Source organism: Fredinandcohnia onubensis (genome assembly GCF_002734215.1).
Lineage (GTDB): Bacteria > Bacillota > Bacilli > Bacillales > Bacillaceae_L > Ferdinandcohnia > Ferdinandcohnia onubensis.
The window spans coordinates 230,686-461,371 of record NZ_NSEB01000012.1; the positions used below are offsets into that span (position 1 = coordinate 230,686).

Here is a 230,686-nt window from a genome sequence, read left to right on the forward strand (position 1 = left end):
AGATGGATGTTTTTAAGAGAATCGGTTAGAATCAAGTAATCTGCTTTGTAAAATAAAAAGATTTCTCCTGGCCGTTCGAAAGTTACTTTTCTACGAATCTTTTCTTCTTCAATAAAGATTTTCAGTTCTTCGAAAAATTGCTTATCGTTGTTTTCGTTAAAACGTTTCACATGTTTATGCAAGTCTTCGAGATTACCAGGTAATTCGCTCATAATACGTGCTTGCTGCTCTGCACCTAATCTAATTAAGAAGGTCTCGGATTTATCGAATCGTTGTGGTAACAAAAAGGCATCGCGTAGAAAATACGGAACTTCCAGCATCTCCCCGTTATATTCGATCGTACGAATCGTTGTGTAACCTGGCTCTGCCATTTTCGCTGGAGTAGCTTCTGTTGTAGCAGCAACCTCATCATGAGCCTTTTTTTCGGGTGTCCCCTTTTTCATAGAAGCAACTAATACATCCTCTAGAGATTTCAACCGAAGTTCCAATTCGCTAATATCATAACGGTCTTCCTTTGGAGTGGTTGGATCCTGATAGGCTGGGACTTCTATCGATAATGGGGTATACACTTCAACAAACCATCTGACAATCTGGTAAATCGCTTCCCATGATAAAAGTGCTTCCGAATAACGAAACTTTCGTTTGTCATGTGAGGCCTGATTTCCAAGTTGACGAACTAAATGAAGGGCGTCTCTTATTTCTGTTGTTAGGATCCCCTCATTATCTAAAAGAGTGAGTCTTTCCTTTAATGTAATACGTGGGTTTTCATTCATTTTTTCATATTCCATTACTTGCTGTAGAATATTCTCGATAAGTACCCTTGAATGAGTTAACATTGTACGTGGACTTGTAAAGATGGTATGTTCCAATTCCCCCGCCAGAAATGCTAATTCTTTGGAGATGGGTTCTAGAAATCTATAAAAATACTCAGATGTATTCATGTCATGCTGTTCCTTTCTAAGATGCAAAATAAAGGCCTGAATCTGGGTATAGAGACTCAGGCCGTCCGGAGATTCTTTCATTTTAGGTGAAAAATAGATGACAATCAAGGATGATATTAGAATTCGGCTATTTGCGAATGTTTAGTAAAATACCATCCTACTTAAAGACATTCGCCCAAGAGGGAAAAAAATCTGGGACAAGGGACCTGTCCCTGTGACCCATTGGAAACATATCCCTTTTCAAATGGACGGAATTGTGTTAATTTTAGGGTATAAGTTAATATTTTGTATTTTCACTAGGGGAACTCTTGATAAGAGCTGAGAAAAAAGTAGTGTACTTTGAAACCCTCATTACCTGAACAGGCTTGTACCTGCGTAGGGATGTGGTTAAAGCAATCTTTTTTTATGTGTATACATAACAACCACTTTCCTACTTTGGAGAGTGGTTTTTTGTTGTGCTTTAACCGTTCTATTCTTTTTTACGCTACAAGTTGTTAGATAAAAAGGAGTAATTCAATGAAATTAATTGCTGTGACGGATGATCAGCAATCCGTAAAAGCTCTTGCTGAAAAAATTATCGCGATTAACGATGTAATGGATTACGTGCAGATTCGAGAGAAATCAAAATCTGTTCTAGAAATTGTGACCTTAATCGAATATTTACAAAACAAGGGTGTGAAGAAAGAGAAAATCATCATGAATGACCGCCTTGATGTTGCGCTATGTATGGATATTCCTACTGTCCACTTACCTGAAAATGGGCTCCCAGTAAAAATGGTGAAAAAACGATACCCGCACATTAGAGTGGGTTGCAGTGTTCATTCTTTTGAAAAAGCAAAACAAGTTGAGGCAAATGGAGCCGATTACGTATTATATGGGCATTGCTTTGAAACAAATAGCAAACAAGGTCTCCCACCCAACGGGGTTGAGCCTATTTTACAGATAAAAAAGGAACTGAGCATCCCAGTTTATGCAATTGGTGGCATTACGTTAGTAAAATTACCATCCATCCAAGCTATTGGGCCTGACGGTGTTGCGATCATGTCCAGTATTTTTGCCGCAGACGAACCTTATTCCATCACAAAAAAATTCAGTGAGGCGATTCACAATGAAAAGTAGTTATGAAGTAGTCGTAATAGGTGGTGGCATTATTGGTTGTTCGATTGCCTATTATTTAGCCGAGGCACAAATGGATGTTGTTCTCTTTGACGGAGGACAAATTGGTGCAAAAACAACAAAGGCGGCTGCTGGCATGCTAGGAGCTCATTCAGAAAGCGATGGTGATTTATCCCTCTTCTTCCCTTTTGCAAGGTCGAGTCAAGTTGAGTACAAACGATTAAAAGATGAGCTTTTTGATTTAAGTGGAATTGATATTGGATATCGAAATGGCGGTATTTTAAAGCTAGCATTCACTGAAAAAGAAATGCAAGACCTCCATTCACTTTTACAACAACCAACTGTAAAAGAGTTGAGTCGGCAAGAAGTCCATTGTATGGAACCCGAGATTAGCGATGAGGTTTTAGGTGCTGCCTATATCGAAGATGATGTGAACGTGATTCCAACTAGTACGTGTGAGGCTTTTGCCAAAAGCGCCCTAGTGCTTGGTGCTTCTATTTTTGAAAGCTGCCACGTCTATGGAATCGAGAAAGTTGGCAGCAACTACAATGTGAAGACAGCAAAAGGCAATGTTCAAGCAAAGCACATAGTGATTGCAACTGGTGTCTATAGTAATCATCTTTTTCAGAATCTAGGAATCACTGAACAACTGTCATCTGTAAAAGGAGAAAGTATCATTGTTCAGCACGATAACCCTCTTTTACAACACACGTTGTTTCATGACAAATCCTATATTGTTCCAAGAAATAACGGGAAGCTTGTGATTGGGGCAACGATGATTCCAGATGATTGGAGTGATTCGATTAACCTAGATAGTGTTGAGAGTTTAATTAAAAAAGCGAAAACGATGCTGCCTTCCTCTGTTAATTGGAGGATTGAAGGTTTTACATCTGGTTTAAGACCAACCACATTTGATGGTCGTCCATTTATCGGCAGACATCCTGAGGAGGAACAGATTTTAATCGCTTGCGGTCATTTTCGAAATGGCATACTCCTCGCCCCTTCTACTGGGAAAATGATTCGTGATCTAATTTTAGATAAAGAGGTAAATCAAGAATGGATCGATGCCTTTCGTATTGATCGAAGGCAAAAAGCTTTGATTTAGGGAGGTGAGAAAATGAAGATTAGGCTTAACGGAGAGCAGGTTGAACTCCCTGAAGAAGTAAATTCAGTGGATAAGCTTTTGACTCATTATAACTTGGAAAATCGGATCGCGATTGTAGAGATTAATGAGGATATTATTCAAAAAGATGACTATAAAGCGATGAAACTTAAAAATGGCGATATCATTGAAATCGTTCAATTTGTAGGAGGAGGATAAGCATGTTAACAATAGCAAATCGTACATTCCAGTCTAGACTTTTATTAGGAACAGGAAAATATCCATCTTTTGAAATCCAAAAGCAAGCGGTTGAGGTGTCGGATGCTGAAATTTTAACGTTTGCTGTGAGAAGAATGAACATTTTTGAAGAAAGTCAGCCCAATTTTTTAGAGCAATTAGACTTAACGAAATATACACTTCTTCCGAATACAGCAGGAGCTAAAACAGCTGAGGAAGCGGTTCGAATCGCGAAACTAGCTAAAGCATCTGGATTGTGTGACATGATTAAAGTTGAGGTTATTGGAGATGACCGGTCCCTTTTACCAGACCCAATCGAAACGTTGAAGGCATCGGAAATGCTTCTCGATGAAGGCTTCATTGTGTTACCGTATACGTCAGATGATGTAGTATTAGCTAAGCGATTAGAGGATCTCGGTGTTCATGCTATTATGCCGGGGGCAAGTCCAATTGGTTCAGGTAAAGGAATCATTAATCCGTTAAATCTAAAATTTATTATCGAGCAATCCCATGTTCCAGTCATTATCGATGCAGGAATTGGTTCACCTAAGGATGTTGCTTATGCGATGGAACTTGGCGCAGACGGTGTTCTTTTAAATACGGCTGTGTCAGGTGCAAAGGATCCTGTAAAAATGGCACGCGCTGTCAAACTTGCGTTAGAAGCGGGACGACTAGGCTATGAGGCCGGACGGATTGAAGAAAAAGATTACGCAGTAGCGAGTAGCCCATTAACAGGGTTGGTAGGATCTTAACAATCAATGAATACCAAGGGCCTGACCACTTAAGCACTCTTAAAGAGTCAGGCCCTTGAATATCCACGTTCATTAATAGTTTTGAAACTCCAATGGAAATCGTTCTTGCTTATCGATTATTTGACCCAGTTCCGTCTCTACAACCATCATATCCAGTAGTACCGGCACCAGGACCTCCATTAACACCAGCACCTGTCCCAGCTCCACTGCCTGCTGTTCCAGCACCCATTGCACCAGCACCACCTGTTCCAGTTGTACCAGTTCCAATACCAGTAGTGCCAGTGCCACTTTGACCATAATAGAGGTCATCATTACAATCTTGGTTACGGTTATTCATGATGTTACTACGGCCATTGTTATTGTCAAATCTTTCGTTTTGATTGAAACCATGTCCGTTATCGTTTCTTCGATCCAAAATTTTTACATCTCCATTATTTTTGGTATTAAAGTTATTATCGTTATCGTTACCCTGACATCCCGCAAGTCCGACAACTAATAAAGCTGCACCTAAAATAGATGTGACTGATTTCCTCATGTGTTAACCCCCTTTTTTATAGAAACGTTTAAAAAATAACGCCCCTATTTAGGATGGCTTAACACATGGATATCTACATCTGTTAGATAACGGAAATACTACGGTTTTTTTCGAATCCTAAGTTAGAACCCTACCGCCTTAGTATCAAAGATGGTCTTTAGATTTTTTATCAACTCTCCTTGATCTTCAGTTGATAAGAAATCAGTATAAATTTGTTCTTCCTTCCCATTGTTCATAATAAATAAAACAACCTCACTTACTTGAACAACTTCTTCTACTTCGCTAAATAGGATCGATTTTCTAGGTAAGAAAAATCCCCTGTATGTTGATAAGGAATTGTTTTTAAGGATCAGATAGTCTTTTTTATCTAATTTAAAATAGTATATTGCTCTTAGTATCGCAATTATAATTAAAGCGATTAAAATAATACTTATAATGGGATTGGTGAAATCTCCTGCATCAAACGCTATGTAGGAGTATATACTTATAAAGGTAATGATAAGTACATATACTATTGAATGTATCCCTTCTCTAATCCATTTCTTTTTTGTAACAAATTTATACCCCGTCATTCGCCACCTCCCCTTCACACTTTCAGAATGAGTTTTAATGTAATATTAACATAATATTCTAAATAATTCATCATTATGAAGAGAATAATTATTAAAAAAATTTTTAATACTTTTTAATAAAATAAAAAACGCTCCTGTGTATAACAGAAACGTAAAATGAATTTATTATTTTTTAAAATTCCACTTATGTTCCAATGTTTCCGAATAGCATCATACTAATTACGAAAATAAAGATGACTAATAAAACGAACATGCCAAGGGAAGAAATAGTTAATGCAATTGTTTTTAAACGTCCTTTTACACTAAATATTGCGGTAATGAATGATCCAAGTAACAGGAATAATAATAACAATAAGTCTAAGGATTCAGGTAAGGAATCCAATGCTTCAGGGATTATAAAAGTTAAAAATAGAAAAATAATCATCAACACCAATGAAATCAAGCCCAGGTATTTTTTCATCTCACCACTTCACTTTACTTTGTTTCAGTTATTATTTATCTTTGTGTTTTTCAAGCATTTCCTTTAAATAATCTTCGGATTTCCCTTTTGGAATGCTGAGACTCTCCCAATTGCTATCCTTTAATAGTTTACCTATATACACTATTTGTCCGACATGATAGGCGTAATGGGCCATTTGCCTTTCAATAGCATCTATAACCAAATGACTTTCTCCACGAATGTAAATCTTTTTTAATAAGTCTTGCTCCCCTAAATCGGTTAGTGTAGAAAATAGCACTTCCCAACCTTTTTCCCACACCTTAATTACATCTGATTTAGAGGGGAGATCATCAATAAATTCTTCATCTCGATTTCGATATTCTTTTTCCCCATCTGAAGTTAAAAAATCAGTCCATCTTGAAACCATGTTTCCGCTAACATGTTTTACGATGATCGCAACGCTATTGGATTCATCATTATAAGTCCAATGGATTTCCTCTTCATTTAACTGGAGTATGGTCTTATCCCCGAGGCTTTTTACACCTTTAAATCTTTCAATGACGATTCTCAAATATTCGTTTCCAATTTCCATAGTGAATCCCTCCAAGTAATAAATGCCTTTCACAGGAATTTCTCAAGAATTCGGAGCTGTCTTTATAATGGAAAAAATCGTCTTGAGTGTAGGAAATGTATTACCCTGTTTTCCTATTACCTCTATGCTTGTCATATTCTCCCCAAGCTAAAAAGCATAACCCAGCCAAAAATGTAAATGTGCTAATATTTATAATGGTTCCCGCAACCGGTACGCCACCGATGAATTCAACAATCCACTTATAGCCAATCAAAATGACTGAAATGGCGATTAAGGATATGCCGATGCTTCTTTTTAACATATAATTCACTCCCTAGAATAATCCTCACCTTTTTCTCAGAAACAGAACTAGTCATTTCACATAGGAGCATTCAAATACTATCCATATTTTAACATAAAAATCCATAAAATAACTACATTCAAATAATTCACGATACAAAAACCTGGATACCCATCTCACTTTTGAACATCGTTAAAATTCTCCATATAACATAAAGATAAACATGACGAAAAATGTGAACGAAGTCAGCCATTCTAGATAATAGCCTTTTTCACTTTTCCTCTCATACCATTCCTCAATTCCTCTAAAAAAATATAAACAAGTAGAGAATAGAAATGCTGGAAGTATAACGAGATGTGTATCCATAAAATAAAATGTACTGTAAACAAATAAAAACATAAGTATGATTTCTATGATAACAAAGAGTTTTTTTCTCCCTTCACTTAATAAACTCTTTCTAACTTCCTTAATTTTCAAAGTTCTTTTTAAAAACAATTCAGACACAATCAAATAAATTAAGAATATTAGAAATACCCCTACGATACGTGTAGTAATGGTCATTATGACCCACCTCCACCCAACAGGTTTCATATTAAATAATAGTTTAGTAGGTAACCTGGTTGGTTATTACATTAACTTCAACAAAAAAGACACTTTTCCTTCTTAAAGGTAAGTACCCAATTACAAAAATATACCATTTTCTTTTATACTGTTTTACGCCCTTCTTTTAGTCTTTTAAATGGAAGTTGTTTCATTCCTAGTCATGTAACTCCTAGACAACAATACTTTTCAGGAAAAATTACGGGAAAGTTATTAAATTCTTCAACCTAACTCAACTAAGTTATGGTAATATTAACCTTAAAAAATTGGAGGGATACACGTGGATTTTCTATCTGTACTACCTTTTTTGAGTGCTGCAATCATTCTTACCCTGATGCCAGGTCCAGATAATTTGTTTACGTTGGCGCAGAGTCTAGCAAAAGGAAAAAATGCAGGAGCAGCCTATTTATTATTCTTAGCCTATAAGTCTTTCAAAGAAAAAGATTCTGATTTCAACCTGAAAAATGAAGATAATTTAGACTATAAGTCTTTATACAAAAAAGGGGTGATTATGAACCTATTAAACCCTAAAGTGTCTTTGTTTTTCTTAGCCTTCTTCCCGCAGTTTATAAACTATGAAAATGGTCATGTTTCGATTCAAATGCTTGTCTATGGCATGCTCTTTCTAATCCAGACTTTAGTTATTTTCTCGTTAATCAGTATCTTTGCAGGGAAAGTAGGATCTTTCTTACGTAAAAACCCAACTATCTCTAAAAAGATTAATGTTATTCAAGGTTCATTGTTCACCTTAATCGGATTAAAAATTGTTTTTAGCGAGAAATAATCGTTACTAGCAGAAATGTGCATTAATCCTTCTTAGATTAATGCACCCATTTATATTCTTCGTTATTGAAACAATGTCTGTCTTAGCTTTTAAAGCTTATTACTGTTTAAATTCTTTAAATTCATCTATGTATAGAGCCACATAGCCACAATTGGGACACACTGAGGCTTTTGTTTTTGATGATACATTATTGAAAAGCCCCTTTCTTTTTTGACTAATTTTAATACCAGCCAAATCACCCTCAACAGTCACCTTACAATCCTCTATCATTTCAGTTTGGCATTGATTACATATTTTTTTCATGACTAAAAACCCCTATTTTTATTAAATTTTAAAATGCTATCCATTCATCTAAAGTCCCTTGATATTCCTCCTACAACTCTTTTAACATGTTTAAATTCCTAATAAATAGTTCACGCGCGTCAACATTTACGGTTGCCCAATCTTTATATTCATCAGGAATTGAAGCATCTTCTGTGCTCATATGTTGTTTTGATAAGATCGTCAATGCATTTATGTAGTTGATTAGCTTATCAATATCTTCTTTTGTTCCGACAGGGCCGTGACCTGGGATGGCTTTTTGAATTTTAAAGTTTTTTACTTCATCTAAAATATGTACCCATTGTGTTGGATTGGAATACGAGAAAAATGACGGATGCATGCCAACAAATAATAGGTCAGCCATAAAAATGATTTTATCTTCAGGTAGATAAAGAAAAGAATCACATGGAGAATGAGCACACCCAAGTGTCATGACTCTAGCAGTACGTTTTGTTCCGATAATGGTAAATTCATTGGTGAATGTGAATTGTGGTAAGACTAATTCTAGGTGAGGGAGTGAGATTTCTATCTCTTTTAGGAAGTTGATTTCATTCTTTTTCTGTATGTCATTGGAACCTTCATGTTGTTTAGTAAGTGATTCAATATACTTTTTCAGCCCATCAATATCAGCCTTCTGTTCAGCAATTCGCTCTGGATGGTTTTCTTTAATTTGTTGCAATGTTGTCTGACTAGATACGATATTACAATCTATAAATACTTGGTTCCCTCTAATATGGTCCCCATGAAAATGACTATTAATGACCCAAGACACAGGTTTATTCGTTATGGATTCAGCAATATTTCTTAGATCTTCAGCGGCTTGTTGTGTGTTAAACGTATCAAAGACAATTGTTTTGTCCCCCAAATCTATGAAACCAGCATTTCCAATCGCTCCACCACCATCTTTTGCGATTGCTACATAAATACCCTCACTGACTTTTTCAAGATTAAAATGCCTAGAAAAAAAGGTAGTCACCAAATGGTCCTCCCCATTTTTATAATCATGATTTCTTTTAAAAGGTTACTGTCCATAAATAAGAAATAGCAATAAGATTATTAGATTTTATTCTTTATGCACACTGCAGATTCCTGCTCCAGTAGGTTACTTATTTTAATCAATAAAAAAAGGCAACCACCTAGTTGCCTTTTTAAATGTTTATATTAATCTTTTTTAATAAATAACATCATGACGATAATGATTGTAAAAGCTATGAAAGCTAAGAATGGGATTGTGATGAATCCAAACCAATTAATATATTCAGTGGTACAAGGAACTCCATGTACACACGGTTTTATTTCAGCAAACCCTGGCACTTTTTGTTCAAGGTAGTGGAATAGCGAGATACACCAGCCGATGACGGACAACGGTAATACATATTTTTTCACTGAAAAATCACTTTGAAATGTGCCAATCCCAAGAATTAAAGCTAATGGGTACATTAAGATCCGTTGGTACCAACATAGCTCACAGGGGATGAAACCACGTATCTCACTAAAGTAAAGACTTCCAAGTGTTGCAACTACTGAAACAAGCCAAGCCATATATAGAAATAAAAGTTTATTAGAAGGAGCTTTCCCTTTTTCAACCATAGATTTATTTCCCCTCTAACTCTTTCTCGATGAGGCTTTCTATTTTTTCATAGTCAAATGGATCTTCTAACATTGTCCCATTTACCATAATGGAAGGTGTGAACTGCACCTTATATTCCTCAACTAACGCTGAATCCTTGTTTACCTCTTCTATCTCTGTTAATTGTTCTAACTCACTCTGAAATTTGTTTACATCCAAATTTGAAATCCCACCTGCTATTTCGTATACCTTGTCTGGTGTAAGCCACTCGGAATCGTGGTCTTGCGGTTGAGCGTTAAATAATCCCTTGTGAAACTCCCAATAAGCATTTGGATTTTGCTTAAATACTGTTTCAGCCGCTAAAGAACCTAGCTGTGATTCTTTTCCATGAAATAAAACATTTATATAAGAAAACTTTACTTTTCCTGTATCAACGTAATCCTGCTCTAATTTTGGAAAAATAGTCTCTCCCCATGCTTTACAAGATGGACATTTGAAATCTCCAAATTCAACGATTGTTACTGGAGCATCGCCGTTTCCTATCGTTGGTTGTCCTTCTATTGATGGTTGCTTTTCAAAAGTTTGATCTTCATTCTCATCTGATTTCATGTTACTTAAAACAACTAACAGAGATATTAAAGCAATCGTAACTAACGTAATGACGACAGCAAACTTTGCTGAAGAATTTTGAACTTTAGCCATATTTATACCTCTTCCATTCCTGTTAATTTATTGACCACTAAAGCATACTATTACTCTTTTATTCACGTAAACAACTCCTTCGTAGTGAAAACCTACAACCACCCTATAATAACATCAAACTGTGATATATTTGGGTTAAAAAAGGATTGTTCAAATAACTTTCAAATCTTACATAAATCCATTTTTAAATTGTTTGACACACATATTAGGTATTGCTAATATGATACCAACAGAACGTATTAGTTAATACTAATATGATTAGGGGGAAATCATTTGCTGCAAACAGATCTTGATACGAAAGTTAAATTCCTTAGAGGATTTGCTGATAAAACACGTATCCAAATTCTTGATAGTATAAAAGATCAAGAAAAAGCCGTCTCTCAAATCGTGGATGACCTTAAGGGGAATCAATCTAATATTTCACAGCATTTAGCCTGTTTAAAAGGCTGTGGACTCATCGTTGGGAGACAAGAAGGAAAATATGTTTATTACAGCTTACGAAATAAACAAGTACGTGATTTATTAATGATGTTTAATACAGTTTTTGAAGATGTTCAAAATGATGTAGCTTGTTGTGAACGTCACATAGATTAGGGAGTTGGATTCAATGGCTGATAAATGTTGTGGTTCAAATGAAAAAAACGCAGTTGCTGCTATGGAGAGCACGTCGTGTTGCAGTAGTCAGCAGCAAAAAAGTGAGATTTCTAAAAGTAAGGAAACTGACAGTTGTTGTAGTTCTTCAACTGCAGAAATAGAAAGTCACTCCCCTCCTAAAAATGCTTGTTGCAGTAGTGAACATTCGCTTGGTGATGCGGCTGTAAGCACTACTAGCACGTCTTGTTGCAGTAGTCATGCTGAGGTTAAACCTCAAGAAACACTTGCTGCTATTGGTGAAAAGGCTGAGTTTCGCATTCACGGAATGGATTGTCCTTCATGTGCCTTGACGATCGAAAGAGGATTAAGTGGTTTGCAGAATATCCAAGAGGTAAAAGTGAACTATAATACTGCTAAACTACAAATAATCGGTAAAAATAGTGCTTCCTTTGACCAGGTTGAAAATGAAGTACAAAAACTAGGGTATGGCATTGAACCATTACTCCAAAACAAGAATGTAAGAATCTTCAACGTTGAAGGAATGGATTGTGGAAGTTGTGCAAAAAGTATTGAAAACCACTTAAACACCATCCCTGCAGTAAAAGATGTAAGTGTGAATTTTTCAACTGGCAAAATGAAAATTGAACACGATAACAGTGTGGATGATATCATTTCTGAAGTTTCTAAAATAGGTTACAAAGCTTCTTTATTTACCAGGAAAAAGTCAAATGAATCACTTAAAGGTTTAAGTGGAAATGGTGGGATTATCTTCTCTGGAATATTGATTGCTCTGGGGTTTATTGGTTCCTTTACTGGTATTTCTACCCTATTAACTACACTCGTGTATGCAGTTGCAATGGTTATAAGTGGATATAAACCTGTAAAAAGTGCCTATTATTCAATAAAAAGTCGTTCATTAGATATGAATGTCCTCATGTCTGCTGCAGCCATTGGTGCTGCCTTGATTGGAGAATGGTTAGAGGGTGCAACCGTTGTATGGTTATTCGCACTTGGAACTACCCTTCAAAATATGTCAATTGAAAAAACCAGAAACTCCATTCGAAATTTAATGGATTTGGCTCCATCTGAAGCCTTTATAAAAGTAGGTTCAGAGTTAATGAAAAAACCAGTTGAAGAAATTTCGATCGGTGATATCTTAATCGTAAAACCTGGAGATAAAATTCCGCTAGATGGTAAAATCGTACTGGGTGAATCCAGTGTAAATCAAGCCCCGATAACTGGTGAATCCATTCCAGTTGATAAAGAAACCGGAGATACTGTTTATGCGGGAACAATAAATGAAAGTGGTTCACTCGAAATAAAAGTAACAAAGCTGGTAGAAGATACAACAATAGCTAAAATTATTCATTTAGTGGAAGAAGCACAAGAACAAAAAGCCCCAACACAAGCATTTGTTGATAGATTTGCGAGTATCTATACCCCGATTGTGTTTATTCTAGCATTAGTTGTCATGGTTCTTCCCCCTCTACTAGGTTTGGGAACCTGGGGTGAATGGTTTTACAAAGGACTTGAATTATTAGTTGTGGCTTGTCCTTGTGCTTTAGTGATCTCAACGCCTGTCGCAATCGTATCTGCAATCGGAAACGCAGCAAAAAATGGTGTATTAATCAAAGGTGGTACGTTCTTAGAAAAAGCTGGTGCTATTCGTGCCATTGCCTTTGATAAAACAGGTACATTAACAGAAGGTAAACCAAAGGTAACTGAAATAATTGCCCTAGGTACGGATGACGAAAAGCTATTGTCAATTGCTTTGACATTAGAAGAATACTCAACACATCCAATTGCTAAAAGCATTGTAGAATATGCCCAGGCTAATGGAATACAGCCCAAAAATGGTGAATTATTTAAGAACATTGTCGGTAAAGGAGTACAAGCAACTCTTGATGGAGAAATCTATTACGCTGGCAATCTAAAATTATTTGAAGAAAAGAACGTTACATTAGAGAATGTAACCGAAACTGTTCATCAACTTCAGAATCAAGGTAAAACGGTCGTAATGATCGGTACAGCGACTAAAATAATCGGTATTATTGCTGTTGCAGATACGATTCGACAGACCACTGTAGAAGCATTAAAAGGATTAAAACAGGTGGGTATAAACGAAGTTGTCATGTTAACGGGTGATAATGAAGGTACCGCTAAAATGATATCAAAGGAAGCGAATGTCAGCCGCTATTTTGCTGACCTTTTACCAGAAGACAAGGTCAATGCCATCAAACAAATACAAAGTGAAGGCAAAATGATAGCGATGGTTGGAGACGGAATAAATGATGCACCTGCTCTCGCCACTGCTGATCTAGGAATTGCTATGGGTGGTGCTGGAACTGACACAGCGATGGAAACTGCTGATATTGTTTTAATGGCAGACAACCTTGAAAAACTTCCACATACGGTAAAACTAAGTAGAAAAGCGTTGACGATCATTAAGCAAAACATTTGGTTCTCACTAATCGTCAAATTCGTGGCTCTAGCTCTTATCTTCCCTGGTTGGTTAACCCTTTGGTTAGCGGTATTAAGTGATACCGGAGCTGCAATCATTGTGATCTTAAATGCGTTACGACTTTTAAAAGTGAAGGAGTAATAGTTGAACTCCATTAGATAACGTGGAGAAAATTCAACATCACAGGTTAAAAGATATGCGGATTAGTAATATAAATTACAATGTAAATAAACCACAAAAAGCTTGAGGGAATTTTCCAAACCCCAAGCTTTTTCATTTAGGATTTCCAATGTATTTTCAGCACGTATACATTTATATAGTTTAGTAGTATAAAGTCATTCGAAAATTTTTTTAAAAAAGACAACATTTATAAAAACTATCCATTTGTGTATCATTTGTGGGTAAAAATGCGATAAAAACATTCGAAAAATAGAAATGCGTATGCTTTCATATAGTTTGGCAATCTAAAACCATTCGAAAGTTCCAAGAAAAGGAAGAAATACTTTTAAAAGAGACAACAAATTCAAAAACTTTCCATTTACGTATCATGTTTAAGTAAAAAAGCGATAAAAGCATACGTAAAAAAGAAATGCGTATGCTTTCATATAGTTAGGCATTATAAAACCATTCGAAAGTTCCAAATAAAGGAATATCCACTTTCAAAACAGCTAAAATTGTCCCCTTATTCGAACAAAGACAATAGTTAATGTCAAGTTTTCAATTAAGGGTAATACACAAAACCAACTCCCCTTAAGGCTTATAACTTGCCTTCCCCTATTCATTTTCATTATAATGGAAATATACAAAATATTAGTTCTATACTTCTACATGTTCGTTACATAATTTTACCCTCCTCTATGATCAGACTTCATTTGTTTGGATTAATCTATCTATCATAATTAGCTATACACCTTAATATAATAGTCCTGATGTTCTAGAAATCTAAAAGTCTATATTTCTATCAATTAAGCCCATTTTCTATTGTAACAATCTCATTAAAGTAATTAGTAACATCTTAGTTTCTTAAACTAGATGAAATAATAAATTTACTAATTTTTCATGAAGGAGAGATGTAAGGAATGGATACTAAAGGCAATGGTAACATCACAGGATGCCCGTTTCATGGGGCTACTACTAGTAACAAAACAAGTGGGACTACGAATCAAGATTGGTGGCCAAACGCGTTAAATTTGAATATTCTCCACCAACATGATACAAAATCGAATCCTATGGGAGAAGACTTTGATTACGCAGAGGAATTTAAAAAGTTGGATTATGATGCGCTTAAGCAAGATCTTCGTAATCTAATGACAGACAGTCAAGATTGGTGGCCTGCTGACTATGGACATTACGGTCCAATGTTTATTCGTATGTCTTGGCATGCTGCTGGTACATACCGTATTGGGGATGGCAGAGGTGGCGGTGGAACGGGTAACCAACGTTTTGCACCTTTAAACAGCTGGCCAGACAATGTTCTACTTGATCGAGCACGACGCCTTCTATGGCCAATTAAGCAAAAGTATGGGAATAAGATTTCTTGGGCAGACTTGCTTGTTTTAGCAGGTAATGTCGCTATTGAAGATATGGGTGGCCCTACAATTGGATTTGGTGCAGGACGCGCAGACATTTGGCAGCCTGAAGAAGAAGTCTATTGGGGAACTGAAACAGAATGGCTTGGTGAAAATCGTTATTCTGGCGAACGTGACCTTGAAAATCCGCTTGCTGCTGTTCAAATGGGACTTATTTATGTGAACCCAGAAGGTCCAAATGGGAAACCAGACCCGATTGCAAGTGCGAAAGACATACGTGAAACATTTGCTCGTATGGGAATGAACGATGAAGAAACAGTTGCACTTATAGCTGGTGGACATACATTTGGTAAAGCACACGGTGCAGGAGACCCTAGTAAAGTTGGTCCAGAGCCTGAGGCTGCTCCTATTGAAGCAATGGGCTTAGGTTGGCAAAGTTCTCATGGAAAAGGGTATGGCCGTGACACCATCGGTAGCGGAATTGAAGGTGCTTGGACTGCGAATCCGACACAGTGGGACAATGGATACTTTGATCTCTTGTTTGGATATGAATGGTGGCTAACAAAGAGTCCTGCCGGTGCATGGCAGTGGCTTGTTGTAGACCCTGCTGAGGAGCATCTTGCACCAGATGTAGAGGATCCATCCATTAAAGTTCCAACAATGATGACCACTGCAGATATGGCATTGCGTCATGACCCAGAATACGAAAAAATTTCTCGTCGTTTCCATCAGAATCCAGATGAGTTTGCAGATGCCTTTGCTCGTGCATGGTTCAAGCTACTCCACCGTGACATGGGTCCTAAAGCAAGATATCTTGGTCCAGAGGTTCCAGAAGAAGATTTCATCTGGCAAGATCCTGTACCAGCTGGAAACGCTGAATTAACAGATGCCGAAATCGCAGAGATTAAGGCAAAAATCCTAGATTCTGGACTAACAGTCAGTAAGCTTGTAACAACGGCTTGGGCTTCTGCAAGTACGTACCGTGGCTCCGATCATCGCGGTGGTGCAAATGGAGCGCGCATCCGCCTAGCACCACAGAAAGATTGGGAAGTAAACCAACCAGAACAACTAGCACAAGTGCTCCAGGTATTAGAAGGCATTCAAGAAGATTTAGATATCGATATCAGTCTAGCTGATTTGATTGTTCTTGGAGGAAGTGTTGCAATCGAAAAAGCTGCACGTGATGCAGGTTTTGATATAACGGTTCCATTTGCTCCTGGTCGAGGCGATGCAACACTAGAGGAAACAGATGTTGAAAGCTTTGACGTACTAGAGCCTGTCGCTGATGGCTTCCGTAACTATCAAAAGAACCAGTATAGTGTGAGCCCAGAAGAGCTTCTAATTGATAAGGCTCAACTTCTTGGACTTACTGCCCCAGAAATGACGGTTCTTATTGGTGGAATGCGTGTTCTAGGTACGAACTATGGTGGCACTCAGCACGGTGTATTCACCGAGCATGTTGGCCAACTTACAAATGATTTCTTTGTTAACTTGCTCGACATGGGAGTGGCGTGGAAGCCTGTAGAAGAAAACGTCTATGAAGGCCGTGATCGCAAAACAGGCGATGTTGTCCGTACAGCAACAAGAGTAGACCTTGTATTTGGTTCAAACTCTGTTTTACGTGCCATTGCTGAAGTTTACGCACAAGATGATAACAAAGAAAAGTTTGTAAAAGACTTTGTTGCCGCTTGGGTAAAGGTAATGAATGCAGATCGCTTTGACCTGAAATCAGCTGAAAACAAGAAAGCACAACTTACAAGCAACTAATTGTTGAATAAAGGCTGTTAACATAAAAAAATCCCTTCTGTGAAACCGCACAGAAGGGACTTTTTCTTTTGGGACAGTACTCCCCACTACATCATTTGCTGGACTTTTTTATGGTTTTTCTCTTTCTCGAGAATTTGCTTGATGAGTTGGTCGACTTCCTCAAGTTCAGCGCTTGGGTTTTTCCACCAGTTTCGGCTCCAAATGCGGTGGATGGTCCAACCTTTGTTTTCGAGGAATTTTTGACGGTACACATCTCTCTCCTTCGCGGATGGTGAGCTATGATACATCGCCCCATCACATTCAATTCCGAGAATATACCTCGACTCATATTCAGGATGCACCACGGCTAAGTCAATCCGATAATTGGACATGCCGACTTGCGTATCGACTTTATATCCCATTTCCGTTAATTGTTCATACACTTGTGTTTCAAATGGTGAATCAAAATGAAGAGCCTTTTCTTGACGTTGTGTGTTCATCTCTTCATTCAGCTCTGAAAGGACAGCTCCGATTCTCTCTTTCTGTAGATTCGAAACAGCCTGCGCGTACTCTAAATAACTTTTAAAATACTTCGGTCCGACATTCTTTGTTTTCGATACGTCCAGTTCATTTGGTTCAATACTTGATACGACATAGATTGCTTCTTTTGAACGAGTAACCGCTACATTCAGGCGGTTTTCTCCCCCCTGCTGTCCAAGCGGACCAAATCGATTATAGACTCTACCATTTTCAGCTTTCGCATATCCTACCGAAAAGATGATAATATCCCGCTCGTCACCCTGTACGTTTTCAATATTTTTCACAAAAATCTGCTCATCCAAATCCTTACCCATGACTTGATGATACAAGGTATTAAATTCTTCATCTTCCTCGGCTAGCATATCGATATAATCAAGAATTTTATCCTGTTGTTTCGCGTTAAAGGTAATGATGCCAATCGACCTCGTCGCATCCTTTTGAAGCAATTCTTTCAATAAAAGGACCACTTCTTTTGCTTCAACCTCATTACACTGATTAATCCACTTGCCATCGACTTTCCGCCATTGAATGGCCGCTGGATTCTTAAGATGTTCCACGTTTGGCGCTATTTGAATATTGCCATTGTAATAGGCATGGTTTGAAAAATTAATCAATTCCTCTGACTTTGAACGATAATGCCATTGCAGCATTTTACTCGGAAACACTCGTTTTGCTAAATTCAGAAGACTTTCTGAAACGACCATATCATCCTCATCAACATCATCTTCATCAATTTGGATACCACCCTTAAACAGATTACTTGGCGGTAATTGCTTTTCATCCCCGGCAATAATGACTTTCGACGCTCTGTAGACAGATGGAATCCCATTTTCAACCGTTAACTGTGAGGCTTCATCAAAAATAACCAAATCAAATAAATCCTTACCTAACGGAAAAATCGCCGACGCTGTCTCAGGTGAGACAAGCCATACGGGTAGCACATCTAATAAACCTTCTTGAGCATACTTTTTTACAAGCTTTCGAACTGGCCAGATTTGTCGCTTCTTCCCCGTTTGGTAAGTCATATCCTTTATCGCTTTAGAATGCTGTTCCTTCACTGAACCAAGGGCTTTAATTAAGCGATTTTGCAATACTTTAGCTGAAAGTTCTTTCTTTTCTTCTAAAAGATCCTTAAATCTTGTACGTAATCGATGAAACTCTTCCGTTCCAATTTTCGTAAGCACCGGATGCTTTCGTTCAATTTCATCGATCCAGTAAATATAGGCAGATTGCTTCGTATGTTCAACCCAATCTTTCGCTAGTTCACGATGAAGCTCGTCTTTACTTTTATCCTTTAACTCATCAATGAGTGATTTGACGAAAGGCATACTCTCATCATAGATTCGATCCATATTGCGAAGGTCATCAAAATCTTGAATGACATATTCCTGCTGTTTTTGAAATTCAGGTAACGGGATATCCCCTTTTGATATTTGTTCCTTATATTTCTGCAACTTTTCATCCTTAAAATAAGCTGATAATTGTTTCATTTCGTTAGCCATTTGAGTTGACACATTTGAAAGTTCATACAAGATTCGTAAGCTTTCCCTAAGCTTTGGCCACTCCGTCGATGATAAGCCTTTAAATTTGTCACCTTCGATTAATTCTTCAACGATCGTCTTTCCGGTAAAAGAAGTCCACCACCAAAGTCTCAATTTCTGAAGTGTTTTTTTCTCCTGAGGATTTAAGTCCTCATAAATTTTTTCGAGTTTTCCGCCGACCTCCCAGCTGTACTCCGGGGTAATCTCATCCTTTTCAAAATGCTCAAGGTAGGTAATGCTTATCTCAGCCTGCTCAGTGACCTTCCTAAGAATCTCAACAATCGTCAAACGGTCCTTAATCTCTAGCTTCGAAAAGGATTTACGATCTTTTAGTGGGTAGTTCTCCTGTCCAAATCGACTAAAATAATCCCCGTATGAAAAAATGGTTGTTAAGACCTCTTCTAAATTGTTCTTGTTTAAATCGTTTATCACAGCCGATAAGTTTAGAATGACTTCTTGTTGATTAACCGGTTTTCCAAGACCATACAGGTCATAGGCTCGATATCCATGGGGTTGTGCTTCATACAACCCTTTTGCAATTGCGTCCAGTTCTAGCTCACATTTTTCAACTTTCTGTGAAAGTTGTTCATATTCAACCTCTAATTCTTGTACAAATTCATCTTTCACTAACCGATTATGAAGTTTTCGGTAAAGACTGGTTCGATCCGTTTTTTCATCATGTAATAGACTTACACTCGCTGAAAGCCCTAAGCTGTCTAGTCTTTGATAAACCACATCTAATGCCGCACGTTTTTGACAGACTAATAATACCTTCTTTTTATCAGCAATCGCATTCGCGATCATGTTAACAATGACCTGTGATTTCCCAGTACCAGGTGGCCCATGAACGACCATGCCCTCGATCTCTTCAATCGAATTGATGATTTCTTCCTGGGAAGCATCGGTATCAAGGACAAAGAACTTTTCTTTTTCTTTTTTTGGAGCTGCTTCAAATGATGTTGGTTTGCCCTCTCCAAGATTATCGGTTGTAAAGGTAGAAGAAGATCCTTCCCCAACATTCATCAATTCTCCTGCTAAGCCAAAATCGGAAACGCCCTTTTCCATTTGTTGCAGAAAATCCTCATAGTCTTTTAAAATAGCTGAGTTTCCTTGAGGAAAATGACCGAGAATCGCATAATTGTCTAATTGAAACTCACCCTTTTTAAAGGTTGGGATGAGTTCAGACGTCAGATTTTGAAAAGATTCAAGTTCTTGAGCATTTGACCAGTTGATATTGATATTGTATTTTTTTAGCCACGTTAACCATCCTAAAAAATCCATTTGAGTAGATTGCTCAACTGCCTCATCATACATCTCATCAGGCACATAGAAATTGCTCATTTTTTGCATCGCTAAAAAGAGTGGACGATTTAGCATCGGGTCAGAATCTTCCATCGGGTGAAGAACCCACTTTGTTCCATGTTCTTTCACACGTTCTAACTTCACAGAATGGAGAAACAAAGGAGCCCTTATGTACGTTCCATCAAGCATCGCACCACTTATGAACGGATAACCAATATATAAATCGTATAAACCCGTTTCGTCCTCAATTGACTTCAAATTCCGATAAAGGGTTGTCAATCTCCCCGACAATAGCAGAGATTCTTCCTCATTTACATTCTGCTTCACTAATTCAACGTTACGATTATTTTTAATGAGCGAATCCAAGATATCTTGAGGATTTTTGTTAATTTTCCCTACTTCTCTCAAGTCAAAATTCCATTTGTTATATACCTTTAACATGCGAATGGACCGATTTCGTCGACTAATGTCATTCAACCGATCCTTCAAAACCGTTAATTTTTCCTTCAATTTAGATCACCTTATTTTTCAGTTCGTTCAAATACATAGTTTCATTATATACTTCTTTTTGCAACAATATTTCATCAAGATGGGAAATTGTGGTGTTTTGAAGAATTGGTATAAAAATAGCCCAGGGCATATGCTCTGAGCATTTTTCATTTATTTTAGTTAAAGAACCTACTCCATTCAATCTTCGGACGACGTACCTTCTCCACCAAATACTGTAGTCCATATAATAAATAAGCTTTGTAGTGTATATATAGAAAGAACTGAAAATAGGTTAATCGATGTAATCGCATGATTTTCATTTTTTTAAGAAGAGGCATGAAAAGATACGCAAAGAGTCCATGAGCCATCGCATTAAGTAACACATATTTTTTAAAGTTTCCAAACGATAATGAAAGGAGCCAAATCGACATAGGGATGTAAGGCCCAAGGTCAAAAGGTAGTTCATCCCTTACAAAGGATTTTGGCTTATCATAAAATATCCAAAACTTTCGCCTGTGTCCGATAATATGATTTATGATTTCAAAAATAAAGATAATAAAACTTGCCAAAGAATATCGTTTGATGGGATGCTTCCCTACAAATAGTAAAGATACCCATGAAATGATGATCATCGCTAGATTAAATACAACGTGTCGCCTTGATGCCATAAGTGAATTTCACCTCGACCTGAATTATTTATACTATCTTAAAATGTCCAGATTTGAAAATAAAATCCACTTAATTTTAGACATCACCTCATTACAGTACTACTTTCATTTGTCCCTTTTTATATCCTTAAAATAGCGATGACAATGTGCGACAAAGGCCTCGGATATTTTTGTAGGGTATAAATAACGATGTTTTAATAATCCGATTGTACGTTGAAACTTCTTATTTCGAATTTTTAAGTGCTTTATTTTATCATCATATATATTGACAGATGTTTCGGGTGTAAACGCAGCTCCACGTCCATTTTTTACGAGCTGCAAAATCGTTGTGGCTTCTTCTACTTCTACTTGATAAATAGGAGAAAATCCTACTGATTGACAAAATTGGTCGGTAAATTGACGGAAACTATACTGATTGGTTAAGCCGATAAATCGGAGGTTCTCAATTTCAAGTAAATCAATCGTCCCTGTTTTTTCCTCTTTGTAGGATCTTGGCACAGTCAAATAGATTTCTTCTTCCCATAGTGGCACCCATTCAACATTCGGATGATCAATTTTTTCTGTGGTAATACATACATCATACTTGCCATTTTCAACAAACTGTTGCAGGTTCTCTTTTGATAAAGGAACTTGTTGACATCTCACCTGTGGATATTGATCTAAAAATAAATCAACGATACTTGTGAAGGTATATGGAAGTGTCGTTACAACCGATAATTGCCCGCTTCCCTCCCCTCGTCTTTCCTCTAATCCACGTTCTAGATGCTCTACTTCTGAAAAAATTCGCTCTGCACGTTTAAATAAAAAACGACCGTTTTCATTCAATGAAATCCGCTTTCCATTTCGAAAAAACAAATCCATATCGAGTTCCGCTTCAAGGTTCGTAATCGCCTTACTTAACGCAGGTTGTGAAATCGATAGCTCTTTAGCAGCGAGGGACATATTTTCCAATTTTGCGGTGATATAAAAGTATCGCAATTTAATTAAGTCCAAGATCTCCTTACCCCTTTATAACCTATGGTTATAACCAAATAGTTTTTTTGTATTTTTCATTATATCAAAAGAGGTTTAAAATTAAAAATGTGAATAAATTGTGACCAATATATAGGGGGTTATCTTACATGAGATTAAAAGACAAAGTAGCAATTATTACAGGAGCCGCTTCAGGTATGGGGCAAGGCGAAGCAATCCGATTTGCAAAAGAAGGTGCAAAAGTAGTCGTGGCTGACTTAAACTTGGAAGGTGCTCAAGCTGTTGTGGAAGAAATCAATAATTTGGGCGGAAAGGCTATTGCAGTAGAAGTAAATGTGATGAAAACGGAGGATATCCTAAACTGCGTAAAAGTAACAGAAGAAGCATTCGGTCCAGTTGATGTGCTCGTAAACAACGCTGGTGTATTCGATAAATACGCTAAGTCATTAGAAACGACATTAGATCAATGGAGCTTCTACTTAAATATTAACTTAACAAGTGTATTCGAATTTTCAAACGCTGTTTTACCAGGCATGATTGAACGTGGAACTGGTTCAATCGTTAATATTGCATCCGTTGCAGGACTTGTTGCAGGTAAAGGCGGAGCTGCTTATACCGCTACAAAACATGGCGTAATTGGATATACAAAGCACTTATCTTCTGAATATGCACGCTATGGTATTAAAATTAACGCGATTTGCCCAGGAACAATTGAAACACCTTTGGTTAAAGATGTTTTAGCAGGTATTCCCAAGGATTTAGTCCCTACTCGTACTTTCGGACAAGTGGAACAAGTAGCTGATTTAGCAGTCTTTTTAGCATCAGATGAAGCAAAATTCATGAGTGGTGCAGCTGTACCAATTGATGGCGGATTCACGATTCAATAACATCCAACTATTTGAAAATGGCATAATCGAGGAGCAATCATGCTTGCTTCTCGATTTTTATGAGGTGAACGTATGAAAAAGCAAGGTAAAATCCACTACGCATGGTGGATCCTGGTGGCGAGTGCTGCGATATATGCAGCAGCTGTAGGGATTATCGTGAGCTGTGCTCCTATCCTTTATCGTGCAGTAGCTGAGGATTTTAATGTAGGTGTATCAGAAATTAGTTTATATACTTCCTTAATGTATTTAACGATCACAATCTTACTTCCTTTTGCAGGCAAAGTTCTTAAGAAATACGATATACGCTATATTTTAACAATTGCAGGTATTATTAACGCGCTTGCATTTGGTCTCATGGGGACTTATCATTCTGTTTTCCCATTTTATGTTTCAGGAATTGCATTAGGGATTGGAAGTACATTCTTAATTTACGGTTCGATCCCCTTAATCATTAACAACTGGTTTAAAGCAAAAGTTGGTACTTCTCTAGGTATCGCCATGGCATTTATGGGAATTGGTGGTGCGATTTTCGCACAAATTACAGGTGTTTTAATCGAAGCATTCGATTGGCGATTGACCTATATTATTTTAGCAATTATCGTCGCAATTTTAATTCTACCATTCACGATTTTTGTCATCCGTTCTACACCAGAGCAACTGAATTTGACTGCTTATGGTGCGGATGAAGTGGAAGGTAAAAATGCTAACGCGCAAAAAACACCAGAAACGGGTGTCCTAAAAAGTATCGCGATTAAATCACCCGCCTTTTATTTGGTAATGCTATTCACTGGACTTTTCGGCCTGGCTTCAACAGTAAGTTTCCATGTACCAAATTTCGTACAATCTGTAGGTTTCACAGCTACTATGGCAGCTACAGGTGTTACTTGTGTAACGATTGGTCAAACAGGTGGCAAATTCATGCTAGGTGCGATTAATGATAAGTTTGGTATTAAACCAGCACTATTTGTCGGTATCGGCGGTGGTATGCTAGGTATAGTCGCATTGCTCATTTCAGATTCATTTGGAATTGGGATGCTTTACGCTGGTGCCTTATTATTTGGTATCGGTTTTTCTGGATCTACCCTACTTCCTCCAGTCGTAATTCGCGAGGTGTTTGGTGGACGTGATTACGCATCGATTTATACAACGATTATGTCAGCATCGACTTTAGGTGTAGCATTTGGGACAACACTATTTAGTTACATTTACGATTCAACAGGTTCATACTATGCCGTATTTATCATTGTCATTGTCCTCTTTATTATTACGATTTCTTCTAGTCTTTTCTCCCTAACCTGGAAGAAAAAATTTAATTATTTGAATCTCGACACTAACAAAATAGCATAAATTTATAGAGAACACACAATGCTTGAGGTATTTCTGACCTCAAGCATTTTTAAATTGACTTATTTGTATTTACTGCCATATTTTTCAACATTTGCAAAGATTGTACAAGTCTTTTCAATTAAACTCTTTTCCTACAATTTTGCTATTCATTTCACAATTTTTCATTTATGATAACTATAACATCATATTAAAATGGAGAATCAAACATGAATCAACTTACTAGAAGAACAGGTTTTGTACTTGTAACGACGGGAGCCACATTTTGGGGTGTTGGTGGAACCGTAGCTCAGAAGCTCTTTCAAGACTACGCAATCGATGTAAATTGGCTCGTCACAACACGATTACTTATCGCTGGTTTCTTACTATTAGCGGTTCATTTCTTTAAAAACGACCGTTCTCAAATACTAGGTGTCTGGAAGAATAAAAAGGTAGCGATTCAACTTATTATCTTTGGGTTACTCGGTATGCTTGCGGTTCAATATACATATATGGCTTCCATTAAACATGGGAATGCTGCCGTCGCAACACTATTACAATATTTAGCGCCAGTCATGATTATCGGTTATGTCATTTTGCGTAAACAGGCTGTACTGAAACGAAATGATTTGATCACAGTAGCACTTGCTTTAGTTGGTTGCTTTTTCTTATTAACAAATGGCTCCATTTCTGGGCTTTCTGTACCAACACTTGCGATTGTTTGGGGTGTTTTATCTGGAGTTGCTTTAGCCTTTTATACCCTATATGCAGTTCCCCTTCTTGCACAATACGGTTCCCTCGTTATTGTTGGATGGGCAATGATTATCGGGGGGTTTGGGCTAAGTTTTATCCATCCACCTTGGGATATTAGCTTAACAAGCTTAACGATAGAAGCTTACCTTTACTTACTCTTCGTTATCATATTCGGAACCATGATTGCTTTTTGGTTTTATATTGAAAGTTTACAAAGTCTTTCCCCAAAGGAAACCAGTCTGTTAGGCACTCTTGAGCCTCTCGCAGCCGTATTCACAACGGTGATCTGGTTAAAAGAACCTTTTGGTATGTTTCAATGGGCAGGTACAGCATGCATTATTGGGATGATATTATTACTGGCACTTAATAAGAAGGCCCCTGAGAAGAAACCCTTAAAAAATGAAAAGCCCTATCGAGCGAGCTAATTACGGCCTATTCGATAAGGGCTTTTTTTAGGACAAGGGACCTCTGTCCTCGCCTATACACATTCGTCCGTTTTTGCATAGGCTAGTAATGTAAGGTTAAGGAGGTTGATACTGTTGCCTAAGTATAGAAAAAAGCCGATTATTGTTGAAGCTGTGAAGCTTACACGATCGATTACAATTGAGACATCTAATGGTTCAATGAAGGGGCTTCCTGGGGATTATCTGATCACAGATAAAGACGGAGAACAATACCCTTGTGATAGAGATCAATTTGAAGCAGAATATGAGCCCGTAAAAGGCAAGATGGATATAATGGGAATTGTTCGAAAATCCTTCAGGTTACTAAAAACAAAAATGTATAAAACATGACCCCAATATAATAGGGATTATTAAGCATTATGGTCTTTTTCCATATTGCTTATTTTTTGAGATAAAAGAAGTTTAGCGGCACCCTCTGGCAAAAAAAGACACACCTTTTTATAGGTGTGCCTTCAATTCGGTAAGGATTCAGTCTAAAAATGGGCATATCCTTTAGTGTTCAAACCCAGACATAAAATCAATTTTATCTGCAAGTTGCGGAAAATCGATGAATGGATTTCTGTTTTTTTGAATAAGGAAAATCTCTTTGTTACGATGCTTTTCGTATAAAGATACTTCATGTACATGATGCCAGTTTAGTAGCATCTCAATATCTTTCTTTTGATATCGACTAATTTTTCCCGGATATCGTAACAAAAAGTACAAAGTTGCTCTTGCAACCTCACCCTTCCCACTTTCAGGCTCAAACTTCCCCTCTTCATATTTCCCGCAATGGTCTCTAATTGCTTCCGTTGCCACTTTCGGTGGATAATCTACAAAATCATAATAAGGATAATTGGATCTAGCTGAATTACAATCTTTTTCACATGTAAAAAGATGATGCAGATCCCCTCTCATTGGATTATCCTCGTGAAACCATGACTGGGGCACTACATGTTCGCAATTAAACATATTTTCCTGATGAATAGACGCTAATGCCTGTTGAAATTCATCATTATTCAAGTTGCTTACCAACAACAGGTCATGAGCTTCTTTTCTTTTTCTGTCAGATTCATAATCTTCTTTTACGACTTGTTCAGGATCCTTCTCTTTACCAGAATAGATGCTCTTCAGGGTCCCATCCACTTGGAGGTCTACCACTGTATAAAGAAGGTCCCGGGTTTTAGCATTATAAGCTAACTGATTTACATGTGTTCTCGTTATTAACTGGTTTAGTTGTTTATACAACTCTTTTTTATCCTCATGATTAAAATCAATCGTACAATAATAATCGTTGATGAACTGCTTATCCTGTTCCACGTCATAATACTCTTTTTCGTTTTCAAATCTCCTTTTGTTAAGTGTTAACACTAACAAAACGGACTTTAAATCAGGATATTCATTTGTACCTTTATCCTTTGTGGAAGTCATATAGTTCTCCTTTCCTGGTTTCTTTTTAAACCGTTCGGAAAGCCACTATTCTTAAGGAGTAACATTCATATTTGATGCAGGAATCATGTCGTGTAGCTTCTCAACAACGTCAAGGAGGAGAAATCCATTTCCTTCGGCGCTTTTTCTGTTGCCGAGAGGTACGGTCCGTCTAATGAGTTGGGCATAGACCTCTGCTTCGCTCAGTGTTCGGTCAAATTCCTTCTCACTTAGATTGATGAGTAAAGCAATTGCACCTGCGACATGCGGAGCCGCCATGGAGGTTCCTGTTAGTTTGGCAAATTGATCATCCGGATACGTGGAAACCACATCTACCCCAGGAGCCACAAGGTCGATTTCTGTATGCGTATTGGAAAATGGTGCAAGCTGCAAATCCATGCTGACAGCTCCTACGGATATGACTTCGTTATACGCACCAGGGTAAGCATACTCAAATGTATCCTCCAATGAATCTCCTTCATTCCCCGCTGCCACAACGACAGATATGTTTTGATTGACTGCATCTTGAATGGCCTTATGCATTTCAGGTACATCTTGAGGCCCACCTAACGACATAGAGATTACACGTACTCTTTCATTGTTAGGTCCTTGCCACTCAATTGCATAGCGAATGGCTTCAATGATCCAATCATACTGACCTGCCCCTTCTCCCGTTAAAGCTTTTAAACTTAAAATTTGAGCCTTAGGAGCAACCCCTACAACTCCATCATTGTTAAGACTAGCCGCGATCGTACCAGATACATGTGTCCCATGGCCATTGTTGTCTTCAAATACTTCAGGGTCTCCATTATAATCACTTGTAAAATTCCGTCCAGCAATAATTCGATCCTTTAGATCGGGATGAGACGTGTCAATCCCAGTATCAATCACCGCAATGACAACACCTTCACCCTGACTGCTATCTTCCCATAAAGAAGGTGCCTGTACCAATTGAACTCCTTCTGGTGTTTCATTTGCCTGATTCACAACTGACTGAATGGTATACGGTAATAATTTGACCTGATTTTTCAAGATGAATCTCCTCCTTCAAATCTAGTTTTCAAAACAATTACCTTCATTCCCTTCTGTCTAGTGTTTCCTGGTTGGCTTCGTTGTATGGGAACGTTTGTTTCATTATACTAACTGGATAAGCTTTTATCAAGTTAAAATACTGAAAATTACAAAAAATGAATAGTTTGTCCCAGTTAAAATTCTATTTATCCTAACCTAAATGTGTACATCAGACTAATGCTAATTTTTAAACATTTCTATATTCCATTGACACTCATCATTCCTACCTATAAAATCAACTAATAATTTCATACATGTACTCGTATAATCTTGGAAATATGGTCCATAAGTTTCTACCAAACTACCGTAAATGGTTTGACTACGAGAAGAGTTTGGCTTTTTGTGTACGTAACAAAAAGCTCTATTTCCTTCTCTGTGTCAAACCCTGGGTAAAAGCCCAGGGTTTTTATTTTTATATTGAGGAGGAATTAAAATGGAAAAAAAACTGTTAAAGAAACGTATAGCTGTCTCTAGTAAACAAATCCCTGCGGACCTCGTCATTAAAAACGGGAAAATCATAGATGTGTTTAACCTTGAAATCATTGAGGGTGACATCGCGATTTCAGATGGTATGTTTGTTGGAATTGGAGAATTTGAGGGTAAAAAAGTCATAGATGCGAAGAATCGCTATGTGTGCCCTGGTTTTATTGACGGACATGTGCATATTGAATCCTCGATGGTCCCCCCTTCTGAATTTGCGAAAGTGGTCCTTCCTCATGGCGTAACAACCGTCATTACGGATCCTCATGAAATTGGCAATGTCTCAGGTAGTGACGGATTATCGTTTATGATTGAGGACTCTAAGAATCTCCCGCTTGATGTTTTTCTCATGCTACCTTCAAGTGTACCCGCTACTCCGTTTGAAAATAATGGAGCAGACCTTGAGGCTAAGGACTTGGAACCTTTTTACAGCCATCCACGAGTTCTCGGGTTAGCTGAGGTGATGGACTTCCCTTCTCTCAAAAACGCGGAGGATTCGATTATAGATAAAATTCTTGTGACTAACCACAATAATGGACTAATCGATGGCCATTTAGCTGGCTTGGATACAAATGCGATTGACATCTACAGAACAACTGGTATCAAAACCGACCACGAATGTAATACGGCCCAGGATGCGCTTGAGCGATTAAGACGCGGGATGTATTTATTAATTCGTGAAGGTTCTGTTGCAAAAGATTTAAAAACACTGATAAAGGTTGTCACTCCAACTAATGCACGTCGTTGTCTGTTCTGTACGGATGATAAGCATTTAGATGATTTGATCGAAGAAGGCAGTATTGACCATAATATCCGGTTAGCAATCGAAGAAGGGATATCCCCTCTCCAAGCCATCCAGATGGCAACATTAAATGCTGCTGAATGCTATCGTATACCAAATAAAGGTGCAATTGCCCCGGGCTTTGAGGCTGACTTCCTGTTACTAGACCAACTAGAGACGATTGAAATAACAGAAGTCTATAAATCTGGGAATCTTGTTACACAGAATGGTCGTTATGTTGCAAAATCACCTGCTAAAAATGTTCTAAATACACAGTTACTGTCAACTGTTCATGTGTCTGAGTTACATGAAAAAGACCTTCAAATCTCATTAGGTGACGGAAATAAAGCAAATATCATTGAGATCATTCCAAATCAATTGATCACGAACAAACTAGAGGAACAAGTCAGAGTTGAAAACGGTGAATTTCAGCCATCCATAGAAAACGACCAACTTAAATTAGTCGTCGTTGAGCGCCATAAAAACACAGGTAATATCGGATTAGGAGTCGTAAAGGGATTTGGTTTTACAGATGGAGCAATTGCTACTACGATCGCGCATGATTCTCATAATATTGTTGCTACAGGTACCAATGATGCAGATATTTTGGTGGCAATTCAGGGACTCAAAGACATCAATGGTGGCTTAGTAATTGTCAAAAACAAGCAAATCATTGCCTCTTTATCCCTTCCAATAGCAGGACTTATGTCGGATAAAGACTCACAAACTGTCAATTTGGAGCTGGACCAAATAAAACGGTCATTAAGTCAACTAGGGTTTACCGGTGATTTCAATCCATTTTTAACCCTCTCCTTTCTTACATTGCCGGTTATACCATCTTTGAAAGTAACAGATTTAGGATTATTTGATGTGGAAACATTTACACATATACCAGTACCAACGGACTAATTTTAATGTACCCCTTGAAATTTATTATATTTTTAGTATCATTAAATACGAACATTACATTATTAAAACATTTTAATGTTCGTGTTTATATCTATTATTTAATTTTTTACAGACCAAGATCATCATAGGGGGAACTTAAACATGAACGTACTCAAAAACGCAAAGGTATTACTCTTACTTCTCATTATGGGTAGCCTACTCATTGGTTGCTCACAACAAAGTGAATCAAGTGCGAAGGCCGAAGCAACAGAAGCTGAGGTAAAAAGTGAGGAAGTAAACAATCAAGAGGATCAGCATAGCGTTGGAATTATCGGCCCAATGGCAGAAGAAATTGAAATTTTACATTCTCATATGGAAGTAGAAAAAGAAGACGAAATCGCTGGTATGACTTTCTATCAAGGAACATTAAAGGGGCAAAACATTGTCCTCGTTCAATCCGGAATTGGAAAAGTAAATGCAACAATGGCTGCTCAATTACTGGTTAGTCAATTTAACGTAGATGCTCTCATTAATTCAGGAATTGCTGGAGCCATCCACCCTGATATTAACCTTGGGGATATCGTAATCTCTACGGATACAGTTCAGCATGATATGGATGAAACAGCAAAAGGATATGAACCTGGTTTGATTCCAGGAATGGATACTGGCTATTATGAAGCTGATAAAGAACTGATTGCTTTAGCAGAAGAGGCCGCAAAGAACCTGCCAGAAGAAGTAAATGTCGTAAAAGCTAGAGTGGCTACAGGTGACCAATTTATCGCAAGTGCTGAAAAAAGTAAATGGATTCTAGATACATTTAATGCCTATGTTGTTGAAATGGAAGGTGGAGCTGTTGGACAAGTTGCATACCTGAACGACATTCCATACCTTGTCATCCGTTCCGCATCAGATGATGCAGGTGAAGAAGCCGTTATGAAATGGGAAGATTTCAAACAAATGGCCGTAACAAACTCATCTACTATTATCGAAGGCATCCTTGAAAATATGAAATAAGAACGAATATTTTTAAAGTGTCAGGCACCATTACGGTCCTGGCATTTTTTTATGTGTGTTAACTAGCGCACTTCTTATTTTTTTTGATACAATCGGCATTAAATGAAATCATAACATATAGTTGATTGTTTAAAATTACACCAAATGAGGGAAAAACGATGTATCCATTCAGTCGAACTATTTTTGCGATCTATTTGGTCGCAGCACTATTAATAATCGGTGGGTGTTCACAGGAGGAAAATCAATCTAGGCATAACGAACCCGAGAACATCACAAAAACCACCGAGGAAACGGAAACGAAACGTGTTGAGGACACCCCTCCCCCTACTGAAGAGCAAGAAAAAGTGCCAAATACACTATCAGAACTTACCGTTCATTATATGGATGTTGGTCAAGCTGATTCAACCTTACTTCAATATACTGATGAGGGTGAAGAATATACCATCTTGATCGATGCAGGGAATTGGAACAGAAACGATGTCATCCATTACTTACAAGCTCAACACATTTCAGAAATTGATATCGCAATTGGAACACACCCTGATGCAGATCATATTGGTCAACTTGGTAAGGTTATCAATACGTTTAACGTAGGAGAAATATGGTTGTCCGGGAATACGAGTACATCCCAGACGTTTCAGAGGTTATTACAAGCGATCGATCAAAACAATGTCGATTATTATGAACCAAGACGCGGCGATGAATTTGAAGTTGGCCCGCTCCAAATTGAAATTTTATATCCGATCTCTGTTTCCGAAAATGACAATGAGGAATCTATTTCGCTTAAGCTCACGTACGGAGAGATCTCCTTCATTTTTACGGGTGATGCAAGTCGAAATGATGAATTAAAAATGATAAATGGTAGTATCGATGTAGACGCTAATATCCTTCATCTAGGTCATCACGGTTCAAGCACCTCTACTCATCCTGCTTTTCTAAAGGAAGTGAGTCCAGAAATAGCAATCTACAGTGCTGGAAAAGAGAACAGCTATGGGCATCCACATAAAGAAGTCGTCGATTTAATTCAAGATTCTAATATTACACTTTATGGAACAGATGTACATGGCACGATTCTTGTCAAAACAGATGGCAAAAACTATGAGGTGTTAACCAAAAAGGATGGCACGATTACACCCCCTTCTACAGGAGGTGGAACTTCTACAAGACCTGAATTAGATAAAGAAAGTCAAGTAACCAATGGTAAATGTATAAATATCAATACGGCAAGTGTAGAAGAGCTTCAAGAAATTATTCATTTAGGGCCAGCGCGTGCAAAGGAACTGATTAACTTAAGGCCGTTTACATCCATTGATGAATTAACACGAATAAAAGGAATTGGTCCGTCAAGAATGGAAGATATTAAAGCACAAAATCTAGCTTGTGTAGGAGGATAAAATGAAAGGTTATTTGGATCGAATCGAAGAAAATCAACATGCTGTTATTATAGTGGATGAAATAAATAAAGAATTTATCATCCCTATCAGTCAATTACCCAATGGTTCAACAGCTGGTTCATATTTGAACCTTATTATTGAAAATGAAACAATCACTTCCATTACACTAAACGAAAACGAAACAATCTCACAACAACAAAAAGTAGACGATATGATGTCTAAGCTCCGTAAAAAGAGTTCCGGAAGCAAGTTCAAGAAAAAAGATTGAAAGAGTGCTTGTCTCTTAGCAACTGACAAGAAGAGATGCGTATTTAACTGAAAACATGCACATGATAGTAGAGAACATTTTAATGAAAGGAAGAACTGGGATGAACTTTAAAAGCAAATTACAAGAAGCTCAAGATATTATCCATAGTGCCCATCATCATTTAAAACAAGTGAATTCGAATAGTCCTGAATCAGAGGCATGCCATTTTGCCCAAAGCGAACTAGAAAAAGCCCAACAAGTTATCCAACAGGTACAACAACAAATACATAATTAGATTAGTGATTGAAAAATGGCTGGGATACATTGATTCCAGCCATTCTATTTATTTAATCATTCTTTTGTAGTTGATTTGGTGTTTCAAATTCAGGTTTAATTTCTTTTGCTATTTCTGTTGCAAGTTTGAAGTTCACGTCAAAAGGATTTCTTTTTAAATTCGTGGAATTTTGGAACGAATTTTGGGCTTGCTGAAATCTCTTTTGAACTTCTTGATTGATGCGGCTATTTCTACTACCAAATAAGCTAAGGATGGCTACTCCTAAAATAGAAATCCAAATCCACCCTCTGTTGTTTCGTTTGCGTTTGAATAATTTCAGTGATTTGTTACCACTAAAGCTACTAAGTACGGTTGACAGTAACTGCATATAATTCATCTCTCTTCCCTCCTCACCCTATTGTGTGAGGTTGGCTTAAACAATATATGTGGTAATTTTTAAAAACCCTCAAGTGCATGATTCAAGGATTAGGTCAAATAATAATCTCAGAGGTGATTATAATGGATGTGAAAGTTTTTCGCGCAATAAATCAAATGACTGGCCGTTCTACATTAGTCGATCAGTTCATGATACTTATTTCAAACAAGATCCGTTATGTATATTTCTTTATTTTGATTGTGATGTGGTTTAAAAAACATCCATATAGACAAATGACGAATAACGCTATCATTTCTGCCTTCATTACACTAATCATGAATCTTTTCCTTAAGTTATTTATTTCTAAGCCCCGACCTTTTATGAAAAGTCGTGTTGGAATCTTAATTCCTTCAAATATGGATTCTTCATTTCCAAGCAAGCATACGTTACTCGTTTTTGCAGTATCGACATCGATTTTACTATATAATCGTGTTCTAGGTACAATCATGTGTGGATTGGCAGCACTGACTGGTATTTCCCGAATTTGGGTAGGACATCATTACCCATCTGATATAATTGGAAGTGCTCTATTGGGTTCTGTAACGAGCATGTTTGTTCACAAAGTTGACGAGGAGAAAATGTAAAATTAAAAACGCTCAGAATGACCTGAGCGTCTTTGTGTGTACCTTAATTTATTCTCTTCATTCAACCTATAATGAATTGAAGATACTGCTTTTAATCAATTATACCTTTGCCTTTGGCAGTGGTTTCTTAATCCACTCTTTATAGAAAGTATCGATATCTGGTTCAAAATCAATGATAATCGGATACCAAGGTGGGACTGCCTCCACCTCAAGCTGGGTTGCACATCCGGGGCAATAATATTCACGAATGACTTGCCACTCTGGGTCTGGCGACATCAATTTAGGATAAATTTCATTCATTTTCTCCACGGTATCACGAACAAAAATCCGAGCATGCAGCTTCCAGTTTTCCTTATAATCACAGAATTCGTGGCCACAGTCGCATTTGACAATACGATCGCCATTTTCTTTTTGTACAATATATAAATGTAATCCATATGGAAGCAGAATTGGATCATCCCAACTTACACGGTCCTGTAAAACTTCTCGGTAAATTTCAAAACGCTCAGGATCCTTATGGCTCGACATCATTTCTTTAACTTGATAAAACTCTAACGTTCCATCAATTAATTCACCAATTCTTTTCTTATCATACTTTGCCACATGATTCACCTCTTTTTCTTATTTTTTCTTTTTTTGCTTGAAACGGTTGATATGTGCTCCCATTGTTGGCACTCCTAGCTCATCTTCATAGATCATCCATTCTTCAGGAATATTCCAGAAGTCTTTAAATTCGTCGGTGAACTTTTCACTTAAAGCAAAGCTTTGGGCATACATATGTTTGACTTGAACAGCAGCGTCTTCTTTGATGATCTTCTTTCTTTCACCTTCCATCCACTCTTTAGTAGGAGCACTGCGCTCTAAGCGTTCTTTTCGGATTTCTTTTCGTCGTTGTTCAGTTGCTTTTATATCAACTGTATATACACCCTTTTCTTCAGTGAAGACACATCCATACACTTTTTCTGCATAGCGAAGCAGAATGTACTTTTCATTAAGATCATTTTCAACCTCTTTTGGATTTCTCTCAAGCGGATCGCCAAAGCCTGGGCCTCCACGAAGGTAGTTCATGATCACATCGTAATCACCGAATTGCTCTTGTGTAGAAACCGCTTGTCTGTCACGGTGAATAACTTCAGCTTCCATATTTTGTTCATAAGTTGGATTATCTGGGTCCACATCTCCGCCTAATGGGATTGGCAGACCTTTTTCAATTCTCTCTTTAATATTTGTCTTATTAGCCTGGAACCTGTATCCCGCAGATGCTGGATATCCGCCCATTAGGCCACAGTCTGTTGCCATAACACCTGCACCAGCGACGAACATTGCCCATTCTTGAGCTCCCCAACCTAAGCGAAGTGACTGCCAGCCGTTCCCGCCTCGATATTTACCAGACCCACCTGATCCAGGTAAGATTTGTCTTCCTAGGAAGATGAGCGGTTCAAGGAGTTCCCAAATTTCCATATCCCCCATGTCACCCTCTGGATTCCAGAGTGCGGCGGAGTGACTGATTCCATCTTGAATTGCACTTGCTCCAACTCCACAAGATGAGGTTTCAAAGCTATTCATTGCGGATAATTGACCGTATTGATCATATCCTCCACCCATTAACCAGTTAGAAGTATGAGCATTACCTGCGTTTACTTCTTCTAAATATCCTCGCCCAAAATAGGATCGGCTCAGTCCGCGCCATAGCGGAGACCATGCTGCAACTAATGCATGCCATGTATTAGAATGGGCAGTTCGAATGTCATCTGGGTTAAACCATGACCCGTATGGCATGCCAAATTTACTTGCATAATAGGCACCATCGTTAATTCGATCATTTGGAACAAGGGTTTGTGACAGCATGACCCAGATTCCGCTTGTAATCGAAACAGGTGTAGCATTGAACGGATGCCATCCCCAGCGGTTAGCCCCTTCAAAATCAATTTCAAGCTTAGCATCTTTATGAACCGTGATTTCAGAAGGTGTATGAATGATTGAATTCAACTTTGCAAATGAAGGAAGATCCAGATCCTTAAAAGGTACGTCTACAAATGAAGCTTGACGATATTTTCCTGGAATTAACATGGTCTTTACCTGATTCACAAAGCCTCGGCGTCCGTCCTCAATAATTTCACGGATAAATTGTTTATAAGCGTCAACGCCCTCTTCTTTGATTACATCTAAGACAAGGTCACGTATCATATGACATCCTGCAATCCTTGTTTTCTCATCAAGCGTCCAGTATTTTACCGCACGAACTGATCTTGTACTTTCGAGTATCCAGTCTTTTGATAGCTTGTCATTTTGGCCGATTTTTCGACATGTGACTTGATATCCATCATCATAACGTTGGACTGGACCCATTGGCATACTTCCTGGCGCAGATGCCCCGGTATCAATTACGTGAGTTACTCCGCCGACCCAGCCGACAACTTCACCTTCCCAGAAAATTGGTACCAATGTATGGACGTCACATGTATGAACATTTCCTACATGGTTATCGTTGTTACAGAAAATATCTTTATCAGCAATACCTGGGTTATCCTCATAATCATTTTCAATCATAAATTTAATCGCAGCACCCATCGTCCCTACGTGGATAATAATCCCAGTTGATGTAACAATCGAATCGGCCTCAGGCGTGTATAAACTAAAGCACAATTCACCTTCTTGTTCAACGATTGGAGACGCAGCAACCTTCTTTGCGGTCTCCCTTGCATGAACCACTCCGCCGCGGAGCTTGGAATAGATTTTTTCAAAACGAATGGGATCCGTTTCCTTAAATGGTAGCGTCCTTAAGCCGGCATAATAGCCAGTATCCTTACTAATTTCGTCCATTTCTTTTCGCATTTGCTTTAGAGTTTTACCATCCCAGCCAATCGGTTTATTCACTTGTTGAACGTCAGTTATCGTTTTTGCCAAATTTGGTACCCCCTTCAGATTTTAATAAAATATCAATTTATTACTTGACCTCGTTTAAATGGAAGATTCGATTTTCATCAAGATACGCCTCAAATCCGAGTGGAACAACTAATGTAGTAGCTGTTGATTCTAGAATGGAAAATGCTTTAATTTTGTTACCAGGCAGTAATTTTTCCATTTCATAAATACTTGCTTGTAAAAATTCACCATCCCAATAAATTTCGCGATATCCTAAAAACGCATCCTTAGGCGGTGTTTCACCAACTAATGGTTCTTGTGGGATTTGTGGTTTTGCAACCTCAACAACTCCACGAACAATAGCACCTGTTATCGAATAACCAAGCTCCGGAGAAAGGGCAGATTTTGCATAAACACGTGAATAGGTCTCTTCGAATGTCTGAATGAGCGTCTCCCAATCATCAATCGATTTAAAGGCCGAAATTGGCGCCTCAATTTCAAGGTCATTCAATTGTCCCTGATATTGCATTCGGTAAAGCAGTTTGAAATCAACTTCTTCAGGCGAATAATCATTTTTCTTGAATTCCTCAGTCACTTTATTTTTAAGTTCATCCCATGCTGCTTGTAACTCTTGCCCGGCAAGTATGATGTCAGAGTCCTCTGGATGTTCAGCGACGTTAAGATCTAATGTTTTATCATATCGATATTCAAAATCCGCTGCACCACATCCAAATGCTGAGAACCCGGCTGCCCAAGCAGGGATCAATACATCTTCAAAGCCTAACCCCTTCGTATAGCCAGCTGTGTGTAACGGACCACCACCGCCGTACGAGAAGCAAACATATTGAGATGGAGAATACCCTTTTCCTAAAATCATAGATTCTAGGTAGTTACGAAGCTGTGATTCTAATAATTCAATGACCCCGTAAGCTGCATCTTCAACAGTTAACCCAAGCGGGTCCGCTATTTGCGTTTTAACCGCTTCATAGGCTTTTTCTCTTGAAAGCTTAATCACTCCGCCAATAAAATTATCTGGATTAATCAGACCAAGAACAACGTGACAGTCAGAAACGGTTACAGTGTCAAGGCCCCCATGAGGGTTACAAACACCAACACGTGAACCCGCACTATCTGGTCCTAATGTAATATTTCCGTAGTTTGGATCGATTCGAACAAAGCTGCCTGTACCTGCACCCGTTGTATCCATGGAAACAAGCGGCAATGAAAGGACAAGACGAGCCATGTCAGGACTTGCATTAATAGCTAATTCTCCCTGTGTAATCAGGCCAATATCGAAACTTGTTCCGCCAATATCAGAACAGGCGACATTTTTCAAGCCAAGCTGTTCTGCTAGATATTTAGCTCCAACCATTCCCCCGATTGGTCCAGAAACACAGGTTCTAGCTAATTCATTTGCTTTTATACTGATCGTACCACCGTGACTCGCCATAATGCGCAGGTCAAAATCTGTACCTGCTTCCCTTAATGCAGTATCGATATTTTCTAATGTTTTACGAGACGGCTCTGCGGCATAGGCTTCAACAATCGTTGTATTTGTACGATGTGATTCCTTTCTGACCGGATAATAATCAACCGTTGCAAAAACTTGGATATCCTTATTCGTTTTTTTGATAATTTGCTCAGCTATATCGCGAACTTTTCGTTCATGGGCAGGGTATTTATAGGAATGTAGCAAGCTGATAACAATCGCTTCTACGTCCTCCTCAATCAGTTTTTGAATAGCAGGTTCAATATCATGCTCGTAAAGTGGAATGACAACGTTTCCAAATAGGTCCACACGCTCCGTTACACCAACTGTCCATTTACGTGGTACAAGCGGCGGATCAAAGTGGTGAGTATTTACATGGATTCGGTCAGAATAAGAGTAGCCTAGGAAAGACTGTAGCCCACGGCCCATTCGATGGTTATCCTCCATCCCTTTATTTACAACTAATCCTACACGACGCCCTACTCTTGATACGAGACGGTTAAGCATGGCAGTGCCGGAATAAACACCCGCAAGTAAATTCGGAAATTCCTCTTCAATTTTTGCATCCCATTGACTCAACGCATCTTTCGCTGAGTTTAATAGTCCAATATGTTCATCCAGTGGAGTCGTTTGTGCCTTCCCTACGACAAAATCCCCTTTTTCATCAATAATGAACGTGTCTGTCATTGTACCGCCGGCATCAATGGCAAGAATTTGAGATTTGGCCAAATAAAACTCTCTCCCTTCAATAAATCTAAAATTTTTAACAGCATTTCTCGTTTCCATATGTATGGCTTGTTGCTGTTGCCTTTTATATTTGCAAGTAGTGTGCCAACACAAAACCTTCGATTTAACATGACAAAAAAGGAAAAAAATAAATCAAACTGTATCATTGCGCTACACTTGTAGCGATACAGATTGTTTTCATGATACAGACTATAAGACTATTGAATTACATAATAGATTAAGTTAATATTTTTAATATACTGAAATTTATATAATACATACGCACTACTGCGGATACTGCTTTCATCCTCTTAGACGAACTCTTTTCGTGAAAATTTATGATGAGGAGGTTCATGATGTTGTTAAACCCTTTTCTCTCGATTTTTACTACTGAGGATTTACATAATAAGGTAGGTGAATTAAAACAGAAATGGGAGTTGTTTGTAACCAACCCTGCTAATAGTGACAATCTAGACACTGTCGTGCGGCGTGAAATCCTTAACTCATGGAGTCGATGTCAATCAATTGGATTAAATCCAGAACAAAAACAAGCCAGTACGGCACTTACCTCATTCGAATTAGAACAACTCCTATCAGAATCCGACCTTTATCGAACAGCGAAACCTCTAATTGATACTATTTTTGATAAATTAATTGGAACCGGATACATAATCACACTTAATGATGAAAATGGAAAAATGCTTTATTTAAAAGGGGAACCAGATATTATTCGAAAAACTGAAAAAGTAAACTTTGCACCTGGAATGGATTGGAGTGAAGCCGCAGCAGGAACTAATGCGATTGGAACGAGCATCGTTTCCAAACAGCCCATACAGGTTTTTTCTGCTGAACATTATTGTGAAGGCTTTCACCAAATGACCTGTTCATCCGCCCCAATTTTTCATCCATACACCAAGCATGTCGTAGGAGCGATTGACTTTACCGGTCTTTGGCCAAGTACACAACCACACACTCTTGGATTAGCTGTCTCTCTTGCACAAATGATCGAACAACAACTTCTTTTTATGTATAAAGAGAAATATAACCAAGTGGAAGAATATTATCATCAATACACCTCGAAATGGCGGGATCATTCGGTTCTTGTTTTTAGTAATGAATATGTGATTGTGAATGGTGACGATCAATTACTAGATGCGCTTCATTTGAAAAAAGACATGGTACTTGAAAGCGAAAAAATCAAGAAGTTTTTACAAGCCCCATTCCATTTCATGGATCAATCAGAATGCTATCAATTCATTAACATAGAACCGATTATGTTTAATAATGAAGAAATAGGTTATGTTTCTATTTTCAAAACTAGAAACAATTCTTCATCAAGTGTTCCAATCAATTCACAGAATCACAATTTAGTCGGTGAATCCGCTGAAATGAAACTGATTTTACAAAAATGCCGGCAAATTGCATCAATCAACACCCCTATCTTGTTAACTGGTGAAACAGGTACGGGTAAAGAGGTAATCGCAAGGTATATTCATGAAGTAAGTACAAGAAAGGATAAACCTTTTATTGCGATAAATTGTGGGGCAATACAGAAAGAACTAATTGGCAGTGAGCTTTTCGGTTATGAAAGTGGTACATTTACCGGTGGGAAAAAGGACGGGAAAAAAGGAAAATTTGAAGAAGCCAACGATGGAACAATCTTTTTAGACGAAATCGGAGAAATGCCTCTAGACATGCAGGTGCATTTACTGAGAGTGCTTCAGGAAAAAGAGGTTACGAGGTTAGGTTCTTCAAAAACGGTTAAAATTGATGTAAAAGTAATCGCCGCCACAAACCGTAACCTGGAAGCTATGATTGAAGAAGCACTGTTTAGAAAAGATTTGTTTTTTAGGTTAAATGTGATTTCACTTACGATTCCCCCCTTACGTAAAAGGAAAGAAGATATTATTCCAATCAGCAATTATTACTTAAAACTATTTGCAAAACTATATCATAAAGATTTACCGTTTCGTTTAACCGAGAAAACAAAAAATTTCTTTTTGAGCTATGAGTGGTCAGGAAATATAAGGGAATTAAGAAATGCAATTGAACATGCAGTCATCTTCAGCAACTCAACTGAAATTAACAAAAGTCACCTACCAGATTATTTAGCAGACTTAAAAGCCAAACAATCCCTTAACGTTCATGAGATTTCAAATCTGTCTGTAATCGAACAAGCAGAAATGCAGCAAATTAAAACACTATTAATCCAAACAGGTTGGAATATATCAGCAGTAGCAAAAGAAATTAAAGTGGCAAGATCAACCTTATATCGCAAACTCAAAAAATATAATCTAATGGACCCACGGATAACTAATTAAATAAATCACGAGCATGCCATTGGATATATGACATTGTTAAGCCGCTCACTTTACTGAGTGGCTTAATTACGTTATATATAAAATATCCTTAAATGTGTTATATGCTATAATTTGTAACGTAAAACGAAAGTTAGAGGTGAACATTCTTGGCGATTCATGTTGTACTTTATCAACCAGATATTCCGGCTAATACTGGAAATATTGCACTTACTTGTGTAGCAACGGGTTCAGCCTTGCATTTAATCCGACCACTTGGATTTTCAACAGATCCGGAAATGTTAAAAAAAGCAGGCATCGATTTTTGGAATGATGTAAACATCACGTATTATGACTCATTGGAAGACTTCTTTTCAAAAAATCAAGGCGAATTTTATTTTATTGAGACGTTTGGTGAAAAAACACATACAGGCTTTGATTTCAGTGATGAATCGAAGGAACATTACTTTATGTTTGGAAAAGAAACAACGGGTTTGCCGAAAGGTTTACTAGAAAAAAACAAAAATCACTTTTTGAGAATACCCATGAACGATCACGTTCGTTCACTCAACCTTTCAAGTACTGCAGCAATACTAGTCTATGAGGCATTACGCCAGCAAGGATATCCGAATTTAAACTAAAAAATCTTCCATTTGGAAGATTTTTTTATGTGCCTGACAGATACAAAACTTCCCCTATGCTTTCCTATTTCTTATCATCGCAATCACTAGAAGGATTATCGGAATGATGACTTGAAATGGTAAGTGAAGAAACATAGGAACAAATTTGTAACCCTCCTGTACGTGTTCAGCAAAACTACTCGCCATCGTTATGGATATAAGTAAAACAACTAGTGCCATGGGATAACATAAACGTGTATGACTTTCAATTGAGAACAAATTGGCAACCCCTGTGACTACCGCATAAAAAAAGACCGCGATTTTAAAGAATCCCCCAATAATTAGGGCTAACATAAAGAAGATATCGAGACGTTCGATAAACTCTGCTACTTGGATCATTTGAATGGTAGCTAGGAGTGGAAATGGTGCACGAGCTGTAAGGTTAATACCCAGAACACTAATATTCATTAACATGACAAGCGTTAAATTTATCCCACTTAAACCGATCGCACATAAACCGGCAATCTTTGCTTTTCGTGAATGATTCAAATATGGAAATATCATCGCAAATACAACCGTCTCCCCAAATGGAAAATACAGAGTTTGGGTAAATGTTGCTTTTACAACAGGTAAAATACCTTCTCCTAATATAGGCTTTAGGTTGCTTACATCAATTAATCCAGAGATCACAATGAGGATAAATCCCGTTACCGCAAGTAGATACATGATACTAAAAAGGAGTTCCCCTGTTCTCCCTAATACTTCGATTCCTTTTCGAACCCCGTATACTACTACGATGATTAAAAGTGAATTGACAATAAATAATGGAGTCTCAGGATAGGCGAATGTCACCAGCATCACACCAAAATCACGTAATACTCTTGCTGAGAGATAAGCAAAATAAAGAATGTACAAAAAAGCAAGTACTTTCCCGATTGGTTTTCCAACGATAATCTGTGCATACATGGTTGGTAATTTGTCGGGGTAATATTGATAGAGTCGGAAAAAGATAATAAAGAGCAACATTCCACCGATCATTCCAAGGAGAACGGCAATCCAGGCATCCTGCTTAGCATCCATTGCAAGTGGCAAAAGTAATGCACTTCCTAATTCAAACAGCAAGACAAGTACAAATAGCTGATACGAACTGATTTTTGCCTTCTCCATGTGACATGCTCCTTATTTCTATTAACGATTTTCCTCCATTTCAGTAAGGAAAGATTTTGTGCGTATACCCGTCCGGCGCACAAACGCATCTACTTTCACATCCACAACTAATTCCGGAAAATAGACAGAATTCCATTCAGACTTCAGCTTCTTCCAAAGCTTAGGATCGGCGCGTTGCACCACTTCACCAAAGCCAAAAACGTCTGTTTTATTTTCTTTGGCTTGTTTAATTGCTTCTTGAATTTCGTTCTTAATTACCTTTTCAGCCTCTTTTTCAATTTTGACTAATTTAAGTGGGTCTGTTAAATCAATCGGTACTTCTACTTCTCCGATATCGCCTTCAACACTTACATCTACGGTAATCATGGGTTTCTCATTTTGAATGATAGGTAGAATTTGGGTTTTTTGGCGAATCACTTCGTACGCAATGGCTTCTTCATTTCCTTGCCAATCAATATTCACATCTGTTTTTTCGATTTTATCCAAAACCCATAAACTTCCTCTTGCCGTATTTCCTTGTAACCAATCTACCAGCTTTCCTTCTCTAAAAACAGCAATCCCATCAGCCTCAAGAACCGCTTTTGGAGTCGTTTCTTGAATATTTGCCATTTTCATAGCCTGATCGATTTCACCTTTCAAACGAAATCCGGTTACTAGAGGCTCTTTCCCTTCGGAAACTAAACTATTAAGTACATCTTTCATATTCGCTCTCAGATGTGTCCCCCAGTTTTTTTCTGTTGACTTTAGTGTTTTAATTACTTTATTGGAAGGGATTTTATCGATTGGAGTTAATGTTCGAACAATATCTCTTGCCTCCATGTCTTGAGCAATCACCACTTCCGATGTGATTCGGAATTCTGGATCACGGTCCATGGCATCAAAAAGATGGAGGATTCCTTCCTCTCTTGCCAATCGCTCTCCAATAACGACTAAATTTGTATGAGCATAATAAAGCCTTCGTGAAATACCAGTGGAAAACTTCTTGCTAACTTCAGTAAGGTTATTTCCTGTCTCAGTATACACATTAATTGGTGGGCCAATACTTGAGCCTCCACCTTGCTGGCCACCTGTAACATTCCCAGGATTAATTACTTGAATCGTACCTACGTACTGTCCCTTATCATTTTTATCGATACCAAAAGCAGAAATTATCGCGATGTCGGTAAGCTCCTTTTTGCTCCAACAACCCGATAAAAGGAACAGTCCAAGGAATAGAATGACAAGTACAAACCCTTTATTCATCTCGGTCACCTTTTTCTTCAGAAGACTTAAGCATGCCACGTCCTACAGGTGGCTGAGGTTTCTGGTCTTCCCCTACTCGAACCATATTATCTTCACTGATCAATTTCGGTCGTTTCTTTAAGGCCCACCACGGTAATCGGATAAACGTATCCGCGTTCTCCGTAAGAATAAATGGGGCCATTGGTGTCATATAAGGAACACCAAATGAACGCAGACCACTAAGATGGATTGTAAGCATAATAATCCCTAGGATAATTCCATAAAAACCAAATGTGGCAGCAGCAATCATAAATAAAAAACGAACCAATCGTGCAGCAATCGCCATCGCAAAAGATGGAGTTGCGAAACTAGCTATTGCAGTCATGGCCACTACAATTGTCATGGCTGGTGAAACAATTCCGGCCTGAACGGCTGCTTGTCCAATTACAAGGGCCCCAACAATTGAGATCGCTGACCCTACTGCCCGCGGCATTCGAATCCCCGCTTCTCGTAAAATTTCAAATGTGACCTCCATGATCACAGCTTCTACAAATGCCGGAAAAGGCACAGCCTCCCTTTGTGCCGCAACAGCAATTAATAACTGAGTCGGGATCATTTCCTGATGAAACGTGGTTGCAGCAATATAGGTTGCAGGTGCAATAATAGATATTGCAAATATCAAGAGCCTTAAAAAACGTAGAGCCGTCGCAATATCAAATCGCGCATAATAATCTTCTACTGCCTGAAAAAATTGAATAAAGACAGCGGGTGCAATTAATACAAAAGGAGTCCCATCTACGAAGATGGCAATTCTTCCCTCTAGTAGATTCCCTGAGACCGTATCAGGTCTTTCCGTATGATAAAGAGTCGGAAAGGAAGTAAATGTTTGGTCCTCAATAAACTGCTCAATATATCCAGACTCAAGAACACTATCAACATCAATTTGATCAATCCGTCTACGAACCTCTTCGACAATTTTCTCGTTTGCAATTCCATTTATATACATAATGGCAACGTCCGTATTCGTCACCTTGCCCAACTTCCTTGCTTCCACCCACAAATTCGGATCCTTGATACGCCGGCGCACCAAAGAAGTATTCGTTATAATCGACTCTGTAAATCCATCCCGAGGACCACGTACTGTCACCTGACTTGTTGGTTCCTCAATCGAACGTCTTTCGCCGCCTCTTGTATCAACAACGAGCACCTTTGTTTTTCCATCTACAAGAATGATTGTTTCTCCATTCATTAACGCAGTAAAGAGTTGGTCCCAACCACTGGCTTCTCTGATACTCCCAAATGGCAGAGCCTCATCTTCAATCACATCTAGTGGATCTTGTTGAATCAGCTTCTCCTGCAAATCAGGACTTTTCATGATGGATTCAATTAAAAAATCTTTTATGGATTGGCTATCTACAAGCCCGTCTATATAGACAATTGCGGTTGGAATCTTCGGTTGTATCCCGATGTTAACTTTTCGAACAATCACATCAAAACTATTGCCTGTTTTGTTTCGAATTACATTGAGATTATTGGACAATAGGACATCAATGGAATCCGGAAAATCCTGTTTTGTTAGTGGTTGCGTTTGGTTTTCATTCGTTGTGCTACTTTTTTTACGTTTATTCTTGAAAAAACCAGGCATTTTTGTTAAACCTTTCTATTCTAGTTATTAACTGTTCTGCCCAGTAGATTATTATTTATACCTTGTCATATAAGTGTTTTAGAAGGGGAATAATAATTGAAAAAAGGTGTGAGAAAAATGAAGATTATCGGGATAACTTTGTTGATGATGGGGTGTCTAATGAGCTTCTCGTTTTGGCTTGATTATCTGCAAGGATTTGAACTACAAACAGCATTCAGAAATGCAACAAGTCCATTTCGAGTCATGGATCCAGCTGAAACGATTGTTCTGTTATCCCTTTTACTGACTGTCCTAATTGAGATATTCGTTTATTCATACAAAAAAAGAAAGGGAAAAGCGAAGGCTGGATAAGGAAGTTACTCAGAGGTTCCTAGTTCCATATCAACGTAAGCAAAACCTCGATTCCTTTCTTTTTTAAATTTACCAGTTTAAATTTACCAGACAAGAATCGTATATCTACAACCTAAATCCTTTGTTCAAAATCAAATCTTTTGTCATAAATTTTATGTATTTGTATCTATCTTAGTCTAAAAAACAAAAAAACTCATAAACACTGGTTATACAATGTTTATGAGATACTGAACAATTCAAACTTAACTAAAATTATGGTAACGGGACGATGGTACAGCTAGCTATGGGGCTAAACGATTCTGTCGTCTGGTGCCTCACGCCCCATATATTTATCCACTATTAACGTTTTATGTAGCCAGAGATCCTCCATCAACAGCATACGTAGCACCCGTTACGAATGAGGCCGCATCACTTGCCAAAAATAGTACGACTTGAGCAACTTCCTCTGGCTTCCCTAAACGTTTTACAGGAACAGTCGCTTCTATTTGTTCACGTGCGGCATTTGCATTTTCCGGAGAAATATTTTTCTCAATATTTTTTAGCATTTGCGTATCGATGGCAGCCGGAGCTACTCCATTAACTCGAACCCCTTTTGTTGCCATTTCCAAAGCAGCCGTTTTTGTAAGACCTACTACCGCATGCTTAGAAGCTATATAATGTCCCATACCTGCACTACCAATAAATCCAGCGTTGGAAATTGTATTAATAACAGAACCAAATCCTTGTTTTTCCATAGCGGATAGGACAAATTTCAGCCCTAAAAATACTCCATATACATTGATTTCAGTCACTTTTTTAAACGCATTGAAGTCAATATCAGTGATAAAATTAAAAGGACCTTCGAAGCCTGCATTATTATAAAAAATATCGATCTTACCGAATTTATTTACTGTTTGTTCTACATAATTCTTTACATCTTCCTCACTTGTTACATCTGCTTTAACTGTTAGTACTCTATCTTCTGAGATATCCAATTCATTTTTGGTTTTTATAAGCGCCTCTTCATTTAAATCAACTAGAGTAAGTGATGCACCCCTATTTGCGAACTCTTTCGCTGTTACTGATCCAATTCCTCCAGCTGCCCCAGTAATAATCACTACTTTGTTTTCAAAGTTCATTTTCATCTTCCTTTCTTTTTAAAAGCAAGGAAACCAACGTCCATGGTTTCCTCACAAATCCTTTTAATTTATTAATTCCGGATGATGCAATATGTTTTCTAACTCCTTTAAAAATGCTGCACCTGGTGCCCCGTCAATGACTTGATGGTCTATAGTGAGTGAAAGATTTAAAACAGGTGCAATTTCAATTTGCTGATTTATTACAACCGTTTCTTGTTTGATTCTTCCAATGCCAAGTAATGCGACTTGTGGTGAATTTAAGATCGGTGTAAAACAATCAATCGGATACATTCCAAGATTGGAAATGGTAAATGTACCTGCCGTCACTTCTTCAGCAGTTAATTGTCCGGTTTTTCCCCGTTGAATCAAATCAATCCGATCTTGTTTAATTTGACTCAATGATTTTTCCTGTACTTTTTGAATCACAGGCACAAGTAAACCGTCATCAAGTGCTACAGCTATACCAATATTGATGTCTGGCCACTGATAAATCGTGTTATCAACAAGTGTCGAATTTAGCCGTTTATGACTTGATAAAGCCAAAGCTACCGCTTTAATAAAAATATCATTATATGAAACTTCTTTGTTTGAGGCTTTAAATTCAACTAGTTCTCTAATAACAATTGTAGAATGTAAGGTAAGCTGTGCCGATTTTGACAGGCTTTCCTGCATTCTTCGAGCAATTGTTCGCCGCATTCCCCTCAACTTAATGGCTTCAGCGTTCATGATTTCTTCCAAGTTTTTTTCCATACTTACTCTTCCTCTGTTTCAATGACTGCAAGGATGGTTCCTACTTCAACGTTTTCATCTTCTTCAACTTTAATACTCTTAACGACACCAGAAACGGGTGCTTGAATATTAAAGTTGACTTTTGCAGCTTCAACATTAACTATATCTTGTCCCTTTTCAACGTCGTCACCTTCTTCAACAAACCATTCCATGATGTCTCCATCTGTCATACTTGCACCTTGCTGAGGCAACTTTATATCTACTAATCTCAACAATTCTTCACCCTTTCGCAACAATACTAGTAATACTTCTTACAGCAGCTAAGATATTTTCCTGTTTTGGAATTAATTCATTCTCCAAAATTTTACTGTACGGCGCAGGAACTTGTGCACGAGTTACCCGTTTAATCGGTGCTTTTAAATACTCGAAGCCTTCTTCGGAAACGATCGAAGCTACTTCCGAAGCGAAGCTACAGAAACGGTAACCATCATCAACAACAACTAAACGGCCTGTCTTTTTCACGGAATTTAAGATAATTTCTTTGTCAAGCGGGAATAATGTTCTAGGGTCTACAACTTCTGCAGAAATCCCTTCCTTCTCCAATTCCTTAGCAACTCTTAATGATTCTCTCACTAAATGCCCAATGGCAACGATTGTTACATCTGTACCTTCTTTTTTCACATCACCCACACCTAGCGGAATATAATATTCTTCATCAGGTACTTCACCACGTAACGTATTGATGCGGGCAGGATCAAAAACAACAACTGGGTCATCTTCTCGAATGGCCTGCTTAATCAAACCTTTAGCATCATACGGGGTAGAAGGAACAACGACTTTCATGCCTAGGTGTACGAGTTGAGCATACGTATTATCAGAGTGCTGTGCAGCCATTCCGCCACCACCACCAGCACCTGCAACAATGACAGTGAGTGGAATGTTCACTTGTCCACCAGTCATGTAGCGTAGCTTGGCAGCCTGATTAACAAGTTGCTCCATACCTAAGTAATGTAGAGTATTAATTTGATATTCAATCACCGGACGGAGACCAGCCATTGCCGCACCGACACCAAGTCCAGTAAATCCTAATTCAGAAAGTGGAGTATCGATAACACGCTTTTCACCAAAATCTTCAAGGTAGCCTTTTGTGATTCCCATGATTCCCTTACGGATATCCAGACCCATGACAAACACTTTTTCGTCCTTTTCCATTTCTTCACGAACAGCTAGAGAAATAGCTTCTAAAAATCTTTTTTTAGCCATATTATACCCACCCCTTTACTGGCATTGTTTTATGTGTAAGGGCATAAGCATCCTCATACGCTTCTTCTACACTTGGGAAATCTGATTCTTTCATGAATGCGATCCCATTTTTAATTTCGCTTTCCACTTCTTTTTCAATAGATTTGAGAGTTTCTTCAGCAACTCCCTCTTCCAATAATTGATCCTTCAATCTATTAATTGGATCCTTTTGACGATAGGAATCAATCTCCTCTTGCGTACGGTAAGGGTCCTGAACGACCAAAGCTTCACTTCCAAAGTGACCATAATATCTATAGGTTTTAGCTTCAATAAAGGTTGGTCCACCATTATTTCTTGCTCTTTCGACGGCTTCGCTTACTGCGTCATGAACCGCTAAAACATCCATACCATCCACAACAACACCTTGCATTCCGTATCCTTGCGCTCGGTCCGCAATATCCTCTACTTTTATACTCTCTTTAACTGGCAAAGTTAAACCATATTGATTATTTTCACAAACAAAGATAATCGGTAAGTTCCAAATGGCAGCCATATTCATCGCTTCATGAACAGACCCTTCATTTGCTGCTCCATCCCCAAAAAATGTAACAGCTACATTGTTTTTACCTTCATATTGAAAAGCAAACCCAACACCGGCAGCAATTGGAACACCCTGTCCCACCATCCCATTGGTACCATATATACCTAAGTCTAAAGAGGTAATATGCATGGAACCGCCTTTTCCTTTACAATAGCCGGTAGCACGTCCTCCCAATTCCGCAAACATTTTATTGATACTTCCGCCTTTAGCAATTAAGTGACCATGTCCACGATGGTTACTTGTTATAGCGTCTTCTTTTGATAGTACGGCACAAACACCAACGGCTACAGCCTCTTGTCCAATATATTGATGAACTTCCCCATGTACCTCACCTTCAGTGACCAACTCATCTGCATATTCGTCAAAATAACGAATCCTTAACATTGAACGCAGCATCTCAAGCTTTTTTTCCTGTGGAATTGACATAGGCACATCTCCTTTAAGTTTAGTAAAATATTTAAACTTCATATTGAAGTATTAAACTAATTTTGGAAGCGCTTTAATTTGTATTCAAAATCATATATACTTTTATTAAGTTGTTTTATTAATTTTTCAGTATTTCTACCACTATTATCAAATGTATTACACCCTAAAAACAGTCATTAATTTTACGTAAAATGTATGCTTAATCAACATTTCACCAGAATATGTTGCAAAAATGCATATTTCTAATTCCTTTATAGGTAAACGCTAAAATTAGAAGATTATGTAATAAAGAACTTCTAATAGGAATACAAATAATAATAGAGGTGAGAAATTTGCAAGAAGATCGTAGAGTAAGGCGAACGAAGCAAACATTAAAAAACATTCTAATAGAGTTAATTGCTTTGAAAGGTTATGAAAATATTACGGTGAAAGATATTGTAGAATATGCTGATTATAATCGAACAACGTTTTATCGCCATTACAGTAATAAGGAGGAAATGTTAGATGAATTAATAGAGGAAATGATAAATAAATTTATTAAAGCATTTCGTGCCCCATATAAAAACGCTAGAATCGTCAAGTTACCTCAACTAAGTCCTTCAGATATAAAAATTTTTCATCACATCTATGAACACTCAAATTTCTACAAACTCCTTAAGATGCCCAATGGTTTACCTGGATTTCAAGAAATGCTCATGGATACTGTAGTTTACCTATATAAAAATGAAGTTGTCCACTTTCATAATCCAGATTCTGAAATTAATAATCATTTATGTGTTACCTTTAGCGCTTACGGGTTTATTGGCTTAATGCGAGAATGGATCCTCTCTGATTTTAATGAATCTCCAGATTACATGGCAACCCAATATGTACGAATTTTAAACTATAAACCTGTAAATATCTCAATCGTTTCAAGTGAAAGTCACTTCCCGGATATTTATTCTTTTAGTCAAAGAACACTGGAGAAGAAATGGTATGTTTAGCTTTCTCTTTTAAAATATAAAATCCAGTCCTTAAAAAAACCGCATAATGGAATCTGATATCTAATTTGAATAGCAATACATAATAAAAAGAGGCCAGTCCCCTAGTGCTATTTTACATTGTGGGATCGGCCTTTTTAGTTAAACTTTTATGATATATATCTATTGTTCCAATGATAATTAACAAAAACTCTTTAATGCTACTAATAATAATCTTCTTATAGGAGCTTTTTTAGATTTTCCTTAAATTCAGGTGAGAACACTTCATTCTTTATTCCGTCATTAAGTAATTCTAAGAGTTCCTTTTCAGTCAAATCAAGAGGTCTTAGTTGAAAATGTTTAGTTCCATTCTTCTCCTTATACCACGCAAACCTAATTTCTTCCCTTTGTAGATTCTTTACATAGATTCTTTCAACAGCAGATAAGTCTTCACCATCTTGCGCAATTCCTTGGGCTAAAAGATCACAATATTTTGTACTTTTAAGTACTTCTCTCATGTAAACACCTCTATCCGTATATTAACAAATCAATAATAGATTACTAACTGATCAATCTATATTTACCTGGAGAAACTCTTTCTAAAATTCGATATTCATTTTTATTAGTAGAGGTTGTATTTCCTCCCAAATAAATTGGCACCATATCAGCCAAAGTTGTACCGGTATCTTTCCACCTCCCTGGGTACATTTTATTTACGCGATTATGTACCTCTTTAATTGTACCCTCACCACCTAATGATACTAATGCCTCTATTATTGCCTCGTGATGTCTCATGTCCTTTCCTCCCAGGTTAATTTAGTTAAGACATTGACCTTATAGATTCTTCAATTACTGCCTTTAATTCCTCTTTAGTAAAAGACTTTATAGAAATCCATCCCCTTGAATCGACTCTATAGCCATATTTTTCAACAATTTCAGAGGGAATATATACCCCCAGTACATATCCATTTCCACTTTGATGTAATTCCCTAGCAAGTACCTTTCTTCTTTGTCTCCCTTCTAAAAATTCAAAATTAAACCTATCATTACTAATTCTAGTTTCCTTTAATCCGTATGAATCAAATATTTCTTTCTTCTGTTCAAGCGTTAACAATGGACTACCTCCCTTTTACGAGAACTTTATTGATAATAATCTCTAATTCTATTTGTTTGCACTTTTCCCCTTCTCAATTCCTAACTAATATTAAACTATGAAATTGTTCCGTGCTAATCAAAAAAGTGATGCCCACATGAAAAAGCAGCCTAGAAACCTAGACTACTCGTAAATTTATATATTATTAAAAATGTCTGTTATACTATTGGCCTTTCACTCTTTTCACAAACTTAGTTAATGTTTCTTTAAGCTGTTCGGAACCCGAGCTTGGCCGAAATTCTTGATTATCAATGACTAACGGTGCTCCTATTACCACTAATGGTGCGCCATACTTTGGCATTTGAGCAGCTTGATCAATCGATAATCCACCCACAGCTTGAACGGGAATGGTGACTGTGGATACAACATCTTCTAAGCAATCGAATGGTGAGCGTTCTGGGTCTTCTCCTCTTTCATCAAAGCCTGTATGAACAATGATGTAGTCAACACCATTTTCCTCAAGCATTTTTGCGCAGGATACCTTGTCTGACGAAGCCATTATATCCCCCATCACTTCTATACCATAATCCCGTGCTGCTCTTACAACTGCTCGTATGGTCGCTGGATGAGCAACTCCCATGACAACTACATGGGTAGCTCCAGCCTTAGCCATCATTTCTACTTCTAAATAGCCACCATCCATCGTCTTTAAATCCGCGACAATCGGTTTGTCAGGAAATTTCTCTCTTAGTTTTCTGACGGCATGTAAACCTTCTGCAAGCAATAATGGGGTTCCCGCTTCAATCCAATCAACCCCAGCCTCTATAGCGATTTCAGCCATTTCTAATGCCTCATCAATGTTCGTTAAATCTAGAGAAATCTGCACAATTGGTTCCATTTTCTAGCCCCTCTACTAATTTCTATAGAATGAAAGAAAAGGAGAAAAACGTTTTACTCGTAAGCTGCTTTTGGAAACTGTGTGGCAAATTTTCCTCCACTAACATCAATTAGCGTACCGGTTATATACCCCGCCAAATCGGATGCTAAGAAACAGATAAGTTGTGCGATGTCTTTTTTCTCTCCCCATCTTCTTAACGTTAAGCTATCTAATAACCGCTCTTGTTGTTCTTGTTGCAGCTCGGTAAAGTGATTGAGAGTTGTCGGAATCATTCCAGCGGCATAGCTGTTAACTGTAATATTCCATGGTCCTAACTCTCCAGCAAGAACTCGTGAAAATTGTTTTACTCCAGCCTTAGAGGAGGCGTATGCAGCACTTCCAATACTAGGGATAATCGCTGCAAAAGATGCTGAATTGATAATCCGACCGAATCGCTGTTGTTTCATGATGGGGATGACAGATTGGCACATCAGGAACATCCCTTTTAGATTGACATCATGGCAGTAATCCCAAACCTCCTCTGCTAATGTTTCAACTTCTCCGTTCCCAGCAACACCTGCATTGTTAACCAAAAGGTCAATCCTACCAAACTTTTGCATCGTCTCACTAATAACTTCAGAGATCCTAGCACTATCACTTACATCACAGTCAAAAAACAAACCCTCTAATCCTTGTTCTTTAAATTCTTGTGCTAGTTGGTCCAGATCATCTTGGTATACATCTATTCCCACTGTTTTAACCCCTTCTCTTGCTAGGGTCAAAATGATTTCTTTCCCGATACCTTTCCCAACTCCCGTAACGATTCCGACCATCCCATTTAAATCAATCAGCACTTCGACCATCCTTTCCTGATGACGCTTATCCTTTTACTGCTCCCGAAGTAATTCCACTTACAATGTATCGTTGTAAAAGCAAAGAAATAATCAAGATTGGTAGCGTAATGATGACAGCAGCTGCCATTAGAGCTCCCCAGTTTATTTCTGAATAAGAGATGAAGTTAAATACGGCAATTGGTAATGTCTTCGTGTCATCACCAGCAAGGACTAAAGCAAACATAAAATTATTCCAAGATAGAATAAAAGACATCATAGAAGCTGTAATAATTCCCGGTGAAACCAATGGAAGTAAGACCCTAAAGAAAGCACCTTGTAATGTACAGCCATCCACTCGAGCCGAATCCTCTAGTTCTTGCGGAAGAGCTTCAAAGGATGAAATCATAATCCAGATAATAAATGGCAATCCGACTAACATATGGCTTAAAGTTAATGCCGTGTATGTGTCGACTAAGCCTAGTTTTGAGAAAATGATAAACCATGGAATCATAAACGAAATACCTGGAATGATTCGAGCAACTAAGATAATGACGCCGAATTTATGAAGTTTATATTTTGCTATCGCATATGCGGCAGGTAATCCCAAAACCAATCCAAAGACGGTGGAAGCAAAAGCCACAATAAAACTATTTATGATGAACTTAATAAAATCATATTGTGCAAAAACTTCTGTGTAGTTTTTAAGGCTAGGTGTAAAAATAAAAATGGAGTCCGTCGACATGATTTGAGCCTGATTTTTAAGAGAAGCAATGATCATCCACACAAATGGGAATAAAAATACTAAACTCACAAAAGCGATTAAAAGATAACGGATAAGTTCCATTCTCCGTTTATGTTTCATAATGTCACCTCCGTCTTCTTACGGAAGATCAGGATTAAGCAGCTCATAATCAGCACAATCATAAAAAATACCATTAATATAGCGCTCGTATATCCTAACTTGAAATATTGAAATCCATTGGCAAAGCCGTAAATATTTAAGGTTTCCGTTGCGTATCCAGGTCCACCCTGTGTCATGGCATAGATTAAATCAAAATGCTTCACTGCATCAATTGATCGTAGAAGTACTGCTGCGAAAATGGTAGGTGCCATGAGGGGTAATGTGATTTTACAAAAGATTTGCCAAGCATTGGCGCCATCAACAGCGGCTGCTTCATAATTTTCGTTTGGTAATTGAGAAAGACCAGCCAATGTGATTAACGTAATCATTGGAGTCCATTGCCACGTGTCTACCATCGCTATTGCGGGCAATGCCTGTTTTGGTGACGCAATCCATAACTGTGGATCAATACCAAAGTACCCTAGGAATTGATTCGCAAAACCGATCGATGGTTCGAAAATTAATAACCATACTAGTCCGATTGCAACCGGTGTCGAAACCATAGGAAGTAAAAATAAGGTCTTTACGAGATTACTACCTTTAAACTTTCTGAAAAACAAAAGCGCAATCGCTACTCCCAATACGGTTTGAGTAACAACTGCCAAAATCGTAAAGTAAAACGTTCGAAAAAATGCTGGCCAAAACCGTGGATCATCAAAAAAGATTTTCTTAAAATTGTCTAAGAAGACCCATTTTGGTGGAGATACACTAGACATGCTCCAGTCAAAAAAGCTTAAATACGCTGTATACCCAACTGGAAATACAATCATAATGAGTACAAAAAGTACGGAAGGCAATGTAAAAATATACTTAAGATGTTTTTCAATCCAAAGTTGAATGATATTCATCCCCCTTCTATGTATCGCTATAAAGAGGATAGAGGGGTATTTATACATTCATGAATACCCGCTCCATCCATTCATTTTTTAATTTTCGTCATCAAGTAATTGTTGGAACTGTTTGTTGGCTTCTTTTGCAGCGGCTTCTACATCTCCACCTTCAATACCAGTCACAATCGCCGTCCCAATCATGTCTCTTGCCTCATTTACTTTTATGACTAATGGACGGTCATATTCTTTTCCAATCTTATTCGATTCAGAAATGACTTTAACGAGCTCCTCAGGAAACGCTTCTGTTCCTTCTGGTGAGTCCCAAACAGATTGTCGTGGTCCAGGAACACTTTTCTTTTGTAACTCAGCCACAATTTCTTTACTTGTCGCCCACTTGATAAATTCCCATCCTGCATCTTTGTTTTCTGATTTCGCATTCATCGCCACGCCCCATGAAGTAACATTGTATGGCGTTTGTCCTTCTGGTCCTTCTGGGAATACGGCAAACCCTACTTTTTCTCCTACAACAGATTTTTCAGGATCTAGCAGGTTTGGATAAATACTATCTGCATCTGTATACATAGCCGCTTTACCTTGTGCAAATAAACCAGCAGCTTGCGGCCAACTCATATTTAAAACTCCTGGAGGTCCTGCATCCTTCAGTAAATTACCGTAGAACTCAAATGCTTTAATGGCTTCTGGAGTATCAATCGCCGCTTTTCCGTCTACGATAAAGTCCCCACCAAATCCATATAAATAGCTTGAGAATTGAGTAACCGCCGCAGCACGTTGTCCGCGTGATACCATTCCGTAAAAGTCATTGGCAGGATCATTTAATTGTTTTGCAATTTCATAGAGTTCATCTAATGTTTTAGGAGGTTCAATCTTATTTTCTTCAAAAATATCTTTTCGGTAATATAGGATTTCACGTTCCGTAACGGTTGGAATACCAAAAATCTTTTCACCGTCTTTTAACGAATTCACGGATGACTCTGTAAAATCACTTAAATTCCATTCTGAATCACCTGTATAACTAGTTAGATCCGCAACCCAGCCGTTAAGATTAAAGAGTTTTCCTTCTTGCAGTGGACGTATCATAAAGACATCGATACTATCAGAACCTGCAGTAAATTCTGTTGTCAGCTTTTGAGTTAATTGGTCTTCAAAATATTTTTCTAGCTTTACTTTAATGCCTGACTCCTTTTCAAATTGAGGAATTAATGGTTCGATTGCCTCTGTCCATGGATGGTTCGCAGCAATAATCCTTAATTCAACGTCTTTATTCTTATCCTCATTTGAATCTGATGATGGCTCATCTGAAGCCGGTGTATTGCTACTACAAGCTGCCATTAAGCCCATAATCAATCCGAAAATCAGTAAAAAGCTTAGCCCCCTTATTTTTTTCACTCGATTTTCCCCTTTCATACTTAATATGGTTAAGACGTAAAGCGCTTACATTTGAAGACCCTTACGTCAATTACCCGATTGAAAATATTCGTCTACTTTCCTCTTTAAGAAATCGACAGATTCCTTCATTTCTCCTAAACCATTAACCCCATCTTCGATTGAAATCCAGCCAGTAAAATTTATATTGGCTAACAGCTGAAAAATGCCTTCGTAATCAATAATCCCCTTCCCAATGACGCCATGAGCTAATCCCTCTGAATATCCTTGTACCAAATGATTCTCGATATCTTTCATGGAATAACCCTCTTTTAAATAGCGATCACTGGCATGCATCGTGATTAATCGGGACTTTACTTTTTCCAATAACGCAAGTGGGTCATCGCATGCAAAAACGGCATTTGACGGATCGAAGTTCACGCCAAACCAATCAGATGAGATCCCTTCAACAATTTCCAAATAGATATCCGACTTCTGGGCAAATTCCGGATAAATCCAGAACCCATCTTTGTAATGGTTTTCCATGACTAGATAGACACGCTTACTTTCTGCATACGGAAGTAGCTCATTAATACAATCAATGGTCCATTTTATACCTTCTTCCCTTGATATTTCAGGTCTTCTTTGCCCAGATAACACCCTGCAGCTTCTAAACTCATCGGGACCAAGAATGGCCATCGCATCAATCATTTCTTTCATCTTACTCATTTCTTTTTCCCGAAAAACCGGATCCGGATGGGTAAAATCTGGTGATGCACACATCATGGGAATCACTAGATTGACTGAAGTAGCTGCCTCCTTTACCTTCTCCAAATAAGACTTTTCAGTAGATTGTAAGAATGTAGGATACATTTCCATTCCATCTGCACCCAGTGTTCCCGCTTGCTCAATCCATTCAAACACATCCATTTTTCCAGTTGATAAATCATCGATATACCCTTTTGGGAAAACTGAAATTCTGACTTTGTTTTCGTTCATTGATTTCTCCTTTTCTATTGCTTTAGTTTGGTACAATAACAGATTTCGCGTGTTTTAAAGAATCCATTTCATCGAAGGCATTTTGCCAGTCATCTAGTGAATAGACCTTCGCCATTGGAAGTGGATCAATTTCTCCTTTTTGCATTAACAGCAATACCTTTTCCCACATTGGATACGTATGACTAAACGAACCTTGCAGTCTAGCAGCTTTTTGAATCAGTGGGTCAAGACTAAAGCCAACTGGATCAGGTCCCCATCCAATCTTCGTGATTTGCCCAGCTGGTCGAACAATTTCAATACTTTGCTTTAACGTTTGACTAACACCAACCGCATCAAGCACTAAATCAGCGCCAAAACCATCTCCATAGTTGGTAATTTCACGTACAACATCTTGTTTCTCTGCAATAAGTACCTCATCTGCACCAAATTGTTTCGCTATTTCTAAGCGGTTTGCATCTTTTTCCAAACCAACGACTGTTAATTTTCCTGGCGCAAACAGTCTAGCAATCTGAATACACATTAATCCAATCGGCCCTGGTCCAAAGACCACAACATGATCGCCAGGTCGTATTCTCGAATGATGGGCGACTGCATTATAAGCTACACATGAAGGTTCCGTTAAGGCAGCTTTTTCAAATGGGATTCCGTCTGGTATGTGGTGAACGATGGCTTCTCTTGTTTTCACGTACTGAGCCATGGCCCCATCTGCTAAAACACCAAAACCTTTTCGATCTGGGCATAAATTGTATAATCCTGATTTGCAATAAATACAGGTCTCACAAACATATGAAGGGGTTTCACTTACAACGCGATCTCCCTTTTTAAACTGGGTTACTTCAGGACCTACCTCCTCAACGGTTCCTGCAAACTCATGTCCTAAAATAACAGGTCGTTTCACAGCAAAGCCTTGTATATCATGGTACATATGTAAATCACTTCCACAGACTCCTACGGCTTCCACTTTCAATAATATGTCTCTTGATCCTATTTTCGGAATGGGTACTTCTCTAATATCAACCTTATGTTTACCAGAATCGTAGTTTACAAGCGCCTTCATGTATATCACCTTTTCTTCGTTAAATTTTAGGAGAAGAAGAGTTACCTACACTGATTTCGGGTTCGATGAAAAGTTGTACGATTTGATGTTGCCCTTCTTTATTCAATTGTTCTAATAGCAAACTTGCAGCACGTCTCCCAATTTCACGTGGAGATTGAACAATGGCTGTCACTTTGGGCATTATAATATCCCACTCATACTCTAGCTCTCCAAATGACACAACCGTAAGTTGATCGGGAATGGTAATCTTGTAGTTTTGACACGCCTTTAATACACCTGCCGTCATATTATTGTTTGACGAAATGATGGCTGTAGGCACGATCGTTTTCGATAGAAAATACTCTATTGCTCGTTGACCTCCTTCATATGTAAAATCACCAAAGAACTGGTGTTCAGTTGTAAGTCCATAATTAGTTAGTGACTGTAAAACGGCTTCGTACCTCAGTCTTCCGTGAACAGTGTCCAAATCTCCATGAACGACACCAATTTCTTTATGCCCTAATTCATGGAGGTATGTAACTAATTTTTCCATGCCGGCAAAATTATCGTCTGCCACTATATTAACGGGCAGATGAGAAATGGGCCGATCAACAAGGACAATTGGAATGTTTCTTTCGACTAACAAAAGAATATCTTCGTTTACTTGACCCGTAGAACAAAGAATGATTCCATCAACACGTTGCTCGTAAAAGAGTTGTAAATTTTTTCGTTCAATATCAGGATTTTCATTTGTGGAGCTGATGATGAATAGATAGTCTTTCTCAAAGATAACTTCTTCAATACCTTTGGCCAAAGTCATCTGGAAGGGGTTTGTAATGTTAGATAGAAGAACAGCAATTGTTTTTGAGACGGATGACTTCAAACTTCTTGCTATCATGTTTGGGGAGTAGTTTAGGGCTTTTATAGCTGCGTATACTTTGTTTTTCAGTTCAATATGGACGTTACCAGTATGATTAATGACTTTCGATGCAGTACCAATAGACACACCCGCTAACTCTGCAACATCTCGTATCGTCACCTTTTTAGTCATGGTATACTTCCTATTTTTTATTAATGAAACGTTTCATCGAATAGAGCATAACAACGAATTTGAATATTGTCAATTCACTAAAAATTAGAAAAGGAATTGATTTCCACCACTGTTTAATTAGATAATACCTATGATTTCAGGCTTGCTTGGTACAACATATATTTTTAAAATGATATATAAATTTTTTCATAGACTGATTTCGACATTCGTACAAGAAAAAAAATGACACCATTGCACAGGGATGGTGTCATTTTACTAAAATCTATTTGATTATGTATCAAATGTAAAGTAGATTAGGCCTACCAAACTCCAAATATTTAAAACCACGCCTGCAAGAAGTAGCATCTTTGTTAAATCTGAGGAGATAGGTGGTTTCTAAATCTTAATTGATATATTATTCATTCGGTTGAGATACAAGGCCACGTCCAATGAAATTAGCAGACACAGGCTTTTTCCCTACTTCTCTTGACCAGACTGATAATTGTCCGATATGGTGAATTTCATGTGCAATTACATGTCGCATTACCTCACCAAATGTGTCTGTTACAACTCTTCCGTCTGGAAGGGTATCGTACAATAGTTTATTTTCCATACTACTATCCCAATTATTTACAAAACTCTCCACTTCAGGTCGAAATGCGGAGTCCAATTTTCTAACCTGTTCTAAGCTTTTATAATCATCAAAACTCTCTTGAAAATCTGGTTTACCTTGTAAGAGGCGAATCCAGCTCCATTCCACATCCACTATATGAAAAAGTGTTTGCAAAATACTACCTACACCACCAGTTCTGGTTCGTAGAAGTTCCTCTTCACTTAACTCTTCACACAACCTATACCATTCTTCTCTCACCATCCAGTTATAACGAAACAATGTCTTCAATGAAACCCCTCCAATTTAAAAAACACACCAAAACTGAGTTTATTATAATTATTCAACCGAACCAGTATAAATACCTTCTTCCAAACATGACTAGATACCTTTTTAGGATGGTAAATTTCATAGAGAGTGTAATTGTTTTAATCACCACCCCCACCACAGCTTGAGCAGGAACTGCTACAAGACGAGGTTGAACTACACGAGCTACTTGAACCACAACTTGTGCAGCTTGAGGAACTAGCGGCACTTGCTTTCATGTAACTTGAGAAATCATCATAATGAAAATAAGAAACAGATACGAAAGGAACAAGCATGGAGTTAAAATTTTTCTGTATTTTGCTTTTTCTCATCTTTTCTTGTACAACACGTTTTTCATAGTCTTTGACACTATTGGCTGTTTTTTTCATTGAGGAAATCAACGAGAGTATCGTACTAAAATAGTTACTATCACTTTTAAAATACTTATCTATCAGTTCGTTTTCTGATAAATTTTTAAACTCATCAACAATCGTTGGATTTACGGGATGTCTGAAAAAACCCTTATACAAATGGATATTTTCTTTTCTTATGAAAAAAAGCTCAGCATACACCCAATCAAAAAATCCGCGCAAATCAGGATCAGGCGTCTTTGTTACATTGGGACTGTGATGAAGAATATTACCCGCATATTTTTTAGAAAAGTCATCATACTCACGGGTAAACATAAGCATCTCATGCCAAAGGTCATCGACTTTGTCACTAAACATTGGCGATTCTTTCAAAATAGAAGTCAAAATAAAGTAGCGCTTTAAATCAAGTAGACGCCAGTTGTATTCATTTTCTTTCAACTTTTTTTCTTTCATTACCCGCTCTTCTACATTTTTCATATAACTTTTATTAAGGGACTGCTCCAGGTTTTCACTTAGTTTCTTTAGCCCTTTTAGTGGTTTTGTTTCAATTGATTTAGGAGATAAACCAAATGTAAAGGCGAGTTTTTTACGTAAAAAGAAAATAAACCAAACAACAACTGCAAGCAGGACTAACCAACCCATCATATTCCCCCTTCATATTTAAATATATTTAATATCTATAGCCGCCCAAGCGAACCACGCTTAAGTGTTATGCTTTATTTACGGGAACTATCCTGTAAAAGTTTCACTTTTCGAATAGTGACCAATAAAAAATGCCTGGTTCATATATGACCAAGCACTCACCTTCATTCTAATAATGATTTATATTCATCAACGTCATCAAACTCTGTACCAATATAGACTGGTGTGTCATCGACATTTCTCAATGTGATGGGTTTACCATCGTTTATTTTCTTTACGACTACATCAAAAGAGTTGTCGCTATTTAGAGTAATTTCAAATTCTTGTAGTTCGCCGTTTATTTTATACAAACCATCTTCTATCTCCTCATAAGTTCCTTTATCTACTTCTCTATTATCAATGTATTCAACAAAACTATGATCATCAGGCTGAAAGGTCAATTGAACAATATATCCATTCACATGTTCGCTTTGATAAGCTCCTTTTAAGAGTGGTGTTTTGTTAGCGGCACATCCAACTAAAAGCAATGCAAAAACAATTGCTAACACTAATATTCCCCATTTGTTGTTTCTCATAAAAGTCCCCCAATCATTCCGAAAGGCAAACGGATATGTCCGTTTGCCTATAGTTTATAACAATAATAGACCAATTGAAATCGGAATGAAGCTATAAAAGAGAATCATGACACAGAATCCCATGATATCGCGAATATGCAATCCTGCAATCGCTAAAGCAGGCAAGGCCCAGAATGGTTGAATCATATTCGTCCAGGCATCCCCCCATGCAACACCCACTGCCGTTTTCGCAAGATCCGCATTAATAGCAGCCGCTGCTTCGATCATAATGGGTCCTTGTACCGCCCACTGACCACCACCTGAAGGTACAAATACGTTGATTAGCCCGCCACTGAGAAACGAAAAGAATGGTAGAGTGTGAGCATTTGCAAATGAGACGAACCATAAAGCCATTTCCTGAGAAAGGCCAGATAACGTAACCATCCCCATAATCCCAGCATAGAACGGGAATTGAATGATAATTCCTCCTGCATTTTTGACTCCGTTTGTGACCGTATTCAAGAACTGTTTCGGTGTTTTGTGCAGCATGATACCTAAGAATAAGAAAATAAAGTTTACAATATTAATATTTAAATCAAAGCCCTTGGTAACAAAATGATAGAAGATAAAGCCTAAACCCATGATACCAATCAACATTGAAACAATCACACTGTTTTCAATTTTTTCAGCTGGTGTAGATGGATTGATTGATTCAGTTGTTGATGACGTGTCATCTGGTAGCTTCCAGCTGGATCGATCTTGCTCCAGTGTATTTGAGCTTTTCATCAAGAATCGATTAAATATAGGTAATGTGATTACGAGTGCCGCCACAATAAAAAGATTGGCTGGACTAAAAAGGGTTTCACTCACTGGAATGACTCCCATTTTTTCTTCTAAAAAGTGACCAGAGGTGGCTACTGTCAATGGAATCGATGCTGAGAACCCGCCATGCCAAACCAAAAATCCACTATATGCCCCAGCTACTAAAATACGAAAATCTGCTGATGGGACTTGCCTCGCCACATGGATGGCAAACAAGGCTCCTACTACCAATCCGAAACCATAATTAATTAAACAAGCAATGGCGGATACAAACGTGACAAGCATGACGGCATGCGCCGGTGTTTTCGCCAAATTACTCAATCTAGCTAGAAAATTCTTGATAACTGGCGCATTCGCTAATACATACCCCGTTACCACAACGAGAGACATTTGCATGGTGAAGGCAAGTAAATCCCAAAATCCTGTTCCCCAATGTGTAACCATTTCAACAGGTCCGCTTTCTGTAAACAAAATGCCAATGATAAACACTAAGAAGGTTAGAATAATCGCAAAAATAAAGGCATCTGGAAGAAACCGCTGAACGAGTCGAACAAAGAAATTTGTTATCGCTTTCAATTCCTCACTCCCCTTATAAGTAATTGCTACATTGTATTCTTAGTAGATTTTGATTATGAGGATAGCCTGTTTTTCCTGACTTTTGTCGCATATCATTTTCAAGAATAAGTAGGTATTTACTCCTTTTTTTCGGAAGCTGGCTAAAAAAAAAGCCTCTTCCAACGGAAGGGACCTTTAAAATAACAACGAACTTATAATTCATTTAAAATTTCTTTGTACTTGTTGATTAACTCGATGTGCTTCTGGCCTATTCTTGTATAATATTGACCAAGCCGTTGTCACTAACCATGCAGTACTCATTTATTACTGACTTCAGACTACACTGACTGCATCTTTTGCTTGAATAATGGCAGAATAAAGAAAACACCGATTAAGAATAAGATTCCAGATGTCAAGTAAACTCCGGATAAGGTAAGCGATCCTTTCAGCAAACCAGACATAGACATGCCGATGACCATCATCCCCATGAACATCGGGTTCAATACGCCATTCACTCGCCCGACAAAGTTTTCTTCTGTATTACTTAAGATTAGCGTGTTGATTCCAATATGAATACATGGCAGGAATAAACCGTTAATGAATTGAAGTGCGATAGTCAGTCCAAGGCTATGAGAGTAACCGATTCCTACCGTCGCAACGACACTCACTAAAATTCCTATCGACAACAGCTTTTGAGGTGTTACCTTTTTGGACAGTGCAAAAATGACGCCCCCTCCGATCAGCATTCCAATTCCGCTTGCCATTAGCAACCATTGGATAAAATCCTTCGGCATGCTTAAGTTCTCAATGGCAACGAAGATTGCCAACGGTTGGACCAATCCGACTGCCAACCCACAAGCTGCAAATATCGCTCCCATTGATTTCAAGACTGGGTGGTTTAACACGTAACGGAAACCGTCCATAAGCTCCTTTTTGAAATCCGGTTGTACATCCGTTTTTTCCTTTTCCAAATCCTTAGGCAAGGATAGTAATACGATGGCAGAAAGGAGGAACATGATGCCCATGACTCCAATGGAAGTGTATATCCCAAATTTCTGATATACGAATGTCCCAATAAGGGGACCAATAACCATGAAGATCGCCATGAGTGATTGGAACATTGCCATGACAGACTGCAGCTGTTCCTCAGGTACATGCTGTTTGAACAATCGCATTGCAGAAGGCATGGAAAACTGTGAAAGGATTGCGGAAACCAATGTGGCAAAGAATATCACATACCACGAACCATAAAGCAATGTAAGTAATACGACAAATATCGAAACGGCAGACAATAAATCACACCAGACCATTGTCAACTTTGGTTTCCATCTATCCGCAAATGTTCCTCCGATAAAAGAAAAGATGAATATCGGGGCGAACTCAGCTACAGAAATAAGAGATACATATACCGGATCATTGTTTGTAATGTCGGTCACATATAAAAGTATTGCAAAGTTACGTATCCAAATCCCTAGTTGAAGTAAGAAATTCGAACTCATGATCGACAGAACGATCCGATTTGAGAATATGTTGCTCGAAGGCCTCGCCTGCACGCCTTTACCTTTTGTCATTCCCATAAAAACACTGCCTCTCATTTCTAAAATTTTTCATATCCAGACTCCTACTATAGTACCACGCCCTCCGCTTTGATGGGTAGAGTAATTATGAATGTAGAAAACGTTTTACAGTTGCCAAAAAGCCGTGTAAATTGTCATCATGAACAAAATGCCCAGCAGACTCTATCGTCACAAATTCACAATTCGGAATTAGCTCAGATACTTCCTCCAATTTATGCTGAGGAACATGACTAGACCCACCACCTATAAGGAGCGTCGGCATGGTAATATTAGTAAGTCGAGCCCACCATTCAGGATTAGGTTCATTAAGTTGTTGCAGAATCGAATGCACAACCTCCCAATCAAACGGTAGAGAATCAGCAGGTTTAGAAGGAATTTCGATCGGCTTTCCCTGAAAAGGTGGTGGTGTGTCTTCAACAATTAATCGTTCAATTCTTGTCGGAAATGTTTCCGAGAATAGATAGGATACTGTTCCGCCCATCGAATGACCCATTAGGGTAAACCTTTCTAAATTCATAGCATTCGCAAAATGAAGTAAGTCTTCACACATCAGTTCAAATCTGTATTTACTAGTTCTTGCACTCCCACCGTGCCCCCGTTGATCTATAGCTAATACACGGTAATTTTCTCCTAATACCGCAGCCACTTGATTCCAAGATTCTGCACTTGTTCCCAGTGCGTGAAGTGCAACAATAGGTGGTGAAGTTGGTTCCCCAGTCTCTCGATATTGAAAAGTAAGTCCATTCATTTTAATTTGATTCACCCGTGTTTCCATCCCCAACCCTCTCCTTTGTAGGATTTCATTATTTGAACGCGATTTATTTAATATCACTATTCACAAAATTCCTTGATAATTTGCTGCTTTAATTCCTCTATCGGAAACTTCTGTGGATATGTTGCAATCATCAACATGATCCCTTGTAGCACAGAAGAAAAATATAACGACCGTCTCCTCGGTTCACTTTCTCCCATTCTTTCAAATATTTTACATTGCAATTCAAACAGTCGCGCGTTTTCTTCGATTATGAGACGACTGTATTTAATCAAATCTACATCAGCCTCTGGTTGAGTTTGAAGGTGAAGATAAAACCGATGGACTTCCGGGTTTTTGTGAATATTGTCAATGGCTCCATTCACAATGGATGTTAGCTGTTCTTTAGGTGTCTCTTGGGAGAATGCTTCTGACATGACTTCGACCACTTCGCCTATTCTATCCTTGACCATTTCAGAAAGCAGTTCTTCTTTTCCTTTGTAATAGTTATAGAGTAACCCTTTCGAAATCCTTGCATGTTTCGCTATATCGTTTATCGAAGTTGCGTAATATCCCTGTTTCATAAATAACTCCATCGCTGCAGCGCGTATTTTTTCTATCGTTGCTTGGCGAATACGCTCATTCTCTTCGGGTGTACGTGGCATTTTTACTTCCATCCTTTATAAATGTAGTGATTTCTTGATATAAAACTTCAGCATGAGTGAGGGGTATCATGTGATCGGCATCTTTTATTTCGATAAAACGGTTGTTTGGAACCTTATGAAATTCATCAGCAACTCGAAAATTATCTGCTAAATCCAGTTTACCAATCATAAATAATGTTTCAGTTTTTAATTCTCCTAATCGTTCCACCGCTGGCGGCTGCGGCCACTTCATACAGAAATCTGCAGGCCACTTAAGCATTCGCTCGAAGTGTTGCCTGAGCATTTGAACAATGAGATCTTTTTGCGGAGTATGAATCACCATTTGATATGTTGGTGAATGAAGGGCGAGCTCTAACATCTTATCTATATTTGGGGCAGCTTCTACTATTTTGTTGTGATATTGTTCAAACTCTTTTGAATAGGAAAAACCAGTTAAAGATGGGGCAATTAATACAAGCTTTGATACTCTTTCAGGGTAAGTAAGCGCTAAATCGGTTGCAATTTGTCCGCCCATAGAATGGCCGATAAGTGTTGCCTGTTTAAGTTCTAGGTAATCCAACAGTGACCGTACATCTTCAACATAATTTGTATGTTTTATAGGGTTTGGTGACTCGCCTGCACCTCGGCCATCAAAAGCAATCACCTTGTAATGCCTAGACAAAAAGGGTATTAATAAACTCCACAGTCTTCTATCAGACCCACCACTATGAATAAGAACAACAGGTTGACCATTACCAGTAATCTCAAAAGATAAATTCATTACAATCCCTCCCCATTTTACAGAACTTTCCACATTATTTTATTATTGAATGAACGGTAAGTCAATGGAAAACTAAAATTATATTTCGAATCATCTGAAATTTCATTTCTCTTCTCCTCAGGGCTCTAATACCCTATCACACCAAGGCGCTGACCCTTTTTCTCGAGTTAGGAAGTAATAAAAGACTAGAAGTAATAAAGGTCTCTTCCAAAACGGAAGAGACCTTAAATTATACGATTTATAGTTTCTTTAAAATTTCTTTAATAAATGCCGGCTCGTCTTTAGGTGTACGAGACGTGATGATATTTCCATCAACCACTACCTCTTGGTCTAAGAAGGTTGATCCAGCGTTTTTCAAATCATCACGGATTCCAATGTACGAAGTTGCGCTTACCCCTTTTAAGATATCCGCACTAATCATGACTTGTGGTCCATGACAAATACCAGCAATCACTTTCCCTTGTTCATTGGCTTGTTTTACAAATTGTACGACTTCATCATTGACTCGCAGTGCTTCTGGAGCAGAGCCGCCAGGAATAATAACCGCATCATAGTCGTCGGCCTTTACTTCACTAATGGAAAGGTCAGACGTATAAGATACTGTTCCTTTCTTTCCTTTAAGTTCAGCACCTTTTTCAATTCCAACAACAACGGTTTCGTGACCTGCTTCATTCATTGCATCATAAGGATTCTTCATCTCTGAATCTTCATAGCCATTATCAAGTAAAAAGCATACTTTTGCCATTCGTTAATCACTCCTATGTATTGGTATTTATTTCTATTTTAATAGATTTTTGTTGATACTTCAAATGAAGTGAATCTTCATTAAATCTAACCAACTAACATAAAATTGTTACACTAATCTTGAATTAACACACTGTTTCTTCCTTATCAGAAGCAGGAGCGATTTCAGACAAATGATTTTCGACATTTATGGGATTACTTAGTACCCACATAAAGTATAGGGTCTTAGCAGCTTTTGCTTTGGTTACCGGTTGTTTAGGTTCAAATGTTTTCCCGTTAAGTACTTTTCCTCTTTGAATTCCATAGTCCGAACGAATTAGACCTAATTGGTATGCTGTTTTTACTTTAGGTCTTAACTTCGGATTAACATCATCAAAGTCATCTAAATTCTCATATGGAATGAGAGGATAATAAGTAGTACTTCCTCCGAAATCCAAATTCGAATCATAGTTTACACTACTTTGTTTTTTCTTGATATCGTTATAAGCTGTCATGTATTTTGGTTTTTCCTGAAATCTTGCATGATATGCATCATATAAAATCGCTGCCATAACCTCTCGAGTTAGCTTAGTATGATTATTACGTTTAATAGAATCGATGCTGATAGAAAGTAGCTTACAGATTGCAAAACAGAATTCATCTATCTCTATTATTGCTTCTGGATTAAAATTCCCTTCCTGATCCTTTTCCAATACGTTCAATTGAATCAATTTTTCAATTTGGTTACGATAATAGGCATTAGGACCAGTTTGCACATCAGTGGCACATTGTGTGAAAATTCCACCCCACTTATTTTGTTGAGCAGCAGTAACCACATCATCTTTTAAAAATGAAGAGATTTCAGTCATTATTTCGTTTTGATTTTTGCCCAAATTTACAATCTCTGTCACGATAATTCTCGAGAATTGGTGTGATAATGATTCTTTATAATGGGTTCCATCAATCTTATTTGCTGGATGTCCATTTGCATAGGTTCCGTCGTTCGTCTTGCCCGGTGTTTCTCCAGCTTCTATGGACATAAACATGGCACTAGTTGCTTGGGGACCGATTTCATTATAATACTCCAAACTCCTAGTATTAAGATCAATCACGGGTATTTGAAGTTCTTCCCCTGCTTTTTTTAATATGTCAGGGAACTTTCTCTTATGAAAGGAATTATGATAGATTCCATCATCAGCAAGTGTCCCATCAATTCTTGACATAGGTGTAACAAATATCGGAATGATTCCTCTTGCCCTTATGGCCGGAATGAAGATGTCATGTATGTAAGAGGCATACATCTGTTCAGTCGAGCCTCTTCCGAATCGATCAGACTCATCTGTACTTTCATCGTTATGACCGAATTGAATAAAAAGATAATCTCCTTCTTTGCCAGTCATTAAGATATCATTGAGTCTTCCTTCTGAATACGAATTTTTAAAAGATCGGCCACCCATTGAATAATTTATTATATTTACTTTTTCTAAATCAAATAGCTGATTAATCACTTGCCCCCACCCATTCATAGGTGCCTCTTCAAAAATATACGATTTTACAGTCGAATCACCTAAAAGAAAGAGAGTCGGTCGTTCATTACTAGATTTATTATTGTTGGACATTGGTGATATTATTATTTCTTTTATCCCACAAGTAACATTATTCATTGTAGGCTCTATTTCTATATCAATGAAATCTCGTCCATTTGCATAATCAAAAGTCCATTCATACTCAGTTGTTGTGGCAAATGTGCTTCTTTTTACTAGTTTTGCAGCATCCCAATATAATTCTTGATTGAGAGTTTGGGGACGCATGCCAGAAATGGATATAAGTACATCAGAAATAGGAGTAGACGTTTTTATGCTCACTTTGTATGCACCAGGAGGAACATTTGCCCTAAACATGATCCCGAAGTGATTATAGTCATCTGGATTTTCATTGATAGAATTTGCAAAATAAGGTTCATTAAAAAACAGCCCACTGTCTGTTAATGAAATGTTGCTAGAATGAACAATTCTAGGAGGTAATGCTGAAGTAAGGTTAACAAAACCATAACCCACTTCTTGGTTATAAATGGGAACTTCTTGATTGATGATGTGTGTAATCGGAATGTACCCTTGCTTTTCTTCATTGGTAAAAGAAAACCTTAGGGTCTCCTGTTGCAATGCATATGTATCTTTTTGTTGATTTACCATTAGTTCACCTCATTTACTTTGGATCTCATTCATCAAGACCTTGATAATCAAAAAAGTCAAAATCAGCATACGAGCCATACATCTTATCCATATCATGAACCGCAATACCGACAAAATTTCCGGTAAAGCCACCTGATAAAAACAGTAAGTTCTGTTGAGTTCCTATCTGCTTCCACACATCATTTTCAACTAACCGATAATAAAATGTACCAATTGCCCCATCAACTTCTATTTTTAACTCAATTTCCCCATCGCCAATCTGAGAAATCTCTGGAAATAAAATAGATTCATTGTTTTCAGCGCGTAATAGACGGATAACACGTCCCTGTTCCTCATCAAATGTGATATACGCATACAAATAATTGCCATCATTCAAGTATAGAATAAGTCCTGCCATTTGGTTATAGGTAGTTGGATGATAATCTAGTTTTGTACTTGCATTGAAACAAAAATCTTTCTGACGGATTGCTACTATATGATGCTCAAATAAAGATTGAACCGATTCTCCCGAAATCATTCGTAAGTAACCAGGTCTGCTCGTGAAGTCACACCAGGTTTCGTCGGCTAAAATTCGTAACGAATTCCATTCTTTATCTAGTGGTCCATTAAAATCATCATGAAAATGGGTATCCTTTTTCTGTTCAACTGGATGTTCGGTAACGATTTCAGTTGCAATCGAAGGTCCATTTCCGCCCCCCTTTAATCGTAACCACCCATCATCAGTCCAATAGACTTCCTCAATTGCCGTTTCTCTTCCTAAAATCGCTGCCTTTCCCATCAATGGCCTTGTACACAAATATGCCATATACCAAAGCCCTTGATCCGTTTGAATAATACTGCCATGACCTGAACATTGCAATGCAGAATCGGGCTTATCACTAGCTGTTAGCATCGGATATTTTGGATCCACTTCATAAGGTCCTGTTATCTTTTTTGACCGACAAACAGTAACAGAATGTCCCGCACCTGTTCCACCTTCTGCAGTAATTAAATAATAGTACTCTCCATGACGATAGAGATGAGGGGCTTCAGTCTTTGCAAGTTCCGTTCCGTCAAAGATTTTATACACTTCCCCAATTAACTTCTTATTGATAGGATCGTATTCTTGCAAGACAATTCCTGCTGATTTATTTCCAGTAGTCATTCGATAATCCCAAATTTCATTCAATACCCACTTTCTACCATCCTCATCATGAAATAGTGATGGATCAAACCCACTGCTATTAATATAAACTGGCTTTGACCAAGGTCCATGAATCGATGATGCAGTGATTAAATAATTGTGGCTGTCCTTAAATGGCCGCTTTGTACTTTTGACATCCGTATAAATCAAATAAAATAAGCCATCGCAATAACTTATCTGCGGCGCCCAAATACTACCATTCTGAGGATTTCCTCGTAAATCAACCTGTGTCGTTAAAATATCAGTTTCATGTTCCCAATTGATTAAATCAGTTGAGGTATATATTCTGACTCCTGGTAACCACTCAAATGATGAAACCGCAATATAGTACACTCCATTTACTTTTAAAATATTGGGATCGGGATTAAATCCTCTTAATACAGGATTCTTTATTGAAATTCTGTGCATTTTTTTATTCTCCTTTATGTGGATCAGTTTCTATGAACCCACCCAAAGTTTCTTTTATTACAGTTCAAAAAATTCTAAATAACTCTGCTTTATGCAATTATTCTATGACACTCACCCATGCTGGACGAGAATGATTTGCCCCATTTATTGAGCGAATCTCTTGATACGTGACCGTAGACTGATTGTCTGTATTACCCCAATTATCCCAGCCTTCTGGTATAATATGTTCACCTAAATAGCAATCTCTAAAAATGGTCTGTGCGTACTTTCTCCATGGTCTTCCGAGATAGACGTTCTTGGCACCCGCTTCTGCTGTTAAGAAACACCTATCAAAAATATACCCCTGGTCTTGATCCTTAGGTGTAGAAGCAGCCGTAACAAAACCACCCTCACTATCTGGTCGGTAGCGACTTTTTATCTCACAATCTATAAAATCAGCTGCCGCACCACCAAAAATAAAATCGACAGTGCCATCTATATAACAATTCTTGTACACCTGTTTGCAGTAATCGAAGTTATACTTCAACGGCACGGCTGTAAACCCTGTACCATCACTTTGCTTATTTGGTAGTGGGCCAGTACACAATGTATCCTGGTGCCCTTGTAATTTACAGTCATAAAACGCTGCATTATGGCAATAAGCAAATAAAGCAATCGCTTGACCAATATGTTCTCCCTGACCTGAACTATTGATAATAGTCAAATTTCGCAACGTAATATTTTCTCCCTCCAAAAATACAGTCGCTGAACGAAACGTACCGACTTCATTTCCATCTTCATGGAGTTGTCTGGCGTATTTATTCCCGGTAATTCTCACATCACCTAAGCCGATCATTTCAAAATTCGATAATCTCGACTCAATTATTTCTTCATAGACACCCGATAGAATTCTCATTTCTTTCTTTTCTTTCTCTGGTTTTTGTTCTAAGAAATTAATGCCCTCTTGTATCGTAGAAAAATGACAATATTCCTCTTTTCCAATTATTATCATATCAACCATCCTATAAATGTTTTTTTAAGAAATCAGTCCAATATGCTCTCATTTCAGTTGTTTCCATATGGCCACCAGTAAGGCTTAATGACATAAAATGATCTTGTTTTTCTTGCTTTTTGTAGACATCAATCAAATGGTTTTTTAATTTTTCAACACCCGTCGGAAAACACATTGTGTCATTCTTTCCAACCAAACTCATTCTTGGCCGAGGCGCAATTTTTTCCTGAATACTTGCAGTAGAATAATATTTTAAGAGTTTCGGTATGTAATAATAAAAACCATGGTGATCAAGTCTTCTGTTTTCTATTAGCGTTTCAATATCAACTTGGGCTGCAATATCTATCGTGACTTTGATTCTTTTATCTATTGCACTTAACCACCAGCTTAAAAGCCCTCCCATTGACATGCCCAAGGTCGCCAATCGGTTACTATCAATATCCTCTCGCGTTTCTAAATAATCGATTAAGGACACTAAATCAAAAAGTCGCATTCCCCATAAGGTATGCCCTTTAAGGAGAAATTCCTTATAAAGCTCACTTTCATTAATGCCACCCCGTTCACCAAAACCCCAGGCATCAATAGCCCAAACCGCAAACCCCAATTCACTAAATGTTTCCGCAAAAGAGGGAGTTTGCAGGTAACTTGCACCATTAATTACTTCATCTTTTCCATGGATAAAATCTCCTCCATGAGAGTGGTTAAAAATAATTGTAGGATAGGGTCCACTTACACCAACCGGTTTAATAAAATAGGCTGGCACGCTTTCTAAGCCATTCAATTCCAAACTATATTCATCTAGAATAAATTTCGGATATTCTATTCGTCTTAACAAAGTACCTGACGGCTGCTTCGGATGACTACGTTCACCTAGTAATTCAATTAGTTCCATATTTTGCCCGCCTCAATCTACTTTTTCGATTAATTGTTCTTTTTGCTTTGTATGACGAGACTTACTATTTACTACCTCTACATCATTCGTATGCTCTAGATAAAACGCAGGTCCTTTGTGATTTTCAATCGTGACTCGGTTAAATAATAGGTCATTAGCAAACCCCACATAAAAACCTCTATTTGTCATTTCATCTATACCAGCCATCATCGCCGGGCGTCCAGGAATTGCGTTATCAGCCATCGAAATGTCAATGTTCGTAAACGTTATTTCGGATGCATATTGTTCTGCCAGCCCATAGATAAATCCAGCAGCTGCCTGAACATTCCGGGCAGTGATGTTGGCAAAATGCAACCGTCTGAAACTTGGTGTTCTTTCTGTGATAGGATAAGGATTTTTATCCCAGACATACTTTTCTTTACCAAGTGGCCCACAATAGTAATACAAATTAATAACAAAAGGACACATGACATTGTCCATAACAATGTTATCTACACGTATATCTTCTACGATCCCACCACGACCACGTCGTGATTTTAAGCGTATCCCTCTATCGGTATCTTGAAAAATACAATTGCTAATGGTAACGTTTCGAATATCTCCACTCATTTCACTGCCCAAAACAACAGCACCATGTCCATGGATCATTGTACAATTGGTAATGGATATATTCTCACAAGGAATTCGTTCTAAAGCATCTTCTGTTCCTGATTTGATTGCGATGCAGTCATCCCCGACATCTATGTGACAGTTACTAATTCTGATATTTTTACAAGATTCAGGGTCAATCCCGTCTGTATTTGGAGAATCAGAAGGGTTCTTAATGTGAACATTATCTATGGTAATGTCTTGACAGCGTATTGGATTGACCGTCCAGCTTGGTGAATTGACCAGTGTGATATTTTGCAAGGTAATTTTTTCACAATGATCAAAGCTAATAAGCTTAGGACGAGGATATAACAATTTTTCTCTTTCATTCCGAAACACATGCCACCATTTATGACCATTACCGTTTAACACTCCAAAACCCGTGACAGAGATATTTTTTGCGTTTTCTGCATATATACAAGAAGCATAAACCTCTCTAGCAGCCCCTTCCCATCTAGATGAAACAACCGGATAGTCCTCCTGATTGTCCGAAAAGGTAAGCACTGCTCCTGCTACTAAATGCAATTCAATATTGTCCTTGAGGTGAAGGGACCCTGTCAAAAATTCCCCAGCTGGGACAAGAATTTTCCCACCACCGTTTTTGTATGCTTCATCAATTGCATTTTGTATGTTTTTAGTTGCTAAATCACCATTAGGCATTGCACCAAAGTCAATTATGTTGTAAATACTCATTCTTTGAATGCTCCTTCATTAAATTCTGTGAGTGCCTGTAAAAAGGCTCCTACCCCTTTTAGGTCATTACAAATAATAGGCTCACTTATATAGTAAGTATAAGATCCATCACGATCATCACTTAAACCAGCTACCTGACAATTTTTATTGAGATTTACCCAGCCATCCTTGGTTAGTAGAACAAATTCATCAATTAAGCCTTCTTTAGATTTCTCTGCCTGTTCTTCCCATGCACTAGGAAACAAATTTAAATTACATCCTTTTTTTATAGCATAGGTTATCATACTGCTTGCAGAAGCCTCCAAATAGTTCCCCTTCTCTGTACCTTTATTAACCACTTGATACCATAAACCAGTTTTGCTATCTTGGAACTTTATTAGAGCTTGTAAAACCTCTTTCAAAATGAAAACTAAATCTTTGCGCCCTTCATAGTCTTTCGGAAGTAGCTCAATTGTGTCCACTAATGCCATAACATACCAACCTAATGATCGTCCCCAAAAATTAGGTGAATGACCTGTTTCTTTATTTGCCCACTTTTGAACTCTTTTTTCATCCCAAGCATGGTATAGTAGACCTGTATTAGGATCCTTTAAATTTTTATAACTAATCTTAAATTGAGTCACAATGTCTTGTAGACCTTCCCCATCTTCGAAGGTAAGTTGGTATTCAGCATAAAAGGGGGTAGCCATATAAAGCCCATCTAGCCAAATTTGATATGGATATACTTTTTTATGCCAAAAGGCACCTTCAGAAGTTCGGGGATGATGAGTCAATTGACTTCTTAACCTATCCATAGCCTTTTTATATTTTTCTTTTCCGGTTTCTTTATATAACAAAAATAATAGTTTCCCATTATTAATATTATCGATATTATAATCATCTTCCCGATAACGATTAATCGAACCATCGTCTTCAATGAAAGGTTCTAGGTTTGACTCAATGAAATGTAAATACTTTACATTTCTTGTTTGTTTCCAAAGCTTCTCAAAACCCTTCAGCACTACTTCGTAATCATAGGACCATTTTTGATTATAACCAGGAATATTGTATAACTCTGGAGTCCTTTCCATAATTGAGTTAGCTACACATTCTGCATCTATTTTTTTCAATTATTTTACCTCCACACCATGCTGATGTTCTAATTTCCATTCCACTTCATTTCTTAACTCTGCCTTTTTAAATGCTTTCATACTTATAAACATGATGATTAGTGTTGGTATTGCAAATCCAAACATTGGAAACATAATTGGGAAAATGTAAAAAACAGCGACAAAGTATGCGATGACAGCTATTATTCCGAAGGTAGCGTATGGAAAAAAACTAAAAAAGTAGAGCAAAGCGAATCTCATTCGTTCCCATGTATTTCTCCACGTAAAATGCGCCGCAATTGGGTACAGAAAAAACATTACGCCTAGATATACAAGCCCTATTACAAGAAAAAAGACCAATGTATAGAAATTCTTATTAAAATAAATATCTGTATAGAGAATAGCCCCCATGAGTAAGGAAACGATTCCCATACCCGTATTTTTGAGGAAATTTTCTTTTACATAGGAAACATAACTTTTAACTATTTTTATAGATTCATTTCCCATTAACCATTGTCGAATCACTGAAAACATCGCGACTGTGGCAGGACCTAGTGTAAACACACCCAATCCTAAGACGACAGTGAAGGTCCATAATAAATGAATAGCTAGTAATCGCCATACCCACACGCATAATTCACGAAACCTTAAAACTAGTTTTACTGAAAACATGATGTATGTTCCTTTCCTTAATAAACCCCATCTTCCCCTAATTTTTTAGCTACTTTGTTCGTAGCGATGATTAAGATTAATCCAACTACGCTCTTGAATAAACCCACAGCTGTACTATAGCTTAATTGGCCATTTTTAAGACCCGCTGTATAGACATACGTATCGAAAACTTCCGCAACCTCTCTGTTTAATGAATTCATAAGAAGATAAATTTGTTCAAATCCTAAATTTAGGATACTACCAATCTTTAAAATAAGAAGCGTGATAATAACTGGTCGAATAGCTGGAAGTGTAATATGCCACATTTGCCGTAACCTAGAGGCTCCATCCATTTGTGCAGATTCATATAATTGTGTATCAACTGCAGTAATAGCAGCCAAATAGATAATCGTTCCCCACCCAGCTTCTTTCCATACATTTTGAATAATCCACAAAGGTCTAAACCAATCACTATCTGTTAAAAAGTCTATTTTATTTTGTCCTAGTGCCTGCAAGATTCCATTAATTAAACCATCTTCTGGGGAAAGAAGAATATAGAAAATGGATACAATGATTACCCATGACATAAAATGGGGAATGTAAATAAGCGTTTGGATTGCTTTTTTAAATTTTGAATGTATGACCTCATTCAGTAACAAAGCAATTATTATTGGTAATGGAAAGCTAATAAAAAGACTTAATGCAAATAAATTTAGGGTGTTAAATAAAAGTTGAAAGAATGTTGGCTCAGAAAAAAATCGGATAAAATGCTTAAAGCCTACCCATGGACTATCAGCTATTCCTAGAAATGGTTGATAATCCTGGAAAGCAATCACAATGCCGCCCATAGGAATGTAGCTAAAAATGATGAAATAAATTATTCCGGGTAGAATCATTAAATAAAGAAACTTATAATTTAGCATTTGCCTAAGTCTCTTTTTTCTCTCCCTTTTTTTATGAGCCATTTTTTCTAGTTTCGGAGGTTGATAGCCCCCCACTGTAGTAGTTGTTATATTATTTTTCATACGAACTCTCCTTGTATCTATCCTTTAACAGAACCTATTAATGCACCTTTAATGAAATATCTTTGTACAAATGGATATACAAGCAACATTGGAACTGTTGCAACCACTATGACAGCCATTTTAATAGAAGCTGCAGGGGGGACGACATTAATTGTTGGATCAGATTGAATTCCACTTGAAATAATGACAATTTGTCTCAATAAAATTTGAATCGGCCATTTTGCAGCATCATTGATATAAAGAATTGCACTCATGTATGTGTTCCAATAATTTACCGCGTAAAATAATCCAATTGTTGCAATTGATGGCAGCGCTAAAGGTAAATAAATTTTAAAGAAAACGGTTAAATCATTAGCTCCGTCAATTTTCGCTGATTCTTCTAATGATTCTGGTAGTGCTTGGAAAAAATTCCTCATGATGATGAAATTGAATGCATCGATTAACCCAGGAATAATTAGCGCCCAATAGGTGTCAATTAAACCTAAGTTTTTAACGAGTAAAAAACCTGGAATCATCCCGCCGCTAAAAAGCATTGTAAACACAATCATAAAATTAAAAAATGATCTTCCAATTAAATACTTCCTTGATAGGCCATATGCTAATAACATAGTCGCAATTAAACTCAACGAGGTTCCGACAAAAGTTACAAATATAGAAACTCCAAGACTTTTAAAAATGACGTCTGTTGAGAAAATATATTTGTACGCGTCTAAAGTAAATGTTGTTGGGAATAACAAAAATGTCGAATTTAATATTTCAGCAGTAGTCGCAAAAGAACTTGCAATAATATTAATAAATGGTAGTACACAAGCGATAGCTATCATTGATAAAATGAAGTAGTTACATACATCAAAAACTTTTATCTTTTTACTATTCATCAGGAAACCAATCTCCTTATTATCGGTGAAGTTGAATGGAGATCATAAAACATCATCTCCATTCAACTTCGACCCTTTCAATTATTTCTTATCATTTGCTTTTAAGTAGGAATCCTTATATTCAGAAAGAATATCCTTTCCGCCATTGTCTTCCCATTTTTTCACCTCAGCTTTGAACGTATCCAGCTCAATTTCACCTAAAATATATTTATAAGTAGCATCCAAAATCATTTTTTCCATTTCACTTCCACGGGTGTTTGCTGTTTCCGAATTCAATCCCATGATTGGATTAAATACTGCATATTCTTCAAGTTGAATAAGCTGTGCATCCGAAATTTTCACGTATTCAGGTGTATCTTTTGCTACAAGATTTCTTGGTGCCCATCCCATACCAGATCCATTATAGGCAGCAGTGTCCGCTTGCTTTTTATCGGGGTTAATTGGCTCAATGACTTTTTTGTCCCCTTCTTCACCAACTACATTGTAATGCTCTCCTTCAATCCCAAGGCCTATAAGATTACTTATCTCTTCACCAGCCCAAGCATCTAAAAACGCTAAGACATCCCTCAAATCTTCCTCTGTTGGAACATTTGTTTTAGGAATACTAAACAATCCAGCTATACCATTTGCATCAGACCACGCACGTTTTTCACCTGAAGGACCAGTAATATGTATTGTAGTTTCTAATACCATGTCATCTTGTACACCTTTTGCAGCTTCATACAAACTTTTCGTGTTGAAAACAGTACTGAACGTAATTCCGCCTTTTCCAGTCACAAACTTTTCTCGTTGATCTTCTGGAGAAGTCGTTACAAAATCTTTATTGATGTAGCCATTTTCGAATGCTTTTCTCATATAATCCATAGCTTGAATATATTCATCAGTCTGGAAATCAGCTGTAAATTCACCAGTTTCTTCATCTACTTCATAACTATTTGGAGCACCGTAATAAACGGCTAATGTTTTAAATACACCATATTTAAGATCACCACGATCAATAAATCCAGTTGTATCATCTTTCCCATTTCCATCAGGATCTTGAGTTGTAAATGCTTCCGCTATTTTCATTAATTCATCTACATTCGTTGGCATTTCTAATCCCAACTTATCTAACCAATCCTTACGAATAATAACCCCAAATCGAGCTACGTCTGATTTTCTTGGAACTCCATATAATTTTCCTTCAATGGCACCAGATTCACGTGCATAATCAGGTATTTTCTTTAAATTTGGATAATCATCCAAGTATTCGCTTACTTCCCAAAACATCCCTGAAGTTAATGCACTTCGTACAGAAGAATTTTGTAGACTATTGCTTGACAAGGTAACTATATCCGCTAATGAATCGGAAGCCAAAGCAGTATTGATTCGCTCGTCCTTCGATGCATCTGGCACCCACGTAAATTCAAGTTCTGTACCCGTTATTTCTTTCACTTTATCTTGGACTACATTAGTAGGTGGTGTAGTTTGATATAAAATGTTCATCCAAGTTACGTGTTCTTTCTTTGTTTTTTCTGACGTGTTCTTGGATGTTTCTGAGCTAGAACATCCTGCAATTACCATAGCAAGGATTAATACCACTATTGTGCTGACAATCGACTTTTTCATTTACCATTCTCTCCCCTTCGTATTTGATTTAACAATTCAAATGATAGCCCTTACAATTTGATTACGTATATAATCATTACCTGCCTTACGTGGCATTATCGGTGTTATATCGCGATTCTTACAGGAACAATTAGGACTACAAGACGTGATAACCAAAAATGATTATTCTATTTATTTTGACTCCTGATCTAATTATCTATAGGAAACTATAAATGCAAAGGCAAAGGACCCCCTTTCAATTCAAAAGGGAGCCCATTGCTTTTTATTATTTTTTTAAGATTACTACATCTTAGTTTAACTGTATTTCTTCGTTTTACGATACTCACCTGGAGTAATACCTAACATCTTCTTAAAAAAACGAATAAAATTTTGCGGATTATTATACTGTAGCAACTCCGAAATCTCTTTTACCGTATATTCACTATGAATTAGTAATTCTTTTGATTTTTCTAATCTGTAATTCATTAAATAGTCACTGAAATTTATACCAAGTTCCTTTTTGAATACTTTGCTTAGATAATGAGGATCATAATGTAATTTATCGGCAATAGAATCTAAGGTAACTTCTTCATTGTATTCGTTATGGATTATTTCCAGTAAGGTATCTGCAATTGATTTCATTCTTTCTGAATCATTTTTAGTCACATATACTATAATCGGTTCAATAAGATGCTCTTGTAATAGTTCATAAAGTTGTTGATGACTCGAAGTCTCTAAGATTGTTTTAAATAATTGCCGATTTCCTTGAGTTTTTAACAAATCAATATACATACTTTGAGCAAGAGTTATTATATTATTCACTAATCTAATAACTGCAATTTCATAATCTACAGGATTATCATTTCTACTAATGATTTCATTGATTACCATTTTTAAAGTATTGGATGCCTCATCACGATAACCGAGCTTTAAATCATCAATTAACTTATTTTCTAATTCGTATGGGTAGGATGGGATATTTCGTTTCTCAAATAATAATGCCAAATCATTATAAAAAATAATGGATTCCTTCCCTAATTTAATTCTATAACGTAAAGCCTCAAAAGCTTCCTCATACTTTTCAGAAGTTTCGCCCAAAGATTCATATCTATTGCTTATTCCAGCGCTGATTTGCACTTCAAGAATATTCTTAATATTTTTTTGAAGACCCTCTATCAAATTGCTTAATAGTTCTTGTGATTCCGATATTGTTAATTTGCTACTATACCTAATTATTGTAGCTATTGTTTTCTCATTTTGTACAATCGGCGCGAAATAATGTTCTTTAGGAATAAACTCTCCAAAATCGTTCAAAATGGCTAACATTACCAAATCCAATTCTTGCCTATACTCACTATCATCAAACTGTAATAAAACGAATTGATAATTTTCTTTATTCTCTACATAGTTAAATTGAATAAGTTTCTTTGTGATTTCTTCGTCTGACAATTCGCCCCGTAATAAGCTATAGATAAATAATTTTTCTAATTCTGGTTTTTGCCTAGTAACCAAGTCTGATAGCGACTGGTTTCGTTGTAGAATATTATCAATTTGATGATCGATAAGGATAAGATCATTGCTTAAAATACCTTCATTCTTTAACAACAATTTTTTCTGAATATTAACTACTGGTCTTGTAAAATATTCTGCAACTATATATGCAAAGACTAACACCATAAAAATTAAAATAATATTTACAATGACAAGTGCAATTCCTGTGTTCCTTATTGATTGGAGAACTTCTGATTTCGTAAGTTCAATTGAATATATCCAATTATTATAGTCGGACTTAACATACAATATATCACCATTTGGCAATTTACTTGTTCCTTTACTGGTATTGCTAATTTCTTTAATTACTTCTTTTTTCAATTGATAATTAGAAAAGAGCACTTTATTATATTGATCAACAATCGCAACTCGGCTACCATTTTCAATGGATAAAATTTTATTAATTGTGCTCAAGGGAATTTCTGCAATACCAAGTGCATATCTTTCCATTTGGAAACCCGGTAGTGCAAAAATCATTCGTATTCCATTTTCATTAGGCTCCCAATAAAGATTTTTATTTTCACTTGTTTTCGTAAGCATATTATTGTAAGTATCTGTTTCTCCTTTTGATAAAAAAATTAATTGATCCCCTCTTAGCATCCATTGATGTTTAAGACTTATTAAACTAAAGTAAGTATTCTCTGTTCCCATAATAGCAATGTAATTTAGCTCTGACTTTACCTTTTGATATTTTTGAAAATCAGTCTCAGTTATGGGGTTTTGAAAAATAGTATCAAAATCTGGGGTAGAACTATAAGCGTTGAAAGCGAATTCAATATTTTCGATTTTTTGATCCATGTTATTGCTAATTTGATCAATATACCGTTCTTTATCTCTTAATAAATTTTTGTATACCGAATCATAAGAGGATTTAAAAATATAGAATCCCATTCCAGAAATTAATAGGATTCCCACAATTGCTATGGAAAAAAATATTTTATAAAACAGTCCAATCTTGTTCAAACAGAGTCCCTCAATTCTAATATTCCCTTTTTATTTATATATACAGTAAGAAAAAAACTAACCAGTATCTCTATTTAATTTTGTATAAGAAATCCGTATATGATTGATTTCTCATACAAAATTAAATAGGAACAACCCATTAGTAGTCAATGCTAAGTCAATTTTTTTCCTACTATTGAATGAAATTCCAAAGCAGACTTGCAAACTTTATGAATAAAGTTCTTTAACATTCCTATTAAACTATAGAGTCTTTTATTTCTTTTTAGATTTACGCGTTTTTATTCTTATTATGGCTGTCTCGTATCAATTTTACAAGAATATATTTGTAATATGTAGAATTATCTAAATTCCACATATAAATTAACATGTTATCTCTACGATTAAAACCAAGTTCTATTGCGTTTTATGCGTTATCGGTCCGGTCCCTAGTTTTCAACAAAGTTCTCCTTATCAACGACTCTCTCATCAAAAAATTTCCCTATTTCCTTATCGTATATCATCTATTTTGTATTCCCTAAAAAATAAAAAACACTCACAAACGTTCTTATAAGAGTTTGTGAGTGAGTTTATGGTTCTTAAATTAGCTTATTTAACAACAGATTATATCTAACAGTGTTCTTTGTTTTTGCGTATACCTAAAGTTGTTATATGGGTATAGTACCTTGATTTCTCACATTCTATTAAAATGTTAATCAATTTTTACTTCTCAATCTCCATTTCTAACAAAGCATTGCTGAGACTCTTTCCATGTGTATCCATCGCAAGTGATGTTGTCACGCCTCCCATTAAGCTTTCTTCACAGACGAAGTTAAATGCTTTGATGTTAGGTAGCTCATACCTCGTTACCTTTCCCTTTACAATATGCTTAAGGTGATCTTTAACTTTTTCTGCTGTGACGATAGAGGAGAGCCATTCGTAATCGTCCTCTTTGTAGGGAATCAACGAGATGTTTAGTGTATTACCTTTGTCTCCTGAACGGCTATGAGCTACGTCGATTAATTTTATTTTTCCCATTACTTTCACTCCCAAATCTCTGTGTTTACGGTTATCTCTTCTCGATTGATAAAGGTGGAGACAATTCCAATAACTTCTTCGACTCTTTTTCTAGCGCCCCCTCCAGCAGCTGGTCCATTGGTATATAAGGCTTCCACTTCATGTCCAATTGTTTTAGCATCTTCTACAGTTCCGCAAAGAGCTGCCACTCGTACTCGGACTTCATATGGTCGATAGTTACTGATCTGTCCATGATGAAGAGAAGATACTCCAATTAAATCAGTTTTTAGGTTAGGATAATTTTTTAATAGTCTTTTCTTTAATATATCCTGAGCTAATTTCCCTCTTTCCAGTGCAGAAATTCCTGCATAAGAAATTTCTCCCTCGCCTAAAAAACCTGCATGATAGCCAACCGAAACCTTGAATGTATCTGGCTTTCTTTTTCCGGATGCTCCGTATACACGGACTTGGTCCTTTCCAACCTCTTTTAGTTTTGCTGTTGAAAAATCAGCAATACAATCAGGAGTGATATAATTTTCAGGGTCATGAACTTCATATAATAATTGTTCTTTTACTGTTTGGAGGCTAATGGTGCCACCTGTATTGGCTAATTTTGTAATCGTCGCATTACCATTAGGTTCAATAATTGCATAAGGAAACCCAAGATTTTCAAGTCCTTCGACATCTTTTCGCCCAGGGTCAGCAAAATAACCTCCTGTAATTTGTCCTGCACACTCTAATAAATGACCTATTAACGTACCTTGACCAATCAATTCGTAGTCTTCAAGATTCCATCCATAATGATGCACGATAGGAGCTAGAAATAGGGATGGATCTGCGACTCGTCCTGTAACAATGATATTGGCCTCTGTTTCTAGGGTAGGTAACAATGAATCAATGCCAAGATAAGCATTAGCAGAAAGAACGTGTTCATAATCTCTAAGACTTTTACCGGATTCGAACACTTTGTAATTTCCATTTATTTTTCCCAATACATCATCGCCCGTCACCGCAGCAACCTTGCATGTCAGATTCATTTCTTTAGCAATTTCAATTATTTTCTTTGCAGCCCCTGTTGGATTGGCTGCTCCCATATTTGTTATCAAACGAACATTCTTTTTTAATAAAATCGGCAACAAAACTCGAATTCGCTCTTCAAGATATTCATTGTATCCATGGGATGGATTTCTTTGCTTTTGTTTTTGTGATAAAGCGATTGTGCGTTCTGCCAATCCTTCTAAAATGAGATAATCAAGATTTCCTTCTTCCACTAATGCCTTGGCAGGTTCGATACGGTCTCCTGCAAAGCCAGCTCCAGAACCAATTCGCAACAAGATAAACACTCCTCAATTAAAAAATAGAAATCGCACCAGTTAAAAATGCAACAATCGTCATCACAATCGTTGTACCAAACGCCCATTTAAATATAAAACGTTGATGATCTCCAAGTTCTACACCTGCTAATCCAATTAAAAGGAAGGTCGAAGCCGTAAGAGGACTCAATGGAAAACCAGTGGTCATTTGTCCTAAGATTGCTGCACGGCCAACCTCAACTGAATCCACTCCAAACGCACTAGCTGTTTCACTTAAAATCGGTAGAACACCAAAATAATAAGCATCTGGGGTAAACACTAAACTAAGTGGCATACTGGTAATTGCAACAAGCAATGCCATAAAAGAGCCTGTGCTATCTGGAATTATACTGACCATCGCGTTGGCCATGGCTTCGATCATTCCTGTACCAGATAAGACACCCGTAAAGATACCTGCCGCAAAAATGATGGTTACAACAGTAACCATGCCATTCGCCTGTTCAGTAATTCGGTCTTGCTGATCCTTTGGCTTTGGATAGTTCACGATAAGTGCAACAGCAAACGACACCATAAAAACGATAGGTAGAGGTAGCCAAACTTTTACAAGAGCTATAATTGTTAAAATCGTTAATAATAGATTGAACCAGTATAATTTTGGTCTTTTTAAGCTCAATTCTTTTTCACTAAGTTCCTGATTAAACTCATATTGGAGTTCTTTTACTCCTAAACGTTCTCTTTCTTTTTTCCCTAATAAATAACTAACAAATAGAACCCAAATCAAACCAGCAATCATTGCCGGGATAACAGGTGTGAATAAACTATTCGCCTCCACTCCTAGTGCACTTGCAGCACGCGCAGTTGGACCGCCCCATGGAACCAAGTTCATGGTCCCGGCACTAAGTGCTACAACACCGGCTAGTACCAGGCGACTCATTCCCAAACGATCATATAGTGGAAGCAAGGCAGGAATTGTAATTAAGAAGGTAGAAGCACCGGAACCATCGAGGTGTGTTACCATTCCTATAACCGCTGTACCTATTACAATTTTTAAAGGATCACCTTTTACCATTTTTAATACTTTAGAGATAATTGGATCAAATAATCCAACACTATTCATTAATCCAAAAAACAGAATAGCAAATGCTAACATAATTCCCGTCGGGGCAACCCCAGAAACCCCATCTAAAATCATGCTACCAAGATTTGCACGCTCACTTGTAAATAAACCAAATACGATAGGAACCAAAATTAAAGCAACAATCACAGAAACTCTTTTTGATAGAATAAGATACAAAAAGATTGCAATCGTTAAAAATCCTAGTAATGCTAACATTAAAAGCCCCCCTCATCTTTTAAAACGCTTACAATAAAAATTGTAATTGTTGTGCCTACCTACAACACATTCTAAATGTGCCTTGTTTTAGAAAAAATGTTGACTAATGTTCACGATTCTAATTTCCAACGCCCTAGAGAAAAAGACTGTTGAAACAATCTTTTCCTCATGTATTTCTCTAAAATCAACCTTACTGTTTTTTGTTAACTTGTTTAAAAACCCACTCTATCATTTCACTATTTGCATACGCTGGTACCCATGAGCCGTGATTGTAACCCAGTTCTTTAGGGTATTCTGTATAAATCGGGCTTCCGCCAGCATGTTTAATTGCTTCAATCATATCTCTTGTGTGAGCAACTGGAATAACTGCATCGTCTTCAGCATGAAAAGCCCAGATCGGTTTGTCTATAAGTTTATTAGCTTCAGCTGGGTCCCCTCCGCCTGCAATTGGAACCATAGCCGCAAACAAATTAGGGTATTTGATATTTAAATTAAACGTACCGTATCCACCCTGGGACAAGCCGGTTGAATAAAGACGACTAGTATCAATATTATATTCTGTCAGTACGTGTTGAAGAATCTCATGTGCTTTTCCAAGGTCCTCAGAAAACTCAAATACTTTGCTCAAATTTACTATATTATTAGAATCACGAGTTACAGTAAATCCTCCGTCATGACATTTCGGGCTTGAGGCGCTAAGACAAAAGCGGGATGTTTGGCCTGATTTTCAGGAGTAGCCCAAATGATAGCGCCGTCATTAGATAGAAGCTGCTTTTCATTATCAGTTCCTCTCTCTCCCCCACCATGTAAAAACAATACTAGAGGATAAGATTGAGAAGGGTCATAATGGTCTGGTACAAAAAGTCGGTATGGCATTCCATCATAAGTAAAGCTTAAAAATTTATTAGCAATGGATGCTCTTGTTTCAAAAGTAAATGTAAAAACAGCAATCTCACTGTGAGTATTACCGTTGTTAACAGCAAAGGCTTTGTTATTTACGTTACCACGAACGGCTATTGCTTTAATTACCGTGTCTTCTTCAATAAGAATTGGCTCAGAATAAACTTGACCATTATCTATTGGATCGCTACCATCCGTCGTGTAGAGAATTTTAACATTAGGTGTAGGTGAATTTAACTCAACAAGTTGAGATTTGTAATAAGCTCCAGCCACCACAGATGATTCCGGCTTAGCAACCTCACCATGGTTACCTTTAGCAAACGTATTTAAGCTAAAGAAAGACAATAAAAGCAACGTGAATACCATTGAAATGATCAATTTTTGAAAACAACTTTTCTTCAATATCTCAATACCTCCCAATTAAATTATTTGAAAGATTTTCTTGAAACTAGTCCTCCCTTCTTGTTGACGTACTTAATCATATTTAATGCAACTTTCGTGCCAAATAAAAAAAAGCCTTAGATTGCAAGGCTTAAGTATCATTACTAAGTTGGTTATTTCTAATTTTTTAGAAACTTATTGTTTAAAAGACGCCTTAATTCATTGGAGAATAAAGGTTTCTAAAAAGCTAGAAACCTATTTGCTCGGATTCTTAGAAATTAGAAATTATAGATTAATTTGTAGTTTTGACATTTTATTATACAAAGATGCTAATGAAATTCCTAATTTATTTGCTGCAACTTTCTTTCCCTTTACTGATAACCCAGTTTCTTGGAGTACTGCCAATATTGCTTTCCTTTCTGTTTCTCTTAACAATTCTTCTAAAGATTGATGGGATTGTGGCTTTTCTTTTCGATGTCGAAAGAGGGATTTAATAGTATCTGGAAGATTTTCAAATGTTATAACATCATGTTCAGCCATGTTCCTAGCATAGTGGATCGTGTTTTTTAGCTCTCGGATATTTCCTGGCCAATCATATTGCATGAGCGTATTCATAACCTCTTCTTCAATTTGAACATGTGAATATTTACTTTGGTCATTAATTAACGAGGAAACAAACTTTGGAATATCGTCCCTTCTCTCACGGAGGGATGGTATTGTAAGATGTACCGTATTAATCCTGTAATAAAGGTCCTCTCGGAAACGTTCTTTTTTTACCATATTTAATAAATTCTTATTGGTTGCTGCGATAATACGTACTTCAATTTGTTCTTCTTTTAGTCCACCAATCTTTCGAAAGGTACCCTCTTGTAGCACCCGAAGTAGCTTCGCTTGAAGGTCAGTTGGCATGTCCCCTATTTCGTCTAGAAAAAGAGTCCCTTTATTTGCAAACTCGAACAATCCAACCTTACCGTCCTTCTTTGAATTAGTGAAAGCACCTTCTTCATAACCAAACAATTCGCTTTCAAGAAGAGAACTTGGAATAGCTGCACAATTCACAGGAACGAAGGGATAAGCCTTTCGTGAACTCGCATGATGAATAGCTTGAGCAAAGAGTTCTTTTCCTGTCCCTGATTCTCCCGTTATTAAAACATTTAAGTCCGTTGGCGCTATTTTCTTAGCTTGTTGAATAACCTTTTTGAATCGCTGGTTGTCTCCAATCATATTTGAGAATGTATATTTTACTTGATGAATACGGCCTATCGCATTCTCCAATTGATTGACACGTTGTTTATTTTTCTTTAATTCTAGTGATAACTGATATACCTCTGGTACACTTTTACAAACCGATACTCCTCCAATTATTTCACCATTTTCATAGATGGGAGCCATATCAACTACATACTCTAAATTCTTTTCTTTTCGGAATACACCTTCGCGGGACTTCCCAGTTCTCAGTACCGTTGGTAACAGCGCACCAGGACGAACTTCAGTCAGTGGCTTACCAATGATTTGTTCTTTTCTTACACCTGTAATATTTGTATATTCTTCATTTACTAACTGAACGATACCATCTTTGTCAATCACAAGTATCCCATCATGAACTGCCTCGATAATCCCCTCAAGCCATCCGATCCTATCACTTACCTTTAGCATGTGAACAGCTCCTTTACATCCATTAAGCCGTACAAATTAAAGATTGAACGAATTATCAAAATTATATGCTAAATAGTTGGGATTTAATAGGGGAAAATGGGAATTAAGTGTAAAAGAGTGAAATAGTTGGATAGGAATATCTAGCACTAAACTTAAACACTGGTCCTAAGCCTCTCCTCAAACAACCTCCTCTTCGCTTCAAAATCCAAATCATAAACAGGATTTTCTACGTGTTGTTTTACCCACTCCGGTACGAGTATCTAATGCCTTTTATCCAGGAGGTTGGCTTTCCTGTTGTTGTGACATTGTACCTACTGCAGCGTATCGAAACGAAGCTAGATAGTGTCATAGATTCGATTCATATGCTGCCACATAGCATGAAGGCCACACCGCCGTATGAGTCAAAGAAAGGTATATCGTAGGGAATGGACATCTAACGTGTTTAGTCTAACTCAAAAAAAAGTGGAGGCAAAAAAAACTGGGAGTAATTTTTCCTACAAAGGAAATTTCTCCCTTTTTTTATGGTATCTTATCTCTTACATGTTGCTTGACATTTAGCTTCTCCCTCTTCTCTGTATTTCCGAATTCGATACTAATATACGGTTGGGCAAATTGATTCAAGAATATCCACTTGTTAACGATATGGCAATGTATAGTAGCCCTATATCTCATTCAATTCTCTTATTATTCGTTTATATAAAACTAACAATTTGAAACCTCAAATTATCGTCTGTTTATTTTCAACAATTACAGCTATTCCCTGACCAACACCTATACACATAGTAGCAAGTCCGTATTTCACTTTCCTTCTCTGCATTTCATGTAGTAGAGTTGTTAGTATTCTTGCCCCACTTGCACCTAGAGGATGACCCAGTGCTATTGCACCCCCGTTAACGTTTACTATTTCTTGATCGAATTCTAATTGACGAATGCATTCCAATGATTGTGAGGCAAACGCTTCATTTAATTCAATTAATCCGATTTGTTCCTTAGATAGACCACTGCGTTTCAAAGCTTTTCTTGTAGCATAAATCGGCCCGAGTCCCATTATTGATGGTTCTAACCCTGCGGTTGCACCTATAACATACCGAGCCATGGGTTTGATCCCTAATTGCTCTGCCTTTTCCGCACTCATTAACAAAAGTGCTGATGCTCCATCATTTACTCCAGATGCATTTCCAGCAGTAACAGTGCCACCTGAAAAGATAGGCTTTAATTTAGAAAGTTTCTCCAATGTTATTTCGGGACGTGGATGCTCATCATTTTCTACAATAATTTCATTCCCTTTTCCGTCCCGTATACTGACAGGTACAATTTCATCAACAAACCGATTTTCTTCAATTGCTTTCTTTGCCTTTAATTGACTTTGTAACGCAAACTGATCTTGCGCTTCCCGAGTAACAACAAAACGTTCCGCAACATTTTCAGCCGTTTTAGGCATCGATTCTGATCCATACATTTCTTCTAGTTTCTTATTTATAAATCTCCAACCAATGGTTGTATCGTTAAGTTCCATGGAACCTCTAGGAAACTCTTTATCAGGCTTCGCCATTACATATGGAGCACGGGTCATACTTTCGGTTCCACCTGCTATAAAGATATCTCCATCCCCTAAAGCAATTGCTCTAGCGGCGTATATCACAGCGTCCATACCAGAGCCACACAAGCGATTAAGCGTTGTGCCACCTACCTCAACAGGGAAATCTGCTAGTAGGGATGACATCCGTGCAACATTACGATTATCCTCTCCCGCCTGGTTTGCATTTCCGAATACAACTTCTTCAATTTCTGTAAGTGGAACACTTGGATTCCTTTTAATAAGAGCCTTGATTACAATGGCACCTAAATCGTCTGGACGAACAGTTTTTAAAGTACCTTTGTACCGGCCGATAGGTGTACGAACTGCATCAACTATTACTACTTCTTTCATTAATTATAATTCCTCCTTGCAAGCAGAGTTATAATCATAAACTCCTTTGCCAGACTTCCTCCCTAGTCTCCCAGCGCTGACATATTGCTCTAATAATGGGGCTGGCCGATATTTTCCACCTAATTTTTCATGTAAGTATCTTAAATTATTTAAACGGGTATCAAGACCCACTAGGTCTACAAGTTCAAATGGCCCCATAGGAAAATTAAGACCCAGTTTTATTGCTTTGTCTATTTCTGCAGGTGTTCCTACCCCCTCTTGTAGCATGTAGAACGCTTCATTTCCGACGAGTGCACTGATTCTACTTGTCACAAATCCAGGAAACTCGTTAATAACTACTACCTCCTTTCCCATCTTTTTCGCAACTCGCTTAATTACTTCTGTTGTTTCATCACTAGTCTCTAAACCTCTAATAATTTCAATAAGCGGCATTTTATGTACAGGATTAAAAAAATGCATCGCAATTGTTTTATCTGGCCTCCTACCATATGAGGCAATTAATGTAGGGCTCATTGTGGATGTATTTGTAGCAAAGTAACAATGTGCTGGTGCAAATTCTTCCATTTGTTTGAATACAGACTCTTTAATTTCATGTTTTTCCGGCACAGCTTCAATAATTAAATCAGATTCTTTTGCAACTTCGGCCAAACTTGTAGAAAATGAAAGTCTTTTTTGGGCTAAATTTGACTCCGATTCTAAAACTTTACCAAGCTCAATCCCCCTTTTAAAAATTATATCTATTTCATCTCTTGCACTGTCTAATGCCTCTGGCTTTACATCTACCACTGTAGTATTAAAGCCTGCAATAGCTGATATATAAGCAATTCCTCTTCCCATTGTTCCTGAACCCACTATTAAAATATTTTTTATCATCTTTCGTCCCCACCTTAAATTATTAACCTTAACTCCGGTGATCTAAATTCATATTCAGAATAGAAGGTGTCTTATACATTTGACTAAAATAGCCAATGTTGTCAACTTCTAGTTCAATTATAATTGTATAGAAACGGTCACACTTTCAAGGAAATCATTGATTCCTTCTTGACCTCCTTCTCTACCCCAACCGCTATTTTTTATACCACCGAAAGGAGATTCGATATAAGCAGAAACAGCACCGTTAACTCCTACATTTCCAACTTCTAGCTTTTCTGAAATACGCAATACACGCGTAATATCCTGCGAATATACAAAGGCCATTAAACCATAGGGAGTAGCTGTTGCTCGTTTTATTACTTCTTCCTCGTCCTTGAAAGTCAAAAATGTTCCTACAGGGCCAAAGGTTTCCTCCTTGCAAATGTCCATTTCTTCATTTGCATTCCTTATTAACGTAGGGCGATAATAATAGCCATCAGATAAGTCTACGCCATTAACAACATCCCCACACACATAGGTTTTGGCCCCTTTCTTTTTAGCATCATTGACCAGCCTCTCTACTTTATCAACGGCACGCTGGTTGATTAATGGACCAACATTTGACTCTTCTTGATGACCAGGTCCTACTTTAAGTTTGTTGATTTTTTGCATAAAGCGATCGAAAAACTCATCAGCAATTGATTCATGAACATAGATTCTGTTTGGGGAACCGCAGATTTGTCCGGCATTTCGAAATTTAGCATAAAGTAGTGAGTCTAAGATTTTTTCTTGGTCTACATCTGGAAATATGATACATGGGGAGTTTCCACCTAATTCCATATGTGTTTGCTTCAAATTGCTTGCTGCTTTAGCCGCCAATTGCCTACCTACGTTTGTTGAACCTGTAAAAGTAATTTTCCGGACGGCAGGATGTTCACAAAAGACATTTCCAATTTCTTCAGCATTCCCAGTAATAATATTTATAACACCATCTGGAAAACCCGCTGTTTTAACTAACTGCGCTAATATTAGTGCAGTTAAGGGTGTTTCTGGTGCAGGTTTAGCTACATACGTACAACCTGCAGCTACTGAAGCAGCCAATTTTCTAGCTATTATTCCAAAAGGGAAATTAAAAGGGCAAATTGATGCTACAACTCCAACTGGTTGTTTTATTACAAAAATCCGTTTATCACTGTCTGCTGGAGGAATGACTGTACCATAAATACGTTTTGCTTCCTCTGTATACCAACCTATATACGCAATTGCTGATCTAACTTCACCAATAGCCTCATCTAAGGTTTTTCCGCTTTCAGCTGATAATAAAGAAGCGATGGGTAGCAACTCTTTCCGTAATAAATTTGCTAGTCTAAACAAATATTTAGATCGCTCCCTTCCACTCTTAGCCGACCAAAGTGGGAATGCTTTAGATGCTGAATCAACAGCTAGTTCAGCCTCAACTCTTCCACCTTGTGGTACATAACCTAGTACGTTTTTTGTTGATGGATCATAGACTGGCTCCCATTCATTATTTACTGCTGTGATCCATTTACCATTGACAAACATATTTAAACGATTATCTTGGCCGATTAACTCTTCCCATGGAAATTTTTGTTTTATCATATTTATCCTCCCAACTTGTAACTCGGATTGTCAAAACTTTATATAGAATAGGTTGGTACATCCTATAATAGAGGGCTTTAAAATCAAAAACTTGCCACCCCTTAATTTAGGATAATTGTGAGTTTATCACACGACTCCAAAACCCTAAAAAAAGGATGTGACAAGCGATTACCTCACTCATTACTTTTATATTAGAAATGATCAGTTATACTGATCACCCTACAAACCGGTAATAAAGCGTAACAAAAACTTCAAGTCTATAAACCTAAAAACATGAAGAAATTTCAAAATAAAATGGTTTCAAGCTTATAAATCATTTTGTTTTTTTAGGTGCTTCATTTTTTCGAAAGGATTTTTACATGTATTGCAATAATAAATTTCTCGACAGAGTGTTGTTCCAAATTGCGTCTCTTGGACTGCATGAACAGAATTACAATATGGACAGTTCACCTGATTGTTCAAAGCAACAGCAATTCCATATTCTTGAAGTTTTTCAACACCTGTTTTACTTATTAGCTCGGCACCCCAATCACCATTAAAGTCCCAGTCTACATGCACATTTATAGTTGTATGTTCCTTCTCTATCGTTTCTTTAACCAAATTTTCAATATACTCTAATGCGGGGCAACCCGAAAAGGTGGGAATGAGCTTAATTTGAATGGTTTTACTTGAAACCATAACATCTTTGACAATTCCTAAGTCCAAAATACTAATCGGCAATTCTGGGTCATCTATTGTTTCTAATAACTCATAAACTTGTTTTTTTCTAATTTCAACCGATAACATTTCCATCACATTCCACTCCTTTCTATTAACTCCAAACCATATCAGGACTTTCCCTATATACTGTGGTTAGCTCATCGTACAATAGAGAAAAACCTTCAGAGTGGATACCATCACGTCCACCTTTTTCTACTAATTTAGCAATCATTTGTTCTTCAGAATATGGAATGTCTACATTAAGTAGTGATAAGATCTTGTTTATTTTTTGTAATGATTGTGATAAAAATTCTTCCGGCTTCGAAGGGACATCCAAATATTTATCTGATATTTCTTTGTACAATGTACCTGAGAAAAAGTCAGAAATAAGGGGATATATCTCATCGACGGTTTCTTGTATCTTCATTCTTCCTTTTTCATCTTTTGAAATAATAAGTGCCCACTCTGTCCAATGTTCAAGGTGTATAGATTCTTCCCTCTCCATTATGTTAGAAATATTCTGAATTATTTCCAGTGAGAGCTTTTTACTAAATTTAAATCTTTCATTATCGACTACCTCATAGAATAATTGTTTGATTATTAATTTTACCCAATCATATTCATACCAATATTCAGCAAGACGGGAAACACGCAACTGCTCGGGCAACCGCTCATACATCAACATATCCATCTCTTTTTCTGATTTGGATTCTGTAATTGTCCGTAGCAGCATGCGGCAGTGACCCATTTCATCCTGAGAAATTGAGCCAATAGCGATATTTTCCTCTAAATCAGGACCATAATCGTATACCTTTTTAGCCATTAAATGTCCTACCCAAAATTCATCTTCAGCCCATTCGAGTAAAAATTGTTTAATTAGAGGGTCTATATTCATCACTTTTCCTCCTTTTGTTCATATGTGATAAGGTTTATATGTTACTGTCGGTTGACGGTAAGATTTTGCTTTAGCTAAACTCAAATACTCTGAATCCTCAATCGTATGAAACTGGTGTCTTTCAATAACAGTCAATTTATAGCAGTTTTCACGCCGTGCAAAAATTTCACGTGCGCTGTGTAGAGCGAGTCTTTCATTCGGCGCACGCACACTCCCAACATGTATTGGATTTCTCTCAGCTTGTTCATGTCTAATCACTTCATAAATTTTGAATTCATTCATGATTACTTCCTCCTTTTCTACGTTCTTTACTATACTTTTTTGATGAGTTCTCTAATCCAACGTGAGGATTCGTAACTTGTTTCAACTTTCTTACGCCAATATTCAGAACATGGACCATTCCCCTTTAAGACATGTTTGACCTCTTCCCAATTTGGCATTGTGTAACTCCAATACCCGGTTTCTTTATCTTTAACTAACTGTGGGTCATTAATTTGGTATCCAAGTGACTCAACTAAAGGAACAATTTTATTTAACCAATTGTCACGAATTGTATCGTTAAAATCTACTTTCACTTTCATTTTTAGTGCCTTATTCTTAGGTTTGTTTCGATCTGATGGGCCAAAATAAGCTAACATTCTTGGAAACCATAAATCTATCGAAGCTTGAATCGTATCTATTTGTTTCTTAGTACCATTATTTGTAATTTGTTTAATCATATTAACTGCAAGATTATAATGAAATGCTTCTTCTTTCATAATTTTACGTAAAGACCTTTGATATGGAAGAAAACTTGTATTCACTAAGGACTGAAATTGAACAATTGCTGCTGTGTTTTGTAACAACATACCGGAAACCATTTCTTCAAACGTTTTAAAATCATAATGAAAAATATTTAATAATTTATTTTCCCCACTTATATATCCTTCAACAATTTCTTCCCTTGATAGACCCATATCTTCACAAGATCGAATAAGGATATGCGCATGCCCCATTTCATCTTGGGATTTAGCCGTGTACATCATTTTTCGAATAATGGATGGATTTTTAGGGATCCATTCCGAAAATATCATTCCACCAACAATTTCTGCCAAAGCTTGAAATCCCATTACGCGTCTAACTTCAATTTTATATTCCTCAGGCATCCAATCTGTAGCATCAACCTTGCCGCCGTTTGATACATATTCAAAAAACTTTTGCTTTTTATCGACAGATATAGTCACTCTAAGCCCCTCCTCTAAATATTTAATTAACGTTAATTAAAATTACATCTTAAATATATGGATACCAACAGCTGCAGAATCTTCACCAATTCGACCACCTGAATTATGTGTTAATCCAATCTTGGCGCTTTGAACTTGTCGTTCTCCTGCATCTCCACGTAATTGCCAAACAATCTCACATATTTGTGCGACACCTGTGGCTCCGCTTGGATTCCCTTTAGATACCAATCCACCACTCGTATTGACAGGAATCATACCTCCTAAAGTTGTATCACCGTTTCCTATCAATCTAATACCTTCTCCTCGTTTTGCAAATCCAAGTGATTCATATAAAAGAAGTTCTGCTGGAGAAGTTGCATCATGAACCTCAGCTAAATCGACATCACTAGGATCAAGTCCAGCAATTGTATAGGCTTTCTGAACTGCTTTTTCGACAGCACTATTGCCACCCTCTAGATTAGGGGAGCCCGATTGGATGACTGATGCTGCAATACTTACTGCTTTATTTAATGTTTTTCGGTTTGAAACAGAACGGTTAGATAACACAATTGCTGCAGATCCATCTCCTATTGGAGAACACATGTACCGAGTCAATGGGTCAACTACTTTAGGAGAAGCCAGTATATCCTCTATACTTAATCGGTCTCTGTATTGTGCTAATGGATTTAAGGAAGCGTGAAATCGGTTCTTACTAGCTATTTTGGCTAAGTGAATTGGTTTAGCTCCATATTGGTCCATATATTTCTTTGCTTTTTTTGCATAAGATTCCATAAACACGCTGTTATTTTGTTCAGCTTGAGTTTTTTCAACATCTGTTGCCGCTGCTAAGGCACGAAAGGTTTTTTTTCTATCTTCATGATAGAGTTTTTCCGTTCCAACAACTAAAACTGTATTATACTGACCTAATTCCACTGCCATACTTGCTAAATTAAACGCGGTAGACCCGCTTGCACAGGCATTTTCTACATTGTAAATTGGTATCCCTGACAAACCAGAATCCCAAAAACTAACCTGCCCTCGGATACATTCTTGCCCCGTAATAAATCCAGCCATGGAATTAGCAAAAAATATTGCTTCAATTTCACTTTTTTCTACGTCTGCATCCTTCAACGCTTGTTCCACTGATAGTCGAGTCAAGTTCCTCAACGTTAATTCAGGGTATCTGCCAAATCTGGTCATACCAACACCAATAATAGATACTCTTTCCATGATTCATCTCCTTCTTAAATGTCCTTATCGTTTTAGTCCGTTAGATATCATTTGATAAAATATATCTACAATACTATCAATATCTACTTTTTCGTTCGGATCATACCATTTATAAATCCAACTACACGCCCCAAGAATTCCATTAACGACAATAGCTGGGTCTAATTCGATAAAATCTCCACTAGTTACACCTTGCTTATAAATATCTTGTATGTGTTTAACAAATATCTTTTCTTGCTCAGTTATAAGGAAAAAGTGTTCATCTGTAAGTTGCTGTTTTTCTTGAAAAAAAACTGTAAATATATCCATATTGTTTGAAACTAAGTAGAGATATTCCTTTACCGCCCTTTTCAATTTCTCGTCTGGGCTAATTGATTCCATAACAATTCGTTTCATAGCTTCTAAACCTAAATTCATTGTTTTTTGATAGATAAAGAATAATATCTCTTGTTTGTTTTTCACATGATAATATAAAGCTGGTGCAGTGATTTGTAATTCTTCTACCACGTCTTTTAGAGTTGCATTTTTATAGCCTTTTTCACGAAAAATTTTAGCAGCGTGCTCTATTATTTCAATACGCCTAGAGTTTTTTTTATTTTTCTTTCTTTCTATGGATTTTTCCATTTAATACACGTCTCCATCTTAGTTATCACTTAATTCTCACCAGCACGACAGCAGAAGCTTCAACCACTTTTTCTTCATGTTGGTTCGTACAATATCCTTTTAATTGAACAAATCCCGCCTGTAGCTTCTCTTTGAATGTCAAATTTTCTACAACCCATCTAGTTTGTATTGTGTCATTGGCAAATACTGGACTTGTAAATTTTCCTTGAATATCTGTATTAGCCACTGCAGTTCCTGAAAAATAGTTTCCTAATGCGCTTGCCATTACTCCTAGAGTAAAAGGACCAGGAAATATACGTTGCTTAAATTTTGTCTGATCCACAAATAACTGATTAACATGCACAGGATTAAAGTCGCCTAACAAGGCACTTCCTAAAACAAGATGTGTTTCTGTCAAGGTAATCGTAGAAGTAAACTCATCACCGATTTTTAAATCATCAAAAAATTTTCCTTGAGCTACATTAACTGTTATCATGCATAATTCACCTCTTTTTGGATTTCTAAAAACTTCAAAAATAAATCATTCGGAATTCTAATTGGTTTAAAATGATGTATATCGATAAATCTATGGTCGGTTCTGCCCCTTACCAAAGCTTTACCATACTCTTTAAAAATCTCAAAATGAATACTAAAACCTTTATCTGATAAATCCTGTAATTGAATTTTAACCACTAGTTTATCTTCTAATCTCGCAGGTTGAAAATAATGACACTGGCTATACACAATAGGGGTTCCAACATTAAATTCCTCTGATAATACTTTGTTTGATAAGCCAAATTTTCTAAGCATTTGAGCTTCTGCTTTTTCTGCATACGTGTAGTATCTTCCAAAATATACTACCCTTGCATAGTCAACATCATCGAAATCAACGATCAATTCAAAGTCCATCCACAGTTCCTCATTTCAACTAATTTGATTTTACGTAACGCACTATTTTTGATGGATTAACAAGATATTCCTTGTTCTTCACTTTCAAGAAATGATAAAGCTGAAGAATCCTACCTTAGGGCTTAAGTTGAGCACACCCTCCCTTAGTGCCTTTACTAAGGTAGGGTGCCTTTTACCTATGTTTATTTTCCAATTTGATTAATGTCTGTCGTGTCAGGTGCTTTTGGCTCAGATACTTGTGTCCAACTCTTATTAGGAATATTACTTTCAAAAACTCTTGTTTCAGTAAGTCCATAATGGCGATCAGGACTAAAAGTTAGATTAGACATTAACCCCTTCATATCAATATTTGACATACTTTCTGCTTGCGTAATAAATGTTTCAGGAGTAATGTCGTCCCCAACTGCTTTTAATATTTCAACTAAAGTAATCCCATTTACTAAGCCAAACATCATATTATTATTTAACGTTTCACCTGGAGCAAACTCTGAAACAATTTTATTAATTTCATCCAATCCCGGATCATCAAGTGGTGCGAAATAATCAACTAATAAATACCCTTCACCAGTATTACCTGCAATATCAAAGAAAGGATCACCACGAGAAGGCCCAGTTCCTATCACCAATGGGTCATATCCAATTTTATTTGCTTCTTTCATAAATTGTCCCGCAGTCGTATAAATACCAGCGACAAATACCTGCTCTACACCCTGTCGTTGCAGATTTGCAACTTGAGAACTTATATCCTCAGCACCCCTAGGAAAAGCTTCCTCAGCGATAATTTCTACACCCAGTGCTTTTGCCTCTTCTTTTGCACCATTTAAGAAATCAATACCGAAGTCATCGTCTTGGTATAACACACCAATCTGGGGATTAGAAATATCCAATTCTTTGGCAATATAATTAATTACTCTGCTTCCCTGTAGACTATATGGCACAGCTGAGCTAAAAATCATAGGTCGATGTGGAATATGGTTAACGGATGAAAATCCTAAACTAAAGGTTGGGACTTTATTTTCATCAATGAAATCATAAGCTCCCGCAAATGCAGCTGACCCCTGTACGCCTGCTAATGCAAAAATCTCGTCATTAAAGACTAGTTTGTTAATTGCAGTTGCAGTAGTGGCCGGATTTGCACCATTATCCTCAGTAAAAAGTTTGAGTTGTCTGCCGTTTATACCACCATTTTTGTTAATATAATCAAAGTACGCCTTCACCCCTACTTCCATTTGGGTCCCTGCGGCTTGATATGGGCCTGTTAAGTCCACCAACAATCCAATATTAATTGTTTCGTCAGTTATACCTCGACTATCATTCGATTCATTAGCAGTTTTGTTTCCACCCGCTGAACATGCTGACAAGACCACCAGACTTAGTAATACTGTGACTATAAACAAGCGTTTTACCATAATTTCACTCCTTACCTTTTAGTTTTAATTTGTCGTCTACTACCCTTAAACTACTTTCGTCAATTCTTATCAGCGCTACCTTCAAGCATTTTATATAAAGTGATTGAAAAGTAAACGTAATATTCAATCTATTCAGAGTGCTTATATGGAAATGAATCAAATTTTCCTTTAATATTTTTCCATATTCCATATAGTCCCTTTGGTTCAAACATCAGAAACAGTATAATGATTAGTCCATAAACACTTTGACTCAACAAAGCAAACATGGATGTTAATTGAGGAACTAAGTCATTAAAGAAATTTACAGCCATACGTAAACCTTCTGGAAGTATGGATATAAACAGAGCACCAATAACCGCTCCGGGTATAGTACCCATACCACCTGCAATCAGCATTGCTAAATATCCAATCGACATCTCAATACTAAAGTGATCAGGACTTATAAAACCTACCAAATATGCAAATAAACAACCCGCAATACCAGCATAAAATGATGAGATTCCAAAAGCTAAAACTTTGTACTTTATCAAATTGATCCCCATTGTTGCTGCCGCTACATCACTATCTCTAATAGCGACAAGGGCCCTTCCCAACTTACTACGAAACTTGATATTAATTGCCAAGATTATTAAACCAATGACAAAGGGAATTATTAAAAAGTAGAATTCTAACTGTGTGTTAACAACCCAAGACCCAATTACCGGTTTAGTTATGCTCATACCATTATGTCCACCAGTAAAATTGGAAAGCTTTGCAATGACATACAAAACAATAAAATGAAAAACAAAGGTAGATACAGCTAAATACAGACCTTCCAATCTTAATGCTGGCAACCCTACAATAAATCCAAATAACATTGTAATGATCGCAGTTAAAAAGAGAACGAGTATAAATGAGAATCCATAACTTGATAAAATCGCTGCCACATATGCACCAATTGCCACAAATGCTCCATGCCCTATTGAAATTAACCCTGTCAAACCGGTTAAAATATTTAATCCCAAAGCCCCTATTACAGCAATCAATGCAAAATTCAATGTGTTCAACCAATAATTTCCTAAAAACAAAGGTAATCCTAGTGAAAGAATGATCGCCAACGTAACATATAATTTTCGATTTACTGTATTGAGCAGAGTAATTTCTTGTCTATAGTTAATATGAAAGTTACCACTTCTAGCCAAATTTCCACCTCCCTTGAATTACCTTAAACTCTTTTGACCTCCACGGTGCCGTATAATCCATGTGGTTTGACCATTAAAACAATAAATAAAACAACAAATGCTGCTATCTCTTTAATATCCCCACCAATAAATCCTCCTGCAAAGGATTCCACCAAGCCAATCGTTACTCCACCTACAATTGATCCTTTAATACTATCTATTCCTCCTAGAAAAATAGCAGGTAGTGCTTTCAATCCTACTATATACATGCTTGGAGTAACGTAATTGATTTGGCTATAGAATATCCCTCCAATTCCTGCCACTAGTGTAGCGATAAGCCAAGAAATCATAAGAATTGAGATAACACTTATTCCCATTGCCTGTGCAACTTCTTTGTTTTCTGCCGATGCTCTCATAGCAAGACCAATTTTCGAATAACGAAAAAAGATAGTAATTGCAACAATTAAAATGGTACTGGATATAATCGTCCACAACTCTAATTCATATAGAGAAGCAGAACCTATTTTTAACGTTCCTTCACCGAAAAAAGATGGAATTCTTGTTTCTTTTAATCCAAACACAATTCCACTTAATCCTCTTAAAAAACTAGCAATCCCAATCGTAACCATAATAGAAGAAAGGACTGATTCATCAATAAACCTTTGCATAACAACCCGGTTTAAAAGGTAGCCGATTATAACCATACAAAGTAATGTAATCAGTAATGCTATTCCAATATTCCACTTCATATCAACTAAGAAGAATAGAGCAATATATGCTCCTATCATAACGAGTTCTCCCTGGGCCATATTAATGATTTTAGAAGCTTTGTAGATAACTACAAACCCTAATGCTACTAATGCATAAATACTCCCAACTGACAAACCACTTACAAATAACTGAAGAAGATATTCCATTACACAACTCCTTCTTTTTCAGAATACATACTTTCAATTACATCCTTATATTTCCCTTCTATAGATTCACGCCTTAGCATATAAATACTTGTTAATTCCTCATCACTTTGACCTAGTTCCTTATCTAACAAGGTAAACTTTTTAATGGTTTCTTCTAAAGGTAATAGATTGTTAATCGTACTAATCTCTTGTTGAATGAATGAGACCACTTTTTCATTCTCCACCATATTTATAAAGGTAGTGTACGGGATTTTATTTTTTTGCATCCAGTACCCTATATTCTTTACATCTATTTCAATTAATGCAGTAAGGTACTCGCGATCCTTGCCTATTAAGATCATTTCTTTTATATATGGACTAACTTTGAATTTGTTCTCAATTTCTTGTGGAGAGATTCTAGTCCCTTCCGAGGTAAAAAAGATATCCTTTTTTCGGCCGACTAAGTACAATTGCCCAGAATCAACAAATCTCCCAATATCACCTGTTTGCAACCATCCATCATCAACAGCTAAGTCGGTAGCTGTTGAGTCCTTATAGTATCCGGCGAAAACATTATTACCTTTAATTAGGACTTCACCTTCATTATTTAATGTAACCTCAACTCCAGGAACATTTTTCCCGACTGTGCCAAATAAGAGGTCATCCCCCTGATGGACGGTTACAAGTCCCGCGCATTCTGTTTGACCGTATCCTTCTCGAATTTCTAAACCTAACATATGATAAAACTTAATAATCTCAGGTGCAATTGATCCAAATCCATTAATACAAACGCGTGCTTGACGAAGTCCAAGATGATCTAACAATGGTCTGAACATTAGATAGTGAAAAAATCGATATTGCAATTTGAGGCCAAATTTGATGCGATCACCAGCATTTTTCTTATTAACATAAGTCAAGCCAACCTTAATACCTTGTTTATAGATAACACGCCCAAAAAATGTAGTTTCTTTCATCTTTATTAAGTGATTTGAGTAAATTTTTTCCCAAATACGGGGAACTGCAACAAATAGCGTCGGGGCAATTTCCTTAAGATCCTTTTCTACGGTTTCTACACTTTCTGCAAAATTTACGATTCCTCCAATATTAAGAGGAATATATAACGACATAATTCTTTCTAGCATATGGGGCAAGGGGAGAAACGAAACAACTGAATCTCCTTCATATAACTGACATACCGATTGAAATTGTATAACTGATGCAAGTATATTATGATGATTTATCATTGCCCCTTTAGGAGAACCAGTACTTCCAGATGTGTATACAATCATAGATACATCATGTTCTTCAATGGAAAACAAGTCTTCCAAATATGCATCAGGATGTAGATTACCATATTCTTTACCGATTTCTTGGACAGCACGAAATGTAGTAATCGAATCGCTTAGATAACGTTGAATTCCTTTCACATTGATTACGATGATCTTCTCTAGTTTAGGGAAGGATCCTTTACACTCTAATACTTTATCTAATTGCTCTTGATCTGAAACTACGCATACTTTTGCGTCTGAGTGGGATAGCATGAATCTTAGATCTGATGTAGTGCTACTAGTAGAAATCCCAACACTAATTCCGCCAATATGCTGTGTTGCTAAATCAGCATAAATCCATTCAGGGCAGTTATCCGCTACTATTGCGAGTTTATCACCCTTCTTAAACCCAGAAGCTTTTAACCCAGAAGCAAATAACTTAACGTGTTCATAATATTCATTCCAACTTGTTTCTTTCCATATCCCTAAAACCTTGTGTCGAATCGCTGGTTTATCCCCCAATCGTAATACTTGATTTACAAAAATGATTGGAATGGTATTATTAAGCAATAGTTTTTCTTTATATTTATCTTGAATCATAGGGGGAACCCCATCTACTGATAAACACCTTTCGCCGCTGCTAGCCAGTGATTTCATTTATTTCAGCCTCGCTCTGCTCAGGATTTGCATTGTGATTAGAATCATTTCCTAAATACGCTCTAATTACATTCGGATCATTTTGAATTTGATGTGGGTCACCCTCTGCTATCTTTTCTCCGAAGTCTAGAACTGTAATTTTCTCGGCTAAATCCATGACGAAACTCATATCATGCTCAATCAATATCATAGTTGTTCCTAGTGTCGTACGGACTTCATTTATATAGCGTGCCATATCTTCCTTTTCGTCAATGTTCATACCAGCAATTGGCTCATCTAGTAACAACAATTTTGGTTCTCCAGCTAATGCACGCCCTAAATCGACTCGTTTTTGTAAACCATAAGGTAGACTACCCACTGTATGCATTCTATAATTCTCTATTTCCAAAAATTCTATAATTTCCTCTACCTTTTCCCTATGTTCAATTTCCTGTTTCATAGATTTACCTAAATAGACTGCTGATGCCAAAACACCTGATTTTATTAAACGATGTCTCCCAAGGAGTAGGTTTTCAATAACGGTCAAATTTTTAAACAACTCTATATTTTGAAATACTCTGCCAATCCCTAACTCTGCGATTTGATGAGTTTTCATACGATGTATAGGTTTATCTTGAAAAGATATTTCCCCTGATTGAAACTTATACAGTCCACTAATACAGTTAAGCAGACTGCTTTTACCCGCCCCATTTGGCCCTATAACTGCGTGTAACTCACCGTTTTTGACGTCAATATTTATGTTGTGCAATACATGTAGACCACGAAAGGATAAATTAAGGTTACTGACACGTAGTTGAATTTCAGACACTTGAATCCTCCCTCACGATAACCATCTTTTCTTTCTTTTATAAGATTTGATATTTTTGAAACTTTTTCTACTGGAATCTTTACCTAATCCAAGGTAATATTCTTTAATATTGTCGTTTTCCAGCAAATTCGTACCAGTGTCTTCAAAAACAATTTGTCCGTTCTCCAAAACATATCCATAATCAGAAATATTTAAGGCTATATTAGCGTTTTGTTCTACTAACAATATAGTAGTATTATTTTCTACATTAATTCGTTTGATAATTTCAAAGATCCTTTCCACGAGCAACGGTGCCAATCCTAAGGAAGGCTCATCGAGGATCAACAATTTCGGATTGGCCATTAGAGCTCTACCAATAGCTAGCATTTGTTGTTCTCCACCACTTAAATAGCCAGCTAAGGATTTCCTTCTTTCCTCAAGGACAGGAAAAAAGTTGTAAATAAATTCAATATTTTCAGATATTTTTTTCTTTGTAAATCCACCAATTTTAAGGTTTTCTTCTACTGTTAACTCTTTGAAAATACCTCTTCCTTCTGGGACGATGCTAATTCCGCTTCTTACAATACTCTCTGGCTGTTGCTGATGAATTTCCTTGCCATCTAACATGACACTTCCCATTTCAATTTTTCCATTAACAGCATTTAAAAGGCCCGTAACAGTCCTTAATGCAGTTGTTTTCCCTGCTCCATTATTGCCTAGAAGGGCAACTATTTTCCCTTCAGGTACCGAAAATGAAATTCCATTTAAGGCTAAAATAACTTCGTTATAGTAGACCTTTATATTATTTACAGCAAGCAATCAAACACCTCCTTAACCTGTTTTACGAAAAGGCATAAATGTATTATGAATAGTAACTTTGCTGTAACTTACGTATCTATAACTGTGAAAAAATAATATTCTTTTGAATTTCGGTTGTTCCACCTGCAATTTCCCAAAACTTGGAATCCCTCCACGCGCGTTGAACGTCAAATTCCATCATATAGCCATTTCCGCCGAAGATTTGCATACCTTTGTTTGCAACATAGGTTAATGTTTCAGAGCTATAATATTTTGCCATGCTAGTTTCTTTGATTGCCAGTTCACCATTATCACGCAATTCCGCAGCATGATTTGTTAGCAATCGAGATGCATTTATTTTTGTCTGCATCTCTGCTAAATAATGTTGAATAACTTGAAATTCGGAGATATTTTTATTAAATTGTTTTCGCTGATTTGAATATAATAGAGCATCATCCATCACCTTTTGAGCATAACCTACTGTTACCGCCGCACCTGCAATCCGTTCGTCCCCAAACGTACTCATTAAATGATAGAAGCCATTTCCCATTTCACCTAATACATTCTCTGCTGGCACAACGACATCCGTAAAAAATACTTCATTCGTTGATACAGCTTTCATTCCAAGCTTATCTAACTTGAGTACTTCGACACCTGGTGTATTTTTATCTACTAAAAACATTGTTAATCCTTTATTCTTTGCTGCAGTTGAATCTGTTTTTGCGAGTACCAATAAATAATCAGCAACATGAGCCCCGGTTGAAAACACCTTACTTCCATTCATAATAAATTCCTTGTCACCATTTAATTTCGCGGACGTTTTAATATTTGCAATATCTGATCCGGCATTAGGCTCCGTAACTGCTAGCGCAAACTTGATACTACCGTCAATAAGTTTTGGAAGATACTTTTCCTTTTGCATTTCATTTCCGTAGGAAAGTATTGATTTCCCTCCAAATACCACGCACATTATATAAGCCGTCGCAACAGCTGGAGCATGATACGAAAGTTCCTCCATTACCGTCACTAAATCTTTCATATCTCCATCCATGCCACCGTATTTTTGAGGAAAAGGCACTCCGAGAAAGCCCAACTCTGCCAAATCACGCATTTCTTTTTCTGGAAATTCTTCGTTACTATCTATTTCTCTGATGCGTTCAATAGGTATACTTTTTTTACAATATTTCCTTAGCGTTGTTTTTAATAATTTTTGCTCATCCGCTAGCAATAAACTCATTCTATCCACCTCTAACCCAAAAAGTTTTATATGATTATCTGCCCACGAAGTTTGCCTTGCGCTTTTCTTTAAACGCTAGGATACCCTCTTTAAGATCCTCTGTACCAAATAAAAATGTGGTAGAATCGATTAAATATTGATCTCGTTCGCCACCTAAATCTTGATCAATTCCTTGTTTAATCAATTCTAGAGAGAATGGTGCTTTCTCAGCTAACGTATTGCCCCATTCTAATGCTTTAGGTATTACATTCTCTGGATCGACATTCTCATTTATTAGACCCATTTCCTCTGCTTCGGCCGCAGAAAAATAGTGACCTAATAATAATAATTCCTTGGCTTTTCGCCTTCCAACTATACTCATTAACCGTGAGATCGCATATGGAGGAATGATGCCAAGTCCCCCCTCAGGAAATCCAAATTTAGCTTTATTCGATGAAATGACCAAATCGCAGAATAATGTCAATTCCAATCCACCACCAAGGGTAAGACCATTTACAGCTGCAATAACTGGTTTTGGAAATCGCTCAATCTCACGAAAAACCTCTAATTGGGATTTGATATACTTACGAGCTGATTCAAAATTACCTATAGGAAGATTTTTTAAGTCTGCACCTGCTATAAAAAACCTTTCTGTCCCCGTTATAATAACCGTCTTTATTCTATCGTTCTCTTTAAATAGATTAAAAGCTTGCATTATACCATTATTAACATCTTCACTTAAAGCGTTTGCATTTTCTGGTGAATGGATCGTCAACAATGCAATATCTTCACCCTTAAATTCACAGATTACCTTTCCATTTCCAAATTCCATATTCTCACCTCTAAATCACTGAAGTACTGTGACCTTTCCAGTAGTTTTTTCGTAATAACACTTTGTTAATTTTCCCTAATTCATTTCTCGGAAGAGCATCTACAAATTCAACCTTTGATGGCTTCTTGTAACCCGCAATATGTTCTTTACAAAAACGAATAATTTCTTCTTCGGTCACTTGGTAACCTACGTTTGGTACCACTACTGCTAGGACCGCTTCTCCCCATTTCTTATCAGGAATACCAATGACTGATGCTTCATTTACGGCAGGATGTCTATATAAGACTTCTTCTACTTCTCTTGGATAGATGTTAAAACCGCCACTGATAATCATGTCTTTTTTCCGGTCTACTATATAGATAAATCTATTTTGATCCCACTTACCTATATCACCCGTATGGAACCATCCGTCTTTTATTACATCTTCAGAAGGCTCATGATTCCAATAATTTTTCATGACATTATCGCCTTTTACAATAATTTCTCCCGGTTGGCCTATGGCGACCTCTTCGCCATCTTCGTTAACAATCTTTATACTTGCATTTAAAATTTCTTTCCCACAAGAAGCCAACCGTTCAGTCCATTCAGCGGACCCATCTAGAACATGCTCTTCTTTTCTTAAGGTTGTAACAATACTGGCCGTTTCGGTTGAACCATAGCATTGACAAAATATAGAGCCGAATTGTTGTAACGCCTTTTTTAAAATTTCAACTGGCATTGGTGCAGCCGCATATAAGATCATCTCTAAACTAGAGGTGTCATATTGTTCAAGTTGGTCAGAATCTAATAGCATGGAGATCATAGATGGCACAAGAAATGCATGTGTAATGCTATGTTTTTGAATTAATTCTAGAACAGTGTTAACTTCAAACTTAGAAACCACAACACGCATTCCTCTTAATATCGCAGCCATATGGGGAACGCAAACAATGTGATAATAGGGCATTACAGCTAGATAAGTACCATTTTGATTATGAATAGCTTCAATAATAAAATTCGTAGCACTCTTTACTAGATTCATATGAGACAGTGGAACACCCTTTGGCTTTCCTGTAGTCCCACTTGTATAAAGTAACAATGCAATATCTTGAGGGTTTTTGTTTATAGTAGGCTTACTATCAGATGAATTCTCCAACAGAGATTCGTATAAATAATCACAATTACCACCATCAATTGAAATCATGTACTGTAATGAAGGAACATCAATTTTATTTAAGAGTTTTATAAATTCACTACTGGTAACAACCACCTTGGTGTCTGAATCCTCCAAAATATACTTTATCTCCTGTTCTCTTAACCTTTCATTAATATTAACCATAATCATACCTGCCATTGTAATACCATATATTAATTCAGCAGACGCATAGGAATTGCTTAATATCATTGCAACTCTATCTCCGGGCTGTAATCCTATATTTAGTAAAGCGTTTGCAAATCGTTTACTCCGCTCAAAAAGTTGAGAATACGTAATGTTTTTACTATGTAACTCGTCAATAATAGCAACTTTCTCTGGTAATAACTTTGCCTGTTTTTCCACAATACTTGATACAAACTCCAAAATTAATCCCTCCTAATTAATAATTAAATATTATTGCAAAGGGTAACATCTACATTTTTTCTTCAACTTTAGTACAGCAAATATGAGTATTAGAGTTCTTATTTTGACAAACGCCTTTACCTATTTTTTAGAACAAATATTCTAGATAGATTATTCACAAGAAGTGTAATTAAGTGTAGTAAGTATTACAGTCGGCCGGCCGAAATATGAAAACCCTTTCATTATCTACATAAATAAAAATGGTGGAGTGCCACAAATTAGATTAATTAATACTAATTAAAATAATTTAAAAAATAAAAAGATCTGCTCCACCTGTAATAGGAATACATTGGCCTGTTAGATAATCTGATTGCTCCGATAGTAAAAAGGCAACTAGATTAGCACCTTCCTGCGTTTCACCTACTCTTTTCAAAGGAACCTTATTTTCCATTCTTTGTTGATATTCTTTAGGAATTGTCTCCCATGCTGGAGATTTAAGAAAAGAAGGCGCAATACAATTCACACGAATATTATATTTTCCTCCCTCTAACGCAAGTGATTTTGTAAAACCTATCACACCTGCTTTGGCAGCAGAATATACCACTTGGCCAAAACCACCCATCATACCAGCAATCGAAGACATATTCACAATTCTTCCATAATTTTGAAGACGCATGTCATCCCACACAGCCTTTGTCACATTAAATGCCCCAGTTAAATTAACATTTAGATCAGTTTGCCACATTTCGTATGTCATGTCTTTCATTTGCGCCATCGTATTCATTTTCGCTGCATTATTCACTAATAAAGAAATACTTCGATTCATATCTGTTTTAATTTCACCAACAACAGCTTGAACTTGTTCAAAATCTGCAACGTCCATTTTATATGCTTTGGATTTTCTCCCCATACTTTGAATTTCATTCGCTGTTTCAACAGCAGCTTCATAATTCAAGTCAGCTACCACAACATCAGCACCATACCTAGCAATCGTTAATGCATCCATTTTCCCAATTCCTTGCCCTGCACCTGTCACTAAAGCCAATTGGCCTTCAAGATTATAGCTCATGCTTATCATCCCTTCAGAATTAATAGTTTATATTAATTGAAATGTAGGTAATACTCTCTCTTTTGAATATGGACTGTCAGGTACTTTTAACACATTAAGAGTTACCTGTTTGTTAATTTCAATATCTTCTTTTGGCGAATTCACAATCTGTGTATACATCCTAATTGGGCCAACCCTCACCAATGCAAAGATAAGCGGTCCTCTAAATTCTGCCGGAATTCCTGTTTCCTGTATTGTAAAAGCTTCAATAGTTCCCTCGCTTGGAAGAGTAATCCACACAAATTGATCAGAAAGGCATTCTGGACAAACGGATTTTAGGGGAAAACTAATATGCCCACAATCCTGACACTTTGTTGTAGATAGAATCCCATTACGTAAATTATCGTAATAAGTGTAAAGCTTAGTAAATTGTTTGGTTTGCTGAGGGAAAGGATCCATTGTGTATGCATATTCCATTTATAACACCTCCGATGAAAATATATTTACAACATGTTCACCAGGACCGCTATTATTGTGTGTAAGTCCTATTTTTGCTCCATTTACCTGTCTATCGCCTGCTTCTCCTCGTAATTGCCAAAAAATTTCACATGCTTGTGCAACTCCCGTAGCCCCTAACGGATGACCACAGCCTATTAATCCACCTCTGGGATTAACTACTACGTCTCCCCCATAAGTTGCTCTCCCACTCGAAACAAAACTACCGCCTTCTCCTTTCTCACAAAAGCCCATTTCTTCATAAACCATAAGCTCAGCAACACTAAAGCAATCATGAATCTCTGCTAAATCCACATCACTAGCTGTTATTCCCGCTGATTGATAGGCATTTTGGGTAGCTAGTTTTAATGCCGGCCAAGAAGCTAAATCTTCATATGAATTAGAAACCGTAAAGTTATTAACGACCTGACCACTTCCTGCTAGATAAACAGGCTTCGAGACAAGATCTCTAGCACGTTCATCAGAGGTTAAAATTACCGCAGCAGCTCCATCCGTAATCGGAGAACAATCAAACAACCGTAATGGAGATGAAATGATACGTCCATTTAATGCATCCTCTATAGTTGTTGGTTTTCTAAAGTGAGCATTTTGATTTTTGGAAGCATGGAGTCGGTTTTTAACAGAAACTGCTGCTAACTGTTCTTCAGTTGTACCATATTTATTCATATGAGCTTGTGCAGTAATTGCAAAAACAGGTGGAGCAGTCAAACCTATCGAGCTTTCAAATTCTCTGTCGAGTCCTGCCCCCATATTTCCAAAGGTTTCAGAAATAACGGGTGTATTTAATTTTTCAACTCCTACTACCATAACTGTTTTTGCTAAACCAGACACAATACTTGCATAAGCTAACCGAATTGCAACATTACCGCTTGCACACATATGTTCAACACGAGTAGATAATGAAGTAGGTCGGATCCCAAGCGTTTCTTCAGCTAACGAAGCAACATGGCTTTGAAAGACATTTCTCTCCGGTAGAACCGACGCAAGGATAAATCCATCAACATCCTTTGGCTTTATTGCTCCCTTCAGTGAATCAAAACATGCTTTCCCAGCCTCAGCAATAAGCTCACGGTAAGTGGCATCTCTGACGCCGAACTTTGTCATACCTGCACCAATAAGACAAACTTTATTTTTCAATATTTTCACTCCTCTTTTTTTAACAGGCCTTTTTCACAAAAGTTAACAATTCTCATTAAATTTTCCTCTTGATCAGATTTGTCACCCTCTCGATTCCAAAATGGAATCCAATGCATTACTCCAAGTAACATCTGAATAGCAACTTTAGTAGGCATTTTTTCAAAACTTCCTTCTAGAACACCTTCCTCGTACAACTTTTTCCATAAAGATAGAAATTCAGATTGCATTTTTCTTATAATAAGTTGATGTTCATCTGTTAGAGAATTGTGTTCAGTGAAAGCAGAATAAAATAGATTACTGTTATTTAAGATTAATTCTACATAAGCAGATAGAGCTTCTCGTAACCTTATTCGTGCTGATTTTGACTGTAAAATAATATCTTTTATGCTTTTAGTTCCTGAAGTCATTGCTGATTCTAATATATAGAAAAGCAGTTCTTGTTTACTTGATATATAAGAATACAACGTAGGTTTTGTAAGACCAACTCGCTCAGCAACAACATCCATGCTCATATTGTGATAGCCTGTTTCTCTCATTAAATCTATAGCTTGACTCGCTATTTCCCGCTTTTTATCTTCAATCTTTTTAATTGCTCTTTTTGCCTTTAACTCTCCCCCGACACTCATATCTAACTATCCAACCTTTCTACCCTTTTAGAACTATTAATTAATTCATAGGTGTTGTTTTCTCTTACCTTAACTAGCAAGTTAAATAATCTGAAAATTTAACTTATAAGTAAAATATATAGGCGTCCATTCCAAATGTCAATACTTTTTTTATTTTTTCTTAAATTATGAATTTTAGGTAAACGACTCTACTTTCTTCCATGTTCTCGTCAGTTCTCATAATATTCTTTTTAAAAATATCATTACTAGCGCAGTTAAATTTAACTATTTTTACAACTTTTTATTTTACTTAGCTATTGAATATACAAAGATTATCAAAGGTACCCATATGGAAAAATCAAAGATGATTTAATATTAATAATTGTAAAAAGAGATGAGTTTCCAAACTAAATTTCTTAACTAGTATTACTATCTTAGGAAAGTATCTTTAACAAAAGAATTTGTTTGTGAATGTGATTAAAGGGATTAAATAATAAGTGGGCACTGTGGAATGAAAGCTTTACTTGAACTACCTGAAAAATTGAAAGAAATTGTTACCATAAAGCTTGTTACATTTCCTCAAGAAAAATTCTTTCAATATAAATCCGTGAAGGTCAGAAGTACTTGCCTCCATTTTTGCAGTGGGAATATCTCTTTAAACGTGGGCCTCGTAAAAATGAAATAGAAATTGATTTCCTAAAAAAATCACAAAATCTTTGGGGGCTGTCCGAAAATATTGAATAGCCCCCCTTTATATTTTAAAAGCTAAAAAAATTATTCTTTTCACAAAAAATCCTCATTTGCCCCCACTAATAGTCTTTCATGAACTCTAAAAGTATCTTGCGCCAAGACAGGCTCCAAAATATTTAAATTTTACCTTTCCATCATGATGGGTAAAATAAAGATAATCTCTCTTGTAAATAAGCTAAGACTTCTTTTGGCATTTCCCTGACCACGATGTCCTCACCTAGAAAAAGAAGCCAATTGGCTAGTTCGGTTATTTCTTCTGAGTGATGAACATCAATATAAGTCTTTAGAATGGCTGTCGTTTGATAAGGATCGGTATAGGAAAGAGAGTATTTTAAAGGATGGTATTTTTTGAACTGGGCAATTGCCATTGGACCAAGTTCAAGGACAAAGTTGATGTCATCTTCTTGTTTCCTAAGTTTTTCTACTATCTTCTTCTCACATACTCTTTTTTCCGGAGTGTAAGGTTTTACATTTGTGAGATTATCGACAGGAAAAATCTTTCTCTTTTCTTCCTTTAAATCAAATCCTTCTATGAGCCATACGCTTTTTTCACGATACAGGTGTAAGAGGTAAATCTCATAGGATTTAGCCACCTTCTCTTCTTCGATGGAAATCAATAAAAATCGATCCAACAGAAGAAATTGAATGAGTTTTTCTAACATGGGATGAGGAAGGTCCGATAGATCTAGTAGGTCGGGATTGTTCGGGTTTGTTCCTTCAAATAGGAGAATTTGATTTAACAAAATAAGGGCATCTTGCTGGCTTTCTGAGATGAGGCCAAGTAATTTTTCAGCTAAGGATTGACGACTCTTTAGATAAGGCAGTTGTTGATTTCTTGTGGCCATAAACGCGATAAAAAGAGCTTTCACCTCATCATTGGTAAAGCGAACCTCTGGAAGGACTGAATTGTGCATGACAAAATAGCCCCCATCCCTGCCTACCTCAGCAACAAGTGGCATTCCCATAGCCTCAATTTCTCTGATATCGCGAATGGCTGTCGAGCGAGAAATGTTGAATTCACTCATGATTTCAGAAATGGTAAAATGGGAGCGGTTGTTAATATAACGCATGATGATATTTATCCGTTCAACTTTTTTCATGGCAACTCCTAAACAGTATCATTTTTTGACATGATTTAAGGCTATTATAAACGTAGCAAGGGAAAATATAAATCGTTTGATCTACTATTAGAAAAGGAAGGTTTTGAATATGGCAAATTATACAATTGAAGAAAAAGACAGTTTTATCGTATTAGGTATTGGAACAGAGCTTAAGAGTGACTACAGAGATTTTGCTGCTATCAACAAGGAAAAGGCCGACTTTTGGCACGCGGTTAAAGAAGATGGAAGACTTAACGCTTTAAAAGAAATCGCCACAAATGAATACATTTTTGTGGTAAACGAAGCAGTGAATAACAAGTTGATGCATTATGCTGGTGTTATGACAGAGAAAACAATCCCTGAAGCAACCAGAGTGATCCAGTTCCCAAAGGGTCCATATCTAGTAGTAAAAGGTGAAGCGGAAACGGCTGAAGAGTTAAGCCAAACACTTACTGGCATAGCCTTTGGTCAGGCTTTAGCAGAAGCAACCGATTATGCCTATGTGGGAGGCCCAAATACTTCGGTTGAAATGGGACAGCGTGACAACGTAGTCTTTGGCGAAATGTGGATTCCTGTAGTGAAGAAATAAGTGGAGTGATGGAAATGTCCTATATCGTTGATTTTAAAAATGTATCTACAGTTGGTTTGGAGTCTTCACCTGTAGCAGAAGCACTTGCAGGTTTACGAGCACATGAAGCCCGTTACTTTATGAACAAATATAAGCATCCATTTACCGTGATACCCGCTAGCGATAGCCAGGAGAACCTTGACTATGTGAAACGAGTGTTGAAAGAAGAACGTGATATTGAATTTGCGGCCAAACCGTTAGAAACATCACGTTTTCAAGTGGAAAATATCAACTGGACCTATGTCTTCTATGAAGATGGTCTTGAGGTCAATGTTTTGTATACGATCGATGACCCTAAGAAGCGTGCCGTTGGCTTTAAGCTCTCTGAGGGAATGGAGGTTCCAAAGGAGTTAGAAGGAAAGTTTAAGTTTGCCAGACAAAAGTCAAAACTAGCTGGAACAATTCGAGGCTCGTTTTTTGTTATCAAAGGTGAATATTAAAATCAATAAATGCAGCACCTCTCTTTTGATTGGAGGGTGCTGTTACTTTTTACAGGAATTCCGGGGGATCTTCACATGATTTAAGAACTCCCTATTTTGTTATCGTTCTTAACAAAGGGAATCATAAAAACTTTATGCTCCAGCAAAGTATTTTCAATTTGAGAAAGCAGATAATACTTGTCTAAATAATGTAAAATCTTCCCTTCTACTAAAAGGATAGGGTTGATTAATATAATGTTTTACTTTAAGTATTCAGCTTCCCATTTATCCTGTTTTTCTACTGGGCTATTCTCAGAAAGATTTTCATATCCATAATTAATCTTCATTTTTCCTGTGTTTTCTAAAATAAAGGTTAGATTCGTCCATTGTTTTTGTTCTTGCTCCTTGAATTCCTCCCATAATATTGAAAAATACTTGTATAGTTCATCCTCCAATTATTCAAATTCATCTTCATCAATTGTAAATAAATCTAATATATCAAGGCTATAAATAGGTTTATCTCCAGTTTCAGGGAAATAATAGAAAAAAACTTTTTTATATCCTTCTCTGTATTCAGCGAATAATAATATTTTTTTCCATTCTTCAGGAACTATATTAGCCAATATATTCGCAATTTCTTGATACAGTTATTCCATCTTTTTAGTCTCGATCGATCTTTCCTCCTACATAATAAGTTATTCTACTTTGGTATTTGTCACCATTTATTAATTTGGGGGATTGGACTATCAAACAAAAAAGCACTTGTTGCCTAGAGATAATCAAATGCTTATTGTTATTAACTAACGTAATATTCACATCATATACTAAATATATTTTTTATAAATTTACTCGATTGGTCCCATAAATTCAGCAATAATAAGAATATGTTCTCTTAATTTAACTTTTTTTAGATTCTCTACTTTTTCTGCTCCACCTAAGCCTAATAGTGGGGTATAACCAAAACACTCTTCATAGGTAGGGTCACCGTATTTACTAATCGCCTCAGGATAAGGTTGCCACATTAATTCATCGTCCATAAACTCATTATCTTGAATGTCATCAAAAAAGAATTCAAATCCGGATGAAACAACATTAACAAAACCTTTCCTATAATTTAATAAATTTACATACTTATTTTTTTCCCAAACTATAATATCACCCATTGCGGTTGTAAAAATAGGTATCGCCTGCTCATGCCTTACATAACTTCTCTCTATAATATCTAAATAATCGTCTGGATTAATAATTCTTAAAAAGTTATTCGCCAATCTACCAAGACCATATTTTTTCCATGTTTCTATTAATTCCTTGGGAAGTATATCCTTATATTTAAAAATCACATCTTTATTAACTGCTTTATGTCTTATAAAATCGCTAAGTATAGTTTCCAATTCAGATGCCCTCCTTTGCGTTTTCTCCTTAGACATTGCATCATCATAATCCTCTATTTCTTCCATAATTTCTTTTAGTCGGTCAACACTATTAATAATTGTTATCTAGGAGTTCGTCATTTTTTATTAAACCATTTAATATTTTTTATATTCATCTGGGTTGTTGCAACTATATCTACCATCTTTCCTGATACATTTTGAATTAAAGTATGATCTAAATCATACTAGATAAATTTGAGTTTCTCGTAAAAAAGTAAAAACACCTGTTGCCTTAACGAGCAATCAGGTGCCTATATTATCTACTTTTAAGATAACAAGATCAGTTTCATCTATTTTCTACCTTAAAAATCTTCTTCCCAAGCTTCTTTTGCATCTAATAGCCTTTGTGATAAAAATTCATAAAAGTTCTGTGCAGTGTTGTAGTCATCAAGCCCACCTTGTCTGTTCCACGCTATTACCGGACACTCATTTTTTTCCATTTTGCTTGTATTTAGACAATAAACATACTCTCCAGCATTTTCGATTACTACTAGATCTTTTTCCAAACCTAAATCTCTATATCTGTTTGTGTTAATAACTACAGGAACTCTATTTGACTTGGCCACCCCTAAAATATCAACTCCAAATAAACCACCTGAACCATACATAGTTAAAAACCACTTATAACTTTCTGGTAATTCAACCCCCAGCTCTTCTTGGACAAAGTTGATTTGACTATCGTCAACACCACCTGTAAAGTCATCTGATTCCATATGTTCATTAATAAAATTTATTAATTCTACTTTATCCATTCAAAGTACCTCCTTTTACCATTCACTTTCATCTATTTGCTTTGCTCTCCATCTCCAATATTTACCCCTAAAGTTGTCGTATTGCTTTTTTAATACAGGGTCATTTCTAAAGCTACCACCATTCTCCACCAAACCATGCAAAATTTTATTATATTCATCATGCAAGCTTGCTGGAATTTCCACCATTGATCCTGGTTCTCTTTGAATTAAGTGATGAAGCTCTATAACAGTCCCATCTTTCCAAATCGGTGCTCTGCCTTTTTTCATTAATTGATAATTTGTCAAACCAGAATCAGGATCAATTCTTTTATAATCGATATCTATCCTTTGGAATACTCGTCTACTAATATCCCTTGCCTCTCCATTAACCTTAGTCGTTCCAGTATAGTCAACAGCCTTATAGTTTTCATATTCTTTACCAGTATCCTTAGTTACACCCTTATCATCCACTTCATCCACTTGCGAACTTTTAATTCGCTGGATATAATCCTTGGCCTCTCCAAATGCATCCTTAACGGTTTTATTAACTACTCCTACCCCTGCAAATGCTTCTTGTCTGATTTGTGGAATCGGAATGTCTCCAATTCCTTTCTTCACTTTATCAAACCAAACCTTCGTTGCAGCGATTGGACCTTTTACCACTTCATTATACACGGAGCGGAATGCTTGTTGAACCCTTTTCGGATCTAGGACGTTTCGTATTTTCATAAAAGCCTCGGGTGATTTTGCTAGGGAAGGGAGACCCGCTTTTACACCTTTTACTGCTGCTTTCCCTCCAACACCAGCTGCTTTTGCAGGTGGGACAAATGTCAGTGCTAGAAATCCTACAGCCAGTACACGGTCTCCTGCTGAAAGCTTCTCACCGGTAATGGGATCGTACTCACTAAATACACGCTGGATGTCATACCAGCCCACAAGTTCAAGTAAAAATTCCCCTACTTTACCAGACATCTTTTGTTCATCATTTTTCATATTTGCAGCGGTTAGCTTAATTAACTGTTGGGCATCATCAAGTTTGCTTTTGTATTTCTTAATTGAATATTTTAAATCAGCTTCTAAATTATGTATGGAGCCTGGAACCACTCCTGGGAAATTAGCAAGCAGGGAAGAAAAATGCCAATTAATCGCATCTAAAGCATCGTCACATTCCCGCTCTGCTTTTCCAATTTGACTAGCAAAATCCTCTAACTCCTCGGCCTTAACTTTAATATCACTCATCGCAGGGCCTCCGCTTTAGCTAGTAATCTTCGAATTTCTTTGTTGATTTCTTTGATCAACAGCTCGCCCTGATGATTGATTTTGTTCCCCGTACTATTGATCTCCGCTGCAATTTCCTCATACGCATCTCTTGTCTGTCCCTTCCATTGATACGCATAACACCCGTGTGCAGACCGATAAATCTGTTTACTATTGCCCATTCTGCTTAATGCATGATGAATATTCGAACGATAGCCTTCTAATATATCAACCATCATTAAATATTTCCGGCGTTGCACTTTCCTCTCGATTTCGTCTATAAGCTCCATATGCCTCTCCTCTTAGATAAATGTATATATTGTAAATTTTACCAGTAAGGAGTTTATTCTTTATGATTCAAAAGATACAAAAATAAATCCAAAACAGAGGTCGAAAGGGCTATTTTCCTGTATCTGCTATCCTAAAAAAATCAAAAGATGCTGGTCTTCACCGTTGTCATTTTCTTGTTTGAAGAACAAAATTTACATAAGTAAAAGACATAAAAAAATTGTCTAAAGCAATAGATTAGTACAATATTTCTATAATCATATTAGATACCAAAACGACTAAACGGCCTTAACCCTATAAATAGAGCTAAAGCCGCAAAGATCATTTTTATTATTTCCACTGTCTATTAGGCAGTAGCAGTTCAATTTGTGAAACTGCACTTTGTACACACAGATAAGTTACAGGAACAGACATCTTGATCTTGACTAGAAGAAGAAAAGGCCGAGTAAATGACCCCATGTGTTTTTATTACAATACCAACCAAATAATCAAAGTTCTATTTATCCTTACTATCTGACAGAAAGTATTATTTATATATTTCTTTTCTTACTTTCAACTATTAACCATTTGACAAAATTATAATCCTCTATACCTACATAACACTTCATTGCAAAATATGTGTTAATTTTATATGCGATAATATCGTCAAAATCACTATTATTTTCAACATTTACTTTCCCAACATATTTGATAATTTCTTTTTCGCATGAAGGAAAAAGAAATACATTTTCTACGCCAACAATTTTTTTTAACTTCATTTCTAATTTCTTGTTAGGAAACCAAAAATGTTCCGATTTAATGTTATTAAAAATAGTATAAGCATAGAAGAGTTGTTTCACCACATCTGGCCATCCTGGTAGATTAGTATCTATATTGTAATATTTTGCGTCAAGTATATACAATTTTTGTCCAAATAAGAATATTATGTCTGGCCTCTGATTTTGAACCATAGCATTACTTTCAATTTCCCAGTTGAGCTTTGGGATTATTTTTTTCAGTGCTTTGTACTGATTTCTGAATAATTCACTACAAATTAACTCCCATACATTTTGAAAATATGGTGTAACTAAAATGTCAATATCATCTTCTTTGCTTTTCTCTTCTATACCAGATAAAAAATCTATCATTAATTTTATTACATTTATTTCTCTTTCAATAAACGTGCCGTTTAGTTCATTTTTTAAGAATTGTATTGCATATGAGATGTCAATAGTTAGCTCAGGTGTTCCAATATTGTCAATATTTAACTCAGGGGATATTCCAATTAACCAGCCATACTTTTCTATACTCATACTTACACAATATCTATGTAAAATAGAGAGTTTATTTTGTTGATTTATAGTAATTCTTTTTGAAATTATATCAGCATAAATGACAGATCTTCTAGTAAAAATAGGTTGCCTTTTATTTATTGTTGCTCCCCAATCAATATTTCCTGTAAACTGTAGAGTATTTACTCTATTTTCCTTTACTAAGAAACCATTTTGAGTAAAATCTTTAATAAGGTTATAAGCCGTTAATAGACTCTCATTTTGTTGTCCCTCGTCCCCACCCATAAGATCCATCTTTTCATCATTGAAATTTGCATCACTTCGATATTTCAATAAGGTCTCGAATAACACCTGAGCATGTTTCCTTAAATTATCTTCATGAGATGGGAGTGGATATGTTTTAGGGAAAATAATAATAAAATTGTTCCTGTAAATCACAATACCAGTTGCTATAAATTTAATTTTATTTTGCCTAACGTTACAGACCCCTCTATCTACTAAATGATTTACAATGCCTATTGGAAGCTCATCAATTTCGTATTCATTATGTTCAAGGAAATTATAGCTCAGACTCGTTCTGCTCATCTATCCCACCATATACTTGTTTATTTTCAGCAACCCTAGATTCGGTACTATTTAGTTCCAATTCCGTTTTAATTGAGAGCTCTTCTTCTTTTAACTCGTATATACCATTCTTAATATTCATTACATCTGAGCCTCTTGTAAAATTTGTTATTAGTTCCGAGTATGTTCTAATTCCACGATCAAAAAAATCTTGTCTTTTATACCTAACAACATCATCCCATAAATAAATTAGTAACTTTGAAGCAAAGCTGTTATTATCACTTATCTCGTCAGGACTAATAAAATAAGGTCCTATTAACCGGTCTTCATTTATTCCCATGTCCTTAAGCTTATCGTTGATAGCATTAAGAATATATCTCCATTCAAACTCTTCTCCTGCATAACTGATTAGACTGTTCTCATGTACAAATCCCTTTTCTTTAATTGGCATATATTTAAACTTCCAACGACGCTTAAATGCAGAATCAAGTACGTAAACACCTTGATCGGCACTATTCATCGTTGCAACGATATTCATGTTACGGGGGATATACAAACCTTCCATAAAATGATGTTTTATATCCTCAAGCGACATTAAATAGTGTTTTAATTCCTCTTTGGGATTTATTTTGTACTGACTACTACCGTCTACTCCTCTATCTAACAATTGGAAAACATCCCCAAATACCGTTGGTGCATTTGCCCTGTTTATTTCTTCGATAAGCAAGGTATATTTCATTGTTGGATTTCGAACAGCCTTAATTAAAACATCAATAAAAGGACCAGGAGAAAATTGGTAATCAATAATTGGTTCACCTTTTTGAAATTTATCACCGCTTAATCTATATAGAGTAGAATCTGTGCTCTTATATAGAGGTGTAGGCTTATAGCTCCCAACGAAATCAAAATAAGAGTACTCTGAGTGAAAGACTACTCTAACGGTATTCGAAAAGTTTTTCTCAAGATATCTACTCTTTCCTGTGCCCGGTGCTCCGTAAACTATCAAATTCTCAGCTGGGACATCCGTGAGTGTAATAAATTCCTGTACTTCTTCTCGCATATTAAGCGCTTTTTCCTTTAATTGTTTATCAGAAGCTAAATAATAAACAATTTCTGCGACATAGGATTGACTTACGTTTACAAGTCCTAACAAGTTTAATGTTGGTGAAACATAGTAGTCATGTCTATCTATCGTTTTATTTCCAAACCACCAAGTATAATCAGTTACAAGTTTACAAAGATACGAACCACTTTTTTCATCCTCACCAAAATATACTTCGATTGCTTCTTTTATTTCAGGAGCAACCTTCTCAATATGCTCATCTTTTAAGTTTTTAATTTTCTCTAAGAATTGCTTTCTGCTCATGCCATTAATCCCAGAATCAGCAAGCGCCTCCAATATCTGTTTATATTTAATTAATTCAGAAACAAACTCTACTACAAATGTAGCAATATAGAACCATTGGTTTGGGCAGAATATTTTATTATTCGAACTTGGAGTTATTTCAGCAGAGTAATCAAAGAATTGAATTGAAGCATTTTTAGCCTCTAGCACCTGTGAAAATCTATCTTTAAAATCTCGAGTCAATTTAAAGTCTTCGTTTTTAAATGTATTTCTGAAATGTTCTCTAGAGGTAATAGCTAACTTGTTTAAATCTTTTAACACAAATGTATCCTCCATATAAATATCTTTTTAACTATATTCCCATTATAACCCACTCCGTTACATATTTTGCAAATCATTAGCTGAAACGAATCATCATATATTGCTTCTATTCTGTTCCAACAAACCATTTATCCATTAATTTATTTCATCCCCTTAATTTAATGAAAACAAAAGGGGATAGAAATAATTTATTTCTATCCACCTACACAAAGTTTTGGAAACACTATTATTGTTTTACCAAGATCTTATCTTCAACTTTCAGAAGAGATGATCTATAATCTGTTAAAAAATTTACTGTATCCATTGCTTCAACCATATTTTTTGCTATGGCTTCAACCACAGGAACTGCTACTGAATTACCAAATTGTTTATATGCCTGAGTATCCGAAACTGGCATAACAAATTCTTTTGGGAATCCTTGTAATCTTTTACATTCAGTTGGTGTGAGTTTTCTTGGATTTTTCTCTTTTCCTTGATCTATAAGAATCTCACTACCATCCTTATAATATCTAGCACTAAGTGTATTGGTATAAGGACTGTCCTCATTAAAAAGTGAAAATCCAAATCCATTCCCTTTTTCTTTGTGCATTTTCTTTCTTCTTAAATGGCCTTCATACAATTTGTCGGAAATTGTATATTTCTCATCTACATTTTCAGAAAGTATATCACCTAATCGTGTAGGACTACAAGGTGGGACTGGAAATTTAAAAGGTACGAGCTCTCCACCGGTTCTTTTATTAAAGCCAACCATATATATTCTCTCTCGATTTTGTGGAACACCAAAATCGGCAGCACGTAAAACCCTCGCTTCAAAAGTGTAGTCTAAATTCTCCAAAGTTTCCTTAATCTTTGCAAAAGTTCTACCTTTATCATGACTTCTTAAATTCTTTACATTTTCAAGTAAAAACGCATCTGGTCTTTTTTCAGCAATTATTCTAGCTACATCAAAAAATAAAGTTCCCCTTGTATCTTCAAATCCTTGTTTCAAACCAGCCTGAGAAAAAGCTTGACATGGAAATCCTGCTAAAAGGATATTATGATCAGGTATTTCTTTTTCATCAATCTTTGTAATATCACCTTCTGGTTCCTCACCAAAATTAACACGGTAAGTTTTCGCTGCAAACTTATCCCACTCAGCAGTAAAACGATTATAGCCACCTAATTTTTGAAAGGCTAAGCGAATTCCACCTATTCCTGCAAATAGATCTATCATAAAAAATTTAGAATCTTCTATTGTTGGATTTAAAAAACTTGGTTTTTCCGGAAAATCACTTATTGCTTTTAATTCAATGCTAGATGGTTTAGTTTCACCGTTCTCCCATCTCCTTAGTTTTCGATCCCCATACTTCCCTAATATGCCGAGAGCATCGGCAAACTCTTTTTGAGTAAGTCCTAGTCTTTCTCTTTTCTTTTTAATTTCTATAAATTCCATAATTCGCGTCTCCTCCAGGACATTTTGTCCTATTAATAACACAAATTATACAGAACATTCATTCGCCTGTCTACTCTTTTGCTAGGTTAACTTAATATAAACTAATATATTAGTTTCAAAGATTGCTCCTATTAACATAAAGTTTAATTATCCATCACTTAGTTTGTCTTCTTACTTAAAAAGCAAAAGCATAAGTTCTTATGCTAGAATACCCCATACAATCCTAAAACCACATCTTACATTCATTGAAAGTTAAAGGATATTTCACCAATAAGAACAGATCATTTATAAATCTATATATCATTTATTTTAATTAACAAGGTTCTTGCTAATTCCAATTAGCCCTAAATGCGTATAAATTAGAGTTAAGTTTAATATAAATTGGCTCATTTATGAACGTATATAGCAAAATTCCAATAAATTTGGTATTCATAATCCCGAAAGTACTCCTTAATCAGTCCTACTTTCTTAAGTTGTTCTAATACCACATGGAATCTAGTAGAAAGTGATTGTTTGACTTTTGATGATGATATATGGTTTCTTTTCGCATAATCATTTATCCTATTTTTATCCTTGTACCTTAACATGTAAAGACTTTTTAAAAGTTCTTTTGTTACATATCCTTTTGAATTACTATTTTCTATTAATAACCTTATGATTGTAACAAACTCTTGGGTCATTTTTTTATCATGAGCAAATTCAGAGGATAACATTTCTACACGATGTTCGTGAATGGTTAATGCCATGTTTGAGTCCTCTCCCAAAAGTTCTTTTTTTGTCATAAATGGGATGTCCTTTATAGTTCCAGCCTTATTCTTGAGTAAAAATTCAAACCAATCGTTTGGTTCCTGTTTTGGTTGAACCACGTTATTATTCACCCGAGTTGTATTAACTGATTGCTCCTTAGCATTGTCTGGGATACTATTGTTTTCTTGGTTATCTTCAGTAAGAGAAGGTTCCTTTACTTTTTGAACGATTTCATCTGTGGTTGTATGATCTTGATTTTTGTGTTCAATTTGGTTTAGTTCTTTTAAGAATGTATCAGTCAGCAGGATAGACTCTCTGATTTCCTCCATTTTTAATGTGAAAAGTTCTTTATCCTGTAAGAGTTCATTCTCAAACCAAATGGAGGATAAAGAATTACGATAGTTAGTAAAAACACGTTCCATATAAATGCCTAACAAAGAAAACTTAGAATAAAAGTTTTGCTTATCTACTTTCGTTCGATCATGTAGCTGGTTTACATTTAGTGATGAATCAACATTCACCTTTTCATACCAATTTTTAATAAAATTATGTATGTTGTTTTCACTGGCATTTGATTTAAAATTATCTTGCAGCACTTTAATTCTTGAAATGTCTCCTAGCCAAAAAGAAGATAAAACTTCATTTAAAATTTTATCGTCCGTATTTTGAAATAAATGTGAGTTTTTCAAAAAGTATGCATGAATAATAGTTAAAGGATATACAATAAATTGTTCGATAATAGATTGTTCCAATGCTTCCAGAAATGACTTTTTTATGTCATCTATATTTGCATCAATCATTCCTTGTATTCTCCAGCCGGTCTGTTCAATTTCAAACTCAAACGAAACTGGTAACTGAAATAGTTTTTGTAAATTCCATGTGGTACCGAATAATTTCACATTCCAATCTGATACCATCGGTCGAATAATAAGTATTTCTTTGCCATTTTTTTTATAAGTCATATGGTATGAAGAAATTAACATAGTCTCTACTGATTCATCTATATATCCCTTTTCAAATAAGGCGGTTTCGAGAATATCTATTCCTTCCAGTACTTCTGCAACTGGCTTAATTGCTTTATTAATTTTTGAGTCTTTAAATCTTATAAATTGTTTCATGAATTAGATCACCTTATCTATTTAAACATTGTCTTCAGACCCTAGTATCACATTAATTCCATCATGTATTTCTTTAAGTTTATCTTGTTCTTCCATTAGTGGAATCATACGTTCTGAACGTTCTTTTGCATTAAGATCTCGATTTGATGCAATTTTTAAAACTTCTTCCTCAATCATTTTTTGCTTTTGGTTAATCTTTCCTGATAATTGACTTATTTTTTCTTTTTGTTCTTCCATTGCGGTTTTATATTTCTCGATTATATGTTGTAACTGACTTCCTACATATTCATCCATTCAGGTCTTGTCCTTTCCATTTATTCATAAATTGGTCTACCTTTTGGAAGTATGAGTAAATTTCTTGTGCTTCCTTATAATTATCTTCTAGAGATTTAATATCACCATTCATAAAACATTCAACTACTTTGTTATCTATCTCCTGTTTTATTTCACTAGGATTAAGTGTCAGGCTTACAATCTCATTAATGATTGACTCTATAGAAAACTCATCTGATGTAGAGGCATTTACTATTTCATCTTTACTTTCTTCATCAGATTGTGGTTGTACATCTTTATCTAAAATCTTCTTGTCTTCATCCTCTTCATGAGATGCCTTAGCATCATTAATGTCATCTTCACCAATTAACCATTTAAATGAAAGCTTATTTTCAGCTTGGTCTCCAAGCTCATCTTTATAATATCGTGATATTTTATTAACATAAACTTTCCAAGTATCTTCTACTACATCATATTGAAAGCATTCATTTTGCTTAAGTAAATTTTTCAATTCATAGGTAGTAATTACCTTCATATCTAGGTAATGTTTAAATATTTCATTCATCGTTAGTCCAGATGGATAACAAGATAACAACTCATAAAGTATTGTAAATTTACTACTTCCCTTCGCAAATTCAAAGGAATCCTCTATCTGGGATAACTGACTTTGGTCTGGAATAATTACATCACTTTTTAGTCTTGGAACAGTCAATGTTATTTTTTTATTGTCATCAATGTTCATAATAAATTCTTGATTAGGTTGGAGACCTGCGTCTGCAAAAAAATCCATGACTCCATTGCCAAACAGATAGCAATAATTATAAATCCACTTCCAATGGAACTCGTATGTGTATCCATCAAAGTCTACATCAAAAACACCTTGTTTTCTGACCTTCATTCTTGTAAGACTTGCCATTTGCTGCGATACTCTAATAAATCCTTTTACACGTTCAGCATACAGAACTAAATGAGATACTTGCTTTGGTTTCGCGCTTGTTGAAACAACAGTTGGACGAATAATAGGCGAAGAACCATAGCTCCATAATCCATCTTGAATTTCATTAAAGTCTTTATTTGCACGAATAAAAGATTCAACTGCTTTAAAGTAGTATTTAAAACGAGCGTTATTCTTGTTAACATTAAAAATACTCGTTACGATTTCATCGATCGTAAATGCTTTTCCCGATTGTTTTACATAACTCATTATATTTGAACTCTTGCGAGAAATTTGGTAATCGTAAAATTTATTTTCCATCATTCAGTTCTCCTCGCTTGATTTGTAATTCACATTATTCTTCATTACTTGTCAAAACCTGACATTATTATTATAGCTTAGTTTACAAAAAAATCACCGTTTTCGTGTAAACGATGATTTTAATATAAAAAAGATTAATTCAGTTTTATCTTTTTATACAACTTTTCATCTAGTTCTTCAACAAATGTTGAAAATGGACGAACAGCTGAAATTGTTAAAGTATATTTCGCTCTAGTCATAGCAACAAAGAATTTTCTACGTTCGGCTGCAAGATGATCTTCTTCATCTATACCCGGAGTTGGACTTTTATACGGTAAAAATCCTTTTTTTAAGTTCGTTACGATTACATGATCAAATTCCAAGCCTTTAGCTGAATAATACGAAACGAGTTTGACTCCCGGTGTTAACATATCTGTTTCATCTTCTTTTACCATTATCCAAGGTATACCCGCTTCATCAAGGGCTTCACTAAATTTCTCGAGTCGTTTACTTGATTGTCCAATTACACCGATTGTGTCATCTGGAAAATTGTTTTGATAACGTTCAACTAGAGTTACTACAGTGTTTACTTCCTTGTCTAAGCTATCAGACTCAACTAGAATAGGAATTTGACCTGACGCACCCGGCAAAACTGTTTCCGTATAGTTCTCATCTTTTAGAAGGGTTTCATCATGTTTTTGAAAATCTTTAGCAAGCCTGATTATTTCTTGAGTTGATCGAAATGTTTCATTTAAAAACTTGCTTCGACCTTTCGTTACATCTATTCCAATATCTTTCCACGAAAAATTCCGGTGGTATATTTGCTGCCCCTTGTCTGCACCAATTGTAAGACTTTTCTTCGCAAGTTTAGAGATAGCTTTCAATTGCATAATGGTAAGATCTTGCGCCTCGTCGACTAGGATATGGTCTGGTTTTTTGTCATCAGGTATTTCCCCAGCGTATCGATCCAATAACAAAGCAACATCATCAAAATCAATACTTCTATATTGAGGAGAAGATAACATTTCATTATATTTCTCTAAAACATCATAAATGGTCTTCCTGTGCTCTTTTGAAACTTTTATTTGGTTCCCTCTTCCGCTTCGAAGAATATTCATATAGTCATCTCTACTTTTTATGCCATTCCCTTTTATCCAAGAAATTTCGCTCATTAAAAATTTAATTAATTGACGAGCTTGATTCTTTTCACTACTCATTTTTGGAAAGCTTGCATCAACATATCTTTTTCGTACAGTGTAAAAAGCATACTTCATCACTTCAAGATGTTTATCACCAATAAGTCTCGCGTTTTTCACACCCAATTCTTTTAGCAAGTGTATGCCCCATTGATGGAACGTACTTGCTTCTACAGGTTGGTCTCCACTTTTTAATGATAGCTGTCGAATATATGTTGTAAGTGATTTATTATATGCTAAAAACAGAACAGTTCCGCTATTCTTCATCTGAAGAAAGCGTGCTCGTTCAAGTAATACAGTTGATTTACCGGAGCCAGGTATTCCTCGAATCAATAGATCTCCTTCAGGAACGAAAGATACACATTTTTCTTGGCCTTTTGTTAAATTAATTTTCTGTTGTTCCAACAAAAACCCACTCCAATGTTAAAAATCGTCATTTTCAAATAATGCCATCAATCTCTCTTTTTGTTTTCTTTCTTCATCTTCTTGTGTTTCTTTTACGTTGTTTACTACATGGACAAGTTTGTCATCAGTAGAATTATTTTGTTCATCATCATGTTTCCTTGCAAAGTAATCAAGAAGTTCTACATCTTTTCCTTGTCCTTTACATTCTCCAAAGAAATCGGGTCCATGAATTCCATTTCTACCTAGGATATAAAGGCGATCCTGTGCACGAGTAATCGCCACATATAACAATCTACGTTCTTCATCGGTATTTGGCCTTGAACCATGTGGAAAACTTTTATCTCCAAGAAACATGACAAAAACAACTCTAAATTCTAATCCTTTTGCTGAATGAACAGTTCGGATTTGCACACCATCTTCAATTTCAATGGAGTCCTCATCTGAACTAGCATCTATTAGAAAATCGAGTGCTTCGTATCCAAAATTAGCACCAGATTCAATTGCTTCATGTAAGATAGGGATTATTTGCTTTGAATCTACATCACGAATTTCTTTATCTAATAATCCTTGCTCAATGGAAGCAATTATATTTAAAAGCTCATCATCATAATGATATTGACAGAGTTCCTCAGTGGCTTCATATAGTTTCTGTTTTTCATCTTGGTTACGCTCTTTTATCCCTACTGGGATATTTAATTGCTCTAATGCCTTTTTCACTTCTGTTCCTTGAGGTGAGAATTCACTATCTTTTCTAACTAGTATTGTAATTTCAGAATAAGCAATATTTTCTTCAAGTACAAGTTTTTGAATCTCTTCAGCTATATAAGTGGCAGCAGTACTAATTCTAGGGGTATGAATAAGTCTTACTTTATTATTTGTAAGTTGATATCCTTCAACCTCTTCAGCAACAGTCATAGCGGGTGTTAATACCTTTTTATAAGTCGAATTACCTAATGACACAATTCTGTTTGCAACCGCTAAGATGTTTCCACTTGATCGATAGTTTTCAGTTAAATGTATTGGCTCAAGAACAGATATACCTTTCTCTTGAATTCGCTCTTGAAAATCAAGGATGTTTGAAACATCTGAACCATTGAATGAATAAATAGTCTGTTCATTATCACCAACAACATTTATAAATATATTTTCTCCAGCTAGTAAAAAAGCCAATGATTCTTGAGCCCTTGAAGTATCTTGATACTCATCAATAAACAAATACTTCAACCCTTGCTTAATTCTTTTAATTGTTTGTTGTTCTGGATGTCTTAATACCAAAATGGCTTCCGAAATTAACCCTGGGTAATCAATTTGGTATGTTCTTTTCAAAAATGTATTATATCTTTTCCATACCTTCTTTATATCGTTGCTTAAGACAGGTATTTTTACCGAGTGTTCTACTTCAATTTGAATGACTTTACCCATTGGTAAATCATTAGGTGAACAAATAGCCTGACCCAAATCAGGATGACCTTGTCGAATTGAGTCAATCGCTTTTGCATATAATATATGCATACTGTCTTTATGGACAATATCTTTAAAGAATGTTTTACTTTTCCGCTCAAAGATGGATAGATTTGAATCAATTATTTTAAATCCAGGCTTTAACCAAGTTTCTCCCAAGCTAGCTGCAATTCGTAAAATTCGAAATGCCAAACCATGAAATGTCAAAGTTTCAATAGGACTTCCAGTACCTGCTTCTTGTCGATATTGTTCTAGTTTATTAATTAAACCCGACCTTGCACTTCTAGAAAAAGATAGTGCAAGCATTTGAGATGCTTCTACATTTCTTTCAATTTGTAAAAACAATATTCTTGCTGCAAGGGTACTCGTTTTACCTGTACCTGCAGCTGCATTAATTAATAAATGACCTTCTGGAGCTGTAACAGCCTTAAATTGATTTGTATTTAGCTGTTGAATGAATGGTAACATACGATTCACCCTTTCCGTTCTAGTTCTATCTACCTATTAAACTATCATAAATTCAATTAAATATCGATAAAAAAAAGGAATTTCCACTAAAATAGCGAAACATCAACATAGATGAAATATGCCAAATTACTGGGTAATACATCATTTTTATCCAATATATAAATAATATAACTTATGATATGTAAAAGGTGGTTATAACTTGGAAAATAAAGAAATGGTTAATGTAAGAAGTGAATTGTTAGAGAGACTTCAATTAGAATTGATAGGTCCTAATGATCCATTTGAAACATTAATTGAACGTCCCTCTCAACGTTATTTGTGTGGAATACTTTGGCCTGTAAGGACACAAATTGATAAATCTGAAGACGACAATTTGGATTCAGGTAATGAAGGAGAAGAAACAGGTAACGAAGAAAACTTAGCCCCCCTTCTCCAAGCAATGAATCCCTCTGCAATTGGGTTATCATTCATTGTGGAAGGTGAACATACTGTTGAAGCTAATATTAGCTGGGGAAAATACAAAGAAGTTCCCGATGTTGGTGGGAGCACAGAAAAGACAAATTGGTCGAGATTAAATAAAAGCCAAGACAATATTACGATAGATGTTACAAAAACGGATGAAAGACAATCAATTCCGTTACAAAATGAGGAGCATGTATTTGTCGAATATCAATCAAGGAGTTTAACCCACAACAAGTTTGCAGTCAGCCTTTTTTTAGTAAATCGAAAGCAAAAACCAAAAAAAGTAGTCGAAGATCTTTATTGTATTTTCCAACCAGTAATTTCTATTAGTGGTGTTTCACAAGGTAGTATGCCGTTTGCTGTACGTAAAATAGATGATGATATTTCAATCTATAAATCCATGGATGATCAATCTGATGATCTACTTTATCGTGATCAACAAGTATTTGCCAATGGTCATGGTGTTGCAGTAGAGTGGGCGGATCTTACTAAGGATGGAAAGCACGCAGGAAAATTAACAACCATTACAATGCCCTTTTATGAAATCCCGAGAGTGATTCCTCCAAAATGGGAGAATGAGGGTAGCCTAGATATGAAAAAGCTAGCAAATGCTAATGATGGAGATGAAATATATTCTTATCTCTCCCCTCTTTGTCGTGAATATAAAAATTGGATTCATGAAGAAGAACGAAAGCTAAAAGACCTTGATCCAACTTTTCACGAAACTGGAAAAAGACATATTGGTAATTGCAAAAAAGCTGTAGCCCGTATGGAAGAAGGATTACAACTAATAAAATCTGAAAAAGATGTGTTTATTGCATTTCGTTTTGCTAACAAAGCAATGTCTCTTCAAATTGAGCATTCTGTTTGGGCAAAGAAAAAGGAAAAAGATTTTTCAAAAGGACCAGATAAAATTGACACACAATGGCGTCCATTTCAAATTGCCTTTGTTCTACAAGGGTTAGCAGGGTTATCTAACCCAGAACATGACGATAGAAATATTACGGATCTACTTTGGTTTCCTACGGGTGGAGGAAAAACAGAAGCATATTTAGGACTAGCTGCCTTTACAATGGCACTAAGAAGAATGAAAAAAGACCAAGGTGGATATCGTGGGGATGCTGGTGTAACGGTACTAATGCGATACACATTACGACTGTTAACAATTCAACAGTTCCAAAGAGCAACTGCATTAATATGTGCTTGTGAAATCCTACGAAAAAATGAACCTGAGTTATTTGGACATGTACCATTTCGGATTGGTTTATGGGTTGGAATCAAAAGTACACCAAATACTTTTGATGAAGCACTTGATGCGGTAAAACAAACAAAAGAATCATATAAGAAAAAGAGCGTAACTTTTAATAAAACAGGCACACCGGTGCAAGTATTAACATGTCCTTGGTGTGGGGCTTCTCTAGTTAATGATGAGAAAAGTTTTAGTCATTCCTATTTCCCCGATCGTAGAAAACGAAGAGTACATATTTATTGTTCCCGCAAAGAATGCGAGTTTGGCAGAAGCCCAAATAGTGAAGGAATTCCTGTTCTTGTTACGGATGAAGAGATTTACAGATTACTTCCTGACCTATTAATCGGTACAGTTGACAAATTTGCCCGTATGCCTTGGGTCGGTGAAATACAAGGTTTATTCGGTAAAATTGCAGGTGAAGTCAAAGGATGGGGCTTCATAGCTCCGGGAGCTGATGAAGATACGGTAAATAATATGAAAAAAGTTACGAATGGAATTGAATACAGTGACACGAGAAAATTATTACCACCTGAGCTTATTATTCAGGATGAGCTTCATCTCATTTCTGGCCCACTCGGTACCATGGTTGGCTTATATGAGACAGCTGTTGATACACTTTCCTCAAGAATAATAAACGGAAAATCAGTTGGTCCTAAAGTCGTAGCATCAACAGCGACAATTCGCCAAGCAAAAGAACAGGTTAAAGGCTTGTTTGCAAGAGATATTTCGATATTCCCAAGTCCTGGACTTTCATCGAATGACTCATTCTTTGCAGTTGAGCAACCACTTGAGTCGGTTCCTGGAAGAGTCTATGCTGGTATATTTGCACCAGGGAAAAGTATGAAGACAGCACTTGTAAGAATTTATTCTGCCCTACTTGCTTCAACTGGAGCAATGGAAGAATTTTCGAAGGAAGATCTCGATCCATATCAAACAGTTGTTGGCTACTATAATAGCTTACGTGAACTGGGTGGAGCAGTCCGACTAGTAGAAGATGACGTTCGTGCGAGAATGGATGTTTTGGAAAAACGTCAAGAAGGTCAAAACTATAAATTTTTAAAGAGAAATTATGAAAATGATGTACCCGAACTAACAAGTAGAATTGACTCAAAGGACATCCCCAAAATTTTAGATGACTTAAATCAACCATTTTATGGAAAGATGATAAACAAACCAGTTGATATTGTCCTTGCTAGTAACATGATTTCAGTTGGTGTTGACGTGGATCGACTAGGCTTAATGGTTGTAACAGGTCAACCAAAAACAACTGCTGAATATATACAATCAACAAGCCGAGTTGGACGTAAATTTCCAGGGCTAGTTATTACCTTGTATAACTGGGCCCGTCCGCGGGATGTTTCTCACTATGAACAATTCCTTGCTTATCACTCAGCCCTTTATCGGTATGTAGAAGCAATTAGTGTAACACCTTTTGCTTCACGGGCACGTGATCGTGGGTTAGCTGCAACGTTTATTTCCATGGTTCGATTAGAAATAGAAGAAATGGCAAAAAAACAAGATGCGGGTAATTTTGAGGAAGATAATAACTTTGTTCAATTAATAAAAAATCGCGTATTGGAGCGGGTAGAAAAAATAGATAATTCTGATCGACGAAATGAAGTATTAAAAGATTTACAAAGCTACTTTGAGATATGGGAAACTGATATTAAAATTGGTTCACTCTATTATAATGGTGGCGGAAAAAAAGCCAGAAACCTAATGTATAGTCTTGGAAATAAAAAATCTGGTTCGTTTGGAGTTCCTAATTCCATGCGTGATGTAGAAACAACATTAGGAATTTATTTACGGAAGGAAGAGTAAGCAATGTCTAATAAAATAGGAGAAATTAGACCTAGTCAATTTATTTCAACGTTTGGTCCTGGTTCAGTTTTAGAGTTGCCGGACTACTCTATTATTATTGCAGGGCTTGATGAATGGGAAACACAACATTGCATGCCTATCCAAGAGCCAAGACTTATACGGAAACTTGGCCTTCGAAAAATTCTCTCTCTTCCCTTTCCAAAGAGAGAAGGTGGATTTGGAGATCAACTTCCGACAATTCCAGCCTTTCGTTTTCCCGTTTTTCATGTATGCCCAGAATGTCGCAAACTCGCACCATATAATTATTTTTCAGTAGAAAATGATGGGGTATATTGTTTTAATAATAAAGGAAAAAATGAGGAACCATGCAGGAAAGTGAAGACCTTTCCTGTCCGTTTCGTAACTGCTTGTGAAAACGGGCATTTAAATGATTTTCCTTGGAATTACTATGTTCATAACGGAACGAATCAAGACTGTAAGGGAGATTTATATTTAGAGGACACCGCACGTACCGGTGCTATCTCAGATTTAGAAGTTCAATGTATGTCATGTAAAAGTACTAGGTCATTACAAGATGCATTTCAAAAAGAAGACAGTAAAAACCCATTAGGAAAATGTTTTGGTAATCGTCCATGGTTAGGAAAACATGCACAAGAGTCTTGTGACCAATCGCCAAGGGTTTTATTGAGAGGCGCATCAAACCTCTATTTTTCAGTAATTGAAAGTGCACTTGCTATTCCACCCTACACAAATCCGTTGCACTCAATTGTGGCCTCGATCTCAGATCGACTCGAAAAAATGGATTCACTTGAAAAGCTACAAATGGGTATGGATATGGGCTTCTTGCCCGAATTAGAAGGGCAAGACCCAGTAAAGGTTTGGGAAGTTCTTCAACTTCAACAAAACTTAGGAACAGGTGAAAGCCAAGATCTCCTTCGACCAGAATGGGAAGCAATCATCCAAGGAAATCAAAATAGTGAGGAACACCATTTTGAAACAGAACGACAGGAAGTACCAAATGATTTCTACTCTTTAATTTCACATTTGATTATGGTTCGAAGGCTTAAGGAGGTTCGAGTACTTCGCTCGTTCACTAGAATAAGCCCTCCACCTGATACAACTGCACTCCTTTCAGGTGAAGGGGATGAAAATGAGAGTATTTCATATGAAGCCCCCTTAAGCAAACAACAACTTAATTGGCGTCCTGGTGTAGAAACACACGGTGAAGGCATTTTCATTGGCCTAAATGAAAACGCACTTCAGCAATGGGAAGATGAAGTGGAAAGCTATGAAGACGAAATGAATAAAAACTACCAAAAATATTGTGATGATCGAAATATTCCAGAGGATGAAAGAGCAGCATTTCCAGGAGCTCGTTACATATTATTACATACTCTATCTCACTCTTTAATGAGACAATTATGTTTAAACTCTGGATATTCTTCATCAGCCCTAAGAGAACGGATCTATTCAAGACGCGGAAACAACCCAGATGATTGTATGGCTGGAATTTTGATATATACAGCAACTCCAGATTCAGAAGGAAGCTTAGGTGGTCTTGTAGAACTTGGTAAGACTGAAAATTTTCATAATGTACTATGGAAAGCACTTGATGAAGCAAGATTGTGTTCAAGCGACCCGCTTTGTGCTGAACATACACCAGAAACAGTTGGAGACTTAAACGGAGCTGCTTGTCATTCATGTATGCTAGCATCAGAAACATCATGTGAACGTTCAAATCGCTTCTTAGATCGTTCACTACTCGTAAAAACAGTTTCGAACCAGAACATTCACTATTTTAAATAAAATGAAGCCCGAAATCACTTATGATTTCGGGCTAAAATATAAAAATTTCTTATGGTGCATATTCTTTTATTTGAGGTTTTCCTAGTTTCTCCAATTGAAAAAGCAATTTATAGTTAAAATCATCAACAATATTGTTTTTATTGTAAATAACAATAATATCAATTTCATCTATCTTTTCAATAATTTCTAATAATCCATCACTTTGTCCAGGGATGTCAATGATACCACCTAATAAATTCCATCCAGATTCTTCAACAAATAATTTCAATTTATTTACTAAATCGTAGATCTCCTCATCACCTTGACCATAAATAACAGCTTGTTTCAAGGTGTTTTCACCCTCTATCATCATTTTCATTTGCATGTAAAAACCTTCGAATTATTTTGTGTTTAATTTTAAGTCATAAATTTTGAAGTTGTAGTTAAAGGAAATTTTTTCTTGTTCTTTTAACTGCAGGACTACCCTTTCTTCCTTAATGATATTCACTTTAATCAAGTTGTCCATTAGAACATCAAATAGATTTTCCAATGTTGATTTTACAAATAATCGTCTCACACCGTAACGTTGCTCAAAATCCTTACGTTCTTCTACATTATCATACATATTAATGAAAAAGATTCGGACAATTTCCCTCACCGTAAATCCTTTTGTTAAACTTTTATTAAAAATTATTCTTATTAAGTTTAGATAGTCTTTTTTATTCTTATTTCCTTCTGATAAAATACTTGCCAGTTTATCAAGAATATCTTCATTAATAAGTAATGTAGATTTACCATCCGTTACGTCAGAAATATTTAAATAGGAAATTCGATTTCCTGATTTTGGTTTCTGATACAAAAAATTTATGAGTCTATCTTCGAGTCCGACTTCATTTTTACTTTCAACCGTATTACTTTCTTCCAAGAAAAGGTTATTCATATCATTACTATATTCTTGGCTAATAATTATCAACGATCGTATCAAGTCAATTTCTTTATAAAACTTGACTTCATTATGAATGAGTTCTCCATCGAACCACAAGTTTTTTATCGAATGAATATATTTATTCACTTGTTGATTTATATAGAATTGAATCGTTTTAAGAAGATTGTTCAGTGTTAAACGGTCAATATCCATTTCTGTTGTAAAACAATTTCCGACAATTATTGGTGAATAGTCTAGCTTTTCTTCCCATTTACTTATGAATTTATTATAACTATCACTTTTTGAACTCATCTTTCTTTCATAAAGTTCAGAAATATCGTTTATTTCCCCCGCCCAAAAATGATTAAGCACATGCTCTTCGATTTGTTTGGTAGTTCCTCGTAGGAAGGAAGCCTTACTATCATATCCTTTTATAGCAAGTAAAATATATTTCATGAGTTGGTATAAATCTTTCTGCGGTTTTAATGCCTCATGAATCGCTTTTTCTAATGCTAAAAAATCAACATTTTCTATAGACATAATCTTCCAAGAAAGTGTCTTTTCAATGGTAAACTCCATTTCGATAGAAAGTTGAAGAAAAGGTGTAAGATCCCATTGGTAACCTGTCAGTTTTAGGTAATAATCTGACTTTGAAATACCCATTGATAGAACTTCTTGTCCTTCTTTTTTATAAATAATCTGACTATAAGGACTCCCCAATAGTTCATTTACCTCATCATAAAGGTTTAAATCAGAAAAAACTCTTTCCAATTGCTCTATCCTCTGACAAATAGTTTGATTAGGATCAATCATTTTCTTTACTTTCGAACTTTGAAAGTTAACACTTGTTGGAACTGTCATCATGTATCACCTTTAACCAGTAGAATTTTTTCTAGACCTCAGTTAATTTATTTTCCGTTTCATGTCCTCCATAAGTGCAAACGTTTGATGTTTACGCTATGAAAATTCAATAGAAGTATTTGTTACTATTTAGTGCAACTCACATTCACAATTTAATCTGTTTAGCACACAAAACCTCTAGATAGGTTTTCATAATAACTTTATATCTCTTTACATCTTTAATCAAAATTTTGATATGGAGGATAATTCTTGAATCAATCTTCACTCTTCCTCTCACGATCATTTACGAAATCTCTAACGTTGTTAAAAAAATTAAGGTTTGGTTCGATAGAAGTATATAATTCCTCGATTACTGATATGTTCCCGTGATTAAAGTTTTCTAGAACAACCTCAGAAATTAAATCCCTTAATTTTGTTTCTTCTTGTGTAATCTCTATCAATGTATGCTCAATTTGCTGAATAAGAGATTCCGTATCGAGGAGCTGAAGTTCTAATATTTCGTCACTTTGGAATTCGATTATTTCTTGTCCGTTTTCTTCTTGAGGTTGGAGACCTTCTGTTGACTGAGTTTTCAATTCTTCAATATCTACTTGTTCCATCCGATCATCTTTTCCTGTTTCGGCCGGTTCTTCCATTTCTAGATTTTCTTCATTTATATAATATCTAGATAGTTTACTTATATTTAATCTCCAGTATCCTTTTTTACCTTCAACTTGCTCAAAGCATGCATTTCTACTCAGGAGATTTGTCACAGTATTTTTAGTCGTTGAACGTTTTTCAGAAATTTTATCCTGTAATAGGGACCAATGCATTCCAGAAGGATGTGTCGCCAAGGTTTCACACATTAAACTAAAAATAGATTTATTAACTGATTTGCTTTCCTCAATTAATCGCCCAATATCTAAATATCTTTGCTGCTCAGTGGCATACCGTTCATCAAAACCTACTTTATGTACTCGTATTAAAAACATGATGTTTTTATCTACTTTGAATCCCAGTTTGTGTCCAGGTTCGATCAAGGAATCGGCAAAATAATCCATGATACCATCACCAAAGAAATAATACTTACCATTTCTAATCTCCCAATTCCATTCATAGCGGTATTCTTCATGTTCAATCATTATTTTTCCGTGAGTATTTTGCCGGAATAAAATAGACTGTTCGATTAGAGTGTTAGGGATTATAAAATACCCTTTAACTCGATCAAAATAGGAAACGGTATGATAGGCATAGAGCATATCCTCATTTTTCTTCTTTTCATTTCGCCATCTATTTAGTACTTGCTCACTCGAAGGGGTAACAGACTGATTTGCATATTCCATTAATTCGCTCACATTTTCTATTGTTGGAGTGGAATTTTTAACAGCATAGTAGACTGTTTCATCGTTTACTATTTTTAAATTGGCCGCTTCTATTCTATAGAGCCATTTGTGTTTATCGATTTGTTTTATTTCAGGTACAACTTCTAATAAGTCTTTAGTAGCCTCACTATAGATCGGGAAAGAAGGTTCATTTTGTGTAACCTTAAATACATGGTTAATTATTTCTGTTGTGTACACTTCCTTCTTACTTTCTTTTAGGAAGTTGATAATCTTATAGCTGAGTCTGCCTACTTCTTCACTTATCTCTACTGGGACTTCAATCTCTTGCTGGTCAATATCGTTTATGTCTTCCGATAATTTAATCTCAATTCTATTTCCAAAAGTGGAAAAACGGTCATCAAATTGGGGTAGAAAAATAACTTTCTCCTTGTCTAGTTTACTTGTTAAGACAACCCTTTCAATTACATACTCCTTTTCAGCATCTATAAGGTCACTCTTTAAGATATAATCATAGACCATATTATTAATAATCACCCATTCAGATAAAATCCAGTAAGGGGTATTTTCAATTTGAGAAAATCGGATATCGGTTAATAACATTTGTCTTAAGTCATCGTCAGCTTCATATACTTTAAGTCTATATTTCATGTCGGAAATTCTTAGTGGGCTTTTTCGGGGATTCATGTATTCATAGATGTGATTAAGTCTTGCATCGATTTTATCCTTTATTCCCCATAGTCCATCTTCAACCTCATAGAAATAAGACTTTGGTGCATTCAATGCCAAGTCAACAATTTCTTGTATGTCATTAGATGAAGAATTAAGATTCATCCAATTCTTTTTTACATATAGCACTATTTCATGATATGGCAGTATATTTTCTGGATTTTGTAATAAAGCTCGTTTTATCAAACTGATATTACTATAACAAATACCTGGTATTTTCTTATTAATTAATTTCATTATCAACCCACCACCTTTATTATATAGTTAATTTCCTTAAATCCATCATAATGCTTGTTCCATATATCAATTTTGTAACGATATGCCTACTAATTTTATTTTTCTTAATAGTCTTATTTTACCAGACAATTGATCGTGAATATATCTTAAATTGTTTTATATCTCGAAAAGATCACGGTATTTAGCAGTCTAAACATTCATGGAAGTGAACCGTACCCTTTTATCCTTATGAATTTACTTAACTAGTGTTCATTGAATCTAATAATATTATTAAAACATGCAATATTCCAAAGGATAAAATGTTCTTATCTAGAAGTTAATTAATATAATTTATTTTGGGGGAATGTCAGATGGCTAAAATATATACAAAAGAGCAAAATCAAGTTTTTGTGGATGTTATGAATGATTACAGAGACCGAATAGATGGATTATCACCAAAAGAAACTCAACGTATAACTAAAGCTTTTGCTAAGGAATTAATAAATACAGTTCCAATACTGTCTGACCGTAGCCAAAATGGCATTGCAGAAAGACTCGTATATTTTGATAACCTTTTGGCGGGTGTTACATTTCCATTTCAATATTATTTAAAAAATAGTCACCATTATTTTGGAAAGCTACCACGAAAAGACGGCGGAAAAGAACCAAACAAATGGAAAACCCAACATGAAGGAAGAAGAGAATAAAAACACTTGTAGAAAAATGTATATAGTCCAATCCAATATATTACCCACCACTTCCAAGCATTTTTCCTACGAATTAAAAACAGCTACAAACATTTTCATCCAATGTTTATAGCTGTTTTATCTTTTAGTATACTAACTCAATTCATATAGAGATACCGGTGGTCGGGGTCAAAATGGCGGTCAGAGTATTGATTTAATAAGGTTTTGTAAATTTATGCGTAAAATTTGCGTAAAATTAATTCTAAATGTAAAAAGGAAGGTGTTTTCTTTCCTACTTAACAATTCATTTTCAAAATATAACTACTGTAATGAACTGTTATACTGATTGTCATAAATGATAGAAAGAAGGCACATATAAACATGCAATATAAAAGAGGAGAAATGGGTACTTTCCCATTGGGAAGTAACGGAGCAGAAAAGTATGAGATTGTATATTTAGGAGAGATTTACAAGTATTTCCCTTTTTCGGGTGACAACAAACTCCTTTATGATGATTATTTATTTATATTTAGTTGCTGGTTGGACACTAGCAAAGAGTCAAATTATTATGGTCACGTTTCAATAGATCTAGTTAGACACGACCGATTATCCTATTTCAATTATCACCTAAGAAAGAAGGCTAATTATCATGTTTTAGAAAAGGATCCGTTAATACTCAATGATTTTTTAGAAATCCACCCTGAAGAAACTGAGCATTACTTTCAAGTTAGTGCTCATCTAAAAAATCAAAATTTAATTAACAGTAAAGAAAAAGTATCAATTAGTAGGGACTTTCGTATACTATTAGTTAAAGAAAATAAAATTAATAGTTTAGACAACCTCCCAAGATTGGAACTTGGACCAGAGTTTCAAGCTATAGTTGATTACGACAGGGCTCTGGAACGGTTAGAGCATTTATATAACTGCTCTTCTACCTTATCTTACCTAACAACAAAAAATAAAGAAAAATCCAAGGAAGTTAATACTACTGAATCAATTACTGCATCACTGAAAAAGGAGATAAAAAAGGCTGAGAATATAAGAAATCAAGCCTATAACGACTATATAGATTATAGAAAAAGTCTTCAATATATACATAAAAGGACAAATTCATAGACAGGCGGAGAATCCCGCCTGTCACTTTTCTTAATCAAATAGATTAAAATTGAACTACTATTGAAATAAATAAAGGGATTCTAATATCTTTTTATCTTATTACTTGATTTACCATCAAACAACCGAATCATTTTCTTTTATAAAAAATTCAACAAAATCCTTTCCAAACTTAGACAACTCAAAATTCTCCTTAGATTTTAGTTTAGGTAACTTTAACTTCGGAAGAGAACGTTTATTTTTAGGATCAGTTGCTTTGTCTAAGTAAGCATACAATTCCTTGAATTTCTCTACAATCTCTTGAAGATCATCGGTAATATTCAAGTTAGTTTTGGTTGTGAGTAAACCCATTCTTTGCAGGTTTCTCCGAACTGATTCGTATTGCTCGTAGCTAATTCCATGCCTTTCCATAATATCTTGAAATGATTCGTTCGAGTCCGTACCAAATACATATCGTGAATTGTACATTAACCTAAGTACCGATATATCAACCATTCTTAATTCTTTTAGGACATCATAATACGTAAGGATAAAGTCATCTGTTACCTTTTCATGATTGGTTATGTTAATAAATCCATTAACCATGTATTGTATCTTGTCTTCTTGCTGTTCATCAATTACGTAATCCATGACAAAATTATACAGTTGGTCAATTTTTTTCTTTTGCTCGAAATCCTTATTTTCCAAATTCTCACGTAGTTTATCAATATTAGAAAATAATTCCTCTGTAAAAGCAGTAATATTTCTTTCAAAACGTACACGCTTATAACCTTGAACTGCTCCTGAAATACCAGGAAGAAGTGAACTTGCAGTGTCAACCAATAGGTCTCCAATTACGCTGGTTATTGATTCTTTTACAATTTCTGCCGCAGTGTCGCTTCCAACACTAAGGACAGTATCAACGGCAAGCCCTTTGCCTGTTTCTTGTATATCCTTTCTTTTTTCATTACTCAAAATTAATCACCTCTCTTGAAAATCTGGTTTTAAAAATCTATAAAAATAGCCTTCTAATTTAAGGTATTTACCTTTGTAAAACACTCTCAATTAAGGGTTCTATACCTCTATCAATCAATCTATCAACCATTCTTTGTGCACTAAAACGATTAACTGAGAAAGCAATGTGAGAAAGGATTCTCGCAGCCTTTTCCTTTGTCATAAAAGTAAACTGTTCTTGTAAAATTGTATTTGCAAGGGACGCTATAGGGTCATAAGATTCAAAAGTTGGGCATGAATCCTTAAAGTTTTCTTCGACAGCATTGATAACAAAACTCTCGTTGTTATTATTTAACTTCATAAAATTAATCAGTACGATTTTAAAGGAAGAATTCATTATTAATTCACTACATAATCCTTCTCCATCCAAGTTGTGTATAAATTGCTGTACTACCGTGGTAAGCTCTCCATTAATAATATCTTGCTTTGCTTCTTCTTTAAGATTGCTTTTTTGGATTATTTCATTCAGTTTTTCCATAGCATGTAACATTTCAATTGCGGATAGGTAACGATCTTCACTATTCTGACTTGTAGCTTTATTAACTACTTGTCCAAATTCATGTCTTTCATTATCTGGATTCCCTGTGAATATAAAGTTAATTACTTTTCCTAATGAGAATACATCACTTTTTTTATCTCCATCTTTAAGTGCATACATTTGCTCTGGGGAACAATAGTAGAATTGCCCAAAAGCATTAGTATGTAGGGTTTGATGAGAATGAATATCTTCGAAATTTTTACCCAGTCCAAAATCCGTTATCTTTATTTCTCCATTAACAAACAAGATATTTGAAGGGCTAAGGTCTCTATGAATTATGTTCCTTCCATGAATGATTGCCATTATCCTCAATACTTGTAACGCAATTCTCCTTTTTTCCTCAATAGATAGTTTGTTTTCTATTACATACTTAGATAAAGTAAATTCACCTTTTTCCATCTCATACAACATTTTATTTTCATCAAAATCATACAACTTAATTACACCTGGAATATCCTGTAGGGATTTTGTAATCTCATACTCTCTTTTAAATCTACTACGAATCCCTGGATTAGCAATATATTCATCTTGTAATTTCTTTAAGACCTTTTTATCACTCCTTCTTAGATAAACTATCGCAAATCCCCCTTCCCCTATTTGCTGAAGATCTTCATCCTCATTTATCAAAACATAGTTTCCATCTTTTCGTATTATCTGATTCGCATCATACTGTAATTGTTCATTAAAAAGATTTAGGGCTTTTTGGCTTAGTTCAATTGCATTAATTTCATTTACCTTGTTATCTCTCATAATAAATCTTTTACTCAAGATTAATGTAAAAAAGGCATCTATCCTATTCTCTCTCACCAAGTCCTGTAGTCTCTCTACAACATAGAACCACCTAGAGGGAAATCCAGATTGATAGATATCATTGTAACCAAAATACTGGTTAAAAAAGGCTACTAGGTCTCCTCCAGCTTTATATGAATAACATTCACCTGTATCCCCTATAAATACTTCCGAAATATACCTAAGATCTTCATCAGAAATCATTGCATTCCCCTCTATCCTTAACTGATTTATTTCCCTAAGCTAGATATGATTATTTGTATTTGTTCAAGTCTATACACATACAAAGGCAGCTCCAAATAAAGTTCATTGGAACTGCCCCTGTTGTTTTATCCTGTTGTGTTCATCACCAAGTAGTTCACATCATAATTCTCTCACTATTTCTTCATCTAAAATTGCTTTCCTCTTTTCCCAATCAGGAATTAAAGAGTAAAGCATTTGATAAAAGTTATCGCTATGATCATTGTATTTGAAATGAATAAGTTCGTGGAGAACCACGTAGTCAATACAGTATTTCGGTGCCTTAATAAGTTCGGTATTCAGTAATATTGTGTTTTTTTCTATTATAGCTGAACCCCAACGTGCTTTCATTAATCTTACATCAACTTCTGGCTTCTCAATTCCGTACTTTTGCACCAAAGGAAACATTTTTTCAAGGGATTCATTGAATGCCATCTGAGCTTTCTCACGGTACCATTCATCCATCAGTTTTTCTTTTCTACTTAGATTATCTGTATCCTTAACGTGCAAATAAATAAACCCCCGAAAATATTTCACCATTTCCTCTTCTGTAGTCTTTTGTACTCGCAAACGATATTGCTTTCCTAGATATCTAAAGGTTTCTCCACTTACATATTCCCTTTTACTTTGCTTTAAGGGTTGTACGTCGTTAAAACGCCCAATGTTTTTGATAATCCAAGAACCTTTTGATTTTACAAAATCTGAAATAAAGTCTAACGGAACTCTGTCATTTGCAGTAACCTCAATCGTCATATCTGGTTTGACATTGAGGTTTACGTTTTTCACTTTTTTCCGCTTTACAACGAAATCAATGACATTATTGGCATACTCAATTTGATGTTTTTCCATGCTGCTCCCTGCCTTAGTAACGTCTTAGAGCAACTGTTTTGATTTGCTCAATAATTTTATCTATGGTGTCAAAGTCAATATCTAAATTGTGCTTATCCTTAAAGTCAAATAATAAATCATCCAGCTCTTGAGCAATTCGATTGTGAATCTCTAAATTGTCATGCCAATCGACTTTTTGATGTTCCTTTATGATTTCATCCATCTTCTTTGCCAAATCACCCAACAGATTTGTGTCATAGCTTGAAGAAGTTTCTTTTGTTTCACTCAAAATATCTTTTGTAACACCATAAAAGGCTTGTGCATTGCGATTTTCTTTAATTACATTAGGATATTGTTCCGTTGATTGACCATTCTGATAGTCCTTCATTATATCCTTCATTCTATTCAGGTACTCAGCTTCAGAAATCCGTTTATCCCTATATTCTTGAATGGCTTCTTGTATTCTTTCAGAAAACTTTTTGTAATAGGATGGGTTTTCATCCCACTTAGCATGCACACTTTTTGTTAATCGAGTTCGAATGGCATCAGCTTTTGCCCGTTTTGATCCAAGACGTTCTATTTCTTCTTCAAAAGCCTTTGTATTTAGAATATCAACTGGATTAGTAATACGAATGACTTCTTCAGCAGAAATATAATTATCCATCAACTTTTGCATTTTTGCCTCATATTCTTTATGATCTATAGTATCCGAATAACGTAACTTCACGCTTTTCCGTAAATCTTGGAAAAACTTAAAATCCTTTTTATACTTTTGTAGTTCTTCTGGAGGCAAAGCATTATAGACTTTTTCTGACTCTAAGGCAATTCCAAGGTTTCTTCCAAAATTACTTAATACATTGTAAAAGCCTTCTCTCCGCTCTTCATCATCTAACCAAACCTCATATTCCTCTCTGTCATCCTGATTCTTGATTGGTGTAAAGATTTGGAGTAAATCGGAATAGTATTGTCGTAATGAACCAATTATGCTTATGACATCGTAAATAGCACCTTTTAAATCTTCTGGATCAAAGTTTTCCAAACCTGCACCAGAGTACATTTGCATTGCTTGATCTAACTTATCTAATAGTCCACGATAATCAATAATTAGCCCATAATCTTTTCCCTCATATAGCCGATTTACACGTGCAATGGCTTGTAACAGGGTGTGTTCCTTCATCGGCTTATCAACGTATAAAACTGTTGCACGAGGAGCATCAAAGCCTGTAAGCAATTTATCAACAACAATTAACATGTCAAGTTCATCGCCATTTACAAACTCATCCTTGATAGCATCTTCGTATTTCTCAGGTGTCAAGTAACGGTTCATCATTCGTTTCCAAAATCGTTGAATTTTATCTTTAGATTCCTCATCAACAACTTCGTGACCTTCTCGTTGGTCGGGTGGAGATATCACAACTGCACAATTTAAGTCCTCAAACTCTTCAAATGCCTCTAAATAACGAATGGCTTCAATTTTACTATTAGTAGCCAACATAGCTTTAAACTGGCTTCCTTGTGTCTTGTAGTTCTCCAAAAAGTGCTTATTAACATCTTCCGCAATTAAATAAATCCTCTGCTCCGAAGAGGCTAGTTTTTCATACTTACTCCATCTTTGTTTTACTTCTTCTTTTTGCTTGTCATTCAGATTTCTTGTAATCATTTCAAGGCGAAGGTCAATTGCCTTTTGGTTCACTGATTGCTCAACCATTTTCCCTTCATATAAAAGCGGTACAATTGCCTTGTCCCGAACCCCATCAGCAATTGTATACTTATGAATGAGCTTCCCAAACTTTATCATTGTACTTTTTTCTTTCTTCATTAAAGGAGTCCCCGTAAAGCCAAGATAGCAAGCATTCGGGAAAACTTTTTTCATCTTAATATTAAGCTCCCCATACTGAGTTCGGTGCGACTCGTCAACCAGCACGAATACATCCCTTGATTCAATTGCTTTTTGTTTGCTTGATGCCGAATCGAACTTGTGAACTAATGTGGTAACTATATCTGAATTATTGTCATTGATTAGGTCAACCAAATGACCACCTGAAGTAGCCCTGCTTGCCTTTAACCTCGTATGGCGGAATGTCTTATGGATTTGTTTGTCCAGCTCTACTCGGTCTGTTACGACAACCATCTTTGGATTGTATTCATGCAGCTCAGACAAGATATACCTAGCCAACATCACCATTGTGAGTGATTTACCAGACCCCTGTGTATGCCAAATCACACCGCTCTGACGATTACCGTTTTCATCCCGTACCTCAATTGTTTTTATGATTTCTTTTATAGCAAAATATTGTTGATAGCGAGCTACCTTCTTAATATCTTTATCAAATAGTGTAAAGAATTGAGTAATTTCTAGTAGTCTCTCAGGATGGAACAAGGAAATGATGTTTTTATCCTGTGTTGTTGGTAATCTTCCTTCTACTGTTCCATTTAGCCAAGAATTCAGCCAATTCTCTTTCTCTTCCTGCCATACAGACCAAAACTTCTTCGGTGTATTACATGTGGCATACTGTGTCTCATTTTTATTTGTAGCCATAACCAATTGAACAAACTTAAACAATTGGGGAACATAGTCTTTCCCCTGATTACGAATCATTTGACTTATTCCTTGACTCATCGAAATGGATGCTTTTTTGCACTCAATCACAGCAAAAGGAATTCCATTAACAAAAAGAACAATATCAGGACGAACCGTTCCACGCCCATCCATCCGCTCCACTTCAAATTCTTCTACAACATGAAACACATTATTCTCAATGTTTGTCCAATCAATATACTGAACGGTAAATGATTTCTTTGAACCATCTGGCAAAAACTCTGTATAGCTCCGCCCATTCATGATGGTTTCATAAATAGTTTCGTTTGTTTTAACTAACCCACTGGTTAATGGCTCATCTAAATCACGAATCGCCTGCTGTATATTGTTATCACTGAACTTATGAACTTCCCCTCTGTATTCATAGGAATTCAGTTCTTTGAGTTTTTCCTCGACAACCGTTCTTAACAGAACCTCGTGGAGATTCCCCCGCAACCGTGCTGCTTCTTCCGGTAATATATATTGATAGTCTAACTTTTGCAACACTTCGATTGCGGGGACTTGACTAATATACCGTTCATCGTAACTCTTCTCCCTTGCCATATTCACACCTCCATTATCAGAAATGGGAAAGTAAGTGAAGACATTTGTTCTACACTCGAACTTCTCCCGTTAACAGTGATTGCATAAGTCCATTCTTTTGTTGTTTTAAATAATTGAGTTCATCCACAAGTAATGTTACTTCTTTATCCGCATCATTTAAGATTTTTGCAATAGCCTTTTGTTCCTGTATATCCTGTGGAATATAAACTTTTACTCTACCTATATCAACCAAATTTATCTTCTGTGGAATTGCACTCAATAAAGACTTACTTAAAATATCCTTTTTAAATTCATCAGTAGCCATATATTGAACTAAGAATTCTGATAAGATTTTTTCATTGGTTTTTAAAAGAGCTAAGCTCACATAGATACTGCATTCATAGTCCCAATCAACTATTACAGCATCCCCAATACTACCAATTCTAGTCATTAAAATATCGCCTTTTTCTACTTTACATCTTGAGCTAATCGCAAGATGTTCTTCATGTGATATATATTTATGATTCGAAAAGTCCCTATTTGTAACACTTTCAACACTATAAAAAGGGATACCAGAATCAGTATAATTCGGTGTTGCATGAGTACCATCCATTATTTTAGTGCATAAATCTTTAAGTTTTTTTGTATCCCATTTTCCATCAAACCCATCCAACCTAACTTGACCAGTCAACAACTTCTGCATTAACCCTTTTTTCTGCTCTTTTTTCTGCCCAATCAGCTTTTCTTTTAGTTTAATTGCATTGTCCCAAGCTAAAAGTATAGATGATATTTTTTTCTGTTCATTTATTGGTGGAACTGGAATCTCCATTTTTGTAATCATTTCTCTTCTAACTGAGTCAACTGAGGTCTTAGCATTATACTTCTTCACTTGTTTCATGAAATTCATCTTAAAATAGTTAAAAAAGAAAAAGCCATCGACATCTTTAAATTCGCTTATCATATAGACTCTTTGATGATAATCAAACTTACCATTGTAATAATGAAATACTTTACCTACACCTACTCCGTCACCTGCTGTTAGAATAGCTTCACCATCATAAGAATAAGAATTTATACGTTCTACCGTTTGAGATCTCACAAAAAAAGGGTATTTTCCATTTTCTTCTTTGTTTACTGTATCCTTATTTCCAGTAGATATATTTGCAATTTCTTCTATATGTTTAACTTTCCAATCTTTTGGGACTGTTAATTTATACACCTTGTTCACCTACAATCCAAGCTCTTTCAAATATTTTTCCATCTGCTCTTCCACTTCTCGAAGCTCTTCTTTGATGTTCTTAATATTTTCCTTAACTGCATCCATATCCACAGGCTCTTCCTCTTCAAATGTATCGACATAACGTGGTATGTTCAAGTTATAGTCGTTCTCCTTAATTTCATCTAAAGTAGCGACATATGAATATTTATCAATCGTTTCTCTCTTCTCATACGTTTCAATAATTTTTTCAATGTCCTGCTTTCTTAATTTGTTTTGGTTTTTTCCTTTTTCATAATTAATCTCACCAGATGCGTCAATGAATAGGACATCTTTACGTGTACGGTCTTTTCGAAATACCATGATACAAGCAGGAATACCAGTACCAAAGAATAATCCCACTGGCAATCCGATAACTGCATCTAATAAGTTCATATCAATGATTTGCTGACGGATTTTCCCTTCACTAGAGCCACGGAATAAAACTCCATGAGGAAGAATGGTAGCCATCCTTCCATTCTCCGCTAACGAATATAGCATGTGCTGAACAAACGCATAGTCCCCTTTTGAGCTAGGTGGAACTCCCCATTCAAATCTTCTGAAAGGATCAAGCCCTGGTTCCATTTTAAATTTTTTATCATTTCCTTCACCAGCAAATCCCATCGCCCACTTATCTAATGAGAAAGGAGGATTTGCAACAATGACCTGGAACTTCATTAACTTACCATCATCTAAATGCAATGGGTTGGCCAAAGTATCGCCCCATTCAATTTTTGCATCATCAATTCCGTGCAAGTACATATTCATTAATGCCAATGAGTGCGTAGCACCATTACGCTCTTGTCCGTATATGGCAACTTTTTTACTTGGTACTTGTTTTGCAACTTTCAACAACAATGAGCCAGAACCAGATGTTGGGTCATAAATACGATCATTTTCTAGTGGTTTAACCAAACGTGCGAGTAGTTCAGAAACCTCAGCTGGTGTGTAAAACTCTCCGCCTTTTTTCCCTGCATCAGAAGCAAATAATCCAATCATGTATTGATAAGCATTACCAACAATATCTTCATTACCTAACTGAGAGGGTCTCAATGATAGTTGTTGAAAATCCTCCAATAAAGACCGAAGCATAGTATTCCGTTCCTTTGCTCTCCCTAAAATCGCTTCACTATTAAAATCAATATTACGGAATACACCACGAAGTTTTCCAGTATTTTCGTTTTCAATACGTTCCAATGCTTTGTTAATGATTTCTCCAATTTCCGGGTCATTTCTTTTACTGTACACATAGTCAAATGTTGATGTTTCATCCAATACAAATCGTTCTCTTGTTAAAGCACGTTGAATACGCTGTTCGTCTCCGTTGTAACGTTTCATATATTCTTCTACTTTCTCTTTGTACGAATCACTTAAATACTTGATAAACAACATGGTTAGGATATAATCCTTGTATGTAGATGAGTCAATTTTCCCTCTGAAGGTGTCGGCAGCTTGCCATAACACACTATTGATTTTTTCTTGAGATGTTTGTTCAACCATTATTTCTTCCTCCTAATATTTGCTGAGTAACTCCTTCAAAGAGCAACTCCTTTTCTTCAATCATTTTTTTGTATAGCATTTTCTCTTTTTGATGTAACCGGTAAAACTCTATCAATACTTTCTGTTTTGAAATTGGTGATAATATAATAGGGATATTCCTAATTGTATGTTGATTTGTACTTGGAATCCTACTACCTGCTTGAGAACGCTCAAGTTCCTTCTTCACATTCATCGTATTAAGATACCACGCTACATATTGAGATAATACCATTGTTTCATTTACCTTTATGATAGCAAAGTATGATGGAACCAATAAGCCAGCATGGTCTTTACCAATATATACAGCCGTATACGGTTGGCTTAGCCGCATCAGCACATCGCCTTCTTCAGTAAAGTAGTGGTCATCCAAATAATCATCACTGTCAAAATCATCAAATGAATCATTAACTATTAGCCCATCTTCACTAATATTTTTAAGCGATAAGAGTTTATATGTTGCCTTTACATCATATTCAATTTCGGCTTTCTTCCTACTAAGAACCAGGCCAGTCTTTATTTGGGCAATCTCACCAAGTTGCATGTCACACCTCCTTCAAAAATGTTAAATCGCACATTTAACTAATTCCTGTTAAATACAGTATATGACTTTCGATGAACAAAGTCAAATTTTTATCTAGTGATGTAAAATATTAAAAGTGCAGTTATACCGCAAGTATTTTTATCTATAATACATTAACTTTATAAAAAGAAAGGGGTTGTGTATATGGATAGAGAAACAATCATTACAATGCTACCGGCAAAAAGAGTTCAGGAAGTCAATAAGTTGTTAAAAAAACATACTCTAGCGGAAATATGTGAACTTCTCGGAATTCCATCTGGATCATTCAGCAAACTCATGAGAGAGGGAGATTACCTGTACCATCAAGCAGACAAACAATACTATCCGTTTGTCCGTTCTGAAGAGGAAAGAGTTACCAGTACCCTTACCGAACAGAATGATGAAATAACATTCATCAAGAACCATATTGACACTCTTAAAAAGGTGATTCAACAATTTGAAGAATCAGGGAATTTACTGCTTGATAAACGCATTTACAGCAAGAATGCAGAGTTCGCAAATAAAAGTATCAGGATGAATACTTCTATCTACGAGGATTTCAGTAAATTTTGTGAAGAATATTTTCCACACCTTAAAACACAAGATGTGATTGCTCAAGCATTGATTGATGCAATGAATAAGTACAAACCAGAAAACGGACGGGAGCAATAAGATGCACTCGTCTTTTTTTGTATTAAATTACATTAAAAAGGTGTCTATAGTGTTAGGTACAACACATTTTAGACACCTTCATGTTATTTTCACTTATTTTTTTAGATTTTGAATGGATTTTTCAAACATTTGGGGAAATCAGTGCGGTTTTTTGGAATTAGGACAGGATTTACTCCGATAGTAGCAAGATCTTGAAGGTATTTTCGATAGGTAGGTAGGGACATGTGTTGCTTTGGGGTGTCAATATTCCCTTTCGAGATCATCACGAGGAATGCACGAAGGTCGTCTTTTTTCTTTTTAGAGAAATGACTGTTTTCAATGATTTTTTCTGCCTCAGTAATTTTATAGTAATCCCCTCGGTGGACAATTGGAAGTGTGTGCTTTTCCATATACTCTTTCCACAACTGGTATGAAAAGTAGCTTCTTAATTCCTTCGGTCTGCCTTTTCCCTTGTCTTTTCTTTTCATGCTATTCAGATGGGCGTTTTTCAATCTTAATTCGTATCTGATACGACCAAAATCATATGGTTGGATTTCTTCACCATTTGCAATCCGTTCTCCTTCTTTATCATAAATGATTAACTCAATACTTTTACATTTGTGGTATTGCGATGTTTCGTATTTAAAAGGGCTGCCATTTTCATCCTTACCCCATTTGATTTTTTCTTTGTAGGCATACTTAGGAGTGTATTTTTCAAGTAAATGAAATAACAGCTCCCGTTCTTTTGGATTCGATAATTCCACATCCATTCTATAATCTATTCTTGTAAGTGTATGTGAATCAAAATAATCAGAATGCCCAAAATTTCGGATAAGGAATCTACGAATATCTGACTCTATCAATTCATAGTCTTTTTCTGTAATTGTCCCACTATTCAACATCTTTATAGCATCAACCTTCAATTGTAAATTCCAATCCCCATTTACTTGCTCCCAAGTGCGGGTAATTGCATACGCTGGATGACTCTTTTTTATTTCTATATTTAGTTCTTTAACTGCTGCACGGACATAATGATATTTGTTTAATCTAACACCGTACATAGAAAAGAGGTGATGAAAGTCTTCGCAGCTTATGAGTATCATAATTTCGAATGTGTGAATCAATTAAACCATCTCCTTTATTTTCGGTCTTGGGAGTAAATAAACCCTTTAATATCAAGGGTTTCCTTAGCTTTGTTTTTCCCGACCCCAACTAATTTAAAAGACTTCCCAACACATTGATAAAAACCAATGTGATCGTTAAGTAAAGCATCCTACTGAAGTTATAAAGAAATTATTCATCATATTCGTTCAATAACATTACAGGAGGTACATAAAAGTAATGGTTTAGTAGTTTTACGTTGTCCTAATAAATTTACAAGTATATGATTACAAGAAATAACCGTAAGAACTGTATTCTTACGGTTTCGTTTATTGGTATCTATTTGTCTTGTCATAAACATTATGTTGTTTATCTCAATCTTTTACTCTATTCGTCCACTTGTTTGTTCCTTTTTGCAATTTGCAACATCTTTTCAGTCATCTGTTGACTATGTTTACGATATTGCTCCATTATTGGTCGGGCTTTCCTTATATCATCAGAGGTTTTTAAATCAAAACCGAGAAGGTCTTCAACTGATAGAACTTGTCCCTCTTCACTTTTATCGACTTCGAATAATGGTAGTTGTAACCTCCTCCAGAAATCTGATTGCCTACCCTCATCATTTAAAATTATTTTTATTTCATATGTCTCAAAATCAGAAGTGGTTGCTACACAATCCCCTTCTCTCTTTTCAAGAGCCTCCTCAATGCTTTGTTTTAGCCGTAATAAAGCTGTTCTACTCGATACAATCAAAACGTCATCGTGTGGATGTCTTTGTGGGTAAATATGCAATAAAGGAATCCTTTTGTCATTTACTTTATCCATCCAGTATCACTCCCTATTTTCCATTTCATTAATAAGCGTCTCACTTTAAATCAGGGAGGAAATTCTTGTTCCGGACCATTTCCATATATCCGGTGATTCTCTTTTAACTATGCCTTTTTTGATGTTCATTTTTTCATTTTACCTCCTCTATCTTCGTCACATAAATTTGCTAATTCCTCTTCTTCCAATTTTGCAAGTGCCTCTATTGCAACAATTAAATGTTTTTCTTTAGGCCGAGAAGTAAAAAGAAGGTATTGTGCAACTTTTCCAATTACCAATATTGAACCCCAAATTATTTTTGGCTCACTCTTATACAGTTCAAATCCAAAAATCCAAGCAATTAGATACACCCAAAATGAGTCGCCAAACACCATAAATAATATAGAGAAGCAGATGAAATAGGATATTACCAGATTGGTTCCACAAAATGAATGAGTCCTTGGTTGCTTTCTTACGTTTTCTAATGTTAATTTTAGATTTTTCTCATATGCCGAAAAGACCATATGTTCCGCCGCATGATACGCCCCAATTGGGCTAATTTTTATGATAAGACCAGCAATAATTAAGAGACCCAACAACATCTCTAAACCGTTAATTTGTATCGTATACGAAAAAATAGAGTCTGATTTTGGGATGAATAAAAACTCCAACAAAAACAAGACGATTACAGCAACTAAAAACCGCCTCCAGTATTCAATTATTAAATCAATTACTATTGAAAAAGAGCGAACAAAGGGTAATGTTGAAAGAATAATAGTTATTTTATTGTTCTCCCTTATCAGTCCCACTGCTGTCGTTATTTTTCTATTATGGAATCGGGACATTGATTGGTATCTCTCTCCAGTAAAAGCCACAGAATTATAACCAGCCCTTCCTCCGTAAATCACCACTTTTCTATTTCCCCTCAATTCCTCACCCCTTTGATAGTTATTCTTTTCTTTAATCATCAATCTCTACATCCCAATCAAGTAAAATCATTTTCTTATAATTCTCTAATGCTTTATAATTCGCTCTTATCAACTTCTTGATTTTTTCTATCTATATGCTGTAATATCTCATTCGCCCTCTCATACTGTTCATTAGTAGTAATGAAATTATAGCTAGGTATGAACCACTCAGCGTTATCGGATTGATAGGCACCTTTAAAGCGTCCTTTCTCACACATGTTCGTAATTTGTTTCATGCTCAAACCTAGCTTTAGAGCTACTTCCTTAACAGAATATAACTTCATAACAACATTCCTCTCTAATCCTATTGTAATTACCATTTCCTATAATCAATGGGAGCATAAAAAAAACTCGTCCCCCTTGTTAGAGTACGAGTTTTAATTGCAATATAGATTCATCGTTAGTTAGCGAAAATTCATATATTTTCTTCATTTCATTCGATCTTCCCTTGATTAAGGTTTGTAGTAATCTTATAAAAAGTATATCTTAACACCAGTCTGTAATCAACAAGACTTCCACATCAAAAAGTTTTTAAACCCTCGAACCTAAGAACTTTGATTTATGAAATCATACTAATTATGATAGATATATAAACTAATTGATTCATTGAGAGGAAGTGAATTTAAAGTAATATACGATACAAAACCCGAAAATAAATCCACGCACTTTTAACCTCAGATGTATCCCAATCATTCTTTCAAACTACAACAGGAGGAAACACAATGACAAACGAAAGAAACTTCCACAATCACCCCACAATTACCCCCAATTGCAAATTACAATTCACTCTGCATGACATAATTGAGGTAGCATATAATCCCTCCAGCTCTTCTATTGAGAATGGAGATGAAATAGCATGACAACATTACTGCAAGATACAGAATTACAACAACAACTCTCCGTTAACCTTACAATCCCTATTCCTTCCGACTCAGTAATCATTTCCAAGGTAGAACTGCAAGAACTAAAGCAACAGCAGTTAAAAGGAGTTTATTGGACAATGAAAGACTTGGAAGTGCGAACTAATCGCAAACATGAATGGATTAAAGACAACATCCTCTATCCCCCAAAATTCAAAAAAATCCTCGATGTCGAAAAAGGCGGTTTCGTATTTTACCCACAATCAAAAGGACAAACTTGGTCATTCCATGCTTTAAAAATGGCAGAGTTTTTGGACAAGCATTTCCAACAAATATTCTCACAAAAAAGATAGAACAACCTAATCTTTAGGCTATACAAAATTCAAAACAGACTTTATGATAAGGGTACGCCAGGATGACCACCAGGCTACCCTTATCTAATTACAAAACAACTAGATAAGGAGACAGAAATTATGGCATCTTATAGAAAACGTGTAGGAAAGAAAAAAACAAGTTATGAATTTACAGTTAGCCATACTGTAAATGGCGAATCAAAACCTATTAAAAAAGGAGGATTTCGTACATTAGCAGAGGCAAAGGCTGCAGCGGCTGAACTGGAAACACAATTAGCAAAAGGCTTCAATCCTGTTACAAAGAAGATTCCTTTCGATGAATATTTCGAGGAATGGATTGGTCTATACAAAAAACATAAAGTCAGTACAACTACACTGAAACACTACGAATACTCTTTAAATGCAGTAAGAGAGTATTTTTCAGGGACTCCTATTCAGAATATCAAAAGACAAGAATATCAAAAATTTTTGAATTGGTTCGGTTCTAATAAAGCAAAAGAAACAGTCGCAAAAGTACATGGACATATAAAATCATCTGTTAAGGATGCGATAGAAGATCAACTCATCCAAATTGATTTTACAAGAAAAACAAAACCACATTGGACTGTACAAGCTAAGAAATCAATAGAAAAGCATTTGAACTATGAAGAAAGTGAACTGCTTTTACAGTGCATACGGAGTAAAGTTGATGAAGGATTAGGGTATTCATTAATACTTCTGATACTTACATCAGGAATACGTTTCGGTGAAGCTGTTGGATTAACTAGAAAAGACTTCGACTTTAAGAACGACACCATAAACATAAATAAAACATGGGGCTATAAAAAGAATTCCCCTGAAGGATTTGGCCTTACAAAAAATGAACAGTCAATTCGAATAATTAAAATGGACAAGATCACGATGAATCATTTTAAAGAATTGTTCAACACCACACCAACAAACATTCATGAATTAGTGTTCTACAGTCCAGAATCGAAATACAAAGTCATTAGCAACACCAATGCCAATAATTTGCTAAAGAAACTTCTATTGGAACTAAACATTGAACCAATTACTGTTCATGGTTTAAGACACACACATGCAAGTGTACTTCTCTATAAAAAACTATCTATTAACTATGTTTCCGAAAGATTAGGACATAGCGACATTGAAACAACCTTAAAAGAGTACACTCATGTTATCAAAGAATTACGTCTGCAAGAAGAGCAAGATACAGTCCAAATATTTGAGAGTATGGCTGTGTAAAAGAATGCGTAAAAAATGCGTAAAATGATTTAAAAACATATCGTCTTCAATCGAATACTAGAACAAAGAAAAAAGCTCATAAACCCTTTCAAATCAAGGTTTACGAGCTTATCAATTACTATCAATCGTAACTAAAATTAATCTCAAGATACCGGTGGTCGGGGTCAGTTGTGAAGCATGGTAATTAAAGTAATATTCAAATTAAGCGTTACAATAATTTTATTGCCCACCATCAGAAATTCTGCATCTAGCGTAATGGTTTCTATTGTTTTGGCATAGAACTATTTCTATTAATATTGTATCCAATCTTTGGCGCTAAGTTAAGTAATTACTTAACCCCTATAATAAGGACTCAAATTCATGAACATCTCCTTGAGCTCTGCTTCATCCACATCATGTTGAAAGATATATTCCAAAAGCTCCTCTTGCTTTGCTTGTCCTAAGCTTAGTCGGTAAAGCTGAAGTATTTTCATCAAGCGTTGATATTTGTGCCCATCCTTACTAAATGGGTAGATCGGCACAATTCTTTCTATTTGTATACCCTGATTCTCAGAGAGAGTCCAGTATGGTACTAACTCAGATGTATTTTCATTACGTTCACTTTTATTCGCTTGATCGAACATCTCTTCCCAAATATCTTTCTCAAATTCTAAATCTCCATATTTCCTGGCTATATTTTGACGAATAGCAAAGGATTTGTAGCGATTAATTCTTCCTTCCCGTTGTTCCAAGTCAATCGGATTAGAAGGTAGGTTCCAGTGAACGATTTTACGACAATAATAATGAAAGTCTAGTCCTTCTTGCCCAATCGAGGTGGAAGCAAGTACAAATGGACGGAATGGTGAATTGAAAGATCTCCTGACACTCTGTTTTCTGTCGTGTGCCCTGTCCTCGTTTCGTTTATCGGCGAAACCAACAGCATAACTTGTACGCATACGTAATCCTGATGGAGCTGTTCCTGTTGTCACCCTTCTCTTGAAACTAGAGAAAGTATCTACTTGCAATGGGGCGCTTCGAAACTCTAACGATTCTTTTATCGCCTCAATAAGCTCTTGATTTCTTTCCGTCGTATCCTTATGTTTTAAACCACCCTCTTCAAGCAGCATATGAGCATATTCATCAATCATTGCCTGAAAGTTGCCATCTACGCAATATCGGAGGACATTTTTCCAATGGGTGTGTTCTCTATCTTTCGTTGAATACTCCAAATCAACGATAGCAATTGCTTCCTGAGAATTGAACCTATTTAGTACTGATTTGCCAAACATGACGATATCCGTTAAAGATGTTGAGTCAACTTGATCTAACATTCGTATCCCACAAACGCTCGGAGAACCGAGTGCCATGCTTACCAATACTTCAACTAAATCATCTGGTTTCTTCCCTAAATTAGGGTATTCCTCGGATAAGAAAATCTCCCTTAACTCTTTAAAGTGAAGTGTTAAGGCTTTGTCGTCTCCATCTTTCGTATCTCCTTGATCATCAACTTCCATAAAACGCTCAGCAGAGAACCAATCCTTCATGACGGGTTCCTTTATATCAAATAAAAGTGGAGCCATAAAATACCATCGCTCATCTATTCTAGCACTTTCTTCTTCCGGAATCTCATTGAGCATTTCCCTGATTTTTTCAGTAATCTCCACTTTTATCTCAGCTAGTGTTACTTTTCGATTTAGGACATCCACCGGGTCAAATAATTTTGCTAAAGAAATAGAAGGATAGAGTAGTGTCAGATGATTCATATTAGATGGTGCGTTATCTTTCATGACAAAGCGAATACGTGGCTGTGGGAATCTTCTCTCTGCTGAATAGAGATAATTCTTTTTACTTTTACGTTTTTTCTTATTAGGTATCTTTTTTATCATTTCTCCAACCGTTAAGCGCTCTGCTTCATAAGAAAGCAACGTTGCAATTGATCTAGGCACCATTTCCCAAGCAGAAAACACTAACACTTTTGAAAATTGCTGATGTCCAGTATAGCTTCCTCCAAACTCGTAGTATGGACGGGATGGCGGAACCCACAATAATCTCTCTGCCCCTTGAGGCAACGCAATTTCCTTTAATTTTGATAGTCTAGCATTTACATCAGGTATTTGCTTATAATTATCAATACTTTTTCTTTCAACCCATAGTCCTTCTTTATTGGCTAAGGGAACTTTGTCGGGATGATGGTTGAAATACTGGGAGATTTTCTGTTTCAATTTATATTTATCCATAAAAGACATCAAATATGGTGCAGATTTCACATATTCCACCGGCAGTTTATCATTTAATTCCGCTTCTTGAAGCAGTTGATCCAAATTTATATAGGATCTTACATCTTCATGAGAAACCTCTAATTTCTCTACTCTTCCTTTAATCAATTCACTTGCGCCTTCTGCAAGCATTCTTTCGGTTCTAGCTATTCCTTTATAAAGCTGCTCCTCAGCTTCTTGCTTTTTTGCCCTTAAAATAACTAAATCATGATGTGTAAACTCACTTAATGCAGTGGAGTAATCTTTCCACACTGTTTCAAACCTCTGCTGTTGATCTGGTTTTTTCTCAAATAAGAAATTTGTGACCTGGAAGAACTCCTTGTAATGATCATCACTACCTGACTCCTGGATTTCCTCCAATGTAGAATACATTTTATAAGGTGTCGCCGATAGCAGGAGCGTTTTCACTTCTTCATTTGATGAGTTACCACTATTAAAAAATTTTTTTGCAAGAATTGCGGTCTCACTTTCACTTTCTGTATTAATTAACTCCGAAAATCGTTGGAATTCATCCATAATAACCAGATCTGGTTCCATCATCTTCACACTGATTTCAGCCATCATTTTTCGTAAAAAAAGAATGACCTTTTTTGAGCCTTTTACTCTTGCATCTGGAAAGTTGTGTTCCTTTATGAGTCGACAAACTTCTTGAAGTTCATGATTAATAGTAGGATTGTTACCAAATGCTAGTTCGATTTGTGAGAGAATCGTTTCAATGTATTCCCCATGACTTATCTCATCTACAGTCAAGACTCTATCCTCAAAATAGTTCTTTAACCAGTTCCAACTAGATTTGGCCTTGTCCATCATGAACCAATCTAACTCTTCAATATGTTCATGAAGTTCATTATGTCTTTTCAAAAAAGCAAACATCAAAGCTCTTTCATTTGCACTACCAAAGCCGGTAGTCATTTCAAATGATGTCATCGGTGTTAAAGGAATTAATTGAATATATTTTTCCTTTAGTTCTTCATCATACTTATCTTCAAAAATTCTAAGGTGCTGCATGGATAAACGATTATTCGAAGCCTTTTCTACCTGTACGTTCTGATCAATCATTAATTTCTTCAAATTCTGGCTAGCAATGCCCTGATTCGAACAAACATACACAACCTTAAATAAAGGATCTTCTACTATTTCCCTATGGTACCGAGCGGTCTTGGCAATAACCCCTTTAGCTATTAATGTTTTGCCAAGACCTACTTCATCAGCTACAAGTACACGGCTATAATGATTAGTAAATAGATAATGAATTCGTTCAACCGTGGCTCTTTGAAAATCCTTGAGTCCCGAAAGTATTTCCTTTTCTTTCTGTTCCAGATTTATCATGTCATTCACCTATTCTGATTTGCCCTTTTAAAAGTTTGATACAATTTTTCGAAGTCTTCTGGGATGATTTCTTCGTCACGAATAATATCAATTACATATTCCACATCATCAAGTTTTTCAGGAGAGCGCGAAACTGTCCTCAACATATTCTCATACAGAATGGGTCCATCCATATAAGCAGAGTCCCATGCAAAGTCTCCTTTTTTGTTTCTCTCAGACTGTTCAAGTGCTGCTAGTAAGAAATCATCTGCTAATAGAAATGCGACATATCTCAGAAAAGTCATCGGATCACGAATAATGCTTTTATATATCTCGCTATCTCTGTCAGCTGGTATTCCCTCTGTTTCAATTTTTATAATTCTTTCAACTTGGGTATCACCTATTACAGCCTTTACAGTGTAAAATTCCCCAAGTTCTAATAAACTCAAATCATAGAAAAGCACGGTTTCCTCTAATAATTTCTCCTGTACTTGACTTAACAATGGTTTAATAAAAAAACGAACACTACTTGGGATTTCCTTGCTATGGATAGCTAACGAATATGTACCTTGAGTCTCTGTAACAATTGCCCGTAAATCACTTCTACAAAGTTGTTTAATCCCTTTTTGTAGTTGTTCTAGTAAGTCTTCTTCCTTTTCTCCTTCAAAATCCGGAAGAGATGCTATTTTTTCAAATGGATTATCTTCCTCGTCTTTCCCAAATAAATCTTCAAGCAATTGTTGTATTCTAAACCCATACTTCTTGTATTTTAATTTAAGTAGAAATTCTACATTTCCATGAAACGCATTCCTAGAACAATTGGCAGAACCTATGTAAAAATGGTGTTGATTATATTTACTCTTCACATACAATTTTGCGTGAATATCCTGGGGCTGTGCAATCTCCATATCCTCGTCATCTTCTTCGCTAATCACACCTTCGCCTTCAACAATCATTTCTTTTAATACATAGATATCACAATAATCAAGAATATCCTTTTGAAGCTTATGTAATTCCGTTCTTCTTGTAATCAGTACAAACTTCTCTTCTGACAATTTTTTCTCTGTCAACTCTTTTAACGTACTTCCACTTAAGAACGGGGACATAATAATGAGATCATGATATGTTTCAAAAATATCGGTATTGTCTTTACCATATTCTTTGATCCCAAGTGGCAGAAAATCATAATCCACAAAGTTACCACCTGGTACAAAATGTACAAAATCCAACTCTGATAGGAGATTCTTCATCGCTTCCACCTTAGTCGTATCTGGAACATAAGGAAGTAGATGATGAAAAAAGTCCTTTAACGGTTTCGTCTTAGGATTCACATCCTCTTGCCTTTCCCCTTCCATTGCCAACGCAATATCCCAGCTGCGGTCAAATGTTAAATTTCGTGTTAACACCAGGAGTCGATATAACTCCCGATTTTCTTTATTCACATATTTAACTAACCATACTTTTGGATGGAAGGAGAGATCGTTTTCTAACGCGATTTCACTTACACTGTTTACTAATAATGCAAAGATTGTATTGTTTTTCTGAGGTACCTTTATTTGCCCTGCTTCGCAGAAGATCATAAATTTATCTGATGCTCGTCTAAGTCCTTCCAACATAAAAATCGGATTATCTTGAAATGTATGACTCATCTCTTCTGCTAAACTTAGCGCTAGTGGCACCCCAATTAATGCCTCTAAATCAAGTGAATAAGTCGTCCCAATCGCAAATTCAACTTCATAATCCACGGGTGGCTTTAATATGTCACTATAATTCAATCTGTTTTTATCTGGCTTAAGCACGCTACTCCTCCATTCCGTCCAAAATATCGTTTATTATCGCCTTAGCAACCCGAAAACGATAATCTAAGGACCGAATTCCAACCCATTTCCCATCATAAGAGAAGGCCTTCGAATTATATAATTTGGCACGATCCTTTGATTTTAATTCTACTTCTCTATTAATTAATAGGTTATCGATTTCACCCACGTCACCATCTATTGCAAGCTTCTGCCAATCACGGAGGAAATTCTTCAATCGTATATTTCTTCTTTCTATTTGTAGAAGGCTTAACACCTCTAAATAAGGAAAAGAAGAAAATTCATTTTTCACAAAAGAACTACTGAGCCATTTCTCCCATTCTTCTAAGGCGTGCTCATTCTCCTGTTTCGAAAGGATGACATTGTATCGTATATTGGCTCCAGATATAAATTTATTAAATTTGTTTGCTAACTGATACATCCCTTTGATGTGATCAGGTAAATCAAACATCTCCCCGATCATTTCAAAACTTTCTACAAGTTTTAGTTTTTCGGGATCTTGATGTAGTAAAAAAGCAAAAAGACTGTGTTCTGTTTTAGAAGATAAGGTAATTCTTTGCTTCAAAAACTCTGCTTCATGTCGAGTTAGCTTTATTTGTAGATTTTCTTTCCAATCACTTTCAGGAATTAGACAGTGCCAGAAAGTCCCATAATATTCATTTCCAGCATCAATATCATCTGTCTCCTCGTCACCTAAGGATTTTAATGTTTGCTTATTTCTTTTCATGGCAAATACTGATTTAGCATAGTTATCGAGGGTAAGATTTTCATACTTAAATATTTCAAATTTCCTAAGACCATTCCAATAGATGCTGGATGGCTTTCTTTTTAGTTTCTTACCAGATCTCCCTCCAATAATCCCATCTAAATCCTTGCCTTGTTTTAAGATATCAATAAGTTCTAATTCTTGTTGGGAAAGCTTATTCAGAAATTGATTATGACTAGAGAATGATTCTTTTTCTAGCTCCATTACTAAGTAAGGAACAATAAAAAAGTATTTTGCTCTCGTTTGTAAGGTAGATGTACCAGGAAAGAACATATCTGAGAAACCATCTCTAATCATCCCAATCCCAAGCTCATCCACAGCTCCTTTTTGGGCTAGCAAATCGAGAATGGCCATCACTTTATTTCGATGTTCATTCGAGTAATCAATCCAGCCAATTTGAAGAGGATTTACCATTTGAATGTCCTCCTGTTTTTTTCATCGTTAATCTTTTATTTTTATAGTTACTATTCTTTTTCCTTTTTTCTAAATGCGGTAATCCTTTATCACCCTGGAGGAAGGTACTGTTATTCCTTGTTGCTAAATATCGCTAGCCCCAAGGAATTATTACGAAATATTTCCCTCTGGTCTATATCGTGCATCAACAGCGCCTTCCAATTCCGCTAATATTTACTGACTTTTATTTTCTTAGCTATTGTTCTTATCTAACATGTCTAGGATTACATTTACTACTTCATTCATATTTTTGTCATCTGACAATTGAACTTCGCAACAAGACCCATTCCAGAACTTTTGCACGGAAGCAGATAGAGATTTGATTGGATGAGAAGGCAGCATAGGTCTTACAAGGTCTTCTTCTCTCATCAAAACAATGCGAAGACTTCTCTTATTAAAGATAAAGATAGCCTGTTTTTTATTCTCTCCTCTTCGCAATCCTATATAATATTTCGTAGCGTTAAACTCAGCTTCTGGATATGTTTCTTTCACCGTCCCTCGTATTGAAAGGTAAAGATTTTTAATCTTATCAATCGCATAGTCCATATGTATTTTTTCTGTGTATTCTTTCTTCACTTCTTCGTCTGCGTCTTCGTCAATATTCATGACAGAGTATTCAACATTTTCGAAATCAGGATCAAGTGTAAAAATAGTTTCCTTGCCGTCACTATATTTTTTAAGTATTAATAGTTTCACCGTATTCCCCCATTCACCATAGGTTTCCATGATGTCCGGTAACTCTTTTTTCTCTCCATCAATAATAATCAAAATGTTGCGGCTGGTTTCCACTGTATCCTTCATGAATTTATAAAGCTCTTTCCTCCCTATCAGACTTCGGAACTTTTCCGTAATTTCTTTATCCTCCTGCACAAGAGAGTATAGTTTGTTTATTAATTCGTCCTGGCTTTTACGATTATTAAAAAACGCAAAGAATTTTGTAATTTGTGGAAAAATATGACCATAAAAACTGTGTTGGCTTAACTCAGCTTCAACAATATAAAACACAGGATTGTTTAAATCCGACAAATCAAACAAAAAACCATCTGGTATACTCCCACCAAGTGATTTTCCTTCAATCTTTTTCTTCGCATCAATATAAATCGAACGTTGACCAAAAAATAATTCTGCATTTTGGACAACGTCCCTTTCTAATTCACTTTCTTTACTATAGGCAACTTCTGAGAAACGTTGATTTTGATAGTACACACTCATATTCGTTAACTCCCTTTTAAATATTCTCATCTATTTTCGTCTAATAATCTGATAAAGACGTTAAGCGGTTCTTTTAGTAACATTAATAGGGAAATTATACCATACCTTGTTCATATCATTCGTAATTAAGAAGCTCTAATAGTGGCCTTAAAAGTTAAAATTACTGCGAATCCCCATAAAAAGGGCCTGACCCCCAACACAGTAAAGTTTTACGGTGGTGAGGGTCTGGCCCCAGAATTTCATTTTATTGGAATAATAATCTAACATTTTATTGCTTTTTTTCTGATACCCCATTGGCGTTATCAATAATTTCATTAAATAACTGTTTGATGGTAGGTAGATTTATATCAATAGTGCCTAAATCTGATTCACGAACGACTAATGTTAATGTGTCGAACATATCGTTTGATTTAAATCTCCAATATGTCTTTGTTGTTGTAGCTTTTTCCGTTGGTGGAGAGTAGAGTAGCTGCTTATTTGGATCAATCATTTCCCTTATGTATTCTTTTGTTAAGGTTCCACTAGGAAAATCGATGTCCAGTCTAATTCCTCGTTTTTGAGGAAAAAGATAGCCAATTTTATTATTAGCCTCATTATATTGTGGTTTTAAACTTTCATGCCACGGTACTGGAGTAGGACTAGCAATTAAAATTCTATCGTCCTCAAACCTATTCTCTAAAGGTTGACATCCATCTATCTCTTCAAAAAGCTTCGTCCACCTTTTTAATTCCTCGGTAACTAACTGTTTCATTTTATCCCTCTCCTCTTTCCACTTGTCTGTATTCTCAAAATAAACCAATATAATTTGTATCCCTAATAAAAAGGACCATATCTCCAACGCGGAGGGCACAAATCAAAACGGTAATACATTACCTACCGGGGCAGAAGTTCTTATGTAACCTCTCTCCTATCCTAGCTTTTAAAGAACATTGTCTACTAGAAATAAATGAAAATAAACAAATTGTAAAACAGTTTACTTTGATAAGGAATAAATAGATTCTCGAATCACTTTATCCAATTCCAATTCATCAAAGTCCCGTATATTAATCCAACCCCTAGGGTCCAATGTATATGGATGTCCAGGCTCCAGATACCTTCCACAAACATAGCCATTCCCAGTTTTTATATTAAACTCACAAATTACATTTTTTTGACGTTTTTTCGATTCAGGAAGGGAGTAATTGTAACGAATATCATCCTTACCAACCTTTTTTTTCAAATCTTGGAAGCCACTAAACACTCTTAATTTTTGACTTACAGTTAACACAGACTTTCACTCCTAACTGTTAATTTTTTTTTCAATATAAAACCTATTTAATTAAAAATAAGATAAAAGACCTATAGAAATATATTCTATTAACAATACCTAAATACCTTTTAGTAAAAGGGAAAATTAGGTATTTAAAAGAATCTAATACTAATAAATATTTTTAGGAGTGATTCCATGTAATAGAATGTTTATAACAAGAGCCTGACCCCCAGTATTGGGGCATTTTGTGCCAGTGACTCCTTGAATTCCTTGGAGACCTGTTGGGCCAGTTACGCCTTGGAGGACTTGTGAACTAGTTGCGCCGGTTACGGCCTTGGATACCTCAAATGGCGCCTGCATCCCCCTACAAATACCGAAAAATGGAACATGTCGGGGTTATTCATTTGACAGGTACCTAATTGTTGTAGTTATAATAGATATAATTCAATAAGGTTATCAAGAGTGAACGAGAGTCCTGGCTCAATGACTTCACAGCAACCTGCCAATAGGTAAGGTGCTCCAACCAGCAAAGCAGTGCTTTGAATGATGACGATCGGCTTAGGCTCTTTGTTGCGTTCATATGTAATGAAGAGCCTTTTTCATTTCGTTCATTTTTGTACCCTATGGATGTTAGATAAGGAGGAAAAAAGATGAATACTTCAGGATTTATAAGAGGAATGATGTCTAAAAGTATGGAGTCCGAAAAATTTTTCATTCATGTTGCTACTTGTATTGAACAAGAACTACAGGAATGGGATCCAGATTTTAAAGTGATGGTAATGAAGCTTAAAAACTATGAATTGTTTGTTACAGGTAAACAAGATTCTCTCCAATTTACTATTGCAGAAACAGAGATAAATAACCTTCAACAAAGAGGTCCGTATGCACTAGATAGAAAAATTTGGAGGGAATTGGAGCAACAAGGGCTTCAAATCATCAGAGGTTCTGGAAATTATTTAGGATATGTATTTATGGAAAAGAAAGAATGAAGAATGGCAACAAGTTCCAGTCACAGTGACGCCCCGAAGATTGTCGAATTACAAATATTTTATCACCTAAAAAAAGAGCCAGCCCTCCACACGGTAAGTCATTACCTCCTGGGGGTCTGGCACCAATATTTTTTAATAAAACACTTTATCAACGTTATATTTGGATCGGAGTTTATTAATGATATAAGTTTCATAAATGTCTCGTTCCATTGGGTCTTCTACGATGCAAATATCGATCTTATACACTTCGTCTCTGTGCATTTTAATAGGAGAAACTGTATCTTCGAAATGTTTTTTAATTCTTTGACGCAGTTTGCGCGCTTTCCCAACAAACAGAAGCTCATCATTTATATTAAAAAATAAGAAAATGCCGCCTTTGTCTCTTGGTATGAGATGGAAGTCAATAAATCCGTGAATATCCTTGATTATTGGTTCATTTTCTTTCGGAATTTGTTTCCGTTCTGTAATCGTAATATCTGGTGTTGGTATGGTAATTTTGATCATGTTCAATCACGTCCCTTTTTTGTATAGAGATAAATGGTATCATAAGTAGGAAGGAAATGCGATTTAACAGTTAATTCGCGTTGCTGCTTCCTTCTTCCGTTCTTTCTACTAGTGTAAATAAAAATCGATAAATTAGCCGATAAGCTTCTTCTAATGACATCTCCTCTTTGAACCCATTCACATAATTCAAAGCGAAATTCAAGTCCCATAAGCCATCACCTTGATTAAACATCAATTCGAATTTTGCTTCCTCTCCATTTAAATCTTTTCTTAAGTTTTCTTTAAGAGATGTCTCGAACTTCTTCTGTAGCTTCAATCCTACCATGACATCGTATGTTCCAAATACATCGTTCACTTCAAACGCAATTGCATCCACGCCAATTAGTTCCAACCACTTTGATTCAAAGTATAGAAATTCATTCTTGTGTTTTTGAAGGTAGTCAATCGGTTGTTCCAAAAATGAGAATGACTCTTTAGAGAGTGTTTCTTCTGTTTCTTTATCACATCTTTCAATATAAGCTTCAAGGAAACGTGTAGTCGGATCCTTTTCTACTAATGTAACGTCATTTGAAATCAATTCATATTTTTCTATGTACTCTTTTTCCTCTTGATATAAAGCAGCTTGTTTCTCTTCACCCATCAACTCTGATGAAATGTAATTTTTCATTTGTTTTTGTAACATGGTGTATCCTCCTGAAATTTGTGCCTTCCCCGTCTTAGGGGTAAGGCATCATTTTGTACATTTACTTTTTAGCGAGTACGCCTTCTACCTCTCGTTGAATTGCTTTTGGATTGCCTATCATTAGACTTTCTATTTGAAGAAAACGGTGCAGCCTTCTTTCCGTCTCTTCTACTACCTTCAGAGCGTTTATTTTCGTTTTTTTGCTCACTTGCCCTCTCAAAATCCTCACGATCAGGGATACTTACTCCCTTAATCACTTGTATCTCGAATTTTTGATGAATTCCTTTTTCAATCATTCGTAGAAACTCCATATCCTTCGGAGCCACCAAAGTAAAGGCAACCCCGTCGCCACCTGCACGGCCAGTTCGTCCAATCCGGTGAACATAGCTTTCCACATCTTGTGGGATGTCATAGTTATAGACATGTGTTACCCCTTCTACATCCAGTCCCCTTGCAGCAACATCTGTCGCAACTAAAAACTGTGTTTTCGCTTCACGAAATCGTTTCATCGCTTTTTCACGTTTGGACTGTGTTAAATCACCATGCAACTCGTCTGAATCATACCCTTTTGCAATCAATGCTTCATGTAGCTTTTTAGCACGAACTTTTGTACGACAGAAGATAATCGCTAAAAATGGACGGTGTTCTTCGATTAAATGCAATAAAGTTGCTTGTTTTCTCCGGTCAGTGGTTTCAATCACAACTTGTTTAATCTCTTCTACCGTAACCTTTTTTGCTTTCACTTCGATGAACTCTGGCTCGTTCATATATTTTTTGGCAAGTGATTTAATTTCGTTCGGCATTGTTGCAGAAAACAGCATGGTTTGTCTAGAAGGAAATGTTTCTCTAATGATGTCATCTACCTCTGGAAGAAAACCCATATGTAACATTTGGTCGGCTTCATCTAACACAAGCATCCTAATCGTTGAAAGATCAATCGTTCCACGGCGAATATGATCTAGTAATCGACCAGGCGTTGCCACGACAATATGTTGAGCTCCTTTTAACTTTTTTAATTGATGCTCAACATCCTGACCACCGTATACAGCTAATACATTGACACCCTCTACATTCTCGATCATTTTCTTAATTTCTTTTGAAATCTGCTGAGCTAATTCTCTTGTTGGAGTTAAAATAAGTGCTTGCACATCCGACTCGTTCACATCAATCTTTTCAAGAATCGGAAGAACAAAAGCCAGCGTCTTTCCTGTTCCCGTTTGCGCTTTTGCAATTACATCCTTCCCCTCGAGTACGGATGGGATTGTCCGTTCTTGAATGGGTGTTGGTTCCACGATACCTAATGACTTTAATGTATGGTTAATCTCTTTTCGAATACCAAGTTGTAAAAAATCTAGCAAGGCTAATCACGTCTCTTTTCTTAATCATTATGCCTTTTGTTTGTACAAAGGCTTATTTACTATAGCATATTGGTTAGTATTTACAGAGTGATTTGGAATATTTATTATTGTCACAGTGACGCCCCTAAAATGGGGCCTGACCCCTGTTACATTAGCGCTTTAACGTATTGAGTATTAGGCCCTAAATTCATTTGAATAGTCGATCCAGCCCAGATGGGAAGGATATACCATTTGATTGTCCACCTGATTTATTAAATAAAAGTCCTTGCACAATTTAGCATTTAACTCTCATAGTTAATATCCAAGATATTCTTTTATTCTCCATAAAGAGATTCACCATAAAAACTATCTATAATAATTACAAATCACATTAATTCCTCCAAAATTTCGCTCGCCATCATTTTGTTTATATATGCCGCTTTTGAAAGATGTGCTGTCATCGTAATAATCGTTAACCGATCTAAATTATCCTCATGTACATCCTGAAATTGTTTTTCAGTCATATTAGTAATTGTTTCCTCCATGTTTAGTTGATGCATAAACTGTTGCTGAATTTCATCTGATTCCAAATACTGATTATTCTTTAATTTTCCATATACTAATAGGTTTTTATCTATAAAATTTGTATACAGTTTCATCAGTTTAAATATCGAAAAGCTATGTTCCGTGCTTTCAATTTCCTTTAAAATCTCAAGTATCTTCTTTATTTCTGGAAAACTTAATGATGCTCGGAGGTCATCTATCAATAATATGTAAGCAGTTTGTCTAAGCGAGTATTTTCTCCCAATCTCAGGTCCACCAACTAGCTCTTTAAATTCTTTTTGGATCCAATTTTGGACGGTAGTTGCTGTGACTTTCTTCATATATGTTCCTTCTAATAGTGCTTCAATTTCTTTCAAAGAAAATCTTGGTATGTCTGAATGATTAAATAATAAATCATCATAAATATTTGGACAATAAAGCTGTACTAATTCCCGTAAATCTTCTTGATTCACTTCACTATCATTTTGATTAAGCATGTTTAATAGTCTTTTTTTGTTTTTATCGAATTTATCAAACTTTAATAGGCCTTGTATAAAAAAGTTAGTCGCACTCCACCTTCTTAAGGCATTTTCAACAATTTTCAGGTTTATACTATGCTGACCCTTCTCCAAGTTATGTAATATCTCATAAATTTCTGATTCTAAAAATTCTACTGTTAACAATATTTTCCAACTCCTAATATTACTTAATGTAAATATTTTATTAATTTTTCGTATTGGAATCAATTTCTAAGCATTAGTATATAATAATATTGACAATATTTATATTGCGAAATTAAAAGTATTATTATATTATAAATTATAGTTATTTAATTATAACCAAAAAAGTCAGTAATGAAAGAATGCGAGGTAAGAAACATGAGAAATATGAATACATTAAGTGCGTACGAATCGGAAATGATTTATGCAGCTTATACGGAATCCACGGATTCAGGAATTCTAGTTCCTGCTCTTGAAGATATGATTCAATCGTTAGGGGTTCACGTAACAAAGACGAATGAGGCATTTATGACAGTAATAAAACCTCGTGTCGATATTATTACGGATTCCCTTGGTGTATCTTTCGTACAACATAGGCCTTTGGAAGATTGGCACCAACTGTTTTATGAGAGTCGTCTATTCTATTCAATTAATCAATCATACTTCCAGAATGTACCCTTTTTTGAAGTATGGTAACGACTATTAATAAAGTGTTCTCTCCCATATTAGAAAGGAATGGTCATTCTTTGAGTATGAGCAAGCAAGAATATCAGGAAATGAAATGGAAAATGTTGAAGGTACTAACGAGTGATGATGAGTATCCTCTTGTGCCTAAAGAGATCGTTCAACTTGGAGAAGAAGAAATCTATCGGTGGATTGAACAAAGAGTTGATGAATACCTCAAAAGGGTGGAATTCGCAAGGCAGCAAAAAAGGGCTGTAAGTGCCACACAAGAAGTTTTGGACATTCCTACATTTCTTAGAAATAGGAACAGACATAAGAAACAAAACTTATTAAAAAGACTACAAACATTTATTAGAAGCAGCTATAAGAAAAAAACAAAGGAACATAAAAATGGATGAGTTAGGTCTACTTAATCGTAAATCCATAAGAGAATTAAAGAGAATCCTAGGGCGATTGTATTCAGCTCTCGATTTTATTGAAGACACCCCATTCAAAGACCGTACGGTATGGCATCAAAATGAAAGAGAGAAATTATATGAATATATTTGGCGAGTACAGGACGAAATAAAATTACGTGGGTAATTCCCTTTTATCTAAATGGAATCTAGGATACTGGTCCTTTCCTCAAAGTGATAATTATCAAAGTAAGATTTGATTTTTATGTACATGGTTACCTTCTTCTTCTAAAATTTGAGATTTATGGTATGTTATTGGTGTTTTTTCTTTAAAACACCTTCCCCATTTATCTCTTAATACAGGTAATACTCTATTGCATTTACAGTTCGATTCCATGTAATCACTAATCACTTTTTAAGAACCAGTGTCAAAATAGAGTAGTGGTAAATTTAACCTGCTGGAGTTTAAAATAAACGAGACAGTATAATCAATTCAGAACACTCTATAACTAACTTTGATATTTTGAAATAGGAGTATGAAGATGAAAGACGATAATAAAAACTTGGATTTGTTACATATTGTTTCGAAAAAAATTTCAGAACGGTCTAGACAGGATTCTCCTATTTCTTCCGAGGAAGTTCTTGATATATTTAAGGATACCGTTGAAAAGATAACAACTGTTAAAGTAATTGAACTCCCTATTTTTATGCCTGTCATCATTACACAGGATGAAGACGGTTTCTATATCGCAAGTAGTTATGGTTACAATAGGTGCAAAGGGGTCGGACGTACCGAGGAAGAAGCTGTTCAAAGGTTTAAAGAAGAAATTGACCTTTATAACAATTCTTGTATTAATGTTGAAAAGAAAATGAAAATGGAAGAAATTGTTAAAAATGTCTTTCCAAAGGAAAATTTTTAAATAAAATTTAATCAAAAGAATGATAATATAATCATTTATTTTAAGTATTTATTTACCCTTGTTATATATTAGATTTCGCTTTTGCGACAGTAATCTATTGTTCTTCTAATATATTCTGACACCGAAAAAAAATCACTCATAATAGCAAGTAATCTAGGAAGAGTACAATATTGATTGCCTTCTAATTATTTATTGTGTTATTTTACTTGTTTCTTTAGTTTATTAATCTAAAGAAACACTGTCATATTAATAAAAAACAGGGGCGATTTCTGCCGAGAATCGCCTTGTCATTTTATGTATTTTTATAATTACGAGTATTCCAAACTAAATCCTCATTTCTAGAAGGTATGTACCTATAATGGAGACTCGCATTCTTTGTCCTCTATATAATCTCACTACTTACATTTTGATCTATACCTCTTGCAGTTTAAATCTTCAAACCATCCATATGAACTTTCCATTTCAAGATATAATCCTCTGACAAATACCCTTTTGCTCGAGGCAGAATTTCCACTTCATAATCTGTTTTATGGGGCCGTTTCTTCAGTTTTATTTTTCACTGTAAAAGTACTCACTTTTGTTTCCTTACAGTTTAGTTTTATCGTTAAAAAAATAGCGTGGTAGGCGTAGGGCGCACCCTCACGTTGGTATCGAAAATTTTTTACAGCTTCAATGGGAATTTCATAGATCTTTCCTTCGACTCGGCCGCCGCCTTCTTCCACAATATCCGCACGCCCCATTTCATCCACTGTGCCGAACTGATGTTCAGGCACCAGAATACCTAGTACAGAGGGACAGGTCCCGTGTCCCACGAAACTGTCACCTATTTCTAATCTTTACCTTTCAAAATACCCCGCTATCGCTGGAAAGACCAAATGCTCCTTCCGCATCTCCCAAAACGTCGTCAATTTATGTTCCCTCAAAAGCTGTGTTGCTAGTGAATATGGGTGACAATTCAGCGGTGTTTGATTAAACATTTTTGCGAAGAATTCAATAGCTTCTCGTTCGTACTCCGCAAAGATAAACACAAATTCTCTTTGATTCTTTTTCAGTGCGTACACGCCGATTTTATGAAAGCCTAATACATTATGTTCAATCATTTCCCTTACTCTTTCATGATCTGCAGCATTAAGATCCAATTTAGATTCGTCATCCTCCAATGAAATCTTGCCCTCTTGGAGTAAATGATGAATGTAATGGGCTAGACTAACTTCCTCATAACAAATCGCATCTATGTATAAATCTCTTACTTTCATAATCGTTTCTCCCCCTTTTGGAACTGTCCCCTTGTCCCACTTATTGTTCAATCATCCCTGTATATTCGTTGTATGTAACTTGTATGGTTCCCACTGGGCCGTTTCGGTTTTTGGAGACGATGACTTCTAGGAATGGATTATCTGTTTTCTTGTCGTAATACTTTTCGCGGTAGAGGAATAGAATCACATCGGCATCCTGTTCTATGCTGCCTGATTCTCGAATATCAGACATCATCAGTCGTTTTTCGGCTCTTGTTTCGACCGAACGATTTAACTGTGCCAAACAAATCACAGGGCAATTTAAATCCTTCGCCATTGTTTTTAGATTCCTCGATATTTCCGTTACTTGTAAATGGGCGTTGCCTCCGTACAGCTCACTCGAGTGAATTAGAGTCAGGTAGTCTATGAAAATAATGGGTTTCATGTTTGGAAACTGATGCAACATTTTTCTAGTCTTCGCTCTCATTTCTGAAACAGTTTGACCGGCACCATCGAAAATTTGGATATTGGTTTCATTCAGATAGCCAATGATATCTGCCCAGCGATCCTTTTGACTCTGACTTAACAATTTTTGAGGATCTCTCATTTTCAAACGGTTATAGCCACCAGTTGATGCTATAAGTCTAGTTGTGATTAGTTTTTCAGGCATTTCTAGTGAGAAGACGATTGGCAAATAACCTGCCCAACCCGCTTCCTTAGCAAAATGCAACATAACGTCAGTCTTTCCCATTGATGGTCTTGCTGCTAGAATCGTAACCTCACCATCCTGGAAACCTCCCGTCATTTCATCAAGCTTTTTGATTCCCGAGGTGGCCGTTTTCATAACTTCCTGCTCCTGCCAAGGTGCTTCATACATCTGGACCAAAGCTTGATTCAAGGGTGTATGATCGTTGATCTTCACCTGGTTGATTTTATCCAATTCACCAATTACTCTTGTAATCTCCCAATTACCCAAATTCGCAAGCGTCAAAATGTTCTTCTTTTCCCGCTCTTTCCATAGATCAATAATCAACGCCTCAAACTCTTCGAATTTCTCTACGTCCGCATGTGAAAGCAGGCTCGAAATATAGGACATGCCACCGAAGTTTTCAAGATCTGGCATAGTTGTTAGTGAGATCAAATCGATACTTTTACCCGCATTACTAAAGTCAACCATCCGCCGCATTAATTCTTGATGAATAGTTCCTTCTAGCTGTTCAGGATAAATCACGGTATCTTTGATTAAATAATTGGCCTTAATCAAACATCCTAAATAGGCAGTTTCTGCAAAATTCATCAGTTCTCACCTGCCGTTGGATCAAATTGATAGCTACTCGGAATCGCTCGACCTGTTTTCATGGTTTTGACAACTTCCCTTTTCTTTTTATCCTCGAAATACAAATCAATTTCATCAACAGTGAGTAACGATTCGTTTTCCCAGTTTTTCAGAATTCCAACTACATAGTTTAGCCTTCGCTTATTGTTGCCACAGGCAATATCCATCGCTTTCAAAATCACCTCTTTAGGGTTCACAAAGCTAGAATCATCTAACCACGCCAACAATTGCTCCTTGGCGTTCACATTGTTCAACCCGAAGCCGTTTTGGTCCCAACACTCCACAACTTCCTGAATATCCCCTGTCTTAGTTTCATTATCCATATTTGGGTAGAAGGTTTTTTGTTGTTGTTTTTCTTTTTGTTTTTCTTTTTCTTTTTGCCCACGTATCGTACCACGAGTCGTCAACGTATCGTCTGAACATGTGTTCGCGTGTTGGACCATAGGCTCTCTTTCCCACCCCGATTGGGTCACAGGGACAGGTCCCTCGTCCCAGTCTGAATTATTTTCATAAAAAGATTCATAGATCGTAAAAATATCATTTCGATCAATATTTTCAGCTACATATTCAATTAGCGTCGTATCTTCCACTTCTTCTAGTTCTGATACAACACAATCAATTACCGGTTTCCCGCCTTTTTGCAAATTGTATTTTCCCCAGTTTTTGATTGCGATTTCTCTTGTTTTGGGATTGTACCGAATAATTTTGTGGTGGTTGATCATGCGATCCATCAGCGCATGAATCGTCTCAATGGAATAACCCATATCAAAAGCCATTTCTTTTTTCGTAATCCGATAGATTCCAATTTGGGTTGTGTGGGAATTGGTTAGAAGATATAAAAAGAAGTACTTATCCTCCGGCGTCATCTCCTCCGAAACAACCGGATTTTTCCAAAAATCAGTCTTCACAATTCTATACTTTGCCATCATCATCACATTCCTTCCTTTGGGACAGAGGGATAGGACCCTCGTCCCAGTCTAAGTTTCAGTTCGAAGGGATAGCATACATAGACCTTTTCTCAAAATTGAACTACCCCTCGACATTGTTATAGGGAGGGGTGCATGAAAAAGAGGCATCTCTACGTGAAAGATTTGTGACGGGATACTCGTATATTTAAATCTCCGAAGAACGACGAAAAAGCAGGCCTATTTAACAGGACTACTTTCAGATTATTATTTTTATTTTATATATGGAACAGTTTTTCCGATAATAGGAATGCTTTGAGACTGCTCCTCAGCACATTGATAGCACTCTGGTGACAGGCCCAATTAACCCTCTGGAAAATATGATTTTCAAATATGAATGTACTTGGAACTATCACTTTTCCCGGAAACAAAATCAGACTATAAAAGATGCCTTGATAACTTTAATGTGTTTCATCCCCATTTTCTCTTGGTTACAACAAGAACATCATTTCTAGTTCCTCCCTCAGTAACAAAACTTGAGGATTTATAACCCAATATTTCCTCAACTTTCTTCACTGTTTCTAAAAATACATCTATCTTGATTCCGCAATCGATTCCCATTGAGTTAAATAGGTGTATTAAATCTTCTTGAGGTACATTTCCAAGTACTCTGTGATCACCAGCCATTCTTATACCCCCACCTAATCCTAGAATAGAACCTTCAAATATAGTTACACCCGCATTTAATGAAGCCAACACGTTTGCTAGTGCCATGCCATTTCTATTGTGTAAGTGGAGTCCAATTTCAATGTTTGGCCATTTATTTTTAATTTCTTTTAACAGACGATAGACTTGCAAAGGATCGGCCATACCAGAACTGGTGGCTAGATAAAACTTGGTAGCTCCCATTTTAATAATTTTTTCCATAATATTTAATACTTTTTCTCTTGATATCATTCCTTCATATGGACAAAAGAATGCTAATGCTAATGCAATAGTAACAGGGGTGTTAGCTGAATGGGCAAAGGATATTATTTTTTCCATTTCTATTAGAGATTGTTGAATGGTCATATTTTGATTTTTTCGATTGTACGTCTCACTACAACAAATAAGAGCTAAAATTTCATCAGCCGCACAGCCTATCGCACGTTTTGCTCCATATTCATTTGGAACAAGCCCTCTGTAAACCACGCCACTTTTTCTATCAATTTTTGAAAAAACTTCCTCTGCATCCGACAATTGTGGAATTACTTTCGGATTTACAAACCCAGTAACTTCTATTTTTTTTAATCCTGACTCACTCAAAATATTAACCAATTTCACCTTTGTATCTGTATCATAAATTTTATTTAAGTTTTGTAATCCATCTCTAGGACAAACTTCTACCAATTCGACTTTAGAAATAAAATCCATCTAAATACACCCTATTCTATATATTTAATTTTACATCATTTAAAATGTCACCTATCCATTTAAATCTATGAATTAAATTCCTGATAAACATTCCTCAGTACATAGTCTCTACCTTGTAAAACATGAGAAGACATCAATACTCTTGCTTGATCTGCCTCACCATTTTTGATTGCACTTGCTATATTACCATGAGTTATTACTGAATTTAGAAATTCCTTCTCATCAAACCAGTAGAAGGACTGAAATGTTAGCGGTAAGGTTAAAAGTAATGAAACCATTTGTGAGATATATTTATTTTCTGCTAACTTGATAATAACATCATGAAATTTTCGATTTGAATCAATTAAATCCATTAATTTATCATCTGTTTTAATACGATTTTTTAAATAGTAGTTTGCTTTCATTTCATATTCTTTATTATATTTTTCTAGTTCATTTATAAGGATAAGATTATTGTTTCTAGCAGCAAGTGAAGCTGCATATCCCTCAATCATAGCACGAAGATCGTAGGAATGTTTTATATCATCAATGGTATATTCTCTTACAGTAGCTCCTTTATTTGGAGAGAGCTTAACTAAATTTTCTATTGCTAATCGTCGAATTGCTTCTCTAATAGGAGTTCTGCTTAGTTTTAATTTCTTGGCTATTTCTTCTTCACGTAATCTTGTACCAGGTAGTAGTGTACCATTTAAAATTTCTATTTTAAGTTTTTCATAAGGCGAATTTTCCATACGGACTCCATCCTTCTTAAACTGATTATATATTTTTATAATTAACTTTTTGTATCACTATCTGACATCTATTTGATTAGTATTGTAGTTAATTGGGGAACAAACAGTATTATTAAAAAAGCCATTGCAAATACAAAATAAAATATCAATATCCCTCGAATTACTTCTTCGACTTTTTCTTTGGCAATACCGCTTACAACAAATAAATTCACACCTACTGGTGGAGTAATTAACCCTAATTCAAGATTAATCACTAGGAGAATAGCAAAATGTGTAAGATTAATGTCCAGAGCAAGAAGCACTGGTAGAATTACAGGTACAGCAATTAAAATAATTGATGTAGCTTCTAAGAACATACCTAACACAATAACAACTAAACTAACAACTATAATAAATCCCATTTTACTTAAGCCTAAATCACTAACCCATTGTGCCAATTGCTGTGGAAATTGTTCTAAAGTAAGATACATAGAGAATATATTTGCAGCTGCTATGATTAAAAAAATCATAGAAACAGTATTTATCGTACCTAACATAATGGTTTTAAATTTTTCTATTGTCATTTCTTTATAGATAAATATCGATACTAACAATGAGTAGGCGACTGATAAGAAGGATGCTTCAGTAGGAGTTACAACCCCAATATAGATAGTTCCTAAGATTAATATTGGTAATAACAAACCCCAGATAGCTTTTAGTGTTACTTTACCACGGTTTTTTAGAGGTACTTTAGGTAAGCCACCATAATTTTTTTGCTTTGCAATAATAACAGCAGTCATAATTAATAATGTTCCCAATAATAATCCTGGTAGAATTCCGGCCATAAACAGTTCTCTCGTAGATTGTTCAGTTACTTCAGCATATAAAATCAGTGGTACGGATGGTGGTATTAATATACCTAATGTTCCTGCTGCAGCTATTAACGCCAACGTGTATCTTTTCTCATAACCGGCGTTAGTCATTGCAGGAATCATTACAGCTCCTATTGCTGCTGCCGTAGCTGCACTTGATCCTGATATCGCTGCAAAAATCATACAGGTGATTATCGTAACAATTGATAATCCACCTCTAATATGACCCATCCATGCATTCATACATTCAATTAAATATTTTGAAATACCTCCATTTGCCATAATTAACCCCGCAAAAATGAATCCAGGAATAGCCATTAGGGTGGTTTTTCCCATCCCAGAAAACATCTTTTGAACAACAGTATGCATAGAAAAATCTACCAGCCATAGAGCGACGATACTGGCAGATGCTAAACTAATTGCTATTGGCAAACGTAATATACATAAAACCAATAAAATAAGAAATAAAATAAATGTTTCCAGTTTACCCACCCCTTTTTCAATACTGCCAAATATGTCAAAATTTATTTACTTTATAATATGAAATTATTTTTACAACATAATGAATTAAAAGCAGGAGGCCAGAAATTGGAATAACCAAATACGTAACCCAAATTGGCAATCCCGTACTAATGGATACAATTCCTTGTTTAAAAGATTCAAATAGTAGTTGACTTCCAGTCACAAGGAAAAAAACGCTAAAAATAACACCAATAATTAAACTGAAATAATCAGAAATTTTTTTCCATCTATTATTCATACGATCATATACAAGGTCAATAGCTATATGTTCATTGTTCCTTAATGCAACACCTAACCCGATAAAAATAGAAACTAAAATTAATAAACTATAAACTTCCGTTGCCCATGAAGATGGATTTTTTAAAAAATACCTCATAAATACTCCATAAAGACTAACTCCGACTCCAAGTAATAAAAATAAAGACACTATTATATGTTCTATTTTATATAAAAATTTAATAAGTCATCACCTCGTAACTGGATGAAATTTTCTACTGAAGAACTACATATTTTAAACTTGAAAATTGACACATTTGTTTTGATTTGAATTAATACCCTCCTTCAAAACAAATGTGTCTATGCATTTTATTTATTTTAGAAGTTCATTTATAATATCTTCACCAATAATAGGTATCCATTCATCGTATATTGGTTGAAGTTCTTCCCGAAAGACTTTACGCTGTTCAGGGGTTAAAGTAGTAATCTCAATTTCTCCTCGATCCTTTAAATCTTGAAGTGCTTGATCATTGAGTTGTTTTGCGTTTATTCTCGATTCCTCAGTACCTCGCTTGACACCTTCTTCAATAATCTTTTTTGTCGTTTCATTTAAACTAGAGTAGAATTTTGTATTAGTTAAGACGACATAGTCTACACGACCTTGACCAGTAACGGTCATATACTTTTGTACTTCATCTAATTTACTCGCATTTACATTACTTATTGCATTTTCCTGACCATCTAATGCTCCCTGTTCAAGAGATGTGTATAATTCCGCAAAAGGAATTCTCTCTGTTCCTGCTCCAAATTGTTGATACATTGATTCAGTTAATTGTCCACCTATTATCCTAAATATTAATCCTTTCATATCTTCTGGAGTTACGATAGGGCGTGTATTATTTGTAATAGCCACTTCTCCATTTGGCCAGATACTCATTCCAACTAAACCATGTTCTTCTAACCCATTCAGAATGGATTTGCCTTTCTCACCATCCCAAAATTGTAATGCTGACTCTTCACTTTCATAAATAAATGGTAAAGTATGCAGATTATAGACTGGATCAAGCCCAGCTAATTCAGTTAAACTCGGAATGATAAATTGCACGTTATTAGCATATAAATTATCCATTTCTTCATTGTCACCAAATAAGGTTCCATTCGGATATAAATGGACTTTAATTTTCCCATTAGTCTCTGCTTCGATATATTCCTTCATTTTTACAGCACCTTTGTGTTTCGGTGTGTTTTCCGCATTTTCATATGAAACTTTAATTTCTAATTCTTGTATATTATTATCTTTGGTAGATGTTTGATTATCATCATTTGAATTTGAACTACAAGCTGACACTAACATTAAGGCACTCACCATAATAAGTAAAATTAATTTTTTCATAATTACACCTCTCATCAGAGTTTTTATATTACATTTTCTTGTTGTAGAATTTCTAAATCTTTAACACACATTCCTAGTTCATTACAATATATTTCCTTATTATGCTTACCCAAAGTAGGGCCTGGCCAGCGAATACTTCCAGGAGTTAAAGACATCTTTGGAATAACATTATTTAATGCAACTTCACCCAATTCTTCTGAAGGCACTTTTATAATAGTTTCACGTTCTTGAAAATGTGGATCCTCAAACACATCTTTTACACTGTATACGGGAGCCACTGCGACTTCATATTCTTCCATAATAACCAGTGCTTCTTGTAGTGAATGTTTTTCAAACCATGCTTGAATTAACTCATCTAACTCATCAGCGTTCTCTCTTCTTGCTCTATTATTTGAGAATTTAGGATTAGAAATTAAATCTGCCCTACCTATTGCTCGTAAGACCCTTTCTGCAGTTGCAGGAGTACTTCCAGAGAGTGCAATCCATGCAGAATCTAAGGTTTTGTATAAATTCCTTGGGGTAGTTTGTGGTAAACGGTTCCCTTGTCTTGTACGAATAACCCCTAGTTGATCATAATCAATGGTATTTGCTTCTAATAGTCTTAGAATTGGTTCATATAAAGCCAAATCTAACACTTGGCCTTTTCCAATCCTTTTTGAATTTCTCGCGTGAAGAGCCACCATAATACTAAAAGCACCAAAAATTCCTGCAATACCATCACCTAATGGTAAAGATGGTAACGTTGGAGGTCCATCCTTTAAACCAGTTGTATATGAATATCCACTCATTGCCTCTGCGAGAGTTCCAAATCCTGGTCTTTTTGAATATGGCCCAAACTGTCCAAAACCGGTTAACCTGAGAATTACTAGTTTTGGATTCACTTCATGTAAAATATCTGGGCCAATCCCCCATCTTTCAAGAGTTCCTGATCGAAAATTTTCAACTACGACGTCTGCAGTTTTACAAAGGCTGAGAAATATTTCTTTTCCCTTTTCTTTGCGTAAATCTAAAGTGATTGATTTTTTTCCTCTCCCAATAGATTGCCAAAATAGAGGAACATTTCCTTTTTGTTCACCCCAACTTCTTATCGGATCACCTTCATTAGGTTTTTCAACTTTAATAACTTCTGCACCAAAATCAGCCATTAATGTGGATGCCCATGGTGCAGCAGCTGCTGTTGCTATATCTAATACTCTTAAATCTGCTAAAGCCCCTCCATCAATATTTTTTTCAAAATCCATTGCTATATCCTTCAAGACTTTCTCCTCCCCTGTAATCATGTTGATTAGAAAACTTTGTATACAATATATATTTAAAGCGCTTACAATTCAGAACAACAATTCTAAGATTTTCATTCTAAATGAGGGAATTATTATGTTTTCTTTTCAAGATAAAATTATTTCATAATAAATTTGTATACAATTTATTAGCATTAATCTTTTTTATTTTAATATGTTTATAGAAATATATAGTAATTTCCAAGGAGGGAGAGCATTGTTCTGTACTTTATTATTTACTCCTGCAAATGATAATAAAAAAATCTTAAAAGCATTAAATTTAGATGTAGATGTTGTCATTCTAGATTTGGAGGACGCATGTGCACTAAATGAAAAAGAAAAAGCTAGTTCAGAAATAAATTATTTTGCCTCATTACCCAGGAATAATAGATTATATATTCGAGTAAATGGAATTAAAACGCCATATTTTTTTAAGGATATGCAAAATGTAGTTAGTAAGGATATTGATGGCATAGTTATCCCAATGTTAGAAGAACCAAATGAAATATGCATTATTGAGTGGTACTTATCTAATTTAGAAATGGAACAAAACATTCCCTTAGGTTCAATTGATATTATACCTATAATAGAAACGGCCCGAGGTCTAGGAAATCTTAGAGAAATTTTACGATTCAGTAAACGTATTAAAAGAATAGCCTTTGGTGCAGGTGATTTTACCAATGATATAGGAATGGAGTGGAGTAAGACTAGTGAGGAAGTTTTATATGCCAGAAGTAAAATTGTATTAGAATCTAGGATAGCTAATATCGAAGCACCTATCGATACGGTTTACATCGATTTAAATGATATAGAGCATTTCAAAAATGAAACAAAGCATGCTAAAAAAATGGGATTTCAAGGAAAGCTATTAATACATCCTAATCAAATAAACCCTGCTAAAAAGATTTTTGCCCCTTCATTATCAGATATAGAACAAGCTAAAAAAATTATGAAAGCATTTGAACTGGCAGAGAAAAACGGTTCCTCATCCATCAAAGTAGATGGACAATTCGTCGATTATCCAATTTATTATAAAGCAGTGAAAATTATTAATCTCGCAAAAAAGTTCGGTATTAATTAATATGTAATGGGTTATTTACCATAAAGTTTAAGATAATAGCTAACAAGTATTTGTTAGCTATAGCTTTTAAAGTCTTTGGACGTTAAATCATTTATATAATTCAAGAAAAATGAACTGCTTTCATAAAAGGATAACCCAATAGCTAAGGATTTAACTCTTAGAGTTTTGGTTCAGGAGAGTTTAAAGACTGCATTTAGGAAAATGTCATGAATAAGGATATGCAATAAGAGCATTCGCAAATACATCCTCTCATTGCTTCCTATAAAAGTTGGATAATTATGTCATTATCTAACCAACTTTGGGGCGCTCTCAGAAGCTTTAAGCTTTTCTATAGCTATGTCATAAATTCTCTGTCTAATATCATTATCTCCTGGTCCAATTATTAGTTTTAAAACTAATTTATTTCCTTTATTCTGAAATTCAAATAAAAGTATTCTCTTAGTCGAAATCCATCCATCTCCATTCTTCTCAATCCATAGATCCAGTTCTTTCGGGGTAAACCGGATGTACGTTTTTGTTAGAATTATTAATTATTGTCACAGTGACGCCCCGAATTTTGTCGATAGGTCAGAGGTTCCTTGACCCACCCTAAATAGCAATAAACATTTCAAATATCGCCTGCTTTAACTAAATACTTTCTTTTCCCTACTTATCAAGAGAGAGGTGAATACGATAGAACAGGAATCGTCATTCTTTTGCCTTTAGATAAACGTTCATATTCCTAACCATCTTCTGCAATTTTTAACGCTTCTCGGGAAACATTTTCCCCTGTTTGAAAATTAAAGTAAGGATTTGTTTTCTTCTGATTGCAACCCCAGACCTTCAATTATGTGTCCAGTTTCACGTGCATAGGATAGTGTCCTTTCTTTCATACATTCTTGGTGGGTGACCATTTATCTTATTCGCTGTTTTTCTTCATAACAAGAGGGAACTTCCAACTATTAAAGTTCCCTTTGTTCCTATTCTATACCTTTTATGTGTGCAATTTTACAAATCAACTTTCATGTCGCGCAATGCACCTTGTTTAACGTATTTTATTAGTTTTGCAGACTCATCTAGAACACGTTTTCTACCTAATTCGGTTAAAAACCAGTTATCCTTTCTAGTGCTAGTATCATCAGCAGGACATAAGGTGTAGGTGATCCAATTAGGCATATATGTTTGTAATGTAAGATGTAATCGTTTCATATGGTAAGATGTCGTTACTACCAAAATTCGTTTTGTCCTATATAGGTGAAATTCTCTGTTTAATACGAATAGAGAGGCTAATACATTTTCTAGTGTGTTCAATGACTGATCCTCAATTAGTATATCTTTTTCAGGAACCCCTAACGCTATGGCTTCTCTTTTCATCGAAACTGCTTCTGAGAAATCACTTTCCTTCCACTTCACACCACCTGAAAACAATAATTTAATGGCTCTGCCTTGCTTATATAATTCTACTGCTTTTGGTAAGCGATATTTAACGGCTTTACTGCTACCTACCACTAATATACAATCTCCGTTCGCGAAATCATCTTCAATATCCGAAAATAAAAGCTTGGTCAGTTGGGCATCTGAGAGTTTTTCTACATCTAACTCCGACAGATACATTTACATGTTTCCCCCCTTTACATTGTTATATTATCTAAAATATACCACATTTTGGAAGTTTAACAGTATGTACAAATGTATCAAAAATAGAAATCTTGGTAAATAGTCCAGTAACGGCCTTAAAAATATCGACAAGAATCGACCTCCCCATAGATAGACAGTTAAAAAATATGTTTTACCGAACGTAACTGTTATTGTTATGGAAGAAAAAAATGATAATAACAACATTGTAAATAACAAGGTTATTAGCACAAAATACAAGAACAAATTAGCAAATATAGTGAAAGCAAAAACGCTCAGATTATTTCTCCGAACGTTTTTTTGAAGTAATATTTGCCGAATATTGTTGATTTTTTACACCCTATTACTGAAAATATTAAATGCAATTCAAATTTTAATGTTACATAACAATCGTATTCAATTACTAATGAAACATTAAATTCATCGTATTAATAAATAAAGTAGCTGCAATTACGATTATCAACACGAATTTCCAATTCCACTGCATTAATTGAAAAGGTCGAACTCCTATTAAATTACCCGCTACTAACGATAAGACTGATAACGGGGATAATTGGGAAGATAGTGAATAACCGACTGTAATTGTAATAGCAAATAGTGTTCGGTCTAAGCCTAATAAATCCGGAGAAATGCTTGTTGCAATAATGACCATTAATATCAGTGGGTGAATCCCAAGTAATGATGGAACTAGAATCAATAAGATTATCAAAAATATCGTAATTAAGGGTGAAATACCTGTTGAAGATGAAAGAAACTCAGATAAGTAATCAGGCACCCTCGTTAGTTGCATCATTTTTGAAAGAATAATAGCAGAGATGATTAAAAACATGTGATTGTATATATTTGGCAAGGTATTATTTTTGTAGTTTACTATTTCTTTCTTGAGTTGTGTGAATTTCCTTACAAATAATAACCATAATATTGGTACTGTAAACGCTATTAGGGTAACAATAATGATAAAGCTTGTATGGAGAAATCGTTCTAATAAAATAACACCAATAAATATACTTGTGAACCCAATAAGTAACTGTATCCCTAATCGATGATTCATAGGTATTTGTGTTTTTCTAGAATTTTTATCCCTTTCGATGGTTAAGGCTGTTTCGTCTTGTGCGGCGACTAATTCTTGTCTGCTTCTTAACGAAAGTCTAATAATAATAATCATTAAAAAAAGAAAGGCCAGAAATATACCATAAAATATAAACGGTAATAGAGATAAACCCAAGATACTTAATACAATCGCTACTCCATTAATATATGGAGAGAATAGTAGAGGAATAGCAGAGCCCTGAATTATCATTTCACTTGCAAGCCTCTTATTTTCTTGCAACTTCATCTTAAATAAATCTTTTACGATATATAAAGCTCCTATTGTCATGAAATACCCTAAGATAGCCGATAATCCGGCGATCATTGTATAAGTGAATGTTTGATTTTTCAAATAACGATCGGCTAATCCTTCGAAATACTCAATATACCCTCCACCCCGTATTGGTATAGATAATAGCGGTGCAGAAACAAATAGACAAATATAAGTTAAACTTTCTATTATTGTATTACTCCAGAAACTATAGTCTCTCCCACTATTGAAAAATATTACATGACTTATAAACAATAGCAATACTACCATTATTTTCGGCATGATAGACATTCTTGGTAGCGAGATGATTATAGCGATGAAAGCAGCGATAATGATGAGAAAATCTGGCACAGCTGCTACAAAGGAATTGACAATAAAAGAAATGGCCAAAAATAAGAATAGATATGCTCTGCATGTAGACAAATATTCCTTACTCAATTTCTCCCTCTATTCTATCTACTAGTGATGGTTAATATTAGGTACTTAAACTTTTAAAATTGTCTTCGTTATTGTTACATCTAATTCTTCATACTCAAAATATTGAATTGTTTGATATAATTCTTTCCGTGTTTGCATATGATTCAATGCATTTTTTTGGCTACCTGTTTCCTTGATTAAATGATAAACTTCTTCAATGGCTTTTAATGCAACGCGTAAAGAAGTGACAGGGTAAATAACCATTTTGTATCCCCATTCTTCAAATTGCTGTGCTGTTAGGTATGGCGTCTTACCAAACTCCGTCATGTTGGCAAGTAAAGGAACATCCGTTTCCTCTGCAAACCTTTTGAATTCTTCTTCTGTTTCTAAAGCTTCGGGAAAGATAACATCTGCACCTGCATTGATATAAGCTTTCGCTCTCTCTATAGCTGAGTCTATCCCTTCAATAGCTTTGGCATCTGTTCGTACAATAATGACCATTCGACTATCAGCATTTCTAGCAGCAATAATTTTTTGAACCATCTCTTCCTTTGTCACCAGTTTCTTCCCATTCAGATGTCCGCATTTTTTTGGTAAGTCTTGATCTTCCATTTGAACAGCAGCTGCTCCTGCCTCGGCCATTTCCAAGATTGTCCTGGTTACGTTTAATACACTTCCGCAACCGGTATCAATATCAACAACAATCGGTAAACCAGTAGCTCTGCTAATTTCTCTTGTTCTTGTAGAAAGTTCAGATAAAGTGGTAATTCCTAGATCAGGAAATCCCATGCTCGCCGCAAATGCAGCACCCGAAAGATAGATAACTTTAAAGCCTTCTTGTTTAGCCAATAACCCTGCCATGGCATCATGAGCTCCTGGAATTTGTATAATCCCATTCTTACTCTTAAGTAGGGAGCGTAATGCCGATATGGGATCCGACTCACTTTTTCTTGTTAACCAACTCACAATACACCCTGCTTTCCTAAATATGATTAGGTATGAATAGCTCACCCTTCATTATTCTTCTGGCTGTCCGCTCCATTCCTACAAATGCTATGTCTTTTCTGTCCTCTGTTAATGAAACGCGAACGTTTACTATACCTTCAGGGTGGCCAATTCTAACCAATCCCTCACCTAATTCATGCATCTCACTAAAACATTGGTTTGGAACCGTTCCTTTCAATAATAGAGCTGCAGCTAAATTGTACAATCCACTTGCAGCAAAAGTTCTATGAAATCTTCCCATTGAAACCATTTTGGCACAAATATCAACTTCTTCTTTCTTTATTTCTCTTCCATCCTTTGAAACATAATCCTGTGGTTCCATAACAACTGCAATCTTTGGAATAGATGGTAGATTTCTTCCCTCTTCTAGTGTTTCAACTAAATTTGAGGCTACCCCAGATTTACAACGTATTCCCTCTAATACATATTGCAATTTAGAATTTCTATCTAAATCACTATAAAGATCATTAGCTGTTAAACCAAGCGAATCTGCTGATACGTAGACAAATGGATTAATAACATCGACAAAGGAAGTCTCATAGATTGATTGATTTACCTTTAACATGGTGGTTGCCTCTGAAGGGAGAGTTTTACCCGTTTTGCCACCTCCTGGATTGAGAATATCAACAATAATCTTCGCACCAGGAGTCACAACACCAGGCATTAAATAGTCACCTGAAACCTTCGCTTTTCCATTTAACACAGGAACCTGCAACCTAAACAATTTCTTAATATTCGTGTTATAAACAGAAACCGATACTACACTACTATCAGTATCTGTTATTACTAATCCCTCATCAATAGCAAAAGCACCCACTGCGGCTATTAAATTTCCGCACGTTCCTTGATCATCTACTATTACTTCACCTATACCAATTTGGTGAAAAGTATAATCAACGTCCGCCTCTTCGTAAGATGATGGTGCCACGACAACCACTTTACTAGTATGTGAAGTTCCACTTCCTAACCCATTAATTTGCGAAGGGTTGTAAGCATCAATTCCGTAGATAAAAATTTTCCTTTGTAGATCTAGATCCTGAGGCAAATCTTTTTTCTGAAAAAATAGTCCTCGACTTGTCCCGCCACGGTACACAGAACAAGCGAGAGAAAATTGACTCATTTTATATCAACTCCAAGGGAAGATTATTTTTGAGGGCTATAAAGATATTCCATTAATGAATAATCATCTGGTTTTCTGTTTTCCATAATATAATCCCTCATTAAAATAGTTGTTGGGTCTTCGGCATGTATGATGTCTCCCATTTTTCGAGCCATCCCTTGTACTTTCGTTGCCCGTGGAATTCGCTCTGCTTGATACGCCTGAAGAGCCTTTTCGTAGTTGTCTCCAAACATTTGAAACTTCTCCACTATTGAATCTGCATCCTCAAAACTTTGACATGCCCCCTGTGCTAGATATTGAACCATGGCATGTGCCGCATCACCAAGTAACGTAATCCTACCTTGTGTCCAATTATAGATAGGGTTACGGTCAAACATCGGCCAACGTCGCTGCCGGTGCATAAAGGTCCCAGCTCTCCTTACGGTTTCACAACTTGTACTAAAGCGTTCATCTAGTTCTTCTGGCGTTCCCCACTTATCGTTATTTTCATTTCCCTTCTGATACTTGGAGGTTTTAAATACAGCCACTTGATTAAAAATTTCCTTTCTTCGAAGTGCGTATTGAACGAGGTGTATATTTGGGCCAATCCAGGTTAATTTTTCATCTTCCTTAATGTCGACGTCTCTTGCTATTTCTTCTATTGGTACTGTTCCCCTGTACGCAACATAGTCAGAAAAGACTGGTTCATCTTCAGATCCAGCAATGATTTCTCTTGTCTTAGATTTAACACCATCCGCCCCGATTATGACTTCACTCTCATAACTAAGTCCATTTGTACATGTAACAAATACACGATCACCATCGTTTTCAATGGACTCTACTTTATGATTCGTTAACATTGTTACAAGTCCAGTATCTTTACACGCTTCAACTAATGCACTTAATAAGTCTGCACGATGCATTAACGCATATTGATAGCCAAATCTTTCAACAAATTTGTCTCCGTATTCAATAGCAGATAGTTCCCTACCTGTAATGGCACACATTGCAACATTTCGCCTTGGAAAAACTGAGAAATCATATACAGACTCAAGAACGCCCAATTTATCTAAAACTCTTAATGCATTAGGAGCTAACTGTATCCCAGCACCAACTTCTTTAAATTCTGGTGCTTGTTCTAATACATGTACCTCTTTCCCTAATCGAGCAAGGCCAAGGGCAGTAGAAAGGCCCCCTATCCCCCCTCCAATAATTAAGATTGTTGTTTTGTTCGAATTTGACAATATTTTTCCCCCTTTATATAAAATTAGTTTTCTATTAATTACGGAAGGATTGGTTGAAAGACTTCCTTAATTTCCTGATGACCATCATTTTCTTGATAAACTTCATGACGTTCAAAATCAAAGGCTTCCATTATCGGCAAATCGTTGGTTGAGAATAGCAAAGCTTCTTCGCCTTTATATGTGTTTACGTGTTCATGCCATGTCCAGGCAGGCAAAGCAAAGAAATCCCCAGCTTTCCAATCAAACCTTACACCATTCATTACTGTATAGCCCTCACCTTTATATACATGATAAACACAACTATGGACATGTCGATGTGCAATTCCGCGGAAGTTTACCGGAAGCTTTTGCATTCTGGCACCAATTCGATTGTTCGCATCCTTACCATTTGTTGGGTTGAAGTATTCAACAGCAAACCCCTCTATAGGATCAGGTTCAAATTGACTCATTCCATTTAATGATTTTTCAGTTAACTCCCACTTGTATCTCCCTAGTGGAGCGATTGATGGTTTACGATCTGTTAAAGGCCTTACCATTCCACCCTGGTATACTGACGTTGAATAATCATCAGGATAGGTTAAAGGTTGCTGTGGTTCTGGATACGGCTCAAAGAAAGAGGTGCTCATCCCCATAACAAATGGGACATCTAGACAGTCCATCCAGGTTACTGGTTTGTCTCCTTCATTAATATGATCATGCCAAATCCATCCAGGAGTAATTAAATAATCTCCAGGTTCAAATTTATACTTTTGTCCATTTACTAGACCTGATGCACCGTAACCATCCATAATGAAACGTAATGCCGATGATGTGTGACGATGGCTTGGTGCTATTTCTCCAGGAGCAATTGCTTGGACAGCAACATAGAGGTTTTGTGTGGCACCTCCCCACCCATAGGGCTGCAGTTGCTTCATTCCAGGATTAATCAAATATACTGCTCTACGTTCTACCGATCCAAATCCTACCTGAAGCATTTCTTTTGATTTTTCTAACTTACTATCAAGCAATTCCTTTTTCCATAAATAAGGGACTGGTCTTGGCTCCGGTTCTTTTGTACTAAATGCAGACGCCCATAATGGTCCTAAATTAACTTCATCTAGCTCCTTGTGAAAGTCTACTAATTCCTTGGGCCAATCTCTTAATTTGTGATCTGCCATTTTCTTTCCTCCATTCTATTTTTCCTTTTTACACTCCAGCTTTATATTGAACATTTACCGAAAATTCCCCAATTCGATCTATGTGTATTCGTACCGTATCTCCTTCTGTAATGGGTCCAACACCTTCAGGAGTTCCGGTTGTCACTATATCTCCTGGATATAATGTCATGACACTTGTGACAGCCTCGAAAAATTTATAACAATCATATATGAGATTTTCCGTATTGGTCGATTAGCGAAGTTCATCACCAACCCATAAATTCATGTTAAGTTGATTTGGATTTTCTACCTCATCTCCGGTCACTATCCATGGACCTATAGGTGTAAATGTATCGAAGGACTTCCGCCATGGTCGGTCTTCTTTTCCTCGTACCGTAATATCCATTAATGCTAAATAGCCAAAAATATAGTTATGTGCTTCATGTGAAGGAACATCCTTTGCTTCTTTTCCTACTACTAAGGCAATCTCTGCTTCATGATCTGTCCTTCTATCCCTAAAAGGCAATTCTACTGTTTCACCCGGTCCAATAATGGATGAAGGCGATTTTAAGAAAAATCCTAATTTATCAACAGTTGAAGGTGAGGTTTGAAATTGTTCATTCATTTCTTTCCGATGCAATAAATAGTTTATTGGTGCTGCTACGATTTTGCTCGGTTTTGGGATAGGCGCACGAAGCTTGACTTCTGATATTGAATAGGTACTTCCATAAGGCAAGTGCTTTTCTATTTCCGTTTTTAAGGCATCAAAGTTTTTCATAAAATGTTCAAGCGATTCTTGAGGACAATTTTTATCCCAAGAAATAATATCACCAATGTCTATGATTACATCATCCTGCACGATCCCAATTTGGTTGTTATTGAATAAAGCAACTTTCATTAACAATCTCCTTTTCTATATAATTATTTCTTTTAACTAATTAAATTTTAGTATATTTTGAACATTTAATCTAATTTATTATTTTTATAATAATCATTTATTTGAATCTATGATTAATGCATTTATTATTGACTTTGTATACATGGTAGCCCATCATGTAAAGTAGGCTAATACCATACTAAAACGACTGTCGGGTGGTAAAAATGGAGCTACAACAACTAAAATATTTTCAGGCAGTTGCTCGATTAGAACATATGACTCGTGCAGCTGAAGAACTAAATATCACACAACCTTCTTTAAGTATTACGATTTCAAGACTAGAAGAAGATATCGGGGTTCCTTTATTTGATCGTTCTGGTAGGCAGATAAAATTAAATGAGTTCGGAAAGATCTTTTTAAAACGAGTAAACCGAGTTTTCTCCGAACTTGATGAGGGGTTTCGTGAAGTAAAAGATTTAGCTGGACTCGAGTACGGTACGGTGTCATTAGCCGCTACAAATCTGGTCTTACTTCCAGAATTATTAAACACATTCTTATCACAATATCCTCAAGTTAAATTTCGACTTTTTCAGGACACTACCATAAAAATGCAACAGCAGCTCGAGAAAGGTGAGGTTGATCTTTGCATTACGTCCCCGCCTGTTGAAGGACGTAGAGTTAAGAGTATTCCTCTTTTTAAGGAAGAAATTATCCTAGTCGTTCCTAAGCAACATCGTTTTGCAAACCGGGAAGAAATAGACCTACATGAGTTAGAAAACGATCCTTTTGTTAGTTTAAAAACAGGATATGGGATTAGAGACACTGCCGATTCTTTATGCAAACAAGCTGGTTTTGCTCCCAATATCGCATTTGAAGTGAACGAACCATCCTTGGTTTCGTATCTTGTCCAGTCTGGAATAGGAGTTGCCTTTTTGCCTATGAATGCTTGGAAAGGGAATTTAGAACAAACTACTTCATGTTTACACATTAAAGCACCCCTATTCCGACGGACGATTGGGTTGTCCTGGTTGGAGGAGCGCTATTTTTCAGCTGCATCACAACGTTTACGCCAATTTGTGATTGACTATTTCTCTCGTTTTTCGATGGATTAATAGAAAAGAAAATTATATAAAAGGCCTTGGGAACATCAATTTGCTAGTGCGCCTTTTATATAATTTTCATCATTTCTTTCTATCTTAACGCTACAAGTTTTTTGCTAATAAGTATATCTGTCAGTTCATGCTTTTTCACTTTTCCTGTTGGAGTCTTCGGGAATTCATTTACAATTACAATATGATCAGGATGTTTATAGTCAGCCACTTTGGGTTTAATAAATGATTGAAGTTCTTCCTCTGTAGCATGCTTTCCTGGTTTTAACATTATCGCTGCACAAGAAACTTCTCCGAGAACACTATCGGCTACACCTACAATTGACACTTCTAATACATCAGGGTGAGTGTAGAATACTTCCTCAATCTCTCCTGGATAAATATTATAACCACCCCGAATAATAAGATCTTTTTTACGTCCAACTATTCGGATATATCCTTTCTCGTCTTTGGTTGCAAAATCACCTGTATAATACCAGCCTTCGTCATCAATTACTTCTTTAGTTTGTTCCGGCATTTTATAATAACCCTTCATTCTACCAATTGTATGGCAAGCAAGTTCTCCAACTTCGCCACAAGCAACTTCTCTTCTCTGTTCATCAACCACTTTCAATTTTACATTTGGAAGCGCTCTGCCTACAGTCTCTGATTGGGTTATATCATCATCATTGATACTTGTGTAAGTTAAATATGGGGAAGTTTCAGTCATCCCATAGCTTACTAGAACCGCACATCCCAATTCTTCTCTTACTCTTTTTACAATTTCAACCGGACAAGGTGCCCCACCCATTAATGCTAAACGTAAGGAAGATAAATCATACTTCTTCAATGCTGGATGATTTAATTCAAGAATAAAATTCGTAGGTACTCCTGGGTGAATAGTGATTTTTTCCTGCTCAATTAGTTGCAATGCTCGTTCAGCTCTAAACGATTCCATTAGGACTGCCTTTCCTTGACAAATTAGCACTCGTAATATTGCCGAAATTCCCATTATATGAAAATATGGCGTTAGATGTAGTATGGTGTCATTATGATTCGTTTCAATTGCAGTACTACACGATACGTTTATATCCACAAGACTGCTATGAGTTAACATGGCTCCCTTTGGCTTGCCTGTAGTCCCCGAAGTATAAACAAAAGCAAATACATCTTCTTTAACATCAATTTTTGCATGCTGAAACTCATTTTCACGACCAAGTTCCCGCAAATGCTCTAAACTCATGATTCCATCAGATTCAAACCTGACAGAGATTAAATGTTCGATTGTCTCTACCCTACTCTTAATCGATTGAATCTGACTCAGGTGATCTACTTGATCGTATTCTTTAGGAAAAAATACGATCTTAGCTCCTGAATGATTTAGGACATATTCAGCTTCGTCTTCACGGTAGCGAGTATTAAAAGGAACTAAAATTGCACCTAACTTTGCAATAGCAAAGAAGATGAGAACAAATTCAGACCATACAGGTAACGTTACTGCTACACGATCACCTTTCTTCACTCCCAATAAACTAAGGCCAGAAGCAATCTCAGTAGAGATCATCTCCATCTCTCGATAGGTGTATCTGTGCTTCCCATCATACAAAGCTTCCTTGTCTGGAAAATTTCTATAGGCATCTTCAAGTAATTGAGGTATCGATTTACCATAACACGAAGTTAGCATATTCAGCTCTCAACCTTTCAACTTTTAAATTCAACTTATCAAATAGTAAAAAAAAGGAAGAGAAGGTTCCTTCCTTTTTTTGACTAATTACGATAGTTCAAAATAGGGGAGTGTTAACTCTTCATCTATTGTTTCATAAATAACTGTAACAGGCATATCAATACTAATTTTATCTCGGTTCCCTTTTATTCGACTAACGATTCGAACACCCTCATCAAGTTCAACAATTGCTACCACATATGGTGTTTCTTTATCAAAGGGTGGTGCATTTCTATGAACAACCGTATAGCTGTAAATTCTCCCCTTTCCACTAGCTTCAACCCAAGTGATCTTTTCAGAGAAGCAGTGTGGACAGAGATATCTAGGATAAAAGATATGATTCTTGCAATCCTCACAATATTGAATGATTAGTTTGTTATTTTTTACACCTTCCCAAAATGTCCGATTGTCATTATCGACTAATGGTCTCGGTTTACGTTGTTCCATATCAATCCCTCCCCAGTATCAAAGTAGATGTAGAGGAAAGCGTACCGCCGGTACCATTAACTAATGCAATTTTTGCATCTTCGACTTGTCGTGCACCACACTCACCTCGTAATTGCTGAGTTGCTTCGATTATTAAGAAAATACCGTACATTCCTGGATGACAGTATGAAAGACCTCCTCCATTTGTATTTAAAGGGAAACTGCCACCTGGCGCTGTTCGTTGGTTACTTACAAAGTCGCCTCCTTCTCCGGGCTTACAGAAACCAAGAGATTCTAATGTTAATAGAACAGTAATCGTGAAAGAATCGTAAACTTGCACGATATCAATTTCATCGTGAGTAACTCCTGCCATTTCCATTGCACGTTTCCCAGATTCACGGGCTCCAGTTACAGTTAAATCCGGCATTTGTGCAACCGAATTATGCGTATGCGTTTCCCCATGACCCAAGATCCAGACTGGTCGGTTCTTTGCTCTTGCAGCTGCCTCGGCAGAGGCGACCACAATTGCCCCACCTCCATCATTAACTAAGCAGCAATCTAGTAAATGGAGAGGTTCAGCAATCATGGGAGAATTAAGAACATCATCAATAGTAAGCGGTTTTTGCATCTGAGCTTTCTCATTCAACATTGCCCATTTCCTCGTTGCGACTGCGATCTCAGCAAGATGTTCTGAGGTTGTTCCATACTGATGCATATGCCGCATCGCAGCCATTGCATAGTGCCCTACTGGAGTCGGAAATCCGAATGGCTCTTCATACGTTAAAGTTAATTCTTTAAGAAATGGATAGCGATTTGTTCGATTGGTACTGCCATATGTAATGAGTGCAACATTAAAAAGGCCCGCTTTAATTCCCGCTACTGCATGTGCTACATGTGATTCGAAGGATGAACCACCAATATTCGTACTATCTGTATATTTAGGCGAGATGCCCAAATATTCTCCTAACATTAAGTTTGGAAATTGGGCCCAGTTTCCTGCAGTGAACAATGCCTCTACATCGTCTTTTGTAAAACCTGCATCATCTAGTGCCCGTTTCGCTGCTTGTGCTTGAAGCTGCAACACATTACTCCCTGGTAATTTTCCTAAATCCGCTTCAGCTACACCAACAACGGCAGCTATACGTTCAGATTTCATATTTTTCACACCCCTCTTCTTTCTTATTAATGATAAAATGTGATGGTTGCATCACCTGTAATAACTTGTTTTTCTGGCGTTTCTGATGAAATCTTAAAGACGATAGTTTTATTTTCCTCATCTTTGGCAACGACCTTTGCTCGGCAAGTAACGACATCTCCCGGGAATATCATGCCTGTAAATCGAACATTTAGATTACTTACAAATCCTTTATTTCCGGCCAGATTTGTGAGTAATTGTCCGATATATCCAACACTGAGCATTCCATGTGCAATGACACCTGGTAGGCCTGCGTTTTTAGCTGTTTCTTCATCTGTATGAATTAAATTAAAATCCCCTGATGCACCAGCATATTGAACCAAATGAACCTTTTCAATTGGAGGTTTTACAAGCGGTTTCAATTCTTGATTGATTTCAAATTCACTCCATTGCATCTAAGCCATCCTCCTTAACGATAGATAATAGTTGTTTTTGATGAAAACACATATTTCCCTTCTAAATCTTCACCTTTCGTTTCTAAAATGATGAATAACATTTTCCCACCATTTTTACCATCCTTTTCAAAAACATCTACCACTTCACTTACACAACGTAGAATATCTCCGGCAACAATCGGCCGCTTATATATAAACTCCTGTCCCCCATGCAATGTACGGCTTTTATCCATATTACTTAATCCTGGTTTAGGGATTGTAAGGGTCATTGGAAAGGTCGGTGGAGCAATCAAGCTACTATACCCTTGCTCTTTCGCTGCAGTTTCATCATGATAAATGGGATTATCGTCTCCAATTGCTCTTGCAAACGCTCGAATAGCACCTTTTTCAATTTCAAATTCGTGAACCTCACTCTTGCAACCGACAATGCTTTTATCTACTAACATAGCTATCAACCTACCTTTATTTCATTCTAGTAATGAAAGTTTTAAAATTTAGCGATAATGTTAGCTCTCACCACCACCAATATTAATGCAGTCTCCAGCAACATAACTAGAATCATCACTAACTAAGAAAGCAACTACATTTGCAACATCCTCTGGATTTCCGACTCTTCGCATTGGAATGCGCTTACTAGCATCATTTACCATTTGCTCAAAAGTAATGCCACGTCTCTCTGCTGTAGCTCTTGTCATATCAGTTGCAATAAAACCAGGGGCTACGCAATTTACGTTGATATTAAACTGACCAAGTTCTAATGCTAATGTGCGAGTCAATGCTTTTATACCTGCCTTAGCAGATGAGTAATTTGCCTGACCTCGCTTACCCGATGATCCTAAACTGCTAGTATTAACAATCTTTCCATAACGTTGTTCTACCATATGCTTTTGAACAGCTTTGCAAAATAAAAAGCTTCCTTTTAAATGGGTATCAAGTACGATATCCCAATCACTTTCTGTCATCTTGAATACAAGATTGTCTTTTGTTACACCTGCGTTATTTACGAGGATATCAACTCTTCCAAAATGAGATACTACTTTATCGACAGCATTTTCTATTTCTTCCGCTACTGTTACATTACAGCCAACTGCAATAGCTTCTCCGCCAGATGCCTGAATTGTACCAACTGTTTCCATTCCAAATTCCTCTTTTAGATCAATAACGGCCACTTTTGCTCCTTCGGCCGCTAATTTAATTGCAGTCGCAGCTCCAATACCTTTCCCAGATCCCGTTACAATTGCTACTTTTCCTTCTAAACGTCTTATCATTCTTTTAACATCTCCCTTTGCTTTTAATAGGTATATCCTTCTTTATTAATTACACTATCTGCAATGCGTCGTTTTACAGGAACAGTGTTAATTAAAAACTTACGTAACCAATTATCAATTGTCGAAAGATCATTCGTTAATTCTTGCCCATTTACGACAGCCATTAGACTTCTTTTCGCAAATCGAGCTAAAATTTCAAATGACTCATTGATAAAAGTATTGGTTATTTGAACTGCTAACACTGCTTTATGTTCCCCTTGCTTCTTTATTATTTTTTTTGTGCGCAACAAAGCAGAGTCCATCGCATACAGCTGAATAATCATATCTGCAAGATTACTACTTATCTCCTGTTCTTGCTTTAATTGTTCTCCATAATAATCCATAACCTTATCAAGGGTATAAGCATATAGTTTTCTTGAAAATTGAACTAATTGAGCAGAGTTATTTAAAGAAGAAGATTCAGAAATTTCTTCAGCGATTTCTGGTAGTGTGACATCCAAACTTTCCTGTAACTGGTTGAGTTGACCCTTTGCTATTCGACTAGTAATGGTATTGGTAATAAATAAACGGTTTATTTCATTCGTACCTTCAAAGATCCGCTTTATTCTTGAATCACGATAAATTTCTTCTATTATATATTCCTGCATATATCCGTATCCGCCATGTATCTGTAAACCCTCATCTGCAGCAAAATCGAGTGTCTCTGAACCAAACACCTTATTAATTGCACACTCAAGCATGTATTCACTAATCGCTTTTCTTGAAATTTCCCCTAAATCGGGATTTCCAAAATCAAGTTGACTCAATCCTGCATCAAAAAGATTTGCTGTTCGATATACCATACTTTCTAAAACAAATGTTTTAATGTTAATATCCGCTAACTTTTGAGCAATTAATGGAAATGAGGAAATTTTCTTACCAAATTGAATTCGCTGATTTGCATACTTACAGGATACTGTTAAAGCTTCTTTTGTTGTTCCTAAGCAATTTGCCCCCACCGAAAGACGGCCAAAATTTAATACATTAAAAGCTATTAAATGACCTTTTCCTATCTTTCCTAATAAGTTAGATGCCGGTACTTGCACATCCTCAAAGCTTATAGAACAGGTTGAGGAGGCTTTTAATCCCATTTTTTTCTCTTCTGGACCTATTGTTAAACCTTTTGATTCTCTTTCTACAATAAAGGCACTAAAATCAGTTCCATTTACCTTTGCAAAAACAACAAAGATATCTGCGAATCCTGCATTTGTAATAAACACTTTATTCCCATTTAATATGTAGCTCTGGCCATCATCAGAAAGCTTCGCACTCGTTTTTATACCAGAGGCATCAGTACCAGATGATGGTTCAGTTAATGCAAAAGCTGTAGCGAGGCTACCGGAAACTAGCCCTGGCAAATATTTCTCTCTTTGTTCCGATGTACCAAAAAAGACAATCGGAAGAGCTCCGATACCTACTTGACCGCCAATCGTCATGGTCAGTGAGCTTGTATGGACGTTGAGTGATTCTTTCATTAATGCAAACCTTACTCCATCAAGACCTAATCCCCCATATTCTTCTGGAAGGGAAGCCCCAAGCAGTCCCACATCCCCTGCTTTTTTTAATATTTTCCTAGTTAGATCGTAATTTAATGTTTTTGCTGCCTCACCAAGAGAAATAACTTCCTTTTCAACGAAGTCTTTAGTTGTCTTGGCAATCATATGGTGTTCTTCCAAGAAATCCTCTGGTGTAAATACCTCATTGAAGTCCGTTTCTTTGGTAATAAACAAACCACCTTTATCATTTGTAAGCTCATTTGTTACTTTCAATATCAACACTCCTCGATGATTCTTAATCTTTATCCAAATTTACTAATATACGTCAGAACATTTTATCCGGAATAAACAGAGCAAGATTAGGGAACAAATAAAGAACTAAAATCATAAATAAAATAGGAAGTAAGAAAACTAAAGCACCTTTATAAATGGTACCTATCTTCAACTCAGGAACAACACCATTTAGAATTAGAATATTCATACCGTATGGTGGTGAAATGAGTGCTGCCTCAACAAGTAGAACAATAATGATACCAAACCAGATTAGATCATGTCCCATACTTAGCATAATAGGCATGATAAAAGGAATGGTGATGACGATAGCCGCAATTGAATCCATTACTGCTCCAAGAAATAGATATAACAAGACAATAAACAAGAATGTTAGATAATGTGGAACATCCCAACTAGTAATTGTAGTAGAAACTAAGATTGGCACTTTCGATATTGTTAATAAGTAATTAAATACGAAAGCACACAATACCGTGGCATAGATAAAACCGGCAGTTCTAGTCGTTCTAACAACTGTTTCTAGAAAATTCGTCCATGTCAACTTTTTCTTAATCATTGCGATAATGATTGCACTAAAAGCCCCTATACCTGCTGCTTCGGTTGGCCCAAACCAACCAAGAAACATCCCGCCGATTACGATTGCAAAAATAATAAAGACCATAATGGTACTTTTTAATGAAATAAAGCGTTCCTTCCACGTACTTTTTTCTTCTATTGTAGGTGCCATTTCTGGTTTTACAACAGCAATAAGGTAAATCGTGACGATAAAGCATGTAGCCAACATAATCCCAGGTATAATACCCGCTAAAAGCAATTTACCAATTGATTGTTCGGTTAACATTCCATATATAATTAATACTGTACTTGGAGGTATTAGAATCCCCAAACTACCTCCCGCAACGATTGACCCTCCTGTTAAACTCTTAGAATATCCATACCTCAACATTTCTTTCGAAGCCATAACACCAATAGTACCAGTGTTTGCAAGACTTGAGCCTGATGCTGCTGCGAATAGAGTGGATGCCCCGATCGTTGCCATTCCGAGACCACCTTTTAATCTTCCAAACCACGTACGGAATGATGCATATAACTCGCTGCTAATACCTGTTACACTAAGCATTTCTCCCATTAATATAAATAGTGGAATGGTACTTAATGTGTAGTTAAAACTGTGGTCAAAGATAATGGATTCGACTGCTGTAAAGAGTACGGTCTCATTTCCTAAATATAAGATTCCAATGACTGCAGGTACAGCCATAGAAATCGCAATTGGAATCCGTAACATCATCAAAACTAACATGATTACTATAGCGATAAAACCAACTGTTTCAGCAGACATTAACCACTTACCTCCTTCTCAAGCTGGCTGACTTGCTTCACTAATCCTAGAAATGACTTGATAATTCTATTAACAGCTTCCATCCCCCACAGAAAAAAGCCTAAACAAGTGATAAATTTTAAAAAGTAATGGGGAAACTCTAAAAGGAGTGTCTTCTCATGAAATTCTGTCAAGTTATGATATCCAGCTTTGAAAAAAATATAGGCAACAAGAAAACAAAATAAAGCCGTTACAGTATAACCAATTCGATCAATAATGACTTGAACTTTAGTTGGAAAATTGTCTACAATAATACCTATCGTTATATGTCTATCCTCTGATTGGGCAAATGCAAGTGAAAACATAATAAGGAAGACTTGGAATATCGCGACAATTTCGTCATTACCTATAATTGGTACACCAAACATACGAAAAACGACTCCAACAAAAGTTGCAAGAACCATAAACAATAGACAAATCATCGAAATCCACTTAATAATACTTGTTGAACGGTCTATTACTTTTGTAATAATCATATTTCCTCCCATTATCGAATGACTTCAACTATATGTTCCAGTGCGAATAAAATAGGAGGGGCAATAGACACTAATTAAATAATCAAGCTATTTCTCAGTTCTACTACCCTTTCCTATAAATCTCACTTTAACTTAGAAATCAATCTCCTTATTTAAAATAAAACGGTACCGGGAAGCCTGATTCTTTTACCGTTTGCTCATACTTACTCATCATCTCTTCTCCGTTATATCCTTTTTCCTTCGCATCATTCAACCATTGATCCCAAGCAGATCTGGACAATGCTTGAAGTCTTTCTAATTCTGCATCATCAAACTGAATCACTTCTCCATCTTTTTTGAGCGTTTCTTTAAGCTCATCGACAGCGGCCTTTGAATCTTCTGTTAAATATTTATTAAATAATCCTTCTAATTCTGGAATTAAATCTTCTTGAAAAATGGTTTTAATATCATCTGGGAGTTTATCGTAAGAGGCTTTATTCATAATTGGCATAACTTGAATAACTTTATAAGGAATTTCTACAAAATATGGTGCTACTTCATATAAACTCATATCTCGATATTGGGTAGCTGAAGTAAATGCCCCATCAATAACGCCTTTTGCAAGTGAATCATATAGTTCTTGTGCAGGTACGGAAACTGGCACAGCACCCCATGCTTTTATGTCTTCGACATCACTCTTACTTGCGGCTCGTATTTTCATTCCTTTAAAGTCTTCAAGTTTCCTGACAGGTTTATTCACAAAAATGTAGGATGGAGATCCTGTTGAAAATCCTAGTGAAACAACATCCTTAAACATTTCATCATGATAGGGTTCCGTATATTTTTTTATAATTTCTCCATATTTTGGCACATCATCTGCTGTTACTTGGAATGGTAAATCTCCTAATGTCAATGGAAACATTTCGGTATCCGCATAATAGTGTGAGAACATATAGCTGATATCAGCTACGCCACCTTTTACATCCGTTAAAACAGAATTAGCTCCTCCTAATGTTCCTCCATGAAATAAATTCAGCTTCACTCTACCATCAGTCTTTTCTTCGACGGATTTAGCCCATGGTTCTAAAATATTAGCACCAATGTTTGCCGTACTTGATCCATAGTTACCAACGTTAAATTCATATACTTCTTTTTTCTTTTCATTAGAAGATGAACCTGAAGTCTCATCATTGCTATTACTACAAGCGACAAGAGATAACATGATAACCATAACAAAGGCTAAACTTTTGATTAGATGCTTCTTTCCTACTTTCATTAAATGATCTCCTCCTTGCAGGTTGTTTGAATACGCTTACAAATTAAGTAGATTTCTATTTTGCAGCCCCCTTCTAACTCACTAGGTGAATTACTAGTTCAAAAATATTGTATATGTTCCTAAGTATTATGTCAATAAATTCTAAATTATTCGTAAATTATTTTTACACTATCGATATATTATAAATTACCGTGCTACTATTTCACTCATTTGGAAAAATATGGGAGTTTGACAAAAATAAACCAAGAATATATGATTTAACATATTATTATGATTTGTAACAAGGCAGTGTTTCAACTTCTAAAAAAATAATATATAGGCAGGTTAGTAGAATGAGAGATATTAAAGTGCAATCTATCCGTGTTATTGATCGGCTAATCAGCGTCTTAAATTGCTTTAGCAATGAATATCCAACTTTGTATATTGAAAACATAGTTGAAAAAACTAAGTTACCAAAAGCAACTGTTTATCGAATTTTATGGTCGCTAGAGCAAAGCGGTTTTATTCAATATGATGATAAAGAAAACAATTATAGCCTTGGACATAAGTTTTTAGAATTTGGTGAAATTGTGAAAGAAAATCAAGATGTTCTGAAAGAAGCCGGAGCAACTCTCTCGAAAGTACATATTGAATTAGGATTTCCGATTTTAATGGCAGTTAGGCAAAAGGAAAGTATTCAATTCTTACTTGCATTTGAGAATCCAGATGGTATTCAATCAGGCTCTTATGTTGGGAGGAAAAGAGCACTCAATATTGGTGCTCTAGGTATTGCATTGATGGCTTATTTACCCTTAGAAGAATGCAAAAAAATACTAAATCAAATACCTTTAGAAAAAAGAACACCTTATACTTTAGTTGATGAGGATAAATTTCTTGAAAGATTAGACACAATTCGACAAAAAGGTTATTTTGTTGAAAAAGATGAGGTAAATGTCGGATTTTCAGGTATAGGCGTTCCTGTTTTTAATCGCAATCAAGAAATAATTGCTGTAATTGGAACTTTCGGTTCTAACTTTGATATGAATTCAAAGGTAAATAAAAAAATAATTAAGACATTAAAAGATACAGCAGATCAACTCTCCAAACGAGTTGGACATTTAATTAGTTTACAAGGAGACTTGACCTTTTTCTAAACGACTTAATCTTCTTGATAAGAAATTGGCTGCATCTTCACGTCTATTACGGCGGACTGGCCTGAGTTTACTATTTCAATCGCCTTCTTTAATGCAGATTCTAATTCTTCTGGTTTTGAAATGGTTTGGGCAAAGGCCCCGCCCGCTGCTTCAGCGATTTTTGCAAGATCTGCTGGTTTGTCAAAATTTACCCAATAATGATCGTCACGTTTTGCAATGCCGTCGGGATGTTGTTTTAAGAGATTCATTTTGGTTGCATTCCAACCTTGGTTATTAAAAATAATTGTCAAAAATGGCGCATTGTATTTTCGTGACATCCAATGAACAGATGATGGGACACTAAATAAATAGGATCCATCTCCAGTAAGGCTCACTACTGTTTTGTTAGGCTGTGCCAACTTAGCACCAACAGCTGCTCCCCCATTCCAACCTAATGATGATCCTCCATTACCAAACATAGTCCCTGGTTTTATTCGTGGTATCCCTTTAAAAATAGCACTTGTACTAGTGATTGTTTCATTTAAAATAATCGTATCCTCGTCAATTACATTCCTTAAACAACGTGAGACCCATTCGGGGGTTATCACACCATTTGTTGGAAACACTTCTCTCTGTCTCCATTCTTTCCTTTGGAAATTATGACGTTCTTTTAGTCGACTAAAACGTTCTTCAATAGTATAGTGGTCTAAGTTTATCTGCTTAGCATAATTTAACAATTGTGTTAGTGCATGGTATGAATCTGCTTGGAAGGTTAAATCTGCTGGTATATAAGCTAACGGGATTTTTTCTTTTATTGGATCATTATCAATAAAGATGACTTTACATGAATCATTTAGATCGTTGACTGTGGGAATCCAAGGCACATCACAATCCAATACTACAACCACGTCTGCATTATCAAGTAGGTCACCACCCTCAAATCCCATGTGCAGAGGATGTTCAGTCGGGTAATTCATATAACTAGGATTACTTTCAATTACAGGAATAGACAGTAATTCACAAAATTCTACAAGTAAATCAACGCTTTCCATATTTCTACCTAAGTATGAGGTTATTAAAATAGGATTCTTGGAATTGGCCAACGTAGAAATGATTTGTTCAATTCCTGCATTTGTTAATGCTGTAGGTTCCTTTGGTTTCCAACGAGAGGAAAGATCTTTCTTTGGCTGAACTTCTTCTTCTAAAACTTCCCTAGCGCCAGTTAAATAGACTGGCCCTTTCGGTTCTGTATTAGCAATTTGCATTGCACGATAAACTAGTTGTTTAACGTTTTTTCCTGTTCGAATGTCATATTCCCATTTGACATAACCCCTTACTATACCACGTTGATCATATACATTTTGCAGATAATTAATTGGCGAGTTGCGGCTCCCCGCTAATTCACCCTCCATTGTTGAAGGAGTCTCACCTGAGAATATAAAAACTGGCACTTTCGACCGTGCGGCATTATGTAAGCTACCACCCAAGTTTTGTGTACCAACATCCGTATGTACAATCACCCCCTGCGCCTGACCACTTAGTTGATAGTAGCCATGTGCTGCACTCAGTGCAACATATTCATGGGGAGAAATAATGACTTTTGGTAATGGTCGACCTAGTGCTTTTGCTTTTGCAAGTCCCTCGATGAGTGCAGGGTGATCACTTCCAAGATTGCTAAATAAATAGGATATACCTGTCTCTTCAAATGCTTCTAACAAGGCATCTGCTGTTGTATAACGACTTAGACTTTCCATCGTACTTCCCCCTAGTTGGTCCTTTTATAGTAATTAATAGCATGAAACTCTGTGAACTCTTCAAAGATTTTTTCGGAATTCTCCCTTCCTATGCCACTTTGCTTTACTCCGCCAAACGGCATATATTTATGTCCAAGAGGAGATTGGTGTGAAGAATTAATAATGGTCATACCAGCTTCTATTTTTCTTGCAAACTGAAGTGACCTGTCATAATCTGATGACCATATAGATGAACTTAATCCCATCTCGCTGTCATTCGCCATATGAATGACCTCTGCTTCACTCTTGTATGCGATTAACGGAATGATTGGTCCAAATTGTTCACAGGTGACAAGATCATGGTATGGTTCTATATCCCTTACAATAACAGGGTGCATATAGTATCCATTATCCCAATTATCCGGTTCTAGCTTCTGACCTAGCTTCATGATGTTTGCGGAACTATTATCTAACCTTTCTAGTAATCTCTTTACGTTTTGAAATTGATTTGGATTATTCAAAGGTCCAAATGTTGCGTTTTCATTCAATTGATGTCCAATTTTATATTGGTCCGTAATTGTACACATTCGTTCATAAAATTCATCATACATAGTTGTAGGGAGATAAATTCGTTTGATGGCAAAACAAAATTGTCCTGAACGACGAAAAACACCATTAACAATTTTCGATACAATCTCATCTAGATTTGCGTCATCTAAAATAATTGCCGGGTCATTTCCACCTAATTCAAAGTGAATTCCTTTTAAAGTTTCTGCAGCAGATTTCATAATATGCTTTGCAGTCTCTCCTCCGCCAGTAAACGATATTTTTCGAATGAGAGGATGTGTGGATAATGCCGTCCCTACATCTGCATCCCCATGTACAATATTGATTACTCCAGGCGGGAAAAACTTAGCGATGTTTTTTAAAGCTAAAGTGACCCCTAGTGGTGCAAAAGGAGATGGTTTTATTACAATCGTATTTCCTGCAAGTATGGCTGGAACAACCTTCTGCATAGTTAAAACAATAGGAGCATTCCAAGGCACAATCCCTGCAATAACGCCAATTGGTTTTTTCTCAATCAGGACTCCGCTGAATTCATCCTCGATTGTCTTCGTCTGAAGAGCATTCCTTGCTAATTCTGCACTATTTCTCATCACAACAGCTGCCATAGCAAACTCGCTTTTCGATACGTCCAGTAACATTCCATTTTCCAGAGAAACAACATTAGCCAAGTATGTTGCATCGGTTTTAAATTGTTGAATTGCTTTTAACAGTTTGGAAATACGGACTTCCAATTCAACCTTACTCCAACTTTTAAATGTGTTATATGCTTCCTGAATTGCCTTGTCTACATGCTGTACAGATCCTTGTGCTACTAAGCCTACAACATTCGACAACTTACCTGGGTCTCGGACTTCTGTGTATTGGTCCGTTTCTATTTCTTCATTATTGATTAACAAATTAACTTTCATATCTCCGCATCTCCCCAGCCTTACTTTTGATCTACTGTACTTTTCTTATTATGTTCATTGGCAACCTTTTGAAATATTCCCCCCTGTTTGAATAACTCAATCTCTATTTGAGTATCTAGTCGCATCTTCACTGGAAAAATGGTTTGTTTTCCATTTGAATGAATTGCCATTACCTTTAGAGTTTGTTGGGGCGTTGAAATTCGGTCTAGGTCTATGATTGTGAATGTTTCTTCCCCATTTAACCCTAGAGTTACCCAGCTTCTTCCTTGAGGAAACTCCAAAGGTAGAATTCCCATCATTGCAAGGTTACTGCGGTGAATGCGTTCGAAGCTTTCTGCAATTACTGCCTGTACTCCAAGTAAATAGGTACCTTTGGCTGCCCAATCTCTGGCACTTCCTGTTCCGTATTCTTTCCCTGCTATGATAATAAGAGGAATATTTTCATGCTGATATCTCTGTGCAGCATCAAAAACACTCAGACATTCACCACTTGGCAAATGTCTCGTAAACCCACCTAGTTTATCTACTAGCTTATTCTGTAGTCTAGGATGCGCAAATGTTCCCCTCACGAGCACCTCATGATTTCCTCTTCTCGTACCGTATGTATTGAAATCAATACTTTCCACACCATGTTTCATGAGATAAGCTCCTGCAGCACTCTCTTTTAAAATGGACCCAACTGGAGAAATATGGTCCGTTGTGATAGAATCTCCAAGTGCTAATAATGCCCGAAATTCTTTTGGGTTTCCTTTAGGAGAAGCATTTTCTCTTTTACTGAAAAAAGGAGATGGTTTAAAATAGGTTGATTGTGGATCCCAGTTATATAAGGGACCTTCCATATAGTCTAATTTCTTCCATAAAACATCGCCATCGAACACACTCTGATACGCATCCAGGAATAATTCCGGATTTATACAATTTTGTATACAGGTTCTTATTTCCTCTGTATTTGGCCATAAATCTTTTAAATAAACTGGTTGACCCGACTCAGTTTTCCCTAGTGGTTCAGTATCCAAATCTATATTTATCTTTCCAGCAATTGCATAAGCAATCACTAGAGGTGGAGAGGCAAGATAATTAGCTTTTACTAGTGAATGAATCCGGCCCTCAAAATTACGGTTCCCACTCAAAATAGCGACAGTAGATAAATCATTTTCCTGAATGGCTTTCTCGACTTTTTCATCTAAATTACCACTATTACCGACACAGACTGCACATCCATAACCTACATGATAAAAGCCCAGTTTTTCCATATATTCCAATAGACCTGTACTTTTCAAGTATTGTGTAACTACTTTTGAACCTGGCGAGAAACTGGTTTGAATATGAGATGGTACGGTTAGACCAAGTTGAACCGCTTTTTTAGCAAGTAATCCTGCGCCAATCATATTAATTGGATTAGAAGTATTCGTACAGCTTGTAATAGCTGCGATAACAATGCTGCCATGTTTAAGCTCATGTTTCTCATGATTCTGGGATATATTAGCCATTGTCATCGATCCACCAAAATCACTTAAGAACGAGGCTTTGACTTTTCTTAACGGCATCGTGTCCTGAGGACGTTTTGGCCCGGATATACATGGCTCAATATCTGATAAGTTAATCTTTATTATTTCAGAATAGGTAGGTATTTTCATAGAATCCGAGTAAAATAACCCCTGTTCTTTTGAATACTGTTCTACTAAATCAAGTACGGTCTTTGTTTTTCCTGTTAATTCTAGATATTTCAATGTTTCATCATCAACTGGAAAAAAGCCCATTGTCGCACCATATTCCGGTGCCATGTTAGCAATGGTTGCTCGATCTGGAAGAGAAAGCTGTTTTAATCCTGGTCCAACAAATTCAACAAATTTTCCTACCACATTTTTTTGGCGTAATACTCTTGTGATCGATAATGCAGCATCTGTTGCGGTGACGCCTTCTTGCATTTGCCCAGAGATTTCAACACCAACCACCTTTGGAACCAACATACTAATCGGATAGCCAAGCATGACAGACTCAGCCTCTATACCTCCCACACCCCAGCCTAAAATACCCAATGCATTTATCATCGTAGTATGTGAATCTGTTCCGATTATGGATTCGGGGTGTACAATCATTTCACCATTATCATGAGTGATTTGAACTACATGAGCCAAATATTCTAAGTTGACTTGATGGATTATCCCATTTGAAGGGGGAACGGCACGAAAATTCTTAAATGATTTTTCGGCCCATTTAAGAAAACCATATCTCTCTTTATTACGGGAGTATTCAAGATTCACATTTTTCTTTATAGCATTTGTAGTGCCGAAGTGATCAACTTGAAGTGAATGGTCTACTACCAGATCTACTGGAATACTTGGATTAACCTCACTCGGATTGACTCCTTCAGAAACCAATCTTTCCCTGAGAGAAACGAGGTCGACCAATGCAGGAATCCCGGATGCATCTTGCATAATTACTCGTGATGGCATAAATGGTATTTCATTAGTCTGATTTGAGTTGGTAGCAACATCAAATAGATCTTTTTCTGAAATGGAGAATCTTTTCATCCCCCTCATCATTGCTTCTAAAAAAATCTTAATTGAAAAAGGTAGACTCTCAACATTGATTCCTAAGTTCCCCAAAGATTTCAAGTCATAAATCTGTACTGAGCCCTGTTTTGTTATTAACGTTTTTTTATACAATAGTAACCTCTCCGTTCAAATAGTAAATTACTTTACTATTTTTTGTTGCTGTGTTGGAGCAGCTTGTAAGTCTGAACATTTGCCTGCTTTCAAAAGAAAACTATCGGAATATTCCGGATATTTATTTTGCAATTCTTGTGCTAGATTTATTACCTTATCTATAGATACCCCTGTATTTAACCCCATTTCTTCAAATCCGTGAATTAAATCTTCTGAAGAAATATTCCCACTGGCACCTGGGGCATATGGACATCCGCCAATTCCGGCAATTGAACTATCAAAATCAATTATTCCCTCTTGCCAACCAGCAAAGGCATTAGCAAATGCCATCCCCCTAGTATTATGAAGGTGTAGAGAGAATGTAATAGTAGGAAACAACTGTTTTAACCCTCTTACAATATCCTTCGTTTTTATCGGATTCGCCATTCCTGTTGTATCAGCAAGTGAGATTTCATTTATTCCCAAAGACTGATAGTATTCACAAATCATGATGTGGCGTTCAATAGGAATATCTCCTTCATACGGACATCCAAATGCCACAGAAATAGATCCTGAGACCTTCATTTTGCTTTTATCTGCAAGATTTACTAATCTCTCAAAACCTTGTAAAGCCTCTATCGTTTTGCAATTTGCATTTGATATACTATGTGAATCAGAAGCAGAAAGCATTAATTTGACTTTATCGACACCAGCATCAATGGCTCTTTCTAATCCTCTGACATTAGGTACAAGTGCCCTTAATTTAACCTTATCTGAACGCTTAATTTTTTTTAGCACTTCATCTGCATCTCTCAATTGAGGGATTGCTTTTGGGTGGACAAATGATGTTACCTCTATCTGCTTAAATCCACATTCGATGATATTGTTTATGATTTCTACCTTTTCATCAGTTGGAACGAATTCATTTATACTTTGAAAGCCATCTCTCGGGCAGACTTCTGTTATATTTATATCAATTTCTTGCACTATGCTATCTCCCCTCTATATGACGCCATTTTGTTTTAAATTTTCTATAGAATCAGCATCCATTTCTAAAAGATTACATAAAATATCTTCTGTATGTTCTCCCAAGTCTGGGGCAATTTGTCGTATTGTCCCAGGGGTTTCTGAAAATTTAGGAGAAATACCAGGAATTTTCACTTTCCCTAACCTTGGATGATTTACTTCGACAATGTTTTCTCGTTCTTGATAGTGTGGATCTTCAAAAATATCTTTAATACTATAAATAGGGCTCATTGGCACACCATTCTCATCTAGTATTTTTTGTAATTCTTTCTTTGTCTTTGTTTTTACCCAATCGGCTAAAATACCATTTACTTCATCAAAACGCTGCAGACGAACAGAATTCGTTTTATATCGTTCATCAGTAAGCATATCTTCCCGATTCATAGTTTCTGCTAGTCGTTTAAAGGTTTTATCTGAACTCGTAACAATAATTACCCAGTGGCCATCTTTTGTTAAGAAATTTCCAGCAGGTGCTGAATGTCCACTTAATCCAGGGGATCGCTCCTTAATTGTTCCTGTTTGGTCATAGTCGGTAACTAAAAACTCCATCATTCTAAACATTGATTCATATAAACTAATGTCAACATACTGACCCTTCCCTTCCTCATGACAGTCTCGATGATATAATGCCATAGTGGCAGCAAACGCCACATAAATGCCTGTTACATAATCTGTTAGAGAAAAAGATGGGCTTATTGGAGGACGATCAGGATATCCATGCAGATATGTAAATCCGCTAAACGCAGTGGCTGGTGTCCCAAAGCCTGCCTTATGGGAATATGGACCTGTCTGTCCGTACCCTGTAACTCGTATCATGATTAAGTTATTATTTATTTTTTTTAATTCTTCATAGCCAATTCCCCATTTTTCAAGCGTCCCTGTGCGAAAGTTTTCAATCACAATATCTGACTTAGCTACTAGCTTTTTTAAAATTTCTTTTCCTTCTTCTTTGTGTAAATCTACGGTGATTGATCTTTTATTTCGTGCGATACCTGCCCATCTCAGCCCTTCACCGTCTTTATACGGGCCAAGGTTTCTAAGGGGGTCTCCCACATTTGGCATTTCAATTTTAATCACTTCAGCTCCAAAATCCCCCAGAAGTGTTGCTCCAAATGGAGCGGCAATAACTGTTGATATATCTAGTACTCGTACACCATCGAGCGGACCAGTTTTTCTAGAGTAATTCATGCAGAGTCACCTCTTGAAATTATTTTAGACAACTTCAGTTTCTACAGAGCTCATCATTTTTTTATGAATGGTTGTAATGACCAACAAAATGATGGACAAGAGTGTGGCGGCTCCATTCAAGAATAAAGTTGAATCGAAAATCGTTATTGGTGCAAAAATCAACACAGAAAGCAATAAGAAAATTATACGTAGTGGCAAGGACAACTTAGTTTTAAAATAACCGACAATCGATACTGCAAGTAAAAAGCAGGAAAATAGAGCAAACAAGACGGAAATTATAAACGTTACCCAACCATATTGATAATTAGTTGATAAAAGAATTTGTGGCTGGTAGACAAAAATAAATGGAACTATAAAACCAACAATCCCTAATTTCATTGCCTCTATACCAATTTTATTTGGGGATGCTTTGGCAATCGGACCGGCAGCAAAACAAGCCATGGCAATTGGTGGTGTGAAATTACAAAGAATCGCAAAATAAAACACAAATAAATGAGCGGCTATTGGCTCTACTCCCATATCTGCTAGTGCTGGAGCAATGAGCACAGCCACCATCGTATAGGCAGCAACTGAAGGCATTCCCATACCAAGAATAAATGCAACTAATGCACTAACAGCCAAGAGAACAAATAGACCATGATCACCGACAGCTACCAACAACATGGCAAGATTAAAACCAAGTCCGGTAATACCAGTAACACCAACAATAATCCCAGCTGCCGCTAACACGATTGTTATATCAATAAGTGTTTTACCTGTATCAACAAAAACATTGTGAATAAGTTTAAGCCAATTTTTTCGAACTTGAGGCTGTAACATTAAAAATATTAATGCGGTAGCAGTAGCATAGATTCCTGAAATTTGAGCTGTATATCCTTTTACAAACATGCAATAGATTAATATAACAAAGGAAGGAATTATTAATACTACCTTCTTCAAATTTTCTTTTTTTGGCAATTCGCCTTTTGTTAACCCTTTTATTCCATTTCGAATGGCTAATAAATCAACTTGAGAAAATAAGCAGAAGTAAAATAAAAGAGCCGGGATTAACGCAGCAAGAGCAATTTCTGCATAAGGTACACCAAGATATTCTGCCATAACAAAGGCCGCAACACCCATTACTGGCGGCATAATTTGTCCACCCGTAGATGCAACAGATTCAACCGCTCCTGCTTGTTCTCCAGTGTAGCCGTGTTTTTTCATTAACGGGATTGTAATGGATCCAGTTAGAATAACATTCGTTACCGGACCTCCCGTGATACTTCCTACTAAACTAGAGCCAAACACCGAAGCTTTGGCTGTTCCACCTCGATACTTACCGAAGGAGTATAAAGCTATATCATTCATAATATCTCCACCGCGAAATTGCAGCATGACTTGCCCGAAAAGTATGAAAGCAAAACCAATTGTGGCTGCTATACCAATTAAACTAATCATTCCACCGCTAGCATCAAAGTACAAATAGTTAAACAATTGGCTTGTATCCGTTGCATTCCCTTTTAAAGGTCCACCTAAATATGGAGCAACATAGGCATAACTAATAAAAACGGCTACTATTACGACTAAAATCCAACCAATTACTCTTCTTAATGCTTCTAGAACCAATAAGGCGGAAATTAAACCGACAATAACTCGCTCCGTAGTTATATAAGCAAAGTCAAAAACAATGACAGGATAATAAATGAACAAATACAAACCAACAATTAAGCCAACTATAGCGAGGACCCAATCATATAAGGGAACTTTTGTGCCCTCCTCCCCTTTTCTTGCCGCGACACCGATAAAAACTGAGAACATTATTAAAGCAAAAAACAATCCAATATACTGTTCATTATAAAGTGAGATTCCTAACTTTTGATGAACACCCAAAATATATAAAAGACCAATACTAACCAGAAGGAAGAGGGCACCTTTCCATATAACGGAAGTCACCCCACTTAGATTTCGATATCGTGCCATTAGGTTTAATACCCCATTTCTTCAATAGAGTTCTAGTTAACTAGTTTTAAAAGCTCCTCGTTATATTTTTCTGCATCTTCTGTCCATAAGCCCTTTTCTTTAAAGTATTTGATAGCGCCTGGATGATATGGTGCTGGTGGCTTCTCTTCAAACATAGATTGGTCAGACCATTCTTTTAACCAAGAAAATACAGGATGGAGCTCTTCATAATTTTCAAAAAGCGTTTTTACAATTTCATATGCAGTCTCTTCACTCATATTAGTAGACGCATTAAGAATAACGGGATATTCAAAGATAATCACAGGCTCTTCCACGAATCCACCACCTTGATACACAAAAGGTCTTGAACCAGGTATACCTTCAGCAACCTCCGCAGCTACCTCTTCAGGGAAGTTATCAAAATCCTCCGGTGATACATCTGCAATATTTAAAACTTTTAAACCTCCAACAGCGGCATCCGTTTCAATTGCTGCAGCTGTAAGTGGACTTGATCCCATTGCAGCGTCCACTCTTCCATCTCGAAGTGCTTCTAATCCTGCAGTTGGTGATGCTACTGGCACTGCTTCAACATCATCCCACGTTAAACCAACACTTTTCAGATGTAGTTCTACGAGAGATTGTGCTACCTGATTACCAGCATAACCTGACGCTATCCTTTTACCCTTTAAATCAGCAGTTTTTGATATACCTGAATCTTTTCTAACAATTAAGCCATTCGTAGGGGGATAATTTCCAATTACTAAAGTACGGATATTTTTATGAGCATTTTTATACCCAAATTCACCTTTAATTCCCCAAACAAGGTCTGGCGCAGAACTTAGACCCATATCAATTTGTCCATCATCTAATAGTGGGAAGAAAGCATTTGTTCCAGCATAAGGTTTGATTGAAGCTTTAATAGAAGACTTTGTACTTAGCACCTTAGCTATCCCTGCACTGGTAGAATTATAAGCTGATCCTTGAGGGTGCGTACCTAGAATGACATTTTCCTTCACACCCTCGCTTGTAGCTTTATCTCCATCAGATGAAGAAGACTTTCCAGTGTTAGAACTTCCTTCACTACTGCACGCAACTAGTAAAACGGACAAAAGCATGATTATACTTACTAAAGAAATATACTTCTTGCCAGTAAATTTCATAATTATATCCTCCAAGAATGTTTTTTTGGGTTACTTTGCAATGAACGCTTCTTCGCTATAGAGCCAATCAACATATTTAAAGTCGTCTTCTGTCCGATTTAACATAACTGTATTTCGTAATAGGATTGTCACAGGGTCTTCTGCATGTTTCATTTCTCCCCAAGTCCGAGCACCTCGTTGAACAGCTGAAGTTCTTGGAATTCTTTCATTTTGGTATTGTATTAATGCTTTTTCAATATCTTCCTGATACGTAAGTATCTTTTCTGTTAAACAGCATGCATCTTCGAGGGCCTGACAGGCACCCTGTGCCAAGTACTGTAGCATGGCGTGCGCTGAATCACCAAGTAGAGTTACGCGTCCAACAGTCCAATTGGAAACTGGTTCTCGATCAAACATTTTCCAGTTACGATCACGGTTAATATACTTTAACGAGTGTTGAAGTGTTGGGCAACATTTACTAAATGCCTCATCAAGTTCTTCTGGTGTTCCCCAATCCGCTTGACCTTTTTCATAACGTGTACTTTTAAACACGGCCACCTGATTTATGACCTTTTTTTCTCGTATTGGATACTGTACCATATGTAACCCTGGCCCAATCCACGTATACTTTTCGTCCCAATCAATTTGCACCTTCATTTCATCCATCGGGACGGTCCCACGATAGGCAACATATTGTGATGTTACCGGTTCATCATTTACAACAAATTTCCTAACTGTAGACCACAACCCATCTGCTCCGACAAGGAAACCACCATAATAAATATTGCCATTTTCACATGTTACCCTAACACTTTTATCGAGGTTCTCAATAGTTGACACCTTATGATTCACATAAGTTTTGACATTCTCTAACGAACGACATCCTTCAAGCAAAACGCTATGTAAATCCGTACGATGCATAACTACATAAGGGTAACCATATCGTTCACGAAAACCCTCCCCGAAGTTGAGGGCTGAGAGTTCTCGTTCTTTGATTGCATCCATAAATACATGCCTTTTAGGGAGGACAGAATACTTATAAACTTCTTCTAATAGTCCCATAGAGTCTAAGGCTCTTAATGCGTTGGGACCTAGTTGCAATCCCGCTCCTACTTCAGAGAATTGCGGTGCTTGTTCTAGTACAATAACTGTTTTACCTACTTTCCCTAAACTGTAGGCTGCTGCAAGACCGCCAATCCCACCTCCGACGACAATTACATCTGCTTCATTCGACATATTGTATTCACCTCGTTAAAAATATTAAATTCCAAGTATACATTGATTTAACTAAGCTAATTCTGGCTTAAATACTTCCTTAATTTCCTGATGGCCATTATTCTCCTCATAGGCTTCTTCTCTTTCAAAGTCGAATATTTCCATAATAGGCAGATCATTAGTAGAAAATAAGAACGCCTCTTCAGATTGGGATGTGTTTACGTGTTCATGCCAAACCCATGCTGGTAATGCAAAAAAGTCACCTGCTTCCCAATCAAATCGCTGTCCATCCATTATTGTGTAACCACTTCCTTTGTGAACATAATATACACAACTGTGAACATGTCGATGAGCTTTACCTTTGAAATCGATAGGAAGTTTTTGCATCCTCGCTCCAATTCTACCGTTAGCATCTTTGCCTGTTGAAGGGTTAATATACTCAACTGCATACCCATCAAAAACATCTGGCTCAAATTCAGATTGGCCATCGATTGCCTGTTTCGTTAAATCCCATTTATATCTTCCAAGTGGTGCTAGAGAAGGTTTGCGATCAGATATTGGTCTAACCATTCCTCCCTGGTACCGTTTTGTACTATAGTCATCAGGATATTCTAAAGGCTGCTTCTCCTCAGGATGACGCTCAAAAAATGAAGTGCTTAATGCTTGGAGGAATGGAATATCTAAACAGTCCATCCATAGTACTGTGTCGTCTCCTTCATTTGCATGGTCATGCCACGTCCACCCAGGAGTAATCATGTAATCACCTGGTTCAAAATTATATTTAATTCCATCTACAGACCCCGTTGCTCCTTGGCCTTCCATAATAAAACGAAGAGCTGATGTTTTATGACGGTGTGATGGAGCGACTTCACCAGGATTGATGGCTTGAACCGCTGCGTATAAGGTTTGAGTAGCCCCACCCCAACCATGAGGCTGCAGATGTTTCATACCTGGATTGATTAAATAAACGGCTCTACGATCAATTGATCCCAAACCCACACTTAGTAAATTTTTTGCTTTTTCAAGTTGATTCACTATTGTTTGCTTTTTCCACAAGTAAGGTATTGCTCTTGCTTTAGGTTGTGTAGGACTAAATACCGAAGACCAAAGTGGTCCTAAATTTAAATCATCTAATTCCTGATGGAAATCTACTAACTCTGGTGTTAGTTTGAGTTTTAGTTTATGTTCTGACATGCTTATCCCTCCATATTACTTTATATTTGGTTAACCTTTACCTTGTTTGTAAGTTCAGCATCCTCTTTATAGTCAACAGACACGGAGAACTCTCCAATTCTCTCAATATTAATTCTGATAGTATCCCCTTTGGTAATCGGTGCCACCCCTTCAGGTGTACCTGTTGTTACGATATCTCCTGGATAAAGGGTCATTACTTTTGAAGCAGCTTCCAAAAACTTATAACAATCATAAATTAAATCGCTAGTATTGGCGGATTGTCGAATTTCTTCGTTCACCCAAAGTTTCATCTGTAAGTTATTAGGATCTTCAACCTCGTCACCTGTAACAATCCATGGTCCTATAGGAGTAAATGTGTCAAAAGATTTCCTCCAAGGACGATCTTCTTTTCCACGAACTGTAATATCCATTAGTGCAAAATATCCAAAAATATAATCCGCTGCTTCTGAAGCAGGAACATCTTTTGCTTCACGTCCTACTACGAAAGCAATTTCTGCTTCATGGTCTGTTCTTCGGTCTTTAAACGGTAATAAAACCGTTTCATCTGGACCTATAATTGATGACGGCGCTTTCAAAAAGAAACCTAAACGATCTACTGTTAAAGCCACATTCATTTCCTCTTGATGAAGAACATAATTTATAGGTGCCGCAACGATTTTACTAGGATTTGGCACAGGTGCCCGCAATGAAACATCCTTTAAAAGGTAAGAGGGTAATGTTTTTAATTGCCCTTCTATTTCGTTTCTCTTTTCTTCAAAATTAGCCATAAATTTTACAAGTGACTTTTGAGGCTCATTTTTGTTCCACTCTACTAAACTACTAATATCAATTATGAATTCTCCATTAACAATGCCTAGACAATTATCATTAAACAGTGCGATTTTCATCTACTAAACCTTCTTTCGTATGCCATTTTTTTCAAATAGTTTATGATTACTCTAACGGCTTAGAAATTTGTATATTTTTAAGCACATTTTTGCGTAAACTTTGTAAATGTATGTTGGTAGCAACGACTGCAGCTCGAACATCACGATTTTTTACAGCCTCTAAAATGGCTCTGTGCTCAGCTAATGATTCAGCATAACGGTCTGGTGAAATCAACGTTTGTTTTCGAACTTGACGAACCAAATTTAAATTGGTTTCCATCATACTGACAAAAACAAAATTCTTAGTTGCCTCTGCTAACGCCATATGGAAGTTGCTATCTTCCTGCACCGCTTCGTTCGGAAACTTAAGCTTTTCTTCCATCCTACTTAGAACGCTTTCAATTTTTTGTATATCCTCATCATTAGCCCTTAAACTAGCTAATTCTGCTATTTTGGGTTCTAACGTTTCTCTAGCCTCTAAAAAGTATAAAATCGCAGTTTTCTCTAACATATCTACAGGATTAAACCGGTATTCCATCACCAAACCCTGATCAAAGTGTTGTATAAATCTCCCACCGCCTGGCTTTGATATTACAATCCCCTCAGACTCTAAAACTCTAAAGGCTTCCCTTAATGAAGTACGACTGCAACCTAGATCCTCAGCTAACTCACGTTCACTTGGCAACCGATCGCCAGGCTTTAATTTTCCTTCTTGTATTAAATCTCGAATCTGCTCTACGATTTTTTCATATAGTCTTTCGGTTCTACGAACGCCAGAAAAAATAGACTTGCTCATCTTATCGTGTCACCTCCTTATAAAGTGGGTCAATGGGCTATTGGCTAGCCCAGTTTAGTTAAATTCTATTATCACTATTTAAAATTGTCAATATATTTTATACATTCAAAATCTTACTAATGTTAAATATACTATTTCGATAAAATATAGTTTTCAACCTTCCAATTATTATTTACCAAGATGCTGCCACACAAATAGATACCACAAAATGTGGTATCTTCCTGTAAAATCAATAAGATTAAAAACCTATACAGTTAAGGGCATTACACCTATTTTTTTACTACACCTAAACAAATAGCAACTAAGATAGGAAGTAGTTCAATGCGCTCAATTTCTAACATAGATTGTCAATTACACTTGTTTAAAATTAACGATTGATATTATTACACTATAGAGAAAAAATTTGATATCTTACAAAAAATATTTCCATTTCGTCTTTTAAAACTGTCTTTATTATTCAAGTTCTACAAAAAATTAAGTAAACTCGATTTATTTCCTGTGGCCCTTTTCTACCTTCTGGCTTTGTAAATAATTGAATGGGGCCAATAAAAAGCGCAGACCCCGAAACTGCTAAGCATTACCATTATTTTGGTCAACTCCCAGAAAACCAGGCAGCAAGACTCCTTTCTCTTCAAAAAGAAAAATACCCGTTTATTTACCTGCAAAGGTTTAAAACGGGTATTGGGGTTATTAAATTCTATTCGTCAGCTTCCGCTTCTTCTTCGCCTGACATGTTATATTGATTTGGTAGTGTATCCCAGAAGCTTGTGTCCGCCTCTTCAATAGAACCATCCGCAATCGCTCTTACTGTGGAATCCAATGTAAGGATTGTTTGTTTAATCAAATAGCCATTACTCTTCTGTCCAAGTGCATATGATTCGATGTAATGGTCAGACATGCCGCGCATTTCAAACAGAAGCGTCGAAATGTCATAGCGGAGAGCAGCGCCATTTCTTCCAATGTTTTCCCCGCTTCCGCCAACATATTTTCCAATATGTCCCCAACCAGTGGATTGAAGAGTGTTATATACAATAGCACCCAACTTCTTGGAGCCTTCAAGAACTTCAGGATTCACATTAGGGTTGGTCGGGTAAAGAATCGATCCGGAAACCAGCTTGTCATCCACTGCACTGCGTGTCCCTTGGTGATGAAGATCAATCATATAGTCTATGTCGTACTTTTGTAATACATTTTCATGCAGGGATTTTGCTTCAGGCTGCATGTCGCTTACCGCCTTGTCATGCTCACGGTTCAAGTCGACATTGTTCGCATTATAGCGTGTCAAATGACGATCCCCACTGGCCAAGTAATTATCTAGCGAGAAGTTCACATCTCCCATTGCACCATCCGCATTCAACATCGGAATGACAAGAATATTGACATTTTCCAGAACCCCCATCGTCTTCGAAGTCCCTAGATGCTTGATAAATTCAAGCGCGCCTTCAGTTGTCAACTGCTCGTTTCCGTGCTGCTGGGTGAGGAAAAGGATGGTAGGATTCTCAGGATTGGAAATATATTTCGCCATGTAAATATCGCGTCCTTTTACCGTTTGGCCAATTACCTCAAGTTCCATGGCTTCCTGCTTAGCTTCCTGCGTTTTAAGATAATCTACCATGCTGTCATATGTATTGAGAATCGATGTTTGAATGGCGCCATTTCCCGTACCTGGCCCGTTGCCCACCGCACTGGCTGGCAGAGCTACAGCAGTTACTCCTCCCAAAGCCAACAAACCTGTCAAAGAAATTGTAAGCACCTTCTTTTTCATTTTCAAGAATATACCCCCCTGTTTTTTGCTTCATCTATAATACTAATTCAGTTCCACCGATATTTTAATAGAGTAGGTTACCTATCATTTAGACAAATTTCGATATACGAAATAAGTTCTTCAGAACTAGTTTAAGACCTAAAAAACAGCAGTTAAAGGTCTTTTGAATTGATCGAATAAGCACAGAAACAAATCTACTCTATTTATATGCTGTTTCACTATTATTTCAGCCTCCCTAATATTATCGTACAATATAAAACACCCACAAACGCTGACTTAACAACATCCGTGAATGTTTTATTGTATCTTACATGAACTCATTCGGATCTTAAAAAAACCAAGGATCATCACTCCAATTATATAAGTACCGTGTTTTTCACGGACCACTTGTGGTTATAACGACCTATCTGTGCCAAGTTTTTGGTTAGAACGATTGTTTAAATTCTTTCCCTTTGCCTTTAGTAATCTAACAAATTCATCCAAAACCTTCGTACGAAACGGCGAACCCAAAACAATGAAAAATTGTCTAGGAAACTGTAATCCACTCACATCAATTATCTTCAAATCACCACTTTTAAGCTCACTCGCTACTGCAAGTTCTGACAACAAACTAATTCCTAGTCCAGCCTTCACAGCCTCCTTAACTGACTGTGTACTACTAAACGTCATAATATTCTTCGGATCAATCCCAAGTTGTTCAAAAATCTTTTCCCCAGCTTCCCTTGTTCCAGAGCCCTCTTCCCTAAGAATCCACGGTTGCGCCTCAAGCTCTTTTAACTCCATCTCACCACATTCACCAACCAATGGGTTGTTTGGTAAAGCAATAATCACCATACGATCTGCTGCAAATCCCTCAATTTCAAGGTTCTTTTCCTCTTTGACATGACCTTCAATAATTCCAATATCAAGTTGATGTGCTTTCACCAACTCAACAATTCTTTCTGTGTTATCAATCTTAACTGTTGGCTGAACATCCGGATTCACCGTTTTCATATCTGCTAACACATGTGGAAGGACATACTCACCAAATGTATAACTCGCGCCAATTGACAACGGCCCTCTAACCTTATTTGTTAGTTCATCCAATAGTTTCTCCATTCGTGTATATAATCCGACAATCTCCTTTGCATGGTGGTATACAATCTCGCCCGCTTTATTTAATTGCACATATTTATTTGTTCGTTCAAGAAGTCGAACCCCAAGATTTTCCTCAAAAGTACGTATATATTGACTAACTGCAGGTTGAGTCATATGAAGCTCCTCAGCTGCTCGCGAAAAATTCCTCTTTTCTGCAACCATAATAAATACTTGTAATTGCTGATCCATTTTTCCACTTCCTTTCCTTCCATCTATTATAACAATTCACTTATCATAACTATAGTTAACACTTATTTTACTTATACATAGTCACCTATTATAGTAAAAGTAGGAGGTGTACATATGGCGTTAGCTGAATTAAAACAATTACCAATAAAAAAGACAAAACCGGAATTAGCATTGGTTGGTGGGGTTGCTTTTACATTTTTTATAGCACTTCTAGGGTACTTATTAGCACTTGTACCAGGATTTAGTAATGTAGGTCAAATGGCATGTGCCATCATTATTGCAATTGTCTACAGGCAGATTTTTGGATTTCCTGAAATCATTCGTTCAGGTATAACCTTTTCATCGAAACGAATGCTAAGACTCGCTATAATTTTGTATGGTTTAAAATTAAACATCGAGATGGTACTTAACGACGGGATTGGCCTATTAGTACGGGATGCACTAGTAATCATGTTTGCAATTTTTGCTATTATGTGGCTAGCAAAAGTTCTAAAAGCGGATCAAACAATCTCCTTATTACTCGGTGTTGGAACAGGCGTATGCGGGGCTGCTGCCATCGCAGCGGTTGCACCAATTATAAAATCAAAAGATGAGGATACTGCAATAAGTGTTGGGATAATCGCCTTGGTAGGAACTATTTTCGCTATTATTTACACAATCTTACGACCAATTCTACCGATTGACGCGATACAATATGGAATCTGGTCTGGAACAAGTCTTCATGAGGTCGCCCATGTAGCACTCGCAGCTGCACCTGGTGGAGAAGAGGCACTCGCTGTTGGACTACTAGCAAAATTAGGCCGTGTTTTCCTTCTCATCCCACTTTGCTTCATATTAATTTTCTTCATGAAAAGAAAGAATAACAACAATGAAACCGGCAAGGCAAAAATCGAATTCCCTTGGTTCCTGGTAGGATTTATCGTCATGAGTATTCTAGGAAGCTACGTATTTGGCTACTCCATTCCATTGTCCGATGATATAATGAATTTCGTTTTCACCCTTACCACATGGCTGTTAACCGCAGCAATGGTAGGGCTAGGCTTAAACGTAAGCTTAAAAGATGTCCGTGAACGAGCAATTAGACCTCTCATTGCGATTTCGATTACATCAATAGTGCTTTCGGTAGTTGTTTATTTTACGGTATAGGTAACAGTGACTCCCCGAATTTTGTCGATAATCAATAAAAGGGCCTGACCCCCAGCTTATAAAGCATTACAGCGCTGAGGTTAGGCTCTAGGGATACAGAGCAATACTCACACAAAGTTTAGGTCACAGTGACTCCCCGAATTTTGTCGCGAACTTATTTTTTTCAAGTCTAATCGGGGAAAGGGGTCAGAATACTTTGTACAGAGGGACAGGATCATTTCTCTCACGAAAACGATCACCTAATTCTAGTCCTTACCTTTCATAAAAACCCGCTATCGCTGGAAAGACCAAATGTTCCTTCCTCATTTCCCAAAACGTCGTCACTCTATGTTCTCGTAGCAGCTGTGTATTAAGTGAATACGGGTGACAATTTAGTGGTGTTTGATTAAACGTTTTGGCGAAGAACTCAATCGCCTCTTGTTCAAACTCGGCAAATATAAATACAAACTCATGCTGATTCTTCTTCAATGCGTATACACCGATCTTATGAAAGCCTAATACATTTTGTTCAATCATTTCCCTCACCTTTGCGTGGTCTGCAGCATTAAGATCCAATTTAGATTCGTCATCCTCCAATGAAACCATGCCCTCTTGCAGTATATGATGAATGTAATGGGCAAGACTGACTTCTTCGTAGCAAATCGCATCTATGTATAAATCTCTTACTTTCATATCGTTCTCTCCCTTTTGGGACGGAGGTTCCGTGTCCCAGCCCCTCGGCCTACTGCAATTATTGTTCAATCATCCCTGTATATTCGTTGTATGTAACTTGAATGGTTCCTACTGGACCGTTTCGGTTTTTGGAGACAATGACTTCAAGGAATGGATTTTCTGTTTCCTTGTCGTAATACTTTTCGCGATAGAGGAAAAGGATCACATCAGCATCCTGTTCTATGCTTCCGGATTCCCGAATGTCCGACATCATAGGACGTTTTTCAGCTCTTGTCTCGACAGAACGATTTAACTGTGCCAAACAAATCACGGGGCAATTAAAATCTTTCGCCATTGTTTTGAGATTCCTAGATATTTCCGTTACTTGTAGATGGGCGTTGCCTCCGTACAGTTCACTCGAGTGGATTAGTGTCAAATAATCTATGAAAATGATTGGTTTCATGTTTGGAAACTGGTGAAGCATCTTCCGTGTTTTCGCTCTCATTTCTGAAACAGTTTGACCGGCACCATCAAAAATTTGGATATTTGTTTCATTCAGATAGCCAATAATATCTGCCCAACGATCCTTTTGATTCTGACTTAACAATTTTAGAGGATCCCTCATTTTCAAACGATTATATCCTCCAGTTGAAGCTATTAGTCTAGTGGTGATCAGTTTTTCAGGCATTTCAAGTGAGAAGACAATCGGCAAATACCCTGCCCAGCCCGCTTCCTTGGCAAAATGCAGCATTACGTCAGTCTTTCCCATTGATGGTCTTGCTGCTAGAATCGTAACCTCTCCATCCTGGAAACCTCCCGTCATTTCATCAAGCTTTTTGATTCCGGAGGTGGCCGTTTTCATGACTTCCTGCTCCTGCCATGGAGCCTCATACATCTGGACCAATGCCTTATCAAGTGGCGTATGATCGTTTATCTTCAGCTGGTTGATTTTATCCAATTCGCTAATTACCTTCGTAATCTCCCAATTTCCCATACTAGCTAACGTCAAGATGTTCTTCTTTTCCCGCTCTTTCCATAGATCAATAATCAACGCCTCAAACTCTTCGAATTTCTCAATATCCGCATGTGAAAGCAGGCTCGATAGATAGGACATACCACCGAAGTTTTCAAGATCGGGCATAGTTGTTAGAGAGATCAAATCTATGCTTTTACCTGCATTACTAAAGTCAACCATCCGCCGCATTAATTCTTGATGAACGGTACCCTCTAGTTGTTCAGGATAAATCACCGTATCTTTAATTAAATAATTGGCCTTAATCAAACATCCTAAATAGGCAGTTTCTGCAAAATTCATCAGTCCTCACCTGCCGTTGGATCAAAATGATAGCTAGTCGGAATTTCTCTACCCTTTTTAATGGTTTTAACAGATTTCTGTTTTTCCTCGTTATACAAATCAATTTCATTAACCGTGAGTAACGATTCGTTATCCCAGTTTTTCAGAATTCCAACTACATAGTTTAGCCTTCGCTTATTGTTCGCGCAGGCAATATCCATCGCTTTTAAAATCACCTCTTTCGGATTCAAAAAGCTAGAATCATCCAACCAAGCTAACAATTGCTCCTTGGCGTTCACATTGTTCAACCCAAAGCCGTTTTGGTCCCAACACTCCACAATCTCCTGAATATCCTCTGTCTTAGATTCACGATCTATATTCAGGTAAAGAGCATGTTGTTGTTTTTTATTTTCTTTTTCTTTTCGTTTTTCTTTTTGCCCACGTATCGTACCACGAGTCGTCAACGTATCGTCTGAACGTGTGTTCGCGTGCTGAATCTGAGGTTCTTTTTCCCACCCCGATTGGGTCACAGGGACAGGTCCCTCGTCCCAGTCTGAAGTATTTTCATAAAAAGATTCATAGATCGTAAAAATATCATTTCGATCAATATTTTCAGCTACATATTCAATCAGCGTCGTATCTTCCACTTCTTCCAGTTCTGATACAACACAATCGATAACCGGTTTCCCGCCTTTTTGCAAGTTATATTTTCCCCAGTTTTTAATTGCGATTTCTCTTGTTTTGGGATTGTAACGAATAATTTTGTGGTGATTGATCATGCGATCCATCAACGCATGAATCGTCTCAATGGAATAACCCATATCAAAAGCCATCTCTTTTTTCGTAATTCGATAGATTCCAATTTGGGTTGTGTGGGAATTGGTTAGAAGATATAAAAAGAAGTACTTATCCTCCGGCGTCATCTCCTCCGAAACAACCGGATTCTTCCAAAAATCAGTCTTCACAATTCTATACTTTGCCATCAACATCACATTCCTTCCTTTGGGACAGAGGGACAGGTCCCTCGTCCCAGTCTAAGTTTCATGTCGAAGGGATAGCATACCTGGACCTTTTCTCAAATTTGAACTACCCCTCGACTTTGTTATAGAGAGGGGTTCAAGAAAAAGGGGCATCTCTATATGTGAAAGATTTGTGACGATATGATAGTAAAATATATTTGCACATGTACGAAAAAAAATAGCCCTTTTTTATAGGCTACTTTAAATGATACTTATTTTACTGAATAACAGAGGCTTTTAAAATCAAAGTGGGATGTTTTGAACTTTACTTTGCTCCAAAACTTATTTTTACCTTTGTAACATTTTTAAGCCGATTGTTTTTCAATATCAAAGCCAAGTTAAAATACACAAGACTATTTTCACTTTTGTCAATTTGAAAGCCTAATACAAAATTAATAAATAACCAAAATAATTGTTCCAATAAAGATTAACAAAATTGAAATTAGTAAATGTTTGTTTAATTTATCATCATTTTTTAGCATAAAGCTCATCAAAACAACAGTAAATACTGGTTCTAAACTTACCAAAATACTTGCATAAATAACTTGTATATATTGTAAGGAAGCATAAAATAATAACATGGCTATAGCTGTCATGACGCCCGCAAGCATATAATTACGATTAATAGATTGATATACTTCATGTACTCTTCCTTTTAAATCTTTAGTACAAAAAAACATAATAGTCATACAAATACTTGCAACGATAATTCCAAGATAAACACCTGCAATTGGATCATTAAATTCAGCCATTCCTGACTTCCTAAATATATCACCAATACCAAAAAAAACGGCTGATAATAAAGCAAAGATAACTCCTAACTTCTTACCATTGCTATTAAATTTTTTGTTTTCAACCCCGATAATTTGTTTAAATATACAGTAATAAATTCCACCTAATATCATTAGAAACGCAATGCTATCCTGAAAATTTAACTTCTCACCAAGAAATAAATAAGCTACTATAAACGTAAATAATGGAGAGCTATTTTTTATGGCAACAGCATTACCAGAACCTAGCTTGCGAATTCCCTCAAACAACGTCACTCTCCCTAAAA

General features: G+C 36.3%; 211 protein-coding genes, 2 pseudogenes and 3 riboswitches (2 of these 216 running past the window's edge). Of the genes and pseudogenes, 41 read left to right on the forward strand and 172 right to left on the reverse strand.

Annotated features, from left to right (window positions below; translation table 11 throughout):
- Nucleotides 1-941: the 5' portion of a DUF4145 domain-containing protein gene (locus CKK03_RS15605; protein WP_099363466.1), read on the reverse strand. Its footprint begins 166 nt before the window's first position; only the first 941 of its 1,107 coding nucleotides appear in the window; it begins with the start codon at nucleotides 939-941; its stop codon lies beyond the left edge, outside the window.
- A 288-nt stretch (nucleotides 942-1,229) separates the two neighbouring features.
- Nucleotides 1,230-1,340: riboswitch (TPP riboswitch) on the forward strand.
- Nucleotides 1,341-1,457: 117 nt separating this feature from the next.
- Between CKK03_RS15605 and CKK03_RS15610 the strand changes: the two genes are divergently transcribed.
- The 4 genes from CKK03_RS15610 to CKK03_RS15625 are packed head-to-tail and all read left to right on the forward strand — an operon-like array spanning nucleotide 1,458 to nucleotide 4,148.
- A complete protein-coding gene (locus CKK03_RS15610; RefSeq protein ID WP_099363467.1) occupies nucleotides 1,458-2,060 on the forward strand; it encodes a thiamine phosphate synthase in 603 nt (200 codons plus the stop codon).
- Nucleotides 2,050-3,162: a glycine oxidase ThiO gene (gene thiO, locus CKK03_RS15615; protein WP_099363468.1), complete on the forward strand. Its 1,113-nt coding sequence runs from the start codon at nucleotides 2,050-2,052 to the stop codon at nucleotides 3,160-3,162. Before CKK03_RS15610 ends, thiO begins: the two co-directional genes overlap by 11 nt.
- 12 nt (nucleotides 3,163-3,174) lie before the next feature.
- Complete coding sequence (gene thiS / locus CKK03_RS15620) at nucleotides 3,175-3,378, forward strand: sulfur carrier protein ThiS (protein WP_099363469.1); 204 nt, start codon at nucleotides 3,175-3,177, stop codon at nucleotides 3,376-3,378.
- Nucleotides 3,375-4,148 (forward strand): thiazole synthase, encoded by a 774-nt coding sequence (locus CKK03_RS15625; RefSeq protein ID WP_099363470.1) that lies wholly within the window; start codon nucleotides 3,375-3,377, stop codon nucleotides 4,146-4,148. Before thiS ends, CKK03_RS15625 begins: the two co-directional genes overlap by 4 nt.
- Nucleotides 4,149-4,257: 109 nt before the next feature.
- Here CKK03_RS15625 and CKK03_RS15630 read toward each other — a convergent pair whose 3' ends face one another.
- The 6 genes from CKK03_RS15630 to CKK03_RS15655 all read right to left on the reverse strand — a co-directional run bounded on the left by CKK03_RS15630 (nucleotide 4,258) and on the right by CKK03_RS15655 (nucleotide 7,127).
- A complete protein-coding gene (locus tag CKK03_RS15630; RefSeq protein WP_099363471.1) occupies nucleotides 4,258-4,683 on the reverse strand; it encodes a hypothetical protein in 426 nt (141 codons plus the stop codon).
- A 122-nt stretch (nucleotides 4,684-4,805) separates the two neighbouring features.
- A complete protein-coding gene (locus CKK03_RS15635) occupies nucleotides 4,806-5,255 on the reverse strand; it encodes a hypothetical protein (protein WP_099363472.1) in 450 nt (149 codons plus the stop codon).
- Nucleotides 5,256-5,439: 184 nt separating this feature from the next.
- A complete protein-coding gene (locus CKK03_RS15640; protein WP_099363473.1) occupies nucleotides 5,440-5,715 on the reverse strand; it encodes a histidine kinase in 276 nt (91 codons plus the stop codon).
- A gap of 31 nt (nucleotides 5,716-5,746) precedes the next feature.
- Nucleotides 5,747-6,286, reverse strand: coding sequence for a DUF1572 domain-containing protein (locus tag CKK03_RS15645; protein WP_099363474.1), 540 nt, complete (start codon nucleotides 6,284-6,286; stop codon nucleotides 5,747-5,749).
- A 100-nt stretch (nucleotides 6,287-6,386) separates the two neighbouring features.
- A complete protein-coding gene (locus CKK03_RS15650) occupies nucleotides 6,387-6,587 on the reverse strand; it encodes a hypothetical protein (RefSeq protein WP_099363475.1) in 201 nt (66 codons plus the stop codon).
- A gap of 171 nt (nucleotides 6,588-6,758) precedes the next feature.
- Nucleotides 6,759-7,127, reverse strand: a complete 369-nt coding sequence (locus CKK03_RS15655; RefSeq protein ID WP_180271272.1) for a DUF4181 domain-containing protein — start codon at nucleotides 7,125-7,127, stop codon at nucleotides 6,759-6,761.
- Nucleotides 7,128-7,446: 319 nt separating this feature from the next.
- On the opposite strand from CKK03_RS15655, the gene CKK03_RS15660 reads away from it, so the two are divergent.
- Nucleotides 7,447-7,950 (forward strand): LysE family translocator, encoded by a 504-nt coding sequence (locus CKK03_RS15660; protein ID WP_099363477.1) that lies wholly within the window; start codon nucleotides 7,447-7,449, stop codon nucleotides 7,948-7,950.
- Nucleotides 7,951-8,049: 99 nt separating this feature from the next.
- Here the strand turns inward: CKK03_RS15660 and CKK03_RS15665 are convergent, their stop codons facing one another.
- The 4 genes from CKK03_RS15665 to CKK03_RS15680 form a co-directional block, all read right to left on the reverse strand.
- Nucleotides 8,050-8,253: a nucleic acid-binding protein gene (locus tag CKK03_RS15665; protein ID WP_099363478.1), complete on the reverse strand. Its 204-nt coding sequence runs from the start codon at nucleotides 8,251-8,253 to the stop codon at nucleotides 8,050-8,052.
- Nucleotides 8,254-8,323: 70 nt separating this feature from the next.
- A complete protein-coding gene (locus CKK03_RS15670) occupies nucleotides 8,324-9,247 on the reverse strand; it encodes an MBL fold metallo-hydrolase (protein WP_245864148.1) in 924 nt (307 codons plus the stop codon).
- A 185-nt stretch (nucleotides 9,248-9,432) separates the two neighbouring features.
- Nucleotides 9,433-9,861, reverse strand: a complete 429-nt coding sequence (locus CKK03_RS15675) for a disulfide oxidoreductase (RefSeq protein WP_099363480.1) — start codon at nucleotides 9,859-9,861, stop codon at nucleotides 9,433-9,435.
- A 4-nt stretch (nucleotides 9,862-9,865) separates the two neighbouring features.
- Nucleotides 9,866-10,543, reverse strand: coding sequence for a DsbA family protein (locus CKK03_RS15680; RefSeq protein ID WP_099363481.1), 678 nt, complete (start codon nucleotides 10,541-10,543; stop codon nucleotides 9,866-9,868).
- 273 nt (nucleotides 10,544-10,816) lie between these two features.
- Here CKK03_RS15680 and CKK03_RS15685 point away from each other — a divergent pair, with 273 nt between their 5' ends.
- The 3 genes from CKK03_RS15685 (at nucleotide 10,817) to katG (ending at nucleotide 16,894) form a co-directional block, all read left to right on the forward strand.
- Nucleotides 10,817-11,137, forward strand: coding sequence for an ArsR/SmtB family transcription factor (locus CKK03_RS15685; protein WP_099363482.1), 321 nt, complete (start codon nucleotides 10,817-10,819; stop codon nucleotides 11,135-11,137).
- A 13-nt stretch (nucleotides 11,138-11,150) separates the two neighbouring features.
- Complete coding sequence (locus tag CKK03_RS15690) at nucleotides 11,151-13,739, forward strand: heavy metal translocating P-type ATPase (protein ID WP_099363483.1); 2,589 nt, start codon at nucleotides 11,151-11,153, stop codon at nucleotides 13,737-13,739.
- A gap of 938 nt (nucleotides 13,740-14,677) precedes the next feature.
- Nucleotides 14,678-16,894 carry a catalase/peroxidase HPI gene (gene katG, locus CKK03_RS15695; protein ID WP_099363484.1) on the forward strand — a complete coding sequence of 739 codons (2,217 nt, stop codon included), beginning with the start codon at nucleotides 14,678-14,680 and terminating at the stop codon, nucleotides 16,892-16,894.
- 86 nt (nucleotides 16,895-16,980) lie between these two features.
- Here katG and CKK03_RS15700 read toward each other — a convergent pair whose 3' ends face one another.
- The 3 genes from CKK03_RS15700 to CKK03_RS15710 all read right to left on the reverse strand — a co-directional run bounded on the left by CKK03_RS15700 (nucleotide 16,981) and on the right by CKK03_RS15710 (nucleotide 22,406).
- Nucleotides 16,981-20,766, reverse strand: coding sequence for a PDDEXK-like endonuclease domain-containing protein (locus CKK03_RS15700; protein WP_099363485.1), 3,786 nt, complete (start codon nucleotides 20,764-20,766; stop codon nucleotides 16,981-16,983).
- 155 nt (nucleotides 20,767-20,921) lie between these two features.
- Nucleotides 20,922-21,413 carry a hypothetical protein gene (locus CKK03_RS15705; RefSeq protein ID WP_099363486.1) on the reverse strand — a complete coding sequence of 164 codons (492 nt, stop codon included), beginning with the start codon at nucleotides 21,411-21,413 and terminating at the stop codon, nucleotides 20,922-20,924.
- A gap of 105 nt (nucleotides 21,414-21,518) precedes the next feature.
- Complete coding sequence (locus CKK03_RS15710; RefSeq protein WP_099363487.1) at nucleotides 21,519-22,406, reverse strand: LysR family transcriptional regulator; 888 nt, start codon at nucleotides 22,404-22,406, stop codon at nucleotides 21,519-21,521.
- 128 nt (nucleotides 22,407-22,534) lie between these two features.
- Here CKK03_RS15710 and CKK03_RS15715 point away from each other — a divergent pair, with 128 nt between their 5' ends.
- The 4 genes from CKK03_RS15715 to CKK03_RS15730 all read left to right on the forward strand — a co-directional run bounded on the left by CKK03_RS15715 (nucleotide 22,535) and on the right by CKK03_RS15730 (nucleotide 26,142).
- Complete coding sequence (locus CKK03_RS15715; protein WP_099363488.1) at nucleotides 22,535-23,272, forward strand: SDR family NAD(P)-dependent oxidoreductase; 738 nt, start codon at nucleotides 22,535-22,537, stop codon at nucleotides 23,270-23,272.
- 72 nt (nucleotides 23,273-23,344) lie between these two features.
- Nucleotides 23,345-24,619, forward strand: a complete 1,275-nt coding sequence (locus CKK03_RS15720) for an MFS transporter (protein WP_099363489.1) — start codon at nucleotides 23,345-23,347, stop codon at nucleotides 24,617-24,619.
- Between the two features lie 206 nt (nucleotides 24,620-24,825).
- Complete coding sequence (locus tag CKK03_RS15725) at nucleotides 24,826-25,773, forward strand: DMT family transporter (protein ID WP_099363490.1); 948 nt, start codon at nucleotides 24,826-24,828, stop codon at nucleotides 25,771-25,773.
- A 114-nt stretch (nucleotides 25,774-25,887) separates the two neighbouring features.
- Nucleotides 25,888-26,142, forward strand: a complete 255-nt coding sequence (locus CKK03_RS15730; RefSeq protein ID WP_180271273.1) for a hypothetical protein — start codon at nucleotides 25,888-25,890, stop codon at nucleotides 26,140-26,142.
- Between the two features lie 162 nt (nucleotides 26,143-26,304).
- On the opposite strand, the gene CKK03_RS15735 is transcribed toward CKK03_RS15730, so the two are convergent.
- Nucleotides 26,305-27,222 (reverse strand): endonuclease I family protein, encoded by a 918-nt coding sequence (locus CKK03_RS15735; protein ID WP_099363491.1) that lies wholly within the window; start codon nucleotides 27,220-27,222, stop codon nucleotides 26,305-26,307.
- Between the two features lie 51 nt (nucleotides 27,223-27,273).
- Nucleotides 27,274-28,251 (reverse strand): S8 family peptidase, encoded by a 978-nt coding sequence (locus CKK03_RS15740; protein ID WP_099363492.1) that lies wholly within the window; start codon nucleotides 28,249-28,251, stop codon nucleotides 27,274-27,276.
- A gap of 279 nt (nucleotides 28,252-28,530) precedes the next feature.
- Nucleotides 28,531-28,632: riboswitch (purine riboswitch) on the forward strand.
- Nucleotides 28,633-28,723: 91 nt separating this feature from the next.
- Here CKK03_RS15740 and ade point away from each other — a divergent pair.
- The 5 genes from ade (at nucleotide 28,724) to CKK03_RS23770 (ending at nucleotide 33,389) form a co-directional block, all read left to right on the forward strand.
- Nucleotides 28,724-30,460, forward strand: a complete 1,737-nt coding sequence (gene ade, locus CKK03_RS15745) for an adenine deaminase (RefSeq protein WP_099363493.1) — start codon at nucleotides 28,724-28,726, stop codon at nucleotides 30,458-30,460.
- A 141-nt stretch (nucleotides 30,461-30,601) separates the two neighbouring features.
- Nucleotides 30,602-31,453, forward strand: a complete 852-nt coding sequence (locus CKK03_RS15750; protein ID WP_245864150.1) for a 5'-methylthioadenosine/adenosylhomocysteine nucleosidase — start codon at nucleotides 30,602-30,604, stop codon at nucleotides 31,451-31,453.
- 158 nt (nucleotides 31,454-31,611) lie between these two features.
- Entirely contained in the window at nucleotides 31,612-32,847 is a 1,236-nt protein-coding gene (locus CKK03_RS15755) for an MBL fold metallo-hydrolase (RefSeq protein WP_099363494.1), read from the forward strand.
- 1 nt (nucleotide 32,848) lies between these two features.
- The gene (locus CKK03_RS15760) at nucleotides 32,849-33,115 is read left to right on the forward strand and encodes a DUF3006 domain-containing protein (RefSeq protein ID WP_099363495.1); all 267 of its coding nucleotides are present in this window, start codon (nucleotides 32,849-32,851) and stop codon (nucleotides 33,113-33,115) included.
- 100 nt (nucleotides 33,116-33,215) lie between these two features.
- Nucleotides 33,216-33,389: a hypothetical protein gene (locus CKK03_RS23770; RefSeq protein WP_180271274.1), complete on the forward strand. Its 174-nt coding sequence runs from the start codon at nucleotides 33,216-33,218 to the stop codon at nucleotides 33,387-33,389.
- Between the two features lie 52 nt (nucleotides 33,390-33,441).
- Here the strand turns inward: CKK03_RS23770 and CKK03_RS15765 are convergent, their stop codons facing one another.
- Entirely contained in the window at nucleotides 33,442-33,765 is a 324-nt protein-coding gene (locus CKK03_RS15765) for a hypothetical protein (protein ID WP_099363496.1), read from the reverse strand.
- A gap of 122 nt (nucleotides 33,766-33,887) precedes the next feature.
- Here CKK03_RS15765 and CKK03_RS15770 point away from each other — a divergent pair, with 122 nt between their 5' ends.
- Complete coding sequence (locus CKK03_RS15770) at nucleotides 33,888-34,388, forward strand: undecaprenyl-diphosphatase (protein WP_099363497.1); 501 nt, start codon at nucleotides 33,888-33,890, stop codon at nucleotides 34,386-34,388.
- A 99-nt stretch (nucleotides 34,389-34,487) separates the two neighbouring features.
- On the opposite strand, the gene CKK03_RS15775 is transcribed toward CKK03_RS15770, so the two are convergent.
- Genes CKK03_RS15775 through CKK03_RS15785 form a run of 3 tightly spaced genes read right to left on the reverse strand, consistent with a single transcriptional unit; the run spans nucleotide 34,488 to nucleotide 39,471 of the window.
- Nucleotides 34,488-34,991 (reverse strand): acetone carboxylase subunit gamma, encoded by a 504-nt coding sequence (locus CKK03_RS15775; RefSeq protein ID WP_099363498.1) that lies wholly within the window; start codon nucleotides 34,989-34,991, stop codon nucleotides 34,488-34,490.
- An 18-nt stretch (nucleotides 34,992-35,009) separates the two neighbouring features.
- Nucleotides 35,010-37,295 carry a hydantoinase B/oxoprolinase family protein gene (locus CKK03_RS15780; RefSeq protein ID WP_099363499.1) on the reverse strand — a complete coding sequence of 762 codons (2,286 nt, stop codon included), beginning with the start codon at nucleotides 37,293-37,295 and terminating at the stop codon, nucleotides 35,010-35,012.
- Between the two features lie 40 nt (nucleotides 37,296-37,335).
- On the reverse strand, nucleotides 37,336-39,471 hold the full coding sequence (locus tag CKK03_RS15785; RefSeq protein ID WP_281254518.1) for a hydantoinase/oxoprolinase family protein: 2,136 nt from the start codon (nucleotides 39,469-39,471) through the stop codon (nucleotides 37,336-37,338).
- 353 nt (nucleotides 39,472-39,824) lie between these two features.
- Here CKK03_RS15785 and CKK03_RS15790 point away from each other — a divergent pair, with 353 nt between their 5' ends.
- Nucleotides 39,825-41,789 carry a sigma-54-dependent Fis family transcriptional regulator gene (locus CKK03_RS15790; RefSeq protein WP_099363501.1) on the forward strand — a complete coding sequence of 655 codons (1,965 nt, stop codon included), beginning with the start codon at nucleotides 39,825-39,827 and terminating at the stop codon, nucleotides 41,787-41,789.
- A 146-nt stretch (nucleotides 41,790-41,935) separates the two neighbouring features.
- Nucleotides 41,936-42,406 carry a tRNA (cytidine(34)-2'-O)-methyltransferase gene (locus tag CKK03_RS15795; RefSeq protein ID WP_099363502.1) on the forward strand — a complete coding sequence of 157 codons (471 nt, stop codon included), beginning with the start codon at nucleotides 41,936-41,938 and terminating at the stop codon, nucleotides 42,404-42,406.
- Nucleotides 42,407-42,460: 54 nt separating this feature from the next.
- On the opposite strand, the gene CKK03_RS15800 is transcribed toward CKK03_RS15795, so the two are convergent.
- The 3 genes from CKK03_RS15800 to CKK03_RS15810 are packed head-to-tail and all read right to left on the reverse strand — an operon-like array spanning nucleotide 42,461 to nucleotide 46,418.
- Nucleotides 42,461-43,552, reverse strand: a complete 1,092-nt coding sequence (locus tag CKK03_RS15800; RefSeq protein ID WP_099363503.1) for a GerAB/ArcD/ProY family transporter — start codon at nucleotides 43,550-43,552, stop codon at nucleotides 42,461-42,463.
- A 21-nt stretch (nucleotides 43,553-43,573) separates the two neighbouring features.
- Nucleotides 43,574-44,794: a Ger(x)C family spore germination protein gene (locus CKK03_RS15805; RefSeq protein WP_099363504.1), complete on the reverse strand. Its 1,221-nt coding sequence runs from the start codon at nucleotides 44,792-44,794 to the stop codon at nucleotides 43,574-43,576.
- Complete coding sequence (locus CKK03_RS15810) at nucleotides 44,787-46,418, reverse strand: spore germination protein (RefSeq protein ID WP_099363505.1); 1,632 nt, start codon at nucleotides 46,416-46,418, stop codon at nucleotides 44,787-44,789. Before CKK03_RS15810 ends, CKK03_RS15805 begins: the two co-directional genes overlap by 8 nt.
- 96 nt (nucleotides 46,419-46,514) lie before the next feature.
- On the opposite strand from CKK03_RS15810, the gene CKK03_RS15815 reads away from it, so the two are divergent.
- Nucleotides 46,515-46,769 carry a YczF family membrane protein gene (locus CKK03_RS15815; protein ID WP_245864152.1) on the forward strand — a complete coding sequence of 85 codons (255 nt, stop codon included), beginning with the start codon at nucleotides 46,515-46,517 and terminating at the stop codon, nucleotides 46,767-46,769.
- A 347-nt stretch (nucleotides 46,770-47,116) separates the two neighbouring features.
- Here the strand turns inward: CKK03_RS15815 and CKK03_RS15820 are convergent, their stop codons facing one another.
- The 5 genes from CKK03_RS15820 to CKK03_RS15840 form a co-directional block, all read right to left on the reverse strand.
- Nucleotides 47,117-47,887 (reverse strand): SDR family NAD(P)-dependent oxidoreductase, encoded by a 771-nt coding sequence (locus CKK03_RS15820; RefSeq protein ID WP_099363506.1) that lies wholly within the window; start codon nucleotides 47,885-47,887, stop codon nucleotides 47,117-47,119.
- 63 nt (nucleotides 47,888-47,950) lie between these two features.
- The gene (locus CKK03_RS15825) at nucleotides 47,951-48,637 is read right to left on the reverse strand and encodes a dihydrolipoamide acetyltransferase family protein (protein ID WP_099363507.1); all 687 of its coding nucleotides are present in this window, start codon (nucleotides 48,635-48,637) and stop codon (nucleotides 47,951-47,953) included.
- Between the two features lie 2 nt (nucleotides 48,638-48,639).
- The gene (locus CKK03_RS15830) at nucleotides 48,640-48,888 is read right to left on the reverse strand and encodes a biotin/lipoyl-containing protein (RefSeq protein WP_099363508.1); all 249 of its coding nucleotides are present in this window, start codon (nucleotides 48,886-48,888) and stop codon (nucleotides 48,640-48,642) included.
- 7 nt (nucleotides 48,889-48,895) lie between these two features.
- Nucleotides 48,896-49,879 (reverse strand): alpha-ketoacid dehydrogenase subunit beta, encoded by a 984-nt coding sequence (locus CKK03_RS15835; protein ID WP_099363509.1) that lies wholly within the window; start codon nucleotides 49,877-49,879, stop codon nucleotides 48,896-48,898.
- Between the two features lies 1 nt (nucleotide 49,880).
- Entirely contained in the window at nucleotides 49,881-50,885 is a 1,005-nt protein-coding gene (locus CKK03_RS15840; protein ID WP_099363510.1) for a thiamine pyrophosphate-dependent dehydrogenase E1 component subunit alpha, read from the reverse strand.
- Nucleotides 50,886-51,217: 332 nt separating this feature from the next.
- Between CKK03_RS15840 and CKK03_RS15845 the strand changes: the two genes are divergently transcribed.
- Nucleotides 51,218-51,868 (forward strand): TetR/AcrR family transcriptional regulator, encoded by a 651-nt coding sequence (locus tag CKK03_RS15845; protein WP_142354031.1) that lies wholly within the window; start codon nucleotides 51,218-51,220, stop codon nucleotides 51,866-51,868.
- A 215-nt stretch (nucleotides 51,869-52,083) separates the two neighbouring features.
- On the opposite strand, the gene CKK03_RS15850 is transcribed toward CKK03_RS15845, so the two are convergent.
- The 37 genes from CKK03_RS15850 to CKK03_RS16030 all read right to left on the reverse strand — a co-directional run bounded on the left by CKK03_RS15850 (nucleotide 52,084) and on the right by CKK03_RS16030 (nucleotide 90,488).
- On the reverse strand, nucleotides 52,084-52,362 hold the full coding sequence (locus tag CKK03_RS15850; protein WP_099363512.1) for a hypothetical protein: 279 nt from the start codon (nucleotides 52,360-52,362) through the stop codon (nucleotides 52,084-52,086).
- 43 nt (nucleotides 52,363-52,405) lie between these two features.
- Nucleotides 52,406-52,639: a hypothetical protein gene (locus tag CKK03_RS15855; RefSeq protein ID WP_099363513.1), complete on the reverse strand. Its 234-nt coding sequence runs from the start codon at nucleotides 52,637-52,639 to the stop codon at nucleotides 52,406-52,408.
- 25 nt (nucleotides 52,640-52,664) lie between these two features.
- Entirely contained in the window at nucleotides 52,665-52,958 is a 294-nt protein-coding gene (locus CKK03_RS15860) for a hypothetical protein (RefSeq protein ID WP_099363514.1), read from the reverse strand.
- A gap of 202 nt (nucleotides 52,959-53,160) precedes the next feature.
- On the reverse strand, nucleotides 53,161-53,835 hold the full coding sequence (locus CKK03_RS15865) for an orotidine 5'-phosphate decarboxylase / HUMPS family protein (protein WP_099363515.1): 675 nt from the start codon (nucleotides 53,833-53,835) through the stop codon (nucleotides 53,161-53,163).
- A 53-nt stretch (nucleotides 53,836-53,888) separates the two neighbouring features.
- Nucleotides 53,889-54,668 (reverse strand): SDR family NAD(P)-dependent oxidoreductase, encoded by a 780-nt coding sequence (locus CKK03_RS15870; protein WP_099363516.1) that lies wholly within the window; start codon nucleotides 54,666-54,668, stop codon nucleotides 53,889-53,891.
- A 25-nt stretch (nucleotides 54,669-54,693) separates the two neighbouring features.
- Entirely contained in the window at nucleotides 54,694-55,509 is an 816-nt protein-coding gene (locus CKK03_RS15875) for a carbohydrate ABC transporter permease (protein ID WP_099363517.1), read from the reverse strand.
- The gene (locus tag CKK03_RS15880; RefSeq protein ID WP_099363518.1) at nucleotides 55,506-56,396 is read right to left on the reverse strand and encodes a carbohydrate ABC transporter permease; all 891 of its coding nucleotides are present in this window, start codon (nucleotides 56,394-56,396) and stop codon (nucleotides 55,506-55,508) included. Before CKK03_RS15880 ends, CKK03_RS15875 begins: the two co-directional genes overlap by 4 nt.
- A 78-nt stretch (nucleotides 56,397-56,474) precedes the next feature.
- Nucleotides 56,475-57,785 carry an ABC transporter substrate-binding protein gene (locus CKK03_RS15885; protein ID WP_099363519.1) on the reverse strand — a complete coding sequence of 437 codons (1,311 nt, stop codon included), beginning with the start codon at nucleotides 57,783-57,785 and terminating at the stop codon, nucleotides 56,475-56,477.
- Between the two features lie 66 nt (nucleotides 57,786-57,851).
- Complete coding sequence (locus tag CKK03_RS15890) at nucleotides 57,852-58,760, reverse strand: sugar phosphate isomerase/epimerase family protein (RefSeq protein WP_099363520.1); 909 nt, start codon at nucleotides 58,758-58,760, stop codon at nucleotides 57,852-57,854.
- Nucleotides 58,761-58,782: 22 nt separating this feature from the next.
- A complete protein-coding gene (locus CKK03_RS15895; RefSeq protein WP_099363521.1) occupies nucleotides 58,783-59,817 on the reverse strand; it encodes a zinc-binding dehydrogenase in 1,035 nt (344 codons plus the stop codon).
- A gap of 19 nt (nucleotides 59,818-59,836) precedes the next feature.
- Nucleotides 59,837-60,847 carry a LacI family DNA-binding transcriptional regulator gene (locus tag CKK03_RS15900; RefSeq protein WP_099363522.1) on the reverse strand — a complete coding sequence of 337 codons (1,011 nt, stop codon included), beginning with the start codon at nucleotides 60,845-60,847 and terminating at the stop codon, nucleotides 59,837-59,839.
- Between the two features lie 394 nt (nucleotides 60,848-61,241).
- Nucleotides 61,242-61,727 (reverse strand): DinB family protein, encoded by a 486-nt coding sequence (locus CKK03_RS15905; protein WP_099363523.1) that lies wholly within the window; start codon nucleotides 61,725-61,727, stop codon nucleotides 61,242-61,244.
- Nucleotides 61,728-61,864: 137 nt separating this feature from the next.
- Nucleotides 61,865-62,755 carry a UCP032817 domain-containing protein gene (locus CKK03_RS15910; RefSeq protein ID WP_099363524.1) on the reverse strand — a complete coding sequence of 297 codons (891 nt, stop codon included), beginning with the start codon at nucleotides 62,753-62,755 and terminating at the stop codon, nucleotides 61,865-61,867.
- Between the two features lie 164 nt (nucleotides 62,756-62,919).
- The gene (locus tag CKK03_RS15915) at nucleotides 62,920-63,330 is read right to left on the reverse strand and encodes a hypothetical protein (RefSeq protein WP_099363525.1); all 411 of its coding nucleotides are present in this window, start codon (nucleotides 63,328-63,330) and stop codon (nucleotides 62,920-62,922) included.
- 54 nt (nucleotides 63,331-63,384) lie between these two features.
- Entirely contained in the window at nucleotides 63,385-64,707 is a 1,323-nt protein-coding gene (locus tag CKK03_RS15920; protein ID WP_099363526.1) for a short-chain fatty acid transporter, read from the reverse strand.
- Nucleotides 64,708-65,024: 317 nt separating this feature from the next.
- Nucleotides 65,025-66,263, reverse strand: coding sequence for an MFS transporter (locus tag CKK03_RS15925; protein WP_245864153.1), 1,239 nt, complete (start codon nucleotides 66,261-66,263; stop codon nucleotides 65,025-65,027).
- Nucleotides 66,264-66,348: 85 nt separating this feature from the next.
- Nucleotides 66,349-67,038 carry an alpha/beta fold hydrolase gene (locus CKK03_RS15930; RefSeq protein ID WP_099363527.1) on the reverse strand — a complete coding sequence of 230 codons (690 nt, stop codon included), beginning with the start codon at nucleotides 67,036-67,038 and terminating at the stop codon, nucleotides 66,349-66,351.
- A 56-nt stretch (nucleotides 67,039-67,094) separates the two neighbouring features.
- Nucleotides 67,095-67,679 carry a TetR/AcrR family transcriptional regulator gene (locus CKK03_RS15935; RefSeq protein ID WP_099363528.1) on the reverse strand — a complete coding sequence of 195 codons (585 nt, stop codon included), beginning with the start codon at nucleotides 67,677-67,679 and terminating at the stop codon, nucleotides 67,095-67,097.
- Entirely contained in the window at nucleotides 67,654-68,439 is a 786-nt protein-coding gene (locus CKK03_RS15940) for an alpha/beta fold hydrolase (RefSeq protein WP_099363529.1), read from the reverse strand. Before CKK03_RS15940 ends, CKK03_RS15935 begins: the two co-directional genes overlap by 26 nt.
- A gap of 238 nt (nucleotides 68,440-68,677) precedes the next feature.
- The gene (locus CKK03_RS15945) at nucleotides 68,678-69,184 is read right to left on the reverse strand and encodes a type 1 glutamine amidotransferase domain-containing protein (RefSeq protein WP_099363530.1); all 507 of its coding nucleotides are present in this window, start codon (nucleotides 69,182-69,184) and stop codon (nucleotides 68,678-68,680) included.
- A 124-nt stretch (nucleotides 69,185-69,308) separates the two neighbouring features.
- Complete coding sequence (locus CKK03_RS15950; protein WP_099363531.1) at nucleotides 69,309-71,354, reverse strand: SGNH/GDSL hydrolase family protein; 2,046 nt, start codon at nucleotides 71,352-71,354, stop codon at nucleotides 69,309-69,311.
- A 25-nt stretch (nucleotides 71,355-71,379) separates the two neighbouring features.
- The gene (locus CKK03_RS15955; protein ID WP_099363532.1) at nucleotides 71,380-72,945 is read right to left on the reverse strand and encodes a glycoside hydrolase family 43 protein; all 1,566 of its coding nucleotides are present in this window, start codon (nucleotides 72,943-72,945) and stop codon (nucleotides 71,380-71,382) included.
- Between the two features lie 97 nt (nucleotides 72,946-73,042).
- Nucleotides 73,043-73,936 carry a pectinesterase family protein gene (locus tag CKK03_RS15960; protein ID WP_218962808.1) on the reverse strand — a complete coding sequence of 298 codons (894 nt, stop codon included), beginning with the start codon at nucleotides 73,934-73,936 and terminating at the stop codon, nucleotides 73,043-73,045.
- A gap of 10 nt (nucleotides 73,937-73,946) precedes the next feature.
- On the reverse strand, nucleotides 73,947-74,828 hold the full coding sequence (locus CKK03_RS15965; protein WP_099363534.1) for an alpha/beta hydrolase family protein: 882 nt from the start codon (nucleotides 74,826-74,828) through the stop codon (nucleotides 73,947-73,949).
- A 12-nt stretch (nucleotides 74,829-74,840) separates the two neighbouring features.
- Nucleotides 74,841-76,169 carry a glycoside hydrolase family 28 protein gene (locus CKK03_RS15970; protein ID WP_099363535.1) on the reverse strand — a complete coding sequence of 443 codons (1,329 nt, stop codon included), beginning with the start codon at nucleotides 76,167-76,169 and terminating at the stop codon, nucleotides 74,841-74,843.
- The gene (locus CKK03_RS15975) at nucleotides 76,166-77,278 is read right to left on the reverse strand and encodes a glycoside hydrolase family 88/105 protein (protein ID WP_245864154.1); all 1,113 of its coding nucleotides are present in this window, start codon (nucleotides 77,276-77,278) and stop codon (nucleotides 76,166-76,168) included. The genes CKK03_RS15970 and CKK03_RS15975 overlap by 4 nt, the downstream gene beginning before the upstream one ends.
- Nucleotides 77,279-77,929 carry a YesL family protein gene (locus CKK03_RS15980; protein ID WP_099363536.1) on the reverse strand — a complete coding sequence of 217 codons (651 nt, stop codon included), beginning with the start codon at nucleotides 77,927-77,929 and terminating at the stop codon, nucleotides 77,279-77,281. It lies immediately after the preceding gene.
- A gap of 17 nt (nucleotides 77,930-77,946) precedes the next feature.
- Nucleotides 77,947-78,873 (reverse strand): ABC transporter permease, encoded by a 927-nt coding sequence (locus tag CKK03_RS15985; RefSeq protein WP_099363743.1) that lies wholly within the window; start codon nucleotides 78,871-78,873, stop codon nucleotides 77,947-77,949.
- Between the two features lie 77 nt (nucleotides 78,874-78,950).
- Nucleotides 78,951-79,811, reverse strand: coding sequence for a carbohydrate ABC transporter permease (locus CKK03_RS15990; RefSeq protein WP_099363537.1), 861 nt, complete (start codon nucleotides 79,809-79,811; stop codon nucleotides 78,951-78,953).
- An 81-nt stretch (nucleotides 79,812-79,892) separates the two neighbouring features.
- Nucleotides 79,893-81,419: an extracellular solute-binding protein gene (locus tag CKK03_RS15995; protein ID WP_099363538.1), complete on the reverse strand. Its 1,527-nt coding sequence runs from the start codon at nucleotides 81,417-81,419 to the stop codon at nucleotides 79,893-79,895.
- Nucleotides 81,420-81,713: 294 nt separating this feature from the next.
- Complete coding sequence (locus CKK03_RS16000; protein ID WP_099363539.1) at nucleotides 81,714-83,912, reverse strand: response regulator transcription factor; 2,199 nt, start codon at nucleotides 83,910-83,912, stop codon at nucleotides 81,714-81,716.
- Between the two features lie 699 nt (nucleotides 83,913-84,611).
- Nucleotides 84,612-84,926, reverse strand: a complete 315-nt coding sequence (locus CKK03_RS16005; RefSeq protein WP_099363540.1) for an AtuA-related protein — start codon at nucleotides 84,924-84,926, stop codon at nucleotides 84,612-84,614.
- Nucleotides 84,927-84,931: 5 nt separating this feature from the next.
- Complete coding sequence (locus tag CKK03_RS16010) at nucleotides 84,932-86,248, reverse strand: acyclic terpene utilization AtuA family protein (RefSeq protein WP_342744911.1); 1,317 nt, start codon at nucleotides 86,246-86,248, stop codon at nucleotides 84,932-84,934.
- Nucleotides 86,249-86,255: 7 nt separating this feature from the next.
- On the reverse strand, nucleotides 86,256-87,551 hold the full coding sequence (locus CKK03_RS16015) for a CitMHS family transporter (RefSeq protein WP_099363542.1): 1,296 nt from the start codon (nucleotides 87,549-87,551) through the stop codon (nucleotides 86,256-86,258).
- Nucleotides 87,552-87,741: 190 nt separating this feature from the next.
- Nucleotides 87,742-88,179, reverse strand: a complete 438-nt coding sequence (locus tag CKK03_RS16020) for a carboxylesterase family protein (protein WP_099363543.1) — start codon at nucleotides 88,177-88,179, stop codon at nucleotides 87,742-87,744.
- 26 nt (nucleotides 88,180-88,205) lie between these two features.
- Nucleotides 88,206-88,853, reverse strand: coding sequence for a chitobiase/beta-hexosaminidase C-terminal domain-containing protein (locus tag CKK03_RS16025; RefSeq protein WP_245864155.1), 648 nt, complete (start codon nucleotides 88,851-88,853; stop codon nucleotides 88,206-88,208).
- 264 nt (nucleotides 88,854-89,117) lie between these two features.
- Nucleotides 89,118-90,488, reverse strand: coding sequence for a sigma-54 interaction domain-containing protein (locus CKK03_RS16030; RefSeq protein WP_099363544.1), 1,371 nt, complete (start codon nucleotides 90,486-90,488; stop codon nucleotides 89,118-89,120).
- Nucleotides 90,489-90,751: 263 nt separating this feature from the next.
- Here CKK03_RS16030 and CKK03_RS16035 point away from each other — a divergent pair, with 263 nt between their 5' ends.
- Complete coding sequence (locus tag CKK03_RS16035; RefSeq protein ID WP_099363745.1) at nucleotides 90,752-90,910, forward strand: YvrJ family protein; 159 nt, start codon at nucleotides 90,752-90,754, stop codon at nucleotides 90,908-90,910.
- Nucleotides 90,911-91,206: 296 nt separating this feature from the next.
- Here the strand turns inward: CKK03_RS16035 and CKK03_RS16040 are convergent, their stop codons facing one another.
- The 25 genes from CKK03_RS16040 to CKK03_RS16160 form a co-directional block, all read right to left on the reverse strand.
- On the reverse strand, nucleotides 91,207-92,418 hold the full coding sequence (locus CKK03_RS16040; protein WP_099363545.1) for an acetyl-CoA C-acyltransferase: 1,212 nt from the start codon (nucleotides 92,416-92,418) through the stop codon (nucleotides 91,207-91,209).
- A gap of 3 nt (nucleotides 92,419-92,421) precedes the next feature.
- Complete coding sequence (locus CKK03_RS16045; RefSeq protein ID WP_099363546.1) at nucleotides 92,422-93,291, reverse strand: 3-hydroxyacyl-CoA dehydrogenase; 870 nt, start codon at nucleotides 93,289-93,291, stop codon at nucleotides 92,422-92,424.
- A gap of 117 nt (nucleotides 93,292-93,408) precedes the next feature.
- Nucleotides 93,409-94,890: an NAD-dependent succinate-semialdehyde dehydrogenase gene (locus CKK03_RS16050; protein ID WP_099363547.1), complete on the reverse strand. Its 1,482-nt coding sequence runs from the start codon at nucleotides 94,888-94,890 to the stop codon at nucleotides 93,409-93,411.
- Nucleotides 94,891-95,196: 306 nt separating this feature from the next.
- Nucleotides 95,197-95,682, reverse strand: coding sequence for a 1,2-phenylacetyl-CoA epoxidase subunit PaaD (gene paaD / locus CKK03_RS16055; RefSeq protein ID WP_099363548.1), 486 nt, complete (start codon nucleotides 95,680-95,682; stop codon nucleotides 95,197-95,199).
- 19 nt (nucleotides 95,683-95,701) lie between these two features.
- Nucleotides 95,702-96,484, reverse strand: coding sequence for a Phenylacetic acid catabolic protein (locus CKK03_RS16060; RefSeq protein ID WP_099363549.1), 783 nt, complete (start codon nucleotides 96,482-96,484; stop codon nucleotides 95,702-95,704).
- A gap of 18 nt (nucleotides 96,485-96,502) precedes the next feature.
- Complete coding sequence (locus tag CKK03_RS16065) at nucleotides 96,503-96,766, reverse strand: hypothetical protein (RefSeq protein ID WP_099363550.1); 264 nt, start codon at nucleotides 96,764-96,766, stop codon at nucleotides 96,503-96,505.
- A 29-nt stretch (nucleotides 96,767-96,795) separates the two neighbouring features.
- Nucleotides 96,796-97,707, reverse strand: a complete 912-nt coding sequence (locus CKK03_RS16070) for a Phenylacetic acid catabolic protein (protein WP_180271276.1) — start codon at nucleotides 97,705-97,707, stop codon at nucleotides 96,796-96,798.
- A 42-nt stretch (nucleotides 97,708-97,749) separates the two neighbouring features.
- Nucleotides 97,750-98,916 carry a thiolase family protein gene (locus tag CKK03_RS16075; RefSeq protein ID WP_099363552.1) on the reverse strand — a complete coding sequence of 389 codons (1,167 nt, stop codon included), beginning with the start codon at nucleotides 98,914-98,916 and terminating at the stop codon, nucleotides 97,750-97,752.
- A gap of 24 nt (nucleotides 98,917-98,940) precedes the next feature.
- Nucleotides 98,941-99,540, reverse strand: a complete 600-nt coding sequence (locus CKK03_RS16080) for a TetR/AcrR family transcriptional regulator (protein ID WP_099363553.1) — start codon at nucleotides 99,538-99,540, stop codon at nucleotides 98,941-98,943.
- A 25-nt stretch (nucleotides 99,541-99,565) separates the two neighbouring features.
- Nucleotides 99,566-100,015, reverse strand: coding sequence for a MaoC family dehydratase (locus CKK03_RS16085; protein ID WP_099363554.1), 450 nt, complete (start codon nucleotides 100,013-100,015; stop codon nucleotides 99,566-99,568).
- Nucleotides 100,012-100,428: an acyl-CoA thioesterase gene (locus CKK03_RS16090; protein ID WP_099363555.1), complete on the reverse strand. Its 417-nt coding sequence runs from the start codon at nucleotides 100,426-100,428 to the stop codon at nucleotides 100,012-100,014. The genes CKK03_RS16085 and CKK03_RS16090 overlap by 4 nt, the downstream gene beginning before the upstream one ends.
- A gap of 182 nt (nucleotides 100,429-100,610) precedes the next feature.
- Nucleotides 100,611-101,837, reverse strand: a complete 1,227-nt coding sequence (locus CKK03_RS16095; protein WP_099363556.1) for an ABC transporter substrate-binding protein — start codon at nucleotides 101,835-101,837, stop codon at nucleotides 100,611-100,613.
- 128 nt (nucleotides 101,838-101,965) lie between these two features.
- Complete coding sequence (locus tag CKK03_RS16100) at nucleotides 101,966-103,018, reverse strand: branched-chain amino acid ABC transporter permease (protein WP_099363557.1); 1,053 nt, start codon at nucleotides 103,016-103,018, stop codon at nucleotides 101,966-101,968.
- Between the two features lie 23 nt (nucleotides 103,019-103,041).
- Nucleotides 103,042-103,914: a branched-chain amino acid ABC transporter permease gene (locus tag CKK03_RS16105; RefSeq protein ID WP_099363558.1), complete on the reverse strand. Its 873-nt coding sequence runs from the start codon at nucleotides 103,912-103,914 to the stop codon at nucleotides 103,042-103,044.
- Nucleotides 103,914-105,761, reverse strand: coding sequence for an AMP-dependent synthetase/ligase (locus CKK03_RS16110; RefSeq protein ID WP_180271277.1), 1,848 nt, complete (start codon nucleotides 105,759-105,761; stop codon nucleotides 103,914-103,916). Before CKK03_RS16110 ends, CKK03_RS16105 begins: the two co-directional genes overlap by 1 nt.
- A 40-nt stretch (nucleotides 105,762-105,801) precedes the next feature.
- On the reverse strand, nucleotides 105,802-106,626 hold the full coding sequence (locus CKK03_RS16115) for an ABC transporter ATP-binding protein (RefSeq protein ID WP_099363560.1): 825 nt from the start codon (nucleotides 106,624-106,626) through the stop codon (nucleotides 105,802-105,804).
- A 12-nt stretch (nucleotides 106,627-106,638) separates the two neighbouring features.
- Nucleotides 106,639-107,424, reverse strand: a complete 786-nt coding sequence (locus CKK03_RS16120) for an ABC transporter ATP-binding protein (protein ID WP_099363561.1) — start codon at nucleotides 107,422-107,424, stop codon at nucleotides 106,639-106,641.
- A 76-nt stretch (nucleotides 107,425-107,500) separates the two neighbouring features.
- Complete coding sequence (locus tag CKK03_RS16125) at nucleotides 107,501-108,640, reverse strand: acyl-CoA dehydrogenase family protein (protein WP_099363562.1); 1,140 nt, start codon at nucleotides 108,638-108,640, stop codon at nucleotides 107,501-107,503.
- Between the two features lie 34 nt (nucleotides 108,641-108,674).
- Complete coding sequence (locus tag CKK03_RS16130) at nucleotides 108,675-109,451, reverse strand: enoyl-CoA hydratase/isomerase family protein (RefSeq protein WP_099363563.1); 777 nt, start codon at nucleotides 109,449-109,451, stop codon at nucleotides 108,675-108,677.
- A 10-nt stretch (nucleotides 109,452-109,461) separates the two neighbouring features.
- Nucleotides 109,462-111,009 carry a class I adenylate-forming enzyme family protein gene (locus CKK03_RS16135; protein WP_180271278.1) on the reverse strand — a complete coding sequence of 516 codons (1,548 nt, stop codon included), beginning with the start codon at nucleotides 111,007-111,009 and terminating at the stop codon, nucleotides 109,462-109,464.
- Between the two features lie 286 nt (nucleotides 111,010-111,295).
- Nucleotides 111,296-112,057, reverse strand: a complete 762-nt coding sequence (gene fabG / locus CKK03_RS16140) for a 3-oxoacyl-ACP reductase FabG (protein ID WP_099363565.1) — start codon at nucleotides 112,055-112,057, stop codon at nucleotides 111,296-111,298.
- Nucleotides 112,058-112,084: 27 nt separating this feature from the next.
- Nucleotides 112,085-112,513: a Zn-ribbon domain-containing OB-fold protein gene (locus CKK03_RS16145; protein WP_099363566.1), complete on the reverse strand. Its 429-nt coding sequence runs from the start codon at nucleotides 112,511-112,513 to the stop codon at nucleotides 112,085-112,087.
- On the reverse strand, nucleotides 112,514-113,689 hold the full coding sequence (locus CKK03_RS16150) for a thiolase family protein (protein ID WP_218962809.1): 1,176 nt from the start codon (nucleotides 113,687-113,689) through the stop codon (nucleotides 112,514-112,516).
- A gap of 5 nt (nucleotides 113,690-113,694) precedes the next feature.
- The gene (locus CKK03_RS16155) at nucleotides 113,695-114,315 is read right to left on the reverse strand and encodes a TetR/AcrR family transcriptional regulator (protein ID WP_099363567.1); all 621 of its coding nucleotides are present in this window, start codon (nucleotides 114,313-114,315) and stop codon (nucleotides 113,695-113,697) included.
- A gap of 863 nt (nucleotides 114,316-115,178) precedes the next feature.
- The gene (locus CKK03_RS16160; RefSeq protein ID WP_099363568.1) at nucleotides 115,179-116,144 is read right to left on the reverse strand and encodes a helix-turn-helix transcriptional regulator; all 966 of its coding nucleotides are present in this window, start codon (nucleotides 116,142-116,144) and stop codon (nucleotides 115,179-115,181) included.
- A 109-nt stretch (nucleotides 116,145-116,253) separates the two neighbouring features.
- Here CKK03_RS16160 and CKK03_RS16165 point away from each other — a divergent pair, with 109 nt between their 5' ends.
- Both CKK03_RS16165 and CKK03_RS16170 read left to right on the forward strand, forming a co-directional pair.
- Complete coding sequence (locus tag CKK03_RS16165) at nucleotides 116,254-116,733, forward strand: GyrI-like domain-containing protein (protein ID WP_142354033.1); 480 nt, start codon at nucleotides 116,254-116,256, stop codon at nucleotides 116,731-116,733.
- A 14-nt stretch (nucleotides 116,734-116,747) separates the two neighbouring features.
- Nucleotides 116,748-117,212, forward strand: coding sequence for a DUF8821 family protein (locus CKK03_RS16170; RefSeq protein ID WP_099363570.1), 465 nt, complete (start codon nucleotides 116,748-116,750; stop codon nucleotides 117,210-117,212).
- Between the two features lie 239 nt (nucleotides 117,213-117,451).
- On the opposite strand, the pseudogene CKK03_RS16175 reads toward CKK03_RS16170, so the two are convergent.
- The 13 genes and pseudogenes from CKK03_RS16175 to CKK03_RS16235 all read right to left on the reverse strand — a co-directional run bounded on the left by CKK03_RS16175 (nucleotide 117,452) and on the right by CKK03_RS16235 (nucleotide 132,732).
- A pseudogene (locus CKK03_RS16175) lies at nucleotides 117,452-117,838 on the reverse strand (immunity protein YezG family protein).
- A gap of 198 nt (nucleotides 117,839-118,036) precedes the next feature.
- A complete protein-coding gene (locus CKK03_RS16180; protein ID WP_099363747.1) occupies nucleotides 118,037-118,618 on the reverse strand; it encodes a T6SS immunity protein Tdi1 domain-containing protein in 582 nt (193 codons plus the stop codon).
- A 305-nt stretch (nucleotides 118,619-118,923) separates the two neighbouring features.
- Nucleotides 118,924-119,373: an SMI1/KNR4 family protein gene (locus CKK03_RS16185; RefSeq protein ID WP_099363571.1), complete on the reverse strand. Its 450-nt coding sequence runs from the start codon at nucleotides 119,371-119,373 to the stop codon at nucleotides 118,924-118,926.
- 15 nt (nucleotides 119,374-119,388) lie between these two features.
- Nucleotides 119,389-120,591 carry an HNH/ENDO VII family nuclease gene (locus CKK03_RS16190; protein ID WP_099363572.1) on the reverse strand — a complete coding sequence of 401 codons (1,203 nt, stop codon included), beginning with the start codon at nucleotides 120,589-120,591 and terminating at the stop codon, nucleotides 119,389-119,391.
- The gene (locus CKK03_RS16195; protein ID WP_099363573.1) at nucleotides 120,588-120,899 is read right to left on the reverse strand and encodes a hypothetical protein; all 312 of its coding nucleotides are present in this window, start codon (nucleotides 120,897-120,899) and stop codon (nucleotides 120,588-120,590) included. Before CKK03_RS16195 ends, CKK03_RS16190 begins: the two co-directional genes overlap by 4 nt.
- Nucleotides 120,900-121,427: 528 nt before the next feature.
- Nucleotides 121,428-122,753, reverse strand: coding sequence for an LlaJI family restriction endonuclease (locus tag CKK03_RS16200; protein WP_099363574.1), 1,326 nt, complete (start codon nucleotides 122,751-122,753; stop codon nucleotides 121,428-121,430).
- Nucleotides 122,728-124,398, reverse strand: a complete 1,671-nt coding sequence (locus CKK03_RS16205) for an AAA family ATPase (RefSeq protein WP_180271280.1) — start codon at nucleotides 124,396-124,398, stop codon at nucleotides 122,728-122,730. The genes CKK03_RS16200 and CKK03_RS16205 overlap by 26 nt, the downstream gene beginning before the upstream one ends.
- 226 nt (nucleotides 124,399-124,624) lie before the next feature.
- The gene (locus CKK03_RS16210; RefSeq protein ID WP_099363576.1) at nucleotides 124,625-125,830 is read right to left on the reverse strand and encodes a DNA cytosine methyltransferase; all 1,206 of its coding nucleotides are present in this window, start codon (nucleotides 125,828-125,830) and stop codon (nucleotides 124,625-124,627) included.
- Nucleotides 125,831-126,216: 386 nt separating this feature from the next.
- A complete protein-coding gene (locus tag CKK03_RS16215; RefSeq protein ID WP_099363577.1) occupies nucleotides 126,217-127,695 on the reverse strand; it encodes a hypothetical protein in 1,479 nt (492 codons plus the stop codon).
- 21 nt (nucleotides 127,696-127,716) lie between these two features.
- Entirely contained in the window at nucleotides 127,717-127,989 is a 273-nt protein-coding gene (locus tag CKK03_RS16220; RefSeq protein ID WP_099363578.1) for a hypothetical protein, read from the reverse strand.
- The gene (locus tag CKK03_RS16225) at nucleotides 127,982-129,172 is read right to left on the reverse strand and encodes a hypothetical protein (RefSeq protein WP_142354034.1); all 1,191 of its coding nucleotides are present in this window, start codon (nucleotides 129,170-129,172) and stop codon (nucleotides 127,982-127,984) included. Before CKK03_RS16225 ends, CKK03_RS16220 begins: the two co-directional genes overlap by 8 nt.
- 185 nt (nucleotides 129,173-129,357) lie before the next feature.
- Nucleotides 129,358-130,803: a 3'-5' exonuclease gene (locus CKK03_RS16230; RefSeq protein WP_099363580.1), complete on the reverse strand. Its 1,446-nt coding sequence runs from the start codon at nucleotides 130,801-130,803 to the stop codon at nucleotides 129,358-129,360.
- A gap of 18 nt (nucleotides 130,804-130,821) precedes the next feature.
- Nucleotides 130,822-132,732, reverse strand: a complete 1,911-nt coding sequence (locus tag CKK03_RS16235; protein WP_099363581.1) for an ATP-dependent helicase — start codon at nucleotides 132,730-132,732, stop codon at nucleotides 130,822-130,824.
- Nucleotides 132,733-132,931: 199 nt separating this feature from the next.
- Here CKK03_RS16235 and drmA point away from each other — a divergent pair, with 199 nt between their 5' ends.
- Nucleotides 132,932-136,264 (forward strand): DISARM system helicase DrmA, encoded by a 3,333-nt coding sequence (drmA, locus tag CKK03_RS16240; RefSeq protein WP_245864156.1) that lies wholly within the window; start codon nucleotides 132,932-132,934, stop codon nucleotides 136,262-136,264.
- 3 nt (nucleotides 136,265-136,267) lie between these two features.
- Complete coding sequence (gene drmB, locus CKK03_RS16245; protein WP_099363582.1) at nucleotides 136,268-138,070, forward strand: MrfA Zn-binding domain-containing protein; 1,803 nt, start codon at nucleotides 136,268-136,270, stop codon at nucleotides 138,068-138,070.
- A gap of 49 nt (nucleotides 138,071-138,119) precedes the next feature.
- Here drmB and CKK03_RS16250 read toward each other — a convergent pair whose 3' ends face one another.
- The 3 genes from CKK03_RS16250 to CKK03_RS16260 all read right to left on the reverse strand — a co-directional run bounded on the left by CKK03_RS16250 (nucleotide 138,120) and on the right by CKK03_RS16260 (nucleotide 142,120).
- Complete coding sequence (locus tag CKK03_RS16250) at nucleotides 138,120-138,434, reverse strand: hypothetical protein (RefSeq protein WP_099363583.1); 315 nt, start codon at nucleotides 138,432-138,434, stop codon at nucleotides 138,120-138,122.
- A gap of 15 nt (nucleotides 138,435-138,449) precedes the next feature.
- Nucleotides 138,450-139,835 carry a hypothetical protein gene (locus tag CKK03_RS16255; RefSeq protein ID WP_099363584.1) on the reverse strand — a complete coding sequence of 462 codons (1,386 nt, stop codon included), beginning with the start codon at nucleotides 139,833-139,835 and terminating at the stop codon, nucleotides 138,450-138,452.
- 254 nt (nucleotides 139,836-140,089) lie between these two features.
- Nucleotides 140,090-142,120 carry a hypothetical protein gene (locus CKK03_RS16260; RefSeq protein ID WP_099363585.1) on the reverse strand — a complete coding sequence of 677 codons (2,031 nt, stop codon included), beginning with the start codon at nucleotides 142,118-142,120 and terminating at the stop codon, nucleotides 140,090-140,092.
- A 350-nt stretch (nucleotides 142,121-142,470) separates the two neighbouring features.
- Here CKK03_RS16260 and CKK03_RS16265 point away from each other — a divergent pair, with 350 nt between their 5' ends.
- Nucleotides 142,471-142,806 carry a hypothetical protein gene (locus CKK03_RS16265; protein ID WP_099363586.1) on the forward strand — a complete coding sequence of 112 codons (336 nt, stop codon included), beginning with the start codon at nucleotides 142,471-142,473 and terminating at the stop codon, nucleotides 142,804-142,806.
- 360 nt (nucleotides 142,807-143,166) lie between these two features.
- Entirely contained in the window at nucleotides 143,167-143,901 is a 735-nt protein-coding gene (locus CKK03_RS16270; protein ID WP_099363587.1) for a hypothetical protein, read from the forward strand.
- A gap of 114 nt (nucleotides 143,902-144,015) precedes the next feature.
- Here CKK03_RS16270 and CKK03_RS16275 read toward each other — a convergent pair whose 3' ends face one another.
- The 7 genes from CKK03_RS16275 to CKK03_RS16305 all read right to left on the reverse strand — a co-directional run bounded on the left by CKK03_RS16275 (nucleotide 144,016) and on the right by CKK03_RS16305 (nucleotide 153,742).
- Entirely contained in the window at nucleotides 144,016-144,852 is an 837-nt protein-coding gene (locus CKK03_RS16275; protein ID WP_099363588.1) for a hypothetical protein, read from the reverse strand.
- 67 nt (nucleotides 144,853-144,919) lie between these two features.
- Nucleotides 144,920-146,422 (reverse strand): serine/threonine-protein kinase, encoded by a 1,503-nt coding sequence (locus CKK03_RS16280; RefSeq protein WP_099363589.1) that lies wholly within the window; start codon nucleotides 146,420-146,422, stop codon nucleotides 144,920-144,922.
- A gap of 159 nt (nucleotides 146,423-146,581) precedes the next feature.
- Entirely contained in the window at nucleotides 146,582-147,307 is a 726-nt protein-coding gene (locus CKK03_RS16285) for a YgjP family zinc-dependent metalloprotease (protein WP_099363590.1), read from the reverse strand.
- Between the two features lie 13 nt (nucleotides 147,308-147,320).
- Nucleotides 147,321-150,428, reverse strand: a complete 3,108-nt coding sequence (locus CKK03_RS16290) for a type I restriction endonuclease subunit R (protein WP_099363591.1) — start codon at nucleotides 150,426-150,428, stop codon at nucleotides 147,321-147,323.
- A gap of 49 nt (nucleotides 150,429-150,477) precedes the next feature.
- Nucleotides 150,478-151,626: a restriction endonuclease subunit S gene (locus tag CKK03_RS16295; protein ID WP_099363592.1), complete on the reverse strand. Its 1,149-nt coding sequence runs from the start codon at nucleotides 151,624-151,626 to the stop codon at nucleotides 150,478-150,480.
- A gap of 9 nt (nucleotides 151,627-151,635) precedes the next feature.
- Nucleotides 151,636-153,162: a type I restriction-modification system subunit M gene (locus tag CKK03_RS16300; RefSeq protein ID WP_099363593.1), complete on the reverse strand. Its 1,527-nt coding sequence runs from the start codon at nucleotides 153,160-153,162 to the stop codon at nucleotides 151,636-151,638.
- Nucleotides 153,155-153,742 (reverse strand): restriction endonuclease subunit S, encoded by a 588-nt coding sequence (locus tag CKK03_RS16305; RefSeq protein ID WP_099363594.1) that lies wholly within the window; start codon nucleotides 153,740-153,742, stop codon nucleotides 153,155-153,157. Before CKK03_RS16305 ends, CKK03_RS16300 begins: the two co-directional genes overlap by 8 nt.
- A gap of 183 nt (nucleotides 153,743-153,925) precedes the next feature.
- Here CKK03_RS16305 and CKK03_RS16310 point away from each other — a divergent pair, with 183 nt between their 5' ends.
- Nucleotides 153,926-154,432 carry a hypothetical protein gene (locus CKK03_RS16310; RefSeq protein WP_099363595.1) on the forward strand — a complete coding sequence of 169 codons (507 nt, stop codon included), beginning with the start codon at nucleotides 153,926-153,928 and terminating at the stop codon, nucleotides 154,430-154,432.
- A 101-nt stretch (nucleotides 154,433-154,533) separates the two neighbouring features.
- On the opposite strand, the gene CKK03_RS16315 is transcribed toward CKK03_RS16310, so the two are convergent.
- The 4 genes from CKK03_RS16315 to CKK03_RS16330 form a co-directional block, all read right to left on the reverse strand.
- A complete protein-coding gene (locus CKK03_RS16315; RefSeq protein WP_099363596.1) occupies nucleotides 154,534-155,535 on the reverse strand; it encodes a hypothetical protein in 1,002 nt (333 codons plus the stop codon).
- Between the two features lie 364 nt (nucleotides 155,536-155,899).
- On the reverse strand, nucleotides 155,900-156,337 hold the full coding sequence (locus tag CKK03_RS16320; protein WP_099363597.1) for a hypothetical protein: 438 nt from the start codon (nucleotides 156,335-156,337) through the stop codon (nucleotides 155,900-155,902).
- 125 nt (nucleotides 156,338-156,462) lie between these two features.
- A complete protein-coding gene (locus tag CKK03_RS16325; protein WP_099363598.1) occupies nucleotides 156,463-157,284 on the reverse strand; it encodes a DUF1385 domain-containing protein in 822 nt (273 codons plus the stop codon).
- Nucleotides 157,285-157,337: 53 nt separating this feature from the next.
- Nucleotides 157,338-157,568, reverse strand: coding sequence for a helix-turn-helix domain-containing protein (locus CKK03_RS16330; RefSeq protein ID WP_099363599.1), 231 nt, complete (start codon nucleotides 157,566-157,568; stop codon nucleotides 157,338-157,340).
- 572 nt (nucleotides 157,569-158,140) lie between these two features.
- On the opposite strand from CKK03_RS16330, the gene CKK03_RS16335 reads away from it, so the two are divergent.
- Both CKK03_RS16335 and CKK03_RS16340 read left to right on the forward strand, forming a co-directional pair.
- Nucleotides 158,141-158,497, forward strand: coding sequence for a DUF771 domain-containing protein (locus tag CKK03_RS16335; protein WP_099363600.1), 357 nt, complete (start codon nucleotides 158,141-158,143; stop codon nucleotides 158,495-158,497).
- A gap of 120 nt (nucleotides 158,498-158,617) precedes the next feature.
- On the forward strand, nucleotides 158,618-159,742 hold the full coding sequence (locus CKK03_RS16340) for a tyrosine-type recombinase/integrase (protein WP_099363601.1): 1,125 nt from the start codon (nucleotides 158,618-158,620) through the stop codon (nucleotides 159,740-159,742).
- Nucleotides 159,743-160,074: 332 nt separating this feature from the next.
- On the opposite strand, the gene CKK03_RS16345 is transcribed toward CKK03_RS16340, so the two are convergent.
- From CKK03_RS16345 to CKK03_RS16375, 7 genes are all read right to left on the reverse strand, one after another.
- Nucleotides 160,075-163,326: a helicase-related protein gene (locus CKK03_RS16345; RefSeq protein WP_099363602.1), complete on the reverse strand. Its 3,252-nt coding sequence runs from the start codon at nucleotides 163,324-163,326 to the stop codon at nucleotides 160,075-160,077.
- Nucleotides 163,327-163,331: 5 nt separating this feature from the next.
- Nucleotides 163,332-165,104, reverse strand: a complete 1,773-nt coding sequence (locus tag CKK03_RS16350; protein WP_099363603.1) for a phospholipase D family protein — start codon at nucleotides 165,102-165,104, stop codon at nucleotides 163,332-163,334.
- A gap of 1 nt (nucleotide 165,105) precedes the next feature.
- Nucleotides 165,106-166,302: a DUF6361 family protein gene (locus CKK03_RS16355; RefSeq protein ID WP_099363604.1), complete on the reverse strand. Its 1,197-nt coding sequence runs from the start codon at nucleotides 166,300-166,302 to the stop codon at nucleotides 165,106-165,108.
- A gap of 231 nt (nucleotides 166,303-166,533) precedes the next feature.
- Nucleotides 166,534-167,553: a hypothetical protein gene (locus tag CKK03_RS16360; RefSeq protein ID WP_099363605.1), complete on the reverse strand. Its 1,020-nt coding sequence runs from the start codon at nucleotides 167,551-167,553 to the stop codon at nucleotides 166,534-166,536.
- Between the two features lie 268 nt (nucleotides 167,554-167,821).
- Nucleotides 167,822-168,304 carry a hypothetical protein gene (locus CKK03_RS16365; protein ID WP_099363606.1) on the reverse strand — a complete coding sequence of 161 codons (483 nt, stop codon included), beginning with the start codon at nucleotides 168,302-168,304 and terminating at the stop codon, nucleotides 167,822-167,824.
- Nucleotides 168,305-168,526: 222 nt separating this feature from the next.
- On the reverse strand, nucleotides 168,527-168,820 hold the full coding sequence (locus tag CKK03_RS16370; RefSeq protein ID WP_099363607.1) for a hypothetical protein: 294 nt from the start codon (nucleotides 168,818-168,820) through the stop codon (nucleotides 168,527-168,529).
- Nucleotides 168,821-168,970: 150 nt separating this feature from the next.
- On the reverse strand, nucleotides 168,971-169,162 hold the full coding sequence (locus CKK03_RS16375) for a hypothetical protein (RefSeq protein ID WP_099363608.1): 192 nt from the start codon (nucleotides 169,160-169,162) through the stop codon (nucleotides 168,971-168,973).
- 90 nt (nucleotides 169,163-169,252) lie between these two features.
- A riboswitch (SAM riboswitch) is annotated at nucleotides 169,253-169,355 on the forward strand.
- A 97-nt stretch (nucleotides 169,356-169,452) separates the two neighbouring features.
- On the opposite strand from CKK03_RS16375, the gene CKK03_RS16380 reads away from it, so the two are divergent.
- Nucleotides 169,453-169,791 (forward strand): hypothetical protein, encoded by a 339-nt coding sequence (locus CKK03_RS16380; protein ID WP_099363609.1) that lies wholly within the window; start codon nucleotides 169,453-169,455, stop codon nucleotides 169,789-169,791.
- Nucleotides 169,792-169,923: 132 nt separating this feature from the next.
- On the opposite strand, the gene CKK03_RS16385 is transcribed toward CKK03_RS16380, so the two are convergent.
- The 4 genes from CKK03_RS16385 to CKK03_RS16400 all read right to left on the reverse strand — a co-directional run bounded on the left by CKK03_RS16385 (nucleotide 169,924) and on the right by CKK03_RS16400 (nucleotide 173,540).
- Nucleotides 169,924-170,295 (reverse strand): nucleotide excision repair endonuclease, encoded by a 372-nt coding sequence (locus tag CKK03_RS16385; protein WP_099363610.1) that lies wholly within the window; start codon nucleotides 170,293-170,295, stop codon nucleotides 169,924-169,926.
- Nucleotides 170,296-170,365: 70 nt separating this feature from the next.
- A complete protein-coding gene (locus CKK03_RS16390; RefSeq protein ID WP_099363611.1) occupies nucleotides 170,366-170,977 on the reverse strand; it encodes a branched-chain amino acid aminotransferase in 612 nt (203 codons plus the stop codon).
- 68 nt (nucleotides 170,978-171,045) lie between these two features.
- Nucleotides 171,046-172,335, reverse strand: a complete 1,290-nt coding sequence (locus CKK03_RS16395; RefSeq protein WP_099363612.1) for a DEAD/DEAH box helicase — start codon at nucleotides 172,333-172,335, stop codon at nucleotides 171,046-171,048.
- 365 nt (nucleotides 172,336-172,700) lie between these two features.
- Nucleotides 172,701-173,540 carry a DUF1836 domain-containing protein gene (locus CKK03_RS16400; RefSeq protein ID WP_099363613.1) on the reverse strand — a complete coding sequence of 280 codons (840 nt, stop codon included), beginning with the start codon at nucleotides 173,538-173,540 and terminating at the stop codon, nucleotides 172,701-172,703.
- A gap of 195 nt (nucleotides 173,541-173,735) precedes the next feature.
- Between CKK03_RS16400 and CKK03_RS16405 the strand changes: the two genes are divergently transcribed.
- From CKK03_RS16405 to CKK03_RS16420, 4 genes are all read left to right on the forward strand, one after another.
- Nucleotides 173,736-174,053: a hypothetical protein gene (locus CKK03_RS16405; RefSeq protein WP_099363614.1), complete on the forward strand. Its 318-nt coding sequence runs from the start codon at nucleotides 173,736-173,738 to the stop codon at nucleotides 174,051-174,053.
- Between the two features lie 50 nt (nucleotides 174,054-174,103).
- Nucleotides 174,104-174,439 carry a hypothetical protein gene (locus CKK03_RS16410; protein WP_099363615.1) on the forward strand — a complete coding sequence of 112 codons (336 nt, stop codon included), beginning with the start codon at nucleotides 174,104-174,106 and terminating at the stop codon, nucleotides 174,437-174,439.
- Nucleotides 174,432-174,623: a hypothetical protein gene (locus tag CKK03_RS16415; protein WP_099363616.1), complete on the forward strand. Its 192-nt coding sequence runs from the start codon at nucleotides 174,432-174,434 to the stop codon at nucleotides 174,621-174,623. Before CKK03_RS16410 ends, CKK03_RS16415 begins: the two co-directional genes overlap by 8 nt.
- Nucleotides 174,624-174,978: 355 nt before the next feature.
- Entirely contained in the window at nucleotides 174,979-175,356 is a 378-nt protein-coding gene (locus tag CKK03_RS16420) for a type II toxin-antitoxin system HicB family antitoxin (RefSeq protein WP_099363617.1), read from the forward strand.
- Nucleotides 175,357-175,883: 527 nt separating this feature from the next.
- Here the strand turns inward: CKK03_RS16420 and CKK03_RS16425 are convergent.
- From CKK03_RS16425 to CKK03_RS16470, 10 genes are all read right to left on the reverse strand, one after another.
- Nucleotides 175,884-176,168, reverse strand: a complete 285-nt coding sequence (locus CKK03_RS16425) for a gamma-glutamylcyclotransferase family protein (RefSeq protein ID WP_099363618.1) — start codon at nucleotides 176,166-176,168, stop codon at nucleotides 175,884-175,886.
- 24 nt (nucleotides 176,169-176,192) lie between these two features.
- Nucleotides 176,193-176,612 (reverse strand): hypothetical protein, encoded by a 420-nt coding sequence (locus tag CKK03_RS16430; protein ID WP_099363619.1) that lies wholly within the window; start codon nucleotides 176,610-176,612, stop codon nucleotides 176,193-176,195.
- Between the two features lie 40 nt (nucleotides 176,613-176,652).
- Nucleotides 176,653-177,888: a DnaB-like helicase C-terminal domain-containing protein gene (locus CKK03_RS16435; protein WP_099363620.1), complete on the reverse strand. Its 1,236-nt coding sequence runs from the start codon at nucleotides 177,886-177,888 to the stop codon at nucleotides 176,653-176,655.
- The gene (locus CKK03_RS16440; protein WP_245864158.1) at nucleotides 177,888-178,859 is read right to left on the reverse strand and encodes a DnaD domain-containing protein; all 972 of its coding nucleotides are present in this window, start codon (nucleotides 178,857-178,859) and stop codon (nucleotides 177,888-177,890) included. The genes CKK03_RS16435 and CKK03_RS16440 overlap by 1 nt, the downstream gene beginning before the upstream one ends.
- A gap of 444 nt (nucleotides 178,860-179,303) precedes the next feature.
- Nucleotides 179,304-180,245, reverse strand: a complete 942-nt coding sequence (locus CKK03_RS16445) for a hydroxymethylglutaryl-CoA lyase (RefSeq protein ID WP_099363621.1) — start codon at nucleotides 180,243-180,245, stop codon at nucleotides 179,304-179,306.
- A 65-nt stretch (nucleotides 180,246-180,310) separates the two neighbouring features.
- On the reverse strand, nucleotides 180,311-180,976 hold the full coding sequence (locus CKK03_RS16450; RefSeq protein ID WP_099363622.1) for a GntR family transcriptional regulator: 666 nt from the start codon (nucleotides 180,974-180,976) through the stop codon (nucleotides 180,311-180,313).
- 68 nt (nucleotides 180,977-181,044) lie between these two features.
- Nucleotides 181,045-182,319 (reverse strand): TRAP transporter large permease, encoded by a 1,275-nt coding sequence (locus tag CKK03_RS16455; protein WP_245864161.1) that lies wholly within the window; start codon nucleotides 182,317-182,319, stop codon nucleotides 181,045-181,047.
- 25 nt (nucleotides 182,320-182,344) lie between these two features.
- A complete protein-coding gene (locus CKK03_RS16460) occupies nucleotides 182,345-182,776 on the reverse strand; it encodes a TRAP transporter small permease (RefSeq protein ID WP_281254521.1) in 432 nt (143 codons plus the stop codon).
- A gap of 162 nt (nucleotides 182,777-182,938) precedes the next feature.
- Nucleotides 182,939-183,958: a DctP family TRAP transporter solute-binding subunit gene (locus CKK03_RS16465; RefSeq protein ID WP_099363624.1), complete on the reverse strand. Its 1,020-nt coding sequence runs from the start codon at nucleotides 183,956-183,958 to the stop codon at nucleotides 182,939-182,941.
- Between the two features lie 23 nt (nucleotides 183,959-183,981).
- Nucleotides 183,982-185,214 (reverse strand): CaiB/BaiF CoA transferase family protein, encoded by a 1,233-nt coding sequence (locus CKK03_RS16470; protein WP_218962810.1) that lies wholly within the window; start codon nucleotides 185,212-185,214, stop codon nucleotides 183,982-183,984.
- Nucleotides 185,215-185,452: 238 nt separating this feature from the next.
- Between CKK03_RS16470 and CKK03_RS16475 the strand changes: the two genes are divergently transcribed.
- Nucleotides 185,453-186,316, forward strand: coding sequence for an HpcH/HpaI aldolase/citrate lyase family protein (locus CKK03_RS16475; RefSeq protein ID WP_180271281.1), 864 nt, complete (start codon nucleotides 185,453-185,455; stop codon nucleotides 186,314-186,316).
- A gap of 987 nt (nucleotides 186,317-187,303) precedes the next feature.
- On the opposite strand, the gene CKK03_RS16480 is transcribed toward CKK03_RS16475, so the two are convergent.
- The 7 genes and pseudogenes from CKK03_RS16480 to CKK03_RS16510 form a co-directional block, all read right to left on the reverse strand.
- Nucleotides 187,304-187,909, reverse strand: coding sequence for a YdcF family protein (locus CKK03_RS16480; protein WP_099363626.1), 606 nt, complete (start codon nucleotides 187,907-187,909; stop codon nucleotides 187,304-187,306).
- A 424-nt stretch (nucleotides 187,910-188,333) separates the two neighbouring features.
- The gene (locus CKK03_RS16485) at nucleotides 188,334-189,728 is read right to left on the reverse strand and encodes a TRAP transporter large permease subunit (RefSeq protein WP_099363627.1); all 1,395 of its coding nucleotides are present in this window, start codon (nucleotides 189,726-189,728) and stop codon (nucleotides 188,334-188,336) included.
- A 45-nt stretch (nucleotides 189,729-189,773) separates the two neighbouring features.
- A complete protein-coding gene (gene prpB / locus CKK03_RS16490) occupies nucleotides 189,774-190,673 on the reverse strand; it encodes a methylisocitrate lyase (protein WP_099363628.1) in 900 nt (299 codons plus the stop codon).
- Nucleotides 190,674-190,689: 16 nt separating this feature from the next.
- A complete protein-coding gene (locus CKK03_RS16495; RefSeq protein WP_099363629.1) occupies nucleotides 190,690-191,832 on the reverse strand; it encodes a PrpF domain-containing protein in 1,143 nt (380 codons plus the stop codon).
- A 23-nt stretch (nucleotides 191,833-191,855) separates the two neighbouring features.
- Entirely contained in the window at nucleotides 191,856-193,055 is a 1,200-nt protein-coding gene (locus CKK03_RS16500) for an FAD-dependent monooxygenase (protein WP_099363630.1), read from the reverse strand.
- Nucleotides 193,056-193,093: 38 nt separating this feature from the next.
- Complete coding sequence (locus tag CKK03_RS16505; protein ID WP_099363631.1) at nucleotides 193,094-194,212, reverse strand: cupin domain-containing protein; 1,119 nt, start codon at nucleotides 194,210-194,212, stop codon at nucleotides 193,094-193,096.
- Nucleotides 194,213-194,240: 28 nt separating this feature from the next.
- Nucleotides 194,241-195,089 (reverse strand): annotated as a pseudogene (locus CKK03_RS16510) (fumarylacetoacetate hydrolase family protein).
- A gap of 203 nt (nucleotides 195,090-195,292) precedes the next feature.
- On the opposite strand from CKK03_RS16510, the gene CKK03_RS16515 reads away from it, so the two are divergent.
- A complete protein-coding gene (locus tag CKK03_RS16515; RefSeq protein ID WP_099363632.1) occupies nucleotides 195,293-196,180 on the forward strand; it encodes a LysR family transcriptional regulator in 888 nt (295 codons plus the stop codon).
- Nucleotides 196,181-196,259: 79 nt separating this feature from the next.
- Here CKK03_RS16515 and CKK03_RS16520 read toward each other — a convergent pair whose 3' ends face one another.
- The 10 genes from CKK03_RS16520 to dctP form a co-directional block, all read right to left on the reverse strand.
- Complete coding sequence (locus tag CKK03_RS16520; RefSeq protein WP_099363633.1) at nucleotides 196,260-197,840, reverse strand: class I adenylate-forming enzyme family protein; 1,581 nt, start codon at nucleotides 197,838-197,840, stop codon at nucleotides 196,260-196,262.
- Nucleotides 197,841-197,927: 87 nt separating this feature from the next.
- The gene (locus CKK03_RS16525; protein ID WP_099363634.1) at nucleotides 197,928-198,326 is read right to left on the reverse strand and encodes a Zn-ribbon domain-containing OB-fold protein; all 399 of its coding nucleotides are present in this window, start codon (nucleotides 198,324-198,326) and stop codon (nucleotides 197,928-197,930) included.
- Between the two features lies 1 nt (nucleotide 198,327).
- On the reverse strand, nucleotides 198,328-199,461 hold the full coding sequence (locus tag CKK03_RS16530; protein WP_099363635.1) for an acetyl-CoA acetyltransferase: 1,134 nt from the start codon (nucleotides 199,459-199,461) through the stop codon (nucleotides 198,328-198,330).
- A gap of 26 nt (nucleotides 199,462-199,487) precedes the next feature.
- Nucleotides 199,488-199,895, reverse strand: coding sequence for a MaoC/PaaZ C-terminal domain-containing protein (locus CKK03_RS16535; protein WP_099363636.1), 408 nt, complete (start codon nucleotides 199,893-199,895; stop codon nucleotides 199,488-199,490).
- Nucleotides 199,896-199,909: 14 nt separating this feature from the next.
- Nucleotides 199,910-200,341 carry a MaoC family dehydratase N-terminal domain-containing protein gene (locus CKK03_RS16540; protein ID WP_099363637.1) on the reverse strand — a complete coding sequence of 144 codons (432 nt, stop codon included), beginning with the start codon at nucleotides 200,339-200,341 and terminating at the stop codon, nucleotides 199,910-199,912.
- A gap of 60 nt (nucleotides 200,342-200,401) precedes the next feature.
- Entirely contained in the window at nucleotides 200,402-201,163 is a 762-nt protein-coding gene (gene fabG / locus CKK03_RS16545) for a 3-oxoacyl-ACP reductase FabG (RefSeq protein WP_180271282.1), read from the reverse strand.
- Nucleotides 201,164-201,186: 23 nt separating this feature from the next.
- On the reverse strand, nucleotides 201,187-202,971 hold the full coding sequence (locus CKK03_RS16550; RefSeq protein ID WP_099363638.1) for an acyl-CoA dehydrogenase FadE: 1,785 nt from the start codon (nucleotides 202,969-202,971) through the stop codon (nucleotides 201,187-201,189).
- A 52-nt stretch (nucleotides 202,972-203,023) separates the two neighbouring features.
- The gene (locus tag CKK03_RS16555; protein WP_099363639.1) at nucleotides 203,024-204,328 is read right to left on the reverse strand and encodes a TRAP transporter large permease; all 1,305 of its coding nucleotides are present in this window, start codon (nucleotides 204,326-204,328) and stop codon (nucleotides 203,024-203,026) included.
- Nucleotides 204,328-204,843, reverse strand: a complete 516-nt coding sequence (locus tag CKK03_RS16560; protein WP_180271283.1) for a TRAP transporter small permease — start codon at nucleotides 204,841-204,843, stop codon at nucleotides 204,328-204,330. The genes CKK03_RS16555 and CKK03_RS16560 overlap by 1 nt, the downstream gene beginning before the upstream one ends.
- Nucleotides 204,844-204,991: 148 nt before the next feature.
- Nucleotides 204,992-206,098 carry a TRAP transporter substrate-binding protein DctP gene (dctP, locus tag CKK03_RS16565; RefSeq protein ID WP_099363641.1) on the reverse strand — a complete coding sequence of 369 codons (1,107 nt, stop codon included), beginning with the start codon at nucleotides 206,096-206,098 and terminating at the stop codon, nucleotides 204,992-204,994.
- 332 nt (nucleotides 206,099-206,430) lie between these two features.
- Between dctP and CKK03_RS16570 the strand changes: the two genes are divergently transcribed.
- Entirely contained in the window at nucleotides 206,431-207,231 is an 801-nt protein-coding gene (locus CKK03_RS16570; RefSeq protein ID WP_099363642.1) for an IclR family transcriptional regulator, read from the forward strand.
- Nucleotides 207,232-207,236: 5 nt separating this feature from the next.
- Here CKK03_RS16570 and CKK03_RS16575 read toward each other — a convergent pair whose 3' ends face one another.
- The 13 genes from CKK03_RS16575 to CKK03_RS16635 form a co-directional block, all read right to left on the reverse strand.
- Nucleotides 207,237-208,964 (reverse strand): thiamine pyrophosphate-requiring protein, encoded by a 1,728-nt coding sequence (locus CKK03_RS16575; RefSeq protein ID WP_099363643.1) that lies wholly within the window; start codon nucleotides 208,962-208,964, stop codon nucleotides 207,237-207,239.
- Between the two features lie 11 nt (nucleotides 208,965-208,975).
- Nucleotides 208,976-210,418, reverse strand: coding sequence for an aldehyde dehydrogenase family protein (locus CKK03_RS16580; protein WP_099363644.1), 1,443 nt, complete (start codon nucleotides 210,416-210,418; stop codon nucleotides 208,976-208,978).
- Nucleotides 210,419-210,438: 20 nt separating this feature from the next.
- The gene (acnA, locus tag CKK03_RS16585) at nucleotides 210,439-213,087 is read right to left on the reverse strand and encodes an aconitate hydratase AcnA (RefSeq protein WP_099363645.1); all 2,649 of its coding nucleotides are present in this window, start codon (nucleotides 213,085-213,087) and stop codon (nucleotides 210,439-210,441) included.
- 27 nt (nucleotides 213,088-213,114) lie between these two features.
- Nucleotides 213,115-214,053 (reverse strand): hydroxymethylglutaryl-CoA lyase, encoded by a 939-nt coding sequence (locus tag CKK03_RS16590; protein WP_245864164.1) that lies wholly within the window; start codon nucleotides 214,051-214,053, stop codon nucleotides 213,115-213,117.
- A 15-nt stretch (nucleotides 214,054-214,068) separates the two neighbouring features.
- Nucleotides 214,069-215,280 carry a CaiB/BaiF CoA transferase family protein gene (locus CKK03_RS16595; RefSeq protein WP_099363647.1) on the reverse strand — a complete coding sequence of 404 codons (1,212 nt, stop codon included), beginning with the start codon at nucleotides 215,278-215,280 and terminating at the stop codon, nucleotides 214,069-214,071.
- Between the two features lie 24 nt (nucleotides 215,281-215,304).
- Nucleotides 215,305-217,239 (reverse strand): TRAP transporter permease, encoded by a 1,935-nt coding sequence (locus CKK03_RS16600; protein WP_099363648.1) that lies wholly within the window; start codon nucleotides 217,237-217,239, stop codon nucleotides 215,305-215,307.
- 32 nt (nucleotides 217,240-217,271) lie between these two features.
- Nucleotides 217,272-218,378: a TAXI family TRAP transporter solute-binding subunit gene (locus CKK03_RS16605; RefSeq protein WP_099363649.1), complete on the reverse strand. Its 1,107-nt coding sequence runs from the start codon at nucleotides 218,376-218,378 to the stop codon at nucleotides 217,272-217,274.
- 30 nt (nucleotides 218,379-218,408) lie between these two features.
- Complete coding sequence (locus tag CKK03_RS16610; RefSeq protein ID WP_099363650.1) at nucleotides 218,409-219,593, reverse strand: FAD-dependent monooxygenase; 1,185 nt, start codon at nucleotides 219,591-219,593, stop codon at nucleotides 218,409-218,411.
- A 51-nt stretch (nucleotides 219,594-219,644) separates the two neighbouring features.
- Nucleotides 219,645-220,766, reverse strand: a complete 1,122-nt coding sequence (locus CKK03_RS16615; RefSeq protein WP_099363651.1) for a cupin domain-containing protein — start codon at nucleotides 220,764-220,766, stop codon at nucleotides 219,645-219,647.
- 20 nt (nucleotides 220,767-220,786) lie between these two features.
- Complete coding sequence (locus CKK03_RS16620) at nucleotides 220,787-221,653, reverse strand: fumarylacetoacetate hydrolase family protein (protein ID WP_099363652.1); 867 nt, start codon at nucleotides 221,651-221,653, stop codon at nucleotides 220,787-220,789.
- Nucleotides 221,654-221,699: 46 nt separating this feature from the next.
- Nucleotides 221,700-222,428 carry a FadR/GntR family transcriptional regulator gene (locus tag CKK03_RS16625; RefSeq protein WP_099363653.1) on the reverse strand — a complete coding sequence of 243 codons (729 nt, stop codon included), beginning with the start codon at nucleotides 222,426-222,428 and terminating at the stop codon, nucleotides 221,700-221,702.
- Between the two features lie 697 nt (nucleotides 222,429-223,125).
- Entirely contained in the window at nucleotides 223,126-224,193 is a 1,068-nt protein-coding gene (locus CKK03_RS16630; protein WP_099363753.1) for a M14 family zinc carboxypeptidase, read from the reverse strand.
- 393 nt (nucleotides 224,194-224,586) lie between these two features.
- Complete coding sequence (locus CKK03_RS16635) at nucleotides 224,587-225,519, reverse strand: LysR substrate-binding domain-containing protein (protein ID WP_099363654.1); 933 nt, start codon at nucleotides 225,517-225,519, stop codon at nucleotides 224,587-224,589.
- A 114-nt stretch (nucleotides 225,520-225,633) separates the two neighbouring features.
- Here CKK03_RS16635 and CKK03_RS16640 point away from each other — a divergent pair, with 114 nt between their 5' ends.
- Nucleotides 225,634-226,665, forward strand: coding sequence for a YeiH family protein (locus tag CKK03_RS16640; RefSeq protein ID WP_099363655.1), 1,032 nt, complete (start codon nucleotides 225,634-225,636; stop codon nucleotides 226,663-226,665).
- A gap of 252 nt (nucleotides 226,666-226,917) precedes the next feature.
- Here CKK03_RS16640 and CKK03_RS16645 read toward each other — a convergent pair whose 3' ends face one another.
- The 4 genes from CKK03_RS16645 to CKK03_RS16660 all read right to left on the reverse strand — a co-directional run.
- A complete protein-coding gene (locus CKK03_RS16645) occupies nucleotides 226,918-227,337 on the reverse strand; it encodes a hypothetical protein (RefSeq protein WP_099363656.1) in 420 nt (139 codons plus the stop codon).
- A 58-nt stretch (nucleotides 227,338-227,395) separates the two neighbouring features.
- Nucleotides 227,396-228,631, reverse strand: coding sequence for a DnaB-like helicase C-terminal domain-containing protein (locus CKK03_RS16650; protein WP_099363657.1), 1,236 nt, complete (start codon nucleotides 228,629-228,631; stop codon nucleotides 227,396-227,398).
- Nucleotides 228,631-229,593: a DnaD domain-containing protein gene (locus tag CKK03_RS16655; protein WP_245864166.1), complete on the reverse strand. Its 963-nt coding sequence runs from the start codon at nucleotides 229,591-229,593 to the stop codon at nucleotides 228,631-228,633. The genes CKK03_RS16650 and CKK03_RS16655 overlap by 1 nt, the downstream gene beginning before the upstream one ends.
- A 428-nt stretch (nucleotides 229,594-230,021) precedes the next feature.
- Nucleotides 230,022-230,686, reverse strand: the 3' portion of a protein-coding gene (locus CKK03_RS16660) for a DMT family transporter (protein WP_099363658.1). It continues 229 nt past the right edge of the window; 665 of the gene's 894 nt are visible here — the last part of the coding sequence; its start codon lies off the right edge, out of view; it ends in the stop codon at nucleotides 230,022-230,024.

What these genes read in the sequence shown, in the direction of transcription:
- CKK03_RS15610 (WP_099363467.1), top strand. Translation starts at nt 1,458, where the DNA reads ATGAAATTAATTGCTGTGACGGATGATCAGCAATCCGTAAAAGCTCTT.
- thiO (WP_099363468.1), top strand. Translation starts at nt 2,050, where the DNA reads ATGAAAAGTAGTTATGAAGTAGTCGTAATAGGTGGTGGCATTATTGGT.
- thiS (WP_099363469.1), top strand. Translation starts at nt 3,175, where the DNA reads ATGAAGATTAGGCTTAACGGAGAGCAGGTTGAACTCCCTGAAGAAGTA.
- CKK03_RS15630 (WP_099363471.1), bottom strand. Translation starts at nt 4,683, where the DNA reads ATGAGGAAATCAGTCACATCTATTTTAGGTGCAGCTTTATTAGTTGTC.
- CKK03_RS15635 (WP_099363472.1), bottom strand. Translation starts at nt 5,255, where the DNA reads ATGACGGGGTATAAATTTGTTACAAAAAAGAAATGGATTAGAGAAGGG.
- CKK03_RS15640 (WP_099363473.1), bottom strand. Translation starts at nt 5,715, where the DNA reads ATGAAAAAATACCTGGGCTTGATTTCATTGGTGTTGATGATTATTTTT.
- CKK03_RS15645 (WP_099363474.1), bottom strand. Translation starts at nt 6,286, where the DNA reads ATGGAAATTGGAAACGAATATTTGAGAATCGTCATTGAAAGATTTAAA.
- CKK03_RS15650 (WP_099363475.1), bottom strand. Translation starts at nt 6,587, where the DNA reads ATGTTAAAAAGAAGCATCGGCATATCCTTAATCGCCATTTCAGTCATT.
- CKK03_RS15655 (WP_180271272.1), bottom strand. Translation starts at nt 7,127, where the DNA reads ATGACCATTACTACACGTATCGTAGGGGTATTTCTAATATTCTTAATT.
- CKK03_RS15665 (WP_099363478.1), bottom strand. Translation starts at nt 8,253, where the DNA reads ATGAAAAAAATATGTAATCAATGCCAAACTGAAATGATAGAGGATTGT.
- CKK03_RS15675 (WP_099363480.1), bottom strand. Translation starts at nt 9,861, where the DNA reads ATGGTTGAAAAAGGGAAAGCTCCTTCTAATAAACTTTTATTTCTATAT.
- CKK03_RS15680 (WP_099363481.1), bottom strand. Translation starts at nt 10,543, where the DNA reads ATGGCTAAAGTTCAAAATTCTTCAGCAAAGTTTGCTGTCGTCATTACG.
- CKK03_RS15690 (WP_099363483.1), top strand. Translation starts at nt 11,151, where the DNA reads ATGGCTGATAAATGTTGTGGTTCAAATGAAAAAAACGCAGTTGCTGCT.
- katG (WP_099363484.1), top strand. Translation starts at nt 14,678, where the DNA reads ATGGATACTAAAGGCAATGGTAACATCACAGGATGCCCGTTTCATGGG.
- CKK03_RS15705 (WP_099363486.1), bottom strand. Translation starts at nt 21,413, where the DNA reads ATGGCATCAAGGCGACACGTTGTATTTAATCTAGCGATGATCATCATT.
- CKK03_RS15715 (WP_099363488.1), top strand. Translation starts at nt 22,535, where the DNA reads ATGAGATTAAAAGACAAAGTAGCAATTATTACAGGAGCCGCTTCAGGT.
- CKK03_RS15720 (WP_099363489.1), top strand. Translation starts at nt 23,345, where the DNA reads ATGAAAAAGCAAGGTAAAATCCACTACGCATGGTGGATCCTGGTGGCG.
- CKK03_RS15725 (WP_099363490.1), top strand. Translation starts at nt 24,826, where the DNA reads ATGAATCAACTTACTAGAAGAACAGGTTTTGTACTTGTAACGACGGGA.
- CKK03_RS15735 (WP_099363491.1), bottom strand. Translation starts at nt 27,222, where the DNA reads ATGACTTCCACAAAGGATAAAGGTACAAATGAATATCCTGATTTAAAG.
- ade (WP_099363493.1), top strand. Translation starts at nt 28,724, where the DNA reads ATGGAAAAAAAACTGTTAAAGAAACGTATAGCTGTCTCTAGTAAACAA.
- CKK03_RS15750 (WP_245864150.1), top strand. Translation starts at nt 30,602, where the DNA reads ATGAACGTACTCAAAAACGCAAAGGTATTACTCTTACTTCTCATTATG.
- CKK03_RS15755 (WP_099363494.1), top strand. Translation starts at nt 31,612, where the DNA reads ATGTATCCATTCAGTCGAACTATTTTTGCGATCTATTTGGTCGCAGCA.
- CKK03_RS15760 (WP_099363495.1), top strand. Translation starts at nt 32,849, where the DNA reads ATGAAAGGTTATTTGGATCGAATCGAAGAAAATCAACATGCTGTTATT.
- CKK03_RS23770 (WP_180271274.1), top strand. Translation starts at nt 33,216, where the DNA reads ATGAACTTTAAAAGCAAATTACAAGAAGCTCAAGATATTATCCATAGT.
- CKK03_RS15765 (WP_099363496.1), bottom strand. Translation starts at nt 33,765, where the DNA reads ATGAATTATATGCAGTTACTGTCAACCGTACTTAGTAGCTTTAGTGGT.
- CKK03_RS15770 (WP_099363497.1), top strand. Translation starts at nt 33,888, where the DNA reads ATGGATGTGAAAGTTTTTCGCGCAATAAATCAAATGACTGGCCGTTCT.
- CKK03_RS15790 (WP_099363501.1), top strand. Translation starts at nt 39,825, where the DNA reads ATGTTGTTAAACCCTTTTCTCTCGATTTTTACTACTGAGGATTTACAT.
- CKK03_RS15800 (WP_099363503.1), bottom strand. Translation starts at nt 43,552, where the DNA reads ATGGAGAAGGCAAAAATCAGTTCGTATCAGCTATTTGTACTTGTCTTG.
- CKK03_RS15805 (WP_099363504.1), bottom strand. Translation starts at nt 44,794, where the DNA reads ATGAATAAAGGGTTTGTACTTGTCATTCTATTCCTTGGACTGTTCCTT.
- CKK03_RS15810 (WP_099363505.1), bottom strand. Translation starts at nt 46,418, where the DNA reads ATGCCTGGTTTTTTCAAGAATAAACGTAAAAAAAGTAGCACAACGAAT.
- CKK03_RS15820 (WP_099363506.1), bottom strand. Translation starts at nt 47,887, where the DNA reads ATGAACTTTGAAAACAAAGTAGTGATTATTACTGGGGCAGCTGGAGGA.
- CKK03_RS15825 (WP_099363507.1), bottom strand. Translation starts at nt 48,637, where the DNA reads ATGGAAAAAAACTTGGAAGAAATCATGAACGCTGAAGCCATTAAGTTG.
- CKK03_RS15835 (WP_099363509.1), bottom strand. Translation starts at nt 49,879, where the DNA reads ATGGCTAAAAAAAGATTTTTAGAAGCTATTTCTCTAGCTGTTCGTGAA.
- CKK03_RS15840 (WP_099363510.1), bottom strand. Translation starts at nt 50,885, where the DNA reads ATGTCAATTCCACAGGAAAAAAAGCTTGAGATGCTGCGTTCAATGTTA.
- CKK03_RS15850 (WP_099363512.1), bottom strand. Translation starts at nt 52,362, where the DNA reads ATGAGAGAAGTACTTAAAAGTACAAAATATTGTGATCTTTTAGCCCAA.
- CKK03_RS15855 (WP_099363513.1), bottom strand. Translation starts at nt 52,639, where the DNA reads ATGAGACATCACGAGGCAATAATAGAGGCATTAGTATCATTAGGTGGT.
- CKK03_RS15865 (WP_099363515.1), bottom strand. Translation starts at nt 53,835, where the DNA reads ATGGAACCAATTGTGCAGATTTCTCTAGATTTAACGAACATTGATGAG.
- CKK03_RS15875 (WP_099363517.1), bottom strand. Translation starts at nt 55,509, where the DNA reads ATGAAACATAAACGGAGAATGGAACTTATCCGTTATCTTTTAATCGCT.
- CKK03_RS15880 (WP_099363518.1), bottom strand. Translation starts at nt 56,396, where the DNA reads ATGAATATCATTCAACTTTGGATTGAAAAACATCTTAAGTATATTTTT.
- CKK03_RS15890 (WP_099363520.1), bottom strand. Translation starts at nt 58,760, where the DNA reads ATGAACGAAAACAAAGTCAGAATTTCAGTTTTCCCAAAAGGGTATATC.
- CKK03_RS15895 (WP_099363521.1), bottom strand. Translation starts at nt 59,817, where the DNA reads ATGAAGGCGCTTGTAAACTACGATTCTGGTAAACATAAGGTTGATATT.
- CKK03_RS15900 (WP_099363522.1), bottom strand. Translation starts at nt 60,847, where the DNA reads ATGACTAAAAAGGTGACGATACGAGATGTTGCAGAGTTAGCGGGTGTG.
- CKK03_RS15910 (WP_099363524.1), bottom strand. Translation starts at nt 62,755, where the DNA reads ATGGGTTGGTTAGTCCTGCTTGCAGTTGTTGTTTGGTTTATTTTCTTT.
- CKK03_RS15915 (WP_099363525.1), bottom strand. Translation starts at nt 63,330, where the DNA reads ATGAGAAACAACAAATGGGGAATATTAGTGTTAGCAATTGTTTTTGCA.
- CKK03_RS15925 (WP_245864153.1), bottom strand. Translation starts at nt 66,263, where the DNA reads ATGGGAATGACAAAAGGTAAAGGCGTGCAGGCGAGGCCTTCGAGCAAC.
- CKK03_RS15930 (WP_099363527.1), bottom strand. Translation starts at nt 67,038, where the DNA reads ATGGAAACACGGGTGAATCAAATTAAAATGAATGGACTTACTTTTCAA.
- CKK03_RS15935 (WP_099363528.1), bottom strand. Translation starts at nt 67,679, where the DNA reads ATGCCACGTACACCCGAAGAGAATGAGCGTATTCGCCAAGCAACGATA.
- CKK03_RS15940 (WP_099363529.1), bottom strand. Translation starts at nt 68,439, where the DNA reads ATGAATTTATCTTTTGAGATTACTGGTAATGGTCAACCTGTTGTTCTT.
- CKK03_RS15945 (WP_099363530.1), bottom strand. Translation starts at nt 69,184, where the DNA reads ATGGCAAAAGTATGCTTTTTACTTGATAATGGCTATGAAGATTCAGAG.
- CKK03_RS15950 (WP_099363531.1), bottom strand. Translation starts at nt 71,354, where the DNA reads ATGGTAAATCAACAAAAAGATACATATGCATTGCAACAGGAGACCCTA.
- CKK03_RS15955 (WP_099363532.1), bottom strand. Translation starts at nt 72,945, where the DNA reads ATGCACAGAATTTCAATAAAGAATCCTGTATTAAGAGGATTTAATCCC.
- CKK03_RS15960 (WP_218962808.1), bottom strand. Translation starts at nt 73,936, where the DNA reads ATGATAATAATTGGAAAAGAGGAATATTGTCATTTTTCTACGATACAA.
- CKK03_RS15965 (WP_099363534.1), bottom strand. Translation starts at nt 74,828, where the DNA reads ATGGAACTAATTGAATTACTAGGTGAACGTAGTCATCCGAAGCAGCCG.
- CKK03_RS15970 (WP_099363535.1), bottom strand. Translation starts at nt 76,169, where the DNA reads ATGAGTATTTACAACATAATTGACTTTGGTGCAATGCCTAATGGTGAT.
- CKK03_RS15980 (WP_099363536.1), bottom strand. Translation starts at nt 77,929, where the DNA reads ATGTTTTCAGTAAAACTAGTTTTAAGGTTTCGTGAATTATGCGTGTGG.
- CKK03_RS15985 (WP_099363743.1), bottom strand. Translation starts at nt 78,873, where the DNA reads ATGGCTCATAAAAAAAGGGAGAGAAAAAAGAGACTTAGGCAAATGCTA.
- CKK03_RS15990 (WP_099363537.1), bottom strand. Translation starts at nt 79,811, where the DNA reads ATGAATAGTAAAAAGATAAAAGTTTTTGATGTATGTAACTACTTCATT.
- CKK03_RS15995 (WP_099363538.1), bottom strand. Translation starts at nt 81,419, where the DNA reads ATGAAAAAGTCGATTGTCAGCACAATAGTGGTATTAATCCTTGCTATG.
- CKK03_RS16005 (WP_099363540.1), bottom strand. Translation starts at nt 84,926, where the DNA reads ATGGGAAAAATAAAATTAATCGACGTAGCTCATAGCCGTTCAGGAGAC.
- CKK03_RS16015 (WP_099363542.1), bottom strand. Translation starts at nt 87,551, where the DNA reads ATGTTAGCATTACTAGGATTTTTAACGATTGCAATCTTTTTGTATCTT.
- CKK03_RS16030 (WP_099363544.1), bottom strand. Translation starts at nt 90,488, where the DNA reads ATGCTAAAGGTAAGTGATAGGATCGGATGGCTTGAGGGGATTATCGAG.
- CKK03_RS16035 (WP_099363745.1), top strand. Translation starts at nt 90,752, where the DNA reads ATGCCTTTTATCCAGGAGGTTGGCTTTCCTGTTGTTGTGACATTGTAC.
- CKK03_RS16040 (WP_099363545.1), bottom strand. Translation starts at nt 92,418, where the DNA reads ATGAAAGAAGTAGTAATAGTTGATGCAGTTCGTACACCTATCGGCCGG.
- CKK03_RS16045 (WP_099363546.1), bottom strand. Translation starts at nt 93,291, where the DNA reads ATGATAAAAAATATTTTAATAGTGGGTTCAGGAACAATGGGAAGAGGA.
- CKK03_RS16050 (WP_099363547.1), bottom strand. Translation starts at nt 94,890, where the DNA reads ATGATAAAACAAAAATTTCCATGGGAAGAGTTAATCGGCCAAGATAAT.
- paaD (WP_099363548.1), bottom strand. Translation starts at nt 95,682, where the DNA reads ATGGAAATGTTATCGGTTGAAATTAGAAAAAAACAAGTTTATGAGTTA.
- CKK03_RS16060 (WP_099363549.1), bottom strand. Translation starts at nt 96,484, where the DNA reads ATGAATATAGACCCTCTAATTAAACAATTTTTACTCGAATGGGCTGAA.
- CKK03_RS16065 (WP_099363550.1), bottom strand. Translation starts at nt 96,766, where the DNA reads ATGAATGAATTCAAAATTTATGAAGTGATTAGACATGAACAAGCTGAG.
- CKK03_RS16075 (WP_099363552.1), bottom strand. Translation starts at nt 98,916, where the DNA reads ATGGAAAGAGTATCTATTATTGGTGTTGGTATGACCAGATTTGGCAGA.
- CKK03_RS16080 (WP_099363553.1), bottom strand. Translation starts at nt 99,540, where the DNA reads ATGGAAAAATCCATAGAAAGAAAGAAAAATAAAAAAAACTCTAGGCGT.
- CKK03_RS16085 (WP_099363554.1), bottom strand. Translation starts at nt 100,015, where the DNA reads ATGATAACAGTTAATGTAGCTCAAGGAAAATTTTTTGATGATTTAAAA.
- CKK03_RS16090 (WP_099363555.1), bottom strand. Translation starts at nt 100,428, where the DNA reads ATGGACTTTGAATTGATCGTTGATTTCGATGATGTTGACTATGCAAGG.
- CKK03_RS16095 (WP_099363556.1), bottom strand. Translation starts at nt 101,837, where the DNA reads ATGGTAAAACGCTTGTTTATAGTCACAGTATTACTAAGTCTGGTGGTC.
- CKK03_RS16105 (WP_099363558.1), bottom strand. Translation starts at nt 103,914, where the DNA reads ATGGAATATCTTCTTCAGTTATTTGTAAGTGGTTTGTCAGTTGGGAGT.
- CKK03_RS16110 (WP_180271277.1), bottom strand. Translation starts at nt 105,761, where the DNA reads ATGATTCAAGATAAATATAAAGAAAAACTATTGCTTAATAATACCATT.
- CKK03_RS16125 (WP_099363562.1), bottom strand. Translation starts at nt 108,640, where the DNA reads ATGAGTTTATTGCTAGCGGATGAGCAAAAATTATTAAAAACAACGCTA.
- CKK03_RS16130 (WP_099363563.1), bottom strand. Translation starts at nt 109,451, where the DNA reads ATGGAATTTGGAAATGGAAAGGTAATCTGTGAATTTAAGGGTGAAGAT.
- fabG (WP_099363565.1), bottom strand. Translation starts at nt 112,057, where the DNA reads ATGAGCTATAATCTTGAAGGCCAATTGGCTTTAGTGACAGGTGCAGGG.
- CKK03_RS16145 (WP_099363566.1), bottom strand. Translation starts at nt 112,513, where the DNA reads ATGGAATATGCATACACAATGGATCCTTTCCCTCAGCAAACCAAACAA.
- CKK03_RS16155 (WP_099363567.1), bottom strand. Translation starts at nt 114,315, where the DNA reads ATGAGTGTCGGGGGAGAGTTAAAGGCAAAAAGAGCAATTAAAAAGATT.
- CKK03_RS16160 (WP_099363568.1), bottom strand. Translation starts at nt 116,144, where the DNA reads ATGAAAAAAGTTGAACGGATAAATATCATCATGCGTTATATTAACAAC.
- CKK03_RS16165 (WP_142354033.1), top strand. Translation starts at nt 116,254, where the DNA reads ATGGCAAATTATACAATTGAAGAAAAAGACAGTTTTATCGTATTAGGT.
- CKK03_RS16170 (WP_099363570.1), top strand. Translation starts at nt 116,748, where the DNA reads ATGTCCTATATCGTTGATTTTAAAAATGTATCTACAGTTGGTTTGGAG.
- CKK03_RS16180 (WP_099363747.1), bottom strand. Translation starts at nt 118,618, where the DNA reads ATGTCTAAGGAGAAAACGCAAAGGAGGGCATCTGAATTGGAAACTATA.
- CKK03_RS16185 (WP_099363571.1), bottom strand. Translation starts at nt 119,373, where the DNA reads ATGGATAAAGTAGAATTAATAAATTTTATTAATGAACATATGGAATCA.
- CKK03_RS16190 (WP_099363572.1), bottom strand. Translation starts at nt 120,591, where the DNA reads ATGAGTGATATTAAAGTTAAGGCCGAGGAGTTAGAGGATTTTGCTAGT.
- CKK03_RS16195 (WP_099363573.1), bottom strand. Translation starts at nt 120,899, where the DNA reads ATGGAGCTTATAGACGAAATCGAGAGGAAAGTGCAACGCCGGAAATAT.
- CKK03_RS16200 (WP_099363574.1), bottom strand. Translation starts at nt 122,753, where the DNA reads ATGAGCAGAACGAGTCTGAGCTATAATTTCCTTGAACATAATGAATAC.
- CKK03_RS16210 (WP_099363576.1), bottom strand. Translation starts at nt 125,830, where the DNA reads ATGGAATTTATAGAAATTAAAAAGAAAAGAGAAAGACTAGGACTTACT.
- CKK03_RS16215 (WP_099363577.1), bottom strand. Translation starts at nt 127,695, where the DNA reads ATGAAACAATTTATAAGATTTAAAGACTCAAAAATTAATAAAGCAATT.
- CKK03_RS16220 (WP_099363578.1), bottom strand. Translation starts at nt 127,989, where the DNA reads ATGGATGAATATGTAGGAAGTCAGTTACAACATATAATCGAGAAATAT.
- CKK03_RS16225 (WP_142354034.1), bottom strand. Translation starts at nt 129,172, where the DNA reads ATGAGTTATGTAAAACAATCGGGAAAAGCATTTACGATCGATGAAATC.
- CKK03_RS16235 (WP_099363581.1), bottom strand. Translation starts at nt 132,732, where the DNA reads ATGTTACCATTCATTCAACAGCTAAATACAAATCAATTTAAGGCTGTT.
- drmB (WP_099363582.1), top strand. Translation starts at nt 136,268, where the DNA reads ATGTCTAATAAAATAGGAGAAATTAGACCTAGTCAATTTATTTCAACG.
- CKK03_RS16250 (WP_099363583.1), bottom strand. Translation starts at nt 138,434, where the DNA reads ATGCAAATGAAAATGATGATAGAGGGTGAAAACACCTTGAAACAAGCT.
- CKK03_RS16255 (WP_099363584.1), bottom strand. Translation starts at nt 139,835, where the DNA reads ATGACAGTTCCAACAAGTGTTAACTTTCAAAGTTCGAAAGTAAAGAAA.
- CKK03_RS16260 (WP_099363585.1), bottom strand. Translation starts at nt 142,120, where the DNA reads ATGAAATTAATTAATAAGAAAATACCAGGTATTTGTTATAGTAATATC.
- CKK03_RS16265 (WP_099363586.1), top strand. Translation starts at nt 142,471, where the DNA reads ATGGCTAAAATATATACAAAAGAGCAAAATCAAGTTTTTGTGGATGTT.
- CKK03_RS16270 (WP_099363587.1), top strand. Translation starts at nt 143,167, where the DNA reads ATGCAATATAAAAGAGGAGAAATGGGTACTTTCCCATTGGGAAGTAAC.
- CKK03_RS16280 (WP_099363589.1), bottom strand. Translation starts at nt 146,422, where the DNA reads ATGATTTCTGATGAAGATCTTAGGTATATTTCGGAAGTATTTATAGGG.
- CKK03_RS16285 (WP_099363590.1), bottom strand. Translation starts at nt 147,307, where the DNA reads ATGGAAAAACATCAAATTGAGTATGCCAATAATGTCATTGATTTCGTT.
- CKK03_RS16290 (WP_099363591.1), bottom strand. Translation starts at nt 150,428, where the DNA reads ATGGCAAGGGAGAAGAGTTACGATGAACGGTATATTAGTCAAGTCCCC.
- CKK03_RS16300 (WP_099363593.1), bottom strand. Translation starts at nt 153,162, where the DNA reads ATGGTTGAACAAACATCTCAAGAAAAAATCAATAGTGTGTTATGGCAA.
- CKK03_RS16305 (WP_099363594.1), bottom strand. Translation starts at nt 153,742, where the DNA reads ATGCAACTTGGTGAGATTGCCCAAATAAAGACTGGCCTGGTTCTTAGT.
- CKK03_RS16310 (WP_099363595.1), top strand. Translation starts at nt 153,926, where the DNA reads ATGGATAGAGAAACAATCATTACAATGCTACCGGCAAAAAGAGTTCAG.
- CKK03_RS16320 (WP_099363597.1), bottom strand. Translation starts at nt 156,337, where the DNA reads ATGGATAAAGTAAATGACAAAAGGATTCCTTTATTGCATATTTACCCA.
- CKK03_RS16325 (WP_099363598.1), bottom strand. Translation starts at nt 157,284, where the DNA reads ATGATTAAAGAAAAGAATAACTATCAAAGGGGTGAGGAATTGAGGGGA.
- CKK03_RS16330 (WP_099363599.1), bottom strand. Translation starts at nt 157,568, where the DNA reads ATGAAGTTATATTCTGTTAAGGAAGTAGCTCTAAAGCTAGGTTTGAGC.
- CKK03_RS16335 (WP_099363600.1), top strand. Translation starts at nt 158,141, where the DNA reads ATGACAACATTACTGCAAGATACAGAATTACAACAACAACTCTCCGTT.
- CKK03_RS16340 (WP_099363601.1), top strand. Translation starts at nt 158,618, where the DNA reads ATGGCATCTTATAGAAAACGTGTAGGAAAGAAAAAAACAAGTTATGAA.
- CKK03_RS16345 (WP_099363602.1), bottom strand. Translation starts at nt 163,326, where the DNA reads ATGATAAATCTGGAACAGAAAGAAAAGGAAATACTTTCGGGACTCAAG.
- CKK03_RS16355 (WP_099363604.1), bottom strand. Translation starts at nt 166,302, where the DNA reads ATGGTAAATCCTCTTCAAATTGGCTGGATTGATTACTCGAATGAACAT.
- CKK03_RS16360 (WP_099363605.1), bottom strand. Translation starts at nt 167,553, where the DNA reads ATGAGTGTGTACTATCAAAATCAACGTTTCTCAGAAGTTGCCTATAGT.
- CKK03_RS16365 (WP_099363606.1), bottom strand. Translation starts at nt 168,304, where the DNA reads ATGAAACAGTTAGTTACCGAGGAATTAAAAAGGTGGACGAAGCTTTTT.
- CKK03_RS16375 (WP_099363608.1), bottom strand. Translation starts at nt 169,162, where the DNA reads ATGCAGGCGCCATTTGAGGTATCCAAGGCCGTAACCGGCGCAACTAGT.
- CKK03_RS16380 (WP_099363609.1), top strand. Translation starts at nt 169,453, where the DNA reads ATGAATACTTCAGGATTTATAAGAGGAATGATGTCTAAAAGTATGGAG.
- CKK03_RS16385 (WP_099363610.1), bottom strand. Translation starts at nt 170,295, where the DNA reads ATGATCAAAATTACCATACCAACACCAGATATTACGATTACAGAACGG.
- CKK03_RS16390 (WP_099363611.1), bottom strand. Translation starts at nt 170,977, where the DNA reads ATGTTACAAAAACAAATGAAAAATTACATTTCATCAGAGTTGATGGGT.
- CKK03_RS16405 (WP_099363614.1), top strand. Translation starts at nt 173,736, where the DNA reads ATGAGAAATATGAATACATTAAGTGCGTACGAATCGGAAATGATTTAT.
- CKK03_RS16415 (WP_099363616.1), top strand. Translation starts at nt 174,432, where the DNA reads ATGGATGAGTTAGGTCTACTTAATCGTAAATCCATAAGAGAATTAAAG.
- CKK03_RS16420 (WP_099363617.1), top strand. Translation starts at nt 174,979, where the DNA reads ATGAAAGACGATAATAAAAACTTGGATTTGTTACATATTGTTTCGAAA.
- CKK03_RS16430 (WP_099363619.1), bottom strand. Translation starts at nt 176,612, where the DNA reads ATGAAAGTAAGAGATTTATACATAGATGCGATTTGTTATGAGGAAGTT.
- CKK03_RS16435 (WP_099363620.1), bottom strand. Translation starts at nt 177,888, where the DNA reads ATGAATTTTGCAGAAACTGCCTATTTAGGATGTTTGATTAAGGCCAAT.
- CKK03_RS16440 (WP_245864158.1), bottom strand. Translation starts at nt 178,859, where the DNA reads ATGATGATGGCAAAGTATAGAATTGTGAAGACTGATTTTTGGAAAAAT.
- CKK03_RS16445 (WP_099363621.1), bottom strand. Translation starts at nt 180,245, where the DNA reads ATGGATTTTATTTCTAAAGTCGAATTGGTAGAAGTTTGTCCTAGAGAT.
- CKK03_RS16450 (WP_099363622.1), bottom strand. Translation starts at nt 180,976, where the DNA reads ATGGAAAATTCGCCTTATGAAAAACTTAAAATAGAAATTTTAAATGGT.
- CKK03_RS16465 (WP_099363624.1), bottom strand. Translation starts at nt 183,958, where the DNA reads ATGAAAAAATTAATTTTACTTATTATGGTGAGTGCCTTAATGTTAGTG.
- CKK03_RS16480 (WP_099363626.1), bottom strand. Translation starts at nt 187,909, where the DNA reads ATGTATCTGTCGGAGTTAGATGTAGAAAAACTCTCAGATGCCCAACTG.
- CKK03_RS16495 (WP_099363629.1), bottom strand. Translation starts at nt 191,832, where the DNA reads ATGAGTCAATTTTCTCTCGCTTGTTCTGTGTACCGTGGCGGGACAAGT.
- CKK03_RS16505 (WP_099363631.1), bottom strand. Translation starts at nt 194,212, where the DNA reads ATGGCAGATCACAAATTAAGAGATTGGCCCAAGGAATTAGTAGACTTT.
- CKK03_RS16515 (WP_099363632.1), top strand. Translation starts at nt 195,293, where the DNA reads ATGGAGCTACAACAACTAAAATATTTTCAGGCAGTTGCTCGATTAGAA.
- CKK03_RS16520 (WP_099363633.1), bottom strand. Translation starts at nt 197,840, where the DNA reads ATGCTAACTTCGTGTTATGGTAAATCGATACCTCAATTACTTGAAGAT.
- CKK03_RS16525 (WP_099363634.1), bottom strand. Translation starts at nt 198,326, where the DNA reads ATGGAACAACGTAAACCGAGACCATTAGTCGATAATGACAATCGGACA.
- CKK03_RS16530 (WP_099363635.1), bottom strand. Translation starts at nt 199,461, where the DNA reads ATGAAATCTGAACGTATAGCTGCCGTTGTTGGTGTAGCTGAAGCGGAT.
- CKK03_RS16535 (WP_099363636.1), bottom strand. Translation starts at nt 199,895, where the DNA reads ATGCAATGGAGTGAATTTGAAATCAATCAAGAATTGAAACCGCTTGTA.
- CKK03_RS16540 (WP_099363637.1), bottom strand. Translation starts at nt 200,341, where the DNA reads ATGTTAGTAGATAAAAGCATTGTCGGTTGCAAGAGTGAGGTTCACGAA.
- fabG (WP_180271282.1), bottom strand. Translation starts at nt 201,163, where the DNA reads ATGATAAGACGTTTAGAAGGAAAAGTAGCAATTGTAACGGGATCTGGG.
- CKK03_RS16555 (WP_099363639.1), bottom strand. Translation starts at nt 204,328, where the DNA reads ATGTCTGCTGAAACAGTTGGTTTTATCGCTATAGTAATCATGTTAGTT.
- CKK03_RS16560 (WP_180271283.1), bottom strand. Translation starts at nt 204,843, where the DNA reads ATGATTATTACAAAAGTAATAGACCGTTCAACAAGTATTATTAAGTGG.
- dctP (WP_099363641.1), bottom strand. Translation starts at nt 206,098, where the DNA reads ATGAAAGTAGGAAAGAAGCATCTAATCAAAAGTTTAGCCTTTGTTATG.
- CKK03_RS16570 (WP_099363642.1), top strand. Translation starts at nt 206,431, where the DNA reads ATGAGAGATATTAAAGTGCAATCTATCCGTGTTATTGATCGGCTAATC.
- CKK03_RS16575 (WP_099363643.1), bottom strand. Translation starts at nt 208,964, where the DNA reads ATGGAAAGTCTAAGTCGTTATACAACAGCAGATGCCTTGTTAGAAGCA.
- CKK03_RS16580 (WP_099363644.1), bottom strand. Translation starts at nt 210,418, where the DNA reads ATGAAAGTTAATTTGTTAATCAATAATGAAGAAATAGAAACGGACCAA.
- CKK03_RS16595 (WP_099363647.1), bottom strand. Translation starts at nt 215,280, where the DNA reads ATGAATTACTCTAGAAAAACTGGTCCGCTCGATGGTGTACGAGTACTA.
- CKK03_RS16600 (WP_099363648.1), bottom strand. Translation starts at nt 217,239, where the DNA reads ATGGCACGATATCGAAATCTAAGTGGGGTGACTTCCGTTATATGGAAA.
- CKK03_RS16605 (WP_099363649.1), bottom strand. Translation starts at nt 218,378, where the DNA reads ATGAAATTTACTGGCAAGAAGTATATTTCTTTAGTAAGTATAATCATG.
- CKK03_RS16610 (WP_099363650.1), bottom strand. Translation starts at nt 219,593, where the DNA reads ATGTCGAATGAAGCAGATGTAATTGTCGTCGGAGGTGGGATTGGCGGT.
- CKK03_RS16615 (WP_099363651.1), bottom strand. Translation starts at nt 220,766, where the DNA reads ATGTCAGAACATAAACTAAAACTCAAACTAACACCAGAGTTAGTAGAT.
- CKK03_RS16620 (WP_099363652.1), bottom strand. Translation starts at nt 221,653, where the DNA reads ATGAAAATCGCACTGTTTAATGATAATTGTCTAGGCATTGTTAATGGA.
- CKK03_RS16625 (WP_099363653.1), bottom strand. Translation starts at nt 222,428, where the DNA reads ATGAGCAAGTCTATTTTTTCTGGCGTTCGTAGAACCGAAAGACTATAT.
- CKK03_RS16630 (WP_099363753.1), bottom strand. Translation starts at nt 224,193, where the DNA reads ATGAAAAAGAAGGTGCTTACAATTTCTTTGACAGGTTTGTTGGCTTTG.
- CKK03_RS16635 (WP_099363654.1), bottom strand. Translation starts at nt 225,519, where the DNA reads ATGGATCAGCAATTACAAGTATTTATTATGGTTGCAGAAAAGAGGAAT.
- CKK03_RS16640 (WP_099363655.1), top strand. Translation starts at nt 225,634, where the DNA reads ATGGCGTTAGCTGAATTAAAACAATTACCAATAAAAAAGACAAAACCG.
- CKK03_RS16645 (WP_099363656.1), bottom strand. Translation starts at nt 227,337, where the DNA reads ATGAAAGTAAGAGATTTATACATAGATGCGATTTGCTACGAAGAAGTC.
- CKK03_RS16650 (WP_099363657.1), bottom strand. Translation starts at nt 228,631, where the DNA reads ATGAATTTTGCAGAAACTGCCTATTTAGGATGTTTGATTAAGGCCAAT.
- CKK03_RS16655 (WP_245864166.1), bottom strand. Translation starts at nt 229,593, where the DNA reads ATGGCAAAGTATAGAATTGTGAAGACTGATTTTTGGAAGAATCCGGTT.